At 37.6% G+C, this 230686-nt stretch carries 232 protein-coding genes, 4 tRNA genes, 2 other RNA genes, 2 pseudogenes, 1 riboswitch and 1 other annotated feature (2 of these 242 cut by a window edge); of the genes and pseudogenes, 180 read left to right on the top strand and 60 right to left on the bottom strand.

Translation table 11 applies throughout. The features are described from left to right. From BW724_RS07590 to BW724_RS07615, 6 genes are all read left to right on the top strand, one after another. Nucleotides 1-1232 carry the final stretch of an AAA family ATPase gene (locus BW724_RS07590; RefSeq protein WP_088074656.1) on the top strand. Its footprint begins 1759 nt before the window's first position, so only the last 1232 of its 2991 coding nucleotides appear in the window; the start codon falls outside the window, past its left edge; the stop codon is at nt 1230-1232. A 63-nt stretch (nt 1233-1295) separates the two neighbouring features. Then, entirely contained in the window at nt 1296-1871 is a 576-nt protein-coding gene (locus tag BW724_RS07595; RefSeq protein WP_417891411.1) for a GbsR/MarR family transcriptional regulator, read from the top strand. Nucleotides 1872-2006: 135 nt separating this feature from the next. Beyond that, nucleotides 2007-2678 (top strand): response regulator transcription factor, encoded by a 672-nt coding sequence (locus tag BW724_RS07600; RefSeq protein WP_088074658.1) that lies wholly within the window; start codon nt 2007-2009, stop codon nt 2676-2678. Next, nucleotides 2675-4024 carry a sensor histidine kinase gene (locus BW724_RS07605; RefSeq protein ID WP_088074659.1) on the top strand — a complete coding sequence of 450 codons (1350 nt, stop codon included), beginning with the start codon at nt 2675-2677 and terminating at the stop codon, nt 4022-4024. The genes BW724_RS07600 and BW724_RS07605 overlap by 4 nt, the downstream gene beginning before the upstream one ends. Nucleotides 4025-4041: 17 nt before the next feature. Next, a complete protein-coding gene (gene yhaM, locus BW724_RS07610) occupies nt 4042-5001 on the top strand; it encodes a 3'-5' exoribonuclease YhaM (protein ID WP_088074660.1) in 960 nt (319 codons plus the stop codon). Between the two features lie 121 nt (nt 5002-5122). Beyond that, a complete protein-coding gene (locus tag BW724_RS07615) occupies nt 5123-5377 on the top strand; it encodes a sporulation YhaL family protein (protein WP_088074661.1) in 255 nt (84 codons plus the stop codon). 85 nt (nt 5378-5462) lie between these two features. On the opposite strand, the gene BW724_RS07620 is transcribed toward BW724_RS07615, so the two are convergent. Together BW724_RS07620 and BW724_RS24045 are read right to left on the bottom strand one after the other, a co-directional pair. After that, nucleotides 5463-6335 carry a peptidylprolyl isomerase gene (locus BW724_RS07620; protein WP_088074662.1) on the bottom strand — a complete coding sequence of 291 codons (873 nt, stop codon included), beginning with the start codon at nt 6333-6335 and terminating at the stop codon, nt 5463-5465. 234 nt (nt 6336-6569) lie between these two features. Then, nucleotides 6570-6749, bottom strand: a complete 180-nt coding sequence (locus BW724_RS24045; protein ID WP_088074663.1) for a hypothetical protein — start codon at nt 6747-6749, stop codon at nt 6570-6572. 123 nt (nt 6750-6872) lie between these two features. On the opposite strand from BW724_RS24045, the gene BW724_RS07630 reads away from it, so the two are divergent. Then, entirely contained in the window at nt 6873-7445 is a 573-nt protein-coding gene (locus tag BW724_RS07630; RefSeq protein WP_176371338.1) for a YpmS family protein, read from the top strand. A 45-nt stretch (nt 7446-7490) separates the two neighbouring features. Here BW724_RS07630 and BW724_RS07635 read toward each other — a convergent pair whose 3' ends face one another. The 5 genes from BW724_RS07635 to BW724_RS07655 all read right to left on the bottom strand — a co-directional run bounded on the left by BW724_RS07635 (nt 7491) and on the right by BW724_RS07655 (nt 11449). Next, nucleotides 7491-8036, bottom strand: coding sequence for a DUF3267 domain-containing protein (locus tag BW724_RS07635; protein ID WP_088074665.1), 546 nt, complete (start codon nt 8034-8036; stop codon nt 7491-7493). 337 nt (nt 8037-8373) lie between these two features. After that, nucleotides 8374-8964, bottom strand: a complete 591-nt coding sequence (locus tag BW724_RS07640) for an HTH-type transcriptional regulator Hpr (RefSeq protein WP_088074666.1) — start codon at nt 8962-8964, stop codon at nt 8374-8376. A 309-nt stretch (nt 8965-9273) separates the two neighbouring features. Then, nucleotides 9274-9639 carry a YtxH domain-containing protein gene (locus BW724_RS07645; protein WP_088074667.1) on the bottom strand — a complete coding sequence of 122 codons (366 nt, stop codon included), beginning with the start codon at nt 9637-9639 and terminating at the stop codon, nt 9274-9276. An 86-nt stretch (nt 9640-9725) separates the two neighbouring features. Next, nucleotides 9726-10826, bottom strand: a complete 1101-nt coding sequence (serC, locus tag BW724_RS07650) for a 3-phosphoserine/phosphohydroxythreonine transaminase (protein WP_088074668.1) — start codon at nt 10824-10826, stop codon at nt 9726-9728. A gap of 191 nt (nt 10827-11017) precedes the next feature. Beyond that, a complete protein-coding gene (locus BW724_RS07655) occupies nt 11018-11449 on the bottom strand; it encodes an HIT family protein (RefSeq protein ID WP_088074669.1) in 432 nt (143 codons plus the stop codon). A 116-nt stretch (nt 11450-11565) separates the two neighbouring features. On the opposite strand from BW724_RS07655, the gene BW724_RS07660 reads away from it, so the two are divergent. The 4 genes from BW724_RS07660 (at nt 11566) to BW724_RS07675 (ending at nt 15636) form a co-directional block, all read left to right on the top strand. Then, nucleotides 11566-12723, top strand: coding sequence for an MFS transporter (locus BW724_RS07660; RefSeq protein ID WP_088074670.1), 1158 nt, complete (start codon nt 11566-11568; stop codon nt 12721-12723). Between the two features lie 175 nt (nt 12724-12898). Continuing rightward, a complete protein-coding gene (locus BW724_RS07665) occupies nt 12899-13645 on the top strand; it encodes an ABC transporter ATP-binding protein (RefSeq protein ID WP_088074671.1) in 747 nt (248 codons plus the stop codon). Next, complete coding sequence (locus tag BW724_RS07670) at nt 13638-14852, top strand: ABC transporter permease (protein ID WP_088074672.1); 1215 nt, start codon at nt 13638-13640, stop codon at nt 14850-14852. The genes BW724_RS07665 and BW724_RS07670 overlap by 8 nt, the downstream gene beginning before the upstream one ends. Nucleotides 14853-14892: 40 nt before the next feature. Further along, entirely contained in the window at nt 14893-15636 is a 744-nt protein-coding gene (locus BW724_RS07675; protein WP_088074673.1) for an EcsC family protein, read from the top strand. Nucleotides 15637-15719: 83 nt separating this feature from the next. Here the strand turns inward: BW724_RS07675 and BW724_RS07680 are convergent, their stop codons facing one another. Next, nucleotides 15720-16898 carry a M20 family metallopeptidase gene (locus BW724_RS07680; RefSeq protein WP_088077759.1) on the bottom strand — a complete coding sequence of 393 codons (1179 nt, stop codon included), beginning with the start codon at nt 16896-16898 and terminating at the stop codon, nt 15720-15722. Nucleotides 16899-17026: 128 nt separating this feature from the next. Further along, nucleotides 17027-17770 (bottom strand): cytochrome c biogenesis CcdA family protein, encoded by a 744-nt coding sequence (locus BW724_RS07685; RefSeq protein ID WP_088074674.1) that lies wholly within the window; start codon nt 17768-17770, stop codon nt 17027-17029. Nucleotides 17771-18105: 335 nt separating this feature from the next. Between BW724_RS07685 and BW724_RS07690 the strand changes: the two genes are divergently transcribed. From BW724_RS07690 to hemY, 4 genes are all read left to right on the top strand, one after another. Beyond that, on the top strand, nt 18106-20274 hold the full coding sequence (locus tag BW724_RS07690; protein WP_088074675.1) for a transglycosylase domain-containing protein: 2169 nt from the start codon (nt 18106-18108) through the stop codon (nt 20272-20274). Between the two features lie 452 nt (nt 20275-20726). Further along, the gene (gene hemE, locus BW724_RS07695; protein WP_088074676.1) at nt 20727-21776 is read left to right on the top strand and encodes a uroporphyrinogen decarboxylase; all 1050 of its coding nucleotides are present in this window, start codon (nt 20727-20729) and stop codon (nt 21774-21776) included. A 29-nt stretch (nt 21777-21805) separates the two neighbouring features. Then, nucleotides 21806-22750 (top strand): ferrochelatase, encoded by a 945-nt coding sequence (gene hemH, locus BW724_RS07700; protein WP_088074677.1) that lies wholly within the window; start codon nt 21806-21808, stop codon nt 22748-22750. Beyond that, entirely contained in the window at nt 22743-24161 is a 1419-nt protein-coding gene (gene hemY, locus BW724_RS07705) for a protoporphyrinogen oxidase (protein ID WP_088074678.1), read from the top strand. Before hemH ends, hemY begins: the two co-directional genes overlap by 8 nt. Nucleotides 24162-24252: 91 nt before the next feature. Here the strand turns inward: hemY and BW724_RS07710 are convergent. Further along, nucleotides 24253-25208: pseudogene (locus BW724_RS07710) on the bottom strand (agmatinase family protein). 257 nt (nt 25209-25465) lie between these two features. Here BW724_RS07710 and BW724_RS07715 point away from each other — a divergent pair. From BW724_RS07715 to yajC, 14 genes are all read left to right on the top strand, one after another. Then, complete coding sequence (locus tag BW724_RS07715; protein WP_088074679.1) at nt 25466-26617, top strand: sensor histidine kinase; 1152 nt, start codon at nt 25466-25468, stop codon at nt 26615-26617. A gap of 92 nt (nt 26618-26709) precedes the next feature. Further along, nucleotides 26710-27237: a Spo0B C-terminal domain-containing protein gene (locus BW724_RS07720; protein ID WP_088074680.1), complete on the top strand. Its 528-nt coding sequence runs from the start codon at nt 26710-26712 to the stop codon at nt 27235-27237. Between the two features lie 35 nt (nt 27238-27272). Further along, complete coding sequence (gene obgE / locus BW724_RS07725) at nt 27273-28556, top strand: GTPase ObgE (RefSeq protein ID WP_088074681.1); 1284 nt, start codon at nt 27273-27275, stop codon at nt 28554-28556. A gap of 165 nt (nt 28557-28721) precedes the next feature. Continuing rightward, entirely contained in the window at nt 28722-29171 is a 450-nt protein-coding gene (locus tag BW724_RS07730) for an ACT domain-containing protein (RefSeq protein WP_088074682.1), read from the top strand. Between the two features lie 35 nt (nt 29172-29206). Further along, on the top strand, nt 29207-30082 hold the full coding sequence (gene pheA / locus BW724_RS07735) for a prephenate dehydratase (RefSeq protein WP_088074683.1): 876 nt from the start codon (nt 29207-29209) through the stop codon (nt 30080-30082). A 226-nt stretch (nt 30083-30308) separates the two neighbouring features. Then, nucleotides 30309-31271 (top strand): SafA/ExsA family spore coat assembly protein, encoded by a 963-nt coding sequence (safA, locus tag BW724_RS24435; protein WP_417891410.1) that lies wholly within the window; start codon nt 30309-30311, stop codon nt 31269-31271. 158 nt (nt 31272-31429) lie between these two features. Then, the gene (locus BW724_RS07745; RefSeq protein WP_088074684.1) at nt 31430-32506 is read left to right on the top strand and encodes a YhcN/YlaJ family sporulation lipoprotein; all 1077 of its coding nucleotides are present in this window, start codon (nt 31430-31432) and stop codon (nt 32504-32506) included. A gap of 139 nt (nt 32507-32645) precedes the next feature. Further along, nucleotides 32646-33197: an intercompartmental signaling factor BofC gene (locus BW724_RS07750; RefSeq protein WP_088074685.1), complete on the top strand. Its 552-nt coding sequence runs from the start codon at nt 32646-32648 to the stop codon at nt 33195-33197. 195 nt (nt 33198-33392) lie between these two features. After that, entirely contained in the window at nt 33393-34007 is a 615-nt protein-coding gene (ruvA, locus tag BW724_RS07755) for a Holliday junction branch migration protein RuvA (RefSeq protein ID WP_088074686.1), read from the top strand. A gap of 16 nt (nt 34008-34023) precedes the next feature. Continuing rightward, on the top strand, nt 34024-35025 hold the full coding sequence (gene ruvB, locus BW724_RS07760; protein ID WP_088074687.1) for a Holliday junction branch migration DNA helicase RuvB: 1002 nt from the start codon (nt 34024-34026) through the stop codon (nt 35023-35025). Beyond that, a complete protein-coding gene (locus BW724_RS07765; RefSeq protein ID WP_176371340.1) occupies nt 35022-35240 on the top strand; it encodes a DUF2905 domain-containing protein in 219 nt (72 codons plus the stop codon). Before ruvB ends, BW724_RS07765 begins: the two co-directional genes overlap by 4 nt. A gap of 64 nt (nt 35241-35304) precedes the next feature. Then, on the top strand, nt 35305-36330 hold the full coding sequence (gene queA, locus BW724_RS07770) for a tRNA preQ1(34) S-adenosylmethionine ribosyltransferase-isomerase QueA (protein WP_088074688.1): 1026 nt from the start codon (nt 35305-35307) through the stop codon (nt 36328-36330). A gap of 33 nt (nt 36331-36363) precedes the next feature. Further along, nucleotides 36364-37500 carry a tRNA guanosine(34) transglycosylase Tgt gene (gene tgt, locus BW724_RS07775; protein WP_088074689.1) on the top strand — a complete coding sequence of 379 codons (1137 nt, stop codon included), beginning with the start codon at nt 36364-36366 and terminating at the stop codon, nt 37498-37500. Nucleotides 37501-37680: 180 nt separating this feature from the next. Continuing rightward, nucleotides 37681-37932: a preprotein translocase subunit YajC gene (yajC, locus tag BW724_RS07780; protein WP_088074690.1), complete on the top strand. Its 252-nt coding sequence runs from the start codon at nt 37681-37683 to the stop codon at nt 37930-37932. A gap of 68 nt (nt 37933-38000) precedes the next feature. Here the strand turns inward: yajC and BW724_RS07785 are convergent, their stop codons facing one another. Continuing rightward, entirely contained in the window at nt 38001-38378 is a 378-nt protein-coding gene (locus BW724_RS07785) for a TIGR04086 family membrane protein (protein ID WP_088074691.1), read from the bottom strand. Between the two features lie 176 nt (nt 38379-38554). On the opposite strand from BW724_RS07785, the gene BW724_RS07790 reads away from it, so the two are divergent. Continuing rightward, a complete protein-coding gene (locus tag BW724_RS07790) occupies nt 38555-39844 on the top strand; it encodes an ArsB/NhaD family transporter (RefSeq protein WP_176371341.1) in 1290 nt (429 codons plus the stop codon). Nucleotides 39845-39926: 82 nt separating this feature from the next. Continuing rightward, the gene (locus BW724_RS07795; protein ID WP_088074693.1) at nt 39927-40604 is read left to right on the top strand and encodes a DUF421 domain-containing protein; all 678 of its coding nucleotides are present in this window, start codon (nt 39927-39929) and stop codon (nt 40602-40604) included. A 101-nt stretch (nt 40605-40705) separates the two neighbouring features. Here the strand turns inward: BW724_RS07795 and spoVB are convergent, their stop codons facing one another. Further along, entirely contained in the window at nt 40706-42259 is a 1554-nt protein-coding gene (spoVB, locus tag BW724_RS07800) for a stage V sporulation protein B (RefSeq protein ID WP_088074694.1), read from the bottom strand. A gap of 137 nt (nt 42260-42396) precedes the next feature. Here spoVB and BW724_RS07805 point away from each other — a divergent pair, with 137 nt between their 5' ends. The 14 genes from BW724_RS07805 to ssrS (BW724_RS07865) all read left to right on the top strand — a co-directional run bounded on the left by BW724_RS07805 (nt 42397) and on the right by ssrS (BW724_RS07865) (nt 57802). Continuing rightward, complete coding sequence (locus BW724_RS07805; RefSeq protein WP_088074695.1) at nt 42397-43200, top strand: DUF368 domain-containing protein; 804 nt, start codon at nt 42397-42399, stop codon at nt 43198-43200. Between the two features lie 4 nt (nt 43201-43204). Then, the gene (locus tag BW724_RS07810; protein ID WP_088074696.1) at nt 43205-43528 is read left to right on the top strand and encodes a post-transcriptional regulator; all 324 of its coding nucleotides are present in this window, start codon (nt 43205-43207) and stop codon (nt 43526-43528) included. Between the two features lie 186 nt (nt 43529-43714). Further along, a complete protein-coding gene (gene secD / locus BW724_RS07815) occupies nt 43715-45034 on the top strand; it encodes a protein translocase subunit SecD (RefSeq protein WP_088074697.1) in 1320 nt (439 codons plus the stop codon). After that, nucleotides 45024-45953, top strand: coding sequence for a protein translocase subunit SecF (gene secF / locus BW724_RS07820; protein ID WP_088074698.1), 930 nt, complete (start codon nt 45024-45026; stop codon nt 45951-45953). The genes secD and secF overlap by 11 nt, the downstream gene beginning before the upstream one ends. Nucleotides 45954-46147: 194 nt before the next feature. Next, nucleotides 46148-47050: a cation diffusion facilitator family transporter gene (locus BW724_RS07825; protein ID WP_088077762.1), complete on the top strand. Its 903-nt coding sequence runs from the start codon at nt 46148-46150 to the stop codon at nt 47048-47050. Between the two features lie 13 nt (nt 47051-47063). Next, nucleotides 47064-47420, top strand: coding sequence for a LapA family protein (locus tag BW724_RS07830; RefSeq protein WP_088074699.1), 357 nt, complete (start codon nt 47064-47066; stop codon nt 47418-47420). 69 nt (nt 47421-47489) lie between these two features. Beyond that, nucleotides 47490-49823, top strand: coding sequence for a single-stranded-DNA-specific exonuclease RecJ (gene recJ / locus BW724_RS07835; RefSeq protein ID WP_088074700.1), 2334 nt, complete (start codon nt 47490-47492; stop codon nt 49821-49823). Nucleotides 49824-49902: 79 nt separating this feature from the next. Beyond that, a complete protein-coding gene (locus BW724_RS07840) occupies nt 49903-50415 on the top strand; it encodes an adenine phosphoribosyltransferase (RefSeq protein WP_088074701.1) in 513 nt (170 codons plus the stop codon). Nucleotides 50416-50665: 250 nt separating this feature from the next. Further along, nucleotides 50666-52846, top strand: a complete 2181-nt coding sequence (locus BW724_RS07845; protein WP_088074702.1) for a RelA/SpoT family protein — start codon at nt 50666-50668, stop codon at nt 52844-52846. 49 nt (nt 52847-52895) lie between these two features. Next, nucleotides 52896-53336 (top strand): D-aminoacyl-tRNA deacylase, encoded by a 441-nt coding sequence (gene dtd, locus BW724_RS07850; RefSeq protein ID WP_088074703.1) that lies wholly within the window; start codon nt 52896-52898, stop codon nt 53334-53336. A 151-nt stretch (nt 53337-53487) separates the two neighbouring features. Further along, nucleotides 53488-53664, top strand: a complete 177-nt coding sequence (locus tag BW724_RS23550; RefSeq protein WP_176371342.1) for a hypothetical protein — start codon at nt 53488-53490, stop codon at nt 53662-53664. Between the two features lie 57 nt (nt 53665-53721). Continuing rightward, nucleotides 53722-53962 (top strand) — a binding site (T-box leader). 108 nt (nt 53963-54070) lie between these two features. Next, nucleotides 54071-55345 (top strand): histidine--tRNA ligase, encoded by a 1275-nt coding sequence (gene hisS / locus BW724_RS07855; protein ID WP_088074704.1) that lies wholly within the window; start codon nt 54071-54073, stop codon nt 55343-55345. Between the two features lie 7 nt (nt 55346-55352). Further along, on the top strand, nt 55353-57134 hold the full coding sequence (aspS, locus tag BW724_RS07860; RefSeq protein ID WP_088074705.1) for an aspartate--tRNA ligase: 1782 nt from the start codon (nt 55353-55355) through the stop codon (nt 57132-57134). 482 nt (nt 57135-57616) lie between these two features. Continuing rightward, nucleotides 57617-57802: non-coding RNA, 6S RNA (ssrS, locus tag BW724_RS07865), on the top strand. Nucleotides 57803-57880: 78 nt separating this feature from the next. Here ssrS (BW724_RS07865) and BW724_RS07870 read toward each other — a convergent pair. Beyond that, nucleotides 57881-58543, bottom strand: coding sequence for an RsfA family transcriptional regulator (locus tag BW724_RS07870; protein ID WP_088074706.1), 663 nt, complete (start codon nt 58541-58543; stop codon nt 57881-57883). A gap of 154 nt (nt 58544-58697) precedes the next feature. Further along, nucleotides 58698-60038 carry an AAA family ATPase gene (locus BW724_RS07875; protein WP_088074707.1) on the bottom strand — a complete coding sequence of 447 codons (1341 nt, stop codon included), beginning with the start codon at nt 60036-60038 and terminating at the stop codon, nt 58698-58700. 303 nt (nt 60039-60341) lie between these two features. Here BW724_RS07875 and BW724_RS07880 point away from each other — a divergent pair, with 303 nt between their 5' ends. From BW724_RS07880 to BW724_RS07995, 24 genes are all read left to right on the top strand, one after another. Further along, a complete protein-coding gene (locus BW724_RS07880; RefSeq protein WP_088074708.1) occupies nt 60342-60995 on the top strand; it encodes a YczE/YyaS/YitT family protein in 654 nt (217 codons plus the stop codon). Continuing rightward, nucleotides 60979-61398 (top strand): cysteine metabolism transcriptional regulator CymR, encoded by a 420-nt coding sequence (gene cymR / locus BW724_RS07885; RefSeq protein ID WP_088074709.1) that lies wholly within the window; start codon nt 60979-60981, stop codon nt 61396-61398. The genes BW724_RS07880 and cymR overlap by 17 nt, the downstream gene beginning before the upstream one ends. Nucleotides 61399-61487: 89 nt before the next feature. Further along, on the top strand, nt 61488-62627 hold the full coding sequence (locus tag BW724_RS07890) for a cysteine desulfurase family protein (protein WP_088074710.1): 1140 nt from the start codon (nt 61488-61490) through the stop codon (nt 62625-62627). 22 nt (nt 62628-62649) lie between these two features. Then, a complete protein-coding gene (gene mnmA, locus BW724_RS07895) occupies nt 62650-63756 on the top strand; it encodes a tRNA 2-thiouridine(34) synthase MnmA (protein WP_088074711.1) in 1107 nt (368 codons plus the stop codon). Nucleotides 63757-63994: 238 nt separating this feature from the next. After that, entirely contained in the window at nt 63995-64654 is a 660-nt protein-coding gene (locus BW724_RS07900; RefSeq protein ID WP_088074712.1) for a tetratricopeptide repeat protein, read from the top strand. A gap of 16 nt (nt 64655-64670) precedes the next feature. Continuing rightward, nucleotides 64671-66989 carry an SF1B family DNA helicase RecD2 gene (locus BW724_RS07905; protein ID WP_088074713.1) on the top strand — a complete coding sequence of 773 codons (2319 nt, stop codon included), beginning with the start codon at nt 64671-64673 and terminating at the stop codon, nt 66987-66989. 25 nt (nt 66990-67014) lie between these two features. Further along, nucleotides 67015-67482, top strand: coding sequence for a PRC-barrel domain-containing protein (locus tag BW724_RS07910; protein WP_088074714.1), 468 nt, complete (start codon nt 67015-67017; stop codon nt 67480-67482). Nucleotides 67483-67503: 21 nt separating this feature from the next. Next, nucleotides 67504-67698, top strand: coding sequence for a hypothetical protein (locus BW724_RS07915; protein ID WP_088074715.1), 195 nt, complete (start codon nt 67504-67506; stop codon nt 67696-67698). A gap of 82 nt (nt 67699-67780) precedes the next feature. Beyond that, nucleotides 67781-68857 (top strand): AI-2E family transporter, encoded by a 1077-nt coding sequence (locus BW724_RS07920; protein WP_088074716.1) that lies wholly within the window; start codon nt 67781-67783, stop codon nt 68855-68857. Between the two features lie 409 nt (nt 68858-69266). Next, complete coding sequence (alaS, locus tag BW724_RS07925) at nt 69267-71903, top strand: alanine--tRNA ligase (RefSeq protein ID WP_088074717.1); 2637 nt, start codon at nt 69267-69269, stop codon at nt 71901-71903. 196 nt (nt 71904-72099) lie between these two features. Then, nucleotides 72100-72366: an IreB family regulatory phosphoprotein gene (locus BW724_RS07930; RefSeq protein ID WP_088074718.1), complete on the top strand. Its 267-nt coding sequence runs from the start codon at nt 72100-72102 to the stop codon at nt 72364-72366. Between the two features lie 2 nt (nt 72367-72368). After that, entirely contained in the window at nt 72369-72782 is a 414-nt protein-coding gene (ruvX, locus tag BW724_RS07935; RefSeq protein ID WP_088074719.1) for a Holliday junction resolvase RuvX, read from the top strand. 33 nt (nt 72783-72815) lie between these two features. Continuing rightward, on the top strand, nt 72816-73124 hold the full coding sequence (locus BW724_RS07940) for a DUF1292 domain-containing protein (RefSeq protein WP_235848924.1): 309 nt from the start codon (nt 72816-72818) through the stop codon (nt 73122-73124). A gap of 296 nt (nt 73125-73420) precedes the next feature. Continuing rightward, entirely contained in the window at nt 73421-74548 is a 1128-nt protein-coding gene (mltG, locus tag BW724_RS07945; protein WP_088077764.1) for an endolytic transglycosylase MltG, read from the top strand. A 122-nt stretch (nt 74549-74670) separates the two neighbouring features. Then, nucleotides 74671-75303 (top strand): O-methyltransferase, encoded by a 633-nt coding sequence (locus tag BW724_RS07950; RefSeq protein ID WP_088074721.1) that lies wholly within the window; start codon nt 74671-74673, stop codon nt 75301-75303. Nucleotides 75304-75319: 16 nt separating this feature from the next. Continuing rightward, nucleotides 75320-76255, top strand: a complete 936-nt coding sequence (locus BW724_RS07955) for a peptidase U32 family protein (RefSeq protein WP_088074722.1) — start codon at nt 75320-75322, stop codon at nt 76253-76255. A 15-nt stretch (nt 76256-76270) separates the two neighbouring features. Then, the gene (locus BW724_RS07960) at nt 76271-77563 is read left to right on the top strand and encodes a peptidase U32 family protein (protein WP_088074723.1); all 1293 of its coding nucleotides are present in this window, start codon (nt 76271-76273) and stop codon (nt 77561-77563) included. Continuing rightward, nucleotides 77564-78199 carry a uridine kinase gene (udk, locus tag BW724_RS07965; RefSeq protein ID WP_088074724.1) on the top strand — a complete coding sequence of 212 codons (636 nt, stop codon included), beginning with the start codon at nt 77564-77566 and terminating at the stop codon, nt 78197-78199. It abuts the gene before it with no gap. A 363-nt stretch (nt 78200-78562) separates the two neighbouring features. Continuing rightward, the gene (greA, locus tag BW724_RS07970) at nt 78563-79036 is read left to right on the top strand and encodes a transcription elongation factor GreA (protein WP_088074725.1); all 474 of its coding nucleotides are present in this window, start codon (nt 78563-78565) and stop codon (nt 79034-79036) included. A 266-nt stretch (nt 79037-79302) separates the two neighbouring features. Then, a complete protein-coding gene (locus BW724_RS07975; protein WP_088074726.1) occupies nt 79303-79683 on the top strand; it encodes a GntR family transcriptional regulator in 381 nt (126 codons plus the stop codon). A gap of 1 nt (nt 79684) precedes the next feature. Continuing rightward, nucleotides 79685-80542 carry an ABC transporter ATP-binding protein gene (locus BW724_RS07980; protein WP_088074727.1) on the top strand — a complete coding sequence of 286 codons (858 nt, stop codon included), beginning with the start codon at nt 79685-79687 and terminating at the stop codon, nt 80540-80542. Beyond that, a complete protein-coding gene (locus tag BW724_RS07985) occupies nt 80539-81723 on the top strand; it encodes an ABC-2 transporter permease (protein ID WP_176371343.1) in 1185 nt (394 codons plus the stop codon). The genes BW724_RS07980 and BW724_RS07985 overlap by 4 nt, the downstream gene beginning before the upstream one ends. 150 nt (nt 81724-81873) lie before the next feature. Then, nucleotides 81874-82548 carry a YrrS family protein gene (locus tag BW724_RS07990; protein WP_088074729.1) on the top strand — a complete coding sequence of 225 codons (675 nt, stop codon included), beginning with the start codon at nt 81874-81876 and terminating at the stop codon, nt 82546-82548. Nucleotides 82549-82736: 188 nt separating this feature from the next. Next, on the top strand, nt 82737-84038 hold the full coding sequence (locus BW724_RS07995; protein WP_088074730.1) for an amidohydrolase: 1302 nt from the start codon (nt 82737-82739) through the stop codon (nt 84036-84038). A 211-nt stretch (nt 84039-84249) separates the two neighbouring features. Here BW724_RS07995 and BW724_RS08000 read toward each other — a convergent pair whose 3' ends face one another. Together BW724_RS08000 and BW724_RS08005 are read right to left on the bottom strand one after the other, a co-directional pair. Beyond that, nucleotides 84250-85509: an adenosylhomocysteinase gene (locus tag BW724_RS08000; protein ID WP_088074731.1), complete on the bottom strand. Its 1260-nt coding sequence runs from the start codon at nt 85507-85509 to the stop codon at nt 84250-84252. A gap of 391 nt (nt 85510-85900) precedes the next feature. Next, entirely contained in the window at nt 85901-87184 is a 1284-nt protein-coding gene (locus tag BW724_RS08005) for an IS110 family RNA-guided transposase (RefSeq protein WP_088074732.1), read from the bottom strand. A gap of 297 nt (nt 87185-87481) precedes the next feature. On the opposite strand from BW724_RS08005, the gene BW724_RS08010 reads away from it, so the two are divergent. Together BW724_RS08010 and BW724_RS08015 are read left to right on the top strand one after the other, a co-directional pair. Further along, nucleotides 87482-87721, top strand: coding sequence for a YrhC family protein (locus BW724_RS08010; protein ID WP_088074733.1), 240 nt, complete (start codon nt 87482-87484; stop codon nt 87719-87721). A 109-nt stretch (nt 87722-87830) separates the two neighbouring features. Continuing rightward, nucleotides 87831-89336, top strand: coding sequence for an MDR family MFS transporter (locus tag BW724_RS08015; protein WP_328588701.1), 1506 nt, complete (start codon nt 87831-87833; stop codon nt 89334-89336). Between the two features lie 822 nt (nt 89337-90158). On the opposite strand, the gene BW724_RS08020 is transcribed toward BW724_RS08015, so the two are convergent. Next, entirely contained in the window at nt 90159-90782 is a 624-nt protein-coding gene (locus tag BW724_RS08020) for an NUDIX hydrolase (protein WP_088074734.1), read from the bottom strand. Between the two features lie 173 nt (nt 90783-90955). Between BW724_RS08020 and BW724_RS08025 the strand changes: the two genes are divergently transcribed. Continuing rightward, complete coding sequence (locus BW724_RS08025; RefSeq protein ID WP_088074735.1) at nt 90956-91201, top strand: HPr family phosphocarrier protein; 246 nt, start codon at nt 90956-90958, stop codon at nt 91199-91201. Between the two features lie 111 nt (nt 91202-91312). On the opposite strand, the gene BW724_RS08030 is transcribed toward BW724_RS08025, so the two are convergent. Further along, entirely contained in the window at nt 91313-93298 is a 1986-nt protein-coding gene (locus BW724_RS08030) for a S9 family peptidase (RefSeq protein WP_088074736.1), read from the bottom strand. 308 nt (nt 93299-93606) lie between these two features. On the opposite strand from BW724_RS08030, the gene BW724_RS08035 reads away from it, so the two are divergent. Further along, complete coding sequence (locus BW724_RS08035; protein WP_088074737.1) at nt 93607-94521, top strand: metal ABC transporter substrate-binding protein; 915 nt, start codon at nt 93607-93609, stop codon at nt 94519-94521. A gap of 455 nt (nt 94522-94976) precedes the next feature. On the opposite strand, the gene BW724_RS08040 is transcribed toward BW724_RS08035, so the two are convergent. After that, nucleotides 94977-95588, bottom strand: a complete 612-nt coding sequence (locus tag BW724_RS08040) for a class I SAM-dependent methyltransferase (RefSeq protein WP_088074738.1) — start codon at nt 95586-95588, stop codon at nt 94977-94979. 311 nt (nt 95589-95899) lie between these two features. Between BW724_RS08040 and sigK the strand changes: the two genes are divergently transcribed. Both sigK and BW724_RS08050 read left to right on the top strand, forming a co-directional pair. Then, nucleotides 95900-96616, top strand: a complete 717-nt coding sequence (sigK, locus tag BW724_RS08045; RefSeq protein WP_088074739.1) for an RNA polymerase sporulation sigma factor SigK — start codon at nt 95900-95902, stop codon at nt 96614-96616. A 157-nt stretch (nt 96617-96773) separates the two neighbouring features. Next, nucleotides 96774-97760, top strand: a complete 987-nt coding sequence (locus tag BW724_RS08050; protein ID WP_088074740.1) for a lipoate--protein ligase — start codon at nt 96774-96776, stop codon at nt 97758-97760. 101 nt (nt 97761-97861) lie between these two features. On the opposite strand, the gene deoD is transcribed toward BW724_RS08050, so the two are convergent. Next, a complete protein-coding gene (deoD, locus tag BW724_RS08055) occupies nt 97862-98566 on the bottom strand; it encodes a purine-nucleoside phosphorylase (RefSeq protein ID WP_088074741.1) in 705 nt (234 codons plus the stop codon). Between the two features lie 194 nt (nt 98567-98760). Here deoD and BW724_RS08060 point away from each other — a divergent pair, with 194 nt between their 5' ends. Then, nucleotides 98761-99819: an HD-GYP domain-containing protein gene (locus BW724_RS08060; RefSeq protein ID WP_088074742.1), complete on the top strand. Its 1059-nt coding sequence runs from the start codon at nt 98761-98763 to the stop codon at nt 99817-99819. Nucleotides 99820-99912: 93 nt separating this feature from the next. Here the strand turns inward: BW724_RS08060 and BW724_RS08065 are convergent, their stop codons facing one another. The 3 genes from BW724_RS08065 to pssA form a co-directional block, all read right to left on the bottom strand. Continuing rightward, nucleotides 99913-100566, bottom strand: a complete 654-nt coding sequence (locus tag BW724_RS08065; protein WP_088074743.1) for a TetR/AcrR family transcriptional regulator — start codon at nt 100564-100566, stop codon at nt 99913-99915. Nucleotides 100567-100762: 196 nt separating this feature from the next. Further along, a complete protein-coding gene (locus tag BW724_RS08070; protein WP_088074744.1) occupies nt 100763-103330 on the bottom strand; it encodes a CBS domain-containing protein in 2568 nt (855 codons plus the stop codon). A gap of 110 nt (nt 103331-103440) precedes the next feature. Next, on the bottom strand, nt 103441-103980 hold the full coding sequence (gene pssA, locus BW724_RS08075) for a CDP-diacylglycerol--serine O-phosphatidyltransferase (RefSeq protein ID WP_088074745.1): 540 nt from the start codon (nt 103978-103980) through the stop codon (nt 103441-103443). A 172-nt stretch (nt 103981-104152) separates the two neighbouring features. Here pssA and BW724_RS08080 point away from each other — a divergent pair, with 172 nt between their 5' ends. Beyond that, a complete protein-coding gene (locus tag BW724_RS08080) occupies nt 104153-104929 on the top strand; it encodes a phosphatidylserine decarboxylase (protein ID WP_088074746.1) in 777 nt (258 codons plus the stop codon). 170 nt (nt 104930-105099) lie between these two features. On the opposite strand, the gene mnhG is transcribed toward BW724_RS08080, so the two are convergent. The 7 genes from mnhG to BW724_RS08115 are packed head-to-tail and all read right to left on the bottom strand — an operon-like array spanning nt 105100 to nt 110848. Further along, nucleotides 105100-105465 carry a monovalent cation/H(+) antiporter subunit G gene (mnhG, locus tag BW724_RS08085; protein ID WP_088074747.1) on the bottom strand — a complete coding sequence of 122 codons (366 nt, stop codon included), beginning with the start codon at nt 105463-105465 and terminating at the stop codon, nt 105100-105102. Beyond that, the gene (locus tag BW724_RS08090) at nt 105440-105721 is read right to left on the bottom strand and encodes a Na(+)/H(+) antiporter subunit F1 (protein ID WP_088074748.1); all 282 of its coding nucleotides are present in this window, start codon (nt 105719-105721) and stop codon (nt 105440-105442) included. Before BW724_RS08090 ends, mnhG begins: the two co-directional genes overlap by 26 nt. Then, a complete protein-coding gene (locus tag BW724_RS08095) occupies nt 105721-106197 on the bottom strand; it encodes a Na+/H+ antiporter subunit E (protein ID WP_088074749.1) in 477 nt (158 codons plus the stop codon). Before BW724_RS08095 ends, BW724_RS08090 begins: the two co-directional genes overlap by 1 nt. A gap of 5 nt (nt 106198-106202) precedes the next feature. After that, nucleotides 106203-107690, bottom strand: coding sequence for a Na+/H+ antiporter subunit D (locus BW724_RS08100; protein ID WP_088074750.1), 1488 nt, complete (start codon nt 107688-107690; stop codon nt 106203-106205). Then, a complete protein-coding gene (locus tag BW724_RS08105; protein WP_088074751.1) occupies nt 107683-108021 on the bottom strand; it encodes a Na(+)/H(+) antiporter subunit C in 339 nt (112 codons plus the stop codon). The genes BW724_RS08100 and BW724_RS08105 overlap by 8 nt, the downstream gene beginning before the upstream one ends. Further along, nucleotides 108021-108446, bottom strand: coding sequence for a Na(+)/H(+) antiporter subunit B (locus BW724_RS08110; protein WP_088074752.1), 426 nt, complete (start codon nt 108444-108446; stop codon nt 108021-108023). The genes BW724_RS08105 and BW724_RS08110 overlap by 1 nt, the downstream gene beginning before the upstream one ends. Further along, entirely contained in the window at nt 108443-110848 is a 2406-nt protein-coding gene (locus tag BW724_RS08115) for a Na+/H+ antiporter subunit A (protein ID WP_088074753.1), read from the bottom strand. The genes BW724_RS08110 and BW724_RS08115 overlap by 4 nt, the downstream gene beginning before the upstream one ends. Before the next feature lie 320 nt (nt 110849-111168). On the opposite strand from BW724_RS08115, the gene BW724_RS08120 reads away from it, so the two are divergent. Further along, nucleotides 111169-111399, top strand: a complete 231-nt coding sequence (locus BW724_RS08120; RefSeq protein WP_088074754.1) for a hypothetical protein — start codon at nt 111169-111171, stop codon at nt 111397-111399. 48 nt (nt 111400-111447) lie between these two features. Here the strand turns inward: BW724_RS08120 and BW724_RS08125 are convergent, their stop codons facing one another. Then, the gene (locus BW724_RS08125) at nt 111448-111588 is read right to left on the bottom strand and encodes a sporulation histidine kinase inhibitor Sda (protein ID WP_088077768.1); all 141 of its coding nucleotides are present in this window, start codon (nt 111586-111588) and stop codon (nt 111448-111450) included. Nucleotides 111589-112175: 587 nt separating this feature from the next. Between BW724_RS08125 and yqeH the strand changes: the two genes are divergently transcribed. The 7 genes from yqeH to BW724_RS08160 all read left to right on the top strand — a co-directional run bounded on the left by yqeH (nt 112176) and on the right by BW724_RS08160 (nt 116819). Continuing rightward, the gene (gene yqeH, locus BW724_RS08130) at nt 112176-113294 is read left to right on the top strand and encodes a ribosome biogenesis GTPase YqeH (RefSeq protein WP_088074755.1); all 1119 of its coding nucleotides are present in this window, start codon (nt 112176-112178) and stop codon (nt 113292-113294) included. Between the two features lie 77 nt (nt 113295-113371). Beyond that, entirely contained in the window at nt 113372-114205 is an 834-nt protein-coding gene (gene aroE / locus BW724_RS08135; RefSeq protein ID WP_088074756.1) for a shikimate dehydrogenase, read from the top strand. Nucleotide 114206: 1 nt separating this feature from the next. Further along, nucleotides 114207-114500, top strand: a complete 294-nt coding sequence (gene yhbY / locus BW724_RS08140) for a ribosome assembly RNA-binding protein YhbY (protein ID WP_088074757.1) — start codon at nt 114207-114209, stop codon at nt 114498-114500. A gap of 2 nt (nt 114501-114502) precedes the next feature. Continuing rightward, nucleotides 114503-115084, top strand: a complete 582-nt coding sequence (locus BW724_RS08145) for a nicotinate-nucleotide adenylyltransferase (RefSeq protein ID WP_088074758.1) — start codon at nt 114503-114505, stop codon at nt 115082-115084. Further along, nucleotides 115077-115649: a bis(5'-nucleosyl)-tetraphosphatase (symmetrical) YqeK gene (yqeK, locus tag BW724_RS08150; protein ID WP_088074759.1), complete on the top strand. Its 573-nt coding sequence runs from the start codon at nt 115077-115079 to the stop codon at nt 115647-115649. Before BW724_RS08145 ends, yqeK begins: the two co-directional genes overlap by 8 nt. Nucleotides 115650-115656: 7 nt before the next feature. Next, entirely contained in the window at nt 115657-116013 is a 357-nt protein-coding gene (gene rsfS / locus BW724_RS08155; protein WP_088077769.1) for a ribosome silencing factor, read from the top strand. Between the two features lie 74 nt (nt 116014-116087). Further along, nucleotides 116088-116819, top strand: a complete 732-nt coding sequence (locus BW724_RS08160) for a class I SAM-dependent DNA methyltransferase (protein WP_088074760.1) — start codon at nt 116088-116090, stop codon at nt 116817-116819. A gap of 74 nt (nt 116820-116893) precedes the next feature. Here the strand turns inward: BW724_RS08160 and comER are convergent, their stop codons facing one another. Next, nucleotides 116894-117718, bottom strand: a complete 825-nt coding sequence (gene comER, locus BW724_RS08165; RefSeq protein ID WP_235848925.1) for a late competence protein ComER — start codon at nt 117716-117718, stop codon at nt 116894-116896. Between the two features lie 98 nt (nt 117719-117816). On the opposite strand from comER, the gene BW724_RS08170 reads away from it, so the two are divergent. The 3 genes from BW724_RS08170 to BW724_RS08180 all read left to right on the top strand — a co-directional run bounded on the left by BW724_RS08170 (nt 117817) and on the right by BW724_RS08180 (nt 121770). Then, on the top strand, nt 117817-118440 hold the full coding sequence (locus tag BW724_RS08170; RefSeq protein WP_088074761.1) for a helix-hairpin-helix domain-containing protein: 624 nt from the start codon (nt 117817-117819) through the stop codon (nt 118438-118440). A 174-nt stretch (nt 118441-118614) separates the two neighbouring features. Continuing rightward, nucleotides 118615-119181 carry a ComE operon protein 2 gene (locus BW724_RS08175; RefSeq protein WP_088074762.1) on the top strand — a complete coding sequence of 189 codons (567 nt, stop codon included), beginning with the start codon at nt 118615-118617 and terminating at the stop codon, nt 119179-119181. Nucleotides 119182-119493: 312 nt separating this feature from the next. Next, nucleotides 119494-121770 carry a DNA internalization-related competence protein ComEC/Rec2 gene (locus BW724_RS08180; RefSeq protein ID WP_088074763.1) on the top strand — a complete coding sequence of 759 codons (2277 nt, stop codon included), beginning with the start codon at nt 119494-119496 and terminating at the stop codon, nt 121768-121770. Between the two features lie 62 nt (nt 121771-121832). Here the strand turns inward: BW724_RS08180 and BW724_RS08185 are convergent, their stop codons facing one another. Beyond that, a complete protein-coding gene (locus tag BW724_RS08185) occupies nt 121833-121970 on the bottom strand; it encodes a YqzM family protein (protein WP_088074764.1) in 138 nt (45 codons plus the stop codon). 564 nt (nt 121971-122534) lie between these two features. Here BW724_RS08185 and holA point away from each other — a divergent pair. Next, the gene (gene holA, locus BW724_RS08190; RefSeq protein WP_088074765.1) at nt 122535-123563 is read left to right on the top strand and encodes a DNA polymerase III subunit delta; all 1029 of its coding nucleotides are present in this window, start codon (nt 122535-122537) and stop codon (nt 123561-123563) included. A gap of 140 nt (nt 123564-123703) precedes the next feature. Here holA and rpsT read toward each other — a convergent pair whose 3' ends face one another. Next, a complete protein-coding gene (gene rpsT / locus BW724_RS08195; protein WP_088074766.1) occupies nt 123704-123970 on the bottom strand; it encodes a 30S ribosomal protein S20 in 267 nt (88 codons plus the stop codon). Nucleotides 123971-124161: 191 nt separating this feature from the next. Here rpsT and gpr point away from each other — a divergent pair, with 191 nt between their 5' ends. The 13 genes from gpr (at nt 124162) to deoC (ending at nt 139989) form a co-directional block, all read left to right on the top strand. After that, entirely contained in the window at nt 124162-125349 is a 1188-nt protein-coding gene (gpr, locus tag BW724_RS08200; RefSeq protein WP_088074767.1) for a GPR endopeptidase, read from the top strand. A gap of 316 nt (nt 125350-125665) precedes the next feature. Next, nucleotides 125666-126913, top strand: coding sequence for a stage II sporulation protein P (gene spoIIP / locus BW724_RS08205; RefSeq protein ID WP_088074768.1), 1248 nt, complete (start codon nt 125666-125668; stop codon nt 126911-126913). Continuing rightward, complete coding sequence (locus BW724_RS08210; RefSeq protein WP_088074769.1) at nt 126913-127413, top strand: hypothetical protein; 501 nt, start codon at nt 126913-126915, stop codon at nt 127411-127413. Before spoIIP ends, BW724_RS08210 begins: the two co-directional genes overlap by 1 nt. 366 nt (nt 127414-127779) lie before the next feature. After that, on the top strand, nt 127780-129612 hold the full coding sequence (lepA, locus tag BW724_RS08215; protein ID WP_088074770.1) for a translation elongation factor 4: 1833 nt from the start codon (nt 127780-127782) through the stop codon (nt 129610-129612). Between the two features lie 78 nt (nt 129613-129690). Then, a complete protein-coding gene (gene hemW, locus BW724_RS08220) occupies nt 129691-130833 on the top strand; it encodes a radical SAM family heme chaperone HemW (protein ID WP_088074771.1) in 1143 nt (380 codons plus the stop codon). A gap of 119 nt (nt 130834-130952) precedes the next feature. Then, nucleotides 130953-131981 (top strand): heat-inducible transcriptional repressor HrcA, encoded by a 1029-nt coding sequence (gene hrcA, locus BW724_RS08225; protein WP_088074772.1) that lies wholly within the window; start codon nt 130953-130955, stop codon nt 131979-131981. A 200-nt stretch (nt 131982-132181) separates the two neighbouring features. Beyond that, the gene (grpE, locus tag BW724_RS08230) at nt 132182-132784 is read left to right on the top strand and encodes a nucleotide exchange factor GrpE (protein WP_235848926.1); all 603 of its coding nucleotides are present in this window, start codon (nt 132182-132184) and stop codon (nt 132782-132784) included. A 40-nt stretch (nt 132785-132824) separates the two neighbouring features. After that, nucleotides 132825-134666 (top strand): molecular chaperone DnaK, encoded by a 1842-nt coding sequence (gene dnaK / locus BW724_RS08235; RefSeq protein ID WP_088074774.1) that lies wholly within the window; start codon nt 132825-132827, stop codon nt 134664-134666. A gap of 139 nt (nt 134667-134805) precedes the next feature. Continuing rightward, entirely contained in the window at nt 134806-135930 is a 1125-nt protein-coding gene (gene dnaJ / locus BW724_RS08240; RefSeq protein ID WP_088074775.1) for a molecular chaperone DnaJ, read from the top strand. 28 nt (nt 135931-135958) lie between these two features. Continuing rightward, nucleotides 135959-136900 carry a 50S ribosomal protein L11 methyltransferase gene (gene prmA, locus BW724_RS08245; RefSeq protein ID WP_088074776.1) on the top strand — a complete coding sequence of 314 codons (942 nt, stop codon included), beginning with the start codon at nt 135959-135961 and terminating at the stop codon, nt 136898-136900. 8 nt (nt 136901-136908) lie between these two features. Then, nucleotides 136909-137661 (top strand): 16S rRNA (uracil(1498)-N(3))-methyltransferase, encoded by a 753-nt coding sequence (locus tag BW724_RS08250; protein WP_088074777.1) that lies wholly within the window; start codon nt 136909-136911, stop codon nt 137659-137661. Between the two features lie 6 nt (nt 137662-137667). Further along, nucleotides 137668-139029 carry a tRNA (N(6)-L-threonylcarbamoyladenosine(37)-C(2))-methylthiotransferase MtaB gene (gene mtaB / locus BW724_RS08255; protein ID WP_088074778.1) on the top strand — a complete coding sequence of 454 codons (1362 nt, stop codon included), beginning with the start codon at nt 137668-137670 and terminating at the stop codon, nt 139027-139029. A 285-nt stretch (nt 139030-139314) separates the two neighbouring features. Next, the gene (gene deoC / locus BW724_RS08260) at nt 139315-139989 is read left to right on the top strand and encodes a deoxyribose-phosphate aldolase (protein ID WP_088074779.1); all 675 of its coding nucleotides are present in this window, start codon (nt 139315-139317) and stop codon (nt 139987-139989) included. A gap of 125 nt (nt 139990-140114) precedes the next feature. On the opposite strand, the gene BW724_RS08265 is transcribed toward deoC, so the two are convergent. Further along, entirely contained in the window at nt 140115-141053 is a 939-nt protein-coding gene (locus BW724_RS08265) for a Na/Pi symporter (RefSeq protein WP_088074780.1), read from the bottom strand. A 185-nt stretch (nt 141054-141238) separates the two neighbouring features. Here BW724_RS08265 and rpsU point away from each other — a divergent pair, with 185 nt between their 5' ends. Further along, nucleotides 141239-141412: a 30S ribosomal protein S21 gene (rpsU, locus tag BW724_RS08270; RefSeq protein ID WP_013488195.1), complete on the top strand. Its 174-nt coding sequence runs from the start codon at nt 141239-141241 to the stop codon at nt 141410-141412. Between the two features lie 17 nt (nt 141413-141429). Further along, complete coding sequence (locus BW724_RS08275; protein WP_088074781.1) at nt 141430-141873, top strand: GatB/YqeY domain-containing protein; 444 nt, start codon at nt 141430-141432, stop codon at nt 141871-141873. 835 nt (nt 141874-142708) lie between these two features. Here BW724_RS08275 and BW724_RS08280 read toward each other — a convergent pair. Further along, on the bottom strand, nt 142709-143635 hold the full coding sequence (locus tag BW724_RS08280; protein ID WP_088074782.1) for a nuclease-related domain-containing protein: 927 nt from the start codon (nt 143633-143635) through the stop codon (nt 142709-142711). A gap of 592 nt (nt 143636-144227) precedes the next feature. On the opposite strand from BW724_RS08280, the gene BW724_RS08285 reads away from it, so the two are divergent. The 24 genes from BW724_RS08285 (at nt 144228) to BW724_RS08400 (ending at nt 168073) form a co-directional block, all read left to right on the top strand. Continuing rightward, nucleotides 144228-145559, top strand: a complete 1332-nt coding sequence (locus BW724_RS08285) for an NfeD family protein (RefSeq protein ID WP_088074783.1) — start codon at nt 144228-144230, stop codon at nt 145557-145559. Between the two features lie 15 nt (nt 145560-145574). Next, nucleotides 145575-146582 carry a flotillin-like protein FloA gene (floA, locus tag BW724_RS08290; protein ID WP_088074784.1) on the top strand — a complete coding sequence of 336 codons (1008 nt, stop codon included), beginning with the start codon at nt 145575-145577 and terminating at the stop codon, nt 146580-146582. A gap of 56 nt (nt 146583-146638) precedes the next feature. Continuing rightward, on the top strand, nt 146639-147166 hold the full coding sequence (locus BW724_RS08295; RefSeq protein ID WP_088074785.1) for a hypothetical protein: 528 nt from the start codon (nt 146639-146641) through the stop codon (nt 147164-147166). Between the two features lie 243 nt (nt 147167-147409). Next, entirely contained in the window at nt 147410-147697 is a 288-nt protein-coding gene (yqfC, locus tag BW724_RS08300) for a sporulation protein YqfC (protein WP_088074786.1), read from the top strand. Between the two features lie 6 nt (nt 147698-147703). After that, complete coding sequence (gene yqfD, locus BW724_RS08305; protein ID WP_088074787.1) at nt 147704-148891, top strand: sporulation protein YqfD; 1188 nt, start codon at nt 147704-147706, stop codon at nt 148889-148891. A 5-nt stretch (nt 148892-148896) separates the two neighbouring features. Continuing rightward, nucleotides 148897-149865 carry a PhoH family protein gene (locus BW724_RS08310; protein WP_088074788.1) on the top strand — a complete coding sequence of 323 codons (969 nt, stop codon included), beginning with the start codon at nt 148897-148899 and terminating at the stop codon, nt 149863-149865. A 32-nt stretch (nt 149866-149897) separates the two neighbouring features. After that, entirely contained in the window at nt 149898-152183 is a 2286-nt protein-coding gene (locus tag BW724_RS08315) for an HD family phosphohydrolase (RefSeq protein WP_088074789.1), read from the top strand. Further along, a complete protein-coding gene (gene ybeY / locus BW724_RS08320) occupies nt 152180-152659 on the top strand; it encodes an rRNA maturation RNase YbeY (RefSeq protein WP_088074790.1) in 480 nt (159 codons plus the stop codon). Before BW724_RS08315 ends, ybeY begins: the two co-directional genes overlap by 4 nt. Next, the gene (locus BW724_RS08325) at nt 152643-153038 is read left to right on the top strand and encodes a diacylglycerol kinase family protein (protein ID WP_088074791.1); all 396 of its coding nucleotides are present in this window, start codon (nt 152643-152645) and stop codon (nt 153036-153038) included. Before ybeY ends, BW724_RS08325 begins: the two co-directional genes overlap by 17 nt. Before the next feature lie 92 nt (nt 153039-153130). After that, nucleotides 153131-153529, top strand: coding sequence for a cytidine deaminase (locus BW724_RS08330; RefSeq protein ID WP_088077773.1), 399 nt, complete (start codon nt 153131-153133; stop codon nt 153527-153529). Then, nucleotides 153522-154433, top strand: coding sequence for a GTPase Era (gene era / locus BW724_RS08335; RefSeq protein WP_088074792.1), 912 nt, complete (start codon nt 153522-153524; stop codon nt 154431-154433). Before BW724_RS08330 ends, era begins: the two co-directional genes overlap by 8 nt. Nucleotides 154434-154712: 279 nt before the next feature. Further along, on the top strand, nt 154713-154859 hold the full coding sequence (locus BW724_RS08340) for a YqzL family protein (protein WP_088074793.1): 147 nt from the start codon (nt 154713-154715) through the stop codon (nt 154857-154859). A gap of 40 nt (nt 154860-154899) precedes the next feature. After that, nucleotides 154900-155643, top strand: a complete 744-nt coding sequence (recO, locus tag BW724_RS08345) for a DNA repair protein RecO (RefSeq protein WP_088074794.1) — start codon at nt 154900-154902, stop codon at nt 155641-155643. A gap of 395 nt (nt 155644-156038) precedes the next feature. Continuing rightward, a complete protein-coding gene (gene glyQ / locus BW724_RS08350; protein WP_088074795.1) occupies nt 156039-156929 on the top strand; it encodes a glycine--tRNA ligase subunit alpha in 891 nt (296 codons plus the stop codon). Next, nucleotides 156922-159018 carry a glycine--tRNA ligase subunit beta gene (gene glyS, locus BW724_RS08355; protein ID WP_088074796.1) on the top strand — a complete coding sequence of 699 codons (2097 nt, stop codon included), beginning with the start codon at nt 156922-156924 and terminating at the stop codon, nt 159016-159018. The genes glyQ and glyS overlap by 8 nt, the downstream gene beginning before the upstream one ends. An 89-nt stretch (nt 159019-159107) precedes the next feature. Beyond that, nucleotides 159108-159758: a transcriptional regulator CcpN gene (locus tag BW724_RS08360; protein WP_088074797.1), complete on the top strand. Its 651-nt coding sequence runs from the start codon at nt 159108-159110 to the stop codon at nt 159756-159758. Nucleotides 159759-159787: 29 nt separating this feature from the next. Beyond that, nucleotides 159788-160609: a pyruvate, water dikinase regulatory protein gene (locus tag BW724_RS08365; RefSeq protein WP_088077775.1), complete on the top strand. Its 822-nt coding sequence runs from the start codon at nt 159788-159790 to the stop codon at nt 160607-160609. Between the two features lie 372 nt (nt 160610-160981). Next, complete coding sequence (locus BW724_RS08370) at nt 160982-161449, top strand: YaiI/YqxD family protein (RefSeq protein WP_088074798.1); 468 nt, start codon at nt 160982-160984, stop codon at nt 161447-161449. Between the two features lie 48 nt (nt 161450-161497). Beyond that, a complete protein-coding gene (dnaG, locus tag BW724_RS08375) occupies nt 161498-163315 on the top strand; it encodes a DNA primase (protein ID WP_235848927.1) in 1818 nt (605 codons plus the stop codon). Between the two features lie 36 nt (nt 163316-163351). Then, nucleotides 163352-164470: an RNA polymerase sigma factor RpoD gene (gene rpoD / locus BW724_RS08380; RefSeq protein ID WP_088074799.1), complete on the top strand. Its 1119-nt coding sequence runs from the start codon at nt 163352-163354 to the stop codon at nt 164468-164470. Nucleotides 164471-164890: 420 nt separating this feature from the next. After that, the gene (locus tag BW724_RS08385; RefSeq protein ID WP_088077779.1) at nt 164891-165625 is read left to right on the top strand and encodes a glycerophosphodiester phosphodiesterase; all 735 of its coding nucleotides are present in this window, start codon (nt 164891-164893) and stop codon (nt 165623-165625) included. A 131-nt stretch (nt 165626-165756) separates the two neighbouring features. Continuing rightward, complete coding sequence (locus BW724_RS08390; protein WP_088074800.1) at nt 165757-166131, top strand: c-type cytochrome; 375 nt, start codon at nt 165757-165759, stop codon at nt 166129-166131. Between the two features lie 119 nt (nt 166132-166250). Further along, nucleotides 166251-166958 carry a tRNA (adenine(22)-N(1))-methyltransferase gene (locus BW724_RS08395; RefSeq protein WP_088074801.1) on the top strand — a complete coding sequence of 236 codons (708 nt, stop codon included), beginning with the start codon at nt 166251-166253 and terminating at the stop codon, nt 166956-166958. Next, the gene (locus BW724_RS08400; protein ID WP_417891442.1) at nt 166952-168073 is read left to right on the top strand and encodes a Nif3-like dinuclear metal center hexameric protein; all 1122 of its coding nucleotides are present in this window, start codon (nt 166952-166954) and stop codon (nt 168071-168073) included. The genes BW724_RS08395 and BW724_RS08400 overlap by 7 nt, the downstream gene beginning before the upstream one ends. A 114-nt stretch (nt 168074-168187) precedes the next feature. Here the strand turns inward: BW724_RS08400 and BW724_RS08405 are convergent, their stop codons facing one another. From BW724_RS08405 to vrrA, 3 genes are all read right to left on the bottom strand, one after another. After that, nucleotides 168188-169141 carry a 4-hydroxy-3-methylbut-2-enyl diphosphate reductase gene (locus BW724_RS08405; protein ID WP_088074803.1) on the bottom strand — a complete coding sequence of 318 codons (954 nt, stop codon included), beginning with the start codon at nt 169139-169141 and terminating at the stop codon, nt 168188-168190. 325 nt (nt 169142-169466) lie between these two features. Further along, a complete protein-coding gene (locus tag BW724_RS08410; protein WP_088074804.1) occupies nt 169467-169961 on the bottom strand; it encodes a CarD family transcriptional regulator in 495 nt (164 codons plus the stop codon). 139 nt (nt 169962-170100) lie between these two features. Further along, nucleotides 170101-171078 carry a VrrA/YqfQ family protein gene (vrrA, locus tag BW724_RS08415; protein ID WP_176371344.1) on the bottom strand — a complete coding sequence of 326 codons (978 nt, stop codon included), beginning with the start codon at nt 171076-171078 and terminating at the stop codon, nt 170101-170103. Between the two features lie 216 nt (nt 171079-171294). On the opposite strand from vrrA, the gene BW724_RS08420 reads away from it, so the two are divergent. Beyond that, on the top strand, nt 171295-172593 hold the full coding sequence (locus tag BW724_RS08420) for a DEAD/DEAH box helicase (RefSeq protein ID WP_088074806.1): 1299 nt from the start codon (nt 171295-171297) through the stop codon (nt 172591-172593). Between the two features lie 25 nt (nt 172594-172618). Next, entirely contained in the window at nt 172619-173503 is an 885-nt protein-coding gene (locus BW724_RS08425) for a deoxyribonuclease IV (protein ID WP_088074807.1), read from the top strand. Between the two features lie 78 nt (nt 173504-173581). Here BW724_RS08425 and BW724_RS08430 read toward each other — a convergent pair whose 3' ends face one another. Beyond that, entirely contained in the window at nt 173582-173857 is a 276-nt protein-coding gene (locus BW724_RS08430) for a DUF2624 family protein (RefSeq protein ID WP_088074808.1), read from the bottom strand. A 155-nt stretch (nt 173858-174012) separates the two neighbouring features. On the opposite strand from BW724_RS08430, the gene BW724_RS08435 reads away from it, so the two are divergent. The 4 genes from BW724_RS08435 (at nt 174013) to BW724_RS08455 (ending at nt 178332) form a co-directional block, all read left to right on the top strand. After that, nucleotides 174013-175359, top strand: coding sequence for a two-component system sensor histidine kinase NtrB (locus tag BW724_RS08435; protein WP_176371345.1), 1347 nt, complete (start codon nt 174013-174015; stop codon nt 175357-175359). Between the two features lie 245 nt (nt 175360-175604). Then, a complete protein-coding gene (locus BW724_RS08440) occupies nt 175605-176363 on the top strand; it encodes a metal ABC transporter ATP-binding protein (protein ID WP_088074810.1) in 759 nt (252 codons plus the stop codon). 32 nt (nt 176364-176395) lie between these two features. Further along, the gene (locus BW724_RS08445) at nt 176396-177226 is read left to right on the top strand and encodes a metal ABC transporter permease (protein ID WP_246596226.1); all 831 of its coding nucleotides are present in this window, start codon (nt 176396-176398) and stop codon (nt 177224-177226) included. Between the two features lie 395 nt (nt 177227-177621). Continuing rightward, the gene (locus BW724_RS08455; RefSeq protein ID WP_088074812.1) at nt 177622-178332 is read left to right on the top strand and encodes a lytic transglycosylase domain-containing protein; all 711 of its coding nucleotides are present in this window, start codon (nt 177622-177624) and stop codon (nt 178330-178332) included. A gap of 47 nt (nt 178333-178379) precedes the next feature. Here BW724_RS08455 and BW724_RS08460 read toward each other — a convergent pair whose 3' ends face one another. Together BW724_RS08460 and ppx are read right to left on the bottom strand one after the other, a co-directional pair. Continuing rightward, on the bottom strand, nt 178380-180449 hold the full coding sequence (locus BW724_RS08460) for an RNA degradosome polyphosphate kinase (protein ID WP_088074813.1): 2070 nt from the start codon (nt 180447-180449) through the stop codon (nt 178380-178382). Nucleotides 180450-180505: 56 nt separating this feature from the next. After that, a complete protein-coding gene (ppx, locus tag BW724_RS08465) occupies nt 180506-182110 on the bottom strand; it encodes an exopolyphosphatase (protein ID WP_235848928.1) in 1605 nt (534 codons plus the stop codon). Between the two features lie 105 nt (nt 182111-182215). Between ppx and BW724_RS08470 the strand changes: the two genes are divergently transcribed. The 4 genes from BW724_RS08470 to BW724_RS08485 are packed head-to-tail and all read left to right on the top strand — an operon-like array spanning nt 182216 to nt 185180. Further along, the gene (locus tag BW724_RS08470) at nt 182216-183040 is read left to right on the top strand and encodes a metal ABC transporter ATP-binding protein (RefSeq protein WP_088074815.1); all 825 of its coding nucleotides are present in this window, start codon (nt 182216-182218) and stop codon (nt 183038-183040) included. After that, nucleotides 183040-183870 carry a metal ABC transporter permease gene (locus BW724_RS08475; RefSeq protein ID WP_088074816.1) on the top strand — a complete coding sequence of 277 codons (831 nt, stop codon included), beginning with the start codon at nt 183040-183042 and terminating at the stop codon, nt 183868-183870. The genes BW724_RS08470 and BW724_RS08475 overlap by 1 nt, the downstream gene beginning before the upstream one ends. Before the next feature lie 20 nt (nt 183871-183890). Continuing rightward, the gene (locus BW724_RS08480) at nt 183891-184736 is read left to right on the top strand and encodes a metal ABC transporter permease (RefSeq protein WP_088074817.1); all 846 of its coding nucleotides are present in this window, start codon (nt 183891-183893) and stop codon (nt 184734-184736) included. Nucleotides 184737-184757: 21 nt separating this feature from the next. Beyond that, nucleotides 184758-185180 (top strand): Fur family transcriptional regulator, encoded by a 423-nt coding sequence (locus tag BW724_RS08485; RefSeq protein WP_088074818.1) that lies wholly within the window; start codon nt 184758-184760, stop codon nt 185178-185180. A 146-nt stretch (nt 185181-185326) separates the two neighbouring features. On the opposite strand, the gene BW724_RS08490 is transcribed toward BW724_RS08485, so the two are convergent. The 4 genes from BW724_RS08490 to BW724_RS08500 all read right to left on the bottom strand — a co-directional run bounded on the left by BW724_RS08490 (nt 185327) and on the right by BW724_RS08500 (nt 187151). After that, the gene (locus BW724_RS08490; protein WP_088074819.1) at nt 185327-185587 is read right to left on the bottom strand and encodes a hypothetical protein; all 261 of its coding nucleotides are present in this window, start codon (nt 185585-185587) and stop codon (nt 185327-185329) included. Between the two features lie 80 nt (nt 185588-185667). Then, the gene (locus BW724_RS08495) at nt 185668-185901 is read right to left on the bottom strand and encodes a hypothetical protein (RefSeq protein ID WP_088074820.1); all 234 of its coding nucleotides are present in this window, start codon (nt 185899-185901) and stop codon (nt 185668-185670) included. 360 nt (nt 185902-186261) lie between these two features. Beyond that, nucleotides 186262-186417: a hypothetical protein gene (locus tag BW724_RS23555; protein ID WP_176371346.1), complete on the bottom strand. Its 156-nt coding sequence runs from the start codon at nt 186415-186417 to the stop codon at nt 186262-186264. 152 nt (nt 186418-186569) lie between these two features. Next, a complete protein-coding gene (locus BW724_RS08500) occupies nt 186570-187151 on the bottom strand; it encodes a 5' nucleotidase, NT5C type (protein WP_088074821.1) in 582 nt (193 codons plus the stop codon). Between the two features lie 274 nt (nt 187152-187425). On the opposite strand from BW724_RS08500, the gene BW724_RS08505 reads away from it, so the two are divergent. Then, complete coding sequence (locus BW724_RS08505) at nt 187426-187854, top strand: DUF4190 domain-containing protein (RefSeq protein WP_088074822.1); 429 nt, start codon at nt 187426-187428, stop codon at nt 187852-187854. Between the two features lie 114 nt (nt 187855-187968). On the opposite strand, the gene ispG is transcribed toward BW724_RS08505, so the two are convergent. Both ispG and BW724_RS08515 read right to left on the bottom strand, forming a co-directional pair. Further along, the gene (gene ispG, locus BW724_RS08510) at nt 187969-189090 is read right to left on the bottom strand and encodes a flavodoxin-dependent (E)-4-hydroxy-3-methylbut-2-enyl-diphosphate synthase (protein ID WP_088074823.1); all 1122 of its coding nucleotides are present in this window, start codon (nt 189088-189090) and stop codon (nt 187969-187971) included. Between the two features lie 147 nt (nt 189091-189237). Further along, nucleotides 189238-189639: a hypothetical protein gene (locus tag BW724_RS08515; protein ID WP_088074824.1), complete on the bottom strand. Its 402-nt coding sequence runs from the start codon at nt 189637-189639 to the stop codon at nt 189238-189240. 232 nt (nt 189640-189871) lie between these two features. Here BW724_RS08515 and BW724_RS08520 point away from each other — a divergent pair, with 232 nt between their 5' ends. The 4 genes from BW724_RS08520 to BW724_RS08535 all read left to right on the top strand — a co-directional run bounded on the left by BW724_RS08520 (nt 189872) and on the right by BW724_RS08535 (nt 193606). Then, nucleotides 189872-191095, top strand: coding sequence for an MFS transporter (locus BW724_RS08520; RefSeq protein ID WP_088074825.1), 1224 nt, complete (start codon nt 189872-189874; stop codon nt 191093-191095). A 131-nt stretch (nt 191096-191226) separates the two neighbouring features. Next, a complete protein-coding gene (locus BW724_RS08525) occupies nt 191227-192168 on the top strand; it encodes a DUF1002 domain-containing protein (RefSeq protein WP_088074826.1) in 942 nt (313 codons plus the stop codon). A gap of 156 nt (nt 192169-192324) precedes the next feature. Continuing rightward, nucleotides 192325-192954: an NfeD family protein gene (locus tag BW724_RS08530; protein ID WP_088074827.1), complete on the top strand. Its 630-nt coding sequence runs from the start codon at nt 192325-192327 to the stop codon at nt 192952-192954. A gap of 379 nt (nt 192955-193333) precedes the next feature. Next, a riboswitch (cyclic di-GMP riboswitch) is annotated at nt 193334-193439 on the top strand. 32 nt (nt 193440-193471) lie between these two features. After that, complete coding sequence (locus BW724_RS08535; RefSeq protein WP_088074828.1) at nt 193472-193606, top strand: anti-repressor SinI family protein; 135 nt, start codon at nt 193472-193474, stop codon at nt 193604-193606. A gap of 83 nt (nt 193607-193689) precedes the next feature. On the opposite strand, the gene BW724_RS08540 is transcribed toward BW724_RS08535, so the two are convergent. Continuing rightward, nucleotides 193690-193926, bottom strand: coding sequence for a helix-turn-helix domain-containing protein (locus tag BW724_RS08540; RefSeq protein ID WP_176371347.1), 237 nt, complete (start codon nt 193924-193926; stop codon nt 193690-193692). A gap of 609 nt (nt 193927-194535) precedes the next feature. Between BW724_RS08540 and BW724_RS08545 the strand changes: the two genes are divergently transcribed. The 4 genes from BW724_RS08545 (at nt 194536) to BW724_RS08560 (ending at nt 197544) form a co-directional block, all read left to right on the top strand. Next, the gene (locus tag BW724_RS08545; RefSeq protein WP_088074830.1) at nt 194536-195219 is read left to right on the top strand and encodes a TasA family protein; all 684 of its coding nucleotides are present in this window, start codon (nt 194536-194538) and stop codon (nt 195217-195219) included. A gap of 145 nt (nt 195220-195364) precedes the next feature. Beyond that, the gene (tapA, locus tag BW724_RS08550; protein ID WP_088074831.1) at nt 195365-196225 is read left to right on the top strand and encodes an amyloid fiber anchoring/assembly protein TapA; all 861 of its coding nucleotides are present in this window, start codon (nt 195365-195367) and stop codon (nt 196223-196225) included. Nucleotides 196226-196229: 4 nt separating this feature from the next. Then, entirely contained in the window at nt 196230-196841 is a 612-nt protein-coding gene (gene sipW / locus BW724_RS08555; RefSeq protein WP_088074832.1) for a signal peptidase I SipW, read from the top strand. 31 nt (nt 196842-196872) lie between these two features. Beyond that, complete coding sequence (locus BW724_RS08560; protein WP_088074833.1) at nt 196873-197544, top strand: LPXTG cell wall anchor domain-containing protein; 672 nt, start codon at nt 196873-196875, stop codon at nt 197542-197544. Nucleotides 197545-197870: 326 nt separating this feature from the next. On the opposite strand, the gene BW724_RS08565 is transcribed toward BW724_RS08560, so the two are convergent. Next, complete coding sequence (locus BW724_RS08565) at nt 197871-198197, bottom strand: helix-turn-helix domain-containing protein (protein ID WP_088074834.1); 327 nt, start codon at nt 198195-198197, stop codon at nt 197871-197873. A 432-nt stretch (nt 198198-198629) separates the two neighbouring features. After that, nucleotides 198630-199406 (bottom strand): DUF1189 domain-containing protein, encoded by a 777-nt coding sequence (locus tag BW724_RS08570; RefSeq protein ID WP_088074835.1) that lies wholly within the window; start codon nt 199404-199406, stop codon nt 198630-198632. Nucleotides 199407-199696: 290 nt separating this feature from the next. Here BW724_RS08570 and BW724_RS08575 point away from each other — a divergent pair, with 290 nt between their 5' ends. The 9 genes from BW724_RS08575 (at nt 199697) to BW724_RS08615 (ending at nt 207544) form a co-directional block, all read left to right on the top strand. Then, nucleotides 199697-201295, top strand: coding sequence for a Na/Pi cotransporter family protein (locus BW724_RS08575; protein WP_088077782.1), 1599 nt, complete (start codon nt 199697-199699; stop codon nt 201293-201295). Between the two features lie 147 nt (nt 201296-201442). Continuing rightward, a tRNA-Met gene (locus BW724_RS08580) sits at nt 201443-201519 on the top strand. A 50-nt stretch (nt 201520-201569) separates the two neighbouring features. Then, nucleotides 201570-201646 (top strand) — tRNA-Ile (locus BW724_RS08585). 17 nt (nt 201647-201663) lie between these two features. Further along, nucleotides 201664-201756: transfer RNA gene (locus BW724_RS08590), tRNA-Ser, on the top strand. Nucleotides 201757-201977: 221 nt separating this feature from the next. Next, a complete protein-coding gene (locus tag BW724_RS08595) occupies nt 201978-202307 on the top strand; it encodes an iron-sulfur cluster biosynthesis family protein (protein ID WP_176371348.1) in 330 nt (109 codons plus the stop codon). A gap of 423 nt (nt 202308-202730) precedes the next feature. Next, nucleotides 202731-203339: a superoxide dismutase gene (locus tag BW724_RS08600; RefSeq protein ID WP_088074837.1), complete on the top strand. Its 609-nt coding sequence runs from the start codon at nt 202731-202733 to the stop codon at nt 203337-203339. Nucleotides 203340-203894: 555 nt separating this feature from the next. After that, nucleotides 203895-205154, top strand: coding sequence for an MFS transporter (locus BW724_RS08605; protein WP_088074838.1), 1260 nt, complete (start codon nt 203895-203897; stop codon nt 205152-205154). A 55-nt stretch (nt 205155-205209) separates the two neighbouring features. Continuing rightward, nucleotides 205210-205410, top strand: a non-coding RNA gene (ssrS, locus tag BW724_RS08610) — 6S RNA. Nucleotides 205411-205495: 85 nt separating this feature from the next. Further along, nucleotides 205496-207544, top strand: a complete 2049-nt coding sequence (locus tag BW724_RS08615) for a peptidoglycan D,D-transpeptidase FtsI family protein (protein ID WP_088074839.1) — start codon at nt 205496-205498, stop codon at nt 207542-207544. Nucleotides 207545-207812: 268 nt separating this feature from the next. Here the strand turns inward: BW724_RS08615 and BW724_RS08620 are convergent, their stop codons facing one another. Next, nucleotides 207813-208367: a hypothetical protein gene (locus BW724_RS08620; protein ID WP_088074840.1), complete on the bottom strand. Its 555-nt coding sequence runs from the start codon at nt 208365-208367 to the stop codon at nt 207813-207815. Nucleotide 208368: 1 nt separating this feature from the next. After that, complete coding sequence (locus tag BW724_RS08625) at nt 208369-208710, bottom strand: hypothetical protein (protein WP_088074841.1); 342 nt, start codon at nt 208708-208710, stop codon at nt 208369-208371. A 397-nt stretch (nt 208711-209107) separates the two neighbouring features. On the opposite strand from BW724_RS08625, the gene BW724_RS08630 reads away from it, so the two are divergent. From BW724_RS08630 to BW724_RS08655, 7 genes are all read left to right on the top strand, one after another. After that, nucleotides 209108-209704: a hypothetical protein gene (locus BW724_RS08630; protein WP_088074842.1), complete on the top strand. Its 597-nt coding sequence runs from the start codon at nt 209108-209110 to the stop codon at nt 209702-209704. Between the two features lie 96 nt (nt 209705-209800). Further along, nucleotides 209801-209950: a 50S ribosomal protein L33 gene (gene rpmG / locus BW724_RS08635; protein WP_088074843.1), complete on the top strand. Its 150-nt coding sequence runs from the start codon at nt 209801-209803 to the stop codon at nt 209948-209950. A 739-nt stretch (nt 209951-210689) separates the two neighbouring features. Next, on the top strand, nt 210690-211265 hold the full coding sequence (locus tag BW724_RS08640; RefSeq protein WP_088074844.1) for a 5-formyltetrahydrofolate cyclo-ligase: 576 nt from the start codon (nt 210690-210692) through the stop codon (nt 211263-211265). A gap of 56 nt (nt 211266-211321) precedes the next feature. After that, nucleotides 211322-212278: an L-lactate dehydrogenase gene (locus BW724_RS08645; protein ID WP_088074845.1), complete on the top strand. Its 957-nt coding sequence runs from the start codon at nt 211322-211324 to the stop codon at nt 212276-212278. Between the two features lie 43 nt (nt 212279-212321). Further along, on the top strand, nt 212322-212498 hold the full coding sequence (locus tag BW724_RS23560; RefSeq protein WP_176371349.1) for a hypothetical protein: 177 nt from the start codon (nt 212322-212324) through the stop codon (nt 212496-212498). A gap of 101 nt (nt 212499-212599) precedes the next feature. Next, nucleotides 212600-213319: an HAD family hydrolase gene (locus BW724_RS08650; protein ID WP_088074846.1), complete on the top strand. Its 720-nt coding sequence runs from the start codon at nt 212600-212602 to the stop codon at nt 213317-213319. 10 nt (nt 213320-213329) lie between these two features. After that, nucleotides 213330-214907: a rhomboid family intramembrane serine protease gene (locus BW724_RS08655; RefSeq protein ID WP_088074847.1), complete on the top strand. Its 1578-nt coding sequence runs from the start codon at nt 213330-213332 to the stop codon at nt 214905-214907. 33 nt (nt 214908-214940) lie between these two features. Here BW724_RS08655 and BW724_RS08660 read toward each other — a convergent pair whose 3' ends face one another. Continuing rightward, nucleotides 214941-215840, bottom strand: coding sequence for a hypothetical protein (locus BW724_RS08660; RefSeq protein WP_088074848.1), 900 nt, complete (start codon nt 215838-215840; stop codon nt 214941-214943). 141 nt (nt 215841-215981) lie between these two features. Between BW724_RS08660 and BW724_RS08665 the strand changes: the two genes are divergently transcribed. Further along, nucleotides 215982-217442: a spore germination protein gene (locus BW724_RS08665; protein ID WP_088074849.1), complete on the top strand. Its 1461-nt coding sequence runs from the start codon at nt 215982-215984 to the stop codon at nt 217440-217442. A gap of 110 nt (nt 217443-217552) precedes the next feature. Here the strand turns inward: BW724_RS08665 and BW724_RS08670 are convergent, their stop codons facing one another. After that, nucleotides 217553-217936, bottom strand: coding sequence for a YueI family protein (locus tag BW724_RS08670; RefSeq protein WP_176371350.1), 384 nt, complete (start codon nt 217934-217936; stop codon nt 217553-217555). Nucleotides 217937-218106: 170 nt separating this feature from the next. Between BW724_RS08670 and BW724_RS08675 the strand changes: the two genes are divergently transcribed. From BW724_RS08675 to BW724_RS24055, 6 genes and pseudogenes are all read left to right on the top strand, one after another. Beyond that, a complete protein-coding gene (locus tag BW724_RS08675; protein ID WP_088074851.1) occupies nt 218107-218619 on the top strand; it encodes a hypothetical protein in 513 nt (170 codons plus the stop codon). 14 nt (nt 218620-218633) lie between these two features. Then, the gene (locus BW724_RS08680; protein ID WP_235848930.1) at nt 218634-218855 is read left to right on the top strand and encodes a YqgQ family protein; all 222 of its coding nucleotides are present in this window, start codon (nt 218634-218636) and stop codon (nt 218853-218855) included. 80 nt (nt 218856-218935) lie between these two features. Beyond that, the gene (locus BW724_RS08685; protein ID WP_088074853.1) at nt 218936-219922 is read left to right on the top strand and encodes an ROK family glucokinase; all 987 of its coding nucleotides are present in this window, start codon (nt 218936-218938) and stop codon (nt 219920-219922) included. Between the two features lie 100 nt (nt 219923-220022). After that, on the top strand, nt 220023-220613 hold the full coding sequence (locus tag BW724_RS08690; protein WP_088074854.1) for a hypothetical protein: 591 nt from the start codon (nt 220023-220025) through the stop codon (nt 220611-220613). A 17-nt stretch (nt 220614-220630) separates the two neighbouring features. Further along, a pseudogene (locus tag BW724_RS24050) lies at nt 220631-221314 on the top strand (DUF1385 domain-containing protein); the annotation flags it as partial. Nucleotides 221315-221386: 72 nt separating this feature from the next. After that, nucleotides 221387-221698 (top strand): MTH1187 family thiamine-binding protein, encoded by a 312-nt coding sequence (locus tag BW724_RS24055; protein WP_235849068.1) that lies wholly within the window; start codon nt 221387-221389, stop codon nt 221696-221698. A gap of 34 nt (nt 221699-221732) precedes the next feature. Here BW724_RS24055 and BW724_RS08700 read toward each other — a convergent pair whose 3' ends face one another. Continuing rightward, nucleotides 221733-221942, bottom strand: a complete 210-nt coding sequence (locus tag BW724_RS08700; RefSeq protein ID WP_088074856.1) for a DUF2759 domain-containing protein — start codon at nt 221940-221942, stop codon at nt 221733-221735. Between the two features lie 240 nt (nt 221943-222182). Here BW724_RS08700 and BW724_RS08705 point away from each other — a divergent pair, with 240 nt between their 5' ends. Further along, nucleotides 222183-222824 carry an MBL fold metallo-hydrolase gene (locus BW724_RS08705; RefSeq protein WP_088074857.1) on the top strand — a complete coding sequence of 214 codons (642 nt, stop codon included), beginning with the start codon at nt 222183-222185 and terminating at the stop codon, nt 222822-222824. Nucleotides 222825-223127: 303 nt separating this feature from the next. Next, entirely contained in the window at nt 223128-224258 is a 1131-nt protein-coding gene (locus tag BW724_RS08710; protein WP_088074858.1) for a class I SAM-dependent methyltransferase, read from the top strand. A 147-nt stretch (nt 224259-224405) separates the two neighbouring features. Here the strand turns inward: BW724_RS08710 and BW724_RS08715 are convergent, their stop codons facing one another. Continuing rightward, nucleotides 224406-224648: a DUF2626 domain-containing protein gene (locus BW724_RS08715; RefSeq protein WP_088074859.1), complete on the bottom strand. Its 243-nt coding sequence runs from the start codon at nt 224646-224648 to the stop codon at nt 224406-224408. Nucleotides 224649-224852: 204 nt separating this feature from the next. Then, a complete protein-coding gene (locus BW724_RS08720; protein ID WP_088074860.1) occupies nt 224853-225560 on the bottom strand; it encodes a helix-turn-helix transcriptional regulator in 708 nt (235 codons plus the stop codon). A gap of 257 nt (nt 225561-225817) precedes the next feature. Here BW724_RS08720 and BW724_RS08725 point away from each other — a divergent pair, with 257 nt between their 5' ends. After that, the gene (locus BW724_RS08725; protein WP_088074861.1) at nt 225818-226264 is read left to right on the top strand and encodes a YtxH domain-containing protein; all 447 of its coding nucleotides are present in this window, start codon (nt 225818-225820) and stop codon (nt 226262-226264) included. A gap of 79 nt (nt 226265-226343) precedes the next feature. Here BW724_RS08725 and BW724_RS08730 read toward each other — a convergent pair. Then, nucleotides 226344-226417: transfer RNA gene (locus tag BW724_RS08730), tRNA-Gln, on the bottom strand. A gap of 129 nt (nt 226418-226546) precedes the next feature. Between BW724_RS08730 and comGA the strand changes: the two genes are divergently transcribed. Together comGA and comGB are read left to right on the top strand one after the other, a co-directional pair. After that, on the top strand, nt 226547-227605 hold the full coding sequence (gene comGA, locus BW724_RS08735) for a competence type IV pilus ATPase ComGA (protein ID WP_088074862.1): 1059 nt from the start codon (nt 226547-226549) through the stop codon (nt 227603-227605). Further along, nucleotides 227602-228627: a competence type IV pilus assembly protein ComGB gene (gene comGB, locus BW724_RS08740; RefSeq protein WP_088074863.1), complete on the top strand. Its 1026-nt coding sequence runs from the start codon at nt 227602-227604 to the stop codon at nt 228625-228627. Before comGA ends, comGB begins: the two co-directional genes overlap by 4 nt. Before the next feature lie 55 nt (nt 228628-228682). On the opposite strand, the gene BW724_RS23565 is transcribed toward comGB, so the two are convergent. Then, on the bottom strand, nt 228683-228832 hold the full coding sequence (locus BW724_RS23565; protein WP_176371351.1) for a hypothetical protein: 150 nt from the start codon (nt 228830-228832) through the stop codon (nt 228683-228685). 154 nt (nt 228833-228986) lie between these two features. On the opposite strand from BW724_RS23565, the gene comGC reads away from it, so the two are divergent. The 5 genes in view from comGC to comGG are tightly spaced (at most 12 nt apart) and all read left to right on the top strand, a layout consistent with a single transcriptional unit that may run on beyond the window. Then, nucleotides 228987-229301, top strand: coding sequence for a competence type IV pilus major pilin ComGC (gene comGC, locus BW724_RS08745; protein WP_328588703.1), 315 nt, complete (start codon nt 228987-228989; stop codon nt 229299-229301). 12 nt (nt 229302-229313) lie between these two features. Next, nucleotides 229314-229757, top strand: a complete 444-nt coding sequence (gene comGD, locus BW724_RS08750) for a competence type IV pilus minor pilin ComGD (protein WP_088074864.1) — start codon at nt 229314-229316, stop codon at nt 229755-229757. Further along, nucleotides 229741-230067, top strand: a complete 327-nt coding sequence (locus BW724_RS08755; protein WP_088074865.1) for a prepilin-type N-terminal cleavage/methylation domain-containing protein — start codon at nt 229741-229743, stop codon at nt 230065-230067. Before comGD ends, BW724_RS08755 begins: the two co-directional genes overlap by 17 nt. Next, entirely contained in the window at nt 230043-230546 is a 504-nt protein-coding gene (locus tag BW724_RS08760) for a competence type IV pilus minor pilin ComGF (protein WP_088074866.1), read from the top strand. The genes BW724_RS08755 and BW724_RS08760 overlap by 25 nt, the downstream gene beginning before the upstream one ends. Beyond that, nucleotides 230533-230686, top strand: partial view of a competence type IV pilus minor pilin ComGG gene (comGG, locus tag BW724_RS08765; protein WP_176371352.1) — the 5' end (the start) only. The gene runs 245 nt beyond the window's last position; 154 of the gene's 399 nt are visible here — the first part of the coding sequence; it begins with the start codon at nt 230533-230535; its stop codon lies off the right edge, out of view. The genes BW724_RS08760 and comGG overlap by 14 nt, the downstream gene beginning before the upstream one ends.

Below are 230686 nucleotides of genomic sequence, written 5' to 3' on the forward strand. Positions count from 1 at the left end.
TAGAAAAGGTTAAGAATGACATACAGCAGCTGGAAAATGAAATAAATGAATGGGCTTACGAGAATCAACTTCCATTAAATCTTGAAATAAATGTTTATGAGGCACTTTTAAAATCAATTAGTGAATGGAAAAATACAGAGGAAGACTATTTAACTTTAAAAAGCAAGGTAACTTTAATTGAGATGGAGCAGAAGGAATTAGAAGATGAATTGAACATGATAATTAATCGTTTAGGGCTGAAGAATCTGGAAAAAGTTGCTCCAATTCAAATTTTATCCCAATTTATTAATAAAGAACGTGAAAAGGAAAAACGACACAATAGTTTGTTGGAGCAATTAGAGCTTCGGAAAGAAGTTATGTTACGACTTGAAAGCGAAGTTTTTACAGTGGAGGAAGACTTGAAAGATCTTCTTGACAATGCTTCTGTGAAAAATAGCGAGGAGTTTAGGAGGAAAGGAGCAGATTATCTACAACAGAAAACGAAACTAGAGGAGAAGCAGAGATGTTGGATTCAAATGCAAACAATCTTTTCAAATGAAGCAGAGTTGAAGCTCCTTATTGATGACTTGGAGGAGGGTTATTCTCCACCTACAAAGAAAACTGAACTAGTTCATGAATTACAGGAAGTCGAAGGTCATTTGGAAAAATCGATAGAACAGTTGACGAAACTAAAGCAAGAAGTTGATGTATTAGAGCAAGACGGAACATATGAAGAGCTACTGTTAACTTTTTCCCAATGGAAGGAAGAACTACAAACATTGGCAAAGCGTTGGGCAGTCTATTCAGTAAGTAAACTAATTATTCGTCAAGTAAAGAGTGTATATGAAAAAGAACGTCAGCCAGCTGTTATCAAGCGCGCGGAACAACTATTCCACCATTTGACAGAGGGTAGTTATACTAGGTTATATGCACCGCTTGGTGAGCAACGCTTTATTCTAGAAAGACAAGATGGAGAACGGTTTGAACCGTCGCAGCTTAGCAGAGGTACTTGTGAATTACTGTATTTAGCACTTCGTTTCTCCTTAGCATCTTTAAACGAAGGGAAAGTGAATTTTCCGATATTTATGGACGAAACTTTAGTCAATATGGATAAAAATAGAAGGGCTAATGTTATTACCTTATTAAAGGACTTATCTAAATCAAGACAAATCATTGTTTTCACATGTCATCAACATATTGTAGATGAGTATAATTGGGATAAAATATATTTAAATAGAGAATATATAGGATAACTCTTTTTTCCTGCATTCACTTTTGGTAGAATTTATTCAGAGAGGGAGATGGAGGTTATTTCATTGAGTCAGGATAAAAATAATTTTAAAGATTCTCCAGAGTGGACAAAGTATGAAGATACAAAGGATCAATTTATACAAAGCATAGCTAAAAATATGACGTTATATGGGATTACCCCTTCGATTGGGCGTCTATATGGTTCCCTTTATTTTTCAGAGGAACCTATGACACTTGATGACATGCGAGATTCATTAGGTATGAGTAAAACGAGCATGAGTACTGGTGTGCGTACTTTATCAGATATGAAAATGGTTGAACCAGTTTTCAAAAGGGGAATTAGAAAAGATTTATACCGTACAGAGAAAGATTGGTATAAATCATTTACTGCGTTGTTTTCTCGTCAATGGAAGAAAGGTACAGAAACAAATATTGAAGAGGCCGACGAGGCAAAGATGGAACTTGAACAGCTGTATAAAGAAACAGAGGATGAGGAACTAAAAGAGAAAATTGAAAATGATCTAGAGAGATTGGCGTATGCTCGCAATTATTACATGTGGTTACTCCAATTTGTGGATGTTGTAGAGAGTGGTAAAATTTTTGACTTAGTCCCAAAAAGGGACGATTTGGAGAGATCATGATAAGGGCTGTTCTACTATAGGAACAGCTTTTTTCTGTTATAATAAATAATGAATTGTTATTTAAATAATGCACGTATTACCTGGTTTAGTTCATTTATTTTCTGTTTTTACGCTAATGAAAAAGGGTGATGAAAAGTGAAAGATTATTTGATTTATCTAGTAGAGGACGAACAAAATTTAGGAGATATCATTCAAGCATATATGGAAAAAGAAGGGTGGCAGGTCAGATATTTTAAAGATGGCAAGGAAGCACATGATTTAATAGATCAACCTCCACATTTATGGGTATTAGATATCATGTTACCAGGTATGGACGGCTATCAACTTCTTAAAGCAATTAAAGCAAAGGGAGATACTCCTGTGATATTTATATCTGCTCGTGATAAAGATTTAGATCGTGTTTTAGGATTAGAATTAGGAAGTGATGATTACCTTTCTAAACCGTTTCTCCCAGAAGAACTTGTTATTAGGGCAAAGAAACTACTCAAGCGTGTGTATCCTGAAAATGATCAGGCTGTTGAAAGGTTTGAAGTTAATGGATATAAGATTGACCCGAAAGGTAGAACAGTTTATGACGGTGATAATTTAATCGAATTAACCACAAAGGAAATGGACTTAATTATTTTATTAACTACAAATTTGGGTCAGGCCCTATCAAGAGAGCACATTATTGAATATGTGTGGGGTAGTGACTATTTTGGTTCTGAGCGTGCAGTAGATGATGTTGTCCGGCGTGTAAGGAAAAAATTACAGAGAATACATGTGGAAACACTGTATGGATATGGATATAGGGTATTATCTTCATGATCAAATTAAACTTGACGCAGCGGATTTGGTTTTCTTTTATTGCAATCTTAGTAATGGTTGCTTTATTAATTGGGATTATTTATCCAATTTCATTGAAAAGCACGCTGACTGATGAAACGTACCGTATTATTGAGCAAGAACAGACTCGTTTTGCTAATCCTAGGGGAGAACATAATATTCCCCATTCTGAGATAGATTTTATTGAACGACGAGAAGCAGAGCGTTCCGTTGGTCATTTACTTTTAATGAATCAACGGAGTACTTTAGAAGGTGATCCTGTTCCGAATGAGGTTTTATTGGAGATGGGTGAGAATGCCTATAATCAATTGGCGCGGCGTGGTAGATATGAATTAACTTATAATGAAGCGACTTTGTTTTATGTGATATTCAAAATTTACACCACAAATGGGGAAGCGTATCATATTTCCTACATGTGGGATACGTACCGTGATCAGATGGTAAATCGACTGTGGGGAAGACTCACTTACATTATGCTGTTGGCTGGAGTGCTGAGCCTTATTCCAGCTTTTTGGTTAAAACATTACTTGCGTCAGCCGTTGGCAAGCTTAGGGAATCATTTTGAGCAAATTGCAGACCGAAACTGGAAAGAGCCTTTTTATTGGGAAGGAGATCCAGAATTTGAGAAGCTTTCAAATCAGTTTGAAGCCATGCGTCAAAATTTAATGAAGTATGACCGGGCACAAAAAACTTTTATTCAGCATGCTTCTCATGAGTTAAAAACGCCAATTATGGTCGTGAAGAGTTATGCCAAATCAGTGAAGGATGGGATTACTCCAAAAGATAATCTCGAACAAACGATGGATGTTATTTTAGAAGAATCGGATCGTATGGAAAAGCGCGTAAAGGACATGCTCTATTACACGAAATTAGATTCCATGAAAGAGACGCCAATGGAAAATGAAAGGTTTCCATTTGGTTCCATTGCATACCGGATTGAAGAGCGTTTCCGTTGGCATAGAGAAGATGTAAAAATCATTGTAAATGGAGGACATGTTAATTTATGGGGAGATAAAGAATTGATGGGTGTTCTCGTTGAGAATTTAGTAGAGAACGCATTAAGGTATGCCAAGGACTTGATAGAAATTTCAGCTAAAGAAACTGACGATGAAGTAATTATTAGTGTTTTTAATAATGGAGAAAACATACCAGAAAATGAAATGGATCATATCTTTACTCCGTTTAGAAAAGGGAACAAAGGACAATTTGGATTAGGACTAGCCATTGTAAAGAGAATTTGCGAGTTACACAAAGGTTATCCAAATGTTATTAATGTGAAAGATGGTATTAGATTTGAGATGGTATTCGAAAAGAATACAAGTGAATAAATAGGGGGGAAAACAATATGAAGCGTGGAATTAATCACCACCAGGTCGGGGATAGTGTTGAAACTTATTTACTAATAAAGTCATCAAAAAAAGGAATTGCAAGTAACGGAAAACCATTTTTGACCCTTCAACTATCTGATAAAACAGGCGAAATAGAAGCAAAGCTATGGGGAATAGCGCCAGAGGACGAAACGACTTTTGTGAGCACGGTCATTGTGCATATTCAAGGTGATATTCAGGATTTTAGAGGTATGAGGCAATTGAAAATCAAATCTATTAGACCAACAACAGGGATGGATCAAGTTAAAATTGCAGAATTCCTCCCGTCCGCACCTCTAGACCCTAACGATATGTTGGATAAGGTCATTCAATATATTTTTGAAATGAGCAATCCCAAGATTCAAAGATTGACAAGACATCTGGTGAAAAAGCATCAAGAAAAACTGCTAGAGTCACCAGCAGCCACTAAAAATCACCATGAGTTTGTATCTGGCTTAATATATCATGTTGTATCAATGCTAGACCTAGCTAAAAGCATCGCTAATCTATATCCTTCACTAGATAAGGATCTCTTATATGCTGGGGTTATTCTACATGACTTAGGGAAGGTACGAGAACTGTCTGGTCCAATCGTTTCTGAATATACAATAGAAGGAAAACTTTTAGGTCATATCACTTTGATGGTAAATGAGATTGGTGAGGCTGCTAAAGAATTGGAGATAGATGGTGAGGAAGTCCTAGTATTACAACATATGGTTCTAAGTCATCATGGAAAAAGTGAGTGGGGAAGTCCAAAACCACCATTAATTAAGGAAGCGGAAATTCTTCATATGATAGATAATGTAGATGCCAAAATGAATATGATGGATAGGGCCCTTGAACATGTAATGCCTGGCGAGTTTAGTGAAAGAATTTTCCCAATGGAAAACAGAACGTTATATAAACCGTCATTTCACGAAAAACCATTAGAATATTAAATAAAATAATCGTTTTTTGATGCGCTGAAAAATCTTTTTTATCTTTCTAGCATAAAATCTACTGTCCTATCGTATTGATAGATAATAGATAATAGATTATTGATAGAAAGGATGCAGAAAAATGAATCCAATTACGGTGGTATTCTCTTTAATAGGCGGCTTGTTTCTAGTTTTCGTAATGAGATTGTTATCTTTATCAACAGTAGGGGCTTCATCTCCTTGGTGGGTCTATATGGTATTCTTAGGAATTGTATTTTCAGGAGTAATGTTTATATATACCATAGTGGACGAGAGAAGTAAGGAGGATAAAATCATAGAAGCCGAGGGAAAGCATTTTTTGGAGAAATATAAAAGAGAACGGAAAGCGTTCCATTGAGATAAATGTTAGCACCGAAGGACAAAAGTGTTTTAAAAAAGGTTGTCAATTGGTATGAGATACCAGTGACAACCTTTTGCTTATTTTACTCTTCTACAAGTTCACTATATTGTTCGTCAAGTACATTTATTTCAAGATCCTGAAACAATTCTTGTTGTTTCTGTGACATTTTATGTGCTTTACGGTTATTGAATGCAGTTTCTAAAATACGTTCCACTTCTTCAAAATCATCAGTAAAAGGATTACGATCAGTTACTTCAATAACATGATAACCATAGAACGAACGTACTGGCTCGCTCAATTCTCCTACTTCTAAACCGAAAGCAGCTTCTTCAAAAGGAGCTAACATTTGCCCACGGCGGAAAAATCCTAGGTTTCCACCTGATTCCTCTGCACCTGGTTCTATGGAATATTCTCTAGCTAAAGCATCAAAGTCTTCTCCAGCTTGAATGCGATCAATTAATTCCTGCGCTTCTTCTTCTTCTTCGACAAGGATGTGACGCGCTTCCACTTCTTCACCTAATTCATACTCTTCGCGTAGTTGCTCTTCTGATGCATCACCAACATGTCCAATATGGTGTTCTAATACTAAATGACTTAAGATCATAGTACGTAATTCTTCTTCGCTATTTAAGCCTTGTCTTTGTAATAAATCCATAAATTCAGCTTCATTTTGGATGCCGAAGGTTTCTTTTAAATTATCAATTTCTAAATCAATATCTTCTTCAGTGATATCGAAATCCTCTGCATGCTGTTGCAGTACTCTATCATGGAGAATGTTTTCTAAAGTTGCTACACCATAAGTATCTTTTAAAACTTCGATTAATTCTTCTTCCGTTATATTACCAACACTTGATTCTACAATAACTTTCCCATCTTGGGCGTTTGTATTGTCGTTGTTACATGCAGCTAGTAGTAATAATAAGACTGCAGTAATAAATAGTAATGCTTTTCTCACGAAGTTCACCTCATTATGATTTTTTAACGAACATTCATAACTATACCATAGGACAAAGGCTTTGAAAATGCTTACTTATTTGTAAAATCGACAATTTATTTGCGGTTTTGATATAAATAACAGCCATTATAATGTAATAAATTGCCCATATTACAATTAATTATAAGCTTTTTTTGCATAGAAAAAACAAATTCAAAATCAGTAATACTGATTAGAAATTTGTTTCTTCATTTACTATGCTATGAAAATTCTAAAATAAGAGGAAGTTAATAGAATAGTTATTAAGACGTTAATGGTACGGAATACCTTAATTTGTCGTTCTTCAGGTATTTCCTTTTGTATACATAAGGAGTTTGTCATTGAGTTAATCATAAACAAATAAAAAATAGCGAAAAGAAAAAATGGTATATACATCTGCTAACCTCCGTTAGTTTTTGGTGACCCTATACTTTACTTTAACAAATTATGTTTAGATTGAATAGGATTGTGGCAAAAAAATAGTTATAATAAATCTATTTTTTAAGAAGAGGTTAAATGATGAAAAAAAGAAACGGTTGGAAAATCGCATTTATCATATCTCATTCAATCATTGCTGTTATGGTAATTACTTTTTGTGTATGGTTAAGTGGTATTAGTAATTACCAAACAAAAGAGCAACCTTCCTCTGAAAATCAAAGTATCGGTGGCGGTGCAGAATTTATGGTTACAACAACAAAAGATCAAATAAATAAGTTGATTACTAATGAATTAGAGAAAGAAGGAGAGCAGTTCCAAGTATATATAGATAATTATGTTCATTTTGAAATGGATTTAAATATATTTGGTTTTCAAGTTCCTTTACAAATGCAATTTGAACCTAATGTGATGAGTAAAGGGAATGTTAAATTGATTAAACATTCATTTACAATTGGAAATTTTAATTTACCATCAGAAAAAATATTTCAAGTTATTGCTACGGCAGCAGACCTGCCAGATTGGGTAATTGTTTATCCAGAAGAGTCAGCAATTTATTTGGATTTATTCGATGGAATAAGTGAAGACTTCCATATTTTAATGGAGCAGTTTGATTTAGAGGAGGACGTTGTTAAGCTAACGATAATTACAAAATAAAAAGAAGAGACTGGGATATGTCATAAAATTTTGTCCCAACCTCTTCTATTTTATGTTTTGATTATTGTATAGTATATGATACCCGTCACGGTGCTCTTCAAAATAAGCCTTTTTAGGTGCAGTTCTCAAATGCTTCAATGTTAAAAGATCGTACATACAAAGGCCAAAGTTTAAAGCAGACATCATGGCTATATAGTGAAGCCATTCTGGAAATATAATCACTGCACTTATACTTACAAGGGTTATTACAAGAATAGGTGCACATATAGATGTGATAGCTAGTTGTTTAGATAAAGGTCCTTTAGATGAGTAATAAAAGAAAGGCCAAAATTTTCTCCTTACTCCAAAAGTTGCCTTCTTCCCAGCAATCCAAAGGGGAAGACAATGTAATATTAAATGGAGTGGGATAATAACAGCTAATGAAAATAATAGAAAACCAAGCCCGTAATCCATTAACGGAGGGGCTGAGTAAAATGTTCTAAACGATACGAAAAAAAATATAAAATATAATAGGGCCATGGAGATAGACATAAACCATAATCGTTCTCTTCCAAATTCATGATCTATGGAAATTGTTTTCCAACAATTCATTTTTACCCCTCCTTCCGAAGAATCACTCTTAGTAATTTACGCTTTCTATGACAAAAAATCAAGGGGTTTTTTAAATATTTTTATGTCTACGATGAAAATACAAAAAATGTGTTGGTGATCGCTACAGTCCATTCCCTTTCACGCAAGGTACACAAGTGTGACAACTTCTCATTCTTCCCAGTGTTTTCTTTGCCGAGAGAAATTGAGGAGTATAACATGCCTGCGTAAAGCTTTCTTTTATAATGGTTTCGACTAAACAGTTTTAGAAAAACAAAAAACCGGACTAAGGTCCGGTTAAAAGTTATAGTGAACAAGTAACATGTGTAGATGATTTTGGTTATGGAGTATGTGCTTCCTTTTCATCCAGCTTAGAGTTCGTCGAAATTAGTTTTCCACCTTCTTCAATAAAGTCGGAGTCTAGCTTGGATAAAGAGCTTTCAAATATACTCATAAAATCAGGTCCATAAATATGTTTAATGATACTCATAACCTCAGAGAATTCAGGGAATTTTCCATACAGTTCTTTAATAGGGAGGGACCCGCTATAAACCCCATACGTTGTTGGATTGTAACTTTCAAGTGTTCTTATAAACAGTTCCTCACCCTCCTCAGTCAAATACACATACGTATTCCTTTTGTCTGTTTGTCGCTTTGAAAAAGTGAGTAACCCCCGTTCTTCTAACTTCTTCGAGAAATTAAATGCAGTGGAAACATGCATGACACCGAATTTTGCGATATCAGAAATAGAAGCCCCTTCTAATTGATATGCAATCCATAGAATGTGGTGTTCATTAATGTTTAAGTCATACGGTTTAATCCAAGATTGCCAATCCTTTTCAATTGACTTCCATAATGCCTTACTTAGCTGTGCAACCTTATGATTAAACATTATGGATTGTTTAATAGAATGTACTGATTGCTGATCCATAACGCCCCTCCGTTCATGTTTTATTAAAAATTTATATAGTTTAAGTAATATATATGTCGTAGTTTAGCACTGCAACTCCATAAAGTAAATTGAATTTTCTAAGTATTCATTATTTTACTAAGAAAATGATAATAACATCATAACACAATGTAATATTTTTTCTCAACACCATTTCAGTATTTTCTGAAAATTATTGAGAGTTTTTTATTTATCAGTGCATTTAATTCCAATATAGTCGTTTGAAGAATTGTGTATGAAAAAGAAAAGAGCAGGGGAATGATAATTAAATTCCCATCTGCTCCGATAACATTAAACCTTATTTAAGTTTCTTAACTGATCCTGCATTTTGATTAATAACTCTTTAAGCTCAATAAGTAGATCCTTTAAATCGTCCATATATGGAGCCATGTCTTCCTGTAGTTGACGAAATCTTTCACGAAACTGTGGGAATTTCTCATGCCATATTTCTAATGCAGTTTCCCTTAACTGATAAATATCAAGATTAGCGGTAGCTTCCATATCTTTTTTTAAAGTTTCCCAGCTTGAAATTACAATTTCCTTTGTCTGGTGATAACATTTTGTAATTTTTTCTTGAGCTGTGGGGTTTGTGTAATATGCAACGCCTCCAGCAATGGCACCCCCGAATAACAATCCACAGAGATAAGTTTTATTCATTTTAGCTCACCCTTTTTATAGATTGGCTTTGACAAGGTAATATGGTGTTTTGCCAAAACCTATTTACTTAAAAGTTAGGTAACATATTAAGCGTTGTTGGATTTAAACTCTTCCATAAACTCCACTAGTTTTTTTACATGTTCAAATGGGACGCCATTATAAATGGAAGCTCTACAGCCACCGATGGATCTATGTCCATTCAGTCCCACAAATCCCCGAGCCTTAGCCTGATTTAAAAATTCCTTTTCTAGCTCTTCAGTTGGTAGATTAAATGTGACATTCATTTTTGATCTTGAATCTTTTGTAGCATGTCCCTTATAAAAACCGTTGCTTTCATCGATCATTTGATAAAGTAGAGAAGCCTTTTTCTCGTTAATGTTTTGTATACCGTTGATTCCACCATGTTCTTCAAGCCAATCCATCATAAGTCCAAGCATATAGATTGCTGCTGTTGGAGGTGTATTATATAAAGAATCACCTTTCGCATGAGTGCTATAAGAAAGGATTGCTGGAATATCCTTATTCGCTTTTTCCATTAATTCCTTTCGAATAATCACAACAGTAATCCCTGATGGTCCAGCGTTTTTCTGTGCACCCGCATAAACGAGATCCACATGATCCCAATCTATAGGTTGGCTAAAGATATCGCTTGATGCATCAACAAATACAGGTTGATTGCCAAATTCTTTAGGCAACTCAGGCCATTGTGTACCATAAATTGTATTGTTTGATGTGATGTGTATATATGCAGTATTTTCTTCTACCCCTTCAACATTCGGGTTAGGGATACTTTTGTACTTATTATCCTTTGATGTAGATAATTCATAGGCTTGTCCAATACTTCTTGCTTCTTTCAAAGCTTTCTCAGACCAAGAACCAGACATCAGGTAAGCAGCTTTTTTGTCTTTAGGTAAAAAATTCATAGGTATCATTGCAAATTGAAGGCTTGCCCCACCTTGAAGAAGCAAAATGTCAAATTCTTCAGGAATTGAAAGGATTGACCTAACCTTGTTAAGGGCGCCAAAATGAATTTCCTCATATAAAGGACTACGATGACTCATTTCCATCACCGACAACCCTGATTTTTTGTAATTAAACATAGAATTCTGAGCTTTTTCCAGGATTGCCTTTGGAAGGGCACTTGGACCTGCGTTAAAATTAAAAGTTGATGATGCTGTTGTAACCATTATTTCTCCTCCATCCTTATTAAAGATCTATTCTTTATAGATTATCTGAATCCTCCAAAAAATCAAATGTTTTTTTAAAAAAGACAATAAATTTCAACAATTGCTTACTGTGAAAAAAAACTCAGGAATGACTAACATGAAACTAGGATACAAAAGAAGCCATCCTGTTATTGAAAGGATGGCTATGTGTTTTAGTATATTTTTGCTGCAACTTCCTTTGCCATCTCCTGAAGCTGATCATTTGTGTATTTACTACTATGATCATGCCAAACGGCACCATAGCCGTCTCCTTTTCCATAGCGAGGAATGAGGTGAAGGTGATAGTGGAAAACAGACTGTCCTGCTTCTTCTCCATTGTTATTTAAAATGTTAAGTCCAACTGGCTCATATGCTGCTTTCAACGCCCGAGCAATTTTAGGAACTGCTGAAAACAATGCTGTTGACGTTTCTTCAGAAAGCTCGAATACGTTTTCTTCATGCTTTTTTGGAATGACAAGGGTATGCCCCTTAGTAACTTGACTTATGTCTAGGAAAGCTAGAACCTTATCATCCTCGTAGACCTGTGCTGCCGGAATATCACCGGATTTTATTTTACAAAAAATACAATCTTGTTTTGTCGTCATCTTGTACACCTCACAGTAATTTTTCTCTATGTTACCATATTTGACCAGGGAATGGAAAAGAAGGCTAGTCTAAGTTAATAGTTGTCCTCATAGATTGAAACGAGGAGGGATGAGCCTTGAGACATTTACAACCAAAAGTTGTTCTATATTTCATATTGTTTCTTATTTTCATAAGTATACACATGCAATTTCCTGTTTTTACACCATTAGCAGTATCGTTAGGTGCAGGTAGTATGCTTGTGGCGATCATGCTTAGCGTCACTTCATTTGTCAACCTAGGGGGAAACCTTCTTGCTGGATCAGCCATTGATCGACTGGGTGTAAGGGGTTTTATAGTTTTTCCATTATTCTTTTTATCTATTTCATTATTTGCCCATACTTTTATCATGGAAACAACTCATCTTTTTACTCTGAGAGTAATTAATGGACTAATCTTAGCATTTTTAACTCCTGCATGTATGACGATGCTCGCAACTTTTGCGAAGAATAGCAAAGAGCAAAGTAAAAACATGGCCATGAATACATTAATGGTTACTGCAGCCATGACCATTGCACCTGTTTTAGGAGGGTGGCTAGGTGAGCGTTATGGGGCAGATGGTGCCTATTATGCTATTAGCTTTACAACGTTTCTGGCATTTTTACTAGCTGTACGCTTCTTGCCACAAACGAAAACAGTAAGATCACAAGGCCAAAGTAACGGAGGAGTATTTTCACTTCTTTCATATAAGCGCCTATATCCTGTGTTTTTGACCGCCTTTGCGATTATGTTTGCCCAAGGTACTCTTATGTATGAATTACCCTTTCTAACGGTAGAGAATGGAATACCCAAGGATAATGTGGGTAAAATGGCTGGAATGATAGGGGTAGGTACCTTCTTTATATTAGGTATTGTTCTTCTCCATCGAATATCTGCTAAGTTTAGAACAGTGTTAGGTTTGTTAATAATGGCTACTTCTACTGCAATGATGATGTTCTCTACAACAATTCCATCTTTATGGACACTATTTCTATTTGGAATTGCTTCGGGGATCATTTTTCCAGCCATGATGACGCTGTTAACTGAAAATATTGAAGAGGCAAATCGAGGGAAAGCATTTGCTTTTCTTTCCGCTGTCTTTTCAGTTGGGACAATTACAGCACCATTTGTGTCAGGTCTTATAAGGGACAATTTGTCACCTTATTTTATTGCTTGGATTGTCTTAATGCTGGCAGTGACCTTCATTGGAATAAAGTACTTATCTATTGAGAAAAAATCACCTGTAGTTCTTGAATAAGAGGGAGGAAATTATAAAATTGTATCTACTATATTATGTTGACGTCGAACCACTTTTCAAGAATGTAAGAATCAGATATAGTAAAAGATGGAATTAAAGTTGCAGCTAACAATAATATACTTCTGATTACAGTATGATTTATAAAAAACTATCCAGCTAAAAAGGAGACGAAGCAATGGGTGAAATTTTAAAGATAAGTAACTTAACAGGTGGTTACCAACGGAGCCGCCCTGTACTACATGATGTCTCATTTTCAGTTAATGCTCATGAAATTGTAGGTTTGATCGGTCTGAATGGCGCTGGGAAAAGTACGACAATAAAACATATTCTCGGATTAATGGAACCTCATAAAGGTGATGTTCGTCTTATGGGAAGAACTTGGTCTGAAGACAAAGATGATTATCGACAAGGGCTTGCTTACATCCCTGAGATGCCACTTCTATACGAAGAGATGACCCTTTGGGAGCATTTAGAACTAACAGCCATGGCTTATGGCTTAAAGGAAGTTACCTTTAAAGAACGTGCGAACGAACTTTTGGAAGAGTTCAGAATGAAAAAAATGGTGAAGTGGTTTCCTAGTCATTTTTCAAAAGGAATGCGCCAAAAAGTAATGATTATGTGTGCGCTCTTAGTCCACCCTTCCCTTTATGTGGCGGACGAGCCCTTTGTCGGTTTAGACCCAATTGGAATACGATCATTTCTTGACAGAATGGTAGAAATGAAGGAAAAGGGATGTGGAATTTTAATGTCCACTCATATACTGGCAACTGCTGAAAAGTACTGTGATAGATTTATCCTCCTCCATAATGGACGAGTAATTTTAAAGGGGACATTGCAGGAGTTGCAAGCACAGTCCAATATGCATGGTGCGGACCTAGACCAAATATATGTTGAGATGACAAAGGAAGATAAAAATGATTGATGAAAAGGGATTATGGACGAGACGCAGAAGCGAATATTGGGAAATGGCTATAAAGTACTTGAAACTCATAGGGAATAGCGGGTTTTTATTTACGATTTATTTACTATTTGTTTTTGGAAGCTATTATTATGGACAGTTTCTAGAATGGTTACCTGAAACATTTCCAGCTACGTTATTTTTTACAGTTGTATTCACATGGTTAATAACTCGTGGAAGAGTTAGGACATTTGCCAAGCCTGGTGATCTATTTTTTCTAACACCTCGGGAAGGGAAGATGGATAGTTATTTCCGCTCAGCTATTTTCTATAGTTGGATGATGGAAACATTATGGATTGCGCTTTTAATGCTTGTACTGTCACCTCTTTTTGCAGATCGAATATATCCATCAGGATCACTCGTTTTTTCAGTGATATTCTTACTAAGTGCTTTGAAACTCTGGAATCTTGCAACAGGATTTGAGGAACAGCGTATACAGGAGAAAAATCGTTACTTCATGCATACAATGCTTAGGTTTGGTTTGAATGCCGTTACTGTATATGCAATCTTTTCCCTGCAATCAATATTAATTGTAATAGGTATAGCAGTTGCACTACTTTTGTTTTACATAGGCTACTTCTATCGCTTATCAAAGGTGCATAGCTTAAAATGGGAGCGTTTAGTTGATATTGAAGACAGCACAGTCATGACTTTTTATCGTATAGCTAATTCTTTTACTGATGTACCAGCTTTAAAGTCGAAAGTAAGAAAACGAGCGTGGCTCTCTCCATTATTCAGATTGGTTTCTTATGGACAATCTCATGTGTACCGATATTTATTCAGCAGGGCTTTCGTTAGGTCGAGAGATTATTTTGGTATCTACTTAAGGCTTACTTTAATCGGTCTCCTGTTCCTTAGTGTCGTCCAAATTGATTGGGGGCGATGGCTGTTAATTATCGTATTTGCATATATGACAGCCCTACAGGTCGAAACGTTAAAAAATCACTTTGCAACTAGTAGTATGGCTGACTTATATCCAGTTTCAGAGAAAGTGAAATTGAAGAGTCATCAGTTTTGGATGCTGTCACTTGGTACTGTTCAAGCAGTTGTCTTTGGTTTAGGCCTAGTGATATTCTTTGGTGTCATGGACGGGTTACTTGGAGTGATTTTAACGATGCTTGTCTATTTGTACAGTAGTAGACTCCGTTTACCAAAAACTTATTCACTATAAGGTGAATTAACTCATATGTCAGTGATAAAGGGGTGCTACTATGACTGACTACGGTGAAAAAATTCAGCGTGAGCTTCTTCGGTGGGAGAGGAAATCTCTTCAAAGAGGTTCTATATCAGGTAGGTTTGCTAAAAATTGGCAAAATAAAATTAATAATAAAGTACCAGAGCGGTTTCACCAAACGGTTGCTGAAAGTGTGAAGTATATGATGAAGGCAACGTTAACAGGTAGTGATTATTTATCAGATCAAGAGATTTTGAAGGACCTATCAATTGAAGAGCGGGAGAAGGTCTTAGAAAAACGAATTGAGATGTATAAAAGAACTGCAGCTCTTGAAGGGGCAGGGACAGGTGCGGGAGGAATATTTCTTGGTTTAGCAGACTTCCCCCTCTTATTAAGTATAAAAATGAAGTTTTTATTCGATGCTGCAAAGATTTATGGGTATGATGTAAAGGACTATCGGGAAAGGTTATTTTTGTTATCCATATTCCAATTGGCTTTCTCAAAAGAGGAAAAGAAGAGAGAAGTATTTAACAAAATAACCTCTTGGGAGAAGGAGCGTGAATCTCTCCCTAAAGAGGAATCTTCTTATTTGGAATCTATTGATTGGAAGACCTTTCAGTTAGAATATAGGGATTTTATTGACCTCCCTAAGACCCTTCAATTAATACCTGGTTTTGGTGCCATTGTTGGGGCGGTTGCAAATTATAACTATTTAGATATTCTCTCTTATCATGCGAAAAACAGCTTCCGTCACAGGCTCGTTGAACAAAGAAGTCTTTAGAGACCCCTACAAATATGTAAAGGAGCCCTTTAAAATCATTTGTATGTGACTTTAGGGGACTCCTTTTCATATTGGAAATTGCATTATTTATATCGTGAAAAAGCTTCTATCGTAAGTCTTCCAAGTACCTTTGCGGCGTGAAGCATTGCCCTCTCATCAATATCGAATTTAGGGTGGTGATGTGGATACACTTCTGTCCATTCAGGATTTTTTGCGCCAGTAAAGAAGAAAGCGCCTTTAACATGTTGAAGATAATAACTGAAGTCTTCACCACCCATTTGTGGTTTTGCATGTTCCACCTCATCAATACCTGGCGTTTTACTAGCTTCTTCACTTACAAAATTAGCTTCTTCCTCATGATTAATTACCGCAGGATAACCTTTTGTATAGTGTAATTCTGCCTTTGCACCAAAGCTCCTAGCATTTCCTTCAATGATTTGCTCCATTTCCTCGGCAATACGCTCTTGCACTGCTTCATCAAAAGTACGCACGGTTCCAATAATCTTCGCACTATCGGCTATGACGTTAAAGGCATTGTCTGCAACGAAGGATCCGATGCTTAAAACGGCAGAATCAAGTGGATCAGTACGGCGACTGACAACTTGCTGCAATGATTGAACGATTTGTGCACCTAGAAGGATCGAGTCTTTTGTATCATGCGGCTGTGCCCCATGTCCACCTTTCCCCTTAATCGTGATTTCAAACCGATCTGCTGCAGCCATTAATGCGCCAGTGTTGTACTCAATCTTACCTAAGGGAGTAGGAGCCCAGAGGTGTGTACCAAAAATGACATCCACGCCTTCAAGACAGCCATCCTCAATCATTGGTCTTGCTCCACCAGGCTCTAATTCTTCTGCATGCTGGTGAATAAATACGACATTTCCTTCAAAGGACTGCTGAAGACCATTTAACACTTTTGCCAATATAAGTAACGTGGCAGTATGTCCATCATGTCCACATGCATGAGTAACCCCTGGCACTTTCGATTTATACGGTACGTCCTTTTCGTCCTGCATTGGAAGAGCATCGAAGTCAGCGCGTAAAGCGATGGTTGGCCCAGGTTTTGCTCCTTTTAATGTTGCTACAACACCACGTCCACCAACACCTTCCCTTACTTCGTGACCTAACTTGCGATGATATTCTGCAATGTATTTAGGTGTTTCAACTTCATGGTGTGATAGTTCTGGATATTGATGTAAATACCTACGGACGGACACCATCTCATCATATGCATGGTCTAGCTGTTCGTTTAGTTTTTCAATCATTAGTTTTCATCTCCTTTTTACTACATTATTAAAACATACGTCACGTATGCTCCAATCCCTTTTGAAAAAAAATCATCTTAAGGAACTGTCCTTAACAGCTAGCCTTAAGATGACTAAAAGAATTACTAAATGTTAAATGGAATGAATTGTGAGAGATAAGCTGCCATTCTTGCAAATAACCCTGTAAATAGCATTACGCCTAGAAGAACCATAATTCCACCACTTATTTTTTGTATAACTGGCAGATATCGATTGATGTTCCGAATCTTATCAAGAGACTTAGAATAAAGAAGTGCAACTAGTAAAAATGGGACGCCTAATCCTACGGAATACATTAAAAGTAACAATAAAGCACTAAATGTAGTTCCCTGTGCAGCCAATGTTAATATGGAACCTAAAACTAGGCCGATACAAGGCGACCAACCAGCAGCGAAAACTAAACCAAACAAAATAGAACGGCCAAAACTAGTCGATTTCTTTGGTGTAGTTAAACGCTTTTCACTTAATAAAAAAGTAATATTAAAGATGCCCATTAGTTGGAGACCAAAAAGTATAATAATGATTCCACCGAGTCTTTCAAATAAGAATCTATTTTCTAAGAACAGGTTTCCAATAAATGAAGAGGAAGCTCCAAGAATTAAAAAAATGGAAGTGAAACCAATGATAAAGCCAATGCTCCTAGTTAAAATGAGTTTACGGTCTGCTTTTACTTGGTTATCTTCAATGGTACTTCCCGTTAGCTGCGCCACGTATGCTGGGACCAATGGGAACACACAAGGAGAAAAAAATGAAACTGCACCTGCAAATAAAGCAATCCACAATCCTACAAATGTAAATTGTTCAATATAAAAAATACTTAAAATTACCATGAGTGGCCCTCCAATATTACAACACCCCGAGAAACGGAGTAAGTGATTTCATCGTTATATGTAAGTATAGTATATCTCTAGGTGTCAGTACAAAGTATATGCAACAAGAGAAGAATGCTACAAGACTTTTTATCAGGTTTTGGCTAGCTAAGTATAGTGCTAACTTTTTTGTGAAATGAAACATTATTCGAGTGAATTCGTAAACAATAAATATACATGCAATTAGGGAGTACCTAAAGTGAAAATCAACATTGTTCAATAGAAGGGTCATTTTTTAAAACTGATATTCAAATAATGTGAAGTAAAGTATGATAGTAAATTAGGGGGTGAAAATGATGTCGAAAAAGAGACTGATATTTGGAATTGTTTTTTTCGTATCTATTTTTATAGTAGGTTTTTCTCTTTATCTAGGAATTATATTATTTGGTAATTATGCGATTGATAATAAAGAATTAGTGATGAATGCTGCTACATCTGTGGAAGACCCTGAGGGGAATCTCATCACGAAGCTATATATAGAAAATCGGGAACTGGTTTCAATAGAAGATGTACCAGAACATGTTATTCATGCTTTTATAGCAGTGGAAGACCATCGCTTTTACAATCACCGTGGATTTGATTTAAGGGCTATAGGTAGAGCGCTATACCGAGACATTGTGTCTCAGTCAAAGGCTGAAGGTGGAAGTACGATTACTCAGCAATTAGCAAAGAATGTATTCTTAACAAATGATAAAACATGGCTAAGGAAAACGAAAGAAGTTTTAATAGCTGTTAACTTAGAGTACAGGTACTCAAAAGATGAGATATTAGAAATGTACCTTAACCGAATTTATTTTGGACATGGCGCTCATGGGATTGAAACGGCGAGCCAACTATATTTTGACAAAAGTGTTAAGGAATTGACGATTGATGAGGGAGCTTTATTAGCTGCCCTTCCGAAAGGTCCTAACAATTACTCCCCAATTCAAAACCCAGAACGTGGTATGAAGAGAAGGAACTTAGTATTGAGCTTAATGGAACAACGTGGGTTTTTAAGCGCAGAAGAGGCAGTACGACTGCAAGGGAAAACAATCCCAACGCAGAAAAACCAACTGACAGATAACCCTGCATACCTAGCATATGTAGATCTAGTCTTAGATGAGGCAGAGAAAACATATCGGTTAACCCAGGATGAGATTTTAAAAGGGGGGTATCGCATTGTAGTGGAAATGAACCCACAATTACAGGAGGTATCTTTCCAGGAGTTTCAAGATAGTGCAAATTTCCCGTCAACGACTGGAGAAAGACAGGTTGAGGGGAGCTTTGTTCTTATAGATAATGAAACTGGAGGAGTGATTGCGGCCCAAGGAGGACGTGATTATGTCCGAAGAGGCTTTAATCGTGTAACTGCCCAACGGCAACCTGGTTCTGTTATTAAACCGATGGCGGTCTACGCACCAGCTATAGAGACAGGTCACTATGAACCATATTCTTTATTAAAGGATGAACTCATGGACTATGAGGGATATATGCCACGAAATTATAATAGTAAGTACTCAGGGGAAATTACAATGTATGATGCTATGAAAGACTCCGTTAATGCCCCAGCAGTATGGTTACTAAATGAAGTAGGCATTGATACAGCTAAGGATAGTCTAGCGAAACAAGACATTCATTTAGAAGAAGATGGATTGGCAATAGCTTTAGGCGGACTTCGCCATGGAATGAGTCCATTACAGATTGCTGCTTCTTATGGAGCCTATGCAAACAATGGTATTTACCGAAAACCTTATTTTATTAGGGAAATATATGATAGAAATGGTGAGCTAATTGCAAGTAGAACAGTCGAAGAAAGAGAAGTACTCTCTCCGCAAACAGCCTGGTATATGACAAGAATGCTTGAAGCGGTTGTTAAAGAGGGAACAGGCACTGCTGGAAGTTATAACGGTCCGTTAGCAGGTAAAACTGGTACAACTTCTTTTGGAGAAGTTGCAGGAGGAGCACGTGATATTTGGTTTGCTGGCTTTACACCTGAATACTCTGGAGTTGTCTGGATGGGATACGATTCAACAGATAAAGAACATTACTTAACGAGTAGCAGTAGTGTTCCAACTGAATTATTTAAAAATATTATAGGGAACACAAGCCTGGATGATAGATTAATGGCATTTGAAAGGCCGTCTTTTGTAGTAGATCTCGAAGATCCTATAAGAATTGTAGCAATTGAAGATTTGACCGCTAATATGTCATTAAGTTGGCGTGGAACGAATGTTAACCTCCAATGGTCTGGCAGTGAGGACGATCGGCTTCACTACTATATATATGAAAAGAAAGAAGACGGTAAAGAGAAAATAGGAGAAGTTGTGGGTGAAAATAAATTTACTATTCAAGAAGGAGTAAATGTTTTCTCATCTAAATCTTATGTTGTCGTACCGTTTAATCCGCAAACGAATAAGGAAGGGGATCCATCTAATATTGTAAAAGCGCAATTTAGGTTGTTCTCACAAGAAGATAATGCTTCTTAACGAAGATAATGAAGAGTAATTAATTCAGAGGCTGGGACGAGTGTTTCTATTGAAAAACGGAACGTAAATATGCATAGGCAGCAATATATTTCCGTAAGGAGTGCATAGTTCTTATTTTCAATAAAAGACTACTATTATGTCCCAGTCCTTTTCATTTTTTTATGGGTTTTGTTCAAACGAGACTTATTTTCACGGTAGCCTAACAAACTCTAGGTTAAAATAGCCTTTTTAGTCAGCTTTAACTTAACAGAATAATAAAACTATTTAAACTATAAAGAATATAACGAATTTGCAAGAAGACGGACAGTTTAGTGTACAAACGATACTAACAATTAGTATAGTTAAAGCGATTTATATTATTTTTCTAAGGAAATAAATTAACCAAATAGGAAACAGCCTAATCAATTTAATATAAGAAATTTTTTATACTTTTTTAGAGGGGTGTTTAGTATATGACGAGTCAATTTAATGATCAATTTTTAAGAGCGTGTAGAAAGGAAACTGTAGACCATGTGCCTGTTTGGTATATGCGTCAAGCAGGGCGGTCTCAGCCGGAATATCGAGAATTGAAAAAGAAGTATTCGTTAGAAGAAATTACGCATCAACCTGAAACATGCGCTTATGTTACAAAGCTTCCAGTAGACCAATATAATAATGATGCTGCCATTTTATATAAAGACATCATGACACCACTACCTGCGATTGGAGTGGATGTTGAAATTAAACAAGGTATTGGACCAGTAATACATAATCCGATTCAATCCCTTGCTGACGTGGAGAGACTCGGAACCATAAATCCAGAAAAAGATGTTGACTTTGTTTTAGAAACAATAAAAATCCTACGAAGTCAGCTTAATGTACCTTTAATTAGTTTTAGTGGGGCCCCATTTACCCTTGCAAGCTATATGCTTGAGGGCGGTCCATCTAAGAATTACAATAAAACGAAAGGACTTATGTACTCAGATCCTAAAGCTTGGTTCCTTCTTATGGACAAGTTAGGTGATATGGTTATTTCCTATGTGAAAGCGCAAATAAATGCAGGATCACAAGCCATACAAATATTTGATTCTTGGGTTGGTGCATTAAACCAACAGGATTATAGAACATTTGTAAAACCAGTAATGGAACGAATTTTTAATGAATTAAGGGGAGAAGGAGTCCCATTAATTACATTTGGTGTGGGTGCTAGACATTTAACAAAAGATTGGCATGATCTTAATGTAGATGTAGTAGGACTAGATTGGCGTTACCCGATTAGGGAAGCAAGGCAAGATGGAATAACGAAAGCAGTGCAAGGTAACTTAGATCCATGTGTTCTAATGGCTCCATGGAATGTCATTGAAGAAAAAGCTAAGGAAATAATCGACCAAGGGATTAGTCAACCAGGCTTTATTTTTAACCTAGGCCATGGGGTTTTCCCAGAAATAAAACCTGAAACACTCAAGCGATTAACTAGCTTTGTACACGAGTACTCAGCAGAAAAGATAGCATCAATGAAGTAAATAATTATCTCATAGAGAGGTGTGTAAAAATGAAAAAAACAATGGGGTTATTAGTAATGGCTTATGGTACTCCACGTAGTTTAGATGAAGTGGAAGCGTACTATACACATATTCGAAGAGGTAGAAAACCATCCCAAGAACAATTAGATGATTTAACTGAACGTTATGAAGCAATTGGTGGGATCTCACCATTAGCTAAAATTACAGAAGAGCAAACAAAGAAACTAGAGGAAGAATTAAACCGTAGGTACGATTCCATTCAATTTCGCTCTTATCAAGGTCTCAAACATATTGATCCATTCATCGAAGATGCAGTTCATCAAATGAAGGAAGATGGGATTGAGGAAGCAGTGAGTATTGTACTAGCACCTCATTACTCAACTTTCAGTGTAAAATCCTATAATGGCCGTGCAAAGGAAGAAGCAGAAAGTATTGGTGGACCAAAGATTAAGAGTGTTGATAGCTGGTATGATGAGCCAAAGTTTATTAACTATTGGGCTAATCAAATTAAATTAACTCGTGAAAAAATGACACCTAAGGAACAGGAAAACCATGTAGTGGTATTTTCCGCACATAGCCTTCCTGAGAAAATCTTACAACATGGTGATCCATATCCAAAGCAACTGGAAAAAACAGCTGCATTAATTGCTGAAAAAGCAGGTGTGAAAAATTATGCAATTGGTTGGCAAAGTGAAGGGAATACACCAGAGCCTTGGCTTGGACCAGATGTACAGGACTTAACTCGCGACTTATATGAAAAAGAAAAATATGCTGCATTTGTATACTGTCCGGTTGGCTTCGTAGCTGATCATTTAGAAGTTTTATATGATAATGATTATGAATGTAAAGTTGTAACAGACGAACTGGGAGTAGGTTATTATCGACCTGCGATGCCTAACGCCCAACCAGAGTTTATTGATACACTAGCAACTGTAATTGAAAACCTATTAGGAGATACTCAAGGAAATGGGTAAAAAAAGAGTTGCTATTATTGGTGGAGGAATTACAGGCATAAGTGCAGCTTTTTATCTCCAACGTGAAATAGAAAATGGTTTAAATGCTGAATATGTTTTATACGAATCTTCAGAGAAACTTGGTGGAAAAATTCAAACAGAGTATCGTGATGGCTTTGTCATTGAACTAGGGCCAGATTCATTTCTAGCAAGGAAGCCTAGTGCAGCACAGTTAGCAAAAGAAGTGGGAATAGATGGTGACCTTGTCCGAAACAGTGCAGGCAAATCTTATATACTTCGCGATGGTACTCTTTATCCAATGCCAGGTGGCGCCATATTTGGTATTCCAACACAATGGGGGCCATTCCTTAAAACTAAATTAATTTCACCAGTTGGAAAGATTCGAGCAGCAGGTGACCTATTACGAGGAAGAACCTCAAGTGATGGGGGAGATCAATCACTTGGTAGTTTCTTTAGACGAAGATTAGGAAATGAAGTTGTGGATAATTTAATTGATCCACTGTTATCTGGGATTTATGCTGGTGATATTGATCGAATTAGTTTGCAGGCAACTTTTCCACATTTCCAGCAAATAGAAGCTAAATATCGAAGTCTAATCGTGGGAATGAAATCATCTATTGCAAAAAGACAATCTGGTTCTCCACAAGGTAAAAAGGGTGGTAAATCACCTGGTATGTTTTACTCTTTAAAAAATGGAGGATTAATGTCTTTAGTAGAAGCTGTGGAATCTCACTTGGGCGACTGTGTGAAAAAGAATACAAAACTAATTTCAGTTAAAATGGATAATAGTGGTTCTTACTTACTTGAGTTTGAAGATGGTAAAACAGATACGGTAGATCGAGTCATTTTCGCTACACCACACCATGTAACATATGAAATTCTAAAAGACCATAAAGCAGTGAGTCCGCTGAATGAAATCCCTTCGACATCTGTAGCAACTGTTGTTTTAGCTTTTGAAAAAGAGGCTATTAAGAAGGATATTGATGGGTCTGGTTTTGTGGTAGCTAGTAAAAAAGATTATTCCATCACGGCATGTACATGGACACATAAAAAATGGGAGCACTCTACACCAGAGGGGTATGCCCTATTACGCGGTTATGTTGGGCGTGCAGGTGATGAAGAAATCGTATATAAATCAGATGAAGAGATTGTGGAAGCTGTGATGAAGGACCTCAGCAAAATAATGGAGATTGACGGAAAGCCGTCCTTCCACATCGTTAAACGTTGGAAAAAATCAATGCCACAGTATGAAGTTGGTCATTTAGAAAGATTGAAACAGATGTACGTGGACCTTCATAAAGAGCTGCCAAATGTGCATATCACAGGTGGTGCTTTTAAAGGAATTGGTATTCCAGACTGTATTAACCAAGGGAAAGAAACAGCAGAAGCTGTTGCAAAATCGTTACTATAACAAATGATATGGATAGAGGCTGGGATATAACTTATGTGTTTAGCAGGGAAGACGAACATTACTAAAACACTTTTGTCTCAGCCTCTTTTCTTCATATTTCATTTTTTTCTTTTCTATGTTCTATTTCTCCAGCTAAGGCGTAGAGTACGAGCGTACTTGCGAAGTGAGAACTAAAGTTATTGCAATCTTGTTGTGGATAAACTTCCACAAAATCCATTCCAACAACTCCTTGCTTACAAACCTCATTAACAATAGTTAGTAGTTCAAAACTCGTTAATCCATTTGCATCTACTGGCCCACCAGGATTGAATGCATGGTCTAGGACGTCACTACAAATGCTCAAATAAACAGCATCGGTATTTTTGGCAGCGAGATCATATGCTTTCCTTGCTAACTCTCGTAAATCCGTTGCATTTCTAATATCACTAATCGTCATTGTTGTGGCCCCTATTTGTTGGGCTAATTTACCATTCTCCGGTTTGTTTCGAGGACCGTGTATTCCCATATGAACAATACTTTCGTTTCTTACACCTTTTGTTTCGTAAAGTCGGGCAAAGGGTGCACCTCTACCGAAAGGGTCCCCTAATGAGTGTTCGTTATTGTCGTAATGGGCATCAAGATGAATAATACCTACACTCTTTTTTGATTTTTCCACAAGTCCTTTAATAATTGGATATGTTATACCGTGGTCCCCACCTAATGCGACTGGGAATGCATTTGTTTTCCAAACATTCTTCGCAAAATCTTTAATCATATTATTCGTTATTACGGGTTCAGCAGGAATGACCTTTGCATCTCCTAAGTCACCTAAAGTAAGGTGATCAAATATATTAATGTGATTAAGTTCAGGTAAATAGCCACTATATCGTTCTGAGCATAATCTCATCACCTTTGGACCTAATTCACAGCCAGTGTAATCTCCCCATGTAACGGCCCCTTCCCAAGGAACACCGTAGAAAATGACATCCATATTTGAGAGGTTTTTAGACTGTACTAAATTTTCACTGCCTAAAAGCATGGTGTATTGCCGTAAATCATTTTATTCATAAAAACGATTCCCCCTTTTCAGTTACTAATACCCTCTTAATAGATTAATAAGGGTCTTTTAAACAAATTGTTTTCAAAAACTTTGTCGTTAATTAGAGTGAATTCACCGACTTCTTGTCTAAGTGAGTCATATCAGAGCTAATAGTAGGTAAGTGTGGAGTTTTGGTGGTATTCTTGTCGGAAATTTATTCCGCTTTTAAGACATATTTTGTCTTATACTAAGTACAGAAAACTTGGGTGAAGGGAATTTTTAACTAATGTTACAAAAAGCCGATCTGTTTTCAAGTTTAATTAATGAGAGAGTTAACATGATTAATGAATTAAGTGAAAGTATTGAAAAAGCCTTACATTGTCAAGAAGATGTGGTGGAAGGTCTGTCTTTTTGTGTGCCCAAAATAGTCGATACTTTATTACGTTATTCAGAGATTGAAAAAACTGATTTAAAAAAACTAGGACAAGAACTTAACTTGTATGCTAAAAATAATAAAATTACAACTGAAATGATTTCTGTCGTTTTGAATGAAATACGCAAATATTTTCAAATAAAGATTGAGAGTCTTCCTATAAATTATGATTTAAAGTTGGAGGGTATTACTCAGTTAGGACAGTTTATTTTTGAACTTCAGAGTTATACGATGCATTTGTTAATAGAAGATTTAGAAGAAGAACTAGATAATGAAAGGGAATTAATTCAAGAGCAAGAAAAGAACTTAAAGAAACTACAGGGAGAACGAACGCAAGTACTCTCAAAATTATCAAACAGCTTCGCACATGAACTAAGAAATCCCTTAACTTCGATTAAAGGGTTTGTTCAATTACTAGAGAGTAGATTGAAAAAAGTCACGGATGAAAAAATGTATTTTCAATATATTAATCATGAAATTAATGAATTGGAAAATCAGGTGAATCAATTACTCTTTTTATCTAGTTATAAAACTCATCAAGATTATAAAATACAACGAATCTCCTCTGTTTCTTTAATAGTCAATGCTATTCAGACATTTCATCTATTATTGATTGATAACAATATACAATTAGATGTAAAGCTTGAAAAAGATCGGATCATAAACGGTGTGGAGGAACAAATTAAGCTAGCGTTTTATAAACTCATTCAAAATGCAGTTGAGGCTCTATTGATGAAGGAGAAGGGCCGTAAATTAAAAATTGAACTAAAGTTAGATGAGGATATTGTCATTATTGTATCTAATAATGGACCACCAATACCTGACGTATTAAAGGACAGTATATTTGATCCTTTTGTAAGTACAAAAGAGTTAGGAAAAGGTCTTGGGTTATCAATAACCAAACAAATTGTTGAAAAACATCAAGGAGAAATCATATGCATTTCTGAAGGTAGTTGGACAACCTTTATGTTAAAATTTCCGAGGGAGCAAATAATAAATATATAAAAATCCTACAAAAACATAAAAAAAGAGTGAGTTGTGGGATTTTACTGTGGTATGATATAGGGCGATGCTATGATGCGGCTAGGAGTGTTTGTATGGATAAAGACTGGAATGTTGTTGATGTTTTACGACATTACCGCCATGATTGGTTGAATAAATTACAGTTAATTAAAGGGAATTTAGATATAGGAAGGATTGAAAAGGTACATAATTTAATTGATGAAATTGTACATCAATCAAAAAATGAAAGTCATTTAACTAACCTAAATACAGAGCTGTTAACGGAAAAGCTCTTGACTTTTAATTGGGGAAAACATCCTTATATCTTGTCGTTTGAGGTTTTGGCTCAAGGAGATTGGTCAGATTTAGAAGGGGATGTCCTTCAATTATGTGAACATATTTTTGAGATCTTAGATACATCCGCCAAGCCTGGCTATGATAATCAATTATTGTTAACACTAAATGATAATGATGGAATACGGGTGGAATTTGATTTTCAAGGTGATATATCTGAAAATGATCAATGGTTAACAATGATGAAAGATTTTAGAAAACTGTATAACGAAAAAATTGATCATTTGGAATGGGATAAATATGGTTGTTATATTTGCTTATCCATCTGATATTTTGTTTAAACTAATAACGAGGTGAAAGTCACATGTTTGTAGATAAAGTTAAAATATATGTAAAAGGTGGCGATGGCGGGAACGGCATCGTTGCATACAGGCGCGAGAAATATGTTCCTGATGGCGGTCCTGCTGGTGGAGATGGTGGAAGAGGTGCAAACGTAGTTTTTGTAGTAGATGAAGGTTTGAGAACATTAATGGATTTCCGTTACCAACGTCACTTTAAAGGCGATCGTGGTGAAAATGGTCGTCCTAAAAACCAACATGGTAAAAGTAGGGACGATATGATGGTTCGTGTCCCACCTGGAACAACAGTTATTGATGAAGATACAGGCAAAATAGTTGCTGACTTAACGGAAGAAGGTCAAAAGGCGGTAGTAGTCAAAGGGGGAAGGGGAGGACGTGGTAATTCAAGATTTGCTACTCCAGCCAATCCTGCTCCTGAAATTGCTGAAAACGGGGAGCCTGGTCAAGAAAGGAATTTAGTTCTAGAGTTGAAAGTCTTGGCTGATGTAGGTTTGGTTGGTTTTCCAAGTGTAGGTAAGTCCACTATTCTATCTGTTGTTTCTGCTGCTAGGCCCAAAATTGCTGATTACCATTTTACAACGTTAACACCTAATCTTGGTGTTGTGGAAACAGATGATCATAGAAGTTTTGTCATGGCAGATTTACCAGGATTAATTGAAGGGGCTCATTCTGGTGTTGGTTTAGGGCATCAATTTTTGCGGCATATTGAACGAACAAGGGTAATCGTTCATGTTCTTGATATGAGTGGGCTTGAAGGAAGAGATCCTTATGAAGATTACCTTACTATTAATGATGAATTAAAGCAGTATAATATGCGCTTATTGGAGCGACCACAAATCATTGTTGCAAACAAAATGGACATGCCACAAGCAGAGGAAAACCTTGAATTATTCAAGGAAAAGTTAGAAGAGGATGTTGAAATATTCCCTATCTCTGCTGTTACAAAACAAGGGTTAAATGGTCTGTTAAGGGCGGTAGCAGATAAAGTGGAAACTACTCCTGAATTTCCGTTATATGACAAAGAGGAAGTTGAGCAGAGGGTTGTTTATAAGTTCCAAAAACAAGAAGAGCCATTTAAAATCTTAAGGGATGATGATGGTGCATGGGTGATCGAAGGACATGAAATTGAGACTATGTTCAAAATGACCAACTTTGACCGTGAAGACTCGGTCAGAAGATTCTCTAGGAAAATGCGTCACATGGGAATTGATGCGGCATTACGGGAACGTGGTGCAGAAGATGGAGATACGGTTAGAATTCTTAATTATGAATTTGAATTTATAGAGTAGTGAAATAAGGAGACCCTGGGCAAAGTTCTTGCCTAGGGCTTTTTGAATATATATAAGTTTTTGTTGCCGATGATCAAGGCGATTGCGCTTTTCTGATTATATATGTTGTCAAGTTTTACCTTCATCTATATAATGAATAAATATGAAACGTAGGTGGTGATTTATATGCATAAACGACCTGATCAATTTTATTTAGTACGTGAAGACATGCTTCCTGAAGCAATGTTAAAGACAGTAGAAGCTAAAGAACTGTTAGAAAGCGGTAAGGTTGATAAAATAAACGTTGCTGTTCAACAAGTAAATTTAAGCAGAAGTGCTTTTTACAAGTATAAAGATGGTATATTTCCTTTTCATACGATGGTGAAGGAGAAAATTATTACATTGTCTGTTTTTTTAGAAGATAGGTCTGGGACTTTATCGAAACTTTTATCACTAATTGCACAAACAGGAGCCAATGTACTAACAATTAATCAAACGATACCATTACAAGGGAAAGCAACAATCACCTTATCTATTGAAACTGCTGCTATGACTTCTGATGTATCAGTTCTTTTGAATAAAATAGAACAGCTTGATCCTGTATTGAAAGTTGAATTAATTGGATCAGGTACATAATAAATAATAATGAGCGGGGAAGGACGATAATTCACATGGGTACTGTTGGTTATTTAGGACCTAAAGGTTCATTCACTGAAGCGGCGGCGAAGGCATTGTTTCCGAAAGAAGAAGGATCGCCTTTTCGCTCAATACCAGACTGCATAGATGCTGTAAAACAAAATATGGTTGAACGTGCTGTTGTTCCATTGGAAAATGCAATTGAGGGATCTGTAAATATCACGCTTGATTATCTAATTCATCACCAACGACTAACTATGGCAGCTGAAGTTACTGCACCTATTTATCAGCATTTAATGGTGCGTGAAGAGTATAAGCATGATTGGAGAACTATTAATTCCCTTTTATCACACCCACAAGCGATTGCTCAATGTCATCAATTTATTCGAGAGAATCTAGATCATGTTGATATAGCATACATGAACTCTACGGCTGAAGCAGCTAAGTATGTAAGCGAGACGGGAGAAAATGTAGGTGCTATAGCTAATAAAATTGCGGCAAAAGAGTATGGGCTGACGATAGTTAAATCGGAGATAAATGATTACGAAAATAATTCCACAAGATTTATTGTGCTAGAAAATGGCATTTTAGGAAATGAAACAAAAGATCTTTCTGATAAAACGAAATTTAAAACAACGTTGATGATTACATTGCCTTCCGACTATTCAGGGGCACTGCATCAAGTACTTTCTGCTTTTTCTTGGCGTCAAATTAATTTAAGTAAAATTGAGTCTAGGCCAATGAAGACTGGGTTAGGAAAGTATTTCTTCATTATAGATGTGGATATGAAGCTAGACAATGTACTAATTCCAGGAGCGTGTGAGGAGCTCAAGGCATTAGGGTGTGGGGTGGAGATTCTAGGTAGTTACCCGTGCTATTCTTGGAACGATTTAAAAATCAACATTTTATAATAAGATGAAAAAACTGTGTTTAGCTAAATTGCTAAACACAGTTTTTTGTTTCCGAGATGTACGTGATCCAGTCTGTAATATATAAGTGAATGCTCTCATAAAATGATTGTTGGATAAATATCTAAAAAAAGGTATGAAATCCGAGCCCAGTTTTGCAGTAGAAGTGTGACGGTTCGCCCAAGGTAGCATAGGATGTAGTGACATCGAATGGGAGGGATCTGAAAAAGTGAGAATTCATATTGTACAAAAAGGAGACACACTCTGGAAAATAGCACAGAAATATGGTGTTGATTTCGAAGCACTAAAAGGAGCTAACACACAGCTAAGCAACCCAGATTTAATTATGCCAGGAATGAAAATAAAGGTTCCGACTGGTAGTGTTCAAGCAGCTCCTTCAAAGAAAGAGGCAGTGAAGGAACAACCAGTAAAAGAGCAACCAGTAAAAGAACAACCAAAAGAGATGCCAAAGACTCCACCACCATCTATTAAGGAAGAAAAAGAAGCACCGATCAAGATGCCAGCACCACCACAGCCAGCACCTTCATATCATACTGATATTGATTTGAATATTTACCAGCAGCAGCAGAAAATAACTACACCACCAATAATGCCAAAACCAAAAGAGCAACCAAAGGTGAAAGAAAAACCAACCGTGGAGAAGCCTAAGGTTAAGAAACCAGAAAAAATTCAGCCAAAAACGATCAAACCATCAACAAAACCTATGCCAATGAAAGAACAGGTACCTGAGGACTGCTATCCAGTACCACCATTTATGCCATGTCCGCCACCATGTCCACCTGGATATCAACCAACACACCATCATGGTTATCCGCAGTCTCCATATCATGGAGCAATGCCAGCACCAGCACCAATGCCTAGTTATGGATATGGACATGGACATGGAATGCCAGCTCATGATCATCATAAAAATGTAACGGAGAAGGAAGTTCATCATCAAAAGAAAGAAACTCCAACATTTGGAGATGTTACTGCACATGAGTTCCAAAACCATGGAGCAGCACCGTATTATCCAACAGGAGTAGCGCCAACTCCACATGCAGGTTACGCTGTACCACAATTCCAGGGATACGGTACTTACCCATATCCTTACTCTTATCAGCAACCACAGGCGCCTCAGCAGCCATACCCATATCAAGGGGCTGTAAGAGACGAGGAAGAAGATCAATAAAATATGGAGAGTGGCTGACCTAAGGGTGCTAATTTGCATTTAATAGGTCAGCCCTATTTTTTTTCCCACAATAACAACAAACATGCAGATTACCTATAAGTGTCAGAATCAAATCCACATTACCTAGACAACATAATGAGTGAAAGGAGGATGATTGAATGAGAAAATTAGCAATGAGCTTAACTGCGGCAAGTTTATTATTTTCAGGTCTAGCAGGGTGTGGAGATGTTAATGATACTGGAATGAACGACCAGCGTAGTGGATATACAGTAAACCAAGGTGGCGCTGCGCGAGACGGTCAAGCTGACGACGGCACAATGTTTGGTAGAAATAACAACCGTGGATTTGATCAAGGCGGTATGTTCAGGAACAACAACAATCGTGGTGGAGTTTTTGGACAAAATGAAGGTCGAGGGTTTAACCAAGGTTCAAATGGATTTAATCAAGGGCGAGAGTATATTGGAAACAATCCAAATAACCGTGGTTTAGGAAACGAATCAGAAACTCGCGGAGCAGGACAAACTGGTACTCAGCGTGGCTATAATTATCAACAAGATCAAGCTGGTACTCATGGTTTAAACCATGGTAATCGTGGACGTACTTCAGCATATGAAGCTAGAGAAAACGGTCAGCACAGAGGTTTTGGACGTGGAATCACAGGTGACAATAGACCAGGTATGGTAGACGAAGATGGTCTTCTTAATGGGCAACGTGCCAATGTAACTGGCCAAAATCGTGGAACAACTCACAACCGCGGCATACAGCACCGTGGCACGGGTGACCAAATCAACGATGGTGCAACTGGTTTTTTCAATAGACAGAACACAAATAACAGAACCAACAATATGAATAACCGAAACCAAAATAACAATACAAACAATGCTTATTACAATGGACAAGATGGTCAACTAGCAAGTAGGATCAATACAAATCTTGCTAATGCTGGTATTGGAGATGACTATCACGTTGTAGTTAATGGAAATAGTGTCATTATTGCAGTAAACGACGATGGTGATACTAAAACAATTGAAAAAAATGTAAATAATACCGTATCTAACGTAAGGGACGACCTTGATGTACACGTTGTCACTGACCGTGACAGAGTAAATCAAGTTCGTGGAATGAATGACCGCTTACGTGCAGGTGAACCTTTTGAGGAAATTGGAGCAACGTTCAATGATATGCTTAATGATTTAGGAGATGCAGCACAACGTCCATTTGAAAGAAGTCGATAATGTCTATGAAGAACAGGTGAATCAAGTAGCCTGTTCTTTTTTTACATAATTTTTCATTATCAGAGGGATAAACTAGCTTTTTTTTGGAAATTCTAGAAATAAGATGTTTAAAAGTACTTAACAAGGAGGCATCATACACATGAGTCTCAATACAAAATTGCGTAAATCCATTTTTTATATCATAGTTCTTTTTCTGTTAACAGGAATATTTACAGTGAATCACTTACAGACTCTCGCGCAAAATTATGATAGAAGTGATACTCACTTAGCACAGGAAAATGGTGCAAAAACAGTGGAAGTTATACTACAGCGACATTACTTAGATGGTGAAATAAGTGAAGAAGTTGTTGAAGAAACAATATGGTCTATGGAGGACTTTTGGTCTTTTTACGAAGATTGGCAATTAGTAGATCAAAATGAACAAAAAATAATTTTTATGAAAGAATTTAATGACATCTCTCCTTTGCTAAAAATGAACGGATATTTTGGTTTATCTGATGATGACACCCTTAGTATTTTCAATGGTAAACCTAATGATAGCGAAGTAATTCAATCGTTTTTCCAAGTTAACACTAGTAGGTTAAAGAGTCACTTAAGAGACGAATTGTTGGAAGGGATCCCCATTTCATCGAAAGACCACTATCTTGAAGTGATAAAAATGGTTGAGGAATTTGCTGTAAAAGAGATGTAGCTAACAATCATGAGGTTGACTCTATAGGTGAAACACCTTCAGAGTTGACCTCTTTTTTGTAGTGGTTAGACTATATTTTGATGTTCTTTTTCCTGAGACGATGTCTTATAAATCCTCTGTAATGTCTCAAAGTGATCTTAATTGTGATAATATAAGTATGTGTGTTCTCATATTAGACAGTAGAGGAGAATTATTGTGATTGAATGCTTAACAGGTAAAGTAATACATATAGAAGTGGATTCTATCGTTATTGACGTAAGGGATGTAGGTTATTTAGTATATTGTCCAAATCCGTACCGTTTTCAGGACAATTTAAATGAAATTATAACTATATATATACACCATCATGTAAGGGAAGACGCCATTAAATTGTTCGGGTTTTCTACGAGAAATGAAAAGTATTTATTTGAAAAACTACTTCAAGTATCTGGTATTGGTCCTAAAGGAGCACTAGCAATTTTAGCAACTGGTGAGCCCAACATGGTTATAAGTGCGATTGAAAATGAAGATGAGACGTTTCTCGTAAAGTTTCCTGGTGTTGGAAAGAAAACAGCTCGTCAAATAATTCTTGATTTAAAAGGAAAGTTAGAGAACTTAAACAACAACCTGGGTCAAGGACAAAGTCAAAATGGGGCAACAATACCTAAGGTTGAATTAGGCGGAAATAAAGAATTAGAAGAGGCACTAGAAGCACTGAAAGCTTTAGGTTATGTTGATCGTGAAATTAAGAAGATAGCACCACAACTACAAGGTGAGCAGCTAACTACAGATGCTTTTATAAAAAAGGCATTGCAATTAATGTTAAATTAATTGGGGGAATATAGGGATGGATGAACGTATTGTTGGAAGTGAATCCCACGAATTAGAGGAGTGGGAGGAAAGAAGCCTGCGGCCACAAAACCTCGCTCAATATATTGGTCAAGAAAAAGTAAAGGAAAATTTATCTGTATTTATAAGTGCTGCTAAAATGAGGGAAGAGACATTAGATCACGTCCTACTCTATGGTCCACCTGGATTAGGGAAAACCACTTTATCCATGATTATTGCAAATGAAATGGGGGTCAATCTTCGGACCACATCTGGACCTGCAATAGAAAGACCTGGAGATTTGGCAGCAATATTAACAGCTTTAGAACCTGGGGATGTATTATTTATTGATGAAATACACCGCCTTAATAGATCTGTGGAGGAAGTGCTATATCCTGCCATGGAGGATTTTTGTTTAGATATCGTTATTGGCAAAGGACCTTCAGCTAGGTCTGTCCGTTTAGATTTACCGCCTTTTACATTGGTGGGAGCTACGACTAGGGCAGGAATGCTATCAGCACCGTTAAGGGATAGATTTGGTGTAGTTAGCCGGCTAGAGTATTATACGCATGAAGAACTAACTGAGATTGTGGAACGTACTGGTGAGGTATTGGAAGTTCCAATTGCGAAGGACGCAGGCGCAGAAATTGCCAAAAGATCTAGAGGAACCCCTAGAATAGCGAACAGGCTTCTGAGGAGAGTTCGTGATTTTGCGCAGGTTAGGGGAAATGGTGAAGTAAGTATAGAATTAGCTACAAATGCATTAGATCTACTGCAAGTTGATGCACTTGGGTTAGATGAAATTGATCACAAACTTCTAATAACTGTCATTGAAAAATTTCGTGGTGGCCCTGTAGGACTAGATACATTGGCTGCGACTATAGGAGAAGAATCACATACCATTGAGGATGTATATGAGCCATATTTGTTACAAATAGGCTTCTTACAACGAACACCAAGGGGAAGGATAGTGACACATCTGGCCTATCAGCATTTAAACATGGAGGTGCCTAATAATTGACACAGATACCAAAATTACTTGTGACATTAGGAATAATTTTAATTGTAGTAGGAGTCCTATGGCAAGTTGGGGGCAAATATTTATCTCTAGGGAAATTACCTGGAGATATATTTATCCAACGTGGGAATAGCACCTTTTATTTTCCCATTGTTACCTCCATCGTCATTAGTGTTATTCTGTCACTAGTATTTTTTGTTATCGGGAGATTCCGATAAATGGTAAGATATATTTTGGTTAAATTATAAACAAATGTTTTAATGGAAAGGTTGAACATAAATCATGGATGTGTCTCAATTTGATTTTGATTTACCAGACGAACTCATTGCCCAATCACCACTAGCTAATCGGGCAGATTCCAGACTTCTCGTATTAAATAAAGAAACTGGAGAAAGGGATCATCGTCATTTCACTGATATTAAAGAGTATTTACAACCAGGTGATGCCCTTGTCCTTAACGATACGAAAGTGATTCCAGCACGTCTATTAGGAACGAAGCTAGATACTGGAGCGAAAATTGAACTTTTATTACTCCACGAAGGAGAATCGCACACGTGGGAAGCACTAGTGAAACCGGCCAAAAGAGTGAAGGTTGGAACAAAAGTAGAATTTGGGGAAGGTAAACTTGTTGGTACATGTGTAGAAGAAATGGACGAGGGAATTAGAAAGATTCAGTTTTCATTTGAAGGTATTTTTCATGAAATACTCGATGAATTAGGTGAAATGCCTTTACCACCTTATATTCAAGAGCAATTAGATGAGAAAGATCGTTATCAAACTGTTTTTGCAAAAAATCGTGGTTCAGCTGCAGCACCAACAGCAGGTCTTCATTTCACGAAGGAAATGCTAAAGGAACTAGAAGAAAAAGGCGTGAAAGTAGTATTCATCACTCTTCATGTTGGGTTAGGAACATTTCGTCCTGTATCCGTTGACAGTATAGAAGATCATAAAATGCATTCTGAATTTTATCAAATGTCATCAAGTACTGCAGAAGTGCTAAATCAAGTGAAAAGATTAGGAAATAAAGTTGTAGCAGTAGGAACTACATCTGCTCGGACACTAGAAACAATTGCTTCTAAAAATGGAGAGTTCGTAGAATCTGTAGGTTGGACCGATATATTTATTTTTCCGGGCTATGAGTTTAAAGGTATTGATGCCCTACTCACTAATTTCCACCTACCGAAATCTACACTAGTAATGCTTGTGAGTGCATTGGCTGGCAAAAAAAATATTTTAACTGCATACAAAGAAGCAGTTGAGAAAAAATATCGATTCTTTTCCTTTGGAGATGCCATGTTACTTATATAAAATGTGAAGTTATAAAGAAGGAAGTGTGAAAATTTGGCTATTACTTATGAACACATAAAAACATGTAAACAATCTGGTGCAAGACTCGGCATAGTTCATACTCCACATGGGTCTTTTGAAACGCCTATGTTTATGCCAGTTGGAACCCTTGCAACTGTAAAAACAATGAGCCCGGAAGACCTAAAAGAAATGGGAGCTAAAATAATTTTAAGCAATACGTATCATCTCTGGCTCAGACCAGGACATGAAATTATTAAAGAAGCAGGTGGACTGCACAAATTCATGAACTGGGACCGTCCAATCCTTACTGATTCTGGTGGTTTTCAGGTTTTTAGCTTAAGTGATATGAGAAAAATTACGGAAGAGGGTGTGGAATTTAGAAACCACTTAAGTGGTGAAAAAATGTTCCTTAGCCCGGAAAAAGCAATGGAGATACAAAATGCATTAGGTCCAGACATTATGATGGCATTTGATGAGTGTCCACCTTATCCTGCAGAATATGATTATATGAAGGCATCTGTTGAAAGGACAAGCCGCTGGGCTGAAAGATGTTTAGGGGCACATCAACGTCCACATGATCAAGGGTTGTTTGCGATTGTTCAAGGTGGCGAATATGAAGAATTAAGAAGACAGAGCGCTAAAGACTTAGTATCTATGGACTTTCCAGGGTATGCAATCGGTGGGTTGTCCGTTGGGGAACCAAAGGATATAATGAATGAGGTTCTTGAGTACACAACACCACTGCTACCTCATGACAAGCCAAGATATTTAATGGGAGTTGGTTCACCTGATTCTCTAGTCGATGGTTCAATTAGAGGTGTGGATATGTTTGATTGTGTACTACCTACTCGAATTGCAAGAAATGGGACATTAATGACTAGTGAGGGAAGACTCGTAGTACGTAATGCGAAGTATGCGAGGGATTTTGGACCAATTGATGAAAACTGTGACTGTTATACATGTAAGAATTATAGCAGAGCTTATATTAGGCATTTAATTAAAGCGAATGAGACTTTTGGATTAAGGCTTACAACATATCATAACTTACATTTTCTATTGAAGTTAATGGAAAATGTTCGTCAAGCCATTCGAGAAGATCGTTTACTTGATTATCGTGAAGAATTCTTCGAAGCTTACGGGTTTAATAAGCCTAACGCGAAAAACTTCTAAAGCGATATTTATATTTCGAAATAGGTTTTTGTTGATTTTATTCCCCTTTATTGTCTAAAATAGTATGGGTAAGACAACTTTAGTTAACAATAGAAATTTGATAAATAAGATAGCCTTTAGCACGTTACTTTTTTAAGCGGAGGCAACGGTGTTTGTCAGCTGAAAGGGGTGAAATACATAATGGAAGCGATAATTCCTTTATTATTAATGTTTGCGATCTTTTATTTCCTTTTAATTAGACCGCAACAAAAGCGTCAAAAGAAAGTTCGTGAGATGCATTCTGCACTTCAAAAAGGTGATAAAATCGTTACTATTGGTGGTCTACATGGTACTATTGATGCGATGGACGAGGATGTCATTGTTATCGATGTAGGTTCTGGTAAATTAACATTTGATCGTCAAGCAGTTCGTGACGTTTTAAACAAAGATTAATCCTTAATTACAAAGTTAAAAAACCGATTTCCTGATGGAAATCGGTTTTTCACTAGAACCTGTTGGTCTTAATATGATTCTCCCCTAACATTTACACCAAAAATACCACCGAATACTGCTGCAATAAGGTAACCGCTATGAATGAGCCATTGTTGAGCATCAAATGCCTCATTAAATCCAAGAAACTGGACAAAAAAGATGACTAAAGTATAAAGAACAGCAGTTGTTCCTCCAGCTAACCAACCTTTTTGACCTGACCTTCCACCTGATATGAAGCCACCTACAAACACTGCTAAAAAGGAAAAACCTAAAAGAATCCAAGTGAAATTCCCTTCCTCAATAGACGTAAATCGCAATATTGTGGAGCTTACCAGACTTGCTAAAATGACTAATATTAGTATGGTTAAAATTCCATACAGAGCGCTGGTAAAAAGACGATTTTGCATGAACATACCTCCCCTTATATATCTTTATTTCATGCATATTCAGTTCTGAAAAAATTAGACGAGCTTTTTTCGTCATGAGAACAGTTCACGAAAATATGTTAGACAAGTTTAAGGTTTAAAACATGTTTGTCCTTGCTCGTACATACAATGTAACGATGAAGGGGAGGGGCATGTTCATGGAATGGATGTTAGCACTACTGATTTTTATAATTAGTTACATATTCATCATAAGTGAGAAATTAAATCGAGCACTCGTTGCATGTCTCGGTGGAATTTTAATGCTGTTTGCGGGGGTATTGGATTTAAATAGTGCATTTCTAAATCATATAGACTGGCATACAATCGTCTTATTACTTTCGATGATGATTTTAGTATCAATAACCAGTCAAAGTGGTTTTTTTGAATATATAGCGATAACATTAGCGAAAATGGTGAAGGGAAGGCCGATTCCATTATTAGTTGTTGTATCCACATTGACAGCTGTTGGATCTGCTTTCCTAAATAATGTTACGACTGTTTTGTTATTAGTACCTATAGTACTTACTTTAACCAATCTTTTACGTGTGTCTGCAATCCCCTATTTGCTTTCTGTTATATTAGCATCAAACATTGGGGGAACGGCTACATTAATTGGAGACCCTCCGAACTTAATGATTGGACAGGCGGTAGATCATTTAACCTTTAATGACTTCCTCATTCACCTAGGGCCTATTGTAGTGGTGATTTATGTAACTATTATGTTTGGTGTTTGTGCGCTTTATCGCAATCAGCTTCATGTTTCTTCCGTATATCAAGAGGAACTTATGGTAATTGATCCGAAAAAATACTTAGGGGATAAGGGGTTATTATTTAAATCCGTAACAGTCTTAACCTTGACTACAGTTGGTTTTGTTGCTCAACCTTTGCTAGAAGTGGAATTAACCAGTGTGGCAATGGCCGGGGCATTATTACTAATGTTACTCACCCATGAGGATAAGCAAACAGAAGAGGTTTTTCAGGCTGTAGAGTGGGTTACCTTGTTTTTCTTCGTTGGATTGTTTATGTTGGTCGGAGGATTGAAAGAAGTAGGAATTATTGACGAAATAGCGAAGTCAATTATTCATTATACTGATGGAGATCTTCCCAAAACATCGCTACTCATTTTATGGGCATCTGGAATACTGTCTGGGTTTGTGGACAATATACCTTTTGTAGCGGCGATGATACCAGTAATTTTAGAATTTCAAGAATATGGTATGAGTAACTTAGATCCATTATGGTGGGCACTGGCTCTAGGGGCGTGCTTGGGTGGTAATGCAACCTTAATCGGTGCAAGTTCTAATGTCATTGTTGCTGGTCTTGCCATGAAAGCTAAGCAACCATTTACGTATATGGACTTCTTAAAGGTGGGAGCGCCAACAGCTATTGTTTCCTTTGTAATTTCAAGCTTTTACATCTATTTCAGATACTTAATTTTTTTCCAATAGTCTACCAAACTTATTTCCTGTCCTTCCAACGGATGTCATTCATTTATTTTTCATCGTGGGAAAAAATAACGATGTAGTATGAATGATACGAGGGGAGGACTTTTTTGTGTTAGGAACAATGGTAACAAGGACAATTGTTATTTACATTGTCATCCTCCTAGTTTTTCGTTTAATGGGCAAAAGAGAAATTGGTGAACTATCCGTTGTTGACTTCGTTGTTTCCATCATGTTGGCAGAATTAGCAGTTATCTCGATTGAAAATGTAGAAACACCAATGGCAAGACAAATTGTCCCGATGATTTTATTAATGGGAATTCAAATAAGCCTTGCCTTCATATCATTAAAGAGTGAGAAGTTGCGAAAATTCATTGATGGGAGTCCATCGGTTATTATTCGAAAAGGTGAAATTGATGAAAAGGAAATGAGAAAACAGCGTTATAATTTTGATGACTTAATGATGCAGTTAAGGCAAAATAATGTGAAATACTTATCAGATGTTGAATTTGCAATTCTTGAGCCATCTGGAGATTTATCTGTAGTTAAAAAGGAACCAGGTACGGATCCAACAAAGGGAAGCTTCTTACCGCTACCTTTGATTTTAGATGGTAAGATTCAAAATGATCACTTAAAACAATTAGGGAAGACACAATTATGGTTAAGACAGGAATTGAGGAAGCGTGGATTTCGAGAAGTAAAGCATATATCATATTGTGCTTTAGATAAAAATGATGAGCTGTTTGTAGATCTAATAGATGTATAAAAAATGTATAGCCTACTTACGATGCTTTTTCATGAAAGTGTCGTAAGTAGGCTATGCTTGTTGAGAAAGGGACCGTTAAATCACTTGCGTTGGCACCTTATTTAATTAAACCAGCGATTTATTAGCGGGATGCGTGACAGCTCTTCTTTTTTAATAAGTCCTAAAATAATGATTAAGGTGAAGTAAATTATTCCTGCTACTAATAATGAGCTAATTGTATTCATCAATAAGCTTGTTGCAAATAATTGTTTCTCCCATATCCAGAAAGATACAGTGCCTGTTACCACAATTGCTCCGACAACCTTTAATATTTCCCTTATATTTAATGTGAAACTAATGGCTTTAACCACTGTAGCAAAATGTAAAAAGGTTACTAATAAGAACCCGATAACGATTGCTAATGCTGCACCCATAATACCTAATTCAGGTCTTGAGGCTAATGCAAAAATTGCTGCGATTTTTACAAATGCTCCAATAAAACTGTTAATCATAGCTGCTTTTGCAAGTCCTAACGCTTGAAGTGAAGCTTGTAATGGTGACTGGAAAAATAAAAAGATACTAAATGGAGCCATAATTTTTAAATAAACAGCCACAGTCGGTGCATGATAAACCAGTTCCATAATTGGTTCTGCAAATACGTAAAGGACAACAACGGATCCTCCACCTGCTACTAAGGCTAAACGTAGGGCTTGTGCCAACCTATGATGGATAAGGCCATAATTATTTTGATGTGACGCTTCACTAATCGCTGGCACTAGAGAAACAGATAATGAATGTGTTATGAATGTTGGAAGTAGAAGCATTGGTATGACATAGCCTGATAACTCCCCGTATTGAGATGTTGCAACAGCAGTTGCAACACCAGCTAGTGCTAAGCTTTGTGCAACAACAATTGGCTCAAAGAAGTAAGATACTGAGCCAATCAATCTACTTCCAGTTGTTGGTAAGGCGATGGAAAGTAGATCATTTAATGTATTCTTACCTTCTTTCGCATATACGAAAAAACGTTTACGCATTCTGAATCGTTTTTTTTGTTTGAACATAGTTATCATGAAAATAAGTGATGCTAATTCACCTAATACAACTGAAAACATGGCACCAGCAGCGGCAAATTCAATTCCGTAAGGTAGAAATGCCGTTGTGAAAGTAGCAACAAGGGCAATTCTGACAACTTGTTCAATTACCTGTGAAATTGCAGTCGGCTTCATGTTTTGTAGTCCCTGGAAGTAGCCTCGTAAAACGGCTGATATGGCTACGACTGGAACGATAGGCGATATGGCAATTAAAGGATAAAACGCCCGAGAATCTGTTAATAGTGTTTGAGAAATGAGCGGGGCGCCAATAATCATTAATATAGTAAAAATAATACTTAACACACCTGTAATGGAAAGGGATACTACTAATATACGCTTAATTCTAGCTCTGTCATTATCAGTATCTGCCTCAGCTACAAGCTTTGATATGGCGACTGGAAGTCCTAGTTGTGTTAGTGTGATAATTAGTAAAAGGGTAGGGACAGCCATCATATATAGTCCTACACCTTCTGATCCCATTATTCTGGCAACAACAATTTTGTTTATAAACCCTAGAATACGGGTTATTAAGCCAGCAATTATTAAAATAAACGCTCCTTTTATAAAGGATTGTCTCGACATAAACAGCCCCTACTTTCTATAAAAAAATCATAGATTTTTACTCTAAATATGTATATGCTTGAAAGGGGGTCAAGCATGACAAGTTATATAAAAATATACAACAAAGCTAAGATTACAAAGAGATAGGAGAATGGTTAGTGGAATGGAAAAACCTTTATCGTGGTGCTATGATGGGAATAACGGAGCTTATCCCCGGTGTTAGTAGTGGTACGATTGCAATTTTACTTGGTATTTACGATCGATTAATTCAAGCTATTAATGGTCTCTTCAGTAAAGATTGGAAGGAGCATGTGTTGTTTCTATTGCCATTAGGAATAGGGATGCTCTTAGCCCTTTTTTCCCTTAGTAGAGTAATGAAGTGGCTGCTAGAAAGCCATCCTGAACCTACTCGTTTTTTCTTCTTAGGATTAATTGTAGGGATCATACCGTTATTAATTCGTAAAGCAAAAGTGAAGACAACTTTTAAGGTTGGGCATTATCTAGCAATTGTTATCGCAGCTGTTCTGGTTGGAAGTATGGAGTTCTTTGCAACATCAGATGGTGCCATCATAGAATCACTAAGTTTTGATAATGTTTTATGGTTATTTGGGGCAGGTTGGTTAGCAAGTATAGCTATGCTACTACCTGGAATAAGTGGCTCCCTTGTAATGCTTTTATTAGGGGTATATGAAACAGCAATTGAGGCAATATCCACCCTTAATCTACCAATCATTTTAGTGATTGGTACAGGAGTGATAATTGGATTTTTTGTTTGTAGTAGACTAATCAAATACTTATTAGATAATTACCCGTATATGACGTATGCAGCTATAATCGGTTTAGTCCTTGGTTCATTAGTGGTCGTCTATCCAGGGATTAGTAGCGTTTATGTTATTTTTCCTAGTCTCATTACTTTTATAGCAGGTGCTAGTACAGCAATTTTACTTGGCTCAAAGGGGTAGATTAATGGTGAAGGATAATCAGAAATTGAAAGATATTGATTGGGATAAGTGGAAAAGGGAAATGGATGTTGTTTTAGAAAGTAAGGCGGAAGAATGGTTCATTTTTGGTTATGGACGTGTTTCAAAAGAGGACGTGTGGAACTGTTTCATGGCAAAACTTCCAAGAATTGATGTTCCTTCTGAGATACGATTCCATTGGATTACAGCGCAACTGTTTCATTTAAAAGCAAATGATTATATGAATTGGTTAACGCTACAAGCCTATAAAGCCCCTAATCTGTTTTCAGATGGGGAGCCTTTAAAGTTATCAGGTACATTAAAAGAATAATGACTAGCCATTATTGACAGGTATTTTTTAACATCGCTATAATAGAGAGTAATCATTTCTTGGGCTTTGTAGAAATTACGATGTTCACTCTAACAGAGCCCATTTTTATTTTAGCAATACATAATTTAAATCCTTAACACAATGTCAATTGGGTTAGGGTCTTCATTTGAGGAGGAGTCTTCATTCATGAGTAAAAAGAGAAAAGGGGTCAAAAGTGGACTTATTGTTGTATTTTTTGTCATAGTTGCAGCATTTGCAGCTCTGATCGCAACTAATGTCACTGACCATGCAGAAAATATTAGTTTAGGTCTGGACTTACAAGGCGGCTTTGAAGTTTTATATGAAGTTCGACCTGTAGAAGAAGGACAAGTTGTTAATAGGGATTTATTAAGGGATACGGTAGCTTCATTAAATGCACGTATTAATGTTTTAGGTGTATCGGAACCTAATGTAACCATTGAAGGTGACGATCGTGTTCGTGTCCAGCTTGCTGGTGTGTCAGACCAACAAGCAGCAAGGGAGCTTTTATCAACGGAAGCAAGACTCTCCCTTAGGGATGTTCATGATAACATGCTCCTTGATGGTTCTGATTTAGTAGAAGGGGGAGCGAGGCAAAGCTTCAATCCCGACACTAACGCACCGATTGTCTTAGTAACAATTGATGATGCGGATAAATTTGGTGATATAACTTCCGAGCTTAAGGACCTTGATCCCCCAGAGAATCGCATGGCGATTTGGATGGATTTTGAGGAGGGTGATTCCTACTTTGAGGAAATTTTAAAAGAGGATTCGAAAATTGTTTCTGATCCACGTGTGTCACAAACTTTGCGTACAACGGACATTATGATAACAGGTGACTTCACCGTTGAGGAAGCACAGCATTTAGCTGGTATTTTAAATGCTGGGGCGTTGCCAGTAGAATTAGAAGAAATTTATTCTAATGCTGTTGGGGCATCTCTTGGTGAACGGGCTATGGATCAGGCCATCTTTGCAGGTTTTATTGGGATTGCATTAATATTTGCATACATGGTTATTTATTATCGCTTTATGGGTATAATGGCGATCATTACATTAAGTATCTATATTTACATTGTTCTTGTCGTATTTAATTGGATGAATGCGGTTCTGACATTGCCTGGTATTGCCGCATTAATCTTAGGGGTCGGTATGGCAGTAGATGCAAATATTATCACTTATGAACGGATTAAAGATGAAATTCGTACAGGGAAATCAACGATGAGTGCATTCCGTGCTGGTAGTCGCCGTTCCTTATCAACCATTCTTGATGCCAATATTACAACAATTTTAGCAGCGAGTGTCCTGTTCTATTTTGGGACTAGTGCGGTTCAAGGATTTGCCGTCATGCTCATTGTGAGTATTTTGACTAGCTTCTTAACTGCAGTCTTTGGATCGAGATTATTGTTAGGGTTATGGGTTAACAGTCGTATCCTAAACAATAAACCTCGCATGTTTGGCGTGAAGGAGGACGAAATCAGTGAACTTTGATCACGAAACGACGAAACTAGATTTTATAAAACATAGAAAAAAATTCTTCATCTTCTCTGGTGTCATGGTTATCTTGAGTATCGTTTTACTTTCTACAGTGGGATTAAACCTAGGTATTGACTTTAAGAGTGGGACAACGATTGATATCCTTACAGATGCGCCGCCCGTTTCAGAAGCACAGATTGCAGCTGAGTTTGAAGAGATAGGATTAGTTCCAGATGATATTACTCTTGCAGGGGACAATAATGAAATTGGACGAGCAGTCTTTATAGGTGTACTTAATCAATCGGAAACTCTACAAGTGCAAAGCCACTTTGAGGAGATTTATGGTAATGAGCCAGCTGTAAGTAATGTTACCCCAATGGTAGGGGAAGAATTAGCCCGAAATGCGATTATTTCAGTATTAATCGCTGCTGTGGGGATTATTATATACGTGACGATTCGTTTTGAATTTACTTATGGTGTATCAGCTATTGTTGCCTTGTTTCATGATGCATTACTCATATTAGTCGTATTCAGTATTTTTAGGTTTGAAGTAAATATTCCATTTATTGCAGCCGTTTTAACAATCATTGGTTACTCCATTAATGACACAATTGTTACCTTTGACCGTATAAGGGAAAATATAAAGTTGGAAAAACGTGTAAAGGATTTTAATGATGTAGCTAGGGTTGTAAACAAAAGTCTTGTACAGACTTTAGCACGTTCTATCAATACAGTATTAACAGTAGTATTTGCAGCTGGAGCCTTGTTTTTCTTTGGTGGAGAAGCATTACGATCCTTCTCCTTCGCTTTAGTTGTAGGTTTGGTTGCTGGGACGTATTCTTCTCTTTTCCTTGCAGCACAACTATGGCTTGTTTTAAAAAGTAAACAATTAGAAAAACAAAAAAAGCGTCCTTTACAAGAAAGTGAAGCATAATAATGAAAAAGGGGATCATAAACAGATCCCTTTTTTGTGTTGATGAGACTTACACATAATAATTAATCTAGTCATTCTGAACAAACGGGATACTCATAAAAATATTAGAGGTTTTACTCATAAAATAGGGTGCTTTAAACAAATAATGTTAGGGTACAAGTAAGGACTGGCGGGTGAATATAAATATGGTAACAATGAGTTCATCGGATGAGCGTTATAGAAAAGTGAAAATAGGTGCATGGGTTGGGATTATAGGAAATATTGTTTTAGCTGTTCTGAAAGCAATTGTAGGGGTAGCTGCAAACAGTCGAGCCCTCGTTGCTGATGCGGTTCACTCAGCTTCAGATGTAGTAGGATCAATAGCCGTTTTAATTGGGGTAAGGGCAGCTCAGCTACCACCTGACCGAGACCACCCATATGGACATGGAAAGGCTGAAACTGTAACGGCAATTATTGTAGCGGTTTTACTGTTTATTGTGGGGTTAGAAATAGCAGTTGGTGCTGTAAATGCTTTTTTTGAACCGATTGCAGTGCCAGGTATTTGGGCGATTTATGCAGTCATATTCTCTATATTCGTAAAGGAACTAATGTTTCGATATAAAATTCATCTTGGGAAAAAATATAAAAGTGATGCGTTAATTACAGATGCTTGGCACCATCGTTCTGATGTTTTCTCCTCTATAGCAGCGTTACTAGGTATTGGAGCTTCTATAATTGGAGGTTGGATAGATATACCATGGTTAGTTTACGCAGATCCATTAGCTGGTTTGTTTGTTGCGCTGCTTATTGGAAAAATGGCTTGGAAGCTTGGTAGTGAAGCGATTCATAATACATTGGACCATGTACTTCACGATGAAGATACGAAAGAGATGTTTGAGCTTGCTCAAAATGTGGAAGGGGTATATGAGGTTAACGAACTGTTAGCACGAGAACATGGCCATTATGTAATAGTGGATATTAAGGTTGCAGTGGATCCTAAAATTACTGTGGAAGAAGGTCATTCCATAGGAAAAGCAGTTAAAGAAAAGATAATGGAAGATGAATTCGTACAAGATGTACGTGTTCATATAAATCCATTTATTAAGGAAACAGAATAGGATGTGAGGAAGATTGCGTGGTCAATGGGGATTAATAATAGGTATTATAGTTGTTTTAATCATTGCAGTGTTTTCTGTAGTGAATGTTGATCCAGTTGAAGTTAATTATATTTTTGGACAGGCGGAATGGCCGTTAGTACTCGTCATTATATTCTCCGTTTTAATGGGAGGAATCATAGTAGGCAGTGTAGGAATGTACAAAATCTACTTGCTACAAAAGGAAATAAAGACACTTACCCGCAGGCTTGAGGAAAAAGGGGCATCACCTTCTACTTCTGCACTTGCAAGTGATCAAAAGAATAGTAAAGATGCTAGAAATAAGAAAGACTTAGCTGTAAAGGATAGTAACACTAAACAAAAACAAAAATAGTTTCCAATTAACCATCATTGCCACCTCTTTGTACCTTATGTATAATAATTGGGTCAGGGGTGGTTATTTATGTTAGATTCAAAAGCGCGTTGGAAAGTATCGCAACCGAATGAAACAAAGGTTCAAGAGTTTTCTAATGCATTACAAATTTCTACGATAGCCTCTCGTTTCTTAGTACAGAGAGGGTTTACAACAATTGATGAAGCGAAAGCTTTTTTACATACAGATCGTTCTGCACTCCATGATCCATTTTTATTAAAAGACATGGAAAAGGCAGTTCAGCGTATTAAAGAGGGCATTGCTAACAGTGAAAAGATTCTTGTTTTTGGAGATTATGATGCAGATGGAGTGACGAGTACGTCTGTAATGTTTTTAACGTTGTTAGAGTTAGGAGCCCAAGTAGGCTACTATGTTCCGAATCGTTTTACTGAAGGATATGGGCCAAACGAAAACGCCTTCAGACAGGCAAAGGAAGAAGGAGTCTCTATCATTGTTACGGTGGATACGGGAATTTCTGCTATCCATGAAGCAGAAGTAGCTAAGGAGTTAGGGATTGATTTAATTATTACAGATCACCATGAACCTCCACCTCAAATACCAGATGCATATGCAGTTATTAATCCTAAACAAGATGATTGCCAATATCCAAACAGCAATTTGGCTGGAGTAGGGGTTGCATTTAAAGTATCTCATGCATTATTTGGGGAAGCTCAGGAGAAGTTTTTAGATTTAGTTGCTATTGGAACCATTGCAGACCTTGTCCCCCTTAAAGGAGAAAATCGCTATTTAGCAACTGCAGGAGTAAAGAGGTTGGCGAATTTCCAAAGACTAGGACTAAAAGCTTTATTGGACCAATGTGGTGTGGAGCCACAAGACATAAGTGAAGAGCAAATCGGATTTATTATTGGCCCACGTTTAAATGCTGCCGGGCGTTTAGATTCTGCAGACCCTGCTATACACCTCCTTATTTGTGAGGATCCAATGGAAGCAGAAGAGTTAGCTGTAATGATAGACGACTTAAATAAGGAACGGCAGAATATTGTGAATGAGATAGCGAAGGAAGCTGAGGAGCAGGTGGAACAGCAAGGGGTACCTCCTGTTATCATTGTGGGCCAAGAAGGTTGGAATGCAGGAGTCATCGGAATTGTAGCAAGCAGACTAGTGGAGAAGTATTATCGTCCTACAATTGTTTTAAGCTTTGATAGTAGTACAGGTCTTGCAAAAGGATCAGCGCGAAGTATTGAAGGTTTTGATATGTTTCACTCATTATCACAATGCAGAGAATGGCTGCCTCATTTTGGAGGGCATCCTATGGCAGCTGGCCTAACGATGGAAATGGCTAATATAGATAAACTACATGGAAAACTAATGAAGATAGCTGAACAGACGTTAAAACCAGAGGACTGGGTAAAATCTATTAACGTTGATTTACCTGTGGAAGTGGAAGAGGTTACAGTCGATGCTATTTATGATCTAAAGCAAATGGCACCTTTCGGGGTGGGGAATCCTGCTCCTAAGATCCTTTTAGATTCTATTGAATTTGCCACAGTGAAAAAGATTGGCGCGAAACAAGACCATTTAAAGGTTTCGATTAAGAAAAATGAAGCTCTGTTAGATGGAATTGGTTTTAGATTTGGAGAATTATATGATGAGATTTCTCCGCAGGCTAAAGCTGCTGTTGTTGGCCAACTATCTATAAATGAATGGAACGGGAATAAAAAACCTCAAATTGTTATTGAAGACATAAAAATAAATGAATGGCAGCTATTTGACCTAAGAAGTCATAAGTCCCCGTGGGAAATCATGAAAGCACTGCCTTCAGAGAAAGTATCAGTGGTTGTCTTCAGAGAAGATTCAGAAGCGAAAATTTCTAACCTACCTCAAGAATGGGAAATAATCCGCTGTTATGTTGAGGGACAAACAGATGTGTCGGACAAGTATGTTTTACTGCTAGATTTACCAGTTACAATGAATCAGTTAAAAGGGCTAATACAAGGTTGTTCACCGAAAAGGATTTATCCAGCTTTTCTTCATGAACAAGATCATTTCTTTGAAACTTTACCTAAAAGGGATCATTTTAAATGGTTTTATGCATTCTTAAAGAAAAGAGGCTTTTTTGATTTAGGAAAACATGGGCATGATTTAGCAAAACATAAAGGTTGGTCAAAGAACTCTGTACATTTTATTTGTAAGGTGTTTTTTGATCTTGGGTTTGTTAAAATAAACAATGGGCTTGTTACATTAGAGGAAAGTCCCAATAAGCAGGAGTTAACTGCATCTAAGACATATCAAGAAAAAATTGAACAAAGTAAAATTGAAAATGAACTTTATTACAGTTCTACAAAAGATTTAAAAGACTTGTTGTCTAACCTAATGGCTGAAGCTGAGAAGGCTCATGTATAAATTTAGAAGTCACAACTGAAGATATTTATTATAGTCTTTATTTAGCCGTACTTAATGCATAATAGTAGGAGGAAGAAGTATGGATTTTAAAAAGTATATTACTGTAGTGTCTGATTTCCCTAAAGAGGGGATAAAATTTAAAGATATTACAACTTTGATGGAAGACGGAGAAGCTTATAAAAAAGCAATTGATGAAATGGCAGCTTTTGCAAAAGAAAAGGACATTGATGTTGTTGTAGGTCCAGAAGCTAGGGGATTTGTAGTTGGTTGTCCTATATCCTATTCACTAGGAATTGGCTTCGTACCGGTAAGAAAAGAAGGAAAACTACCGAGGGAAGTTATTGGTGTGGATTATGGACTAGAGTATGGGAAGGACCGCCTAAACATGCATAAAGATTCCATCAAGCCTGGACAAAAAGTTTTAATAGCTGATGATCTTTTGGCTACTGGTGGGACTATTGAGGCTACAATTCAAATGGTAGAAGAGCTTGGTGGCGTTGTTGCTGGTATCGTCTTTTTAATTGAATTAAGTTATCTAGACGGTCGTGAAAAGCTGAAAGATTATGAAGTATTTTCTCTGATGAAATATTAATTTACAGAGGTTGTCTCTATGGAGGCAACCTTACTATATTGATTTGTTTTTATATACATATACTATTGGATAACGGATATTTTCTGTTTTAATGCTTATAACGTTATGTTTTTCTGAAAAATATGTTATTCTTAATGAAAGTCTTTTCCGCGGAAGAGGCGATTTTTTTATCATATTTCGATTGATAATCCTAGCTCTTCTCTCATGAGTGGATTAATAATAAATTTTATTGGATGTTAAGGTGATTTTCATGAATAGTGAACAAGTGCTTGAAAAAGCAAGTGAATATCTTCCTGAAAAAGAGGTTGCCTTTTTAAGGGAAGCGTATGAAATGGCAGAGGAGGCCCATCGGGAGCAATTTCGTAAATCGGGCGAGCCTTATATTTGGCATCCAGTACAAGTAGCTGGGATATTAGTTGAGTTGATGATGGACCCTAATACTGTCGCTGCTGCCTTTCTGCATGATGTCGTAGAGGATACAGACGTACTATTAGACGAGATCGAAGAAAAGTTCGGTGCAGAAGTAGCGATGCTCGTTGATGGTGTTACGAAGCTTGGTAAAATTAAATATAAATCAAAAGAAGAACAGCAAGCAGAGAACCATAGAAAAATGTTTGTAGCAATGGCTAAGGATATTAGGGTAATTCTAATAAAACTAGCAGACCGACTTCATAATATGAGGACGTTAAAGCATTTGCCACCAGAAAAACAACGGAGAATTGCTAATGAAACGCTGGAAATATTCGCTCCACTAGCACACCGTCTAGGTATTTCTAAGATTAAGTGGGAATTAGAAGATACTGCTTTACGTTATTTAAATCCACAGCAGTATTACCGAATTGTTAACTTGATGAAGAAAAAACGGGCGGAGCGGGAAGATTATATAGAAGAAGTGAAAGACCAAATACGTGACCGTTTGTCGAACGTAGATGTGAACGCAGATATACATGGTCGTGCTAAGCATATTTATAGTATTTATCGAAAGATGGCCATTCAGAATAAACAATTTAACGAAATCTATGATTTATTAGCAGTAAGGATTGTTGTGAATAGTATTAAGGATTGTTATGCCGTGCTAGGAATTATCCATACATTATGGAAGCCTATGCCAGGTAGATTTAAGGACTATATTGCAATGCCAAAGGCTAATATGTATCAATCCCTTCATACTACAGTGATAGGACCAAAAGGGGACCCATTGGAGGTTCAAATACGCTCTGAAGACATGCATAAAGTAGCAGAATTTGGGGTTGCTGCACATTGGGCTTATAAAGAAGGAAAAACAGCAGATACATCTGAATCGTTAGAGACTAAAATGTCGTGGTTCAGAGAGATTTTAGAGTGGCAAAAAGATACAAATGATGCTCAAGAATTTATGGAATCATTAAAAATAGACTTGTTTTCAGACATGGTATTTGTTTTTACCCCAAAAGGTGATGTAATTGAGCTCCCTAAGGGTTCTGTACCTTTAGACTTTGCCTATCGTATTCATACAGAGGTTGGAAATCGTTGCATAGGTGCAAAAGTTAATGGGAAAATGGTCCCTCTAGACCACAAGCTTCACACAGGAGATATTGTTGAGGTACTTACATCCAAACATTCGTATGGACCAAGTCAAGATTGGATAAAGGTTACGCAAAGCTCCCATGCCAAAAATAAGATAAGGCAATGGTTTAAAAAAGAAAGACGAGAAGAGAATGTTGAAAAAGGTCGTGACTTAGTAGAGAGAGAAGTGGAGAAAAAAGGCTATACTCTAAAGGAAGTACTCACGAATGAAAATATCGATCGGGTGGCAAAGAAATTTAACTTTACAGCCGAAGAGGATATGTATGCTGCAGTAGGTTATGGTGGCATTACAGCAGCGCAAATTGTTACTAGACTCACAGATGGAATTCGAAAACAGCAAGATGAAGAATCGGATAACATGACTTTAACTGAAGCCGTTGAAGAACTTAAAACGTACGACACGAAGAAAAAGACGAATGTAGGTGTCAGTGTTAAAGGGATTGATAATCTTCTTATTCGTCTATCAAGGTGCTGTAATCCTGTTCCTGGAGACGATATCGTAGGTTATATTACTAAGGGACGTGGTGTATCTATACATCGAAGTGATTGCCCTAACATTAAGACAGAAGATGCCCAAACAAGACTTCTAGAGGTAGAGTGGGAAGGGAATCAACCTAATTCCAAAAATTATAATGTGGATATAGAGATATCTGGTTATGATAGAAGGGGATTGTTAAACGAAGTCCTTCAAGCTGTAGCAGAAACAAAAACAAATATAAACGCTGTTTCTGGGAGATCGGATAAGAATAAAATGGCAACTATCCATATGACCATTTCCATTCAAAATATTTCACATCTGCAGCGTGTCGTAGAGCGTATAAAAAGAATTCCAGATATATATTCCGTTCGAAGAATCATGCACTAGGACCACGATCAGAACCTATTAGTATAGTCTAGAAAAAGAGAGGTTGCTTATGCGTGTAGTAGTTCAGCGCTCATTAGGAGCAAAAGTAACAGTTAAAAAAGAAACAGTGGGGGAAATAGATCAAGGACTCGTCCTATTGGTCGGAGTTACCCATGACGATACAGAAGAAGATGTAAAATATCTAGCAGACAAGATCGCTAATTTACGAATTTTTGAAGATGAGGACGAGAAATTAAATTTGTCAGTAAAAGACGTTGAAGGACAAATTTTGTCCATTTCTCAATTCACTTTATATGGGGACTGCCGAAAAGGACGTAGACCTAACTTTATGGGAGCGGCAAAGCCAGACCAAGCAAAACGCCTTTATGATAAATTTAATGAGGAACTTCGTCATGGAGGACTTCAAGTAGAAACAGGTGAATTTGGTGAAATGATGGACGTATCCTTTACGAATCATGGGCCAGTCACTTTAATAGTTGAAAGTAAGTAAGGAGAGCGTCATGGTCTTGATTTTCAGGGAATGAAGACGGAAACCTAAAAAATAAAAGTCCTATTGTCGATGAAAAATAAAAAATCTTATATCAAATGAGTAACCTTTGCTTTTTTTGGTCAAACTGTAAAAAAAGTGGAGGGAATCAAACATGAGATCAGGACAACAGCATGAACGTTTCACAAACCCTAATTCAAGACTTCTTGGTGTCAATCTTCATCGGTTTACGGAGTTAGAACAAAATGCAGATAATTATGAAATTGCAAGTGAATTTGGACTTTCTCTAAAAGAGGTCAAAACGTTAAAGAAGAAAATTGAAAGAAGCTAGTTTTAAAAAAACCTTGACAGGTGCTTAAACAATGCTTATGATAAGTAAAAAATTGATTTAAAACCAATGAGGGAGAATAGTAGTAAAGTAACTCCGTGAACAGAGAGGAAATGTCATAGGCTGTAAACATTTCCACATGGTCCTTTATGAATGAACACTCCTTAGGTATTTCCCTGAAAGAACAATATATTTTATTAGGGGAAATCGTATATCAGGCGTTATCTGATTAAGTGGAAGCTTTTATTTTTTAAGCTTCAACTAGGGTGGTACCACGGGAATATAAACTCTCGTCCCTGACATAGTTCAGGGATGGGAGTTTTTTTGATGCCTAAAGTTGTAAAGCGCTCTTAGTATGGCTAGCTATACATAATAAATGTTTATTGAGCGATATAGAGGAGGAAATAGAATGAATTTTAATATCCCAAGGGGAACCCAGGATATTTTACCTGGACAATCTGAGAAGTGGCAATATATAGAGCAGAAGGCACATGACCTTTGCCGCCGCTATAATTACAAAGAGATTCGGACACCGATGTTTGAAATGACTGAGCTATTTGCTCGGGGTGTTGGGGATACAACAGATATAGTTCAAAAAGAGATGTATACTTTTGAGGATCGTGGAGGTAGAAGCTTGACCCTTAGACCAGAAGGGACAGCCTCCACTGTTAGATCGTATGTGGAAAACAAAATGCACGGATGGGTATATCAGCCTGTGAAGTTGTATTATGTAGGGCCAATGTTCAGATATGAGCGCCCACAATCAGGAAGAATGCGTCAATTTGTACAATTCGGTGTGGAAGCTATGGGAAGTGATGATCCAGCAATTGATGCTGAAGTTATTGCATTAGCAATGGATTTCTATAAAGAATTAGGATTAACTAATTTAAAATTAGTCATCAATAGTCTCGGAGATAAGGAAAGTCGTACGAACCATCGTGAAGCACTAATCAAGCATTTTGAACCTCGTATTACAGAGTTTTGTCAAGATTGCCAAAAACGTTTGGAAAAAAATCCATTACGTATATTAGATTGTAAAATTGATCGTGAACATGAATTAATGGATTCAGCTCCTTCTATACTAGAATATTTAAATGAAGCATCTAAGGATTACTTTAATAGTGTTAAAGGCTATTTATCTGATATGGATATTCCATATGAAGTGGATGCAACCTTGGTACGAGGACTTGACTACTATAACAATACTGCCTTTGAAATTATGATAGAGGGTAAAGGATTTGGAGCTATTACCACGTTAAGTGGAGGTGGAAGATATAACGGCCTTGTAGAAGAGATTGGAGGACCAGTTACTCCAGGTATAGGTTTTGCCTTAAGTATCGAGCGATTGTTAATGGCACTAGATGCACAAGGAATAGAGTTGCCAGTGCAAGAAGGCTTAGATGCATATTTAATCGTTCTTGGTGAGGAACCGAAGAAAAGGGCACCGAAGATACTACATGACCTTAGAAGTCATGGGGTAGTCGTAGACAGCGATTATTTAGATAAAAAAATGAAGGCCCAAATGAAAGCAGCTGATAGAATGAATGCAGCTTATGCGCTCATATTAGGGGAAGATGAATTAGCAGAAGGTAATATTCTTGTAAAAACATTAGCAACAGGAGATCAGGAGACAGTTCCGTTCGATCAAATATCAGCATTCATTGAGCAAAGGAAAGGGGAATAGATAAATAATGGGACAACGAACACATTCATGTGGTGAAATACTAGAACATTTAATTGGAGAGGAAGTATGCTTACAAGGTTGGGTGAAGAAACGTCGTGATTTAGGACAGGTTATCTTCGTAGATCTTCGTGATCGTTCTGGCCATGTACAGGTTGTCTTCAATGGTGAAGAGAACCCTGAAGCTCTATCAGTTGGAGAAAAAGTAAGAAATGAATTTGTAATCGAGATAAGAGGGAAAGTAGTTGCTAGAGAAGAAAGCAATGTGAATGACAAAATTCCAACAGGAAAAGTGGAAGTAATTGTTAATCATATTGAAATTTTGAATGCAGCAAAGGGACTACCATTCTTAATTGAAGATGATGTGGAGATTTCTGAGGATGTTCGATTAAAGTATCGCTATCTCGACCTACGTCGTCCAAAAATGTTTGAAACGATGAAATTACGTCATAGAGCTACTAAAATGATACGTGATATTTTAGATGAAAATGAGTTTATGGAAATTGAAACGCCAATGTTAACAAAAAGTACACCAGAAGGGGCAAGGGACTACTTAGTGCCTTCTAGGGTTCATCCAGGGGAATTTTATGCATTACCGCAATCCCCACAATTATTTAAACAAATGTTAATGGTATCTGGATTTGAACGATATTATCAAATTGCAAGGTGCTTCCGAGATGAAGATCTTCGAGCAGACCGTCAACCTGAATTTACACAAGTAGATATTGAAGCTTCGTTTCTAGGTAAAGAAAATCTACTTTCGATGATGGAACAAATGATGGCAAGTCTTGTAAAAGAATTAAAAGGCATTGATGTGCCAACACCTTTCCAAAGGTTAACGTATGAGGATGCTATGAATCGTTTTGGATCAGATAAACCAGATACTAGATATGGAATGGAATTAGTGGATATATCCAAAGCAGTACAAGACAGTGATTTTAAAGTGTTTGCAAATACAGTTAAAAATGATGGTGTCGTTAAGGGGATCTGTGTCAAAGGTGTAGCTGACAACTATTCTCGTAAGGACTTAGACGGTCTTGGATCGTTTGTAGAAGTATACGGTGCAAAAGGGTTAGCTTGGCTTAAAGTGGAAGAAGGAAATACTTTAAAAGGACCTATTGCAAAATTCTTTAATGAAACGGAAGCAGCTACACTATGCTCAGCCTTTGAAGCTAATGCAGGTGATGTCCTGTTCTTCATTGCTGATAAAAAGAGAGTTGCTTGGGATGCTCTAGGAGCTCTTCGTATTAAGTTTGCGAAAGAATTAAATCTAGTTGATTATAATGAATTTAATTTCCTATGGGTAACTGAGTTTCCGCTCCTATCGTATGATGAAGATGCAGAACGTTATGTTGCAGAACATCACCCATTCACACGTCCTGTGAAGGAGGATGAAGAATTACTAGAATCAGCACCAGAAAAAGTAAGGGCAGAAGCTTACGATCTCGTGTTAAATGGTTATGAATTAGGTGGAGGTTCGCAGCGTATTTATGAACGTCCATTACAAGAGAAAATGTTTAGTGCATTAGGATTTACTCTGGAAGAAGCAAAAAGTCAGTTTGGTTTCCTTCTAGACGCTTTTGAATACGGTACCCCGCCACATGGTGGTATTGCACTAGGTCTTGACCGTCTAGTAATGATTCTTGCTGGTAGGAGTAATCTCAGGGAAACAATTGCGTTTCCAAAGACAGCAAGTGCTAGTTGTTTACTTACAAATGCACCAAGCGGCGTAAGTGATGCACAACTAAAGGAATTACATTTGAATGTTGTACCAAAACAAGAAAAAGAATAATTTAGAATGAGTTATAAACGAGAGGCTGTACCAAAAGGTGTATTATTCTTAGAAAAGCCGAACAAACAAAAAGGTCACTATTGCTTATACATCGCTTCACAAATATACTTCGCTTTCCGCGGGCGGCTGGTGAGCCTCCTCGACTCTTTGCGTCTGTGGGGTCTCACCCCTGCCTTCTATCCCGCAGGAACGAGCGTTGCTTCACGAATATGCTTCGAGTTGCCTCGACGGATACGCTTCGTAGCTCATGCTCGCAGAGGAAGAGGCACTTCGTATATTTGCTACGCTTTAATAATTATTGTTCGTCTTTTCAATTAAAACTTTTACTTTGGGACAGGCTCTTTTTAAATAATTTTTAAAAAAAGGTTTTTATTTTATATTTTTGGGAATTATATTAGTAGACAGCTAATAAATACCCATATGATGCCTATTGAATTCTACCAACAAATCATATAAAATTTAATTAAAGCGATTACATTTTAAGAGTCCTGGGGTGCGCGTCATAACTCTAAGTTTTGAGCCAACACTTCAACATTGGGAGTTTTTTGTTTCATGATGGAAGACAAGCCTCTACATAATTTTTGAGGAAGTCAGAAGTGATGAACCGAACACCCACCTGCCTAGGCAGGTTCAAAGCAAGGATGATAAACGGCACTCATGGGACTCTTATTACTAGCACCTTATTAGGTGTTTTTTTGTGTCTGCCTTTAAAACAAAAAAGCAAGCCCCACTTTGAGGCGTGCTTTTTATTTTGCTATTTTTTCTAAGTTTCCATTCTTGTCCATCTTAAAAGCAGGAGCATTTCGATCCTCAGGATCCTCTTCTAAGATTGCCATTCTTCTTGCTCGATTCATAATTTGGATAATGGATTGATAGTCTTCCTCTATTGTTTGATGTTCCTCTTTTAATTTTGCTAGTTTTTCCTCTAAGTCAGACACTTTTTCTTTCATACGTTCATTTTCCATCTTTAATCCTTCATTCTCTTGTTTCAACAGGCTGTCTTGTCTACCTTTTTCGTTCATGTTTTGTAAAAATAGAATGACATCATTTAATGTCATCTCATTATTACTCATGGAAACAGTACTTTCTTGACGAATTGGTACTTGTGGGGCAGGCTGATAAACTGACTGTGCTTGCGGTTGAGACGTGAATGAAGCTGGCTTTGCAGCCTGAGCCATTTGGCGTTTTCTATCCTTACGATGTCTTTTTGCTAGTTTTATTGCGTCCTCATATTTGTCTCTTACTACTGCATTCCAGCGAAAACCACATGCTGCAGATGTACGGTTTAATGCGTCCCCAACTTCGTCAAATGCTCGTAATTGTGTTCCGCCTTCCCTTATATGCCGCAGCACGGTTTCTGCTAGTAATAGATCATCCTCTTCTGACCATGCATCTTGTCTTACTTTCATTTTCTCCAACCCTTTCTATTCATAAACTTTTAGTAATTAATTTGTTTATTACTAAGATGGACAGGGTTGGAAAAAAATATACCAACATATTAAAAAGTTCATAGGATTTTAGATGTCAATAAAAGTTTGTCAGAAAAAGATTGATCTAATAGACTTATCCTTTATCATGAGATTTTCTTTGGACAAAGTAATCCAATCGTTTCTGTACTGTCTTTTCATACCCATTTTCTGAGGGCTTATAAAATTTTCTTGAAACAAGATGGTCTGGGAGATACTGTTGAGGAACATAATGATGCTCGTAGTTATGCGGATATTTGTAACCTTCACCATGACCTAACCTTGAAGCCCCTTTATAATGAGAATCTCGTAGGTGGATAGGGACAGTACCTGTCTTTTCCTTTTCCACAACTTGTAGTGCATCATCGATACCCAAGATAACGCCGTTACTTTTAGGGGCAGTAGCTAAATAAAGTGCTGCCTCTGCCAGTGGTATTCTTGCTTCTGGCATTCCGATAAAGTCTACTGCATGGGCTGCAGCTTGTGCAATTAGTAATGCATTAGGATCTGCTAAACCAATGTCTTCTGCGGCATGCACATATAACCTCCTTGCAATAAATCTAGGATCCTCGCCTGCATAAATCATTTTCGCTAGCCAATATAATGTAGCGTCTGGATCTGAACCTCGGATACTTTTAATGAAGGCAGAGATAGTGTCATAATGTTGATCTCCAGACTTATCATATTGCAATACCCGTTTTTGTATGGAAGCTTCTGCAGTAGGTAAGTCTATATAGATTGTTCCAGTTTCGTTTGGATCGGTAGTTAATATTGCTAGCTCTAAAGCATTGAGTGCTGTTCTTGCATCACCATTAGCAACATCTACTATATGATTAATAGCCTCTTCATTAAATGAAATATCATAGTTTCCAAAGCCTCTCTCAGAGTCGGTTATGGCAACATCGATTACTTTTCTTAAATCTTCACTAGATAGAGATTCCAATCGAAATAACCTAGATCTTGAATTAAGGGCGGGATTAACTTCAAACATTGGATTTTCTGTTGTGGCTCCGATTAAGATGACTGTTCCGTCCTCCACAAAAGGTAAAAGTGCGTCCTGTTGTCCTTTATTAAAACGGTGTATCTCATCAATAAAAAGTACCGTTTTTTCTTGCTCATACTTTAGACGTTCTTTCGCGCGGGTAACAACTTCTTTAATATCCTTTATACCAGCTATAACAGCATTTAATTGTTCGAAATGGGCGGAGGTAGAGTTTGCAATCACCTTTGCCAATGTTGTTTTTCCTGTCCCAGGTGGGCCATAAAAAATCATTGGTGTAAGTCGATCTGCTTCAATGGCACGTCGAAGTAAGGTGCCTTCTCCAACAATATGCCCTTGTCCTATTACTTCATCAATGGTCCGTGGTCGCATGCGAGCTGCCAGGGGACCTTTTGGTGTTTCTTTATTATTACTGTTGGTCATATCAAAGAGATCCAACTTATTTCCTCCTTTAATTAACACTTCAAGTTACAAAGATTTTGTGACTTTAGGGTTATTTAATTGCTTTATATAACAATCGTAGTTAAAATTTAGAGAAACATTTCATCCATTTTTATTATAAATGTTTATTCCATATGGGTAAAATGAGTTGCAAGGAATATTCTTTGTCTATAGCAACAATATAGGCATGATGGTATAATTGCTTTAAACATTCAGAGTAATCTTATAGTATTATAGGTACTTATTTTATTTTACTATAATCTCTTAATTATTATAATATTTTGCAAGGGAGTCGGGTAAGTGGAGAGAGTAAAACAATGGAATAAAAATAGCTCTCTATTTAAATGGGGCATATTTTTAATAGGGTTAATAATCATGAGTTTTGGAATTGCACTTACCATTTTAGCTGACTTAGGCAGTGCCCCTTGGGATGTTCTTCACGTGGGCTTAACACAGCAGGTTGGTTTGACAGTAGGAAGCTGGACGATAATAATGGGTTTTATCGTATTATCTAGTGCAGCTATCTTAACGAAGGAATTTCCTAAATTAGGAGCCTTCCTTAATATGATCTTAGTAGGTGTATTTGTAGACATATTTTTGTTTGTATTTTCAACACCTGTATCACTCCTTGGTCAAGGAGTAATGTTAATAGCTGGTATTATCATTACGGGCTTTGGTATCGGGGTATATATTTCCCCACAGTGTGGTGCAGGACCGAGGGATAGTCTGATGCTTGCTGTCTCACAGAGAACGAAGCTATCTGTGGCACAAGTCAGGTTTATAATGGAGGTCTTTGTTTTGACCATTGGATGGTTTCTCGGAGGACCAGTATTTGTAGGTACCATTTTATTTAGTCTCACGATAGGACACGTTACAGGAATATCATTATCATTGTGTCAAAATTGGATGGATCGGAGAATGGAAAGAGGGGTTAAAGTTGAAAATATCCACTAAAGGTAGATACGGTTTAACTATTATGATGGCATTAGCAAAAAAATACGGAGAAGGTCCAATCTCATTAAAGTCTATTGCAAAAGACTATAACTTGTCTGAGCATTATTTGGAGCAACTAATTGCACCATTAAGAAATGCAACCTTAGTAAAAAGTGTTAGGGGAGCATATGGTGGATATATGTTATCAAAGCCACCTGAAGATATAACTGCTGGCGACATCATTAGAGTTTTAGAAGGACCAATTAGTCCTGTTGAAGTGGTGGATGATGAAGAACCAGCAAAACGTGATCTTTGGATTAAAATTCGAGATGCAGTGAAGAATGTTTTAGATAGTACAACATTAGCTGATCTGGCAAATTATGAAGATAAAGGTGACCAGGAGTACTATATGTTTTATATTTAGTCGAAACTATATATAATTGGAGGAAAGTGGGGAGCTTTTAATTCAATAGTCCTCACTTTCTTTACGATGTAAAATAGAAGGTGTTAAAAATGAATAGAATATATCTTGATCATGCTGCTACTTCACCCATGCACCCTGACGTTTTCGAATCAATGAAACCATATTATGAGTCTGTGTTTGGTAACCCGTCTAGCATCCATCATTTTGGTCGTGAAGCTAGAAGGGCTCTTGACGAAGCAAGAGAGTATATTGCTAAATCAATTGGGGCTTCTTTTGAAGAGGTTGTATTTACAAGTGGCGGTACAGAAGCGGATAATATGGCAATTATAGGTTATGCATTGGCAAATGAAAATAAAGGTAAACACATGATTACGACAAAGGTTGAACATCACGGAGTACTTCATACTTTTGAATTTTTAGAAAAACAGGGGTTTGAAGTAACTTATGTTGATCCTGATGAATCAGGCAGAGTGTCTGCTGATGCTATTAAGGAGTGTCTGACCGAAGACACCATCCTAGTTTCATGTATGTATGGGAATAATGAAGTAGGAACAGTACAGCCAATTAAGGAAATTGGAGCGATACTAACTGATCATCAAGCTGCTTTCCATACTGATGCGGTACAAGCTTTTGGTCTGGAAACAATCGATGTGAAAGAGCTGAAGGTAGATTTTCTGGCCGTATCGGCACATAAAATTAATGGTCCAAAAGGGATTGGCTTTTTATATGTAAAAAAGGGTAAGAATCTTACACCACTTCTCCATGGTGGAGAACAGGAAAGAAAACGCCGCGCAGGTACGGAAAATGTTGCAGCAGCCGTAGGGTTTAGAAAGGCTGTGGAAATCGCGACCATGGAACAGGAAAAAAGAAAAAACACATATGATGCATATCGTAAAAGAATCCTCGAAATCTTCCATGAAGAGGACATTCAGTACACGTATAATGGCAGTAGTTCCTACTATTTACCTCATATTCTAAATGTAAGCTTCCCAGGATTAAATGTAGAATCAATTTTAACTAATTTAGATTTAGATGGTGTAGCAGTATCTAGTGGCTCGGCATGTACTGCAGGCTCTATTGATCCTTCTCACGTACTAACAGCTATGTTTGACGATATTTCGAGAAGTCATTCGGCTATTAGATACAGTTTTGGCTATGGCTTAACGATGGATCAAGTGGAAGAAGGGGCTCGTCGGACTGCAAATGTAATTAAACGATTGATTAAATAGAAGAAAGGGGGGATTACTCTTGATGACAACCAAAGAGCGAGAAGACACTCGTGTAGTAGTTGGAATGTCTGGTGGGGTGGATTCATCGGTAGCTGCTTATTTATTAAAGGAGCAAGGCTATCAGGTAATAGGAATCTTTATGAAGAATTGGGACGATACGGATGAAAATGGTGTATGCACAGCAACGGAAGATTATAATGATGTGATCCGTGTTTGTAATCAACTGGATATCCCTTATTATGCTGTTAATTTTGAAAAAGAATATTGGGACAAAGTGTTCACTTATTTTCTAGATGAGTATCGTGCTGGTAGGACACCAAACCCAGATGTTATGTGTAACAAGGAGATTAAGTTTAAAGCCTTTTTAGACCACGCCATGACATTAGGTGCTGACTATGTAGCAACAGGTCATTATGCTAGAATTCAACGTGATGAAAGTGGTGGCGTACAGCTGTTAAGAGGAGTAGATGATAATAAAGATCAAACTTACTTCTTAAACGCCTTGAGCGAAGAACAATTAAGTAGGGTTTTATTCCCAATTGGAGAAATAGAAAAGCCAAGAGTTAGGGAAATAGCGAAAGAGGCTGATTTGGCTACTGCTACGAAAAAGGATAGCACAGGTATATGTTTTATTGGTGAAAGGAATTTTAAAGAATTTTTAAGCCAATATTTGCCTGCTCAACCAGGGGAAATGAGAACATTAGAAGGTGAAGTAAAGGGTCAGCATGATGGACTGATGTATTACACATTAGGCCAACGTCAAGGCCTAGGAATTGGTGGAGCTGGAGAGCCATGGTTTGTACTAGATAAGGATTTAGAAAATAATGCTTTAATTGTTGGCCAAGGTTACCATCACCCTGCATTATATTCTGAAGGCTTGATTGCAAAAAAAGTGAATTGGATCAGTAATCATGGATCAGGTGACTCCTTCCACTGTACAGCTAAATTTAGATACCGCCAAAAGGATCAAGGGGTTACAGTGACGAAATTAGATAATGACACTGTACAAGTAACGTTCGATGAACCAGAAAGGGCAATTACGCCTGGTCAATCCGTTGTATTTTATGATGGTGACGTGTGTTTAGGTGGCGGTGTCATCGACAAAGCACTTAAGAAACTTGGGCAATAGTGTTTAACTGGAATGTACAGATCAATTGCTTATAAAATGCGCTTCGGAAATATACTTCGCTTTCCGCGGGCGGCTGATAAGCCTCCTCGATGCCTTTGCATCTGCGGGGTCTTATCCCTGCCTTTAATCCCGCAGGAGTCTTCGTATATTTCCTCCGCTAAGGTGATGCATCGCTGTTCTTTCAGATAAACACCTATTATCCAACCTTCTTAGGTGAATTACAAGGAGCGTTAAATGAATGGATAAAAATAAATTAGCAGTTTTAGAGATGGAAAAGGGAAATGTTGAGGAAGCGGCTAAGCTGTTAAATGAAGCCATTGAAGAAAATCCAGGAGATGCAATCTCGTATGTGAATTTTGGGAATTTATTAGCTGCTGTTAAGGAAGAGGAACGTGCAGTTGTATTCTATGACAAAGCTATTGAACTAGATGAAAGTTTAGCAACTGCTTATTATGGTAAGGGGAATGCTTTTTTTAACCAAGAGAGGTATTTAGAAGCGATTGATTCCTACCAGGAAGCCCTAAACAAAGGACTGACTGAAGGGGATGTCTACTATATGTTAGGTATGAGCTTTTACAATCAAGGCGATTTAACAAGGGCCCTTCCAAGTTTGCAGCGTGCTGTTGAAATAAATCCAGAGGATATAGAGGCGAATTTCCAATACGGCTTAACGTTAGCACAACTAGAGCAAGTGAATGAAGCAGTTAAGGTTTTTAACAAAGTTATTGAGTTGGATCCTGAACATGCAGATAGTCACTTTAACTTAGGTGTAGCATACTCGTTTCAAAATGAATTTGAAAAATCTCTTGAAATGTTCAATAAAGCATTGGAGATTCAACCTGATCATGTGTTAAGTGCTAATGGTAAAAAGCAGGTAGAAAAGTTATTGTCAGAGTGATTGGAGTGGAGGTTCCATGGATGAAGGAGTACGTCCTGAAAGTGAAAAGGATTTTATTAAAGGTGAATTAGCCCATCTTATTTTTCATAATGAAGATACTCTTTATACGGTTGCAAAAATTAAGCTAACAGAATCCTCCACTCCGATTGATGATAAAGAAACAACAATTGTAGGGATGATTCCGAAACCTGAATATGATGTAACCTATTTATTTCATGGTTATTTTACTGAGCACCCTCGATTTGGAAAACAGTATAAAGTAGAGCAGTTTCGCAAAGTCATACCTGAAACAGAGCAGGGGATAATTCTATATTTATCTAGTGATCGATTTCCTGGCATTGGTAGGAAAACGGCTGAGAAAATAGTAGATTCGTTAGGAAAAGACGCCATTTCAATGATTATTCAAGATCGGTCAGCACTAGATACCATTCCAGGTATAAAGCAGAGTAAAGCCGAGGAAATATATCAAAAGCTACTAGATGACCAAGGCATTGAGCAAGTGTTAATGCGTTTATATGAATATGGATTTGGATTACAGTTGGCCATGAAGGTTTTTCAGACCTATAAAATGGACGCCTTGAGGGTGATTGAAGAAAATCCATATCAGATGACAGAGGATGTCGTGGGGATTGGTTTTCAAAAGGCAGACATGATCGGTCGAAAACAAGGATTAACTGGAAATCACCCAGATAGGATAAAAGCTGCGATTATTTATACATTATCTGAGAACTCCCTTAATGAAGGACATGTTTTTGTTTTTACCGAAACAATTGTGACCGATGCGAAGGAACTACTTGAGGCTGGTGGGGGAGAAGAAATCTCTGCCTTGGACATTGCTGATCAAGTGATTGCCCTAGGTGATGAAAAGAAGGTAGTCATTGAAGAGAATAGAATGTACCTCCCTTCTTTATGTTTTGCAGAACAAGGAATTGCAACGAATATTAGACGTTTGATAGAAAATGGAAGAGAACCTGATCACTTTCCAGAATCTGAGTTTTATAAGGCCCTAGGAAACGTGGAAGAAAAGTTAGGTATTAGTTATGCGAAATCTCAGCAGGAAGCAATCCAGGAAGCTATTAAGTCACCAATTATGATATTAACAGGTGGACCAGGTACTGGGAAAACGACCGTTATTAAAGGTTTAATTGAAGTTTTCGGAGAACTAAATGGGATCTCAGTTAACCCTGATGATTATAGCAAGAAGGATAAGTTTCCTGTGTTGATGGCTGCTCCTACAGGTAGAGCTGCAAAAAGAATGAGCGAATCTACAGGTCTTCCTGCGTCAACCATACATCGATTATTAGGCTTAAACGGGACAGAAGATACAACGGATGAGGACTACCATGCTGAGCAGCTAGATGGGGAATTAATTATTCTTGATGAAATGTCCATGGTAGATACATGGCTAGCTAATCAGTTGTTCAAATCAATCCCAAATACGATGCAAGTAGTGTTAGTGGGAGATGAAGATCAGTTACCATCTGTAGGACCAGGTCAAGTACTCGCTGATTTATTAGCTTCAGGCAAAGTACCATCAGTTAAGCTGACTGATATTTACCGACAGTCTGAGGGCTCTAAAATTATTGAATTTTCCCATCAAATTAAAGGTGGCGAGCTACCTGAAAAAATAGATAAAGAGAGTAAAGATTTGCGGTTTTTTCCTTGTGTTCAAACGGACGTGCCAGAAGCTGTAAAGCAGATTTGTGAGAGCGCAATGAAGCGTGGTTTTACGGCTAAGGAAATACAAGTCTTAGCTCCTATGTATCGAGGGGTTGCTGGAGTAGAAAACTTAAATGATATGCTTCAAAAATTATTTAATCCTCCATCAGATCAACGACGAGAAGTTCCTTTTGGAAATGTTGTTTATCGTGTAGGTGATGTGGTCTTACAGTTAGTAAATAATCCTGAGGAAAATGTTTTTAATGGAGATAGGGGCGAGATTGTAGCTATCTTCTTAGCAAAAGAAAATACAGATAAAGAGCTAAAGATTGTGATTTCCTTTGATGGTATCGAAGTAACGTATACGAAGCCTGATTTAGCTCAAATTACCCATGCTTATTGTTGTTCTATTCACAAATCCCAGGGGAGTGAATTCCCAATCGTAATTATGCCTGTAGTAAAAGGGTATTATAGAATGTTACGAAAAAAATTGATATATACAGGAATTACTCGGGCAAAGGAATACCTTCTACTATGTGGTGAATGGTCAGCTCTTGAAATGGCAGTAACAAATAATAATGACTTAATGAGACATACGACACTTAGAGAAAAATTAGATTATATAATGATGGAAAAAGAATACTTGTATGAAAATGATGGTGTTTCCCAAGACTAATGACCAAATGAAGGAGTGATTCCTTTTGCGGTCATTAAAAAAAGTTAAGGGAACGCCTGTTTTTTTTGAGAAGAAAAACAAATATATAGGCAAAATTACGGATCTAATTTTAACGGAAAGGGAAGCGGCAGTTCAAGGCTACTGGGTCCATGATCATCGTTGGTGGTCAAAAAAGCACTTTCTTCCCCTTGATAAGATAGCTGATGAAGATGGAAATGGTGTATATGTGAAGGAAGGAACAACTTTAAAAACAGTATATAAATTTAATAAAAGGTTTGTAGATGGAAGTGGACATTCTTTCGGTAAGACGTTAAGAGAAAAGGACGGCTCTATCATTGGAATCATAGAGGACGTATATTTTCTACCAGATTCGGGAAAAATTGTAGGGTATGAAATATCGGAAGGATTATTCTCTGATTTAAAACATGGTATAAAGGTCTTTAAACCACAATCACCATTAATAGAGACAGAGGAATCCTTCGTCGTAAAATAAACGAGTCTGGAGGATTTTAAAATGATGCGCTGTCCAAATTGTAAAGGGAAAGATATAGGGAAAATTGGGACAAACCAATATTATTGCTGGAATTGCTTTATTGAATTATCAATTGTAAACGGTCGATTTTGTTTACATCAAGTGGAGATGGACGGTTCCTTAAGCTCCCTAGATGACCTCTTCGAAGAAAATGAAAGACAAGTTAATGTAGAGTAGTTTGATCTAATTCCAAATTGCCAGAGGGACTTCAAATGGAAGGGCCCTCTTTTTTTCCAATCTAAATTAGGGAGGGACTATTATGCAGCAACGCTTAACGCCCTGGATCATTAGATTATCTCTTATTCTTCTATGTGGTCTTGTGTTGTACATGTTCTTTCTTATCCTATCCTATATGAGACCATTTTTTGAAATTGTTTTAAGGATAATTGTCCCTTTCTTTGTTGCAGGTCTAATCGCATATGTTTTACATCCCATTGTAGAAAAGCTTTCAAAAAAAAATATCCCTAGGCCTATCTCGATATTAATCATTTACACTTTGTTTTTAGTCTTTTTTATATGGATTTTGTTTAAAGGAACGCCATACATAATGGAAGAAGGTCAGGAGTTCATTGAACACATGCCTCAGATGGCAGAAACTTATGCTAGTTTTGTTAACACAATTCATGAACAAGCGGAAGTGCTACCATCTACATTTCAAGATCGAGCGGAGCAATGGCTACAAGCAGGCGAAGCATATATAGCAGAATCCTTAACAAAGGTTGGTGGGTTTCTGAGGCAGTTAATGGATTGGATGTTAATCTTAATAGTTATTCCGTTTTTGGTGTTTTACTTGTTAAAAGATATGATGCTTGTGAGAAAAGTTTGTTGGTACCTAACCCCTAAAGCTTTTAGGGAAGAGGGGGAAAGGCTAGTTAAGGAAATAGATGAATCGTTAGGTGCTTATATTAGGGGGCAATTACTTGTTTGTATAGCAGTAGGTATATTAGCGTACATCGGCTTTATTATTATTGACATGCCTTACGCTTTGCTTTTAGCTGTGTTTATTGGTCTAACTAATGTTATCCCTTATTTTGGTCCTATTATTGGAATGGTACCTGTTGTTTTTATTGCCTTAACGGAGTCTTTTCAACTAGTGATATTTGCAGTGATAGTCACATTCATCGTACAGATTGTTGAAGGAAATATTTTAGCTCCAATTATTGTAGGTAAAAGCCTACATATGCACCCTGTACTCATCATTTTCGCCTTAGTGGTGGGGGGAGAGGTGGCAGGGGTAATTGGTTTAATCTTGTCTGTCCCCATATTAACAGTACTAAGGGTAATCTTAATCCATTTACGTAGAATAATTAGGGAAAGAAAGGGCGTCTATTATTGACAAACGTATTTCTAATTTCTATAATGACATCAGTAGAATTTTCATAATTAACTAATTTGATGACGGAATTGAATCCTTAAAGTCCCATCTATAATATGTTTGTGGTTGCAACATTCAGAGAGGAATTTCCATGGCTGAGAGAAATTCTAGATGAAGGTTAAGGATTAGCTACTCCTGAGAGCAGGCAAAAACCTGCCGGTACACGACCGTTATTCGTGCTGAAGGTGGCAACAGTATGTTGTGTATTTTACTGTTGTAACCAGGGTGGTACCGCGTGAGTTTACTCTCGTCCCTGTATTAGGGATGGGAGTTTTTTGTATTTCATCAAATACTACAGCTACTACTGGGCACAAAGTTATCTATGGGAAAGATTCTGTTATATTGAAAATGAGATTAGGGAGGATACAAGATGAAAAAACTATCGTCTGCTGAAGTTAGACAAATGTATTTAGATTTTTTTAAAGAGAAGGGGCATGACGTGGAACCTAGTGCTTCACTGGTTCCACATGATGATGCATCATTATTATGGATTAATAGTGGAGTAGCAACGTTAAAGAAATATTTTGACGGCCGTGTTATCCCAGAAAATCCTAGAATCACAAATGCTCAAAAATCTATTCGTACAAATGATATTGAGAATGTTGGTAAGACTGCGAGACACCATACTTTTTTTGAAATGCTAGGGAACTTTTCCATAGGTGATTATTTCAAAAAGGAAGCCATTCATTGGGCATGGGAATTCTTAACCAGTGACAAATGGGTCGCGTTTGAGCCTGAGAAGCTATCAGTAACCATTTACCCAGATGATGATGAAGCCTTTGAAATTTGGCATAAGGAAATTGGGTTACCTGAAGAAAGAATTATTCGTTTGAAAGAGAACTTTTGGGATATAGGAGAAGGCCCTTGTGGTCCCAACACTGAAATCTTCTATGACCGGGGGGAAGCTTTCGGTAATGATCCAAATGACCCAGAAATGTACCCTGGTGGAGAGAATGAGCGTTATTTAGAAATTTGGAATCTTGTTTTTTCTCAATACAATCATAATTCCGATGGTAGTTATACACCACTTCCGAAGAAAAATATTGATACGGGAATGGGACTAGAGCGAATGGTTTCTGTCATTCAGGATGCACAAACTAATTTTGATACAGATTTATTCGTTCCAATTATCGAGGCAACAGAACAATTTGCAAATGAACGTTATGGTAAAACAGAAGATACAGATACGGCATTTAAAGTTATTGCTGACCACATTAGAACAGTTACTTTTGCAGTATCAGATGGAGCCCTACCTTCTAATGAAGGACGAGGTTATGTATTAAGAAGGCTCTTACGCCGTGCCGTTCGTTATGCAAAACAAATTGGAATAGATCGACCCTTCATGTATAATTTAGTCCCAGTAGTTGGGGGGATTATGAAGGAGTTCTATCCTGAAGTACAGGAGAAAGAAGAGTTCATTCAAAAGGTAGTAAAAAATGAAGAAGAAAGATTTCATGAAACATTAAACGAAGGCTTAAACATCTTGCAAGGTGTAATAGATCAAGCTAAGAAAAATAACATTCAATTAATCAGTGGTGAAGATGTTTTTAAACTTTATGATACGTATGGTTTCCCAGTTGACTTAACAGAGGAATATGTTCACGAAGCTGGATTAAATATTGATAGAGCTGGTTTTGAAGAGGAAATGAAAAAGCAAAGAGAACGGGCACGTGCTGCTAGGCAAGATTCGGGATCCATGCAATCACAAGATGAGACTTTAGGTAAAATTACAGAAAAAAGTGAATTTCTTGGCTACGATGTACTTGAAATTCCGTCTGTTATCAAAGCTATTGTGAAAGATAAGGAACTTGTAAGAACAGCGTCTGTTGGCGATACGGTACAAGTCATTGTTGACCGAACACCTTTCTACGCTGAAAGTGGTGGGCAAATTGCAGATAAAGGTACCTTTAGAAACGAAGATACTGAACTGCAAGTCCTAGATGTTCAAAAGGCTCCAAATGGCCAAAACCTTCATACGGTTGAAGTGGTAAAAGGATCACTAGATTTGGAAATGACTTTTTCGGCCAAAGTAGATTCGAAAAATAGAAAAGGGGTTATTAAAAACCATACGGCTACTCATTTGTTACATCAGGCATTAAAGGATGTATTAGGAGAGCACGTAAACCAAGCTGGATCACTTGTATCAGAGGAGAGACTCCGCTTTGACTTTTCTCATTTTGGTCAGGTTACGGAAGAAGAACTTGAAAAAATTGAGAAAATCGTTAATGAAAAAGTATGGGATGGTATTTTAGTAAACACGATGTACAAAAGCTTGAACGAAGCAAAGGAAATGGGTGCGATGGCACTATTTGGTGAAAAATACGGAGAGACAGTCCGAGTTGTTCAAGTAGGGGAGTATAGTTTAGAATTATGTGGAGGATGCCACGTTAATAATACTGCTGAAATAGGATTATTTAAGATTTCCTCTGAAGGAGGAATAGGTGCCGGTGTTCGTCGAATAGAAGCTGTTACAGGCAAAAAGGCGTATGAACTGATGAACGACCAAGTAGATGTTCTAAAAACTGCTGCAGAACGTTTAAAGTCTAAAGTAAAGGACGTTCCACTACGTATTGAACAACTTCAGAAGCAATTGAAGCAAACAGAAAGGGAAAACGAATCACTGTCAGCTAAATTAAGTAATTTAGAAGCAGGAAATATCCTAAATGAAGTGGAAGAGGTTGAAGGAATAAAACTACTTGTGAAACAAGTGAATGTATCTGATATGAACCGTTTACGTCAAATGGCAGATTCTTTAAAAGAAAAGCTTGATTCAGGTATTCTCGTTCTTGCTTCGGTTAACAATGATAAAGTAAATATTGTGACGAGTGTTTCGCAGGATTTAGTGAAGTCAGGCCATCATGCTGGTAAAATAGTGAAAGAAGTTGCAACTCGCTGTGGTGGTGGGGGCGGAGGACGCCCTGATATGGCACAGGCCGGCGGAAAAAATCCTGAGCAGCTAGGAGAAGCATTGAAAATAGTTCCTGATTTAGTAAAAAGAAATTACTAATTCTTTCTTATTCGTGTACAATAAGGAAAAAGGCATGTCTAATTTATATCTTTGTTATTGTTTATTGTCGCAGGAGTTTCGCGCTTATAGCAATTAACAACAATCCTTTATCATTTCTTTTTAGAAAGCCGATTAGTATAAGCATTGGTTCCCAGTTCCTGTCATTTTTTGCAAACATGGAGAGAGGTGTTTTTCTATGAGTTCAATGGATAATACAATGAAGTTTAATTTTAATGACGATTCTTTAGATGAAGATGTAAAAGAAATATTACTGACAGTTTACTCTTCTCTAGAAGAAAAGGGCTACAATCCGATAAACCAGATTGTTGGCTACTTATTATCAGGCGACCCTGCCTATATTCCCCGTCATAATGATGCCCGTTCACTCATTCGTAGAATTGAAAGGGACGAAATTATTGAGGAATTAGTGAGGTCTTATCTTTCTCAACATGAAAAGGTGTAGCAATGAAAGTTTTAGGATTAGATGTTGGCACGAAAACGATAGGCGTTGCTGTTAGTGATGCATTTGGTTGGACTGCTCAAGGTTTAGAGACAATAAAACGTGGTCATAATGAAGAAAAGGATTTTGAACGTCTTCAAGAAATTATTAAAGAGCATGAAATCAGTACTATCGTTGTAGGTTTACCCAAGAATATGAATGGAACAATCGGACCAAGTGGTGAATTGTGTCAGGAATTTGCGGAAAAGCTTAATAATATAACTAATATTAAAGTAGATTTATGGGATGAAAGGTTAACGACAGTTGCTGCTGAAAGAATGTTAGTATCAGCAGATGTGAGCCGTAAAAAGAGAAAAAAAGTGATTGATAAGATGGCTGCTGTTATGATTTTACAAGGATACTTAGATCGTAAACAATAGAGCAAACTATTATAGTCAGAAGGAGGTATTATGGTGCAAAAGTATGATATTAAACGCCCTGAAGCAGATGAAGATCGAATTATTATCCCGGATGAAAATGGTGATGAACATCTCTTTGAAATACTGTTCACCTTTGATGTGGATGAAAAAGGGACATCATATATGGTTTTAGTTCCAGGTGGATCTAATGAATCTGACGATGATGAAGTGGAAGTTACAGCATTTAGATATGAGGAACCAGATGGGGAAGATCTATCCCTCTACCCTATAGAAACCGATGAAGAGTGGGATATGGTTGAAGAATTACTAACAACTTTTACAGAAGAAGAAGACGAAGAATGATAGCAAGTAGGCTGTTGGGTTAATTCCAACAGCCTTTTTATTTTCAACCTAGTTGTGCAACTAATTTGCATAAGGGGCTATGTCTACATAAATATTTGGTTGAATTTAGAATTTTAGTTTATAGTAAGCTTGCAATAATTAATTGGCTTTTCCATTAGGAATAGTTGTATTATAATAGTTTTTAGTGACAAAATCTGATGATTGACTTAAAATGTCAAATGGTTCGACAAGAAACATCGAAATTATTGGTTTATATAGTATAATAGATGGATGGAAGGGGGAACTTTGTTTTGTCAATGGAAAAGAATGATAAAAAAGAGAAAAGAGAAACGAAGAAAAAAATAAATAGGGAAAAATTAGTAGAAAAGCAAAAAGAAGCGAGTGTAGTTCGACGAATTGTCTTTGTCTGCTTAATGATAATCTTATTAGCTATATCTGGTGGTGCTTATGCTGCATATAACTATGTTGTATCAGCCATTGGTCCTGTGGATGAAGAGGATGATACGATTGTAGAGGTTTCGATTCCAATTGGGTCGACGAGTACTAGTATCGGTAATATACTAGAAGAAAACGGTGTAATCAGTAGTGCAGATATATTCCGTTTATATGTAAGGTTTACAAATGAAAGTGGGTTTCAAGCAGGAGACTATGAACTAACTAAAGCCATGCCAATGGATCAAATTATTGATGAGTTAAAACAAGGTGCCGTATATTTAGATTACAATTTAACTTTTACAATCCCTGAAGGAAGATGGCTTGAAGAAGCAATACAAATTATTGTTGAAGAAACTAATTTAGAAGAGGAAGATTTAGTGGAGACACTAAATGATGAAGAATACCTTCAAGAATTAATTGACAGGTATGCCATGTTAGAAGATGTTATTCTAGATGATGAAATACGATGGCCTCTTGAGGGATATTTATTCCCAGCTCGTTATGACTTTGTAGAAGAAGAGGTAGAGGCTGAGCAAGTAATTCAGACGATGCTAGACCGTACTGCTGCAATCTTAACGGCAAATGGTGCAGGAGAATCGGAATATACCTATCATGAAATATTGACTATGGCGTCAATTGTTGAAGGTGAGGCTCGGAATGATGAGGAACGGGAAAAAATCGCAGGTGTCATCTTTAACCGTTTAACGGCTAATATGCGACTTGAAATGGATCCAACTGTAGGCTATGCCCATGGGGAGAGATTTTCTAGAACCTTAAATGAGCACTTGGAAATCCGATCTCCGTATAACACTTATCATGTACATGGAATTCCAATTGGCCCTATTAACAGTCCAGGAGAGGCATCTATAAGAGCTGTACTAAACCCAATGGTTCATGATTATTTATTCTTCTATCATGCACCAAGTGGAAATGTATACTTCTCCGAGGATTTCGAAGAGCATAATAGGGCAATACAGCAATATAGATAAGCTATAAAAGAAAGAGAATGTGATTATTCGCATTCTCTCTCCTTTTATGTTAAAATATATCGATCAAAGTTTTAGTGGATCAAATAGATGGTAAAAGGGCTGCCAAAGGAGGCGCTTTTTTTATGGACATACAAGACTATATAGCATCATTAATACCTATTGGAAACGACCCTTTCATAGAAAGAATAGAGAAGTATGCATCTGACCATAACGTTCCAATAATGGAGAAGACTGGTCTACACATGTTATTACAGATATTAGAGTTGCACCAGCCGAGAAACATATTAGAGATAGGCACTGCAATTGGCTATTCAGCTATAAAAATGGCTCAAAGTCTACCTGCTAACATCGTAACAATTGAGCGAGATATTGAGCGTTTGAAAATAGCAAAGGAAAATATAACGGAAGCAGGCTTACACGAACGTATAAAAGTAATAGAGGGAGATGCACTTGACCTGCAAGATGAAGTATCGGCTTTTGCTCCTTATGATGCAGTTTTTATTGATGCGGCAAAAGGACAATATGAGAAATTCTTTCAACTGTATGAGCCGATGATTTCTACAGGAGGCTTAGTTATCTCTGATAATATACTTTTTAAAGGGATGGTAGCAGGTGAGGTTCCATCACATAAACGTATTGAGGGTATGGTGCAGAAACTGAGAAGCTATAATGAAAAATTAATGAGTGATCCTCGGTTTTCATCTATGATTTATCCGATAGGTGACGGTGTATTAGTTAGTATAAAAAAAGGTTAAAAAGAAGGTGAAGTTAATGAATAAACCTGAATTATTGGTTACTCCCACTTGTGTAGAAGACATAGAGTCTATTGTCCATGCAGGGGCAACAGCCATCATGATTGGAGAAGAGCGTTATGGACTTCGATTGGCAGGAGATTTTAATAGAACGCAAGTAGAAGAGGCAGTAAGAATAGCACATAAGAATCATGTGAAAGTATACGTTGCTATGAATGCGATTTTTCACAATGACCTGCTTCCAGAACTTCCAGATTATATAAAGTTTTTAAATGATATAAAGGTGGATTCGATAGTATTTGGAGACCCTGCAGTATTAATGGCGGCAAGAGAGGTAAGTCCAGATTTACCTATTAAGTTTCATTGGAATACAGAAACAACAGCAACGAATTGGTATACAGCAAATTATTGGGGAAGAAAAGGGGCATCTAGAGCCGTCCTAGCTCGAGAACTCAATATGGACTCCATTATTGAAATAAAAGAAAATGCAAAGGTTGAAATAGAAGTACAAGTCCACGGAATGACATGTATGTTTCAATCTAAGCGTACATTAATTGGGAATTATATGGAGTTTCAAGGTAAAGATTTAAAGGTAGAAGGTCGTAGTAAAGACCGTTCGTTGTTCTTGCATGATCCAGAGCGGGACGCAAAATATCCTATCTGGGAAGATAAAAATGGAACACATATTATGAGTCCAAAGGATATCTGTATTATTGATGAATTAGAAGAGATGATTGACGCAGGGGTAGATTCCTTTAAAATCGATGGTATTTTAAAAGACAGTGAATATATTCAAAAGATTACTGCCCTTTACCGAGAAGCTATTGATTTATATTTAACTAACCCAGATGAGTATGACGATAAGAAGGAGTATTATATTGAGACGGTTAAGTCATTACAACCACCTAACCGTGATATTGACACTGGTTTCTTCTTTAAAGAAACAGTTTATTAATAAGGAGTGATAGCGATGGGTACAGAAACAATTGCAACAAAAACAGCAGAGGGTAAACGTATTATCGTGAAAAAGCCTGAGCTATTGGCTCCAGCAGGTAATCTTGAAAAACTTAAGATTGCGGTTCAATATGGAGCCGATGCTGTATTTATTGGAGGAAGGGAATTTGGACTCCGTTCGAATGCTGATAACTTTTCTATTGAAGAAATGGCTGAAGGTGTTCAATTTGCTGAGAAGTATAATGCAAGAATATATGTTACAACTAATATCTTCGCCCATAATGAAAATATGGATGGATTGGAGGAATATCTCCAAGATTTAGAACGAGTTGGGATTTGGGGAATTATTGTAGCTGATCCCCTTATCATTGAAACATGCAAAAGCGTGGCACCAAAGCTTGAGGTTCATTTGTCCACACAGCAATCCTTGTCCAACTGGCAGGCAGTAAAGTTTTGGAAAGATGAAGGACTAGAGCGTGTGGTTTTAGCACGAGAAGTTGGACTTGAAGAGATGCTTGAAATGAAAAAAAATGTGGATATTGAAATAGAAACTTTTATTCATGGAGCAATGTGCATTTCTTATTCGGGTCGATGTGTGTTAAGTAACCATATGACTGCTCGTGATTCTAACCGTGGTGGTTGTTGCCAGTCATGTCGCTGGGATTACTTCCTGTATGCAGAGGATAGTAAGGATACTACCTCAAACAAATCAGTAGAAGAAGTGAAACTATTTGATAATGATGATGCACCTTTCGCAATGTCACCAAAAGATTTGAATTTAGTGGAAGCTATTCCTAAGCTGATTGAAGCAGGGATTGATAGTCTAAAAATTGAAGGTAGAATGAAATCTATCCATTATGTTGCTACTGTTGTTAGTGTGTATCGAAAAGTAATTGATGCCTATTGTGCGGATCCAGATAATTTTAAAATAGATCCTGAGTGGCTTAAGGAGTTAGCAAAATGTGCTAACCGTCCGACAGCTCCCGCTTTCTTTGAGAATACACCAGGTTATCAAGAGCAACTTTTTAGAAATCATAGTCAAAAAACGACGTTTGACTTTGCTGGTCTTGTGTTAGACTATGATGCAGAGACAAGCATGGTTACCCTTCAGCAAAGAAACCATTTCCGCCCTGGTGATGAAGTGGAATTCTTTGGCCCTGAGATCAATAACTTTTCTCAAACAGTAGATAAAATTTGGGATGAGGATGGAGAAGAGCTTGATGCAGCACGCCATCCATTACAAATTGTTAAATTCAAAGTGGATAAGCCTGTATACCCTAATAATATGATGCGAAAGGAAACACCGTAAATGAGTAAAAAACCAATTATTATCGGAGTTGCAGGGGGCTCTGGTTCAGGAAAAACGACAGTAGCAAATGAAATCTATTGTAAGTTTCGCAACCAGGATATCCTAATGATTGAACAAGATTCATACTATAAAGATCAAGCCCACCTGCCAATGGAGGAAAGACTAAAAACTAATTACGACCATCCATTAGCCTTTGATAATGACTTATTATTGTCCCATTTGCAGTCGTTAGTAAACAGATTAACGATTCATAAGCCTGTCTATGATTACGCCAATCACACCCGCTCAAGTGAAGTGGTCGTTGTGGAGCCACGTGATGTAATTATTTTAGAAGGAATCCTTATTTTGGAGGACGAGCGCTTACGTGATATGATGGACATTAAGTTGTTTGTGGATACGGATTCTGATGTACGTATCATTCGACGCCTTATTAGAGATATTAAAGAACGCGGAAGAACGATCGATTCTGTCATTGATCAATATACAACTGTTGTTCGCCCTATGCATTTACAATTTATAGAACCAACGAAACGATATGCTGATGTAATTATCCCTGAAGGGGGTCAAAATCAAGTTGCGATCGATTTAATGGTAACAAAAATAAAAACTGTTCTTGAAGAAAAGGCAATTTTGTAATAGCATAAGAGAAGTAAATATATAACAATAGAAACGGCACGTATTTTTTGAATCAATATGAAATAGTAAATCAGCGTCCCAACAACCGTATTCCTTATCACAACAGAAGGGAAGAGGAAACTGTTGGGCGCTGACATTTATATAATGGCTATGTTTAGGGTCATGCAACTCAGCACTGACGAATAAATGAGCCAATATAATACTGAATTATTCATTTTTTTTTATATTCTTCATATGGTGCAAATAAATACCGTTTCTGAAAAAACTATCTTACAAAAATAAAGAAGTAGACGGAGTGCTGACAAACTACATATGTAAGCGCTCACTAACGTTACTTTGAACAGGTTGAAGGAGTGAAGGACAATGACAGAAGAAAAACATTATATGACTTTAGAGGGGAAAGCGAAGTTAGAAAAGGAACTTGAAGTATTAAAAACTGAAAGAAGAAAAGAAGTGGTTGAACGTATAAAGGTTGCACGTAGCTTTGGGGATCTTTCTGAGAACTCTGAGTACGACTCTGCTAAAGAAGAACAAGCCTTCGTGGAAGGACGTATCAATCAATTAGAAAAGATGATTAGAAACGCTGAAATTATTTCAGAAGATAACTCTGATCCATCGACAGTTTCTTTAGGTAAAACTGTAAAGTTTAAGGAGTTACCAGATGGAGAAGAAGAACTATACACGATTGTAGGACGTGCTGAAGCGGACCCTATGGAAGGGAAAATTTCAAATGATTCTCCAATGGCCCAAAGTCTTATGGGTAAAAAAGTAGGCGAGAAAGTTTCCGTATCAACACCTGGTGGAGATATGGAAGTAGAGATACTAGAGGTAAAATAAAATATGTACTTTAACCCTTATGTAGATTCCGCTACATAAGGGTTTTTTTATATTGTGAAATGCTTCAATAAATTTTATTGACATAATCATACTAATCTATATACACTGTATATATACGTTATACACAGATGTGTGCACAGTTATGGTAACTTGATCAAGGAAAGTGTTCACCTGTAACGTTTTTAGTGTATTTAATACATTAAAACGACAATCTTTTAGAAAACACCCCAACAAAAAAAGATATATTTATGAGGTGATGATATGCTATGTGGATACACTTAAATGACGAAGATGCCCGCCCCTTATATGTACAGGTGAAGGAGCAGCTTATAAGAGAGATACTTAATGGTTCGTTACAACCTGGTGAAGAGCTTCCGTCGATTCGAAGGTTAGCCAAGGAAGCTCGGACAAGTGTGATTACCGTAAAACGGGCTTATCAAGATTTAGAGCAGGAAGGCTATATTTTTACAAGGGCAGGCAAAGGCAGTTATGTGAAGCTACAGTTAGATGATGAACGTAAGAATATGAAGAAGAGACAATTCAAAGAAAAAACAGACGAGTTATTGGTATTTGGGAAGCAGCTCCATTTGTCAAACGATGATATGAGGCAAATTATGAGAAAATGCTTGGAAGAGGGGGAGAGGTAGGATGACATATCATTTGGAAGTATGGCAAGGCATGACTAACTATAGAAGGTTTCAATTAGGTCCGATAGACCTTCAAATACCAAAAGGGATGATAACTGCTGTGATAGGAAGAAACGGTGCTGGAAAAACCACAATGTTGAAAGGTTTATGTGGCCTTCCACCATTTCAAAAAGGGAAAGTATATTATCGTGGTGTAGAAATTGATTTTTTAGATCCGACCATTCGAAAATATATGACATACATATCAAATGACATCCAAATGTACAGTGATTTTACCGTAAATCAGGCTATTGAGTTTGTTGCAAGTTTGCATGAAACATGGGACGAAGACTGGTTTCACTTGTGGCTAACTAAATTTAAAGTAAGGACGGATGTACAGATACACGAGCTTTCGAAAGGGATGAAAATGAAACTTAATCTTCTCTTCGGACTGGGACATCAACCCAAGATAGTTTTATTAGATGAGCCTACGGACGGTTTAGATAGTATTTCTAGACAGCAATTCTTTGATTTACTACAAGCTTATATTGCTGATAATAATTGTTCTATTATCATTTCCACTCACTATACAAAGGACGTTGAAGGAATATGTGATCATGTCGTATTTATGCGTGACGGCCAGGTAACTGAATATGGGGAAGTGGAAGAGATCAGACAAAATTATCGACTCTTCTCCCTGCCACCAAATGAGATGATTCATGAAAGAGAAGGTGTAATTGCTATTACTACAGGCGTGGAGACAAAAGGGGTTGTATTAACAGAATTAGTAGACACTCTTCCTGAAAACGTAGTAATTAAAAAGCCGACCCTTGATGATATATTTCTATACGTCGTTGAAAATGGGGGAGATGTATCTTGAAACTAAAAGCATTAATAAAGAGAGATTTATTATCTACAAAAAATGTTTGGCTGTTTGTAATGCTAGTTAAGCTTGCAGTTTGGGGATTTATTTTTTATTTAGTTTTATTTCAATCACTCGATATTGGCCAGTTGATTTTTATTCCTTTGTTGAGTAGTGCTTTTTTAGGATATGGATTAGTTTCTCATGTGAATCGTGTGGAGGATTTAAATAGGGTAAATGAACGTATGCTTCAAGCTCCTATTAAAGGAGATACGTTAATACTTTCAAGATACTTTTCAAGTTTCCTTCTAGTATTCATTTTATTAGTGATAAACTTCTTTTTAGGTGTGGTTGTACATCTCTTTTCTGGAGTTGGAGGAAATAATTTTGTAGAATTGGGCATTACTGCATATTTTAATGTCATTACTTTTCTTGTGATTATTATGATCTCAGTTTACCTACCTTTTTATTTTGCGAAAAATAGTAATGTTGCTACATGGGCAATAAGGATAGTTACAGCTTTCTATATTTTCTACATTTTAGTATTGCCACCATTGTATTTTAATTGGGTTCATGAATTAACAATACCGAATTTATTCCAAGAGAAGATGGGCAGTTTTTTATTACCTATTACGATTGGAATATTAATTATGTCCTATTTTATTGCTGTTTGGTGTTACAAATTAAGGAAGTTAAACAAAAATAATATTCTTCCAATTACTTTGTTTGTTCTTACTATCTATATTTCTTTTACTATAGCACTGGTTATGGCTGAGTCTTGGACTATTAATGAAATAAGAATATCGCTGGAAGAAATAGAAGTGGAAGATGTCATTATTGATAGCTATTTTTATGAGGACGTTGAAGAGTATAATGTTTTTATAGAATTTGACTTAACTACTGACCATTTGGATGTAGATCGTTACTGGACAACATATAGTGACGTTTTCGTACAAGTGCATGTCTCTGGACAACCAGAGGAGTTACTTGGGTTGAATGGTTTTGGAGTACGACTTGTTGACTTGTTAAATTCTTATCAGGATGAATTCTATACATATCAGACAAATGCTCCAAACTGGCTGACAAAGGAAGAACACGACTTTCTTATGAATAATTACAATGGGGATGATTTTCAATTCTTGCTACAAAGTAAATGGCTATTTGATGGAGAAAAAGAATTACAATGGATTAATGAATAAATCAGTGAATATATTAGTTGGTTGGAAGATTTTTCTTCAGTGAAAATACATGAATGACAGACAAAGAATAAAAAGTAATCTCGAAATTTATATTTGCATAGATTATAATAAATAGGACAAGATTTTTGGAAGAAGGGGGAGCATTGTAAGATGAGTTATGGCAGCTATGGTCCACGTAGAACTGAAATAAGAAAAGAAAAGCGTAAGAATATATGGCTTAACGGGGCGATTGCAGTAACGATTATTGGCATAGTATTTGTAGCTTCAATGCTAATTTTTAGTGGTGGAGATTCAGAACCTGCAGCCGTAGAGGATGTGGATCCAGATGATCAAAATCAGGCAGAAATGGCCGAAAATGAGGACGATAATGCTCTCGATGAGAATGAAGGTGATTCAACACCGTCAGATGATGTTGACACAAATGATAGTTTTGAAGAGGAAGCCGAACCTGCAGATGATAGTCTCTCTGAAGTAAATGAAGGTGAAAATGACTCTGAGAATGGTGAAGAATTAGTATTTGATGGAGAATGGCGCCCTATTGGAACAGAGCAAGAGGAACCATTTGAATTAAATAGTGAAAACTTAAGTAGGGATCATGTTAATTGGCAAGAAATGACCCTTGCTTCTATGTACGCAACTGGTATTAGTGAGGACGATATAACTGTATGGCGTTTTGGTAATGGTGGAGATATGAAAAGTGTAGAGGCCTGGGTGAGTGATTATGAAAACCGGGATACACCTTACAAGGTGCGATTAGAATGGGTGACAAATGAAGGATGGGTGCCTGTTTCAGTAGAAAAGCAGGAAGAGAATCCTTTTAGATAAGTAAGTTTTAAAACATAGTCTGTACAATATTTGAATGCTAGGGGCACACGTAGTTTTGCTGCGTGTGTTTTCTTTTTATTTGGGGTTATAATAACGACTGTTTGTATTATTAGAAGGAAATAACCTATAATGAGGTCAGACTTATTTTTTATATTATAATTATTTTTTCAAAAGGGTGAAAAAACAATATGTCAAAAACAATACTAGTAAATGGAACTATCATTACGATGAATGCAAAGGATGATAAATTTGAAAGTGGGGCCATCGTGTTTGATCAGGATGGTGTCATTACATATGTTGGTAAAACTCCTGGAAATCTAACAGAATACGCCGAGGTGATAGATCTAAAGGGTAATTATGTTATGCCTGGTCTAGTTAATACACATGGTCATTTATCCATGTCGCTTCTGCGTGGTTACGCAGATGATTTGCCATTACAAACATGGCTAGAGGAGAAAATGTGGCCATTAGAAGGTCAATATACACCTGAACATGCGAAATGGGGAGCCTATTTATCGATTGTTGAAATGCTAAAGACAGGTACAACAACCTTTGTAGATATGTATGATAATATGGATCAGATTGCAATGGCAGTGGAAGTATCAGGTGCTCGTGCACGGTTGTGCCGTGGAATGATTGGTTTCGGAAGTGAGGAACTCCGTGCTAGTAAGCTTGAGGAAGCTTCTTCTTTTGCGAAGGAATGGCATAACCAGGCTGAAGGAAGAATTACTACAATGCTATCTCCACATTCACCGTATACTTGCACACCTGACTTTATTGAGAAGATTATTGATAGGGCTGAAGAATTGGATTTACCAGTACATACACATATGTCTGAAACGAAATATGAAGTAGATCAAAATCAGAAAGAGTATGGGGAGAGGCCTGTACGACACCTTGAGAAGCTTGGAATGTTCAATCGTCCAACATTAGTTGCCCATGCAGTTCATGTGAATGATGAGGAAATGGATATATTAGCGAAATATGATGTGAAGGTATCTCACAATATTATAAGTAATTTAAAACTAGCTAGTGGTGTTGCTCCGATTCCAAGAATGCTTGAGAAAGGGATTAATGTTTCTTTAGGGACGGATAGTTCGGCATCTAATAATAATTTAGACTTGTTTGAAGAATTGAAGTTAGTTGCAACCCTCCACAAAGGGGTAAATTATGATTCTACTTTAATTCCAGCAAAGAAAGCATTAGAGTTAGCTACTATTGATGGTGCATCTTCTATATGGCTGGAAGATCAAGTAGGGAGTTTGGAAGTTGGTAAGAAAGCAGATATGGTTGTTTTAGATACAAATCAACCATTTTTTCACCCTAAGCATGACCCGATTTCCCACGTAGTTTATGCTGCTAGTGGACGAGACGTGAAGGACGTTTTCGTACAAGGTAAGCAAGTAGTAAAGAACAGAGAATGTTTAACAGTGGATGAAGAAAAAGTGATTTATGAGGTTAACAGATTGTTTAATACATTTAAATTTTAATAGGCTACCGTTAAAATAGGTTTTGTTGGAACAAACTACGGTCTACTCGCTTTCCGTGGAGAAGGTGGCAAGCCGCTTCGAGCTAAGTTCTATAGGGTCATATAAAAAAACTTTTTCGTTCTCTATGGTGCAATTTTGAATTGAATAGAAGACTACTATGAAAATAAAGAGGCTCAGTAAAGTGAGCCTCTTAAAAAACGAGCTAAACTATTTAAGAATTCCAGCTTTCTAAGTATTGACGTTGTTCTTCCGTTAAGGAGTCAATATCAATTCCAAGAGCTTCGAGCTTTAACCTTGCTACTTTCTCGTCAAGCTCATAAGGAACACCTACTACTTTAGGTCCTACTTCTTCATATTTTTCATTAATGTATTGTAAAGCAATTGCCTGTAATGCGAATGTCATATCCATAATCTCTGCTGGATGTCCATCGCCAGCAGCTAAATTCACTAGACGTCCTTCTGCGAGTAAGTATAATTTTCTTCCATCTTCAAGTACAAATTCTTCTATGTCTTTTCTGACTGTGCGTTTTGATGTAGACAATGCTTCTAATTCAGGTTTATTAATTTCAATATCAAAATGACCAGCATTGGATAATATTGCTCCGTCTTTCATATTTGCCATGTGTTCACCACGGATGACATCACGGTTTCCTGTTACGGTTACGAAATAGTCACCATGTTTCGCGGCTTCATTCATGGACATTACTTCGAATCCATCCATATAAGCTTCAATTGCCTTAATGCCATCAATTTCTGTAACTATGACCTTAGCTCCAAGTCCTTTAGCACGTAGAGCAACCCCTCGTCCACACCAACCGTAACCGATAATTACCACTGTTTTACCAGCGACGATTAAGTTTGTTGTTCGATTTATACCGTCCCATACAGATTGGCCAGTTCCATAACGATTATCAAAAAGGTGTTTACAATAAGCATCATTAACTGCAACCATAGGGAAGGCTAATTCCCCTGTTTTTTCAAGGGCCTGGTTTCGAATTACTCCAGTAGTTGTTTCTTCACAACCACCTCGAAGGTTCTCTAATAAGTCTTTACGCTCAGAGTGAAGAATTGTAACGAGGTCTCCACCGTCATCGATAATTAGATCAGGCTTAACTTCAAGGGTCTTAATCATATGCTCTTTATATTCGTCAGGGTGAGGATTGTATTTCGAAAAAACAGTTACACCACTATCTGCTAAGGCTGCACATACATCGTCCTGTGTAGACAATGGATTACTACCTGTAATATAAACATCTGCGCCACCTGCATGGATAACTTTTGCTAAGTAAGCTGTTTTTGCTTCTAGGTGCAGTGAAATTGCCACCTTTAAACCTTGAAAGGGCTTAGTAGTTTCAAATTCTTCACGAATTCTATTTAAAACTGGCATATGTTCCTTTACCCAGTCAATCTTTAAATGTCCTTCTTGTGCTAGAGACATATCCTTCACGATGCTGTTATTACTCAAAGTAATTACCTCCCTCTATAAAGTAAAAATATCTCTTAAATGCTCCTGATATCTCAGGATTTTAAAACCAACCAATAGTAAAGACAAAAGAATCGTTGGATGAGAGTGGTAGAGCTTAATAATATTTACAGATAATAGGCCATCCTAACGTCCAAACTGGATGAGTTTGGAAAAAATAGTATGACCGTGCTCCTAATCTCCACGACACTCGCGGCCGCTCACCCTCCCATGTCTCTCCGGATGGTTCTCCATACATTCCTTCGTCCTGCGTATCCACGAGGTGGAGGTCGGATAAGCTCCTATGCTGGGTCTATGCCCGTATGGAATAAATATGCTCCGACTCTGCACTATTGGTATTTGTCATTAACTATAGTTCTTGCTTTGCTTTTAAATTAGATTATGCTACCTCAAGTCTTTCAGATTTAGACAATCCTTGTGTTAATTTCGTTGGATCAAAAGGACATTGTTTCTGTCCAATCACAAATAAGACGCGTAGTAATTTACAACACAATGCAATCAATGACTGCTGTTTCTTCAGTGGGCGTTCAGGGCGATGAGTATAATGATGATGCAGGGTTTTGAATGTTGGATTGTGGGCAACGAGCGGTCGAATCGCTAAATATAATGCTTTGCGTAGTCGTTTTCGGCCTCTCTTGCAAATCCTCGACTGCCCTTTATACTTACCTGAACTGTGCTCCTTCAAAGACAAGCCCGCTAAGTTCACGAGTTGTTGGGGGTGGTTGTAATTTTTAATATCCCCGACTTCAGCGAAGAACGTTGCGACTGTCACGGGTCCTAACCCTGGTATAGCGATCATTTCTTCGGCACCAGGAATCGTCATAACCAACAATTCTAACTCCTCATCCAACTCGTTGAGTTGGGTTTTAAAGAGTTCGTGTTGGTCAAGAAGACTTTGAATTTCACGCTTGGCAAAGGTTAAACCGACCGTGATGCCAATGCTCTTTTGTGCGGTTTCCACGAGTTTAGTTGCTCGTTTAATGCCAACCCCTCTTTGGACAAAGGGCTTCCAACTTTGTAAGACTTCTTCTGGTGTCATCTGAGAGATGTCTTCCGGAAATGGAAACAGCTTCAACGTACATTGAGCCGCTTTTCCTTCCCAATCACCAAATACGTTAAAGAATTCAGGGAAGTACCGCTGAATATGATTTTGGATCCGACCTTCAATCGTGATGAGTTGTTTGATGAGCTGATCTCTTAATTTGACGCCTTCTCTTAGTTCAGCATAAATGCCTTCTAGGAGATTCGGTACCGAGTATCGGCCATCCTTAATTAACTGCGCGATCACGCGCGCGTCCTTTGTATCATTTTTGGTCGGAGAATTATCATCAAGCTCTTTACTCTTCTTGACATGCATTGGATTGACTAGGACAATATCAATGCTTTGCGCCTTTAAGAAATAGGCTAGATTTAGCCAGAAGTGGCCAGTTGGCTCAACACCATAAATCACGTCACTTTTATCATGGCTTTTCATATGTCTCTCTGCCCAACTTAGTAGAGTCACGAAACCGTGAAAACTATTATCAAAGATAAGGCGTTTACCAAATTCAAATCCTCGATCATCTTGAGCACGTGCAACGTGTTTGTCCTTTGCCACATCAATGCCGATGATAAGAGTTTTAGGTGTAATTTGAGAGATTTTCTGATTTTGTGTATAATTCATTTTGAGTCCTCCTTGGGTATCTAATTCAGGGTCCTTGCGCTGCAGCTTCGGACACCTCGTATCATACCAAGGGGCTCTTTTTGTTTCAAACCTCAAATTTCTTTATTACAGGAATGCTCCCATATGATAATAGTTTTTCAACACCTAATATATCATAAATAGTAGGAATGTTGTGAAAGTGATGCCTCTTATAAGACACAGCTGTGGTATACATTACCATCACAAACTTACCTTGGGGCATGGTATAATACTATTCGTAGTTTCAAATTCTCTTAATTTAATAGGAGAGGTGATCATATGAATGAAAAAGAATTAATGGATTTAAAAGATAAAGTTATTGACCTAAAAAGGTTTGCATTTATATTAATAGCATTAAGTGGTTTCTTGTCGGTTGGATTAATTTTACCTACAGATTCTATTGCAACGGAGTACCAAGGTTTAGTTGTGGGAATAATTGCTGTATTGCTAGTTGGCGCTGTTTGGTTTCATCGAGCTGCCATGAGAACGCAAAAAATTGTTAATGAAGAAGAATTTTAAACACACTTTGATCAATGAAGTGTGTTTTTTTCATTTCTATAAACTAGTTATATTATGTATAATTATTTAATAGATGTTTGGAATGTATACATAGAGCGGAGAGGGTAATGTGACAAGTAAACAGACAAAGAGACCTTTTGTCTTGGCAGCTGTCATGCTAGGAATGTTCATGGCAGCAGTAGAGGCAACAATCGTGGCAACTGCAATGCCAAGTATTGTATCTGACTTAGGGGGTTTTTCTTTATTTAGTTGGGTTTTCTCTTCTTATTTATTGATGCAGGTAGTGATGATTCCAATTTACGGGAAACTGTCTGATATGTATGGAAGGAAAGTTATCTTTACTATTGGTATTACTATCTTTTTATTTGGTTCATTTTTGTGTGGTTTATCAGCCTCCATAGAATTTCTTATCCTTAGTAGATTTATTCAAGGTATTGGAGCAGGTGCAGTCCAACCAATCGCAACTACTATCGTAGGTGATATTTACACAAAGGAAGAACGGGCCAAAATTCAAGGATATTTGGCCAGTGTGTGGGGGATTTCCTCTGTACTTGGTCCAGTTCTCGGGGGATTATTTGTTGCTTTCGTACACTGGAAATGGGTTTTCTGGGTTAACATTCCATTTGGGATTCTAGCAATGCTCGGAGTAATCATTTATTTGCAAGAGGACGTGGAAAAAGAAAAGAAGAAAATAGACTATCTTGGTTCAGGATTGTTACTTATATCAGTAAGTGCATTAATGGTTATATTAATTCAAGGTGGCGTGTATTGGTCATGGTCATCTCCACAAATTATTTCCTTAGGATTTATAGTGATTATGGCTGTTAGCTTATTTATATGGCAGGAAAAACGAGCGGAGGATCCTGTTATGTCACTGTCATTATGGCAGCACCGACTGATTGCCCTAGCAAATGTAGCCTCCTTAACACTAGGTGCCATGTTAATTGGTGTATCGAGCTTCCTGCCCACCTATGTGCAAATTGTATTAGATCAACCTGCGATTATTGCTGGTTTTACATTAACGATGGTTAGTGTAGGTTGGCCTATTTCTTCCACCCTTGCTGGTAGATGGATCATTTCTTTAGGATCTCGTAAAACAGCCATGTTTGGCGGGATATCCTTGCTTATTGGAGCGACTATATTTCTTACACTTTCCATTGTTCAACACCCTGTTTGGGCTGGGGCAGGCTCTTTTTTCTTAGGAGCAGGTATGGGCTTTTCTACGACAACATTTATTGTAAGCATTCAGAGTTCTGTCTCGTGGCGACTAAGGGGTGTTGCAACGGCTTCTAATATGTTTATGCGTTTATTGGGAAGTGCCCTAGGAGTAGCTATGCTAGGTGGGATATTAAATAGTAGGATGAAGCAATACTTGGAAAACATGGATCATGAAGAGGGACTTCATATTGAACCATCATTAGATGTTGTTAACATGCTGTTAGATCCTATTGGGAGAGAGCAGTTTACTGATATGGAGCGGATAGTCATTCAAGAAGGAGTGACTCAGTCACTGAATAGTGTGTATATAGGAGTATTTATCCTTGCTGTAATAAGCTTTATTTTGATTTATAGCCTCCCTAAAACAGAGCCAGAACAAGATAAGGAAAGAGAGTAGATGATTTGGAGTGTAAGTAAGAGTAGAGGCTGGAGTGTCCTAGTAAGTATTTCCGATTTCCGTTTAAAGGTAGAAAACTAAATACGAAGGTTTCTCCTTAATTGAGTTAGCGTGCGGGCCCAAAAGGGAGACTTGTAGTAAGGGGAGATTTTCCTTTTAAGCTGCAGAATATATCTAGGATAGGGGTAAATAAGGGGAGTTTTTCTCATTAAGCATACTCAGAAATCAAATTTTCATGGTTTTCAAGTAATTAGCAGGAATTTCTCCGTCTATTTTCACTATTTTCGGTGCGATTTCTTAAATAAGGGAGGCTTCTCCCTTTATCATAAATAAACCTATGTTGTAGGATCGTACGAAAAAGAGAAAATCCCCAATCTCGTACCTGATCAAGGGCTGATCAGGTATGAAAAATAGAAAAAGTGAAATCTCATATCAGATCGACGCCTGATCAGGTACGAAAAAGAGAAAATCCCGAATCTCATACCTGATCAAGGGCTGATCAGGTACGAAAAAGAGAAAAAGAGAAATCTCATACCAGATCGGTGCCTGATCAGGTATGAAAAGTAGAAAAAGAGAAATCTCATACCAGATCGAAGCCTGATCAGGTATGAAAAATAGAAAAAGGGCAATCTCATACTAGATCGGTGCCTGATCAGGTATGAAAAAGAGAAAAACCAAAATCTCATACCTGATCGTTCGTTGGTTCGAGTGAGTCCACTCTTTTATGGATGGCGAGATCGAATCAGTGTAGATCCGACTTATAAGGCTTGAAGTGTAATACGGGCAAGACTAAAGTGAAATCCAAAATTTTGGCCTCATTCTTTACTTTTCTAGAGATTTTAGTTCATCTAAAACGTGGGTTAAAATTCGTGCAGTTAATCCCCAGATAATCTTACCGTTATAATCGTAAAACTGCTCAATGACAGTTCCAGTTCTCCAATTGTAATTCTCTCCATTAGGGATGAGGTGATAAGGGAATTCTTCTTCTGGCTGTACGTTTAAATATATTTTATGTTCCTTAGGAGTCATTTTCATTAATTCAGAAACAGGTATAGTAAAAATCTCTTTCACTTCCTGTTCATTTTTTTTAATGTCAGCATCTGAATCAATAACGCCTAAAAATGGGAATAAGATTAACTTAAATGGTGTTACCATATAGTCTAAGGCACTGATTATTTTAGCTTTAGAAGGATCTACTCCTAATTCTTCTGAAAGCTCACGTACAGCTGCATATTCATGGGACGGGTCTGTGTCATCAACTTTGCCGCCTGGAAAGCAAATTTCACCTGGTTGTCTAATGTTTTGAGCCCTTACTTCAAATAAAATATGCATTTCACCTCCCTTTTCAATTAATGGGACGAATAAAGAGAAGTGATAATATGTATCATAATCTAGTAATTTTGCTTTTCTTGAATGGAAGTGGGAAGTTATATCTGATATATCCATCGAAAACACCTTCTTTTTTAATGCTGAAATGTATACAATTACTTATTATTACAATTAATCGTACCAAAATTGTTAAAAAATTTCATGTAAATATTTCATTTTCATGAAACAATTGTATTTGTTAGATATTACACATATAATAAACTTATTAATTCAGTTGAGGAGGTTTTTTTATGAAGTTAACAGTTCAAAGACCTATTTTTGCAGAGTCCGCAAGTAAGTTTGTCAATGCTGCTAGTAAGTATTCGTCCACCATTTTAATTAAGAAGGATCATTGGGTAGTGGATGCAAAGAGTCTTTTAGGAGTACTAGCTTTATCATTACAGCCGGATGATGTGGTAGAATTATCTTTTGAAGGAAATGAAAGCGAAAGTGAAGAGTTTACTAAAGAAGTAACAGAATTAGGTTTATTCGGTTAATAAAGTAATTATCAGGGGGTATCCCCACAAATATCAAATATGAGTAAATTTAAAGGACGCTGGAATGTAGAAATACATCCCAGCGTATTTTTTTACTACTTGCAAGTTTATTTATTTCAGAAATTTATCGAACCAGTTTGTTAGTTCCTCTAACCTAGCTAATCGTAAATGAGGTGGACCACTTCTTGACAGTTCGTGGTTTGAATCTGGGAACCGTACAAACCGTGTATCTTTTCCCCTATGCTTTAATGCCACGAATAGTTGTTCTGCTTGCTCCACAGGGCATCGAAAATCACGTTCTCCATGAAGGATAAGCAATGGTGTTTCAATGTTATTTACATATTTTAATGGAGAGTGGTTCCATAGTTTTTCTGGATCCTTTAATAAATCTGTCCCTATCTCCCATTCTGTAAAGAAATAACCTATGTCACTTACTCCGTAAAAACTAATCCAGTTTGAAATACAACGTAAAGTTGCAGCTGCCTTAAAGCGATTTGTATGGGATACAATCCAATTTGTCATGAATCCACCATAACTTCCACCAGTCACTCCAAGTCGTTCGACATCAATACAATCATGTTTTTCGATAGAAGCATCAAGGAAGGCCATGAGATCTTCATAATCTTTTCCACCATAATCTCCGCGGCATGCATCTACAAATGTCTGTCCATACCCATGACTTCCCCGTGGATTAGAGTATAAGACTATATATCCTTTCGCTGCGAAGAGTTGTAGTTCATGGAAGAAGGTGTTTCCATACATGGCATGTGGTCCACCGTGAATTTCTAATATAGTAGGATACTTTTTATTTGCTTCATATCCATGTGGCTTAAGGACCCAACCATGTACCTCCCAGCCGTCATTTGTTTTACAGTGGATTTCTTCTGGTTCTTGAATATGAATACCCTCTAGCCACTTATTTGCATCTGTTAAGGGGAACGTATGACCACTTGTTAAGTTGATGACATGCAAGTCACCTGGATTAGTAGGTGTACTAACTCCGAGAACTGCTTGGTCTTTAGCGGGATTCACGTGATAACCGTAAACATGGTGTTTGCCCGAATACAAGTCGTTTATTTGTCCATTTAAACTAACGGAATAGAAGTTTGTATTACCTTGTGTACTGGCAGTTATATAAAGCTTGCTACCATCCTTTGACCAAATTGGACCAGGGTTTGTATGACCAGATCGAACATCACCGATTGCAGCATCTGTCACGTGGACATCCCAGTTATTAGTAAGACATACCAATTTCTTTGAGTTTAAATCCATGGTCCATAATTTCATCTGTGTAGCTCCAGCAAATTCTTTTTTATGACCATAGAATGCTAGCGTATTACCATCTGGAGAAAATACGGCTGTTGTAAAAATAGCATCACCTTTGGTTAATTTCTCGGATGATTTCGTAGCAATGTCCAATAAGTATAAGTGAGAAACTAATTCATGATCCTCTGCTTTATTTGCGGAATACACTATTTTTTTCCCATCTGGGGACCAACCAGAAGGTTCATGATCATAATCGTCATCGGTCATATATGTGATAGATTCTGAGGAAAGCTCATATATTGCAAGCTGTTTCCTTTTACCGTCTAAAAATCCAGATGCATCTGATTTATATTTGAGACGTTCCACAACAAGTGGTTCAGATTTCTTTCCTTTACTATCGTTTGATTGGTCACCTTTAGTTGGTGAACTATTTTGTTGATAAGTAGTTGTAAACAGGATCTTTTGACTATCAGGAGACCAAAATGGCTGAGAGGCACCGTTTTTTAATGTTGTTAATGGCCTAGCCTCTCCTCCAGCTAGTGATAATAGGTGTAATTGCGGTTTCTCCTGTTCTCCTTTCGCTGCTACGAAAACAAGCCACTTCCCGTCTGGTGAAAAACGCGGTGAAAAAACTCTTCCATTTCCATACGTCCATTTTGTTCCTTCACTTTCGTTTGTGCTTTGGACAAAGAGGTGTGATGTATATTTATCATCATCTGTTATGAATTGCTGAACATAAGCAACTCTAGAACCATCAGGTGATAAATGAGGATCATTAATAACGTTAATTTTTTTTAAATCTTCCTTTGTTAGTGAACGTTTTGACGACATATGTAAACCCCTTTCCTTTACGTTTTAGTATTCTGAACCTTTCATTAATTTTAGCACAAAATTTCGGTATTCGAAATGATTGCCATTATTCAATAGTAGGGATAAATTGTTTTTATGACTTTAATTTTTATCTTTACATCATAAATAACAATTTGTATAATACACTTAGATATAAAGTTTCCTTAGTGCAATTTTTATGAGCTAGACAAATAAAATGATTCTTACGAAACTTTGTTTGCAATATGCACACAAATCGGTCATGTGCATATATTGCATTTGTATACTTAACAAGTGAAAGGGGATTAAAAATGATGTTAAAAGGTTTAAAAGGATTATTTATGTTTTTTGTGATAATGACATTTGTTGTTGGGTGCTCCAATGACGAAGATACGAGTGAAGTTACCACGGAAGATGGCTTGACAATTACTACGAGCTTTTCAGTATTAGCAGATATGATAGAAAACGTGGTAGGTGAGCGTGGATCTGTAGAATATATCGTTCCAATTGGCGAGGAACCACACGAATATGAGCCTGTACCGAGTAATTTTGCCCGTGTAAGTGACTCAGATGTGTTTTATATAAACGGTTTAGGTCTAGAAGAATGGCTTGAAAAAATAGTGTCTAACGTATCTGATACACCAATTGTTGAACTATCAGAAGGTGTGGAAGAGATTCCTCTTGTTGGGGAAGATGAACCAGATCCACATGGGTGGTTAAGTCCTAAAAATGGTGAAATGTATGTTGAGAATTTGTTAAATGATTTGATTGAGAGGGATCCAGACGGAGAAGAGATTTACCGTGAAAATGCAGAAGCTTATTTAGCTGATTTAAGTGAACTGGATTCATGGATAACGGAACAGATCGATTCTATACCTGAAGAGCACAAAGTAATCATTGTGAGTGAGAATGCTTTTAAGTATTTCGGCAAAGACTACGGTTTTCAAACAGAAGGGATTTGGGAAATTAATTCCCATGAAGAAGGAACATCTCAGCAGATCAATCGTATCATTGATTTAGTTTCAGATTCTGGTATCCCAGCTGTGTTTGTAGAGAGCACTGTTGATCAAAGATATATGGAAATGGTAGCTGAAAACAGTGGTGTGGAAATTGCTGGAGAGGTTTTTACAGACGCTATTGGTGAAGAAGGATCAGGAGCAGAAACTTATATAGACATGATCCGTCATAATGTAGAAGTATTTGTGGACGGTCTTGCATCAAACTAAGCAATTTTTTTGTCATCAACACCTAATATTGTTAAGATATATAGTACTAACATGCTAGTACTATATTGAGGTGACAATGATGAATATTACAGATAAAGCAAAAGAATTTATTAAAGAAGTGATGGAAGAAAATCAAGTGAGTACAATTAAAGTTTTTATGGCTGGAATGGGCTGAGGTGGCCCACAATTAGGATTATCTCTGGATGAGATAACAGAAGAAGAAATTGTAGAAGAAATTAATGGTATTACTGTAGGATTTGATCCGATGATTCATAAGCACACAGCCGAGTTAACCCTTGAACTGAAGGAAACGCCTGAAGGGAAAGGCTTGACGATAACTGGAAATGAGTCAGATTGCTGTTAATTAAGAAAAGCGCAAGCGCCTTGCTCATCGGTCGCAAAAACTGCCCTAATGGTCTAGTTAGATCATTGGGGCAGTTTTTATTCCCATAAATCTACTTTTTTGCAACAGCAATGCCTAGGGGGTAATGCTGGCCTTCCTGTGGGGGTTCAAACATGACTCCCCTTTGAAAATAGAAGTCTACAGAGGAATAATTGTTAAATAACCCTTTAAACTCTTCAACAGTGAGTTGATGAATATGAAAAGGTTCTTTAGTTGGCTTACCTCTCCCTTGACCAAAAGGGGTAGATAATATTAAAGTTCCACCAGGATTTAAAAGAGACATCATCTGTTCCATAAAAAACTTATCGTCTTCCACGTGTTCAATTGTTTCAAAGCTTACAATTGTATCAAATGTATTTAATTCATTTCTCAAGTTTGCATTTGTAACATCTCCAACTTTAAATGTGAGGAGTGGATGATAATATTTTTTTTGAGCATAGTGAATTGCTTCTTCAGCTATGTCTACTCCAATGATTTCACTGATTTTCTTTTTGCATGTTTTTGCAAGCATTTTAGTACCGTAACCAGATCCACATGCAATATCTAATACTCGCCCTGTAATATATGGTTGGGCAAAGTAATATCTCGCTATATGCTCCAACAACATACCATTCATAGGGTCCATTTTTTCAGGAATGATCCGTTCTCCAGTAAGCTCCAACACTTCTACATCACCGCTTAGTCAAATTTATTATATCTATTATAGCACAGGCTTGTTTTATTTATGGCTACCGTGAAAATAGACATGATGTAATATTTGCTGCAGGCAACTTGCTTTCCGTGGACACCTTTGTGCATGGCCGGTGGAAAGCTTCCTCCTGAAGTGAAACTTAATAATTTACCCTCAAATTAACCATGTAAAACTATAAATTGGACATTAAGAAAATATTGATATTTGATTGAAGTAGACAGGCACAGACAATCTCTGGGCTGCATATAGATGAGGTACGATGCCCAAATCGGAGGTGTATGTGCATGTCCAGTATCATTGCAGGGATCGCCCATTTTGTTAAAGAATTATTTGTGTTTGTATCGTTTGTAAAGAACAACGCGTTTCCACAACCGCTAAAGCCAAAAGAAGAACAAGAGTATATTAAAAAGATGAATGAAGGGGACGAAGAAGCAAGAAATTTACTCATCGAACATAACCTTAGACTCGTGGCACATATCGTCAAGAAATTTGAGAATACTCGGGAAGAAAATGAGGATCTCATTTCTATCGGTACCATTGGGTTAATCAAGGCAATTGAGAGCTATTCACCAGGGAAGGGGACGAAGCTGGCAACATATGCAGCTAGGTGTATAGAAAATGAAATACTTATGCATTTACGTGCCCTGAAAAAAGTGAGAAAAGATGTTTCCTTACATGATCCAATTGGTCAGGATAAGGAAGGAAATGAAATTAGTCTTATTGATGTTCTTCAGGCGGAAACAGATGATGTTGTGGATACAATACAGCTGAATATGGAGAAAAAACAGATTTATCAATATATACACGTGTTAGATGAACGTGAAAAAGAAGTAGTTGTTGGGCGTTTTGGTCTTGATATGAAAAAGGAAAGAACACAAAGGGAAATCGCAAAGGAATTAGGTATTTCCCGAAGTTATGTATCTAGAATAGAAAAACGGGCATTGATGAAGTTGTTTCATGAATTTTATCGGCATCAAAAGGGCGCATACAGGACAGAGTAATCGGTGAAGAGGGGGCAACCCTCCTCTTTTTCTTATGTTTCATAATGGTGACCAATAATTCTTATTAATGTTAATGCAATGGCTACTCATAACCTTTAATACACAAGAAAGAATGTGATACACTGATCTTAATACAAGTTTTAGAGGAGTTGTGGACATGCTTTTTATCGATAATGAAAATATAACAGATCCAAGAATCAATTTGGCAATAGAGGAATATGCACTAAAATATTTGAATCCTGATAATACATATTTGCTATTTTATGTGAATGAACCGTCCATTATAATCGGAAAGAATCAAAATACAATTGAGGAAATCAATAAAGATTATGTAGAAGAGAAGGGAATTCATGTAGTAAGGAGATTATCAGGTGGTGGTGCAGTGTATCATGACCTAGGTAATTTAAATTTTAGTTTTATTACGAAAGATGACGGGGAAAGCTTTTCAAATTTTCAAAAGTTCACACAGCCTGTTGTTGATGCCCTACATAAAATAGGTGTTGAGGCACAGTTAAGTGGAAGAAATGACATTCAAGTAGGGGAAAAGAAGATATCAGGTAATGCCCAATATACCACAAAAGGACGAATGTTTAGCCATGGAACCTTACTGTTAGACTCAGAAATTGAACACGTGGTGGATGCGTTAAAGGTAAAAGATGAAAAAATCCGCTCAAAAGGAATTAAATCCATTAGAAGTAGGGTGGCAAATATTAATGATTTCCTTGAAAAGAAGCTCACGATGAATGAGTTCAAGGAACTATTATTGAAGTTCATCTTTCATGGGGATCAAGTTCAGAAGTATCAGCTGACAGAGGAAGATTGGAAGGGAATTAAAGAAATATCTAAAAAACGCTATGGGAATTGGGACTGGAACTACGGTAAATCACCTAAATTTGATATACAACGCTCCAAGCGGTTTGATGCTGGAACTATCGATATTCGTATCAATGTTGCAAAAGGGAAAATCACAAACTGCAAAATATTTGGTGACTTTTTTGGCGTAGGAGAAGTAATAGATGTTGAGGAAAAACTTATAAATGTAAACTATGAAAAAGCTGCTATTGAAGAAGCGTTAAAGGATATGGATACGGTTTATTATTTTGGAAGAATTCCAAAGGAAGGATTCTTTGAATTGATCTACTAGGTAAAAAGATAAAAAAGACTGGGACAAACTAAAGTGATTAACAGAAACCGAAGCGAATTGTTCGGTTTCTCATATGTTAAAACACTTTTGTCCCAGCTTTTTTATGAAACTGCTGCTCGTAGTGCTACTTTAACCATATCATTAAAAGTTTCTTGACGTTCTTGAGAGGACGTCTCTTCTCCTGTTATTAAGTGATCGCTCACAGTTAAAACAGAAAGGGCATTTACTCCAAATCGAGAAGCAATAGTATATAGGGCTGAAGTTTCCATTTCAACGGCAAGGACTTGATGATCAGCTAAAAGCTTTACAATGTCCTTATCGTCATTATAAAAGACATCGCTTGTATAAACGGACCCAACATTGATATTCATACCTTGTTCTAGAGCTCCATCGTATGCTTTTTTCAGGAGGTCAAAATTAGCAGTAGGTGCAAAATCGAGCTGTTTAAAATAACGTCTATTGACACCTGAATCAGTGGAAGCACTCATGGCAATAATGACATCTCGTACATTTACTTCTTTTTTCAATGCACCGCAAGTCCCAACTCGAATTAAGTTTTTAACCCCATAGCTGTTAATTAGTTCATGAACATAGATAGATATGGAAGGTACACCCATTCCTGTTCCTTGAACTGAAATTCTCTTTCCTTCAAATGTTCCTGTATAGCCTAGCATTCCCCTCACTTCATTGTAGCAAGTAACATCCTCTAAAAAATTCTCAGCAATATATTTTGCTCGTAGTGGATCTCCAGGGAGAAGAATGGATTCAGCAATATCACCAGTTTTTGCACCTATATGTACACTCATTTTATCAACATCCTTTCGTGAAATTAAACTAGTACAAAACAAACTTATCATAATAAACATTTAATCGCAAAAAACACAAAAGGAAGTAGGAGTTTCCATAAATTTGTCGAAATAGATAAATTAACATAATAATTATTATCGAACGTAAATAGTGTTTGTGGTATTCATTTTCAGAGGAAGTTGGTGAAGGTGTAATGTCGTATATTTTAATGGAACCAGAAGAAAATCTTGTAGGGAAAGTATTAGGTGATGATGTAGTATCTGATTCAGGACATTTCTTGCTTCGAAAAGGGATGACCTTAACAACATGGCACTTACAAATCATCAAAAACCATCAAGTTAAGTTTGTTCCCATACTTGACCAAACTCCACCATTAGACTTACAAATTAGTAATATTTTCAGGAAAAAGGAAGAGCTTTCGCAACTGTACTCTGCAAATATTACGAGTATAAAACAACTATTTCAACAATCAATCTCTAACGAGGTACCAAGTCTTCAACATTTTATGAAAGAATACTCCCCCCTATTGGAAAAAGTGATAAAGGGTTCATCTATCTTTTTGGAGCTTTATCATATTAAAGGTTTTGATGAATATACGTATAGGCATTCCATCAACGTAGGGTTACTATCAGCAACAATTGGTAGAATATTAAACTATCCAATAGAAACGACCATCGAGCTAGGGAAAATTGGTTTCTTCCATGATATTGGTAAAATGAAAATATCAAATAAAATCATACAAAAAGAAGGTCCGTTAACAGATGAAGAATTTGAAGAAGTAAAGAAGCACACGATATACGGGAAGGAGATTATTGAACAAATGGATGGTGCTGACACTGTTATTCAAGTAGCAGCACTTTATCATCATGAGAGGTTAGATGGTTCAGGTTATCCATTTGGACTAGAAGGTGATGCCATACCAATGGTAGCTCAAATTATTTCTGTTGCTGATGCGTATGACGCAATAACATCTGATCGAGTATACAGAGAAAAGTATCCTCCTTTTCATGCAATAGAAGAACTTGTCAACGATGTGTATCGAGGGAAGTTAAATGGAAACATCGTATTCCCGTTTGTCCATCATATCGTAGAAGGATATGTTGGAAATGAAATTACTTTAAGTGATGGGCGGAGGGGGACAATCATTAAGTTACACTATGAAGAATTAAGTCGTCCCTTAATCATAATAGATGGGGAATATCTAGATTTAAGAATAGAGAGATCTCTTTCCATCTTAGATGTCATGCCTTAGATTGTTTAGGAAAAAGGAAATTAAAGGCTATGAAAAATAAAGGTGATTAATCGGAAAAACGAATGATGAAACAAAAACCTATAATCCTAGCCTTTATTTCTTTATTCCATGTAAAATGATATCTATTAATTTATCAATTTCATGTTCATCATCCCTTGGATATATATAAGGGAAGTATTTTGAGAGAAAGTAATAGCCAAAAAGTTGACTAACTAATGTTCTACTAATGGTACGAGTTTCCACCTTGCGTAAATTGTTACTTTCCTGTTGCTTTTGGATTAATAAATCAAGGGACGGAAAGATAGTCTCGTCCATTAGCTTTTGAATTGACTTCTGTAATTCTTGATGATAAATGGATTCCAGCACAATAATTTTAAGTATTTTCTCATTTTTGTCAATTAAGTCTAATCTATGAAGGTAATGTCTTTTTATTTCGTTTTTTAATGATTCCTTATGGCTGTCTTTTGCTTTGGCGAACATATCTTCAATAATGGGTTTAAAGAACGACACGATTAATTGTGGTAATAAAGCTAAGAGCAATTCCTTTTTAGTTGGATAATAACGAAAGAGAGTCCCCTCTGATACCCCTGCAAGCTTCGCAATCTCACTTGTTCGGCTAGAATTGTACCCATTTATTGCCATGACATCAATACATGCCAATAAAATATTCTTTTGCTTCTCATTAAGATCATTATCACTTTGGATAACTGTTGTTATGTCATATTCCTGTTTTTCTATGATAGCCATGAAGTGTAGCCTCCCTTTTTTGGCATTAATAGTCGAGAAGAGTTATTCTATCAAAAGCTTGCTCAAATCGTTTTCACAGTCATCTTAGTTGAAAATGGTCCAATTGTCAAAAAATTTAAACTATATCGCACAAAAAAGAAAACTCCTGATCGAATAGTGACCAGAAGTTTATAAAAAGAAAAGGATTAGAGATAAATTATAAAATTTTTGCAAGGATATCTTCCTTTGTGTACTCAGGATAGTTTAGCTGAATTTTTTCTGCTTCAAGTAATAAGTGGCGAAAATGAGGTCCAGGTTTCAGACCAACTTTTTTTAGGTCCCCCCCATTTACTTTCCTAACAAGCCTTTCTCTAGCATGTAAATACTCAATCACATCAAAATCAGAGGAGACGCAAAAAGAAGAATATGTGAGTAATGCTCCTAACTCTATATCTGAATATTGTTCATGGATATCACCTAACGATTGAGAAGGAGAAATTTTGGATAAGGGCTTCTCATGGATTATTTGATGTATATCCCCTAATAGCTTAATTTCTTGCTTTGACAAGCAATAACTCTCTACCTCAGACCAATCAGGTTCCTCGATAGGGATATAGGATAACAAATAAGAGATCCAAATAGAACGATCTGGATATATCCCTTGTTTCGTTAATGATAAGATAGAGTGATGTAATCTTGTATATCTTTTTTGTGCAGTTTCAGAGTCTACGCGTTTTTTTAATAAAAAGGGCATGAGTCCAAGGGATTCCAAACGGTTCATGCCAAGGACAGGGTTCTCTTCGAATAACAGTCTCCATAACTCACTTGAAATCCTTTGCTTGGAGACAGAAAGTAGATTATTTGCAGATTCCTTTGCGAGCGCTTCTGTTTGTTCGTCCATTTGAAAGTTAAATCTGTTTTCAAAACGGAGTCCACGCAAAATTCGAGTTGGGTCTTCCACAAAGCTTAAATTATATAAAACTTTGATCCTTTGATGAGTTAAATCCTCATATCCATAAAAATAGTCTATTAGATCACCAAATTCTTCTTGATGAAGGCAAATCCCCATTGCATTAATGGTAAAGTCACGTCTATATAAATCTTCCTTGATTGTTGATAATTCGACTTTAGGAAGGGCAGCAGGAAAATCATAGTATTCCGTTCGAGCGCTTGTTAGATCAATTTTAAATCCTGATGGGTGTTTCCATGTCGCAGTGCGAAATTCTTCATGACTTCTTATTTGACCTCCGTGTTTTTCAAGTAAATGCTCCGCAAGTAAAATGCCATCACCCTCAATTACAATATCCATATCTTCGTTCTTCCGGTTCATCAGCAGGTCACGTACCATTCCTCCTATTAAATATGCTCTCATTCCGAGAGTATCAGCCTCTTTACCGATAGAGTAGAGGAGTTCAAAAGCTATGCCAGAAAGCTGCTTCTTCATTTGATCCGATAACTGTCTTTTTAACGGTACGGACGCTCTTGTAAAATTGCCTTGCCTATGATAAGTGCCATGCATCGCGGAAATCACATCGGTTCTTGAGACAATCCCAATCAATTTATCATTTTCTATGACAGGTAAACGACCAATTTGTTCTTTGATCATTCTTTCTTGAATGTCATCTAGGCTTTCATCAGGACCGATATAAATAGGGTGACGACTCATATACCCTTTTACTGGTGCATGTCCTAGTCCGTGGTGTAGGGCCTTGTCCACATCTCTTCTAGAAATGATCCCTACTAATTTGTCATTTTCAATTACTGGGAATCCTGTGTGCCCATAGCGATATAACATTTTCGAGGCGATCTCAATTGTCGTGTCTGGAGCCACAACTCGAACAGGACTAGACATAATAAATGCTGCTGTAATAGATGGAGTGACCATTTCTGGCAGTTTATCTGTAACAAATTCCACGATTTCCTTCATGTTATTTTTCCTCATTGCTGAAGCAGCTTTAGAATGGCCACCACCACCTAGTTGCTGAATGATGCTAAGGACATTAGCTCTTTCTGATGATGCCCGTGCGGTGATGAATACTTTTTCTCCCATCCTAACAATAGAAAAAACAGCATCAGCTCCAGATAATTCTAGAAGTTTTCTTGATATAACGGATAAGTGGCCTGTATAGCCTTCTTGTTCGTAAGTCGCAATTACGATGTCCACTCCATCTATTGTGTGAATTTCATTGTTTTCCTGCAGTTGCTGGAATAAATTCTGTGCATCGCTCTTTAATGGTATGTCTCTATATTGTCCAACGACAGTTAAATTTGCCCCATTTTCAATGCACCAAGCAGCTGCGGATAAATCTCGTGAGGTTGTCTGTTTATATGTAAATGAGCCTGTGTCTGAGTATATTCCTAGAGCAAAAACGGTAGCTTCGAAAGGAGAAATTTTTATTTCTTTCTCTTTCAATTGCTCTATCATTAGTGTGGCAGTGGCACCAATTGGTGATATAATGCCATCAATATAAGGGACAGTCTGAGGTGTGATTGGGTGGTGATCGTAGACAATAAACTTAATGTCCTTTTGAATATGCTTTTTCATTTCTCCAATTCGAGAGAAAACATTTGTATCTACTAATATGATTCTTGAAACATGTTCCCAAGTAATCTCCTTTGGTCGTTTATATGGAAAAGTATCTTTATATATGGCCAAAAAGTGTTCCACTTCTGGACTAATTTTAGAAGGGAATACGATCTCAGCCTGTGGATATAGCTTCTTTGCGGCTATCATGGAAGCTAATCCATCATAATCAAGATTCGTATGGGAAAGAATAATGTGCATAAAATGTACCCTCCAGTTAACACCAACGTAAGGTTGTAATTTCAGGTAAGCTTATATTATAAAAATGGACTCCTATAAAGGCATAATACCTCTATAGACAGCCCTTTATACTACATTTTTTTCATTTGGAAATTACTAATCATAAGTAATGATAATATAATAATAAGAAACATAAGTGTTTGTTCAGGCATCCAACCTGAAACTAAATGACTTACTGTCAATATACAGCCAGCTGCAGTTATTGGTAAGCCAACAAAGAATCCTTCTTGTTCAGTAACATTAAAACGAGCAAGTCTCACAGCCCCACAAGCTATAAAAATAATTGTAAACATGGCACCAGCAAAGCCGAAGTCACTTAATGTTGATTGATACAATAAAAGGACAGGAGCTACTCCAAATGAAATAAGATCACATAATGAGTCCAGTTGTTTTCCAAATTCAGATGTAATATTTAATTTGCGGGCAACCATGCCATCAAATCTGTCAAAGATAGCAGCAACGCAAATAAATAATACACTATGATTGAACTGCCCTTGTAAGGCATAAATAATTGCAAATCCACCTAACCCTAGGTTAATTATTGTTAACAAATTAGCAGTCTGGCTTCGAAACCTTTTAACAGTATTATCAACGAGGTGTTGACGTAACACAACATCACTCCTCTCTTTTCAATTGAAAGCATTGACGAATACCTTCTTAAATGATAATTATATCATAGGAACTAATTTCCCTACTATTTTTGAACTAAATTAGAAGGGTAGTTTATAATACTTATAACCAACAATTTTTTAAAATAGCTATTGGAAAGGTGTATCGTACTTTATGAAAAAGCAATTATATAAAACAATGGTCGAACTTACTCAAAACCCAATTTATACGAAAATGATTAAAACATTTACGAAATCAAAAGTAAGTGGAAGACTGAATCACTCCTTTTCTAAAGTCTACCAAATTAACCATGGTGAAATGGAAAGGGAGATCCATGAATATGCTACCTTAAATGATTTCTTTGTTAGAAAACTAAAGCCTGGATCACGCCCTATTGCTAGTGATTGTGTAGTGAGCCCTGTAGACGGTAAGTTGTCTCAAGTTGGAACTATCACTGAAGATGCTACTTTTCATATAAAAGAAAAGGATTACAAGTTAGGGACAATGCTTGGTTTAGAAAGTAGCACTCAGAGATATCTTGGGGGAACATTTATGTTGTTTTACTTAAGTCCTAAGGATTATCATCGAATTCATAGCCCTTTAACTGGAAGGTTGGTGAAAAGATGGGCGTTGGGAAAATACTCAGAGCCAGTCAATCAAATGGGGCTGCTGTTAGGTAAAGAACCACTGGCTAATAATTATCGATTAATTACAGAGTTAGAGCATAAGGACCGTCGAATGGCTATGGTTAAAATAGGTGCATTAAATGTGAACAGTGTTCATCCTACTCATCATAAAAAAGAAGTGGAAGTAGGGGAGGAACTTGCTTATTTCTCATTTGGATCTAGTGTCATTCTCTTATTTGAAAAAGGAATGATTGAACCTTCCGTTGATACGTCAACAGTAGATTTACCTGTGATGCAGGGGCAAGAAATCGCAAAGTGGCTCTAATAAAATAATATGATGGAAAAAGCTGTCCTATACTATCGCATTTTTGTGATATGGACAGATTATTTTTTGTATATAACACATAATCTGGATTATCAAGGTAGAAATAGTAAAGGCAAAATAAAACCTGGGTGAAATTTTAACTTCAACCAGGTTTGTTACTAAACATATTACTATGATTTTTGTTTTACTTGTTTTTCAGGCTTAACATGTGCGCTCAAGTCATCTTGAATACTCTTATCCCATAGTTTTACCCCAACACGGTATGCAGAGCGTGAAATCATAAACCCAGCTACAGGAGCTGTCATGAACACGAAAAGTATCGCTAACAATAGCTTACCTACTAAAATGCCTTCTATGAATAAGAAATAGAGAAACGCTCCGATCATGATACTGATAACACCCAATGTAGCACTCTTAGTGGCTGCGTGAAGACGTCCATAAACGTCAGGGAATCTTATTATCCCAATGGAGCCTAAAACACTAAGGCCAGCCCCAATGAGCAAGAAGATACTAATTATTATCTCGGTCAAGGACAATCCCTCCCTCGATAAACTTCGCTAAAGCAATGGATCCTATGAAAGCAAGAATGGCTATTACTAGGATGACATCACTATAGGCAAGTGTATTTTGAATGATCATAATGACACCGATAAACCCAATGAGGTTAATTCCAATCGTATCTAAAGCGACGACTCGATCAGACATTGTTGGTCCTTTAACAACACGGTAGAAACAAGTTGCTATTGATAGGGACATTAATATTAAAACGATGGTGGTGACAATTTGAAGCATTATTTAGTCACCTCCGAAATTGCTCTTTCGAATGTTGTATGGATTTGTTTAATAGCTTCATTTTTATCAGGAACGTGGATGGAATGAACGAAAATGGTTCGACCATCCTCAGAGAAGTCCATAGACAATGTACCTGGAGTCAATGAAATAAGACTTGCAAGCAACGTTACTTCCCAATCTGTTTTTAATGTTGTAGGAACAGCAATGATGCCTGGCTTGATGTCCATTTTTGGACTTAAAACGATTTTAATGACGTCAATATTTGAAAGAATCAATTCTTTAATAAACAACAAGATTAGTTTTACAATCGCAAATACTCGAATGAGATAAAAGTCAAACCTGAGGAAGCGCCTTAGGACAAATAGTAGAACAATACCCACTATATACCCTAAAAGGAATTCCACACCAGAGAAATCATTTCGCAATAACATCCAGATAATCGCAATCGTTATATTAAGCAGGATTTGAAATGGCATAGTACCTACTCCTTAAGTACAGAATTAATATAGATTGATGGATCCAGCATTTGATTTGCTGCAGCTTCAAATAATAGGTAAACAGGCTCAGCCATAACTCCCATTAAAAAGCTGATGATTACAAGTGGAATAGCTGGTAATAACAGTTTTCCAACTTTCGTCTTCTTTTGTTCTTCCGTGATAGTTGGCGATCCCCAGAAAACATACATAAAGATTTTTACCATGGAGAATAAGGTTAATAACCCTACTACTAAACTGACGAAAACAATAAAGTAGCGTTGTTCTTCTAAACCACCTAACACAAGGGCAAACTTACTGAAGAAACCACTTAGTGGAGGAATTCCTGCAAGTGATATTGCAGCAATAAAAAACAGCCAACCAAGGTAAGGGTGAGTTTTCAGTATACCACTCATTTTCTTTAAATTAGTAGTTCCTGTTACTGTTTCAGTTGCTCCACTAAATAAGAATAAAGCTGTTTTTATAATCATATTGTGAGCAATGATATAGATGGAACCAGCGATTGCCATAGCTGTTCCAATACCAAGCCCCATAATCATATAACCGACCTGACTCACGATATGAATTGCTAGAATACGTTTGAAGTCGAACTTCGATACTGCTCCGACAACCCCGAAAAACATAGTTAATCCTGCTAGAATTAATATAATGTTCAAGGTGAAATCTTGGTTATGTGTAAAGATTAAAGTGTTTGTTCGAATGATAGAATATACCCCAACTTTTGTTAACAGGCCCCCTAACAATGCGGCAACAGCTGTCGGCGGTGCAAAGTAAGAGTTTGGTAGCCAAAAGTGTAACGGTACTAAGGCACCTTTTAGACCGAATACTAGAAAAAAAAGTATTGCAATAACGGTTAAAATCCCATTATTTGCTGGATCGACTTCTGATATTCGTTGAGCCAAATGAGCAAAGTTCAGGGTCCCTGTCACAGAGTATAATAATGCAACTGCAATAATGAAAAACATTGATCCAAATGTACTTATCACAACGTATTTAAAGGATTCTCTTAACTGATACTTTTTTCCTCCCATTGCAAGTAGTACGAAGGAAGAGAGAAGCATTACTTCAAAGAAAACAAATAAGTTAAATATATCTCCTGTTAAAAACGATCCATTTACCCCTGTTAATAAGAAAAAATAGAAAGGGTAAAAATAGAATTTTTCCCTATCATGATGTAGCGTCTGAAAGGCAAAGAATAAGCAGGCCATGGCAACAATACTAGCTAATAAAACCATTATAGAGGAGAAAAGATCTCCAACTAAGACAATTCCAAATGGTGCCGGCCAATTTCCAAGTTCTAATGTTATAATCCCATCTTGATAAATAACATAGAGAATATATGCAGCGAGCAAAAGTAGGGCACTTGACGTGATCCCACTTATGTATCGCTGAACGGGTATGTTCTTCTTAAAGAAAATTAAGATAACACCCATTAAAAATGGTATCAAGACAGGTAGTAAAACTAAATTATTCATCGGCACTACCCCTTAATTGATCAAGATCATCTGTTTTATGTTCTTTATAAGTACGATAAGAAAGTACTAAAAGAAAAGCGGTTACTCCAAATCCGATAACGATGGCCGTTAGAATTAGTGCTTGTGGAAGAGGGTCTGCATAAGACGCCGCTTCTTCCCCTAAAAGGGGAGGTGCACCTTCTTTTAACCCAGCCAACGTTAAGAACAGTAAATGTGCTGCATGTGATAGGAGTAGTAAGCCAAGGACTACTCGTAATAAGCTCTTTGTTAGTAATAAATAGGTGCTTACGGAGACGAGAACCCCCACTGTAAGAATCATTAATATCTCCATTACGAATCATCCTCCGCAATCGTCAAGATTGATAGCAAAGCTACAGCCACTACGACTAAATATATGCCAAGGTCAAATGGCAGCGCAGTTGTTAATTCAATTTCCCCGAGAACGGGAACGGTATAATATTCAAAATACTGTGTTAAAAAGGGATCCCCGAAAAGTAAACTGTTTAATCCCGTCACGATCGCAATCAGTAGTCCGATCGCAATGATCGTAGAGTAATCAAACGGGATTGCCTTCTTAATCTTCTTTATATCAAAACTGATATATAAGAGTAGGAGGGCAGTGGCTGTCATTAGTCCGCCAATAAATCCTCCACCTGGGTTGTTATGTCCAGCGAAAAACAAATAAATAGAGAAGGACAGGATGATAAACGAGACAATTCGTGTAATGGTATGAAGCATTAAAAAGTTCGTTCTCATACGTCTTGCCCCTCCTTCATTTTCAATTTAATTAACGCAACGATTCCAAGTGCTGCAACCCCTAATACTAAAACTTCGAGTAAGGTATCCAGTCCACGGAAATCAACAAGGATTACGTTAACCATGTTATACCCACCAGCTAGTGGCTTTGAGTTTTCAACGAAGTATTGGGATATAGGGCTGAAATTTAAGCTATGGCGTGCAGCGTGTGCACTGAAACCTAATAATGTAACAATCGCTCCCATTCCAATGGAAATAACTAAGTTTGTAAATCGGAACTTCGGTTTAAACTTTTCCTTCCTAAGCTCAGGGAGGTGATAGAAACATAATAGGAATAAAACAACCATTACAGTTTCTACTAATAACTGCGTTAGTGCCAAGTCTGGAGCCCTGAATACGACGAACAGTAATGCAATTAGGAATCCAATGACCCCAACAGCAATAATCGAAGTTACTCGGTGCTGAATAAAAGGAATACTGATCGTTGTAGCCATAAGCACAAGAGTGATGATCCATAAATAGGGTGAAATCTCTGATACATTAGTAAAGTTAAACTGCATTGCATCATAACGGAAGAACGTCCACCCTAGAAGGATGAGCATAAATACCATCATATAGACAAAGTAATCACGTAATAAACCTGTAAGTTGTACATTGGTAACGCGTTGTGAGCCAGCTACTAACCCGTCTAAACCGCCATCATAGAGACGGTTAAGGGGGTCCCTTTCGTGTAGAAAGAAAGTGGATTCTTGCCAACGTTTTAGGTTAATAAATACTAGTGAACCAAATAGAACAACTCCTATAGTCATAAACAGTTCTGTATTGAGCCCATGCCAGTGATAAATATTAATATAATTGTCTAGGCCAACAGTGTACGGTAACACTGCATGCAAGGCTGGTTCAATCATGGAATAGGACAACAGGTTTGGGAATAACCCGAATATCACTACAAGGGAAGCAAGGACAATTGGTGAGATTAAAAGACCAATTGGTGCTTCGTGCGCTTCTTTTTCAAGCTTCTCTGGCTGATATTTCCCAGTAAAAGTCCTAAAGAACATAATCATACAGTAAACAAATGTAAATACACTAGCTATCCATGCCACAATAGGGAATAAAAAGCCCCATGTTTGAATATTAAAGATATTTAGTGACGCAACATCAAGAACACCTGTAAAGAACATTTCCTTACTTAGGAACCCATTAAATGGCGGTAATCCAGCCATAGATGCTATCCCAATAATGGAGATAGTAAAGGTGATAGGCATAATAGACATTAAGCCACCAAGCTTCCTAATATCCCTTGTTCCTGTTTCATGGTCCACGATACCAACAACCATAAATAAGCTACCTTTAAAAGTGGCGTGGTTAATTAGGTGGAAGATAGCTGCAATAATTGCTACCTCCGCTATATTGTCAATAAAGGAAGCGGACCCTAATCCAAATAAGGCCATAATTAGACCTAGCTGACTGATAGTTGAAAAAGCTAGAATACCTTTTAAATCTGTTTGTCTAACAGCAGATATTGATCCCCAAATGAGAGTCAATAGTCCAAAGCTAGTAATAATCCAGAACCATTCAGGCAGTCCGCCAAAAACAGGTGTAAATCTTGCAACTAAGTAAATACCTGCTTTAACCATCGTTGCCGAATGGAGATAAGCACTAACAGGTGTTGGTGCTTCCATAGCATCTGGCAACCAGATGTGGAAAGGAAATTGTGCTGATTTTGTAAATGCGCCAAGTAAAATAAGTAACATGGCAGGAATTACAAGAACCTCAGATGTTAAATCTATCTGACCGAAATAAGCGATAATTTCTTGAATGCTAAATGAGCCAGTAATAATATAAAGCAGACAGAAACCAGCTAGCATAGCAAATCCACCAGTTACGGTAATTAGCATTGATTTTTGTGCCCCATAACGAGATTTTTCTTTATGGAACCAATAAGCGATTAATAATGCTGATGCCAAACTTGTTAACTCCCAGAATACGTAAATAACCATTAAGTTGTCGGATAAGACAACCCCTAGCATGGCCCCCATAAACATCATTAAGTATACGTAGAAATTGTTTAGTGGTTCGTCTTTTTTGTTAGCGATATAGAAAATTGAGTAGAGAACTACTAATGTTCCTATTCCCGTAATTAAAAGAGCAAACAGGAGACTTAGCCCATCTAAGTATATGGCAAAGTTGATACCGAGAGTTGGTACCCATGGTACAACCATTACTTCAGGGTTGAGCGTGTTCCCCCCGATTGGGAGGTAACTTAGTAAGTATATAAACAAAATGAGGGGGAGTGCTAAGACAAACCACCCTGTATGGATATGGCGAAACCCTTTATAAATAAAAGGCACTAACAGAGCCATAATGAACGGTGCTAATACTAAATAATGAAGCGTGGTCAAATGATTTACCTCCTTATTCAAAATATATTATTGCAGTGTAACATGGTTATGACATATATTCCCCGTTTTTTGCGCAAGTAAAATTATAATATAAATTAGTTTTTGTTGCATCCTTTGTTATCATAGGTTTCACCATATTTTAGTTATTTATTAAATATGTAGAAACTCAATTTTTTACGAATAAAAAAATTTATTGTTCACAATATAACTAGTGAAATTTATGGTTTAAATTGGAATTATTGTGAAAATATAAAGGTGTAAAATGTTTTTTGTATAAAATAAGGAAAACCGTACCATCCTTATAAAAGAGGTGATACGGTTTGAAAAATCGAGTTGTATATATAATTTCTAGTTTTATTTTTCTTGTTATGCTGGCAATTGCGATACCCTTTCATTTAGATGTTACTAACCAAATAGTTGGTAAGCAAATGGAAGAAAGGGATATACAAGGTCTCTTTTTAGGCGATCGAAGAGAAAGAAAGTTTCAGCCTAGAGAGTATATACAAAAGCGAAATGCTATAAATGAAACTGAGTTCGAAGAATTGGAGTAGTGTGAGCTACTCTTTTTTTTTGGTCAAAAGAGTTAATAAGCTAGGTGACTATGAGCTTTTTGTGTACTTGTCCCAAATCGATCTACGGTCGAGTTCCTGCTGAACGAGTTTAATAAAATCATCACTTAATTTTAATTCTTTCGCTTTAAAATACGTTTCTAGTAAAAGTTCATCCGACAAATATCGCATTGCTCCCTGCCGCCCCATGGCAGCTCCACCTCCTCAATGTATTTTACATATAATAGAAAGGTTAATCCTTTTTCTGTCTCTTTATTTTTGAATAATTCTTCTATTTTGTAAGGTAAAATAACGGCTCTGTTTATGTCTGTGATGTGATAATACCACGTAACTTAATCCTTAACAAACACTCTTTTTGTCCACATTAACAGTGGATAAGTTGTGGATATCGTGTACATAAACTAGGGGAAGTATAATAAAACATGGGTGGATATGTGTATAATGTTATCCACATATGTTTGTATATGGTGGATGTTGTCGAAAAGTTTTTATCATTAAATTCAAAAAAAATTCATATAATCCTGTTTCTACTTTCTTTTTAGTAGTCCTATTTGTCATTGAACTAATATTTTAGGTATGATATAAGGAAGAGAAAGTTTTTCCAAAACATAAGGATTAGATAGACTAACTTACAAAATAATATGTATACTATGTCGCCTGATATGTATTTACTATATAATAGTTTGTCTTGTTACCTATTTTCACGGTAGCCATATGCAATTAAATATTGAAAGATCAAGATTAGAGGAGTTGGAACAATGGAAGAAACAGAACACCAAGAAATGATGTGCTCAGGGTGCGGAATTAAAATTCAAACAGAAGATAAAGAAAGAATTGGTTATACACCAAAATCAGCCCTAGAAAGGGACGTTGTAATTTGTCAACGTTGCTTTAGATTAAAGCATTATAATGAAGTTCAAGATATATCATTAACTGATGATGATTTCTTAAAAATTTTAAATGAATTAGGAACAAAGGATGCCTTAATTGTTAAGATAGTAGATATATTTGACTTTGATGGTAGCTGGCTACCTGGTCTCCACCGATTCGTCGGAAAAAATCCTATACTTTTAGTTGGAAATAAAGTAGATTTATTACCGAAGTCGGTGAAACGCTCAAAAGTAATACAGTGGATGAAACGGGCGAGTAGTGAGTATGGTCTGAAACCAACCGATGTACATTTGATGAGTGCAGAATCTGGCGAGGCTGTGATGGAAACAGCTAACCTCATTGAAAAATACCGTGAAGGACGCAATGTGTATGTTGTTGGGTGTACGAATGTTGGAAAGTCTACTTTTATTAATAAGTTGTTAAAAGAGTTTGGTGCAGATGATGAATTTATGATTACTACATCGAACATCCCTGGAACAACATTAGACATGATTGATGTACCACTGGACGATGGTTCCTCCTTATTTGATACTCCTGGTATTATTAACCACCATCAAATGGCACATCTACTTGAAAAGGAGGAGTTAAAAACCATTACTCCTAAAAAAGAAGTTAAACCAAAAGTGTTTCAACTAGAAGCTGGACAGACACTTTATTTTGGGGGAATGGCTAGGGTTGACTTCGTGCAAGGGGAGGACCAATCCTTTGTATGCTACTTCTCCAATGAGGTTCCTATCCATAGGACGAAGCTTGAGAAGGCAGACGAATTGTATAAGAATCATCTAGGAGAGTTACTATCACCACCGAATAAAGAGAGTGCAAAGGACTTTCCACCACTTGTAAAACAAGATTGGAAGTTGGAAGAAGAAAAACAAGACATAGTAATCTCGGGATTAGGTTGGATTACGGTTCATGGTAGAGGTGCTTCCATTAGAACACATGCACCAAAAGGTGTTCATGTAAGTATCAGGCCATCTATATTTTAGGTTAGCCAAATTGCGAAACAGCGTTGAGTAATCTATAAAGTAAAAGAAAAAATGCGAGGGATAGGGGAATAGTAAAAATGAAAGAAGTAATGGGGGTCATTGGATATCCAATCAGTCATTCATTATCACCATTGATGCACGAAACAGCTTTTAAAGAACTAAATTTAGAAATGGCTTATCATGCCTTTCATGTTCATCCAGACAGAGTAGAAGAAGCGATTGCAGGTATTCGGGGCTTAGGGATTAAGGGCATAAATGTTACGATACCTCACAAGGTTTCAGTCATTCCTTATTTAGATGAAGTGGATGAATTGGCAAAAGAGATAGGTGCTGTAAATACGATCGTTAACGAATCGGGTCGTTTAAAAGGATATAATACAGATGGTGAAGGATTTGTACGTTCATTATTAGAAGCAGATGTAGTTTTGTCTGATAAAAGAGTGTTAATGGTAGGGGCTGGCGGTGCATCAAAGGGAGTATCCTTAGCTTTAGCTCAACATGGTCTAAAGGAGATTGTAATTACCAATAGAACATACTCAAAAGGGGAAGAGTTAGCCGAAAATTGTTCTAAATTTGCTGTCAGTTCTGCTCTTTCACTAGAAGAAGCAAAAGATAAGCTAAATGATTTTGACATTATAATTAATGGTACGTCCATGGGAATGAAGCCACATGAAGATAAGACTCCTATATCCCTAGATAACTTGAGTGATAATGCAGTAGTTTGTGATTTAATATATACACCTTTGAAAACGAAATGGCTGTTAGAAGCAGAATTACGAGGTGCAACAATATTAAATGGTGTGGAGATGTTTGTTTATCAAGGTGCTTTAGCCTTTGAAAAATGGACAGGTATGAAAGCACCAATTGAAGTAATGCGTAATGCAGTGTTAAGACAACTGGGAGGTAAATAGTATGTTAACAGGAAAACAAAAGCGTTATTTAAAAAGTGAAGCACATCATCTGAAACCTATTTTCCAAGTAGGGAAAGGTGGGGTCAATGATAATCTCATTAAACAAGTAACAGATGCACTAGAAGCGAGGGAGTTAATCAAAATTAGTGTATTACAAAATTGTGATGAAGATAAGGATGAGGTGGCAGAGACAGTAAGTAAAGGTGCCAAAGCCCATATTGTTCAGGTAATTGGAAGTACAATTGTTTTATATAAAGAATCAAAAGAAAAGAAAACGATAGAGCTTCCATCTTAATCATGAAACGAATTGGTATATTAGGAGGTACCTTTGACCCACCACATATAGGCCACTTGTTAATGGCAGAAGAAGCAAGAATCAAGATGAAACTGGATGAAGTTTGGTGGATGCCTAATCGAATTCCGCCACATAAGAAAAAAGATAGTAGCACGACTACGGAAGATAGAATTCGAATGGTTGAAGCGATGACGGATCAACATCCAGATTACCTTTTATGTGATATAGAATTGAACAGAGAAGGTTTATCGTATACTGCAGATACAATGAAAGAAGTGACGGGCAAATTTCCGAATCATCATTTCTTTTTTATCATAGGAGCAGATAGCTTACAGACACTTGGGAGTTGGTACAAAATTGACCAACTTTCATCTCTTGTATCTTTTGTTGTGATACAACGTCCAGGCTATGAAATGTCTGAACTTAAATCACCAGTAAATGCGAAAATATATATCATAGAGGGCCCTACCATTGATGTCTCTTCATCATTGATTCGAGAAATGATTGAAGTTGATAATGTAAATCGTTTTTTATTAGTTAATGATGTTTATGAGATGATAAAGGAGTACCATTTGTATGAATGAAATAGAGGCTTTTGATGCAGTCCGTAGAAGCTTAAAAAAGCGAAGATTTGAACATACTGAGCGTGTAGTAGAAGAGGGAGAAAAACTAGCCAATCGATTCAACGTGAATGTTGAGAAAGTTCGATTAGCTGCCATTCTTCATGATTATGCCAAATACCGTCCAGTTGAAGAGATGAGAAACACCATTATAAATGCTGGTCTAGAAGAACGACTTCTGGACTTTGGGGATGAAATTCTTCATGCATTTGTTGGTGCATATTATCTAGAACATGAGCTTAAAGTAGCTGATAGGGATGTATTATCAGCAGTAAAATATCACACAACTGGTAGAGCTAATATGACTGGTATTGAAAAAGTAGTGTTTTTGGCAGACTATATTGAACCAGGGCGTAACTTTCCGGGTATAGAGGAAGTTCGTGAGATTGCTAAACTGGATTTGGATCAAGCGTGCTTCATGGCACTAAAAAATACCATAGGATTCTTGGTTAAGAAAGGGCAACCTGTTTATCCTGAGACATTTGAAGCATACAATTATTATAGTAACGATTTAAAAAGGAGGAAATAAAATTTTGATTAATAAAAATGAAGTATTAGATATAGCTGTACGTGCAGCGGATGACAAAAAAGCATCAGATATTACAATCTTAAATATGGAGGGTGTTTCCTTAATTGCTGATTACTTTGTGATATGTCATGGTAATTCTGAAAAGCAAGTAGAGGCTATTGCGAGAGAAGTAAAGGACCGCGCCCAGGAGTCAGGATTTGATTTGAAGCGTCTTGAAGGTATTGAAGAATCAAGGTGGGTACTAATTGACCTTAATCATGTAATTATTCACGTGTTTCATAAAGATGAACGCTTATATTATAACTTAGAAAAACTATGGGGAGATGCACCGACAATGACTGTGGAGCAAGTGCTTAATTCATAAACAGCAGGTTTTAGAATTCTTCCAGTGGAATATTTAGTAAATGCTACTTTGGTTAGTAGAGTTAGGAGTAACGTATGAATGAATACCATTTCGCATCGATTTATGATGTCTTAATGGAGGATGTTCCGTATGAAGACTGGTTAACATTTGCATCTACACATTTAAAGCATAAGGGTAAAATTCTGGACATTGGTTGTGGTACGGCCTCCATTACATTGTTGCTTAGTGAAGCTGGCTATGAAGTGAGTGGTGTAGATATATCTCAAGAGATGCTTACTGTTGCGGAGGAAAAAGTCAGATTAAGTAATAAAAACATTTCCCTTTATTGTCAGGATATGAGAAAATTAGAGGGATTTAATGATTTTGACGGTGTCACAATTTTTTGTGATGGATTAAACTATCTTCCAGATTCAGAGGCAGTTAAACAAACCTTTCGTAATGTATTTAATGCTTTAAAGCCTGGAGGTATCTTCTTATTTGATGTTCATTCTCCATATAAAATGACAAACATTTTTAATGACCAGCTTTACGGTGAAGATCGCACTGATATATCATACCTTTGGTTTTGTAACCCAGGGGATAAACCTTTAAGTGTGGAACATGCCCTGACCTTCTTTATTAGGCGTCAAGATGGGACATATGATCGGTTGGACGAAGAGCACTTTCAAAGAACTTTTTCACCAGAAGATTATAAAGAATGGTTGTCTGATGTAGGTTTTATTGACATAGAAGTAACTAGTGATTTTGGAAGAGAGAAAGAAAATGAAATTAGTGATCGATATTTTTTAAAAGCAGTAAAAAAATAGAGGGTATCTCTTGAGACATCCTCTATTTTTGTATAAAATATTTATTTTATTGTAAAACTTATTTCCTGTTATGTTCATAATTGATCCTTTATATGTTTACGATCCTCGTCATACTTCTCGTGTGTTTTTTCAAATAATCTGTTAAATACCTTTTGTGCTTCAATATCCTCTCTTAAAACATCTAGCCCAACTCCAGTTACTCCTCCAGGTACAGTCACACGCTCCCTTAATGTTTCTAGAGAGAAATGTTTTTGCCTTAATAGTTCGCCGTATCCAATAATCATTGCTTCCGTAATATTGACTGCTTCATCTTTAGTTATGTTTGTTTCTTCCACAGCCCCCTGAATCATTTTTTCCAACAAGAAGCTTAGAAAAGCAGGCCCACAGCATCCTAAATCCGATGCAACTCTCGTAATATTATCACCAATTATTTCAGGTCGTGAAATTTTATTAAAGAACGCTAAAAGCTCATCTTTGCTATCATCAGTGACCGTTTGACCGAATGTGACGAGTGATGGTCCATCCAATGCTCGATTTACAATACTTGGAATAAATCTCACTGCTTGTGCATCAACGATCTCCTCTAATTCTTCGACCAAAATCGGACTAGTAATGGAAATTAGAACATGCTTCTTTGTTAGAAAATGATGTACTTCCTTTAGTAAAGGGATCATTTGTAACGGTTTGACACATAGAAAAACCCAATCGCTCTGTTCAATCACAGCTTTTGCATCCTCAACTACCGATACACCTTCATATTTAGATGCTACCTCCTTAGCTTTATGGAGGCTGCGGTTAGTGATTGTAACATTTGATGGGGTAACAGCATGGGATTCTATAAACGATTCAATGATAATCTTTCCCATACTTCCTGTACCGATGAAGCCGACTCTCTTCAATCGTATCCCCTCCTTTTTCAAGCATCTCATAATCATTGTATGAATTTATTTTTGGAATATGATTTTTTAGAAGTTCTATTTATGAAAGGGTGACTAAAATGGACTGGAGTTTTTTACAAAAAAACTGGATATTCATTTTATTGTGTTTGATATCAATCATTATTGGGGTTATTTTATCGAATGTTTTTCAATCCTTTACTTATGAATCTGAAGTAGAAGAAAACAACTTCCCATGGATTGTTCCTGAAGAACCTGAAAGCAATGATGTGCACGAATCAATTTCAGAGCTAATTGTCGTAGATGTAAAAGGAGAAGTGTCAAAACCAGGAATATATGAGGTAGAACCAGGAGACCGGGTTTTTGATGTTATATTAAAAGCTGGTGGTTTTACATTAGAAGCTGAAGAACGTGGACTAAACTTGGCGGAAAAATGCTACGATGAAATGGTTATCTTCGTTCCTACTGCAGGTGAAGATCATCCAATGATTGATATGATTACATCAACATCATCATCATCAAAGAATGATGGTAAGGTTAAGGTTAATCAAGCCACTCAAGAACAACTAACAACAATACCAGGAATTGGTCCTGCAAAAGCCCAAGCTATCTTAAAATACATTGATGAACATGGTCCCTTTAAACAAGTGGAGGAATTAGTTAATGTCCCTGGAATTGGAGAAAAAACGATGGAAGGGATGCGTGAATATCTTATCATTCCATAAATAGAAAGTTTGAACACAGTAAAGGGAGAAAATTAATAATTGACCAACCCTTTGTGTGTTGACTAAACTAGTGTTAGTAAGATGTCGAATGATGTAATTTGTAGTGCCAAGAAAATAAATGGATTAATACAATCCTACAACGCTAAAATTGAAAATACGAAGGGAGTATACATAATGGAGAGAATCTCATGGAATCAATATTTTATGGCGCAAAGCCATTTACTAGCATTAAGAAGTACATGTAGCAGACTGATGGTTGGAGCTACGGTAGTTAGGGATAAACGAATTATAGCAGGTGGATACAATGGTGCCATCTCTGGTGGGGTACACTGTATTGATGATGGCTGTTATGTTATTGACGATCATTGTGTTAGAACGATACATGCAGAGGTGAACGCACTCCTACAGTGTGCGAAGTTTGGAGTTCCTACTGAAGGAGCGGAAATTTATGTTACCCACTTTCCATGTCTTAATTGTTGTAAGGCATTAATTCAAGCAGGAATTAGAAAGGTGTATTATGCAGCAGATTATAAAAATCACCCATACGCATTGGAGTTATTTGACCAAGCAGGCGTTCATGTAGAACAAGTAGAATTGGAAGAGATGATTCTAGATACGAACAGTCAGGAAAAATTAAAATTTACAGCAGATTTATTAGGACAGTTAGAAGAGTTAGGACTAGATGAGAAAGAGCTACAAGCGTTGAAGGAAAAAGCCAACAAGTTATTCACTCCTTCGTAAATAATATCACTCGACTTTCCAAGCAGTCTTATAGAAAAGCTACTTTGAAAATAGACTGATGTAATTGAATTCGCTACAGGCTACTCGCTTTTACACAAGGTGCAAGTTCGACATCTGCTCATTCTTCGCAGTGTCTTCTTTGCCGGGTACACAGGTTAGCCTCTTCCAAATTCCGCCTAAAAGTTGCCCGCGTCCTGTGGGCAACGGCGTAATGTGGGTGTCCTGCCTCCCTCATTAATTAAGCCTCAATCCAAATTTTCAAAAAGAATGAATGAAGAGTATTGTAATTAAAATTGAATAGTAGGTGAGGAGTTGTTAAAAAGGTTATATTGCCACGTTTTAATTGCTATTGCAGCTTTATTATTAGTTTTTGAAGGTGCAAACGTTTGGTTTTGGATGATTCTATGCTTCGGTTGTATACCACTATTAACCTCGATTCAATCGAAAAAAGACTGTCAGCAATTGCTATTAGGTGTATTATTTTTCGCTTCCTTTTATTTCTACGGCATTCATTCTTTCAATGAGACCACACTTACTGGAGAAGAAACAGCCTTTTATGGAGAAGTAGTCAGCGAACCTACCTTAACGACCACTTTCCGAATATCTTATCAGTTTCAACTCATTTCATCAGGAGAAATCGTGCAAGTTTTTCTTGATGGTAATGATGAAGCCCCTATTTTTGGTGATAGGTGCGCTGTAAAAGGAGCTCTCCAGAAACCTAGATCGGCCAGTAACCCACATAGCTTCGATTATTTTGAATACTTAAAACGTCAAGGCATCCATTGGGTACTTCAGGTTACGGAAAATAAGTGTGAGAGTGGTGGAGGTTCAAACATAAGAGAAAAAATCCTTCATTATCGCAAAAAAGGTATTGATACTATCATGGCTTTTGATAATGTGGAAACATCAGCTTTGATGGCAGCACTTGTTTTTGGTGAACGCTCTTTTATTCCTAAAGAAAGGATAGAGGGGTATAGGATGCTAGGAGTGCTACATTTACTTGCTGTTTCTGGTCTTCATGTTGGTTTAATCACATTTGCTGTGTTTTATCTCTTCTGTTGGATTGGATTAACACGAGAGAAAGCTCATCTAATATTGTTTTTTATGATGCCTATATATATTATTTTAGCAGGTGGTGCACCATCTGTTACGAGGGCGTCTCTTATGTGTATGGCTTTCTTATTTTTCGGAGCATGTAGATTTAAAGTTTCAGCACTAACGGTCTTGTCTATTGTAGGTTTAGGTCTTTTAATTCACGATCCTTATATTTTATATCATTTAGGTTTTCAATTATCATTTATTACAAGCTTTGCGCTCCTTGTGTCTAGTCGTTTACTGCGTGGAAAAAATAAAATGGTGATATTATTCAAGGTTACGCTCATTGCACAAGGAATCTCACTACCACTCAGTTTATTTCATTTTTACGAGCTCTCCATATTAACACTTCCAGTGAACCTCTTGTTTATTCCTTTTATATCTATGTGGTATCTTCCAATGTCTTTTTTTACAATGATTCTACTTATCGTTTTCCCTCCTGCAGCTAATTTAACGTATTTTTTAGCAGAACACTCATTAGTGATTGCCCATTACATGATGGACATTATGTTGGAACTTAACGGTTTCACAGTAGTATTTGGGAAACCAGCACCACTTATTATCCTCGGTTTATTTTGTTCATTATTCTACTTTATGTACACAATCGAGTTAAGAAAAAGAAAATTAATCTTTTTTGCAGGAGGCTTATTTATATTTTTTCTCATGCTACCTCTCATTAGTCCTTATTTACGTCAATATGCTGTTTTAACCATGCTTGATGTAGGACAGGGTGATGCTATTGTTATCGAGTTACCTCGTCGTAAGGGTGTTTATTTAATTGATACGGGAGGTATTATACACTGGGGGAATGATTCGGCTAATAAACGAGCAGGACCAGGAGAGCGAACAATAGAGCCATTTTTAAAAGGAAACGGAATTGCAAAAATTGACCGACTTATTCTTACTCACGGTCATTTAGACCATATAGGTGAATCATGCTATATCTCAGAGAAATTTAGAGTGGTTGATGTCCTCTACCCTATATCTGATTCCTTTTCTGAAGAAGCAGTAAGGCTATTGGGATGTGTTTATCAAAATAGTTATTCTTGGAATTGGGGGGAAGCAGGTGATTATTGGGAGGACGGAGATGCTGCGTTTTATTTAATTAACCCAACTGGCGAGGAGAAAAGTGAAAATGATTTATCCATTGTTATTGTCGCAGTAATAGAAGGTATCAGTATATTATTAACAGGTGATTTGGAAGAACCAGGGGAGAGAAGGATTGTAAGGGAAGTACCACCTATATCCATTGATATTTTGAAGGTTGGACACCATGGTAGCAGAACATCATCCTCTCCATCATTTATTGATCACTGGACTCCATCTTTTGCCATCATATCCGCAGGAAGAAATAATTCATTTGGCCATCCACACGAAGAAGTTTTAGAACGATTCTATGAAAGACAAATTCCAGTTCTGAGAACAGATGAGCATGGAGCCATTCAGTTTGTTATAAAAAATGGTGTGTATGATGTGAAGATTCATTTAAAGTGACATCTATGCACAAACAAAGGTGCCCTGCATATTCTACAGGACACCTTTGATATGTATGTTGTTTATCGAGTACCAAAAAACTCAATCACTTGGGCAATGATGAAAATCGTAGCGAAGAAGCCAAACGCAACAACAAATCCTACAGCACTATCTAGAAAATCATTTCGTCTTGATTGAACATCCTTTTCAAATTCATTCATCAGAAATCCCTCCTATCAACAGTTAGTATACGGTAACATGCAATAAAAATCCATTAAAAAGTTTTAATTAATTTTAATTCTTTATTTGCTACTTTTTAAAATAGGTTTTGATAGACCATTTCACAACAATTCACTCGCTTTCCGCGGACGAACCGCCAAGCCTCCTCGAGAAATTCACTCTGCGGGGTCTCGTCTGGCCCGTTATTCCGCAGGAGTCTCGAGAATTGTTGTTCATGGTAAGTTTAAAGATGTAGATTTTGGTTATTGGTTGCTGAAAATTTTTCCTATGACTTTCGAATTGGGTTTTGTGCGGCTTTTACTATTATGCGTCCACTTTTCTGTAAAGAGTTGTCACCTATAGAAGAGTGCTGCATAGGATATCATAACGAGTACAGAGATAGAGAAAATTAATAACGGATCATCGCCATAATGAAGGATCCTAGGTACTTCGGCATGGCGTTTATCATAAATGGGGAGGGAGCAGCTACTGTTTTCCTTCCCTCTTTGCTTTCTTGATATGATAAACTACATATTGAAAGTATGGTGAGAGGAGAATACCGTGTCATGTCTTATATTGATATTGTTAAGCAATTAAAAAAAGGCAGTGTTTCACCTTTATATTTATTATATGGTTCTGAAGGATATTTAATTGAGGACACACTACAACGAATAATTGATACAGGGTTAGAAGAAGGAGAGCGGGAATTCAATTTATCTAAATATGACATGAAGGAATATCCAATCGAAGTTGCTATTGAAGAAGCATATACTTTTCCATTTATGGGTGGCCGCAGAATTGTCATTTTAAAAGATGCATTTTTCTTTACTGCAGCTAAGGAAAAAACGTCAGTGGAGCACGATTTAAATAAGCTAGAAGGATACTTAGAAAATCCTGCACCAGAAACGATTTTTATTATGGTAGCACCATATGAAAAATTGGACGAGCGTAAGAAAATCGTTAAATTAGCTAAGAAAAACGGGGCATTCATGGATGGTTCCCCATTAGAGGAAAAAGAGCTTCACATTTGGGTTCATGAACGTGCAAAAGAGCAAGGTGTTGAGATTAATGTAGGTGCGATTGATCAATTAATTACATTATGTGGTGCACAATTAATGCTAATGGCTTCTGAACTTGTAAAGTTAGCAATTCATGTTGGAGAAGGTGCGACTATTTATCGTGATCATGTGGATTCACTTGTTGCAAGGTCCCTTGAACAAAACATTTTTGCCCTTGTAGATGGCGTAGTAAAACAGAATATCGATCAATCATGGTCTATTTATCAAGATCTCTTAAAACAGAAGGAAGAGCCGTTAAAAATTATTTCCCTAATGGTTAGGCAATTCCGTATCCTTTACCAAGTAAAACAATTGATGCAACAAGGTTATTCCCAGAAGCAAATTGCAGGTCAATTGAAACTGCATCCATATGTCGTAAAGTTAGCTGGTGGACAAGCACGGCAATTTAAAGACGAAGAACTTTTAAATTTGTTGGACCAGTTAGCAGATATGGATTATAAAATAAAAACAGGACAACTGGATAAGTTTCTTGCTGTAGAATTATTTTTCTCCAAGCGTAGCAGACAGAAAGTATAAGGGAATGATTATAACTGGAATAGGAATATTGGTCTAAAAAGAACTGGGTTTAAGAGATCCAGTTCTTTTTTGCTCAAAGATTAAACTTAAAAAAACCATATAAAAAGGCATTCAACCTTGATAGGGAATGCCTTCATACATTATGCTGTTACTTCGTTTAGACGCTTTTGTAAGCTTGACTTTTGACGGTTTGCTGCGTTTTTATGAATAAGCCCTCTGTTAGCTGCTTTATCAATCTTTTTAGTTGCCACCAAGAATGCTTCTTTAGCACCTTCAACGTCTTTATTTTCAGCTTTTGTGTTAAACGTTTTTACAGCTGTACGTAATTCAGATTTGAAAGACGCATTTTGAGCACGACGCTTTTCGCTAGTTTGAACACGTTTGATAGCAGATTTAATGTTTGCCATCCAATTCACCTCCTTGATGCAACTGTACTGTAATAACCAATCGTTTTCCGTGCAACACTAAGGATTGTACCAAAAGCCATTTTAAAATGCAATAAAAAATTGCGAAATCTGTCAAGTAAACCTACTTTATACTCTCATTAGTGCAAATATCTTTTTGATGATGGGCACATTAAAAACAGGGGTGATTAACGTTGAGTAAGGAATTGGATTTAAGCAAATATCAAGTTCGAACAGATCTAGCGGTTGAAGCACATGAAATGCTTTTAGAGCGTAATAAACATCAACGGCAAAATCCTCAAGTTGGGCAGCGTCAAGAAGCTGGGCAGGATCAGCAGATAGATCAAGCCAAACAGGGGGAAGAACAAAGGGAAACAATTGACGGTATTGTTGTAAAAGATCGAGACGTAGATGGTATTAAGATAACGAAGGTAGAAATATCGGATCAAGCTCAAGAGCAAATTGGAAAAAAAGCAGGTCAATACTTAACATTTGAAGTTCAAGGAATTCGTCAGAAGGATACGGAATTACAAGATAAAGTTGAAGAGGTTTTCGCAAAGGAATTTAATTATTTTTTAAAGGAATTAGGAATTAACGAAGATGCAAGGTGTCTAGTTGTCGGACTTGGGAACTGGAATGTGACCCCTGATGCACTTGGTCCACTTGTGGTAGAAAACTTAACTGTAACAAGTCATTTATTTGAATTGCAACCTGAAAATGTCCAAGACGGATTTAGGCCAGTAAGTGCCATGACTCCAGGGGTAATGGGGATAACAGGGATTGAAACTAGTGACATAATTATGGGAGTGGTGGAAAAAACGAAGCCTGATTTTATCATTGCAATCGATGCACTAGCGTCTAGATCCATTGAGAGAGTAAATACAACGATACAAATATCGGATACGGGAATCCATCCTGGTTCCGGCGTAGGTAATAAACGAAAAGAATTATCAAAAGAAGTTTTAGGAATACCAGTCATTGCCGTTGGAATTCCAACTGTGGTTGATGCAGTATCCATTACAAGTGATACGATTGATTATGTGTTAAAGCATTTTGGAAGGGAAATGCGTGATCAAGGAAACGCAAGGAGAGCCCTTGCACCTGCTGGTATGACTTTCGGAGAAAAACGCAAGCTTACGGATGAAGATATGCCAGGAGAGCAGGAACGTCAGCAATATTTAGGAATTGTTGGTGGACTTGAGGAGAGTGAAAAAAGACAATTAATTCAAGAAGTTCTAGCTCCATTGGGGCAAAACCTCATGGTTACTCCTAAAGAAGTTGATGCCTTTATTGAAGACATGGGAAATGTTCTCGCGCAAGGCTTAAATGCAGCATTGCATGGAGATATTAACCAAGACAATGTGGGATCATATACACATTAACAAAATAAGGGAAGTTTCTTCCCTTATTATATCAATCCATGTGGTGCTGATTCCCTCATTGCTCCGAGCCGAACTCTCTTTATAAACAAAGGCATGAAGATTGATTCTTCATGCCTTTTACTATGGGGATATCTGTGATTTTGCGAAAATCAACAGCAAAGTTTAACAGAGCCTTTACTTTTAATTTTCCTTGCTGAAAACTAGTAGATAGATTTGTTAATAGATCTCTCTATTTTTTTCTACTAAAAAAGGTCTAATTCTATCAGTCTGTTCATAGATATAGTCGTGAGAAGAGAACAGGGAGGATGAAAATCCTATGGGAAGACGACCGAAACGACGTAGAAAACATCACATACACAGAAGAGGTGGAAGCCTTCCTAAGCGAGGTACAAGCCTACAGTTAAATGGAACGAGTATACAAAAAGCACTATTTACACTAGTGATGAGCATAGTGTCTTTGTTTTTCTTTATTTCAATTTTGACAGCATTTGGACCTGGATATTCCCTATCATCAGACTCTATAAATGATGCTAGTAAAAATATATCGAAGGAGTTATTCGTCTCTATTATGGGTATGGAGAACCCTTATTTTACACAGGCATTACCTGAAGATTACTCACCGCCATCTGTTTCTGCAGCGGTATTTGAACTAGCTACTAGTATTGATCCGGGAGACCATCGAACGTTATTAGGTCGAGAATTGCCTGGATTTGCGCAATTTGATGGACGAATTTTAGTAGCTGGGGAAGGTGTGGATTATACGAATATGCCAATCGAATCCTCACCACCAATGGATGTATTAATGGCTGAGAGAGAAGCGGCAACCGAGCGATTAGATGAAATGGATCAAATACGTGAAGAGATGGGTGGAAGTGAAGGAGAGATAGAGGTTTTAGACAATATCGTCCACATCATACACTCGCATAACAGGGAATCCTATTTACCTGAATTAACAGATGAAGATGATCCTAACCGTGCCTTCCATGACTCAGTTAATATAACACTAGTAGGAGAGAGGCTAGGGTTAGAGTTAAGGAAATATGGTATTGGATCAGAAGTAGATAACAGTGATATTAATGCCAAACTAAATGAACGTGGTTGGCAGTATGGTCAGTCTTATAACATGGCTAGGGAAGTTTTAACAGAAGCAATTGAGGAGCATGGAGAATTCGAATATTACTTTGATCTTCATAGAGACTCACAGCCGAGGGAAGTAACGACCGCTGAAATTAATGGTGAAAACTATGCTCAAATTTTGTTTGTCGTAGGTGGAGGAAATCCTAACCATGAACAAAATCTAGCATTAATGGAAAAACTACATCGCAAAATTGAAGATAAAAAGCCAGGATTATCAAGAGGGGTCTTTGATCCAAGTGGACCTGGAAGAAATGGCGTTTATAATCAAGACATTTCACCAAACTCTATTTTAATTGAATTCGGTGGTGTAGGTAATACTTTAGAGGAAGTCTACCGCAGTGTTGAAGTTTTCGCAGAGGTATTTAGTGACTATTATTGGGAAATAAATGAAGATAGAATCGTTGGCACAGAGAAGGAGGAAGAATAATGGGTCATATTTTATCTAAAGTATTACTCTTTTCTGCCATATTAATGTTAGGGTTTATTTTCGGAGTTGTGTACAGTAATCATGTTGGAGGATCTAGTTCAGACCAATGGACTGAAGGTAATAGAACAAGCGGGAATACAGTGAGCACAGTTGAAGACGTTGATGATAAAACTGAAGATTTAAGGGAGTCTCAGGAAGAAGCTTCCTCCATCTATCCTGGATTTATACTAAAAACAAATGAAGAGTCAAACTCTAATCAAAAGGCAGAGGAGTCTGAACTCAAAATTGAAATGGAAGACGAGGAGCATAGGGTCGTTTATGATCAGGAAATGGAGTCTATCAGGAATGATCTATTGAAAGATATTGATGTTCAGCGAGACCTTTTAGAGAAGCAAAGACATGTGAATCATACAGGTGGCTTGTTTTCAGAGATGGGAATCAAAACGACAGATGCTTTTGAGGGAGTATTCAAACGATTGTTCTCTATGGTAAGCAGGTAAACCTATTTCAGACATGGTAATAAACTGATACTGCGTTTAAACTTATATTGCATAAGTTTAGGCGCTTTTATTTTGAAAAGCCAGCCTTTCCACGGCAAAGAAGACACTACTAAGAATGAACATGTCACACTTGTAGCTAGTGTGAAAGCGAGTAAACCGTAGTTTAATACAACAGGACCTATTTGCAGGATAGACTTTTAATTAAAAAGATATTTGATGAATATGCATGGTTATTGCTATAATAAGCAATAGTCTGTTTATTGAGATGTACATAAGAATGGAAGGTGCACAGTTTTGAAGTGAGGTTCACTGACCAGTATTAAGACATCGTCCTATTCTTTTTATATTATTGGGAGTGATTGTATCATGAAACATGAAGATCGCGTAAAACGTCGGGAAAAAATACGTAATTTTTCCATTATCGCACATATTGATCATGGGAAATCAACGCTAGCTGACCGTATTCTTGAGAAAACAAGTGCACTAACGCAGCGTGAAATGAAAGAGCAAATGCTAGACGCCATGGACCTTGAGAGGGAACGTGGAATTACAATAAAACTAAATGCAGTTCAACTAAAATATAAAGCAAATGATGGAGAGGAATATATTTTCCATTTGATTGATACTCCAGGACATGTGGATTTCACTTATGAAGTATCTCGAAGTCTCGCTGCTTGTGAAGGAGCCCTTTTAATTGTTGATGCAGCACAAGGGATTGAAGCGCAGACTTTGGCAAACGTTTATCTTGCGTTAGATAATGATCTTGAAATTTTGCCTGTCATAAATAAAATTGATTTACCGAGTGCTGAGCCTGAGCGAGTAAAGCAGGAAGTAGAAGATGTAATCGGACTTCCTCAAGAAGATTGTCTTTTGGCCTCAGCGAAAAGTGGTATTGGTATTGAGGAAATTCTTGAAGCCATCGTAGATAAAGTTCCACCACCTGATGGTGATCCAGCAGCGCCATTAAAAGCAATGATATTTGACTCCCTCTATGACCCTTACCGTGGTGTCATTGTGTATATGAAGGTTGTAGAAGGTACTGTAAAACCAGGGGATAAAGTAAAGATGATGGCTACTGGGAAAGAATTTGAAGTTCAGGAGCTTGGAGTATTTACGCCAAAGCCTGATAAAAGGGACGAACTCACTGTTGGTGATGTAGGCTTTATGGTCGCTGCAATTAAGAACGTTGGTGACACGCAAGTTGGTGATACAGTAACAAGTGCAGAGAATCCGACTGATGAACCACTTCCTGGATATAGAAAGCTTAATCCAATGGTATTCTGTGGTTTATACCCTGTTGACACAAACGATTATAACGATTTAAGAGAAGCGTTAGAAAAATTAGAATTAAATGATGCATCATTACAATATGAACCAGAAACATCTCAAGCATTAGGCTTTGGTTTCCGTTGTGGGTTCTTAGGACTTCTTCATATGGAAATCATTCAAGAAAGAATCGAACGTGAGTTTAATATCGACTTAATCACAACGGCGCCAAGTGTTATTTATCAAGTACACTTAACTGATGGAGAATTGATTAGAATTGATAACCCATCAAATATGCCTGATGCTCAGAAAATTGAATATGTGGAAGAACCGTATGTAAAAGCACAAGTGATGGTACCTAATGACTATGTTGGAGCTGTAATGGAGCTCTGCCAGAAAAAACGCGGCGACTATCTTGATATGCAGTATATGGACGAAAATAGAGTAAATATCATCTATGAAATTCCATTGTCTGAGATTGTCTTTGACTTTTTTGACACGTTGAAATCAAATACGAAGGGCTATGCTTCCTTTGACTATGAAATGATAGGATATAAAGAAAGTCGATTAGTGAAAATGGATATCCTACTAAATGCTGAGCAAATCGATGCACTTTCTATCATTGTCCATCGTGATTCAGCTTATCAACGTGGTAAAATCATTGTTGAAAAGCTGAAGCAGTTAATTCCAAGGCAGCAGTTCGAAGTGCCTGTACAAGCGAGTATTGGTCAAAAAATCATTGCCCGATCAACAATAAAAGCGATGAGAAAAAATGTTTTAGCTAAATGTTACGGTGGGGATATTTCTCGTAAACGTAAATTACTTGAGAAGCAAAAAGAAGGTAAAAAGCGGATGAAGAGCGTAGGAAGTGTAGATGTACCACAAGAAGCATTCATGTCAGTATTAAGCATGGATGAAGGAGATAAGAAGTAATTCTTCAAGGTGTGTTCAGAAGCTGATTGCTTTTGGCACACCTTAACCATTTTCAAGAAGAGAGAGGTGAAACATAATATGCCGAAGGCCGTATATATACATGTACCTTTTTGTGAGCAAATATGCCATTATTGTGATTTCAATAAATTCTTTTTACAAAATCAACCTGTAGATGAGTATATAGAGTTGTGCGAAATGGAAATCAAGAATACAATTTCTAACTTCCCGACGGAAGAAGTTTCCTCTGTTTATGTTGGTGGAGGTACGCCAACCTCATTGACGACTGATCAATTAGGGCGCTTATTAGAATGGGTGAAAGAGTATTTCCCCCTAGCTGAAAACTATGAGTGGTCAGTAGAAGTGAACCCAGGAAGCGCCAATTTTGATAAGTTACAAAAGATGCAAGAAATTGGTGTGAATAGACTCAGTATTGGTGCCCAAACCTTTGATGCAGCGTTGTTAAAAAAAATAGGTAGGGACCATGAACCAGGGGACGTGGAAAAAACAGTGCAACAGGCCATTGAAGCTGGTTTTACAAACCTGTCCATTGATCTAATGATGGGTTTGCCTGAACAAACGATGGAACAATTTCAAGAAACATTGAGACAGGTTGTAGCCCTTCCGATCCAACATATAAGTGCCTATTCCTTAAAAATAGAACCCAAAACTGTGTTTTACCAGTTGTGGAGTAAAGGGAAGCTTCCGATGCCTGGGGACGAGTTGGAAGCCGATATGTATGAAGAATTGCGTAACACCTTGAAGGAAGCAGGGTTCACACATTATGAAATAAGTAATTTTGCAAAAAAGGGCTTTGAGAGTACGCACAATTTAACATATTGGAACAATGAGGAATATTATGGAATCGGAGCTGGCGCTCATAGTTATGTACAAGGTGTGAGACGGATAAACCACGGACCACTTCCAAAATACATGAATGCCGTAAAGCAGTCAGGTTTCCCATATAGAGAAGAGCATCAGGTTAGTAAGACAGAAGCGATGGAAGAACATATGTTTATGGGACTAAGGAAGCTGGACGGCGTTTCATATACTAATTTTTATAATCGGTTTGGAATTGAAATGAGAAGCATCTTTTCACAGGAAATTGACAGGCTTGTAAATGACGGCCTATTAAGGGATAACGGAAGTAGTATCCAGTTAACAGATCATGGACTTTTACTTGGCAATGAAGTATTTGAAAAGTTTTTGTTGAAAGAACAATGAATTTAACGAAAAAAACGCTTTATTAGTGTTCAATAATTGACAACGTCATTCTACTTTTGGTAAGTTATTATATAGATTTAGCACTCGACGTAAGAGAGTGCTAACAGGAGGGGATGCACATGTTGACTGAGCGGCAATTGCTTATTTTAAAAGCGATTATTGATGACTATATTACCCATGCAGAACCAGTGGGATCCCGCAGTGTATCCAAACGGGAGGACATGAGCTACAGCCCGGCAACAATTAGGAATGAGATGTCGGACTTAGAAGAGCTAGGCTTTCTAGAAAAACCGCATAGTTCTGCTGGTAGAATCCCATCGCAAAAGGGATATCGTTATTATGTTGATCATCTTTTGTCACCCCAAAAATTATCAAAAAAGGATAAAAGTGGAATTCAGTCTGTTTTTCAGGAGCGTTTTAGTGAGATTGAGGAGGTTATTCAGCAATCGGCTAAAATCTTGTCTAATTTAACGAGCTATACGTCAATCGTACTAGGTCCTGAAGTATTTGAATCTACTTTAAAACAACTGCAGATTATTCCCATTTCAAACGAAGCAGCAGTTGCCATCATTGTGACAGACACGGGGCATGTTGAAAACCAAACAGTGGCAATTCCTGAAGGTCTAAATACTCATGATTTAGAAAAGGTTGTAAATATTATAAATGAGCGGTTGAAGGGGGTTCCGTTAGTTCACCTTCGTCATAAACTCACAACTGAAATTGGTAAGGTTTTAGAGAAGTATATTGATCAGTACGATCTAATGCTCTCCCTCCTTAATCGAACTTTTATTTCCCATCAAAATGAAAAAGTGTTCTTTGGTGGAAAAACAAATATATTAGCGCAACCTGAGTTTCATAATGTGGAACGAGTGAGAGAGCTATTTAACATTTTTGAAGAAAATGCTTTAATTTCAAAATTGTTCCGTGCTGAAGATCAAGGTCTTACGATAAAAATAGGCCAGGAAAATCGATTTGAGCCTTTTGATGAGTGCACAGTTATTACAGCAACGTACGCTATTGATGGAAAACATATGGGGACAGTTGGTATATTAGGTCCAACCAGGATGGAATATCCACGAGTTGTTGGAATAATGGATTACATGGCCAAAGATTTGTCGAAGCTATTAACAAACAGGTATAATAAATAATTTATTATGTTTCTCTTGACAAATGAGAAGAATATATTTATTCTCCAACATTGTATGTGTTTTGAGGAGTCTAAATTGTACTCCTCATATCAACATGCTTTAATAGGGAAAGTTAATCGAGACCTGAAAGATTCGAGATTGGCTATGGGATTTAGTTCGATAAAAAACTATTAATTTATTTTATTGAGGAGGTGAATTTCGTGGAAAACCAAGATAAATATACAGATGAAGCTGTAGAAGTTGAAGAGCAAGAAAACAATGAAGATGCAACATCTGAAGAGGAAAGCAGCAATGAAGAAGAGGTTGTATTAGAATCTACAGATGAACAACAGGAATCTGTAGAAGGTGAATCTATTTCACCTGTCCAAGAACTAGAAGCTAAATTAGAAGAGTCAAATAACCGATTCCTTCGCTTACAGGCTGATTACGAAAACTTCCGCCGCCGCACTAGACAAGAAAAAGAGGCGGATGCGAAATATAGATCACAGCGTCTTGCAGAAGAACTATTACCTGCTATGGATAATTTCGAAAGAGCATTAAATATACAGGTTGAGTCTGAAGAAGCCACAAGCCTTTTAGAAGGTATGGAAATGGTCTACAGACAACTGAAGGACGCATTGAAAAAAGAAGGTGTCGAACCTGTAGAATCAGTAGGTATGCCTTTTGATCCTCACTTCCATCAGGCAGTGATGCAAGTGGAAGAGGAAGGGTATGACTCCAATGTTGTTGTGGAGGAGCTCCAAAAGGGATATAAAATAAAAGACCGTGTAATAAGACCAGCAATGGTTAAGGTAAATCAATAGATTAATCATTACATATGAATAAGATAGGAGGATGCTATCAATGAGCAAAGTTATTGGTATAGACTTAGGAACTACAAACTCTTGTGTTGCTGTCATGGAAGGTGGCGAAGCAACAGTTATTACAAACGCAGAGGGTGCTAGAACAACGCCATCTGTAGTTGCTTTTAAAGATGGAGAGCGTCAAGTTGGGGAAGTGGCTAAACGCCAAATGATTACTAACCCAAATACGATTACATCTATTAAGCGTCACATGGGGTCGGATTATAAAGTAGAGGTAGAAGGTAAGGATTATACGCCACAACAAATTTCTGCTATCATTCTTCAAAAATTAAAGGAAGATGCGGAAGCGTACTTAGGGGAAAAGGTTACAAAAGCTGTAATTACAGTACCTGCTTATTTCAACGATTCCCAACGTCAAGCAACAAAAGACGCTGGTAAGATTGCTGGCCTTGAAGTAGAGCGTATTGTTAACGAGCCAACAGCGGCAGCACTAGCATACGGTTTAGAAAAAGAAGAGGATCAAACTATTCTAGTATATGACCTTGGTGGAGGTACATTTGACGTATCTATTCTAGAATTAGGTGACGGCTTCTTCGAAGTTAAAGCTACATCTGGGGATAACAAATTAGGTGGAGATGACTTCGACCAAGTAATTATCGATTATTTAGTAGCTGAGTTTAAGAAAGATAATGGAATTGATCTTTCTCAAGATAAAATGGCTTTACAACGTTTGAAAGATGCTGCTGAAAAAGCGAAGAAGGATCTATCTGGTGTTTCCCAAACACAAATTTCCCTTCCGTTTATTACAGCGGACGCATCTGGACCTAAGCACTTAGAGCTATCTCTTTCTCGTGCTAAATTTGAAGATCTGTCTTCTGATTTAGTTGAGCGTACGATGGGCCCAACTCGTCGTGCTATGCAAGATGCTGGTCTTTCTGCAAATGAAATTGATAAGATAGTTCTTGTTGGTGGATCAACTCGTATTCCTGCTGTTCAAACAGCTATTAAACAATTAACTGGAAAAGATCCACACAAAGGTGTTAACCCTGATGAGGTAGTTGCACTTGGAGCAGCTGTTCAAGCTGGTGTATTAACTGGTGACGTGAAGGACGTTGTTTTACTAGACGTTACGCCACTATCTCTAGGTATCGAAACAATGGGTGCTGTAATGACCAAGTTAATTGATAGAAACACTACAATTCCAACAAGTAAATCACAAGTGTTCTCAACAGCAGCAGATAACCAACCTTCAGTAGATATTCATGTTCTACAAGGGGAGCGTGAGATGGCAGCTGATAACAAAACACTTGGAAGATTCCAATTAACGGATATTCCACCAGCACCACGTGGGGTTCCACAAATCGAAGTTAGCTTCGATATTGATGCGAATGGTATCGTAAATGTTCGTGCGAAAGATCTAGGTACGAATAAAGAGCAATCCATTACAATCACTTCTTCTTCTGGTCTTTCTGATGAAGAGATTGAAAAAATGGTGAAGGAAGCAGAAGAAAACGCTGAAGCGGATAAAAAGCGCCGTGAAGAAGTAGATCTTCGTAATGAAGCTGACCAACTTGTTTTCACTACTGAAAAAACGTTAAAAGATTTAGGTGAAAACGTAGATGAAGCTGATAAATCTAAGGCTGAAGAAGCAAAAGATAAAGTGAAAACTGCACTAGAAGGAACTGATATTGAAGCAATTCGCACAGCGAAGGATGAGCTTCAAGAAGTGGTTCAACAGCTGTCAACAAAGCTTTATGAGCAGGCTGCACAACAAGCACAAGCACAGCAAGGAGCAGAAGGTGCTGCTGGCGGAGAAAGTGCAACAGACGATAATGTTGTAGATGCTGAGTATGAAGAAGTAAACGAAGACGAGAAGAAATAAGCTAATGTTTTAAAAGTCAAAGTCAGATATGGCTTTGACTTTTTTCACGAAAAACATGGGAACTGCTGGGAGAGTGTTGCCTGTTTTTCTTGTGGATGTTAACATATTCGTTATGGATTAGCAGTCGGGAGTGGATAGAATGAGCAAGAGAGATTTTTATGATGTACTTGGTTTGGATAAAAACGCATCCGAAGCAGAGATAAAGAAAGCATACCGTCAATTGGCGCGTAAGTATCATCCAGATGTCAATAAAGAGGCGGACGCAGAAAGTAAGTTTAAGGAAGTAAAAGAGGCGTATGATACGTTAAGCGATTCTCAGAAGCGTGCTCACTACGACCAATTCGGCCATACGGATCCAAATCAAGGCTTTGGTGGTGCTGGAGCAGGTGACTTTGGTGGCTTTAGTGATATTTTTGATATGTTCTTTGGTGGAGGCGGCGGTAGACGAGACCCGAATGCACCTCGTCAAGGAGCAGATTTACAATATACAATGACACTGGAGTTTAAAGAAGCTGTTTTTGGTAAAGAAACAGATATAGAGATCCCACGTGAAGAAAATTGTAACACTTGTGATGGTTCCGGTGCAAAACCTGGTACGAAGCCTGAAACATGTAAACAGTGTGGTGGCTCTGGTCAATTAAATATTGAACAGAATACACCGTTTGGTAGAGTGGTTAACCGCCGAGTATGTAATCATTGTCAAGGTACTGGTAAACAAATCAAGCACAAATGCCGTACTTGTGGCGGCGATGGAAAAGTGAAGAAACGTAAAAAAATTCACATTAAAATTCCTGCAGGTGTAGATACTGGTCAACAAATTCGTGTTGGAGGTCAAGGGGAGCCAGGTGTTAACGGTGGACCTCCAGGAGACTTATTCGTCGTGTTCAATGTAAGGCCACACGAATTTTTCGAACGCGATGGTGATGATATTCATTGTGAGATGCCTCTTACCTTCGTTCAGGCAACGTTAGGGGACGAAATTGAAGTTCCTACATTGAAAGGTAAAGTTAAAATAACGATTCCACCAGGAACACAAACTGGTACCCACTTCAGACTACGTGGAAAAGGGGTTCCGAACGTTCGTGGAATGGGGCAAGGTGATCAGCATATTCAAGTTCGTGTAATCACACCGAAAAAGGTGACAGATAGACAGAAGGAACTGTTAAAGGAATTTGCTGAGATTAGTGGAAATGAAATACCAGATGAGCAAAGTAATAATTTTTTCTCAAAGGTAAAGCGGGCTTTTAAAAACTTTGGGGAATAAGTTAAGAGAATTTCGAGGAGTTGGTTAGATGAAATGGTCAGAAATTAGTATTCATACTACACAAGAAGCGGTGGAACCTGTTAGTAATGTTTTGCATGAGGCTGGAGCTAGTGGGGTTGTTATTGAAGACCCTGTGGATCTTGAAAAGGATTGGGATACCACGTTAGGTGAAATTTATGATCTTTCTCCAGAAGACTATCCCGAAGAAGGTGTCATCATCAAAGCATACTTACCTGTTAATAGTTTTTTAGGGGAAACTGTGGAAGGGATCAAAGAGTCTATTAACCAACTTCTCGTCTATGATATTGATCTGGGATTCAATAAAGTTACAGTGAGTGAAGTAAACGAAGAAGAGTGGGCAACTGCATGGAAGAAGTATTATAAGCCTGTGAAGGTCTCTGATCGTATTACTATTACTCCTACTTGGGAAGAATATGAAATGGTTCATGAGGAAGAGCTTATCATTGAGTTAGATCCTGGCATGGCTTTTGGAACAGGAACACATCCAACAACAGTTCTTTCTATCCAAGCTTTGGAGCAGTATTTGGCCTCCGGAGATGATGTCATTGATGTTGGTACAGGTTCTGGCGTCCTTAGTATTGCTGCTGCTAAACTAGGAGCTTCCTCTGTTTTGGCAATTGATCTTGATGAAGTTGCAGTGAAAGTGGCAAATATTAATGTGAAATTAAATAAATGTCAGGACTCTGTTACTGTCCAACAAAGTAATCTAATGGATAAGGTAGATCGTAACCCTGATTTAATTGTTGCTAACATTTTAGCGGAAGTCATTGTTGTAATGACAGATGATGCTTATAAAGCTTTGCGTCCAGGGGGAACTTTTATTACTTCTGGAATTATTCAGGGCCGTCGCTCGGAAGTGAAAGACGCGATGGTGAAGAGTGGATTTGAAATTGTCGAGATTACGGAAATGGAAGATTGGGTTGCCGTAGTCGCGAAAAAACCAGAATAGGTGATTACATGCAGCGCTATTTTTTAAGCAAAGATCATTTTAGTGGCGAGAATATTTACATTACAGGTGAAGATGCAAAGCATATCCGGCGTGTCATGCGAATGGAAGTAGGATATAAAATTGTTTGCTGTGACGATGCTGGAAACTGCTTTCTTAGTGAAATCGTTGATTTTCCTCAAGAGAATGTGAAAGCAAAGATATTGCATTCAGAGGAAAAACAGGTGGAGCTTCCGATTCATGTTACTGTCGCCCATGGTTTGCCAAAAGCCGATAAATTTGAACTAGTTATACAAAAGGGTACAGAGCTTGGTGCAACGTCATTTGTCCCCTTTGAAGCTGAACGATCTGTTGTAAAATGGGATCGGAAAAAAGCAGTTAAAAAAGTAGAACGCTGGAATAAGATTGCAAAAGAAGGGGCGGAGCAATCCCATCGTCATGTAGTGCCTGAAGTAAATGATGTGTCTAGCTTTAATCAGTTGTTAGATCGTTTCGATGCTTTTGATTTTGTTTTAGTCGCATATGAAGAAGCGGCTAAAAGCGATGAGAAAAGTCGTTTTTATTCTATTTTGAGTAAGATGAAGGCCGGTGAAAAGCTCTTATTGATTGTAGGGCCTGAGGGCGGTTTTTCTGATCGGGAAATAGAAAAAATGGATGAACGAGGAGCGACCATTTGTGGGTTTGGCCCTCGTATTTTGCGCAGTGAAACTGCACCGTTGTATGGCTTAGCGGCCATATCATATCATTTTGAATTGTTAGGGTGATGAATAATGCCAACAGTAGCTTTTCATACATTAGGATGTAAAGTGAATCATTATGAAACTGAGGCCATTTGGCAGTTGTTTCAGCACGGAGGCTATGAAAAAGCTGAATTCGAGCAAGCAGCTGATGTGTATGTTATTAATACTTGTACCGTAACGAATACTGGAGACAAAAAAAGTCGCCAGGTCATTCGTCGTGCCATTAGAAGAAATCCAGAGGCAGTCGTTTGTGTAACAGGTTGCTATGCACAGACATCACCTGCAGAAATTATGGCGATTCCTGGAGTAGATATTGTAGTTGGTACACAAGACCGCCATAAGCTATTAGGTTATATTGAACAGTATCAGAAAGAGCGTGAGCCGATTAATGGTGTAGGGAATATTATGAAGGCTCGTGTTTATGAAGAATTAGATGTACCTGAATTTACGGATCGTACTCGTGCGTCGTTAAAAATACAGGAAGGCTGTAATAATTTCTGTACATTCTGTATTATTCCTTGGGCGCGTGGTTTGATGCGTTCTAGAAAACCTGAAGATGTTATTAGTCAGGCAAAACAACTTGTTGAAGCAGGATATAAAGAGATTGTCCTAACTGGTATTCACACTGGTGGATATGGTGAGGATATGAAGGATTACAGTCTCGCTCGACTTCTTCAAGATCTAGAGCAAGTAGATGGATTGAAAAGAATCCGTATTTCCTCCATTGAGGCTAGTCAAATTACAGATGAGGTCATTCGTGTCATTGATGAGTCAGAAAAGGTTGTAAGACACCTACATGTTCCGCTTCAATCTGGATCGAATTCTGTGTTGAAGCGTATGCGTCGGAAATATACAACTGAATTTTATTTCGACAGAGTAGAGAAGTTGAAGAAGGCCTTACCTGGCTTAGCTGTGACATCTGATGTTATCGTTGGCTTTCCAGGGGAAACAGCTGAAGAATTCCAAGAAACATACGACTTTATTAGAAAAATTGGGTACTCTGAATTGCATGTATTTCCTTATTCTAAACGTACAGGTACGCCTGCTGCGAGAATGGAAGACCAAGTGGAAGATGAAGTCAAAAATGAGCGTGTTCATAAGCTTATTCAGCTATCAGAGCAATTAGCAAAGGAATATGCCTCAAAATATGAAGGTGAAGTACTAGAAGTAATTCCAGAAGAGAAAGATAAAGAAAATCCTGATAGTAATTATTATATTGGGTATTCTGATAACTATTTGAAGGTTAAATTCCCTGCCGACGAATCAATGGTTGGTAAAATTGTGAAAGTAAAAATTGAGCAAGCAGGCTATCCATATAATGTTGGTAGTTTCGTTCGTGTTTTAGATGACACACTAGTAGCGACAAAGGAAACGGAAAAGTCTGCTGTTTAATTTGGAATTACGAAAGTCAGGGGTTGGTTCATTTACTTCTGGCTTTTTTTCTATGTGAAAAGTGGGAAAGGATTCTTTATTGTCTTTTTGTCATTCTGAGTGAGAGTTCAATGAAAAATCAAGAGTTAAGTGTAACAGTCTCAGGAGAAAATTCCTTGTTTTTTGAGCGTTTAATGGTAACACTAATTTTTAGTAAAGGCTCGTCAGCAGCTAGAAAAAATGGTATGCTCCATATGATGAGAAGTACGTACAACTCGTGCTAGAGAGAATGAGAGGATGATTTCAATGACAGTAACGTTAGGGAAAATGATAGACCATACATTATTAAAACCAGATGCAACCAAAGACCAAATAGTCACGTTATGTAATGAAGCAAAGGAATATAAGTTTGCCTCCGTCTGTGTAAACCCTACTTGGGTAAAAACAGCTTATGAAATTTTAAAAGACACGCCAGAAGTAAAGGTATGTACTGTAATTGGTTTTCCATTAGGAGCTAATACACCAGAAGTTAAAGCATTCGAAACAAAAAATGCCATTGAGAATGGTGCCACAGAAGTGGATATGGTTATCAACGTTGGCGCATTAAAGGACAAAGATGACGACCTTGTGTTAAAGGATATTCAAGCTGTAGTGAATGAAGCAAAAGGGAAGGCCCTTTCCAAGGTGATCATTGAGACTTCTCTTTTAACTGACGAAGAGAAAGTTCGAGCTTGTAAGTTATCCGTCAAAGCAGGAGCGGATTATGTCAAGACATCTACTGGTTTTTCTGGTGGAGGTGCAACAGTAGAAGACATTAAATTGATGAGAAAAACGGTTGGCCCAGATTTAGGTGTAAAAGCTTCTGGAGGCGTTCGTGATCGTGAGTCGGCTCAAGGAATGGTGGATGCAGGTGCGACTAGAATAGGTGCCAGTGCTGGAATTGCTATCGTAAAAGGTGAAGCTGGACAAGCAGGTTATTAAGTTAAACAAAACAACCGATTCTTCATTTCTATTTTAGATAGGGTCTGAAGGTCGGTTGTTTTATTAGGTAGGGTAGGCATATTCTTGACCGTATTGATAAGGCTTATGGTGGTGAATTTACTAAATTAGAGGAGCTCTTTCTTTCCACCATGCATCCAAGTAACAAACTTACTGAAGTGGTTGATAAAAGGCAAAATTAATAACGAACTAAGTAAATTGAAAACTAAGGCAGCATGGGCAAGTTGTACCGATGGCATGGTTGCTATACTTCCAACCCATTGTGCAAAATAAGCAATAAATGGGAAGAACAGTGTAACACCAATAAGATTCACCCAAATATGAGCATAAGCTGTTAACTTAGATTCTCTTGTACCTCCAAGACTGGCGAGCCAAGCTGTCATACATGTTCCAAGGTTTGCCCCTATCATAATTGAGATACCCGCAGGTAAGTTCAATAGTTGCTCATTCATAAAACTCATGGCTATCGCTGTCACCGCTGAACTGGACTGAATAATAGCACTGATTACTACGCCTACTGTTAATGCGAGGGCATCATGTTCGTTCGTAGAAACAATCCATTCATATACAGTAGTTAGGGAGGACAAAGGGTAAGCTAACGTTCCAAATCCATTCATGGCAATGAGGATACTACTAAACCCGAAAAATAGACAACCAAGGCAGAACAGAAATTGACTTTTTGTCATAAGTAGTGGAATTCCAATAAGAATAAGAGGAAATATTAGCCATGATAAATCAAAAGCAATAATTTCCAGCGTTACAACCGTTCCAATATTTGCCCCGAGAATAATACCTATGGAATGTTTAAAAGGGATCAAACCTCCAGCTACAAGCCCAACTGTCATGATCATCACGGCTGAACTACTTTGCAAAATCGCAGTTACCACGAGACCAATCAGCAAACTTTTTAATGGATGATCTACTGCTTTTTCTAACAGTGACGCCATTTTTCCCCTTTGCATATGTAGTAGGCCTTGTCTCATCACCGTCATTCCGAACAAAAATAACGCAATATATATAGCAAACAATGAAATAATTTGATTCATTTTTTTACCCCCTCTCAACTATGTGTATGATGCAGTTGTACAGGCATGACAAGCAATTAAAATCTATGTTTCTTTTGAAAAAAATAGGGAACTGAGTTGACCATTCTGCTTCATTCGTTTATAATCAACAAAGACATGCGATTATGCGTGTCTTTTGATTGGTTGTTTGGAGGGAGGGATACAGAATGGCAGAAACACGTGTACGTAAAAATGAATCCATTGATGCTGCTCTTCGTCGCTTCAAGAGAACCATGTCTAAAGAAGGTACATTGGCAGAAGTTCGAAAGCGAAAGCACTATGAAAAGCCTAGCATTAAGCGTAAGAAGAAGTCAGAGGCAGCTCGTAAGCGTAAGTTCTAAGGAGAGGGTGTATTTCCTTGAAACTGCTTGATAAATTGAATCAAGATATGAAAGATGCGATGAAAAATAAAGAAAAGCAACGTCTCACAGTGATACGGTCTATTAAGTCTGAGTTGCAAAACGAGGCTATTAAAACAGGACAAGAATTAACTGAAGATGATGCACTCACTGTTTTGAATCGTGAAATGAAACAAAGAAAAGAATCCCTCCGAGAATTTGAGCAAGCCAATCGTGAAGATCTTGTTGCTAAAACAAAGGCAGAAATTGACATATTGCAAGTATATATGCCATCACAATTAACTGACGATGAATTGCAGCAAATCATTTTAGATACGATAAAAGAGGTTGGAGCTGCTTCAAAAGCAGATATGGGGAAAGTGATGGGAGCAGTCATGCCTAAAGTAAAAGGCAAAGCTGACGGCTCAAAAGTAAATCACCTAGTTCTTAAATCATTAGGTTAACAATAAAACGCCATGTCTCGAATGAGCAATTATTCGGGACAGGCGTTTTTTAGTTGTTTAATTGGAGGGATTGATGGGAGGGGCTGGTAATTGGTGGGGGAGGTAGTTTGGGAGGAAGTAAGAAGCTCACGTGAGATAGGTGGGAGCTCAATCGAACGCGAAAAAGCTTAAAAATGGGAAACTCGCGTGAGATAGAATGCTAATCGAACGCGAAAAAAAGGAAATACAAGAAACTCGCGTGAGATAGGTCGGTAATCGAACGCGAAAAAGAGCAAAAGTAAGAAACTCGCGTGAGATAGAGTGCTAATCGAACGCGAAAAAGCTTAAAAATGGGAAACTCGCGTGAGATAGAATGCTAATCGAACGCGAAAAAAAGGAAAAGCAAGAAACTCGCGTGAGATAGGTCGCTAATCGAACGCGAAAAAGATCAAAAGTAAGAAACTCACGTGAGATAGGTCGGTAATCGAACGCGAAAAAGAGGAAAAGTGGGAAACTCACGTGAGATAGACTGCTAATCGAACGCGAAAAAGAGGAAAAGCAAGAAACTCGCGTGAGATAGGTCGGTAATCGAACGCGAAAAAGAGCAAAAGTAAGAAACTCGCGTGAGATAGAATGCTAATCGAACGCGAAAAAAAGGAAATGCAAGAAACTCGCGTGAGATAGGTCGGTAATCGAACGTGAAAAAGAGGAAAAGTGGGAAACTCACGTGAGATAGAGTGCTAATCGAACGCGAAAAAGAGCAAAAGTAAGAAACTCACGTGAGATAGGTCGTTAATCGAACGCGAAAAAGATCAAAAGCAAGAAACTCGTGTGAGATAACAAGCTAGTAATATATTTAATCTACAATGTAGTAAGAATAAGGGCCATGGAAAACGACCTTGTAATGCTTAGTTAATATCCTTTCAATAGTTCGGTCACTTATTTCCCGCCCACACCACTCATAAATATCTTTAACGGTAATTTTCATTTCTGGAAAAAGTAATCTTACTTCCTCGACACACCTGAGGGTTCCGCTCTCCACAGTTTCAGTGTAATCACATGTGTCCTCCTGCTTCGTGCAACCAAGTGTAATTCGATTTTTAAAGGACATAAACGAACGGCATTTCGGACATTGCACTCCCTTCTGCAACTCAATAAATGAATATGCCGGTAAATTCTTATAAGGAGATTCATCTTTAGCAACTTCCATTAGCTTTTTAGCAAGCGCCAGATGACTTTGATTCAAGGACCCATTTTTTCTATCCAAGTTTCCTATAAACCTTTTCATTTGCGTAGGATATATGATTGAAGGGTCTTGTGGCGCATTGTATAGCCAAAATTCGGGGTGATTAAAAACGAGATAAGGTTCAATATTTAACTTAAAGCCGATACTTTGAAGAAGTTTACCAAGAAGGATCTCAGTTCTTTCAACTTGTCGTAAGGGATTGGTAATTTTCTCCCCATTCCACCTGCATATCCAGTCGTGACCTTTCACTTCATAATCACCACCATAGTACTTAACTTCAATAAAAATGATAGAGTGCTTGGAGATAAGTAAATGATCAATTTGGAATTTCGTATTGTTGATTTCAAACTCGAGGTTGTGTAAGATGTGCATTTCTGAGGTTAGGAGTTTCAGGTAATCGCTCATTAGTTTTTCACCAGTAAAGCCTTTTTCTAAGTTCTGATAGTGCTTCATCACTTCATTTGAAAAACTCATGCGTGAATGTAATAAACGAAAGAGGCGCAATTCAATGGGTAAATTTAACGGTTTGATTTCCATGTCTCACTTCCTTCAAAAAATTTAGTATGACCATTCCAAAAAATATAGCAACGGTCTACTTAAATATAATCCTAGGTCCAATTTTTTACAAGGAAAATCATTTACAAACAAAAAGTGACTAATACTATCAAAACTTGCTTTCTGTTTACGCTACATTGTTCCTTCTTCCAAACTTTGTTCCTGTATACGCAGCATTGTTCCTACTCTAAAACTACATTCCGCAACAACAATACCCGTTCAGCTGCGACATTTCATTATTGCAACAAAACTTCGTTATAACTACGAGACATGATTCCCACAACATCAAAGCCTCGTTTCAGCTACGAGACTTGATTCCTCTGCAACAAACATCTTAACCTCTTTCCCGCAACAGCGAGACTTCATTCCCACATCCAAAACCTCCCCGCCCCCACACTCCCAGGGTTTAATCCACGCTTCCTAATTAATTTAACTACCTTGAGAGTTTATCTTGATAGCGTAAACACGTATAATAATATAGAGTGAAAAATAAAAGTGAAACCTTTCAGCAATATATACGTAGAAACAATCAGTGATAATCTTAAGTCATGGGTAAGAAAGGAGGAGATACTTCATGAAGAAATTTAGAATTCTATGTTTTACATCAATGATCCTTTTTAGTTTCTTACTTTCCTTACTTCCGTCTTCTGTTGAAGGGCAGGGGGAAGGGAAACTAGTATTTTATATACCAGTAGAGCAGGAAGTGGAAAGGGGTTTGCAGGCTTTCCTCGAACGGTCCATTGATACAGCCATTGAAGAAGGGGCAGACCACATTGTTTTTGAGGTCGATACACCAGGTGGATTTGTTGATGCAGCAGGTAATATTGCTACATTAATAAGAAACACGCCAATTCCTACAACAGCCTACGTTATTGATCAGGCTTTGTCAGCTGGGGCCTATATATCACTCAATGCTGATAAAATAGTTATGAAACCAGGATCTACAATGGGTTCAGCTTCTGTTATCGATGGGTCAGGAAATGCAGCTGAAGATAAAGCACAATCTGCATGGCTTGCTGAGATGAGGCAAGCTGCTGAATTAAATGGTCGTAACCCAATCTACGCTTTAGCAATGGCTGACCCGACGATTGATATTCCAGAGTCACCAGAAGGGGAAATCTTAACCTTGACTCCAAGAGAGGCTATGGAGGTTGGATATGCAGAGGCAATAGCAAATGATCGAACTGAGTTACTAGACTTTCTCGAATTGCAAAACGCAAGAGAGCAGGAGATGGAGATAACATTTGCTGAGCAAATAGCTCGCTTTGTTACAAATCCGATTATCATTCCTATCCTCCTGTCTATTGGTAGCATGGGGCTTGTACTAGAGTTATACTCACCAGGCTTCGGTGTTCCAGGAATCATGGGATTATCTGCTTTGTTTTTATTTTTCTTTGGACACATGGTTGCCGGGTTTGCAGGTATGGAAACTTTCATACTGTTTGGTGTCGGTATTGTTCTCTTGTTAATAGAGATTTTCGTGCCAGGTTTCGGGATCTTTGGGGCTTTAGGTATTGGAGCGATAATTGGTAGTATGGTTCTTGCATCCTATTCTACTACTAATATTATTTTATCAATCTTAATTGCAATCGTCTTAACGGTTGCTATGTCTATCATATTTTTCAAATATGTGGGATACCGAGGCCCCTTAAAACGAATTATATTAAAGGATGCGACTAAGTCTGAAGAAGGTTATGTTTCGAACGTAACCCGTGAAGAAATCATCGGGAAAACTGGGGAAACATTAACGGTCCTACGACCAGCAGGAACTGCAGTTTTTAACGAGGAACGACTTGACGTAGTTTCTGAAGGAGGATATATTGGACAAGGAAGGAAAGTAAAAATTGTATCAACAGCAGGCTCCCGAATAGTTGTTCGGGAACTGATGGAATCTAAAGAAGAATAGAGGAGGAAGAGATTTATGGATGAGAGTATTTTTCTCTTAATAATCATTGGTTTAGTTATCGTAGCATTTGCAATCTTATTTACTTTTGTGCCTGTAGCACTATGGATTTCCGCATGGGCTGCTGGAGTAAAAGTAGGTATTTTCCAATTAGTGGGGATGCGACTTCGTCGTGTAATTCCTCATCGTGTCGTAAACCCGTTAATTAAAGCGGTAAAGGCAGGATTGGATATTAATACGAATAAGCTAGAGGGTCACTACCTTGCAGGTGGTAATGTGGACCGCGTTGTCAATGCGTTAATCGCAGCACAACGAGCAAATATTGAGTTGACTTTTGAACGTGCTGCAGCGATTGATTTAGCTGGTCGTGACGTACTAGAAGCGGTTCAAATGAGTGTAAACCCGAAAGTCATTGAAACGCCATTTATCGCTGGTGTTGCGATGGATGGGATCGAAGTAAAGGCGAAAGCAAGAATTACAGTTCGAGCTAACATCGATCGACTTGTCGGTGGTGCTGGTGAAGATACAGTAATCGCCCGTGTAGGTGAAGGTATCGTATCAACAATCGGTTCTTCTAAAAACCATAAAGGTGTTTTAGAAAATCCAGATCTTATCTCTCAAACAGTATTATCTAAAGGTTTAGATTCAGGTACTGCATTTGAAATCTTATCGATTGATATTGCGGATATTGATATTGGTAAAAACATAGGTGCAGGTCTTCAAACGGACCAAGCGGAAGCTGATAAGAAAATTGCACAAGCAAAAGCGGAAGAGCGTCGTGCAATGGCTGTTGCACACGAGCAAGAGATGAAGGCTCGCGTAGAAGAAATGCGTGCTAAAGTTGTGGAAGCGGAAGCTGAGGTACCACTTGCAATGGCAGAAGCTTTCCGTTCTGGAAATATGGGTGTTATGGATTACATGAACATGAAAAATGTGATGGCTGACACTGACATGAGAGAGTCTATCGGTAAAGTAACGGACGATGATCAAGATGGTCATAACCATGATCACAACCGTCGTAAATAAGTCTGATGGGCTTCATCAGGAATCATACTCTCGTTTAAGAAAGGAGCCGATATATTATGTTTGATTTAATAGCAAATAACCCGCTCCTTCTCTTTTTTGTCATTGCAGCATTACTAAGTTTTTTCCAAGGCATGGGTGGAAAGAAGCAAGAAGAGAAATCGAGAGGTCCAAGACCGGGCCAACCGACCACTTCGCAAGGACAAGAGGAGGTGGATTGGCGGGAAATTTTCCGTCAAGAACATGCTCCGACAGAACATGATAACGAAAATCAAAGGCCTTCTCCTTCCAACACTTCAATGGGAGAAAATAGTTCCACTTCCTTAAACACAGCTTCTAGGGAGACTGAAATTGAGAAAGCTAATAGGGAATTACAGGAGCGTTATGAGAAGGTTAAAAAGAAAAAGGCGAAAGCGATAGAGAGGCTCGAAAAGTCTCAAGGGTCACCTATCCTTTCAAATGATATTACAAAAAGCCCAAACACTAAGGTTCAATTGGACTTTAAGAATATATCCCGTGAAGAAGCGATTAAAGGGATCATATGGGCTGAAGTTCTAGGTAAGCCTAAAGCAAAAAGAGCCAGATAATAATAACCAAAAAAAGCCAGGACGAGTGATTCGTCTTGGCTTTTCTGCGTTTTTTTATATCTGATTAAGATAGGAAAAGTTTTCATATAATTGTCTAGCTGCAGTCACTCCCCTTTTCTACTTTCCTAACTGTCTTAGTTACTTAACCTTTTCACATTTTTTATCATTATAAGTTCAATTCATTATTTTTCTGTGATAGGAGTTGAAGAAGAATCATACATATTAGTGGAAAGGAGGTTCATCATGAAAAGACTAAAAAAAACCATTAGACAATGGATGACAGAGCAAATGGATCTTCCAGCTGATGTCATGATGGACTTACCGAGAGTGACCTTAATTGGGAACTTTCATATTTATATAGAAAATCATAAAGGGTTAATCCGATTTACGCAGGAGGAACTTCGCCTTAGATTAACAGAGGGAGAACTCCTTGTTGTAGGTCGTGATTTTGTCATCAAAAACATTCTTCCAGAGGAAATTTTACTGGAAGGTGTGATTGTTGATATCCGTTTTATTAAAGAGGGGAGTTAGGTTAGGGTGAAAAATCAATGGGTTCATAAAATGACGGGATATGTGCGTATTAAAATAGTTGGGCCGTATCCAGAGCTTTTTATTAATAGGTGTATTGATCAAAAGATATCAGTCTGGAATATTAAACGAATAGGCAAGGAAGCCCTTGTCTGTTCCGTTTTGTTGGACGAGGTTAAGCAGTTACGTAAACTAGCTCGTGTATCCGATTGTAAGGTAAGATTTCTTGAGCGGAAAGGATTCCCTTTCTTTTTGCAAAAAATATTAAATCGAAATGGGTTAATAATAGGAGCGGCAGCTTTTTTATGTTTGCTTTTCCTCTTATCAAACATGGTATGGGGTGTAGAAATTGAAGGAGCCACTCCAGAGATGGAGCATGAGCTTAGACAAGCTGTTACGGAAATGGGGATAAAAAAAGGCGCATTTCAATTTAGATTGCCAGCACCTGAAGTGATTCAATCGGAAATCACAGATCAAATTGTAGATGCCACTTGGATTGGTGTGACTAGAAAAGGTACAACCTATCATTTTCAAGTCGTTGAGAAGGAAATAGCAGAAAAGGAACCTGCCGAAGCACCAGGTCACTTAGTAGCAAAAAGGAAAGCAATCATCACTGATTTATTTGTGGAAGAAGGGAATCCTGTTGTTGAACGAAATCAAGTTGTTGAAAAAGGGGACTTGCTTGTATCTGGATTGATTGGTAAGGAAGGGGACGAGAGGCAGGTCTCGGCAAAAGGTACAGTAAAAGGTGAAATGTGGTTCGAAGCTGAAATGGATATTCCTTTAAGTAAAACCCTGTATGTAGCAACGGGAGATAGTCATCGTAGACATTATTTCCATGTTGGTAATATTAAGATACCATTTTGGGGATGGTTTTCGCCTGAATTTGCAAATGCTAAGGAAGAGGAGTACGAATCCTCTTGGGAAATATTTGGTGTTCAACTTCCATTCCATTATGGATATCGTGATCTTTTAGAGGCGAAAAAGATTGAGGAAGAAGCAGCCGTAGAAGAAGCGATAAATATTGCAAAAGAAACTGGTAAGGAGAAGCTTCAACAACAATTTTCTGAGGAAGCGGAAATAACTGGAGAAAAAGTTTTGCACCATGAGATTAAGGGTGGTAAAGTTAAAGTAATCATCCATTTTAAAATTGTGGATGAAATAGCAGAGAAACAACCAATTATTCAAGGAGACTGAGAAGATTGACAGATACGAACAAAAAGACTATACAGCTTGCTATACGAGATGCGAATGAAGTACAAGCATTATTTGGTCCTAATGATAGTCACCTCAAACGATTAGAGGAGTCACTTAAAACAACTGTAGTCACACGAGGCGAAGAGGTGACTATATATGGATCAGAAGAACAAATTAAACAAATAACAGATATTTTAATGATGTTCCTCCAATTAATACGCAAGGGAGTTGCAGTTCAGGAACGGGACTTTGTGTATGCTGCCCAACTGGCAGAAAGGGGAATGCTTTCGGAGTTACCAGATCTCTATGAAGATAAGATTTCAGTAAGTGCTAAAGGAAAACCTATTTTGGCTAAGACTTTAGGACAAAGACATTATGTGTCCGCCATTAGAAAAAATGATATTGTTTTCGGAATAGGACCTGCTGGAACAGGGAAGACGTATATCGCTGTAGTGATGGCAGTTCACGCCTTGAAAGAGGGGCATATTAAAAGGATTGTATTGACAAGGCCAGCCGTGGAAGCTGGAGAAAGCCTCGGGTTTTTACCAGGGGATTTAAAAGAGAAGGTTGACCCATATTTAAGACCATTGTATGATGCCCTCCATGATGTGTTAGGTGTTGAGCATACTACACGATTAATGGAGCGCGGAACAATTGAAATTGCCCCATTAGCTTATATGCGTGGAAGGACATTGGATGATTCTTTTGTCATATTAGATGAAGCACAAAATACTACTGCAGAACAGATAAAGATGTTCCTAACGAGGTTAGGGTTTGGTTCTAAAATGGTAGTTACTGGAGATATGACTCAAGTGGATTTACCTAGAGGAAAGAACTCAGGTCTAAAGATTGCCTTAAATATTCATAAGGATATACGTGGAATGAGCTTTATCCATTTAGAATCTACAGATGTGGTCAGACATACATTGGTAAAACGAATCATCGATGCATATGAAAGCTCTAATGAAGGTTAAGTGTAGTATCTTTGTGGGAGAGGTGAAATAATATGGGGAAACGTTCATCAATTGATCACTTAAAATGGTGGCAAAATATAAAAAATCACCGTTATATTCGGATATTTCTATTTATCGTATTAGGTGTCATTACGTATTCACTAATGGTCACAAACATCATTCCAGAAACTCTAGAAGTTGAACCAGGGGTTGTTGCAGAGCAGGATATCCGATCTCCCATTACTATTGAAAACAAGGACGAAACGGATCAGTTAAAGCAGGCTGCGTATGAATCTATTGAACCGATTTATACGACAAAACCGAGGTATGTCCAAAACCAAATAGAACGGATTAACGATATTTTTGGTACAATCCGTCAAGTACAACAGGAGAATAAGGAAAAGTCTGAGGAAGCAGAAGAAATTGAGGAACGTTTAGAGGAGATTTATGAGATTCAGGAAGAAGTTGATGAGCTTGAGCCTGAATTAGAGGAAGAGTTGGAACTCTTAGAAGCTTCTACGCCCGATGTACTAACTATTCATGAGCAATTGGAGCGAGTGAGAACTATTATCTCCCAACACACTAGTCAAGATCTTTCTGATGAAACGTTGATAACTTTTTTAGAGACTTCTGAGGAAAACCTAAGATTGGCTCAGGAAACGACGACAAGCGCTATTCATGATGTCATGAGTAATGAAATTCCAATTGATGAAGTGGAAAATGCACGAAGTCAAGCCGAACGAAAAGTGATTATTTCTACCGTAGATTCAAGTTTATATCGAGCCATGATTGAGATGGCCAGATTTGGAGTAACTTATAACTATTTGTTAGATGAAAGTGCAACAGAACAAGCGCGGGAAGAGGCGGTTGAGTCTGTTGATCCAGTCATGATTAGGGAAGGTCAATTATTAGTTGAAGAAGGCCAAATGATAACTTCAGAAATTTATAATAACTTAGCCCTTGTTGGCTTATTAGATGATTATGGTGTGCTTTATCCATATATTGGCTTAGGGATTTTAGTTATTATATTAATTAGTATGCTTGGTTATTATTTAAATGACGCAAATACATCAATTAAAAAAAATAATACACATTTGTTAATGTATGTAATCATTTATACTGTAACACTTCTTATCATCAAATTAGTTAGCTTAACGCATTTAGTTGGTGTAACTGGAATGACTTATATCGTTCCAGTAGCAATGGGTACGATGTTAATGACCATTTTACTAAATCCGAGAATTGCTCTATTTACAAGCATGGTGCTTGCCATCATTTCTAGTATTATGTTCAATGAACAGTCCTCAGGAGTTTTAGATTATTCCCATGGGATCTACGTATTCTTTAGTGCGATTTCAGGCGTGTTTTTCCTGAATAAATCCCACAAGACCATGAGGATTTTACAATCGGGTATATTTGTTGGATTTCTGAATGTGCTAGTTATATTAGCATTAATTATGTTGAAAAATGGTCAGTATGCATTGGTAGAAGTAGGTATGCATGTCATGTTTGCTGGTATGGCAGGTTTCCTAGCTGCTGTGTTGACCTTAGGTTTATTACCTTTCTTTGAAGCTGGTTTTGGTGTACTATCAACGACAAAACTAATTGAGCTCTCAAACCCGAATCAACCATTGCTTAGAAAAATTCTTTTAGATGCTCCTGGAACATATCATCATAGCGTTATGGTAGCAAACCTTTCAGAAAGTGCGTGTGAAGCAATTGGTGCGAATGGACTTCTTGCTAGGGTAGGGTCTTATTATCACGACCTTGGAAAAACGAAACGGCCGCACTTTTTTATAGAGAATCAAATGAAAATTGATAATCCGCATGATAAGATTTCACCACAGCTGAGTAAAACAATTATTATAGCCCATCCATATGATGGAGCGGAACAGCTGAGAGAGCATAAAATGCCTAAAGAAATTATTAATATTGCTGAACAACATCATGGTACAACGCTGTTAAAATATTTTTATCATAAAGCAAAGCAAGATACGGATAGGGAGATACAGGAAGAGGAATTTCGTTATCCTGGTCCAAAGGCACAATCAAAAGAGGCTGCCATTGTTGGAATTGCAGACTGTGTAGAAGCTGCAGTTCGTTCAATGAATAAGCCAACGCCTGACAAAATAGAAAAATTAGTGAAAAAGATTATTACAGACCGTTTAGAGGATGGGCAATTTGATGAGTGTAATATTACATTAAAGGAACTAAGTACTGTGGCCACATCGATTTGTGAAACACTGTATGGAACATTCCATTCAAGAATTGAGTATCCAGAAGAAGTTTCAGAAAAAGAAGAAGCGAAGATAAGGAAGGAAGCAGGTGAAAGAAAGTGACCTTAAAACAGGTTGATTTCAATGATGAAACGGGTAAAGTGTCTGAATCTATCATGGAGGTTATGTCAGGAGTAATAAAAACTGCAATGACGATGGAAAATGTAGTTGAAAATGCAGAAGTGTCTGTTACCTTTGTCGATGATGAGAGGATACAAAGTATAAATAAGGAATTCCGAGGGTTAGATAAACCGACGGATGTATTATCGTTTGCTTTAAATGAAGGGGAGAATGATATTCCAGATATTCCATTGGATGATGAAACTATTCCAGAATTATTAGGTGATATCATTATCTCAGTTCCACGAGCTGAAGCACAGGCAAAAGAGTACGGTCATAGTTTTGAAAGGGAAATTAATTTTCTTTTGGTACATGGTTTCCTACATTTACTAGGTTATGACCATGGCTCAGAAGAGGAAGAAAAAAAGATGTTCGCACGTCAAGAGGAAATTCTGGAAGAGCATGGGCTCAAAAAATAGACGTAAATTTGTCTCGTGGAGTAGGCTGAAAAAAAGTTTTGTATATGCTTCAAATGGCATCGTCTATACACTTAAGCATGAGCAGAATTTCAGGGTACATTTAACTGTAGGAGCTGTAATATTTATACTTGCACAAGTGTTAAGAATTCCATTGGAAAAACAGGCCATACTAGCGGTAGTAATTGGTGGAGTTCTGGCATTAGAGTTAATAAATACTGCTATTGAACATGTTGTTGATTTAATGATTGACACATACGATGAGCGGGCAAAAATAATTAAAGATACGGCAGCAGGAGCAGTGTTTATCTTTTCTGCTACTGCTGTCATTGTAGGTATATTAATATTGTTGCCATACATCATCGCCCTATTTTCACGTTAGAATTGCTGATGAAAATAGTAATGAATAATTGGTGAGGTGCAATGTTGCAGTTTTAACAAAACAAAGACTTAATCATGAATGAAGGTGAAGTTATGGATAGGGAAACGCTAATACAAGAAGCTAAAAAGGCAAGGGAAAAGGCATATGTTCCATACTCAAAATTTGCAGTGGGAGCTGCGTTATTAGATGATGCTGGTACAGTGTATCATGGCTGTAACATTGAGAATGCTGCATATACTATGTGTAATTGCGCTGAAAGAACCGCCATTTTTAAGGCTGTCTCAGAAGGTGTACGCAAATTTAAAGCGATGGCGGTCATTGCTGATACAGATGGACCAGTATCCCCATGTGGAGCATGTAGACAAGTAATCTCTGAGCTTCTTCAACAAGATACGGAAATTATTTTAACGAATTTGAAAGGCAACTATATGGAAACTACAGCAGAAAAACTTCTTCCAGGTGCCTTTTCACCGGAGGATTTACATGAGTAATAGTAAGGAAAAAAAATCAGGATTTGTTGCATTAATTGGTAGACCAAATGTAGGGAAGTCGACTTTACTTAATCAAATGCTCGGGCAGAAGATTGCCATTATGAGTGATAAGCCTCAAACAACTAGAAACAGAATCCAAGGTGTTTACACGGAAGATAGGGGACAGATAGTTTTTATCGACACTCCCGGTATTCATAAACCAAAGCACAGGCTTGGGGACTTTATGACAAAGGTAGCAACTACTACTTTAAGAGAGGTAGATGCTGTCCTCTTTTTAGTTGATGCGAAAGAAGGACGTGGCCGTGGTGATGATTTCATCATGGAACGGCTAAAAAATATAGATACACCTATTTTTCTTGTTATCAATAAAATAGATGAAGTGCACCCAGATGAGCTTTTTAAAATTATTGATAATTATCGACACCATATAGAATTTACTGAAGTAGTACCAATTTCAGCACTTCATGGTAATAATGTAAATACTCTTATTGAACAAGTATTTAAGTATATGGAGGAAGGTCCGCAATATTACCCAGAGGATCAAGTGACAGACCATCCAGAAAGGTTTTTAATGGCGGAGATGATTCGAGAAAAAGTATTACATCTCACGCATGAAGAGGTGCCACATTCTGTAGCTGTGGACATAGAGCAAATCAACCGTAAAGAGGGAAGCAATACGGTTATGATTGGTGCTGTTATTGTTGTCGATAGAAGCTCACAAAAAGGAATTATCATAGGTAAACAAGGAAAGATGCTGAAAGAAATTGGGCGAAAGGCGCGACTTGATATCGAAGCCCTCTTAGGCTCAAAAGTCTTTTTGGAGCTATGGGTAAAAGTGGAGAAGGACTGGCGAAATAAACCTAAATACTTACAGGAGTTTGGCTATCGGGAGGATGAATATTAATATGGAATGTGCAATCACATCTTTTTCTTGATTGCACATTTTATTTTATTTTAAAATAATATATTTTGGGTGCTTTCAAAAGTTTGAAAAATTTTGAAAAGTACAAGGTAACCCATTGTTTTTTGCTTCTAGAACGACTATGATTATTTTATAAAGGTATACTAAAAACTAATTGTTAATAATTCCATAACATGAAATTGGGTATTAGAGGTAACGCTATGATTAGAGGTCGAGGGTAACGCCGATAAAACAAAGTCTGTTTTGAAAGGTGGAGTTATCATGATAGACTTAACTTGGAAAGTCTTTTCGATGACTGGAAACATTGATTCATATTTGCTCTTTAAGGAGATGGAACGAGATGGGACATTTCCCGAGTATGAAGAAGAAGATGGTGTGACAGAGGAATTTGACTCGACAACACATTAGCGACCTCTACTACCGCCAATAAACATTGGTGGTGACTAACATGCAACACAAAGTGGAAGGAATAATCATTCGAACGAACGACTATGGAGAAACCAATAAAATATTAACTTTATTTACTAGGGAAAATGGTAAAGTAGCACTGATGGCACGGGGGGCAAAACGGCCGAAGAGTCGATTTGCTTCCAGTGCCCAACTTTTTATTTATGGGATTTTTATTTATCAACGATCTACAGGAATTGGCACATTAAATTCAGCAGATATTATTGATTCCTTTAGGGATGTTAGGGGAGACCTGAAGCTCACAGCGCATGGTGCATACATGGTAGAACTTTTAGATAAACTGACGGAGGATCATGAGAGGAATCCGTACTTATTTGAATTGATATATCAGATGCTGCACATGCTTGATGAGGAAATGGATCCTGATATATTAACGAGAATTTTTGAAACGAAGATGCTACAAGTGGCAGGAGTTTCTCCTGTATTGGACCGATGCTCATTATGTGGGACTGGAGAGGAACCATTTGTTTTTTCCGTGAAAAACGCAGGGCTTTTATGCCGTCATTGCCAAGGAGAAGACCCTCATCACATAAAGTTAATGCCTGCAGTGTTAAAATTACTAAGGCTTTTTCAGCATATTGATATAAATAGAATTGGTAACATTAACGTAAAGCCTGAAACGAAACAGCAATTGAAAGAAATTCTAGGCTATTATTATGATGATTATGTCGGAGTAAAATTAAAATCAAAGCGCTTTTTAGATCAGGTTGATCGATTATATTAGTCAGTAGTTGACATAAGTTATTTTTTTAAGTAATATTTGTATAAATTAATATCGGTATGAAGAAGGAAAGTAGTACTTACTCCCTCTGTATAAGAAGGTAATTCGAAGCGAACCTGGGATAGTGGAAGCCAGGAGTACAGAAAGTAAGGAATGGCACTCCTGAGTACATCTGTTTCAAAGAGGCTGTTTCAAAGGAATAAAACAGCAATTAGGGTGGAACCGCGGGTAACTCTCGTCCCTATGTCAATGACATAGACGAGAGTTTTTTTATTTGCCCAAAACAGATAACCTTTTTATACTGACTGTTTTGTAAATTAAGGCTCTTGTCAATGGACAAAAAAATCAACAACACAGACTAACATAGCCTATTTTAAAAATACGATGGAGGTATCGTGATGAATGTTCAAGATATGATTTTAACTTTACAAAAGTTTTGGGCTGACCAGAACTGTCTAGTACTACAGCCATATGATGTGGAAAAAGGAGCAGGGACAATGAACCCTATGACCTTTTTACGCAGTATTGGTCCAGAACCATGGAATGTAGCTTATGTGGAGCCATCTCGCCGTCCTGTAGATGGTCGGTATGGTGAAAATCCAAACAGGTTGTACCAGCATCATCAATTTCAGGTGATAATGAAACCTTCTCCTGACAATATTCAAGAATTGTATTTGGAAAGTCTTAAGCAATTAGGCATTGATCCAGAAAAGCACGATATTCGTTTTGTTGAGGATAACTGGGAGGCACCTACGCTAGCTGCATGGGGATTAGGATGGGAGGTCTGGCTTGATGGAATGGAAATTACACAATTTACATACTTCCAGCAGGTTGGAGGCCTAGATGCAAACCCAGTAGCTGTTGAGATTACGTATGGTCTTGAAAGGTTGGCTTCTTATATTCAAGATAAGGAAAACGTTTATGACTTGGAATGGGTAAACGGATTTACTTACGGCGATGTGTTTTTACAAAACGAGTATGAACAGTCTAAGTACTCCTTTGAAGTTGCTGACAGTAAGATGCTTTTTAATTTATTTGCTACTTATGAACAAGAGGCTATTCGAACACTTGAAGAATCACTTGTTATTCCTGCGTATGACTATGTATTAAAATGCTCACACGTTTTTAACCTATTAGACGCACAAGGAGCTATCTCTGTCACGGAAAGAACAGGATATATCGGACGGGTTAGAAACTTAGCGAGAAAGTGCGCGAAAGAATATTACGATGCAAGGGAAAAATTAGGCTTTCCTATGATAAAAAAAGAGGTGGGTGAGATAAATGAGTAAACAAAGCTTTTTATTAGAAATTGGTTTAGAGGAAATGCCTGCGCGATTCGTGACTGATGCAATGAATCAGCTAGGAGATAACGTAGAAGCTTGGCTTAAAGAAAACAGACTTGCCTATGAAAAAGTAGAGAGGTTTTCTACACCTAGAAGACTTGCCCTTGTTATTCATGACTTAGATCAAAAACAGAATGATATTGTTGAGGAAGCGAAAGGTCCATCTAAAAAAATAGCGCAGGATAGTGACGGGAATTGGACAAAGGCAGCTATTGGTTTTTCAAAGGGGCAGGGAGCTTCTGTAGATGACCTCTTTTTCAAGGAGTTAAAAGGGGAAGAGTATGTGTTTGTCAAAAAGCACATCGAAGGAAAATCAACGAAAGAGCTGTTTGCTGCGGACTTAAAAGAGGTTATTACGGGACTTAATTTTCCGAAAAATATGAAATGGGGAACACATCAATTACGATATGTTCGCCCAATAAAATGGATTGTTGCTTTATTAGGTAATGAAGTAATTCCGTTTGAAATCACCGATGTGAACACAGATAAAAAGACTTGGGGCCACCGTTTTCTTGGTAATGATACGGTGATTGAAAAGCCTGAAGAATATAGAGAAAAGCTCCTTGGGGAATATGTAATCGTAGACCCAGTGGAACGAAAAGATGCTATACGTAAGCAAATTGAGAGACTAGCTGCTTCAGAAGCATGGAATATTCCGATTGATGAGGAGTTACTCGAGGAAGTTAATAATCTCGTTGAGTACCCTACTGTACTTAATGGTGCTTTTGATGAGAGATTTTTATCTGTTCCATCTGATGTACTCATCACATCAATGCGTGAGCACCAACGATATTTTCCTGTCCTTAACGAAGAAGGTGAACTATTGCCATACTTCGTCACAGTTCGAAATGGTGATCACCGTCATCTAGAAAATGTGCAAAAAGGAAATGAAAAGGTTCTACGCGCTCGTTTAGCAGATGCGGAATTCTTTTACAATGAAGACTTAAAGCAACCGTTGGAAAGCGGTCTAAATAGACTTGAAACGATTGTTTATCACAAAGATCTCGGATCAATAGGTGATAAAGTTCGTAGAGTTAAGGATCTAGCTTCTGTCATTGGAAATAAGATAGGTCTAGATGACGAAACGAGTAAAAATGTAGATCGTGCTGCCCACTTAAGCAAAGCTGACCTTGTAACACATATGGTTGGGGAATTCCCTGAATTGGAAGGTAGAATGGGTGAGGTTTACGCATTAAAGGCAGGAGAAAAGGCAGAAGTGGCAAAGGCAATTTATGAACACTATCTTCCTAAACAAGCTGGTGATAACCCACCTGAAACTGTTGAAGGGGCGGTTGTGAGTATTGCAGATAAAATCGATACAGTTGTGACTAGCTTCGGTATTGGTCTAATTCCTACTGGATCCCAGGACCCACATGGATTAAGGAGACAAACAGCTGGTGTCGTTCAAACCCTATTAAGCCATGGTTGGAAGCTAAACTTACTAGATTTATTTGAAGAAGCAATTCACCTTACTGAAAAGAGAGGTCTTCTTAAACGATCTCTAGAGGCAGTGAGTGAGGACTTAGGGGAATTCCTTAAACTGAGAATAAAGTTCTTATTACAAGATCAAGGAGTCAGGTACGATGTAGTTGACTCTGTCCTAAATGCTGACCTTGGAAAAATTCAAGAAATATTCCAAAAAGCAAAGTTTTTAATGAATGAAGTTACTAGTTCAGATTTCAAAAAGATTGTTGAAGCCTTTAGTAGGGTAACTAATATCGCTAAAAAAGCACAGAATGATGAATTACAGATTGATGAAAGCTTGTTTGAAAAAGAAGAAGAGCGAAATCTTTATACTTTAACAAAAGAGGTAGAAGAGAGGTTCACTAAGCATTTGCAACAAGGGGAAATTGTAGAAGCTTACGGTGAGTTAACGGCGTTGGAGCCTGCGATCCATGCTTATTTTGATAATATCATGGTCATGGACGAAAACGAAGCGGTTAAAGCTAATAGGTTATCGCAAATGAACGAAACGTCCCGTCTAATAACCAGCTTTGCTGAGTTTCAAGCAATTGTTTTTCATGGGGATGAATAAATAGGAATCATTTCTGTGGGAACTGTAATGAGGTATAATGGTTATTATGAGAGAGATGGAGATATTCAAGTGTCTTTGTACAGAGGGCGGTGAGGATAATCGAACTGAATAAACGGCAAGAGACAATATTACAGATAGTTAAAGATAATGGCCCAATCACAGGTGAGCAGATTGCTGAAAGGCTGTCTTTGACGAGAGCGACACTGCGTCCCGATTTAGCCATATTAACGATGGCAGGTTATTTGGATGCTAGGCCTCGCGTTGGTTACTTTTTTACTGGGAAAACTGGTTCACAGTTACTAACGGAGCGAATTAAGAAATTAACAGTAAAGGCCTATCAGTCAATTCCAGTAGTCGTGAATGAATCAGCGTCTGTTTACGATGCAATATGCACGATGTTTTTAGAGGATGTGGGCACCCTATTTGTCGTCAACAGTGAGTCATACCTCGTAGGTGTTTTATCGCGAAAAGATTTGTTGAGGGCTAGCATGGGGAAACAGGATACAGAATCTATTCCTGTAAGCATCATCATGACGAGAATGCCTAACATTACTACTTGTAAATTAGATGATTATGTCGTGGATATAGCAAATCAATTAATTAATAAGCAAATTGATGGATTACCGATTGTGAAAGAAGTGAACGTCGGTGGGGAAACGAAATATGAAGTAGTAGGAAGAATCACAAAAACAAATATTACGAAAGCATTTGTGCAGATTGCTTTGGATGAATTTTATTAACAGCTGGAAGGGAGCCGTTATTGTTGGAGATGGATACAGAACAAATTGTTTATGTAGTTTCTGACTCCGTTGGGGAAACAGCGGAAATGGTTGTGAAGGCAGCCGCAAGCCAGTATTTAGACACGAACCTGAAAATTAGACGTATACCTTATGTCGAGGATACAGGAACTGTTGATGAGGTTGTTGCTCAGGCAAAAGAAGTCGGGGGAATCATTGCATTTACCCTCGTTGTCCCAGAAGTGAGGGAGCATTTACTAGGACAAGCAAAAAAAGAAGATATACCTATTTGCGACATATTGAGTCCGATGATGGATTTGCTTGAAAGCAGTTTTGAGGGGAAGCCTCGTAATGAACCAGGCTTAATGCACACATTGGATGAAGATTACTTCCGTAAGGTAGAGGCAATAGAGTTTGCTGTAAAATACGATGATGGTAGGGATCCTCGAGGAGTATTGCGAGCAGATGTCGTGTTAATTGGTGTCTCACGTACATCTAAGACACCACTATCGCAATACCTTGCCCATAAACGACTGAAGGTAGCAAATATACCTCTAGTACCGGAAGTGGATCCACCAGAGGAATTATTTAAGATTCCTAAAGAAAAGGTAATTGGTTTAAAAATTAGTCCTGATAAGTTAAACTCCATACGTGCCGAACGTCTGAGATCATTAGGATTAAAGGAAGAAGCAAGCTATGCTAATTTTGACCGCATAACAGAGGAACTTGAGTACGCCAATAAGATTATGGACCGAATCGGTTGTAATGTCATTGATGTTTCGAACAAAGCAGTGGAAGAGACTGCGAACATTATCAACCACATGGTTCGGAAAAATAAAGAGAAAAGTAAGTAAAAAAAGTATATGCGTTTTCAAATAAGAAATGCAGAAAGAATATTTTCTGTATTTCTTTTTATTTTTTTATTTGGTAAGTGTTGTCATGCTATTTGTTTGAAAAATTGTCATAAATTTTTCACATAAAGAAAAAATTAAAAAATATGTATATTTTATTGGGCATATGTCTAGCGTAACTTTAGTTGATACTATATAATGAAATATTGTGATTTAATCATAACTTTTCATTACATAGTAGCATAAATTAAAAAAAGAACAAATAAATTGTAAATGTCAAGACTTTTTCTTTTTATTTTGGTAAAGATAGTAAATGGGATTTATTCTAATGAAATAGGAAGAAGGATTCTTTCAAAGGATGTAGAATTAAGAACTATGCAAAAAGAAATGAAACAGATTTTTGTCGATGGAGACTCTTGTCCTGTAGTTAAAGAAATTATTTCGGCAGCATCAAGATATTCAGTCCAAGTTACTTTTGTGTCATCTTATGCACATGTGCGAAAAGAAGATTTTCCTCCTTTAGTCAAGCAAATCTTTGTTGACCAAGATAGGGAGGCTGCAGACTTGAAGATTGCAAATTTAGTTCATTCTGGAGATCTAGCAGTAACGGACGATCTTGGTTTATCAAGCCTACTATTAGCAAAGGGAGTTCTAATTCTAACATCAAGGGGGAAATGGATCACCAACCATAATATCGATTACTTGTTAGATTCTAGATATCGCTCTGCTAAACAACGTCGAGCTGGAGGGAAATCTAAGGGACCTAAAAAACTTACCGAGCAGGATCGGGAAAATTTTTTAAAAGAATTAGAAAAAATCTTGTCAATTAAGCAGGATTTTTGACGGAGAGGGCGAAACTATATACGCCATCCCTTATACGAAGGTTGGTGAATGAAAGTGAGTCCACGTATATCGGAAGAAAAAGTAGATGAGGTCAGAAGATCCGTAGACATTGTGGACGTGATTAGTGAATATGTTCAATTGAAAAAGCAAGGAAGAAACCTTATTGGGTTATGTCCGTTTCATGGGGAGAAAACACCATCATTTTCCGTTTCACAAGATAAGCAATTGTACCATTGCTTTGGTTGTGGAGCTGGAGGTAATGTATTCTCATTTGTAATGGAAATAGAAGGGTTATCTTTCGTTGAATCAATTGTAAAAGTAGCTGATAAAGGAAATGTATCACTGCCAGAGGTAGATTTAGGGGATAATCAATCAAAGGAAGATGACACCTTAAACCAATGGTATAACGGTCATATATTGGCTGCTAAACTTTATCACCATATCCTCACTGCCACAGAGGAAGGAAAGGCTGCGAGAGAATACCTCCGAGAACGGGGGTTTACGAAGGAAGCAATCGATAAATTTCAAATTGGTTATGCACCTAACTCATGGGATTTTCTCACGAATTTTTTACAAAAAAGAAATCTCCCATTATCGGAAATGGTGGATTGCGGATTGCTTTCAGTCAGAGAATTTGATCAAAAGCCCTTTGACCGATTCCGTGACAGAATTATGTTTCCTATTTGGAATAAACAAGGGAAAATCATTGCCTTTGGAGGTCGAATTCTAAAGGAGGGAAACCCTAAATATTTAAATAGCCCAGAATCTGGTGTATTTAATAAAAGTGAAACACTTTATTACATACACGAGGCCAGAAAGTCCATTAGAAAAAAGAATGAAGCAGTTCTTTTTGAAGGGTATGTTGATGTTATTGCTGCCTGGAGAGCGGGTATAGACAACGGAGTTGCAACTTTAGGCACAGCCCTTACAGAGGGGCAGGCGAAGATGCTGCGCCGTAATACTGATCAAGTCATTTTATGCTATGACTCCGATAATGCAGGGCAGAATGCTACTTTTAAAAACGCCCAAATTTTAGAGGGAACAGGAATACGTGTGAAAGTAGCGAAGCTGCCTGATGGAATGGATCCAGACGATTATATTCAAAAAAATGGTGTGGAACGGTTTTCGCAGGACATTATTGGTCAAAGCTTAACATTAATGGGTTTTAAGTTTCAATATTTCAGACGTGGGAAAAACTTACAAGATGAAGGCCAAAGGTTAGATTATATTCAAAGAATCCTTCAAGAGATTTCAAAGCTCAAGCATGCTGTTGAACGTGATCATTATTTGAGACAGCTTTCAGAAGAATTCTCATTATCCCTGGAAGCATTAAAGCAGGAACAAGTTCAAATTTACAAATCACAATCGCGGCAGGATAAACAGGATAATAATAAAACAATCCAAAAGACAATGCATATCCCCGCACAGAAGAAACTACTTCCTGCACATGAAGCGGCGGAGAAATTGCTCTTAGCCCACATGCTGCAGAACAAAAGTGTTGCGTTTCAAGTGGAAGAACGCGTCGGGGGAGCATTTAATATAGATCAATATCAAGCCATAGCTGCTCATCTATATACCTTTTATAGTAAGGGGTACGAGCCTAATCCATCCCTTTTTATAGAACAATTAGAGGATAAAGATTTAAAACGAATTACAACAGAGATTGCGATGATGACGATAGCGGATGATCTGTCTGAGCAAGAGCTGGAAGATTATTTTAACCAAATAAAGAAATTCCCTAAAAAGCTCGAAATTGAAAAATTAAAGCTGGCTAGGAAAAAAGCAGAAGAAGAAAAAGACTATCTTAAAGCAGCCACCATTGGAATGGATATCATAAAGATGGAGCAAACACTGAAAAACACATAGTTTTTATTGTCTTGAATCATAGGAAGGAGGGGTCGCATGGCTGAGAAACCGATACGCCCAATGGCGGAAGGTGATTTAACCATCGATCAAGTTAAAGAGCAATTACTAGAACTTGGGAAAAAACAAGGGAATTTATCTTATGCAGAAATAACGGAACGCCTAGCTGCATTTGAACAGGATTCTGATCAAATGGATGAGTTCTTTGAATTTTTAGGTGAACAGGGGGTTGAAATTCTTAATGAAACAGAAGCGGTTCCAAGTCTTCAACAAGTAGAAAAAGAAGAAGCGGAATTTGACTTAAGTGATTTAAGTGTTCCTCCGGGAATTAAAATTAACGACCCTGTTAGAATGTATCTAAAAGAGATAGGGCGTGTACCCCTTCTATCAGCCGTTGAAGAAATTGACTTAGCGAAAAAAATAGAAAACGGTGATGAAGAAGCTAAGCGTCGTTTAGCTGAGGCAAACCTTAGACTTGTAGTAAGTATTGCAAAGCGTTATGTAGGTAGAGGTATGCTCTTCTTAGATCTTATTCAAGAAGGAAATATGGGTCTTATTAAAGCAGTTGAGAAGTTTGATTATAATAAGGGGTATAAATTTAGTACGTATGCTACTTGGTGGATTCGTCAGGCTATTACAAGGGCCATTGCTGACCAAGCAAGAACGATCCGTATACCAGTTCATATGGTTGAAACCATTAATAAATTAATTAGGGTACAACGACAGCTTCTTCAAGATCTTGGTCGTGAACCAACGCCAGAGGAAGTTTCAAAAGAAATGGACTTAACACCCGAAAAGGTTCGAGAAATTCTCAAAATTGCTCAGGAACCAGTTTCTCTAGAAACACCAATTGGGGAAGAAGATGACTCCCATTTAGGTGATTTCATCGAGGATCAGGAAGCACTAGCTCCATCCGATGCAGCCGCATATGAGCTATTAAAAGAGCAATTAGAAGACGTATTAGATACACTAACTGATCGTGAAGAAAATGTACTAAGACTCCGCTTTGGCTTAGATGACGGCAGAACACGCACCCTGGAAGAGGTTGGGAAGGTGTTCGGCGTTACTCGTGAGCGTATCCGTCAAATTGAAGCAAAGGCTTTGCGTAAGCTTCGCCACCCGAGTCGTAGTAAACGGTTAAAAGACTTTTTAGAATAGTACATTGAGAGCCTGACATTCCCTTGTCAGGCTTTTTATTTGCAGCTCGTGACCATAGGCGCTTTCGCTTTAAAGTAGTGATTAGAAAAATAAATATTTTCTTCGAAACATTGTCTAGCTCCAGCGCCTACTCGCTACGGGGCACTTCGAAATGACAATAGAAGTCTAAAAAGCGCGACTTCTAATTGTCATTCCTCCACTGCCCTACGCTCGTGACCATAGGCGCTTGCGCTTTTCTTAATGTTAGCGTTATCATTTGTATTTATTTTACTTAGTTTTTCTCCCTAATGCAAATCACTTTATAAAAATCTTTTCATGCAAAAATGGGCCATGAATAATTTGATATTAAATAGCTTAATGATATTATAGTGGTGTAGGATTGTGTTTTCAGCATTTTGGGAAGAGGTGTTATTCTCATCGATGAAAATTATCGCCCACAGAGGTAACAAAAGATATACTCCAGAAAATACGATGGCTGCGTTTTACTCTGCATCATCATATTTAGTAGATGGAATCGAACTTGATTTGCAGTTTACAAAAGATGAAGTTCCAGTTGTCATTCACGATAGTAAAATAGACCGTACAACAAATGGGCGTGGCTATGTTAGCTCTTTTACTTTTAATGAATTACGGCAATTTGATGCTGGAAGCTGGTTTCATGAAATTTTTAGGGGAGAAAAGATTCCTTCATTCGAGGAAGTCTTGAACTGGGCTACAGATAAACAAATAACCCTTCACGTGGAGTTGAAAAAACAGAAAACTCTTCATCATGCTTTTGTTGATAAGTGTATGGGGTTAATTGATAATTCGGAGTTAGGAGATAATATTGTAATCTCGTCCTTTTACCCTCCATACCTATCGTATATTAAAGAAAAGCACCAAAGTATAAAAACAGCGTTGTTAACGAAAAGCCCTTTTTTTAGGGCGAAGGAATATTTAAGCAAAGTTGGCGCTGATGCGATCCATATCCGCCATAGTTATTATGGAGCAAGGTTTTATAGGAAATGGAGTACTAGTGGTATCCCGATAAGAACTTATCATATTCAAAGCATAAAGGAAGCTCTGAAATGCCATAAGCTTCGAGTGGATTCCATCATTACAAATGATCCTAGAAAGATGATTGAGATCTTCCACAATGTAAAAACAACTTCTTAGCTTTTCCAGTGTATTTCATTTTACTTTTCTATTATTGTTTTTTAAAGTACAATTAGTGATAGCTTTGCTATTGCACAAGCGTTGGGTTCAAATATTGAAATTATTTCATTTGTTAAAGGAGGTACATAATCATGAAAGGGAAACCCCTTTATCCGTTTGCCATTACCGCTGTGTTAGGGATTGGTTTAATCATTATCTTGTCATTCTATGGTTTAAATCAAGGCGGTGAGATGGCTGGAGAAGATGGCGCTGAAGAAGTGCAATTTGAAACATCATATGAGTTAGGTGAACATGTTTACGAGCAAAACTGTATTTCATGTCACGGTGGTGATTTATCTGGTGTGGGTGGAAATCCAGCATTAAATGATCTAGAAGGTCGAATGAGTCCAGATGACATCGCTACTATCATCTCTGGTGGTACAGATGGCGGAATGCCTGCTTTCGGACAGTTATCAAACGATGAATTAGATGCTGTTGTTGAATTTTTACTAGAAGAATCAGAATAACATAAGCTATGAAGAGGAAAGAAGGATAAACGTATCCTTCTTTTTTTCGAATGGCATACCATGCGCCATTTCTCGTTAGCTTCGAATATAAGACAAAATTTAGAACATAGGTGAAAATCATGAATGAACTAATTATTTCCAAACGCTTAGAAACCGTAGCTTCATATGTAAATAAAGGAGCGAAAATAGCTGATATTGGATCAGATCACGCATATTTACCTGTTTATTTAGTCAGTCAGGGTATTGCTGACTATGCCATTGCTGGAGAGGTGAATAAAGGGCCGCTACAGGCTGCGGAAAACCAGGTGAAAAAGTATGGGTATGAGGAACAAATAAAAACGAAATTAGGCAATGGCCTAGCAGTTTTAGAAGGGGAAGTTATCGATACTGTAACTATTGCAGGTATGGGCGGTCCCCTCATTGCAGATATTCTAGAAGGTGGAAAAGAACATTTAACATACATAGAAAGGCTTATATTACAGCCTAATATTGCTGCTGACCGTATTAGGGCGTGGCTGATTGAAAATAACTGGCAGCTCATTGATGAGGAAATTTTGAAAGAGGATGGTCATATTTATGAGGTTTTAGTAGCAGAACCTGGTGACCCGCTGTTTCTCTACGGCAAAAATGAAGTAGAGAAAAAGGTATGGCTTGGACCAAAACTTTCTTCTGAAAAAAACAATGCATTTTTAGAAAAGTGGACAAAGGAACATGAACAGCTAGAAAAAATAAAAGTAAAGTTAAGTGAAGCTAGTGCACCAAATATAGAGAGTAAGCAAAGTGATATTGAAAAGAAAATTACTTGGTTGAAGGAGGAACTATCATGAAGCAAGCCAATGCGCAAGCGATTATTCAAGAGTTTGAATCTTTTTCACCGAAATCGTACGCTGTGGAAGGGGATAAGATTGGACTGCAGGTAGGAACACTCAATAAACAAGTAAAGAAGGTTATGGTTGCTTTAGACGTGATTGAACCTGTAGTAGATGAAGCAATTGAAGCTGGCGTGGATCTTATTATTGCACACCACCCAATCATTTTTAGGCCGATCAAGGCACTTCGTACTGATCAACCTTATGGTAGAACGATAGAGAAGCTTATAAAGCATGATATTACGGTATATGCAGCGCATACGAATTTAGATGTAGCACCAGGTGGTGTCAATGATTTAATGGCAGAAGCCCTTGGTCTAGAAAATACAGATGTTTTATCAGAAACCACAGAAGACCCATTAAAGAAGCTTGTAGTCTTTGTTCCAGAAGAACAGGCAGACGCAGTACGTGAAGCTATTGGAACTGCAGGAGCGGGTCACATAGGCAATTACAGTCATTGTACATTTAACACAAATGGAACAGGTACATTTAAGCCTGGTGAAGGGACGAATCCGTTTATTGGGAAACAGGGGAAAATGGAATTTGTACCTGAAGTGAAGGTAGAAAGCGTTTTTTATGCATCAGCTGAAAAAAGAGTGTTACGCGCGCTGCTTAAGGCCCATCCTTATGAGGAACCTGCCTATGATATTTATGATATGGCGAATCCAGGCAAACCCCTTGGACTCGGGCGCATCGGAGAACTACCGGCGGAAATGTCCCTTCGTGATTTTGCAAGCCATGTAAAAACTGCATTTGAAGTAGATGGAGCCCGTGTTGTAGGTGATTTAAATCGCCCAGTAAAGAAAGTTGGAGTGCTTGGGGGAGACGGTAATAAATACGTGTCTAGTGCCTTATATAAAGGGGCTGATGTTTACGTAACTGGTGACATGTACTATCATGTTGCCCACGATGCCATGATGGACGGACTTGCCATAGTAGATCCAGGGCATAATGTGGAAAAAATCATGAAGCAGGCAGTTAAAGAAAGGATTGCTGCTTTTATTGAGGCTAAGAATTATGATACGGAAGTGATTGTTTCTAAACTTCATACAGATCCGTTTCAATTTGTTTAAATCTTTTTGTTTTGTTTATGCGTTTATGTATAAATAACAAAGAAACACTTAGCTGCCTTATTCTCAGCTAAGTGTTTTTGTCTATGTGGCCGATGACCAAACTGCTTTCCCTTTCTATTTTGCGGAAGCTTTCTTTTTTACTTTTGGTAAAATTCTCGTTAGTTTTACTGTACTTGTTGTATCCCAAGTATGTGGATCGTCTTCATCAAACTTCTCAAGGAAGCTGATTACTTCTTTTGTGATCGGAGTCGGCGTACTAGCTCCCGCTGTTACGGCAACTTTACTAATTCCTTTGAGCCACTCTAGGTTAAGCTCATTTACATTAGCGATGCGATAAGCTGGAGTTCCTGCAATTTCCTTAGAAACTTGCGCCAGTCGATTCGAGTTGTTACTTTTCGGGTCCCCTACAACGACTAATAAGTCTGCTTGTTTTGCCTGTTCTGCAACTGCTTCTTGACGCACCTGAGTAGCCATACATATTTCATTATGAACTTCAGCATGAGGGTACTTCTTCAAGGCTGCATTAATTAAATGTCCCACATCCCATTGGCTCATCGTTGTTTGGTTAGTAATCAGTATGTTTTCACTAGTAATGTTAAGTTGGTCTACATCGTCTTGATTTTCAACTAGATGTACAATATCTGGGGCAACCCCTAAAGCTCCTTCTGGTTCAGGGTGTCCCTTTTTTCCGATATAAATAATTTCATAGTCCTCTTCCTTTTTTTCTCGGATAAGGTCATGAGTTCTCGTTACATCTGGACAAGTTGCATCAACTGTTGTGAGGCCCTTTTCCTTTGCGAGCTTTCTTACTTCCGGAGAGACCCCATGTGCTGTAAAAATGACAGTACCCTTATCAACCTTTTTTAAAATTTCAAGGCGATTTGGTCCATCTAAAGTAACAATCCCTTCTTCTGTAAAAGCTTCTGTAACATGTTTATTATGAACGATCATACCTAATATATAGATTGGTCTAGGTAGATCTAAATTTTCAACCGCCTGTCTAGCTAATACCATTGCGTCAACAACACCATAGCAGTAGCCACGCGGAGAAATTTTGATGACATCCATCATGATTCCTCCTCTATGTGAATCAATATTTATAAACAATCTAACTACCATTATAAAGTGAAAATGAGTAAATTGACAATGATAGGGTATAAAATAAACTTTGTTTAATTGCCCAAAGCGATGGTGCAGTCATTGTAAAGGTAAAAAAAAGGTGATTTAATTGCCCGAAGAACTGGTGCGCAAGTTGTAAAGGTAAAATAAACACGATTTAATTGCCCGAATGCCTACTTCAACCGATATTCCTGCAGCGAAACAACAGCAAAGTCCTACAAAGCCAAAGAAAAAGCCTTTCGCTAATTACGAAAGACTTTTTAGTGACCAAATGTTATGCACCTTTTGAATTATCAGTTATAAACTGGTAAGCTTCTTCTTCTGAAAGGTCGTTTACAAGCATGAGTTCGCTCACGATAAACTGTTTTGCCCGATCTAAATTCTTTCTGTCTTCCATGTGCAAACCGTTTGTACGCTCTCCTTCTTTCGAAGTGAGATTCGAGATTACCATCGCTGCATCCATGATATCTCCTGATTTTAACAATGTTTCATTTTCCTTAGAATAAGGTCGTGCCGCATCCTTTTTGGAGGTTGATGATTCAGTCGGCTTTAAAGCAGTTGCCAACTCATCTATTTGCTTAGGTTGTATTATCTTTCGTAATCCTGAAGTTTTAACGCGATTTTCAGGTAACATTAACGTTACATGATTAAGTGGAAAGAAAACGACGAAATAGTTTAATTTTTCACCGAGGATATCCTTCTCTTCAATATCCTGAATCGTTCCAGCTCCATGATATGGATAAACGACGTGATCACCGACTTTGAACATGAGCATTCCTCCAATACAATAGTAAGTTCTATTGTATCATATTTGGAAGCAAATTTAAAATTTTACTATGGAAATATAAATAAGTCAATGGAAAATAACTAAAAGAAATCCAGTCATTCACTAGAGGTGACTGGATTTCTTAGATGTAAAGTTTTGGTTGAGGAAATTCTCCAGTAGTGCTCTTGGTCTGTCTTTTCTTCTTTTTCTTTACACTGCTACTTTTTTCTGACGTACTTGAAGAAACTTTTCCCTTTGAAGTATCTTTTTTCTTAGTGTTTGAAGTTATGTTATTACTTTTTTTAGACCCTATATCTTTATTTTTCTTTTTCTTTTCAGTTACATCTTCATTTTCAGTATCATCATCGTTAGCTTCTAAATCTGATTTATCCCCTTCAAGATCTTTAGCCTTGTCATCTACCTCATCTTCGCTTGATTCTGCTTCTTCTCCATCAGAATCTGACTCAGTATCTTCTTCGGTTTCGTTATCTGCGTCATTATCATCATTGCTTGAGTTTAATACTTCCATCATCTGAGGTAGCGATTTTAATAAAGGGCCGTATTGCTGAACCATGGGTCCCACTTGCTGGACCGTTTCTAACGCTTTTTGAGCATTTTCAACAAAACCTAAGATGGATTCAATAGCACTTCCTGAATTGGAAGCGGTTGATGCCGCAGCCGCTGCAGTTCCCAAGGCTGATCCACCAGCAGCTCCAGCTGCAGAGGCAGCACCAGTAGCACCAGCAGCCCCTGAGGCTAAATTAGCAGCACCTCCTGCCGCACGAGCCCCATGCATTGCTCCACTCGCTGCGTTCACAGTATTCATGGCTCCACCAGCTGTGTTCGCAGCATTCATGGCTCCATTAGCCATATTGGCAGCATTCCCCGCGCCAGCCATTCTACGACCGCCACCGAATAATCTTGCTAGCAAACCGCCGCCACGGGGGGCCTGCATAGGAGCTTGTGCATTAGAAAAGGCTTGCGCTCCTTGCTGGATACCTTGTTGTACTCCCTGTTGTACACCTTGTTGTGAAAATCCTCCAGCTCCTCTCGCAAAAAGTCCCCCGCCAAAAGGGGGAGTTGAGTTTCCAGGAGGTGAAGAAGGGCGTGGTCCAAACATCATGACCATCCTTTCAATACATGATCTTCTCCTGTTAGGTATATGCAAGATAAAGAAATTTGGTATAGGCACACCTATATATTGTAGAAAATAATAGTGACATTAAAGTGACATTACTTATGACTTTGGACAAAATTGGCTAAAATTCTTATATTTATGTTAAAATGTATAGTTAGTGTAAAGAGAAAATGAGGTTTTAAGGAAGGATAATACAAGATGAACCATAATTTTGAAAGATTTCAATTACAGTCTTTTTTAATCGAGGCATTAAAGGAGCAGGGAATTGAATTACCGACTGAGATACAGGAGAGACTTATTCCAGCTATTAAAAACGGAATAGATGTAATTGGACAGTCACAAACGGGTACAGGTAAAACCCTTGCTTTTTTATTACCTATTGTTGATCGAATTGATACAACTAAAAAGGAAACACAAGCAGTTATTACAGCACCTACGAGAGAATTAGCGTCTCAGCTATTTGATGTATTAAAAAAACTCATCAAATTCAACGAGGAATTGCATTCGCAGCTTGTTGTTGGTGGAACTGATCGACAACGCATGATGGACAAGCTGAAGCATCAGCCACATATTATCGTTGGTACTCCTGGGCGCGTGGCAGATATGATAGAGAACCAGGCAGTGGATGTTCGTCATGTGGAAATGTTTGTAGTGGACGAAGCCGATCAGATGCTTGACATGGGATTCATTGAGGATGTAGACAGGGCTGCTAGCAGGATGGATGAAGACCTGCAAATGATGGTATTTTCAGCTACAATTCCAGAAAAACTTAAGCCGTTTTTACGGAAATATATGAAGAACCCTAGACAAGTGGAGGTTCAGCCAAAAGATGTTTCACCACGAAAGATCGAGCATTGGCTTGTTCCTGATCGTGATAGGGATAAAAAAGAGATAGTTGTAAAAATTGCAAAGTCATTAAATCCATTTTTGGCAGTAGTATTCACAAATACAAAAGAAGCTGCAGATGAAGTATTTGAGGCTTTCTTAAACGCTGGACTTAAAGCAGATTTACTTCATGGTGGAATCAGTCCTCGACAACGGAAAAAAGTCATGAAGCGCCTTCAAGACGCGGAGGTTCAGTATCTTGTTGCGTCTGACCTCGTTGCTAGAGGGATTGATGTGAAGGGAATTAGTCACATTATAAATTATGAGCTTCCTCAGGAACTGGAATACTACATTCACCGTGTTGGAAGAACCGCACGTGCGGGATGGGATGGCATTGCAGTTACCATCTATGGCAGGGAAGATCAAGATAGTATTACGAAGCTAGAAAAACAAGGGATTACTTTTATAAATCGAGAACTTAAAGGCGATGAATGGGTAACGATTGAAAAACGTGTTCGTCCAACGACAAAACATAATGCATCTACAGGCCCTACTAAGGCAATTTCAAAAAAGGCACAGAAAGTAAAGCCAGGTTATAAAAAGAAAGCGCGATATAAGCGAGAAAAAGAAGAAAAGCGACAACGCCGCATTGAAAGTCGCAGAAAAAAGTAAAATAAGTTTTGGGAGAGGGTAAACGATGTTATTAGGATCACATGTATCAATGAGTGGGAAAAAAATGCTGTTGGCAGCTAGTGAAGAAGCAGTATCCTATGGTGCAACAACCTTTATGATTTATACAGGTGCGCCACAAAACACCCGAAGGAAGAAAATCGAAGACTTAAATATTGAGACAGGTACAGAGCATATGAAAGCGAATGGCCTTTCCAATATTGTGGTCCATGCACCATATATTATTAATATTGCTAACACTACTAAGCCAGAAGTTTTTGAGCTTGGTGTCAATTTCCTTAGGAGCGAAATTGAAAGAACTGCAGCATTAGGTGCAAAGCAAATCGTTCTTCATCCTGGTGCACACGTTGGAGCAGGGGCTGATAAGGGTATTGAAAAAATTATTGAGGGTCTAAATGAAGTGTTAGATCCCAAGCATGACGTTCAAATTGCCCTTGAAACAATGGCAGGTAAAGGTTCAGAATGTGGTAGATCTTTTGATGAAATTGCTAAAATCATCGATGGTGTGAAGCATAATGAATTGCTTTCTGTCTGTTTTGACACATGTCACGTTCATGATTCAGGCTATGATATAGTAAATAATTTAGATGGTGTGTTAAAGGAATTTGATGATACAGTTGGTATTGATCGAATTAAAGTGCTTCACATCAACGACAGTAAAAATGAATGTGGTGCTAAGAAAGACCGTCACGAAAATATCGGCTTCGGTCATATTGGATACGATGCATTGGAAAGAGTTTTATACCACGAACTTTTCGAAAATGTACCAAAGATATTAGAAACACCTTATGTGGGGGAAGACAAGAAAAATAAACAGGCACCATATAAGCTTGAAATTGAAATGATAAAAAATAGAGCATTTGATGAGAATTTAAAGGAAAAGCTAATGTAAAAAAAATATGAAAGGGCCAGTAAAAAGATAATACTTTTTGCTGGCCCTTTTCATGTTAACGATCGTAAGAATCTATTCTTAGTCGATGGAATAATCTAGATATTTTTCATACGGCTTCAGGATGCCTCTTACTTTATTGTACAATTCAGGGTCTAAGTTTTTTAATTTCTTATTGATGTTTAGAACTAACTTTTTATTCCCAATATCGAAGGGCTGTTCCTGAAGAATATTAAGTATTTCTTTAGCCTGTTTTACGGTGATGGAGATATTGTTTTCTCTCCCAAGACGTATTAGCTCTTTTACATTTAAGCTCCTAATCTTCTGATTGACCATTTGCTGAATGACAGGATTCAAAATGTAAAGCCTCCTTAGAAAATGGATTTTATGTGTTTTTCAACCTCTATTAACCATCTTTATGTCTTTTTATAAAAAATGTTCCAAAATTAGGTCGAAAATAAGGTATAATATGAGTTGTAGAAAAATTATGGAAAATTAAGGGGAGCTCTATGTTGAAAGATTATTTAAACTCAAGCAAAGAGAAGGATATATTGGCCGATATTATCGAGCTCACCAACAATTGGATATTTGTTTTTACAAAAAATCAAGAATTAGTTCAACTATACATACAGCAAGATGAGGTAAAGGAAGCTCTAAAGAATGATCTTAGCAACGGCCTCTCTATAGAGGAAAGGGGTAGATTTGATCATTTCTTCGAGAAAATTAAACATAGCTCAGAGAAGGAAGTAGGAGCATTTATCTTTGAGATTAAAGGTGAAACATACCCACTTGAAATAACCGGAGCTACTCGAGGGGAAAATATTATCCTTATTGGTGATCAAAAACATACTTATAATGACTTAACTAGCTTTGCGGAAGAGTTCCCATTTGCCACGTTCACTATTTCTCGTGATGGTGTGATAAGTTACTGGAATGAGGAAATGAGAACGATCGCTTATAAATTTGGTTACAATTTGGAAAAAGATAAACAATATCTTTTACATGATTTTACTGGACCATTTTTCTTTCAGATAAATGAGCATTATGAAAAATGGATCAATGATGGAGCAAAAAGTATTGAAATTGTGACTGTTAGGGGGAAAGATTTTAGCCTCTTGGTCAATGCATTTGAATTTGATGGTTTTTTGTTTATAGTGATTAAGGATCAAAGTTTTCAAGAGCGTATTAAGCAACTTTTAACTGCTCAACAGCAAATGGAGGTAGTTTCTCAAGTTGCTGCAGGGGTAGCACATGAGTTGAGGAATCCATTATCTGTTATAAAAGGGTTTCTCCAGCTTTCAAAGCTTTCGAACAATATTGAGAAATATTACGATACGATTTTTACAGAGATTGATAGGATGAATAAAATCATTGAAGACTTCTTGTCAGTATCACGGAAAAAGATTGATATGCATTATTATCAATCAAAGGAACTGATGGAATCATTATTAATGATATTCCGTTCTGAATGCTTGCTGCACGATATTGAATTGTCATACTCCATTAATGAAGAAGATGCAACGCTTTATATTAATGAACAAATGATAAAGCAAGTATTACTAAATATCCTTCGAAATTCAGTAGAAGCATATGAAGGACAAAAGGGGAACAGAACGTTTAAAGTGCGGACAAGGATAAAGGACGATCATTTTGAAATTGAATTGACTGATCAAGGTCCTGGAATCCCTCCTGAGGTGATGGCGAGGATTGATGAACCTTTTTACACTACTAAAGAAAAGGGAACGGGTATCGGAATACCTTTATGTCATCACATTATTGAAGAGCATGAAGGAAAATTGAAAATTGATAGTTCAGTTGGAAAGGGAACGACAGTCACCGTTTTTCTTCCACTGCAATAATAATGTAAAGCTGCGGACAACTCCAATCCGCAGTTTTTTTTAATTTCTCCACATTTGCTGATTGCAAAAAATCCAATAGGGCCTTATAATTAGTATTAGTAAAAAGTTTACTTAGGGCAACTTTTTGTTTCTTGGTAAAAAAAATCGAATTCATTCACAATCATTGCATGTACGACATATAGTATCCCATATGTTAGTAGATCAATTATAATAAAAGTGTTTTCCATGAGCAGGAGGGGAATATAATGGATTATCATGAGACTGTTGATGTCAAAAGTCTATCTGTTCACTATCATGGTAACCTGGCATTAAAAAATGTTAGTTTTACCGTAAACAAAGGATCCATCGTTGGTGTAATAGGGCCAAATGGTGCAGGTAAGTCAACTTTAATGAAGGCGATGCTAGGTCTCGAGCGATGTAAAGGCACAGTTTCCTTTTTTGGTGAAAAAGTAAAGGATATTCGTAAAAATATTGCTTACGTACCACAGAGAAGTAGCATTGATTGGGACTTTCCGGTGCTAGTTAAAGACGTCGTTTTAATGGGAAGATTCATGCACATACCATGGTACAAAATTGCAAGTAAAAAGGATAAAGAACGGGCATTTGAAGCATTGCGAATGGTAGGTATGGAGGAATTTGCTAATCGTCAGATCGGTGAGCTTTCAGGTGGTCAACAGCAAAGAGTATTTATTGCCAGGTCCCTGTCTCAAGATGCAGACTTATTTTTCCTAGATGAGCCTTTCGTTGGTATAGATGTGAAATCAGAAGAAATTATTGTAGATATATTACACACGTTAAAGCAAGAAGGTAAAACAATTTTTGTCATCCACCATGACTTGAGTAAAGTTGAAAAATATTTTGACCAACTGGTGTTGTTAAATCAGGAGCTCATTCATGCAGGTGAGGTGAAGGATGTATATCGTACAGATTTGATCAAAAAGGCGTATCACGGTAGTGCTTCCCTTATGAAAGAAGGTCAAGAATTGGTGGTGGTGAACCCGTGATAGATAACATTACTCTTTTTATTGATCAACTGATGCGTTATCCATACTTACAAAATGCTATGGCTGCGGCTGTCTTAGTAGGTGTCATCTGTGGTGTCATAGGATGTTATATCATTTTAAGGGGAATGGCATTAATGGGAGACGCCATTTCACATGCTGTTTTGCCAGGTGTGGTTATTGCCTATATGATTGGTGCAAGTTTCTTCATTGGGGCAGTCATTACAGGAGTTTTAACCGCATTAGCCATCGGTTATATCTCCCAGAATAGTAGAATAAAGGAAGATTCGGCAATAGGGATTATGTTCACGGCCATGTTTGCCCTTGGTATTGTAATGATTACGGGGCTTCAAGGTACTAGTGTAGATTTATGGCACATTTTATTTGGTAATGTGCTTGCCGTATCCAAAGTGGATTTATGGATTACTCTTGGTATAGGTATTTTTGTGTTGATTGCAGTCATTATTTTCTATCGACCGTTATTACTAAGTACGTTTGATGAAACGATGGCAAAATCGTCCGGACTACCTGTGAAATTCATCCATTATATGCTTATGTTGTTACTGTCACTCGTTACAGTAGCCTCCTTGCAGACAGTAGGTATTGTCCTTGTAGTAGCTATGTTAATTACTCCAGGTGCAACAGCCTATCTGTTGACAGACCGTTTTCCTGTGATGTTAATATTGTCTGCATTGATAGGTGTCATCTCAGCAGTAGCAGGTCTGTTCTTCTCAGTTATATATGATGTGGCCTCTGGTGCATCTATCGTACTGGTAGCATCTGTATTGTTTATATTGGCACTATTCTTCTCACCAAAACAAGGGATCATTCCAAAGTTATTTAGAAAGCCAGTGTATGATAGCTAAGAAGCTTAATTTAGGTTCTGTTAAATGATCATGTTGATATTTAACACTTTTGATTTTTTGTGGAAGGTAAGAGACTCCTGCGGGATTAAAGGCAGGGGTAAGACCCCGCAGATGCAAAGCATCGAGGAGGCTTACCAGCCGCCCGCGGCAAAGAAGACACTGCGAAAGTTGAGCAGATGTCGCACTTGTACCTTGCGTGAAAGCGAGTACCTGTAACAAAAAATCAACATCTAAAATTAACAGAGTCATAAGCTAACCTCAAAATGAGTATGATTAGATAGAAAAGGGTAACCGTCACTATATGGCGGTTACCCTTTTTAGTAGTTTCTGTTTGCAGTATTAATCGTTTTACGTTATTATAGCTACTTGTATGAAAAATTAGGAGGGGAAAGAACATGAAATTAAAATATATTATTGCAGTTCTTTCAGTAGCCTTCCTCAGTTTCTTTGTTTTTGCCATTGGCAATGAGTATGTAACGATGAAAGAAGAAATCCAAATACTACAAGAAAAGAAAGATAACCTTCAAGAGGATTTTAATAAAACATTAAACAAAGAATTGTTGAAAGGCTATATGAATGAAATACCAGAAGATGTTGAACCAGGATATCAACATTGGGAGAATGCAAACTTAGTAGCAGACTACGCGTATGAGGATAGTGAAGGCTTATTCCATAGGGATTGGGCGTTATTTTTAGCAGTTGAAGCAGAGCGAAGGGAAATAGATCCACTTCTTGTTTATGAGCTGATAAAGGTAGAAACGGGAGGTACCTTTGATCCAGAACTAGTCGGTCCAGAAACTAGTTATGGACATGCTTACGGGCTGGCACAGTTTATGAAAAATACGGGCCCTTGGATTGCAGACATGGCAGGCTTACCATATGATGATGCTTTGTTATTTGATCCGTATTATTCCATACAGTTGTCAGTTGTCTACTTAGATTTTCTATATCAACACTATGGGGATTGGAATCATGCACTGACGGCTTATCATCGTGGAATGTATGGGTTGGAACAATTTGTGAATGAAAATGGACATGCAGAAAGCTGGTACGCTGTTTTAATTCAAGAGAATGCAAATCATGACATATTTGCTTATGGTCAGTGATAGTTAGAAAGGTGGATGAGGCTGGACATTAGTTATGTCCAGCCTCATTAACTATCTTTTGTAAAAATAAGCTGACTCTGTATAGGGGAGTCTTCTTTTGTTACATTTACATATTCATAATTTCCATCTGATTGTTGAATCCTTGCTTTAACATTATCCGCGAGTGTTATTAGGAGGATTTTTTTAATTCTTTCCTTGATACCTTTGTCATAAACAGGGAAGAGAACCTCAATTCTTTTCTCCATATTCCTCGTCATCCAGTCTGCTGAAGAAAGGAAAGTGGCCTCCTTGCCATTTTGATGAAACCAGTAGATTCTGCTGTGCTCGAGAAAACGGTCCAAGATACTTCTAACAGTAATATTTTCACTTACACCAGGTATACCAGGTTTTAAACAACATATTCCCCTGACAATGAGATCTATTCTAACTCCTGCATTGCTTGCTTCATATAGCTTTAACATGATTGGTTTATCTGTTAAAGAATTCATTTTTGCAATAATATGTCCGTTACCGTGTACTTTTTGATGCTCAATTTCCTGCTGAATTAGTTGTAAAAAGGTATCCCTAATTTCAAAGGGGGCTGTTGAGAATTCATGCCAATCAGGTTTTTCTGAATAGCCACTTAAGTGGTTAAAGAAGTTAGTGGCATCTTCCCCGAAAGTTCTCTTTGCTGTGAGAAGTCCCATATCTGTATATAGTTTTGCTGTCTTGTCATTGTAGTTACCTGTGCCCAGATGAACAAATCTTTGTATCTCATCGTGGTGCTGTCTGACGATTAATGTAATTTTACTATGTGTTTTGAGTCCTGTTATACCATAAATGACATGGACGCCAGCTTTTTCAAGTTTCTTTGCCCATTGAATGTTATTTTCCTCGTCGAATCGTGCCTTTATCTCCACTAAGACGGTCACTTGTTTTCCGTTATGGGCCGCCTCTTCCAGAGCTTGAATAATTGGGGAATCTCCACTTACTCGGTAAAGGGTCTGTTTGATTGCTAACACATTAGGGTCCTTTGCTGCAGCTATCATTAAGTCAATGATTGGCTGAAAGGAGTCATATGGGTGATGAAAAAAAATGTCCCTTTTTTGTAAAGTATCAAAGATGTTTTCCTCACCGCGGAGCACCAATGGAAGCCGCGACGTTGTTGGCTTGTACACTAAATCAGGGCGATCTTCTGATAAAGTTTTCGCAAACTCAGTCAAAAAAGTGTAGTCAATGGGTCCTGTTACTTCAAAAATATCATCTTTTTCTAAATTCATCACATTAGATAGATAGTCGATATCATCTTCTGGGATTGCCCCTTTTTTAATTTCTAAACGCACTGCCGCGCCCCATTTCCGTTTTTTCAGCTCCTTCTCAATTTCAACAAGTAAGTCCTGAGCTCCCTCCTCATGAATAGTTAGGTCAGCGTTACGAGTAATTCGGAAAGGAGAGATAGTGGAAACCACGTTTCCGTTAAAAAGGCGGTGTATAAAAGTCGTAATCACGTCTTCTAATAAAACATAGCAGCGATCTTGATGATGAACAGGAGGGAGGGAGATATATCGATCAAGTACGGCTGGCACTTGAACGATAGCTGTTATTTTCTTTCCATCGCTCTCTAAAGTAACTGCTAAGTTTAAGCTTTTATTCATCAGCATTGGAAAAGGTCGATAAGCATCAATGGCCAATGGTGTTAACACAGGTTTTATAAACTCATCAAAATGATTGCTTAAGTAGTTGTAATGATCATGTGTAATCTCGTCCATTTCTAATAGCTCGATCCCCGCGTCATGTAAGTGGGGCTTGAGGGAATCTGTAAATAAACTGTCCTGCAATGTAATGAGATGGTGAGTGTAGCGGCTTATTTCCATTAGCTGTTCTTTTGGTGTCATTGCCGTCGTTTCTTCTGGCTTATCGTAGCCAGCTTTTACTTGATCTTTTAGACCTGCCACACGGACCATAAAAAACTCATCTAAGTTGGAGCTGAAAATAGCTAAAAATTTTAATCGCTCCAAGAGTGGGTTTCTTTCATCAATTGCTTCCTGCAACACACGCTTATTGAAACCGAGCCAGCTTAATTCCCGGTTATTAAAGTGTTCAGGATGATCGACGGAATGCTTATTTCCATATCCCATGACTTTGAATCCCCCTTTCTATGTCTAACGTTTTAATTTCGTTCAACCATGCTTGATTAGTTTAGGGGATAAAACTTTAGCTCAATTTCCTTCTCAACAGCTTTTTCTAAATGCTTTTTATATTTGTTACTATAGAACTCTTCAAAGTAAGGATCCTCCGTATAACCAATTTGAAACTCCCACATTTCATTTTTTACACTTATATGAATTTCCTTAATGATGCTGCGATATGAACGGTCAAGTCCGTAGCATAGCTTTAAAACTGCCCCCATGATTTCATATTTCCTTCTTTCTTTTTCAGAAAACCAGTCTTGGTAAGGCTTTAAATATTGCTTAAGCTGGGAGCGAGACTTAAAGGACGCTAAGAGAGATATGATGAGTCTTTCCCTATGTGTCACACCTTCAATTGTTTTATTCGTAAGTAGATAAAACGTATGTTGACTGATTGATTCCGTATGGATTGCTTCGCCGATGTAAAAAATACGTGCGGCCAATTTCATAAGCTTCAAGTCATCATTCGTTAACAAAGTAGGCAATATGGATTTTATCTCATGGTGAATATATGCCGAGAGTACGGAAATCCGTTTTTGATGCTCAAAATCTAATGCATAATCATGGGACAATTGGTAGGTGCTCTCTTCTGCAACATTGGGGAAATGCGTCATGCCCATAGGGTGTAAGTACATTTCATACAGAAGCCCGTTTCGTAAACCTTTATCACTGATGATTAATTGTTCTGAGCCTGTAAAACGAACAAGCTCCTCAATCGCAGTGATGGCTGGAATAATGATATCAACACGATCCTTTGATAATCCGTCTACCTTCCGCCGTTCATCTTGTTGCAACCTTTGGAGCTCTTGATTAATTCCCCTTATATCTACATACTGCATTTCATAGTGATGCAAACCAGATAGTGGGTAATCGTTTTTCTGTTGATGGATTAAGGCCAAATTACGGGCACTTCCTCCGATACCGATGACAGGGTATTTTTTATCCTTTAGCCATGACAATTTGGAGAACTCTTCCTGTAAAAACGATATAAGCGTATCTATTTCAGTTTTTGTTGGCTGGTCCGATTTTATAAACTGCTTTTTCAATGTAATAGCTCCAAAGGGGATACTGTGAAAATCCAACATTTCTCGATTCTCAAATAAAGTAACCTCCGTACTTCCACCACCAATATCAATGGTGATCCCTTCTTGAACATTCATGGAGTTTGTAACAGCTAAGAACCCATAGTAAGCTTCCCCTTGATCAGATAATACCTCTATAGGAAAATCACTGTTCTCCTTAATTTGCTGCATGATTTCCTGCTGATTTGTTGCATTCCGAATGGCTGCAGTAGCAACACCCCGCACTTCGCGGAGATCATATTTTGATGCGACATCCTTAAATCGATCTAACGTTTCAAAGATGGCGGTGATTCCTTGTTTTGTCATTTCGCCATTTTCATTTATATGACTGCTCAATCTTGCTACTACTTTTAAGTTTTGAATTTCTTTAATACAGCCAAGTTCATTTATTTCATAGACAACAAAACGAATGGAGTTTGATCCCATATCGATAATGCCTAGTTGCTGTGGATTCATTAAAAACACATCCTTCATTGGTATCTTGATTAGTATTTTCAAGGAGTGCGTAACAATATCCTTGTTTTTCATGATAGGCCTTTATATTTACAAAAAAAAGGTGGTGTTGTATACTACGATAAGAGTTAAATCGGAATCATTCTTATCATATATATTTATTTATTGGAGGTCTTTCAAATGACCAAGGAGAGCCAGGCACAGCCGGCGCTAGAAATAAAAAACTTATCTTTTTCATATGGGAAGCAAAATGTTTTAGAAGATATACATTTTACTGTCCCTCAAGGGTCATTCCTTGGCTTGATGGGACCTAATGGTTCAGGTAAGTCTACATTAATTAAATGTATTTTAGGTTTACTTACCCCGAAGGAAGGGTCTATCAAACTGTTTGGAAAACCGATTCACCAATTCCATGACTGGAATAAGATCGGATTTGTTTCACAAAAGGCGAATAGCTTTAACAGTGGTTTTCCAGCAACAGTCTTCGAGGTCGTTTCAATGGGGTTATATGGGAAAGTGGGACTTTTTCGTTTTTTAACAAAAAAGCATAAATTACAAGTGAGGGAAGCAATCAAACAAGTTGGCATGGAGGATTTCATCCATCAAAATATCGGACAGCTTTCAGGTGGGCAGCAGCAACGGGTGTTTATAGCAAGGGCGTTAGTGAGCGAGCCAGAGCTACTAATACTTGATGAGCCTACTGTAGGGGTGGATGCGAAATCTGTGCAGAACTTTTACAATATGTTGAAGCGGCTGAATAAGGAGCGGGGGATGACGCTCATTTTAGTGACACATGATATTGGAGCAATGACGGAGTACATCACTGACGTGGCTTGTTTAAATAAGTGTCTTCATTTCCATGGGAATAAGGAAGAGTTTGAATTACAGCAGGAAGACATGATGAGCTCTTTATATGGCCATGATGTTCGTGTGATTACGCATAACCATGACCATCATGATCATGATCACACCCATGACCACGACCACGATGGGAGCGGTCACTGATGATACAAGTTTTTTTTCAGTTTGATTTCTTAAGGTACTCTTTATATACAGGACTGATGATCGGTTTTTTAGCACCTTTTTTAGGTGTGTTTTTAGTCGTAAGGCGTTTATCACTCATCGCAGATGCCTTGTCACACATCACATTAACGGGAATCGCCTTTAGTCTTCTGTTAGGAAGATTCTACCCCTTGTTTGCTGGACTGAATCCACTGTATATGGGAATGGCTTTCTCTGTGACAGGGGCTTTATTTATCGAACGGCTTCGGAATGTTTATAAGTATTATAAGGAGCTTGCCATACCAATTATTTTATCAGCAGGAATTGGTATCGGGGTTGTATTTATATCACTCGCTGACGGATTTACTAATGATTTATTTCATTATTTATTTGGTAGTGTCGTCACGATTACTAGAACAGACTTTCAAATGATTGGTGTTATATCAGCCGTAGTAGTTGTGTTAATCGTTTTGTTTTATAAAGAATGGTTTTTTCTCAGCTTTGATGAGGACCAAGCGGTTATTTCGGGTATACCAAAGAAGGCATTACACTTTATTTTTATCGTGATGGTTGCACTTGTTATTGCAGCTTCCATGCGAATAGTCGGTATATTACTTGTCTCGGCATTAATGACCCTTCCCGTTGCTTCAGCTATGAGGTGGGCGAAGAGCTTTAAACAAACGTTCCTTTATGCTGTTATCTTTGGAGAGGTGTCCGTTGTGCTTGGTCTTGTGTTAGCACTTCACTTTGATATAGCCTCTGGTGGAACAATTGTCATGCTAAATGTTATTATATTATTGATATCCCTTCTACTTACGAGGAAGCGGATGTAAGGGAAGCTTAGGTGATTTAGTTGGAAATACTACAACAACTTACATTTATCGAAAGGGGAATCGTAGCCGGGCTTATTATCGGATTGATATGTCCTTTGTTGGGTGCGTTTCTTTTAGTGAGAAGGATAACAATTATAACAGAGGCCTTATCTCATATTACCTTAACAGGTATTACAGCAGGTGTCTTTATTAGTCAAACGATGACTTGGTTAGCTTTTATTAATCCTTTATATACAGGTCTGATTTTTTCATTAGTAGGGTCTATTTTAATTGAAAAACTGCGTCATGCGTACAAATCATTTCAGGAGTTGGCAGTGCCGATTATCTTATCGAGTGGGATAGGACTAAGTGCCATTTTAATTGGACTATCTTCAGGTAGCACGGTGGAGTGGTATAGTTACTTGTTCGGGAGCCTTGTCACAGTTTCTTTATCCGATCTATATTTTACAATGGCGACTGGATTTATTGCTTTTATCATTATCTTTGCGTTTTATAAGGAATGGTTGTCTATTTCTTTTGATCAAGAATTTGCGAAAACATCGGGAATTAAGGTTAATCGGTTGAACTTCTTTTTCTCCCTATTAATCGCTTTGGTCATTTCCATGTCCATGAAAGTAGTTGGAATATTATTGGTAGGAGCGATGGTGACACTACCAGTAGCCGCTAGTATACAGATCGCAAAAAGTTTTCGCCAAGTAGTTATATTAGGAATTATTTTCGGTGAAGTTGCTATGATTGCTGGGATTTTATTTTCCTATTACTTTAACATAGCAACTGGGGGAATGGTTGTAGTTACAGGAGTAGTGATATTACTACTCACTTCCTTAATCAAACGACTTGGACTAGTTTCATCAACGGTAGCTTAGTACTGACGAGGGGGATTTATTGTGAATGTAGAAGAAGCAATTCAGCTTATGAAGGATAAGGGCTTTAAACATACAGATAAGCGGGCAGATATGCTCCAGCTTTTTTCGGCAGAGAAGCGGTATTTAGCTGCGAAAGATGTGTTAGAGCATATGCAAGGGAAATATAATGGTCTCAGTTTTGACACGATCTATCGTAATTTATCCGTTTTTACAGACTTAGGTATTTTAGAATCAACGGAATTAGATGGGGAAAAAAAGTTTCGATTTACTTGTGCAGCGGATCACCACCATCATCATCTAATTTGTCTTGACTGTGGGAAAACAAAGCACATTGAGGAATGTCCAATGGATCTCTTTCCAGTGAAGAAGGAAGGCTTCCATATCGTAGACCATAAGTTTGAGGTATATGGGTACTGCGAGCAGTGTGAAGCACCAAGAGGGTAAATAAAGTTTAAAAACAGCAAAAGCAAAAGTAAAAGCTCACCTTTAAAAAGTGCTGGGAAGAATTTTATCGGATTAACGATGTCTCATCAGCGACTTATTTGTAGTGAGCTTTTCGTGTTTATTGAACTTCTTTATCTGTGTCGAATTTATAACTTATTAAGGCTATTTTTAGTCTGATTAATTAATGAAGCTATATTACCAGTATCATTCGTGTTTCGCCCAGTATACTTGTCTAATTCTGCAACCATTTCATCATATTTGTTTTTTGGTAAACGTCCATCAATGTACATAAATGTAGCAAATGCGTATGCTAATGCTGTTGTATCTACCACAACGTTTACGTCCACATCTGAATTACCACTTTCACTTACTATAGACTTCACCTTATAATCATATTTCATAGGCATATTAAAGCACCTCCACCTCCACAAGGGCATAATATATTAAAAAAGGGCAGGGCACTAGCAGTAGCTAGCACCCTTATTAGTTATAGGATGTCGGTTTGACGTTGTCGCCGGCGTTGCGCTTGGCGCGCCTTAGCGACAGCCTCTGCATCGACATAAACATCAACATACGAATTACCACTGTCAGTTACATCTGCAATGTTAAAGTTGAAGTTCTTATCTTTTAGGATGTTTTCATTGTCGAGTCTGTTTAAGTTTTTGTTGATGTCGTCATCAGAAAGAAAGCGAACGGCTGTTGGTTGGCGTCTGTTTGACATGTGTTCCCCCCCCTTTCTTTTTGAGGATACTCTAGTAATATGAGAAAAACTGGAGATGGCGTGGACAAATAGAGTAGTCACTCATTTGATTTATCGTTTTATTAAATAAAGAGGCGTCATGAAGGGGAAGTATGTCTAATAGGAGATGAGATGGGGATTGAATTTGAATGTATCTTGATTGAGGGGGAGACTGTAATTGTCTTATCGGGTAGAGGCGTTTTTGGTCGCCTCCTGATCGGATACGAAAAATAGAATAAATCAAATCTCATACCAGATTGCCGCTTGATCAGGTATGAAAATTGGAAAAAGACAAATCTCATACCAGATCGACGCCTGATCTGGTATGAAAATTAGAAAAAGTCAAATCTCATACCAGATCGCCGCTTGATCAGGTATGAAAAATGGAAAAAGTGAAATCTCATACCAGATCGCCGCTTGATCAGGTATGAAAAATGGAAAAAGTGAAATCTCATACCAGATCGCCGCCTGATCTGGTATGAAAAATAGAAAAAACAAAATCTCATACCAGATTGAGGCCTGATCAGGTATGAAAAATGGAAAAATTCAAATCTCATACCAGATCGACGCCTGATCAGGTATGAAAAATAGAAAAAACCAAATCTCATACCAGATCGCTCATCGCTCCTAGAGGGTGTGCACTCTTACTCTTAGGATTGTTTTAAAGGAAAGAAACCTTCAACGATCTCTTTTGCTTCCTTCCAACTTTTCACTCTAAAAACTCCACGAGGCACAGCATCTCGATTGTAAGGTGTATCAAATAAAATAACTGGAATATTGCAATCCTCTGCAATGTCACAAGCGTTATCATGTTTATCCTCAAAGAAAATATCCACACTATGTTCTTTTACAGCCTCTAGTTTTCGGTGTGACCCTAACAGCTGGATGTGGTCAAATGGAATTTCTTGAGCTTGAAACCATTCCGCAGTAAGGTCATGGAACTGCGTAGGTCTAGCACTGATGTAAAAAAGCTCATGATGTGTTTTCCAGTCCGTTAATATATTTTTAGCATGCATGGCAAGTGTCGCTTCTTTATAAATATTTGGTTCATGCTGCTGCATCCATTTCCAAAACTCATCCTTTGGAATATCTAAAAGAGCAGATAAATCATACTCCGTAATATCCTCCAGTGTCAGAGTTTTACTAAAATGATCATTAATATATGGTATGAACGTTGCTGGATCAGTTACAGTACCATCTATATCAATTCCAAATCGTTTTTTATTTTTCATCGTGTAGTCACCTTTCTTATTAGGTTTTTTTATATGCCCCCAAGACGTGGGTAAGTTATTAGGCGGAATTTGGAGGATGCTCATCATCCGCACACGGAAAGCGAGTGGACTGAAACGATCACCAACACATGATTTGTATTTTCAGGTTAGCACTTATTTAAATGCATAAATCCCTAGAAATAAGCTTCCATGAGCACTTGAAATCATTGTCAACCATAATCAGACCATGAAATGGCACACTAAGTTTACACGGCTTGGCAAAGGAGGTTTTTTGATGTCTCACTATGATAATAATGAGCATCCAAGGGATTTTCATGTGGTGAAAGATGAGCGAAGCAATGATGTAAAGTACGATCCAGAACACTATAAAGAGTCGGAGTACCGTGAAGAAACAGCTGCGGAGTATGCTCCAAACCCTGGTCTTCTAGGTGGAAGAGAGGAAGTTGAAATAACTTCTGACAGGACAAGGGAGATGGAAAGGGAAGATGATACAGTTACTGATGAAGGTAAAGGGATGGGAACATTGGCTGTTGCCCTATCCATTGTATCTCTGTTCTTCCTTCCGATAATCTTCGCTGGTGCCGGCTTGATACTAGGGTTCATGACAGTTAATCGTGGTCACAAAGGACTAGGATATACTGCAGTGGTTATCAGTGCGTTTACAATTATAATGGCAGTCTTTTTTGCTCCATTCGTCACCTAACTATATTAACTAAAATTTCGCCAAGCGTGTAGATGGTTGTAAGGGCTGTAATTGATGAGTAGCCTATATATGAAAGTGGCGCACATGATTAAATGTGCGCCATTTTCCTTTTTATTAATTATTATTTGACTCAGCCAGTTCTTTTTCTTTGCGTTGCTTTTCTTCGTGTTCTGCGGCTAGTTTGTCGATTTCTTTCTTCAACTCTTCAACCATATCCGCTTCTGGAACTTTTCGAATTGTTTTTCCTTTACGGAACAAAAGACCTTCACCGCGAGCACCGGCGATTCCGATATCCGCTTCTTTTGCTTCTCCTGGACCGTTTACAGCACAGCCAAGAACAGAAATTTTAAGTGGTGCATTTATTTTTTGGATATATTCTTCGACTTCATTGGCAATACTGATCAAATCGATCTCAATTCGACCACATGTTGGGCAAGAAATAAGTGTTGCAGCGTTTGCAGCTAATCCGAAAGATTTTAACAACTCTTTCGCCACTTTTATTTCTTCCACTGGATCAGCACTTAAGGAAATACGAATTGTACTTCCGATACCTTGATTTAACAAGATACCAAGTCCTGCAGCACTTTTAATTGTTCCAGAGAATAATGTCCCAGACTCTGTAATCCCTAAATGAAGAGGATAATCAAAAGTTTTTGACGCTTTTTCATATGCTTCAATTGCAAGTCGTACATCCGAAGCTTTCATGGACACGATTATATCGTGGAAATCAAGATCTTCCAGGATCTTAATGTGGTGAAGGGCACTCTCCACCATTCCGTCAGCCGTTGGATAACCGTATTTATCTAGAATACGCTTTTCCAATGAACCAGCGTTTACACCAATTCGGATCGGAATCCCTTTTGCTTTTGCTGCGTTAACAACAGCTTCTACTTTTTCACGACGTCCTATATTTCCTGGGTTAATTCGAATCTTATCAGCGCCGCCTTCAATTGCTTTCAGGGCAAGCTTATAATCGAAATGAATATCCACGACAAGTGGAATATTGATTTGCTTTTTAATCTCAGGGATCGCTTCTGCAGCTCTCATATCTGGACAAGCGACACGAACGACTTGGCAGCCTGCCTCTTCTAATCTTTTAATTTCAGCAACTGTCGCTTCCACATCATGTGTTTTCGACATTGTCATACTTTGAATGATGACTTCATCACTACCCCCAATGGTGATAGGTCCAACTTTTACAGCTCTTGTTTTTGTACGGTGAATAACTTGGGTCACACTTCATCGCCCCTTTATGTGAAATCAATACTTCTTTTTTGGAAAAATAAGTTGGCGCTCTTTCGTATTTAATGTTCCCTACTAAACAGGGACATATTTGATGGCGCTTTTACTATTGTACCAACGACTTCACACTTGTGGCAAGAACTATGAGTGATCTCCATCACTTTCCTCGTAATATATAGGAAATCTATATACCTCTCCAACAAGTATTTGATGTGCAACAATATCTGAATTAAGGGCTTCAAAGTCTTCCACAACTGTGTGTGGGGCAACAGTAAAGTTTTTTCCTTCATGAAGAGCCTTGACGATCCCATACACAGTTTGACCAGAATCCACAATAACTTCTTGATAAGGAAGACTTATTTGCCCACCTGTTTGTTCATCTGTTTCACTACTACCCTGTATCGATTCCGTGCTATCAACCGTTTCCTCCGTTTTTTCATTAGCATGAATGTTGGAAGAGTGAGGTATCGTCCCAACATTTAAATCATAGAAAGCACTGATGATAAAAACCATTATTATGATGAATACGAGCAATGGTCTCATGACGCACAACTCCTTGTCCTTTTATTTTTGAAGCTGTTTCAACTTTTTATTGAATCTAAAACGTATCGACTTTTCCTATTATTAATACATTCTATGCGGACTCTATTAAAATATTCCGATTTAATAGAGAAATTCTATTAAATTTTATATCAAATTTAAAGAGCCATTTAATAAAGAGAATAAATTGTGTTAAAACTAAACTGTTGAAGTCATAAATAGGATTGTGATTTATATGGATCGCAAAGATAAATTAATAATGATTGTTCTAGGTTTCTTGCCGTTTGTCATGGTAATCGGGAACTCCATGTTCATTCCGATTCTCCCATCAATTGAAGCATCTATGGGACTGACCCCCGCAGAAGCAGGCCTGTTGTTAACGGTATTTTCTGTTCCAGCAGCACTTATCATTCCTTTTATAAGCTTCCTCGCCGACAATTATGGGAGGAAAAAGGTGATTATGGTATCCCTTTTCTTCGTTTGTCTCGGAAGTATTATTTCCTTTGTTTCTGTAGTCATAGGTGGGGAAGGCGTATCATATATATTTCTATTGATTGGACGAGCCATACAAGGTTTAGGAGCTGGGGGAACGGCACCACTGGCAATGGCAGTGATTGGAGATCAGTTTACTGGGAAAAATAGAAGTACAGCCCTAGGAACAGTGGAGGTTTTTAACGGCTTTGGAAAAATGATGAGCCCGTTTTTTGGCATAGTAGCATTAATGTTTTTCTGGCATAGTGCCTTCCTCTTCTATTTCTTGATTACCTTTGTAACCTTTCTAGCCATAAAAACGTATATACTTGAGGAAAGAACAACGACAAATCGCACCATGAAAGGTTATGGACAAGATGTGTTGCAAGTTGTCCGCAGGGAATATAGTTGGCTACTTCCTGTTTTTTTCACAGGTGGCGTGATTTTGTTTATTTTGTTTGGCCTACTTGTTTATCTATCCTATGAAGCGGAAAGGGTTTATCAAGTAGATGGACTTGGAAAAGGGGTGCTGTTTGTACTTCCACTAGGGGCAATGACGATCGCATCTTATTTATCAAGCCAGTTGATTGGCGGAGATAATGGTAGAACAAGGTTGGTAATGGGGACAGGCTTTGGTATGATGCTGCTCGTCCTCATATTTGGAATGATCGAACACTCCTTCTTCATGTTGATAGCAATTTTAACTTTTTTCGCATTAGGGGCAGGATTTATTCTTCCATGTTGCAACCTTTTTGTCACTTCGAGCGTCTCTAAGAGTGAGAGGGGAATTGTCCTTGGACTATACGGGATGGTTCGGTTTCTAGGTGTAGCTTTCGGACCGTTAGTATACAGCCAATGGATGATGCAAGAATGGTGGATGTTTCTATACTCTAGCCTACTGTTAATAGGAGTGATCCTTTGGCTGTACATAGGGTGGCTTTCGACAGTGAAGGAAAAAGAGTTGGAACTACCTGTTAACGATGCTTAACAAATGATGTAGTTACATGAATCACCATTGTTTTATTAAAGTTGGCACTAAAGTCCCTTTTCTTTTAAAAAAATATAGTGTTTTCTACTAATATGGAGATAATTAGCTCCGAGAGAGAGGATGAAAAACAAATGAGAAATAAATTAATGAAAATTGGAATAGCAACGATGGCAATTTGGCTTTTTGTTTCGTCGATGGTTTTTGCAGATGCAATAGAAGGAGAACGTATCGTAACATTAGGTGAAAACTTATCAGAGGAACAAAGGCAAAGTATTTTATCTGAAATGGAAGTGACGGAGGATTCCGTTGATATTATTACTGTTTCTATAGAAGAAGAACGTCATTATCTTGGTGGACACATTGATTCGTCTGTCATTGGTAGTCGCTCTATTTCTTCATCTATGATTACTGTTGCAGATGAGGGATCAGGAATCAATGTAGAAACGAACAATATTACTTGGGTTTCAGAAGGTATGTACGCGAACGCCTTAATTACAGCAGGGGTAAAGGATGCTAACGTTTATGTAACAGCACCTTTTAACGTGTCTGGTACTGGGGCACTAACTGGACTTCTAAAAGCATATGAAATCACAAGTGATGAAGCTATACCAGAAGAACAAAAAGAAGTGGCTAACGAGGAGTTAGTTAAGACAGCCCGACTTGGTGAAGAATATGGAGTGGAGCAAGCAACTGAGCTAATGGCAAGAATTAAAGAAGCGATTGCTGAGCAAGATATTCAATCTGAAGAGGATTTACGTGAACTCATTCAACGTCTTGCAGGAGAACTGGGCATGACGTTAACGGATACAGAGCTTGATGGCTTAGTTTCCTTATTTAACAGAATGAGAAACTTAAATATCGATTGGGATCAAGTGCAAAACCAAATTTCTAACATTCGTGAAAACTTAACGGACTTTCTAAGCAGTGAAGAAGGACAGGGCTTTATTCGCTCCATCCTCGATTTCTTCAGCGCATTAATCGATTCAGTAAAAGGATGGTTTAGCTCCTCACCAGGATACGTGGAGCCGATAGACACAGCCTTAAGTAGTGAAGTGGATATTAGGAAGATATAACTTTTTCTAAACTGTGCGGGACCAGGTCCCGCACAGTTTTGTGAATTTTTTTGAATTTAGTTGAAACTTATGGCAATATTATATCGTACATAAACATGAAGGTAAAAATCTGATAAAATAATAGATAAATGGATCTTTTTGAAAGGGGGAACCACAATGGAACTATTAGATAACGCCTCCTTTGGCTTTTTCGTTATCTTTATTGCAACATTATTTATTTTTGGAGAGTTAATGGTAAGGGCGAAGGGTATTTTTGCAGTCCTTGGTGTCGTGATTATGGCAATGTATTTTTCCTACCATTTAACGGCAGGAGCTAGTTTATGGATTGTAGTCCTTTACCTTATCGGACTTATGTTAATCATTTTTGACGGTAAAGTAACTACCGATGGTACAATTGCATTATTTGGTATCTTACTCATGATTCTTGGTCTTGCACTCCCTGCACCAGGCATTGTATATGGGGCACTGGTGGCCATGGCTTTAATCATTGCAGCTCCAACATCTTATTTGTTCACAAAAGTTTTTCCACCGAGGAACATGTGGTCAAAAATGACGTTGAAGGATAAGCTAACGAGTGATCTTGGTTATAATTCCATGAACGAATCCTACAAGGACCTGATTGGTAAAACGGGCGTTACGAAAACACCATTCCGTCCAACGGGAACCATTGATGTAGATGGAAAGCTTTATAGTGCAACTTCTGATAATCAATGGCTTGAGCCTAATCAAAAGATTCGAGTCATATCTGCAGATGGTACACGCATTGTCGTTGTACCTGAATCATAGAATAATATAGGTGAAGAACAACCCTGTCAGCTATTTACAGGGTTGTTTTATTTTTGATTAAAAAGTAGGCATAAATTCCCCTTTATTCGTCGTATATATCAGGAGTGAGTATAAGTGAGGGAACGATAAGATTGTCGAATTTGAATTTATTTCACAAATGGAGGACTACTAAAAATATGTTACATGACTTATATAAAAAAAGCAGTAATTGTCGTTAATTGGTGTTATTTATATTTTTATAGGAGATAACATAAGTCTAAAGTCACATTTTTGAGATACGACAATATTCTGCACACTATTTTGAACGGTTCGACTATACTTGAGTTAATAACTGATGCTCATTCGTTTTGAGTGGAATGATCAATTTTTTTACCTCCCCGTTTGACAATGGCATACCTATTGAAAGGTAGGGACGCAAAGCTACGGGTCTAAGGGCATTTACATATCAAATAAGACGATAAGCCTATGATCGCCGGGCTGCCTATCGGGCAGAGTTTTTAAGGGGGAACTGGGAGGAATGGAAAGGGAAACTGTTAGCCAATTGGATTCTGAATGGGCGGAATTGATCAAGGAAGCAATATTAATGGGGATGACGAACGAGGAGATTCGGAACTTTCTACGTCAAAAATCGAAAACGGTATCATCAGCATGAAGAAAAACCACTTTTAACAATTGTTAAAAGTGGTTTTTCTTTTTTTAGTCAGTGTAGTTAATTGGGATATATATACTTTCCTCTTATCGATGAAAATCATTCACTGCTTTAGGATTTTCTTCTTCAAGGGAAGTAAGGACTGTGATTGGCAGATTTAATGAGTGAAAGATCCGCTTCACCACGTCAATAGATGGATTCTGCTTCATCCCCCGCTCAATATAACTTAGATAAGACTTCGATACGCCAGTCATCCTAGACAGCTCAGATAAGGAAATACCCTTCTCCTTACGACGCCTGCGAATCATATCTCCAATCGTCATATGTACCCCTCCTTTCCCAAGTATGCATGTTAACATTCTTTGTTCATTATAACGCACATATATATGTTTGGAAAATGAGAAAATAGGAGGATTTTAAAGTAATAATGGTAAAACTTATGAAAAATATTCTTTATAAAGAATTTACGGATTAATTTGAGGATCTAAATTACATTTTTTTGAAGTCCTAAGTAGTATGAGGGACGAAGTATTGTTCACAGGTAGGTAAAATAAAGCTTGAAATTTAAATATCCATCTTTTAAGGGCTTTAAGTAATAGTTTTATAGCCTACCAATCCGTTCTAAAAAAAGAACAAAATAATGTATTTTTTTTGAAAAATTCAGATATTTAGAGTATTAGAGAGATTTTTAAAGTATTTAGTTCTTTATATCGCATAAATAACCGTATATACGATTTTTCATTTTATAAACTATAGCCTATACTAGCCATATAATAACAATTCGTTATAAAGAACCTATGGATAACGGGTAATTCTTGAATGCTTTCTTTAAAAAGAACGAGGAGCGCTAATATGAATTGGTTGAAATCTTTGCAGATGCAAAGATTCACATAAATATTACATACCCAAAAGGGTGAAAGGGAGGAATTGTTTTGAGTATTAAAAAGAAATTAAGCATGGGGATTCTGTCAGCAGCATTAGGTATTTCATTGATCGGAGGAGGAACGTTCGCATACTTCAGTGACACTGCAACTCAAACTAACACATTTGCGTCAGGAACAATTGATTTAGATGTTGATCCAGTTGTTCAGGTACCAATGGAGAATCTAAAACCAGGTGACTGGATGCCAAGAAGCTTTGAACTTCAAAACAATGGGTCATTGGATATCAAGTATGTTAATCTAAATACTGAATACTCAGTAACTGATAGTGATGGAGATGCAGTGGTTCCTGGACTTGCTGATGCATATGCAGAACAACTTTATGTCCAATTCCTAAATAACACATCTGGTGATGAGGATTATGAAGTGTTATTTGAAGTTTCATTATACGATTTAGCAAATCTAACACCTGAAGATTTAGCTACAAAAATTGATATGGAAACTGTAATGACACAGCCAGGTCTGATTTGGATTCCGTTTATTGGTTGGGTTGGACCAGCACAATATGATGATATTCCTGAAGAAGTTACAGGTATTACAGCAGGTGGAACAGCTGACTTTGATGTTCAATTCCGTTTCAACGATACAGACGAGCGTCAAAATGACCTCCAAGGTCTAAATCTTGACCTTACGTGGACATTCGAAGGATTCCAAACTGACGGTGAAGAAAGATAATTTGATTAAAAAGTGGAAAGGTGAGGAGCCCCTCATCTTTCCCAATCTTTATTTACTATCATAAATCTACAAGTCTATTTGTATATTTATGATAGTAAATAAAGCTATATACTTCATTATTTTGTTTTACATAGAGGAGGAATGAATGGTGAGAAGTTTGCGCATCGCAAAAAATAAGTCAAGGTTCAAGAAGGTTGTTATTCTCGCCCAAGTATTGGCAATTTGGTACGCCACGGTATTTTCATTGTCTTTATTAACTTCTGGAACAGAGGCATACTACAGCAATAAAAACAATACGCAAGTAACCATTTCCTCAGCAGAGTATTGGTGGGATGGTAGTGATTTAGATTTTACGAGTAAAAAAACACAAAATTTAAAAGTGTGTGCACCTACCTATATTAGTGTTGAATTAAAGAATAGAGGTGAAGACATGACTTCACCAACTACATTTGAAGTTTATTATGTGGAGTCTGGTAACCCGAGTAATAAACATGGGGAGAAAGTATACGAAGGGACAATTGACCACCTTGCTGCTGGTGAACGTGTGGAACTCGAATATGAAGCTGAAGAAAATGGTTTCTACAAGTTTAAAGCTTACCAATTACCTGACTATGAAGGGAAAAATGAAGAAATCTGGAGCGAAAAGGTACATGTGAACTGTAATGCTAGTAAGGATAATAATGAAGAAGTGGAAGAAGATAATGGAGATGTTATAGAACAAGAAGTAGAAAATGAAATTGATGAGTCTGAAAAAACTTCTGACGAAGCTAAGAAAAAAGATGATTCAGTCGAAGACAAAAAAGAAGCGGAACAGCAAGAAGAATCAAAAGATGAGTCGGAAGGTGACTCTAAATCTAAAGAGGATAAAGATACATCAGATGATATAGAGAAAGATAAAGATGCAGAAAAAGAAAAAGAGAATATAAAAGATCAAGAACAAAATGAGGAAGAAAAAGAAAGCAAAGATTCCAATGCTGACAAGCAAACTGATGGGGGCGGTGACTAAAACTATGAAGCAATTAAAAATCTTGAAAAAAATCACTAGTGGATTTATTACTTTCGCGCTATTCGTTTCCCTTATATTCATGGTTTTTGTAGTGATTACTACACAAGCCTCAGGAGGAGAACCTGAAGTATTTGGTTATCAAATCAAGACTGTTTTATCAGGATCCATGGAACCGGAGTTTAAAACTGGATCAATTATCGCTGTTGAACCAGGTGGTGATATGACAAGATTTCAAGAAGGGGATATTATCACCTTTATGGAACGGGAAAACATGTTAATTACACATAGAATTATTGATGTGATTCATAGTGGAGATCACGTGATGTACGAAACAAAAGGGGATGCGAATGCTGCACCGGATAGTGAATTAGTATTATCTGAAAATGTTGTGGCAAAGTATTCAGGTTTTACAATTCCATATGTTGGTTATATAGCTAGTTTTGCTCAATCAAAAGAAGGGGGCGCATTACTCTTAATCGTGCCCGGTCTTCTACTCATTTTTTATGCAGGGTTTACAATCTGGCAAGGTATCAGTGAAATGGAAAGAACTAATAAGAGAAAAGATCGCTCAGAAAGAACTAGAGAGCTAGAAGAACTATCAGAGTCATTAAAATGAGATGGGTAACCATCGTTAAGAGGGTGATGATATGCCAAAGAAACTAAAACTAGTGTTTATGGGGATCTCTAGCTTTCTGGTAGTTCTAGTATTTATTCTGAGTGTACAACAAAATAATAGGACGTTCGCTGATGAGGTACCTGTTATTATCACTACAACACCAGAAAGTGTCCTTTTTGAAGTGACGAATATGAAACCTGGGGATTGGGCGGATAGAGAACTAACGATACAAAATAGGGGAGAGGAAGACTTCTCCTACCACATGATTGCTAGTAGAAATAGTGGCTCTGAAAAACTCTATAATGTTTTAGAATTAGAGTTACAGAATGCTGATGGTGATGTCCTTTATGAAGGTAGCTTAGGTGATTTCACAGGTTTTGATCCGAGACCATTACAAGCGCTCCATGAAGAGGATTTCTCCCTAACAGTTTATTTCCCAACGCATTTAGGGAATGATTATCAAGGATTAGAAGTGGAAGTAGAGTTTTTGTTTATAGCGGAAGGGGAATTGCCTGAAGTTGTAGACGGAATATCACAAACTCCTATTGATGACGAAGTCCTTGAGGAAGAGCCGGAGGACGGACATATTCTTCCTGCAACTGCGACAAATTCCTATAACTATCTCGTAGTTGGATTCATCGTACTTATTGCAGGATCTGCAATGTACTTTTGGAATCGCAAAAAGAGTATAAAAGTAGAATAGATGATTTTAAGAACCCTTGGTATTTGTTACAAATATTGAGGGTTTTATAATTATGAGAAAGGTGTAGTTAAAGGTCAGAAATTATCTTATTGTATATTTATTTATAGTTAATAACCTACTACTTTAATATTGTATATAAAAAATAAAATTGCCATAAGCAACAACCTTTGAGACTCCTGCGGAAGAACGAGCCAAACGAGACCCCGCAGGCTTGAGTAATCTTCCTGAATTGCGACGGGCCGAGGAGGCTCGTGGATCGTCCGCGGAAAGCGAAGAGGTTGTTGAGAAATGGCACATAAAAACAAACCTCCCACTGTTGGGAGGCTTTATTTTTGTTGCAATTTCCATTTGTTGAACTCGAGAAACTCACGGAATTCTTCTTTGGATACGCCTGAGTTCATTGCTTCTTCCACAAGCTTTTTCCACTCGCTATCTAAATCTTGCTCTTCTTGTGCAGATAAATCCTTTAAGAGATGATCGATCGTTATATTTAATTCTGACGCAATTTTTTCTAGGAATTGTACCGAAGGATTTGTCTGGATGTTCCGCTCCAATGCGCTCAAGTAGGACTTTGCAACACCAGCTCTTTCTGCCAACTCAGTGAGTGTCATTCCCGCTTCCTTTCGATACCGCTGTACACGTTCTCCAATCATGTTTCATAACCCCTTTTCTTGTAGGTGCATTCACTATTCTAACTAAAGCCATCTAGTATTATATCTGTCGGTGGGAAAAAAGGTTTTATGACTGTTGTAGAATAAATATTAGATATAATTAATATATCATAATTTTTTTATACCGTACTAAAAATGTTGAAAAAAATATCTGAATCTTGGAAAATTAGGACTATTCTATATTTGCTATGATTAATATCGGCTTTTTTATAAATATGTAAAGGATTCCCCAAAATAAATCTATACATGGTTATAAGTTTTTAAGCTAATAAAATTTATTGAGTAATTGTATTATGAGGGCATACAAAACTAATACTCAATGTCCTGGGAGATGTATTAAAATACAAAGAAACAGCACTCCACGATAGCAATATACCCCATGGAGTGCCCTTTAAAACCTATTTTTTTCAAAAATTATTCGTGTGTTGCTCCTCGTGGTTTGTTAATGTGACCAAACACAAAGTAAAGCATCATAATTGCGATTACCCAGTATATGGTGAATGAAAAAGGAATGGAAATTTGCAATATATCAATGATTGCAAAAAGGACGGTCGGCATTGTCACAGTATAGGCGGAAATCACCCAAAGGTTTTTATAGCTTAACTGTGGTGCATTCCTTTTACTCAAGAACAACCCAATTAGTGAAAGGGCAAAGATGCCAACGAATTTCATACCTGTTGTAAAGACGTAAATAAAGAAAATGAGAAGTCCGATGATGAGTGGGAGGATCCCACCTAAGTTTTCTACTAACTCCACTAATTCCGGTTTAGCGATCGTTATACCGAAATCTTGGTAGCTAATTCCTTCATGTATCCCTCCAGAAACAAAGGCTACTTCTCGCTCTAATAATGCAAAGGCATTGCCATAATCATTTATTTCATCGATCCTTAATTCCCCATTAGGATCAAAGATAATATATTCTCCATCATCTTCTACAATGATTGGTTCATCTATATCTGCGTGTAAAACACCGTTTTCGATTGTAAAATCAGGGAATGTGTTAACAAGATGCGTTTCTGCCTTATCGTAAATGGAAGAAATACCTGAGCCTAAGACGATGGCAGGTGGTATTGTTACAAGGAACATAAGGAAGAATACGTAAAGGATTGTTTTCCCTATCTTTTGCATGCGGAATTTCGCAATGGTTTCTGGAGAATATAAGCTTTTAATAAATTGCTGGATAATATTCATTTCTTCTCTCCTTCGTTAGTTCAACTCATTTTTTTTAATATCTGTTTGTAAATGGGAGGATAATAAAAGTCTCTAAATGCTATTTTAACGAATATATGACAAAAAAGACAAGTACAAGCCTGAGGAAATTATACCCGCTATGACTCTTTGTTAAGAATCTTAACAAAATCTTTACAATTCATTAATAATGAATTAATAAATGACATGTAACATTGTCTAAGGTGACGAACTAGATAGAAACTTGATGAATTAAGGGGATGAATTGATTGGATTTAAGAGACCTTATCTTTATGTTTTTGGGTGGATTAGCTATATTCCTATTTGGAATCAAGTTCATGGGGGATGGCCTGCAAAAAACAGCAGGAGACAGACTCCGTGAAATATTGGATAAATTCACTAGTAACCCACTGATGGGGGTACTTGCTGGTATTATCGTAACCGTGCTTTTACAAACAAGTACTGGTACGACAGTATTGGCCATTGGTCTTGTTAACGCTGGATTCATGTCTCTCAGACAATCCATTGGTGTTATCATGGGTGCGAACGTAGGGACAACAATTACTGCATTTATTATTGGTTTAAAAATTTCTGATTACGCATTACCGATTATTGCCGTTGGTACATTCTTGATTTTCTTCTTAAAAAATAAAAAAGCCAACAACATTGGACAAGTATTCTTTGGTTTTGGGGCATTGTTCTATGGGTTAAATCTCATGGGTGAAGGATTGAAACCATTAAGAGAACTTGATCTATTTATGGAATTAACAGTATCTATGAGTGAGCATCCTTTATTAGGTGTCCTTATCGGTACGATTTTTACAGTAAGTGTTCAAAGCTCTTCCGCTGCTATCGGATTGCTTCAACAGCTTTTTGCACAGGGAGCAATGACGTTAGATGCAGCTTTACCAGTATTATTTGGTGACAACATTGGTACGACAATTACTGCTGTTTTAGCAGCGCTAGGGGCTTCTATTGCAGCAAAGCGTGCAGCATTGACGCACGTACTCTTTAATATGATAGGGACCATCCTTGTGTTAATTGTCATACGTCCTTATATTGCCATGATTGCATTTTTACAAGAACAGTGGAACTTGAACCCTGAAATGACGATTGCAGTTGCACACGGTATTTTTAACGCGTCAAACGTGATCATTCAACTGCCTTTCATTGGATTGTTAGCATTCTTAGTAACTAAGATCATTCCTGGTAAAGAAACGGTGATTGAATATAAAGCACAGCATTTAGATCCAGTCTTAATCCAGCAGTCCTCTGCGATTGCCTTAGGACAAGCCAAGAAGGAAACGCTCCGAATGGGTGAGCTAGCAGAGCAAGGGCTAGTGGAAGCTTCCAAGTTTGTTACAACAAAGGTGAAGCGACATGCGGAAATGACCTACCAGTTTGAGGACGCGGTTAATAACCTTGACCGTAAAATTACGGATTACTTAGTAAAGATTTCAGCAAATTCCTTGTCAGCACACGATTCTAGATTACACTCCACATTGATGGACACAGTAAGGGATATTGAACGAATCGGTGACCATATGGAAAACATTATTGAATTGGCTGAATACCAAGTAACTAACAAAGTAAAAGTTTCTGAGTTGGCACAACAAGACTTACAGGAAATGTTTGATTTAACGATTGAAACAGTTGGACAAACTCTAAAGGCTCTAGATAATGATGATATTGCTGAAGCAAGGGCTGTTGTATTAAAAGAAGAGAAGATCGATAAGATGGAACGTCAGCTTCGTAAAAAACATATCATGCGTTTAAATGAAGGAAGCTGTGAGGCATCTGCAGGTATTACATTTGTGGATATGATCTCTAACCTAGAACGTATCGGTGACCACGCTGTAAACATTGCAGAAACGGTTATTGGAGAAGAATAAGAAGCGGTTAAGGGAATATGTGAGGAAGGGGTTGAGAAGGCTGTTTAAGGCCATTCTCAGCCCCTTTTTATTTTTTGTTGGAAAATGATTTGGTGTATTGACGAGCCCATGTAGACATGCTATTATATTCATTGTCTTTACTATATTGGCGGTGTAGCTCAGCTGGCTAGAGCGTACGGTTCATACCCGTGAGGTCGGGGGTTCGATCCCCTCCGCCGCTACCATTTTGAAAAAGCGCGAGTTGCTTCGCTATCAACGATAATTTTCTTTTCATGGACCCTTAGCTCAGTTGGTTAGAGCAACCGGCTCATAACCGGTTGGTCGTAGGTTCGAGTCCTACAGGGTCCACCATTTCAATAATTTCATACGGAGGAGTACCCAAGTCCGGCTGAAGGGATCGGTCTTGAAAACCGACAGGGGTGTTAAAGCCCGCGGGGGTTCGAATCCCTCCTCCTCCGCCATATTTTTTATGTTTGATGTATGTGTTTGCTATGATGCAAATATATAGATCTTTTTTTTTCATTTTTAGTTTTTATCGGGTTCGAGGGCTCTATCTAAGTGTTATTTTTAGCTTAAGTTTTCGTAATATTGTTATAATATAGTGTGTTGGGGTATTGGGGTAATGAGGTAATCTACCTACTATACTACTACAAGACTACATTTAATGAGGGGATTGACTGAAATGCAAGTTACCATTACAGAAAAAGCGATACAAGCTTTAAAGAATAAAAGTAATACAATTACAGATAATTATCTTTTCTTAAAATATGATATTGACGGCTGTGGCTGCGTGGTTAGTGGTGTAAGTCTATTGAAGGAAAAGGAATCCATCGATCAGGGCGAAGCGGAAGCTGACATGGAAGGAAACTCACCTATCCAAGTCACATATGAAAAACAATATGACTGGGTTTACGATGAAAAATTAACGGTAGACTATCATGAGAGTGGAACATTTCAGCTGAAGAGTCCTAATCAAATGTTAAATCCGAGAATGAGGTATTTTGCGAAGTGATATCTATGGAGTAGGATTGTTGTGGGTTGGGATTCTCAAATTGGGAAAGGATTCTGAGCTGTAAGTTGTTTTCTGGCTACATTTTGCAGGGATGCGGCCAGGAATCGCGTGGGAAGTAAAATCTAGTCCCCATTCCTATCATAGGGATTTAGAGTGGACAAGATCTTGGTGGGAACCAGCTAATTCCAAGGCTTCATTTTCCCAATTCAAGCAGGAAATCTGGAGAAGTTTGCAGAATTAAAATTTTTTACAACAATTTAGTGAGGTTTATTATTTGAATCGTGAGGGTATATCTGGTAATGTAAAAATAGTAATAGGTAATCACTTTTAACAACTTGAAAAAAGTGTTTTCTTATGTCGAATCGCGTTACGTCTGTAATGCATTCATTAATAAATCTACATATTAATAAGGAGGAGATATGAATGGCATTTTCACTACCTGAATTACCTTATGCACACAATGCACTTGAGCCGCACATCGATGAGGCTACAATGAAGATTCACCACGGGAAGCACCATAACACATATGTTACAAAACTAAACGGTGCTTTAGAAGGGCATGCTGACCTTGAAGGAAAAAGCTTAGAGGAGTTACTTACAAACCTTGACGCACTACCTGAAAGCATCCGTGGAGCAGTTAGAAACAATGGTGGAGGTCACTATAACCACACATTGTTCTGGGAAATCATGTCTCCAAACGGTGGCGGCGCTCCAACTGGTGAGTTAGCTGACGCAATTAATTCCGCATTTGGAAGCTTTGACAAGTTCAAAGAAGAATTCAAAAATGCTGCATTAACTCGTTTTGGTTCTGGCTGGTCTTGGTTAGTAGTAGACGGTGGGAAATTAGCTGTTACAAGCACACCAAACCAAGATACTCCAATCATGGAAGGTAAAACTGCTATCCTTGGTGTAGACGTATGGGAGCACGCTTACTACTTAAAATACCAAAACTTACGTCCAGACTATGTTGACGCATTCTTCAATGTTGTTAACTGGGACGAAGTTGCTAAGCGTTTCGCAGCAGCGAAGTAATAACAATGATAAGGAACAGGCCCCTGCGCATAGTAGGTGCCTGTTTTTTTTGTGAAAAATATAATCCATATTCAATCACTCTCGTTGTTTCGCAAACGTAAACCACTCTTTATGTATGATTCGCCCCTCCCAGCCATAAAACAGTGGACTCACTGGAACTAATGAGTGAATCTGCAACATGTGATGATATGATAAGGGGAGAAATTACACTTATTTAAGAAAAGACACCAAAAATAGCTAAAATAGATGGAGAAATTCCCGCTATTCTACTTGATAACCATGATAATTTGAGTTTTGTGTATGCTTAACGGGAAATCCTACCCTTATTTCCTCTTTACAAAGCTATATTCTGCAGTTTAGAGGGAAAACTCCCTTTATTTATAGTGTCTTTGGTCATTCAATTAAGCAGATATCTTCGTATGTCGAATTAGGGGAACTGATCCCGTGATAAGTTCAATTCGCTTTTTTCCTTAACTTGGATGATATGGATTAGTCGCATATCCTCCTTTGCAACGAGGCACAATAGAAAGTGTCACGGCAAAGGAGCGTCGGTCTATGAAGAAGTGGGTTCAAACGGTAGTGGGTGATATTGAGTTAAATAAGGATCTCAACTTGCTGTTGTTTATCGGAGGTCTATATGCACTCAGCATCGCCTTATCAAACACATTTGTAAATGTTTACTTATGGAAACAATCGGGAGAGTTCATGGATTTGGCTCTCTACAATTTATCAGTTGTGATTATGCAACCATTAACATTTATATTGGCAGGAAGATGGGCAAAGAAGATTGATCGAGTTGTCGTGCTAAGATTAGGCGTCACCTTTTTATCAATCTTTTTCTTTACGGTACTGTTTTTAGGTGAAAACGCAGGTAACTTCCTCGTTTTACTTGGTGGACTGATGGGGATTGGTGCTGGTTTTTACTGGCTTTCTTTCAATGTTTTAACGTTTGAAATTACAGAGCCTGAAACGCGTGACTTTTTTAACGGTTTTTTAGGTATTTTAACATCATTTGCAGGAATGATTGGTCCTATATCAGCAGGTTTTCTCATTACACACATGGATAAATTGACAGGATATCGGCTTATTTTTGCCATATCGCTTGGATTATTCGTGACTGCCGTTATCCTGAGCTTTTTCCTAAAGCGTCGCTCAGCGAAGGGCCAGTATCATTTGCTTGATGTATTTAAAATACGTAGAGAATATGAGCATTGGAGAAGGGTAACAAGGGCTCACTTTTTCCAAGGGCTACGGGAAGGTAGCTTTATCTTCGTTATTGTTGTATGGATTTATGTAGCAACAGGGAGCGAAATGGCGTTAGGGACATACGGCTTGATTGCCTCAGGGGTATCCTTTGTCACCTATTTCCTTGCAGGGCGATTTATCAAGCCGTTGCAAAGGAAGAAGTTTATCCTAGTGGCAGGGATTGTGCTGTATGCAGCCGTATTTATCATTGTCACAGGAGACTTGACTTTCACAAAGTTGATCATGTATGGTGTGACGATTTCCATTGCTTATCCATTGTTACTCGTTCCGTACGTGTCACTTACTTATGATGTTATAGGAAGTGGTTGGAAAGCAGCAGAAATGAGGGTAGAATACATCGTTGTTCGGGAACTTTTTACTAACTCTGGGCGTATTTCATCCATCCTCATTTTAATTTTATTTATCCAAATGTTTGGAGAGGATTCTGGAATTCCGTATGCACTTTTAATTCTAGGATTAGGTCATACAATGATTTATTGGTGCATCCGTAAAGTGCGGATTCCTTTCTCCGGTGAAAACGAAGCGTACGGTGTAAATAAACAAGAGTGATGAGTGTAGCGGAGGTTGAAAAATAGCGCCTCTATGATATAATAAAATTAAATAAAACAGCCTGCGGTGTTGGTGAACTTCGAGTTTAATTCGAACCGAACACCAATTCACAAGGGAGCTTTAGATTAAAGTATGTACAACATGCCTACACCTTTTTTACTTAGCTTGTAGGAAGTTGGAAGTACTTTTGCGGGCACCCACCTGCTTAAGGGCGGGTTCGTGAAATCGAGAAGATAACCGCATCTGCGGGCAGCTCTAATTTATAGACACCTTCATATGAGGTGTCTATTATTGCATGTAGACGGATATGTTTTAGTAAGAGTGACGAAAGGAAAACGCCAATGAAAGAAAAAAAGACGATGAAAACTCACTTGCCAATTCGATTGAATATTTTATTTTTCTTTGTATTTATCTTATTTTCTGCTTTAATTTTAAGATTAGGTATAGTACAGATTGTACAAGGACAAGAGTTTGAGGAACAAGTCGAACGGACCATTAATATCAGTGTGCCAGTAGAAGCGCCTAGGGGATTAATGTATGACCGTAACGGAAATATAGTTGTAGATAATAATCTTCTTTTTACAGTAACTTATACAAATCGCCACACGCCACCACAAGTGATGCTAGAAACGGCACAAAAATTAAATGAATTTATTACAGTAGAGCCTTCAAGAATTAATGAACGAGATTTGAGGGAATATTGGGGGGTTATTTACCCTGATGAATTTGTAGAGAAGCTACCTATTGAAGAGGCAGAAGAATTAGAAATGACAGATGGTGAAGCCCATGCAGAGAGAATTTCAAGAATCACAGAGAGAGAATTGGAATCCCTATCTAATAGGGAAATGGAAGTTTTCGCAATCTGGCGTGAATTCACTGCAGGATATAACAATCTGCCGCATAAAGTGCTACGTGATATTACGTATGAACAAGCTGCACAGATTATGGAGCATTTAGATGAGCTACCTGGTGTAGATATCATTAGAGATTCTGAGCGGGAATATATTTATGGAGATTTACTATCAGATATCATTGGAAGGATAGGTCAAATTCCTAGAGATAGTATTGATCATTTTCTTGCTAATGGATATACAAGAAATGCTGAGGTAGGTACAAGTTACCTGGAGGCTCAATATGAGAAGGTCTTAAGGGGAAGAGAAGGAAGACTGGATAATTTTATGGATTCAAGGGGGAATTTCTTAAGGAATCCGGAAATAAATGAAGGAAGCCGTGGGAATGACTTAATTCTTACCTTTGATATGGAATTTCAACAGCGTGTAGAAAACATAGTAGATGAATTGGTTGAAGAGAGATCTTCACATTTCATTGGTGATCCAGATGCTTATGTCGTTGTCATGGAGCCAAATACTGGAGATATATTGGCAATGGCGGGCTATGATGAAAGATTGAGAGAAGCTGGGAACTTTAATTATGCTTTTGAGATGGGGTCATCTATAAAAGGGGCGACGGTGCTTATTGGTTATGATACTGGAGTATTACCACCTGGGTCTACCATTTTTGACCGACCAGTAAACTTACCTAGTGCTAATCCTATTAGTTCTCATCGTACGTTAGGATATATTAATGATCTTGGGGCGTTAGAACAGTCATCTAACATTTATATGATAGAAGTGGCAATGCGCCTAGTTGGTTATGTGCCAGGTAGATCTAGTTCTTGGGGGAACATTGATAGAGGTTATGATACGTTAAGAGATTATTATCATCAATTTGGGCTAGGTGTACCAACAGGACTTGATGTTCCAGTTGAATCTGCTGGCATTAATGGGGGATATGGATACCCTGGTAACATGCTGATGTTAACCTTTGGTCAGTTTGATACGTATACGCCGTTACAATTGGCGCAATATACGGCAACCATTGCAAATGGTGGATATCGCGTAGCGCCACGCTTTGTGAGGGAGATAAGGGAACCTGGACGATCTAAAGAGGAACTAGGTCCAATTTCCCAACAGGTAGAGCCAAAGATACTAAATAAATTAGATGTTGATGATGGTTACATTGATAGAATTCAGGAAGGTTTTAGATTAGTAACATATGGTTCGCGAGGTACAGCGAGAAGCTTCTTTGGGGATGCACCATATGAAGTTGCGGGAAAAACCGGTACAGCGCAGGTTACAGTTAGAAAAAATGGTGTAAGTCATAAGGCAAACAATCAAACGTTTGTAGCATTTGCACCGTTTGATGAACCAGAAGTGGCAATTGCAGTTGTCGTTCCTGGAGTCCACCGTGAACGTGGGGGAGCTGCGAATACAATTGCACGTAGAGTCCTCGATACGTATTTTGATATGAAAGAAAATCGAAATGTTAGCACTGGTGCTGAAGACGAAGAAGATGATGAAGACGAAGATAATGAGGAATCAGAAGATTAAGCCGAAATAGAGGCTGTCCTAGTGTTGGATTGATTTCTCGTTACTTACCTACCGTAAAAATTATAAGTACTTTCAATAGCCTATCAAATGTTAGTTCATTTGGTGGGCTATTTTATTGAAATAGTGAGATAGTGAGGGTTGGGGGAAGTTAATTTCATAATAAATAATTTAGATTATGAGGTGATCTATAGTTTAGGAATGACAAAAAAGAGGATAGCCCATTTGATTAGGGCCACCCTCAAGTTTTTTATAAATCTGCTTAAATATATTATGGAGTAATTAGTTCTTGAGCAATTTCCGATATGGACATATCGCTATTAACTTTATGCTCTCCAATTTTTATTTGTTGTTCAATTCCATTGTCAACTAAATAGTCAACTAAAGCGGAACCATCAGAAATAATATTTGCACGGATTAATTGTTGCACAACATCATGTGAAGTCATTCCAGATTCTAATACTACAGTTGTTTCGTAAACAGTTACTTCTTCTTCTACTGTTTCTTCTACTTCTTCTTCCACTTCTTCCTCTACCTCTGGAGTATCTTCTTCCACAGGCTCTTCTTCAATAACTTCCGTTTCTTCTTCTTCAATAAATACTTCTTCGATTTGCTCTCTCAGCTCTCGTACTTCAGTTCTAAGCTGTCTGAACTCCTCATCCTCAAGGACAACGTACGATTCACCTTCCAAAAACTCTATTGCATCTATTGTAGTAAGTTCCTCGTTATTGTTATTATTACTACCCAAATAATAGTTACTTGCAATAATAGAAGTGGTTAAGAAAATACCAATGGCTGCGCCACGAAAATTATGTTTTAATGACACGTTATTTCATCCCTTCTGCTGTGTTTGCAAGTATGCTGTCAATATCATCTTCATGACGGTTTGTCATGGAAGCGATATCGTTAATGGAATAACCTTCCTCATACATAGAGAGTATATCATCTCTCGTTAAGGTGCTAGGAGAAGTAGTGGTCTCATTAGAAGAGATAACAAACTCTTCTTCAATGACCTTCATTTTTTGTTTAACTTGATACATTTCCTGCATTAATTGTATAGATAAGTTCTCTACTTGTTTTTCAAGCTCTTTTGATCGATCCTTTTGGATAAAAGACAGGATAAATAAAAGTGCTGAAATACTAAATGATATAAAAATGATCCAACCCATTCGTATTTCCCCTCCAAAATTACAAAATCTATCATAGTTATATCATAAAATCTAAATTCACGAAAGGTGTCGAAAGTCCGAGGTAGTTTCGCTTAGTATAGACACAGCGCCATTATTACGACATTATTTGCATTATACCAGGTGTTTTTTGTTTGAAAATCCATAAATTACATGCTCAAAACTGTCATTTAATATTTTTTTCTGCTTCTCGACCTCATGGATTGTAGGTGTGACATATAGTGACAAAAATACCTTCTTGTTGAAGTGTTCATAAGTAGGTAAGATAAAAATACATCAATTATTTCCTACAACTGGTGTTAGAGGAAAAATGTATCCTTTACCTATAAAAAGAAGACAAGCTTATGGACGAGATTTATTATTACAAGGAGGTATAAAAATGTCGGTAATTCCAAAAGAGTCCGTTAAATATAAAAAAGAGTACGTATTAAAAGTGAACAATCGTGTAGTGACATTATTAAATCCTGGGAAGTTTGAACATTTTCATGAAGGTCAAGAGCCGATTATCAGTTGGAAGTGGATAAATTTACCTGTTAAAGCAGAAGGGAAATCATTGAATAAATTAGTCATTCAAAATATGACAGATGCAGAAATAGATGTAAACATGTTAGTAAAGTACAAGGTAGAGGATAGTAGCACCAATCCACTCGTATATTATTCTCCTTCTAGGGAAGCTTTAATTAGTTATGATGGGAATAGCTACAGCTTATTTGGTGGTACTGGAAATATCCTTGAAGCCATGTATTATAGTACTGTAAAGGTTGATGTGAATGAGTGGAGCGATGGAACACCATTAAACTTTCAACCTTTAACAAAAAATAGTAATGGGTGGGGACTTGAGTTTTTAATGAAGCTAGGAGAGAATGCATCTAGCTTTATATATGAATGGGAATTTGACAGTAATAAGCTTCAAGAAATTGAAGACCTTCATACACAATATCAAGGTTTACTGGGCAAAGGTTCATTCTCTTATTAAAGTTTTTAAAAACAGAATATTCTTTTTCTTGAATGTCCCTCTATTTTTTGCTATTATTTTAAAGTATGATTAGTTTACAGATTTGGAGGGAGAACAATGCGCGTAAAAATTACATTAGCTTGTACTGAAACTGGTGATCGCAACTATATCACTACTAAAAATAAACGTGAAAACCCAGAACGTCTTGAGCTTAAAAAATACAGCCCAAGATTAGGTCGTCACACATTGCACCGTGAGACAAAATAATGCATTAATAAGAGCGACTTGAATTTCAGCCTTTTACGGACGAAATTCAAGTCGCTTTTTATTGTGGAAAAAAGGGGTGGGGGGGTGGTTCAATAAAAAGGTGGCTTATTTTCCCTTTGAGAGGGTTGGAGCAGTGTTCGGTAAAATAAATGAGGTTTAAATTCCCTTTGGGAGGATTAAACATTGTTTCGGGCACTAACACGCTGAAATAGTTCCCGTAGCACAGTCCACGCATGAACTCGAAGCACTAACAGCAAGGAATAGTTCGCGTAGCGCAGTCCACGCATGAGCTTCGGGCACTAACACGCTGAAATAGTTCCCGTAGCACAGTCCACGCATGAACTCCGAGCACTATCAGCAAGAAATAGTTCCCGTAGCACAGTCCACGCATGAACTCCGAGCACTATCAGCAAGAAATAGTTCCCGTAGCACAGTCCACGCATGAACTCCGGGCACTAACACGCTGAAATAGTTCCCGTAGCACAGTCCACACACGATCTCCGGGCACTAGCTAACACCACGAAATAGTTCCCTTTGCATCAACTCAGACACAGCCCACGCACGCGCGTCGCTCCTAACCCGCGAATTCTACCTCGTACCTTTTAAATAGCTCCCCCCATCTTTATATGGTATTAGAAATAATCAACTAAATTTTTTATAGCAAAATTGGTAACATATGCTAAAATGACGTTAGTAGCTACTAACCTGTATATAGCCCTCAGGGAAGGAGGGAGACACTTTGGATAAGAAGCAATTGCGACAGCAAGTTAAAGAGACATTGTCGTCATTATCAGAGGAAGAAAAGAGATTGAAGACAAAAAAGATACAGCAACATCTTTTCCTTTTATCAGCTTGGAAAGAGGCGGAGGTAATAGGAGTTACTGTATCAGTTGGTAATGAAATTGATACTTATGAAATTATGGAGCGGGCTTGGGCCGAGGGAAAAGATGTAGCAGTGCCGAAATGCTTTCCTAATGAAAAACAACTTATTTTTTACAAAATTACGTCCTTGGATGATTTAGAGGAAAGTTTTTATGGGTTAAAAGAGCCTCAAGTAGAAAGGTCTACAGAATTGATGCCTGAAGAAATTTCCTTGTTAATCGTGCCTGGATTAATTTTTGACCAAAAGGGGTATCGCGTAGGATATGGTGGAGGATACTATGACCGTTTCCTAAATAAGTTTGGTACGTACTTTCATACTTGTTCTTTGTGCTATGACTTTCAGCTCTCAAAGGAATTACCAGTGGAGTCTCATGACATTCCAGTACAGACAGTTGTTACAGATGTTAAAACGTTAGCTAATCTTTCCGATTAATTCATCGAATACATCGGTTTTACAGGGGAATTATTATTAGTAAGGGGGAATTGCGTGTGGAATATGGAAACAAAACGACAAGAGTTGTTGTAATTGGTACAGGTTTTGTTGGATCAAGCTATGCATTTTCATTAATCAATCAGAATGTTACTGATGAGATGGTTTTAATTGATTTAAACAAGGAGAAAACAGAAGGGGACGCCATGGACTTAAATCATGGTATACCTTTTGGTTATCCAACAAAGATATGGGCTGGTGACTATTCAGACTGTAAAGATGCTGATATTGTCGTGATTACAGCTGGAGCGAACCAGAAGCCTGGTGAAACGCGCCTTGATCTCATTGAAAAAAATGCAAAAATTTTTAAAAGCATTGTAGGTCATGTCATGGATAGTGGATTTAAAGGTATCTTTATCGTAGCTACAAATCCAGTTGATATTTTAGCGCATGCTACTTGGAAATACTCCGGTCTTCCAATGGAGCGCGTGATTGGATCAGGAACAATCCTGGATACAGCACGATTTCGTTTCTTATTAGGACAGTATTTTGATATTGATGTTCGGAATATTCATGGTTATATCATGGGGGAGCATGGTGACACAGAGTTACCTGTCTGGAGTCAAACGCGGATTGGATCTGAGCATATAAAGCGTTATATGGAGAAGTACAAGCCTGACGGGAAGCAGGAGGATCTAGATGAGATCTTCGTTAATGTACGTGACGCTGCTTACCATATCATTGAGCGTAAAGGGGCCACGCACTATGCTATTGCGATGGGCTTAGTTCGCCTCACGAAAGCCATATTAAGAAACGAGAGCTCTATCTTAACGGTATCCACCTTGTTAAAGGGTGAGTACGGTCTAGATGATTTATACATCGGTGTTCCAGCTGTTGTTTGTAAAAATGGTGTGGACCGAGTGATTGAAATTGATTTGGATGATTCGGAAATGGAGAAACTGCATCATTCTGCAAATGTATTGAAGGAAGCAATGAAACCGATCTTCGAAGTATAAGATACGTATTTTTAACCATCCTAAAGATAAAGGAGGAGTTGTCATGCAGCGACTGTTATTCATTATCGCCATAATCCTTAGTGTTAGGGGTTTAATGAAGAATAGGTTTCGTTTACTCAACACTTTTTTATCAAACAAATGGTTGCGTACCTTATCAGTGGCACTGGTTATGAGAATACCTGGTGTAAGAGAAAAAATGATGTATCAAATGTTACGCTAAAATCCCGATTCCTTCGGGATTTTTCTTTATGGTGCAGTAATTCATCGTAAATTAATACTCCCCTTGTTATAATAGGAATAGATCAAATGAGGTGACTTGTTTTGACTTGGAAAGGTGTTTGCTTTGACTTAGATAACACGCTGTTCGATCATGAAATGGCTTTTGAAAGGGCTATTCACTATTGCTTTAGCTCCATTTCTGTTCGGACGGTTTCATTTGATGAGTTCTTCTCAGTGTTCAAAAGCAATTGTGATTTATATTGGAGTTGGCTTGAAAAGAAAAAGCTCTCAAGAAGGGAATATCAACGGAAGCGTTTTAATGAAACAATGAAAGAATTAGGGCTACCTTTCGGTGATGAACTAGCTGATCAGTTCCATGATTTATATTATCAAGTAGTGGCTAAATATTGTGAACCATACCCAGGATTACAGGACTTATTTTCTTTTTTAAAGAAGCAGGGTGTTAAGCTTGGTATTGTAAGTAATGGAAAGAAAGGCACGCAGTTCGGTAAGATTGCCCATATTGGTGCTGACAAATGGATACCAGAGGAATATATCATTATCTCCGGCAATGTCGGGTATGAAAAACCAAATATACATATATTTAAGATCGCTGAAAATAGATTGGAGCTTTCTTCACAGGACTTCCTATATATTGGTGATTCGTGGGAACATGATGTGGTAGGACCTATAGATGCAGGGTGGCAAGCTGTATTTTTGAATACACGTGGGGCAAAGAGGACGACGGACCATTCTCCATTTGCAGAATGTCACGAGTTAGTGGAAGTGAAAGAACTACTTGAGAGGAAATACAAAGATTAAGGGGGTCTCCATGGACAGTTTAACGATACGATTAAGATACTGGGAAATTGTTTACCATCTTGTTTGTCGGGAAGGAATGCGAGTTGTTCATTTCAGTAAAACTGGAAGAGAGGTTTGGCTCGAGGATGACCGCCTTGAACAAGATCAATTAATTCGGTTTGTGCAACGGGACTTTGATTGGAGCAATGAATTAAGAAGTGATATAAAAAATACGTATGAAAAGGGGAAGCAAGTACGTAAGCAACTCAAATTGAGATCAGCCAATGTCGTTAATTTAATATTATCCCAATTCACTCCTGTTGATAGCTATGAAGAACTTCTAGATCGTCCACTCCCACTAACATCTGGTGGAAAAAATCATCAGCGTACGATCCTTCTAGATGCCAATCATTTACAGGAGAAATTCTTCCCATTAGCAACAGAGTGGAAACTAAATGAGATGCCTGCGTTTCTCCCACTAGAGCAGGTTGATGATGAAGAAGGTGTTATTCGCACATTACGTTTCTCTGTTCAAAAAGCATCAGAGGAACAAGTGGAGAAGGACAGAAATTTATTTCTTTATGGGAAGCCGATTTTAACAAACATCTTTTTAGGTATTATAATCGCAATTTTTCTTTTTGTAGAGATGAATGGTTCCTCAACAAGTTCGGAAACGCTGATTCGATTTGGGGCAAAATTCAATCCCTTTATACTAGAAGGAGAGTGGTGGCGCTTCTTTAGTGCCATGTTCCTTCATATTGGTATATTTCATCTGTTAATGAATTCCTTGGCTCTCTTTTATCTGGGGGGCGCTGTGGAGCGGATATATGGTAGTGCTCGTTTTTTCTTTATTTACTTTTTAGCAGGTTTCGTTGGCTCAGTTGCCAGCTTTGCTTTTAACGAACATGTTTCAGCTGGGGCGAGTGGTGCCATATTTGGATGCTTTGGGGCGTTGTTGTTTTTTGGTGTAAAACACCCACGACTTTTTTTCCGCACGATGGGTATGAATGTAATTGTTATCTTACTTATCAATTTAGTGTTTGGTTTGACTGTACCTATGGTGGATAATGGGGCACATATGGGAGGCTTAGTGGGGGGCTTTTTAGCTTCTGCAATTGTGAGCTTACCGAAGCATAAGCTCGGGTTACAGCAGGTAGTATTTTTCTTTGTTGCTGTTGCTGGCGTTTTGGGGCTATTACAATATGGATATTCTCAAGAAGAGACAGGGCAATCCTACAATGTATATTTTCAGCTAGGTTATGAGTTAATAGAAAATGATAAGGAAGAAGAGGCTAGGGAATATTTCGAAAAAATTATAACCTCTTCAGAGCAAATAGATATTGAAGAAGATATTGTTACCAATTCATACTTCTTGTTAGGGTATACGCAACACCATGTGGAAGAGTATGATATGGCAGAACAAAGTTATTTGACAACGATTGAACGTGACCCAGAGTTTTCAGATGCTTACTATAACCTTACGCTTGTATATATCCAGAAAGATCAATTTGAAGATGCATATCAATATCTACAAAAAGCTATAGAACTACAGCCTGACCACGAAAAATATATGGAGCTAGAACAAGAACTCAGGAATTATATAGATTAGAAAATTACAATATCAGTAGTTATGTCCCGCCATTCATTCCTTTTCTGAAGGTATTTGCTGCAGTAATTGCTGCGGTGTTTTGTCAGCAGTTTCATAAACAATGATTAAATGAGTACCATCTTTATGCAGCAAAATTAAAGGTAGAGAATTACCAATAGGGTCATAGTCTTTATCCGTAAAAGTGTTGATTCCTAAAATATAGTGACGATATAATCCTTCCCAAAGCCTGCTAATAATTTTTGAGGACTCCTCTTCAGAAAAATTAGGTAATGGTTCAGAAGTATATTTAACAAGTTTGTTAAATGGAATTTGGTTGTAATTGTCTGGATTAATGTTGTATTCCTCCATTAGTCCTTCCCACACATAGTCGAGCTGCTGGTCAATGATAGAATCCAGCAGTTCTTTATTTTTCCGTTCCATGGAACTAGCCGGCTCTTTAAACGTCTGTAATGGAGAAAGGGCGGAGTCAACTACATATAAAATGTCAGAGCTCATTTTTTTCTTGCTTCTAATAATATCATCAGAATAGTGCACCTCTGCATAATGATATGTAATAGCCTCGTGTCTCCCACTATCATCTCCATGAAAAATCCCGTCACCTAGAAGGTGATCCACCTCTTGATTTTTTACTATTCCTAGATCTGCAAGCCTCCCGTTTTCAAAAAATAGAGAGACATCATGTCTTAGATAAACAGGTTTGTCAGTTTGTGATTCAAATTCCCAAGATAAGAAGTATTCATTTTCGTCCTTAATCTCCATGAGGTTAATATTGGTTTCAAATTTTGTAAAAGATAGTTGATCATCCTCTGGAAAGTACAGGAACGTCTCACTCATTTTCGAGGAAGAAAACCAAGGTGTAAAAGAATAGATTGCGATGGAAAAAATAAAAGAAAATATGATGATTCCTATTAATCGTTTTTTCTGTCGAAACAAAGCTCTTTCACTCCTTTCAGAGACAAGCGTATCTATTACGTTATATGACAACCTACCCTTGGTTATGCTTTTTCTTTTTTTACTTACTGAATGGTTTCCCTAAAATCGTGAACAATAGAAATAGAGATAGGGGGGATCGTAGTGACTGATAATGTGAAGAAGCCTGCATCAACAGATTTAGCTACAAATATAGCTTATCTGAAAAAAGAATTAGCAGTTGATAAGAGCTTTGATCTCATTTACATAGACTTGGAATATGATGAAGTGAAAATGGGGCTATTTGCTGTCGATGCTTTTGCAAAAGACGAGGCTATCACGCAAATACAAAGAGAACTTATTTCCTTTCAGAAAGATAAAGTCAAGGGAACCATCATTGACAGGCTAACAAAGGCAAGAATCCCATTTATTGAAATTGAAACAACAACTGATTTAGAAGTGGTAATAGATCAAGTTTTAGCTGGTCAAGCGGCTTTTGTTGTTGAAGGCTTTGATGAAATTATATTAGTTGATACTCGTGAATACCCTGTGCGTGGGCCAGAAGAGCCTGACACGGAACAAGTCATTCGGGGATCAAAGGATGGATTTGTTGAAACCCTAGTTTTTAATGCCGGTTTAATTCGTAGAAGGGTGAGAGACCGGACGCTTAGGCATGAGTATATTAAGATTGGACGTCGCTCTCAATCTGATATCTGTATCACCTATATTGATGATATAGCTGATCCAGATATCGTCATTTATTTGAAAGATAAATTAGATAAAATAGACACTGACGGCTTACCAATGGGAGATAAAACATTAGAAGAGTATTTATTTGGACAGCATTATAACCCATATCCCCTAGTTCGCTATACAGAGCGTCCTGACGTAGCCTCCTCCCATTTATTCGAAGGGCATGTATTAATACTTGTCGATGGTTCACCAAGTGTAATTGTATTACCGACTACGTTTTGGCACCATTTACAGCATGCTGAGGAGTATCGTCAAAAACCAATCGTTGGGGCTACATTGAGGTTGGTGAGGTTCGCAGCAGTATGGGCGTCAATATTTTTATTACCCTTATGGTATTTATTTGCTGTAAATCCCGATATGCTTCCGAATGAGCTATCTTATATCGGTCCTAACGAGGTTGGACAAGTGCCACTCGTAGCTCAATTTATTTTGGCGGAAGCAGGGATTGAGATGCTGAGAATGGCAGCCATTCATACACCGTCAGCTTTGGCTACGGCACTTGGACTTGTAGCTGCTATCCTGATAGGGGAAGTTGCCATTGAGGTTGGTCTATTCTCTCATGAAGTTGTTTTATATTTAGCAATCGCAGCTGTTGGGTCCTTTGCTACACCAAGCTATGAGATGAGTCTTGCGAATAGGATTATCCGCATATTATTACTTATAATCGTGTCTATATTCCATGTGCCTGGCTATATGGTAGGTACACTGCTGTTAATTTTCTTACTATCAACAATGAGGTCGCTGGAAACACCATATTTTTGGCCATTCCTGCCGTTTAATTTCCGTGGATTAAGGGATGTGCTGTTAAGGGCTCCAATGCCATTAAAGAATCGGCGTCCAAGAGCGATTCATCCAGTTGATCCAGATCGATGATGAATGAGGGTATACAAAAAAGGGGTACTGCTATTATTCCAAATGCAGTACCCCTTTTCCAATGTCCAACGCTCGTTACGACCGCTGGATGCTTTTTCTGTATTTTATTTTTACATATCAAAGTCGTCGTCTTCTATAAAAAGATCTCCTTGCTTATCAAGTGCTTTAGATGCAGCTAAAACTACACCAAGTGGAGATTCACGGTTATCGTTTACAATTGTGAATGGAACGGAAGATTTGTTAGCTGCCTGTACATAGTTTGAATAACTAGGATAGCTCAGACTTCCATTAATATACATATGTACATCTTTGTTTTGTTTCATAACAGTTTCAGCTTCTGAGTATATACCTCTTTTTCTTACTTGATTATTTGTTAAAGCAAGGTACACACGTTCTGATATTGTTCCTAAAAATAATTTTCTTTCTTCAGGCAACAATTCAGGTTTTCCGTATATTCCGTGCTGTATAATTTCCTCTAATTTATTTTTAGACATAATAATACCTCGTTTCTTAGATGTGCTCATGCTATCTACTCAATGGAGATAGTATATCAATTTTTAATGTATATGTGAATCTCAACATCAATAGGAAAAAAAGGTGCTTGTCATTTTCTTGTCCTAATCCTATTTTATCTTCATAAAGTGGATAGTAAGGGGGGCTGAAGATGGCAACATTTTTCTCTGTTTTCTTTTTTATTGCACTTGCAGGCTTGGCTGTAGGAACGTTAATTGCTGTGAAGGTATGGTATACGCTACCATTCTTCTTTATTATACTAATTGCATTATGTTTTGGTTCGTTTTTCATTGGAGTACTGCTTGGGGGAGCGCTATTTAGTTGGCTTCCATTATTATTTACAAAGATAGTCATTGTATTATTCTGTATTGGAATTGCTTACTTCTTTTTCAGACAATTCCATCCATCATATGGTTACTTCTCCTACCGTGGTTGGATACATTGGGCTCTTTTAGCTGGTTTCTTTTTATTGATAGGAATTGACTTTGCTAATATCGGTCTATCTTCCTGGTTTTTACTACTCCTACTCCCTGCATTTGGAGGAATGCTGTTAGTTGGAGCGTTCGCAATGGCCAACTTAAAGTCTATGTTTAGGGGAACTCCGGTATTTATCTATCTACCTTTAGTTTTATTTGTCTTCCTTGGACTGATAAAATTGATATAATAGATGGAAACGGATTGAAAGAACAGGTGAATGGAATGACTTTTTTTGAACTTCAGCAGTACTTAAAAAATTATGGGAGCTTTATTTATTCTGGAGATAGACTTGGAGATATTGAGCTAATGGAAGAAGAAGTAAAGGAACTCTTTCGCTTAGGAATGGTGGAAGAGTTATTTTATCGTGATGCTCGCCTTTTATTAATGAAAGAAAGGCAAATTGAATTAAAAAGAAGGCAATAAATTTTTCACAAACTATCCATGCAGTATTACAATAGAATGATACAATAGAAGATAACAAAAATAAAAAGAGGTAGATAAAGATGACTGAAAAAATACTAGTCGGTATAGACATTGGTGGTACAACCGTGAAGCAAGCTTTCATTGATATGGGTGGAAATATCATAACAAAATGGGAGATACCAACGGATAAATCCGATTCGGGAAAAAATATAGTACCTGACATTGTAAAGTCTGTTCAAGAAAAATTAGAGGAATCGCAAATACATAAGTCTTCCGTTCTTTCTATAGGCGTGGGGGCACCTGGTTTTATTGATGTGGAAAATGGAATGATATTTGAAGCGGTTAATCTTGGTTGGAAGAACTTTGGTTTAAAAAAACAAATGGAAGAATTAATGGGAGTTCCTACTTTTGTAGATAATGATGCCAATTTAGCTTCCGTAGGTGAGATGTGGAAAGGTGCAGGAAATGGTGCGACAAACCTTGTTTGTGTTACGTTAGGAACAGGTGTTGGTGGTGGCGTCATTGCAGGTGGAGAAATTATACATGGACAAAATGGCATGGCTGGAGAAATTGGCCACATAGCATCAGTAGTAGAGGGGGGAGCCCCATGCAACTGTGGGAAAAAGGGTTGTCTGGAAACTGTGGCCTCAGCAACGGGAATTGCCCGCCTAGGGTTGGAAGCAGTAACGCAGTCTCCAGAAGGTCTCCTAAAGAAGAAGCTTGATGAAAGGGAAAGTATATCTGCAAGGGATGTACTCGATGCAGCGAAGGCTGGAGATGACATAGGGATAAGTGTCGTGGATACCTTTGCCCATCACTTAGGACTTGCACTTGCAAACCTTTCAAATACACTAAATCCTGAAACGATCGTCATTGGCGGCGGCGTTTCTAAAGCAGGGACATTTTTAGTGGACAAGCTTGAGGCTGAATTTAAGAAATACGCTATTCCGAAGATTGCAAAAGAAACAGCGATACGCATTGCTACATTAGGTAACGATGCCGGTGTAATCGGTGCTGCTTGGTTAGGAAAAACAAGTTTAAAGAAGATGGAAAACGAAGTACAGTAACAAAAAAACAAAGCGGGGGTTGCATGACGTCGTAGTTCTAGTTCTATGTAAGCCTGTGAAAAATGAATTTAATAATCTATTGAAAAGAGTTGTGTAATAAATGAAGCAAAACGTCATTGTGTTTTTAATACCATTATCAGTCATGATCTTGTTATTTGCATTTGGCTTTTATACGATCAACCAAACGCCAGTAATCACGAATGAAGAACTAGAAAGTCATGTACTTTTAGATCTTGAGGCAGAAGCAGTAAACGAAGGTGTTGAGATTGACCTTACTTGGCGATGGACAGACGTTCCAGAAGATAATATTGTAGGGAACGACTTCATGGAAATAATCGTATATACAGAGGAAATGACTCCTATTCAAGAAGTGGACTGGGAGACAGGAAAACTAACACTAACACAATCTGGTAATCCTATTTACGATACTGAAGATAAGGTTTTGACAGAGAGTGGTGTAGCATTTACGTTTCCTAGTAAAGTAGAAGAGGAAGCAATCTTTGGGGCAAGTGGAAATATCACGATGTTTTTACAAGAGCTTGATCAATCAGCTGCTCATGTTGGAGTAAGGTATTATCACACTTGGTTTGATACACCATTTGATTTAGCGGCTGGAGATGACATCAGTGCAGTAATTGATGATTACGGGGAAGCGTATTGGATGATTCAGCGCACAATACCACTTCCATAAGAAGGGACTTGGTATATTTGGTAAGGGGGCTATCGTTTCAAAAGGGGATTTTCTTTGTTGGTAAAAGGTATGTGTCCTGTAGCTACAATGATAATGGGGTGGAAAAAACATGGTTAAAACCATTGAAGCCAAAGGTATTACTAGAAGTAGTAAAGCTTCTTCTCTTTTCCATGCCATTATGGTTTTATCTCTTTTTCTTCGGTTGGATATTAGCTATTGTAGGTCCGTCCCTTTTAACCGCTGTTGGCTTTACTGTCCCCTTATCAGGTTTACCAGCGTTTACGATTATTTATTTTTTTTATGGAACACATTTTTGGTTTCCGAGGGAAATGAGAAAATATCATGGGGCAGAACATAAGGTATTTAGTTATAGAGGGATTGTATCTATAGCAAAGCGGAAAGAAATAGAGGAAGCGGCGATCACGAATCGTTATTGCTCCACTAACAGTATTTTAGTATTTTTTGTTTCTGTTATTTTATTATTTATTCCAATACTGATCTTGCAAAATGGTTCATTGCTCCCTAGTCTAGAGCTTGCTACTTATTTATCTGTAATGATGTGGCCTCTATTGACCTATTGGATAAACAGAACGAAACTGACTGTTGTACACCGCTTGATTTTAGCAGGTTCTTATTGGTTACAACAATATGTAACCACCCTTGAACCGGAAAAGGTCCATTTAAACACGGCGATTCGTTCCTATCGGCGACTAGCATTAAAAGAATTTCCGGCGAAAGTTCGCTTTAATAAACCTAAAAAGGAGAGTAAGAGTATGGCAATTGCTGACGTAACTGTAATACCAATTGGAACAGGGAATACGAGCGTTTCTCCAGTTGTAGCTGAAATTCATCAGCTGTTAAAAACAACTGATAAGGAAATTAAATATGAGTTAACACCAATGAGTACGATTATTGAAGGGGAAATATCTGTTCTCTTTGATATATTGAAGGAAATACATGAAGTTCCGTTTAAACATGGCTGTCATCGTGTTGCTACTAATGTGAGAATCGACGACAGAAGGGATAAAGCTAGTACCATGCAAGGGAAGCTGAACGCAGTGCAGAGTAAGTTAGGGGAAGAATAGAAAAAAAGGAACGGAAAATTTCCGTTCCTTTTTCTTAAAGGACAATCGTATTGAGTACTTGTAATAGTGCTGCTTCCTCGTCTGGAAATATAATCTTCCAAATCGTCATTACAGAGAACCATCCGAACACAGCTACTGTTATAAATGCAAACCCCACTGCAAAAAAGTTTTTCTTTTTTAGTTCTCTGAAAAGACCAACAGCTGCTAAGATGGAAATAAGTAGTGTTATGATACCTAATACCATTTATTGCTCCCCCTTTATACCTTCTATTATGTACTAAATTAAGACAATGACAATGCTTCTTACTATGGTAAAACAACTTTATCCATAGTCATTTTAATTATACCCACAATTTACATTTATTATTTTACTGGGTTTTCACTATTTTGTCGAGGGAAACAGCATTATCCAATTCTCGAAATGTTATATAAACATATAGTACAATATTATGTAGTAGATTTTGAATTATGAGGAGGCTGAAAAATGGAGTGGAAACAAATTCCATTAGGACCATTACAGACAAACGGGTATCTTTTTTACAATGAAAATAAAGAAGGGGTTATGATAGATCCAGGAGGAGATGAAAAAAAACTCATATCCTTCATTAAAGAATTGAATATAACCATCAATGGGGTTTTATTAACACACGCACATTTTGATCACATTGGAGCAGTAGACGCAGTAAGAAAAGAGTTTCATGCGCCAGTTTACTTGCATGAAAAAGAAGCAGATTGGCTTATTGATCCAGCTTTAAACGGTTCAGGTCTATTCCAAGGTATTCCGCAAATTAAGACTCAGCCTGCGGACAAGCTGTTGAAGGAAGAGCATACGTTAAAAATTGGAACGCTAGAATTTATCGTGTATGAAACTCCTGGGCATTCTCCAGGTAGTGTCTCCTATTATGTTCCTGAAGAAAAGGTAATCTTCTCAGGGGATGTTTTATTTCATGGTGGTGTTGGAAGAACGGACTTACCTGGAGGAGATCATGATACACTAATGAATACCATTCATGAAAAGCTATTGAATCTTCCAGATGATACGATTGTAGCCAATGGTCATGGTCCTTCTACAACGATAGGGGAAGAAAAGGAAATCAATCCGTTCATTAATGGATTTGGATGGTAGGGATTGGCTTGTTGAGGAAGAGACAGGCGTACCTTTCTCAAAAAATCAACTGTATTAAATATCAAATGCATTCAATATCAACATTTTAACTTAACAGAGCCAAATAAAAAATGACCTCCAATGGGGAACATTGAAGGTCGTTTGGGGAGTTAATCAAGTATCAATGAACTTTTGAGGGGGGAGGGGGAACTCCCGAAGATCATTGTTCTACTGACAAGTTTATTATAATTCCGCATTTACACTATGTCAACAGTGTTAAATTATTTTCTTTAAATATATATATCTAATGGGAGAGGTTATGGCATGGGAGATATTCTACAAAAATTAAGTCAAAGATCAACGCCTCCTTGGAGCTATTCTACTTTTATGGACACTGCACTTTATGATAAAGAGATAGGGTATTATATGAAAACAAATCGTAAACTTGGGAAAGAGGGAGATTTCTATACTAGTAATCATGTCCACCCTGTTTTTCCAAAAACGTGTGCCCGCTTCTTTGCTGATGTAATCCAGAAGGAAGGGTTAGATCCGTCAATTTGTGAATGGGGAGCAGGGGATGGCCGCTTTGCTAAAAGTGCCTTAACGTATTTTAAAGAGAAAGAAGAAGCCTTATTTGAAAACATGCATTACTTAATCATTGAGGCGAGTCCGTATCATCAAGAAACACTAAAAATAGCTTTAGGAGAATTTGAGGATAAAGTGAAAGTTTACTCGACATATAAGGAAATGGTGAGTGACCATCCAAGCTTCAGTGGGGTAATCTTCTCCAATGAATTATTAGATGCTTTTCCTGTAAAGGTTGTGGAAAAGGAAAAGGATCAACTGTTTGAAGTAAAGCTCGAGGAAGTGGAAGGGGAGCTAAAAGAAGTATTGTATCAGGCTGATGAAGAATTGGAGAAATGGTTGGAGCAGTATGGTCCTTCTTTACCCAATCATTACAGAACAGAAATTAACTTTTCAATGAAGGAATGGTTAGAGGAAGTTGCACCTTGGTTGGAACGGGGAATCATTGTGACGATCGATTACGGATATACAAATGAAGAATTGTTAGCTCCTGAGCGTAGGGAAGGATCGTTACGTGGATATTATAAACATGAGATGATTCATAATCCGTTAAAGCACCCAGGGAATATGGACCTTACTTCTCATGTGCAATGGGATGCTTATAAAAAAATCATATCGAGTTATATGACGGAAGTCGTTCATACTTCACAGGATAAATTTTTATTAAAAGCAGGTTTATTTACTTTTTTAGAGGAAGTTAAGGATTTTAACCCTTTTTCAGATACATATAAGCTCAATCGTGCCATTCAATCGCTCGTGCAACCCGGTGGAATTAGTTCAGCGTTTCAGGTGAATGTAAATGGGAAGGGCTTAAGCTGTATGGAAGAATATGCCTTTTTCAATGAAGACCCATATGAATGGAAAGGGTAATTTGTACCTGCATGTCAATAAGTCGAGGAGTTACTCCAGCCGGCGGTTGAGTGAGTAGCCTGAAGCAAATTTAATTACATTATCATGTCTATTTTCAAGGTAGCCTAAAACAAAAACCCCTGCATGATAGCATGCGGGGGCTTTGTTTTAATGGCCGATACCTGGTTCTAAGATGAATGTTGAATAAAAAGTAAATCCAACAAAGAATAAAGTTAAGTAGGCACCAAAAATATACATGTAGGCTCTTTCGGTTAGCTTTAAGTAGCTAAGTGCAACGAAGGCACCAGTCTGACCGAAGAATAAAATCGCCATTTCATGCATGTTACCTACCATAAATAAAATGGCCATCATACCAGTCCAGAAGCCGCAAACACGGAACATACGATCCACGAAGCTTCCCTCCTTTTATGTAACTGCATTTCATGTCACAAAATGTTCACTTTATTATAAAACGAAATGCAGTTGTTTGCAAAGATAAAGATTCATCAAGTGTTAAATAAAAGTAGCTTGTATATAATAGAAAGTGCATATAGCATTCTATTATTCGCATCTTTATTATATGAATGATCAATACATATCATTCATATGCTTTGATTAAGGTGTTAAAACGGCAGTCGTATACGTACAAGCTAATTCATGTTTATCAAACATGCTTGATTCTTGCTTTAATTTAACCCCTTCAAAGAAATAATTAATAATACCGTTTATTAATGCATGATGCATGCCACAGATTGCTCGGTTGTTTTCAACAAGCTCTTTATAAGTGCAGTTGAAGATTCTAAAAGTAATCTCGTTTCTTTCTTCATCATAGTGGATCTCAGGATTTAAGCCTTGGTTTATTGCGATTTTTTCAATGAATTTAACTTTTTCCTTTGTAGATAACTGATCTAAATTTTGATCCAATGAACCTACGAATTCCTTTGCAGATTCACGCCCGAATGTTTCACCAGTTTCTACTAATCCTTTTTCACCAGCTGGACCTAAAGAAGCGAGCGTTTTAATTGCAATTTCTGATAAACGCTGATAATCTCGATATGGGAACTGTAGACTAACTACTTCATTTGAGATGTTGTAGTAGCGGCTTGGTCTCCCACCCTTACCTGTCTTCTTCGTATCTGATACGAGCATGTTGACATCCTCAAGTTTAGTCAGGTGAAGTCGTGCGACATTTGCATGAATTTTAAATGTGTCAGCGATTTCCTGTACTGTAACATCTCTATGCTGTTTGGCCACATACTGATAAATTGAAAATCTAGTTGGGTCAGATAATACTCCAGTTATTTTTAATGTTTGTTGTTCCATCATGATCACTCCCCACGATAAGCTACCATCATTATAGTATAGGAATTCATAGAAATAAATTGCATTTTCAATATAAAAAAGAGGTAAACCTACTTAATTGCAGTAATACCAAGGGGGACCTGGTCCCGCACAATTTTGTGAACATTTTATTTTATCACTATTTTATTGTTGAAAAAGTGGTTTATTAGGAAGTAGAGAGAGGGAATAGGGTGGACAAGCTAAGAAAACGGAAAAATATTTTTAGGAGGTAATGTGTTATGAGTAAAATGGATACGAAAGATTTCTTAATTGGTGGATTAATAGGGGCAGTAATAGGGGCAACATCTGCCATGTTGCTTGCACCTAAGTCAGGGAAAGAACTTCGCTCAGACATTAATCAGAAAGCGACATCTACAAAGGAAAAAACTCTTGAATTGACTCATGCTGCAAAGGAAAAAGGCACGGAATATAGCCAATTGGCAAAGGAAAAATCTGCGGAGTGGACCCAGGTCGCAAAGGATCAGTGGGAGCGCCTCAAGGATAATGCTGAGTCTGTGGGGGAGAAAGCTAGTAATTCTAGTCAAGAAATCTTAGAAGAAGTGAAGGATATTGTTGATACAGAGAAAGATGAAGGTAAACAATTAGCAGCGAAGGTAGTTAAGGAAATTGAAGAGACAAAAGATAAACTAAAGGAAGACGTTGAAGAATTTAGGGCAAATAAGTAGAAGGTTAATTAATTTTCACAATAACATAAAAAAAGCCTCAAAAGGGCAACATAGCTTCCTTTTGAGGCTCCTTTATGTATGGCTGGGATGGCAGGATTCGAACCTACGATCACGGAGTCAAAGCCCGGTGCCTTACCACTTGGCTACATCCCATTACATTACATTTATTAAGGTGTCACACAATGTTAAAAAATATACAATATTTTTTTAAAAAAAAGAAGGAAGAACCACAAACAATGTCGAATTAACTGCTGTAAATAAAAAAGAAAGCAGGTGGTATAGTTGGACGTTGAAAAAAAATTAAAAGATATTCTTCATAGGGCAGTGAACTTCCGCGCCTCTGATATTCATTTTGTTCCAATGGAGAAAAAAGGCTCTATCCGTTTCCGTGTCGACGGTCAGTTATTGGAGATGGAATCGTTAACGAACCATTCAATCTTAAAAATAATTGGACATTTAAAATTCATATCCGGAATGGATGTGGGTGAAAGGCGAAAACCACAAAATAGCTCCTTTGAAATTCCTCTGGTCAATCGCAAATACGCCATTCGCTTATCTACCTTTCCCTCCTCATTTCACGAGACTTTAGTTATTCGAATCTTCCCGTATGATAATCATCAAACTTTAGAGCAGTTAGCACTCTTTCCGAAACAATCTCAACGTTTATTAGATATTATGAAAATGCCACATGGATTGATCGTTATTTGCGGTCCCACAGGTTCAGGTAAAACCACTACTATCTATTCTTTACTCCAAAACAGCTTCCATATGATGAAAAGAAACATTATTACAATAGAAGATCCCATTGAACAGAAGCATGAACAATTTTTACAAATGGAAATTAACGAACGGGCAGGACTGACCTATGCTTATGGTTTAAAGAGCTTATTGAGGCACGATCCTGATGTCATCATGATTGGTGAAATTCGAGATCATGAGACTGCCCAGTTAGCTGTTCGATCAGCAATGACAGGACACCTCGTACTATCAACGCTGCACTCGAGTTCAACGGTGGGAGCTGTAAAAAGACTACAGGAACTGGGGATAAAGTCAGTTGATATTGAAGAAACCGTTAGGGCTGTGGTAGCGCAGCAACTAGTGGACATTACTTGCCCATACTGCGGAGATTCCTGTCAGCATCATTGCAGAAAATATCGGGACAGGAGGAGGGGAGCAATATATGAAATCTTAACAGGTACTCAGTTAAAATCAGTTATTAATAGTTTAAAAACAGGAGCCCCAATTACAGCGAAAGTAGTTACACTATCAAGGGTAATGGCAAAAGGAATAATCCTTGGATACTTAACTTCTGGCGATAAGGGAGGAGTTGATCTTAAGTGAGAAAAAAGCCGTTTCGAAATGATATGGAGCGATGCGAATGGCTAGAAAGGCTTCATTCTTTATTATCAGAAGGATATAGTCTTTCTTATTCATTATTGATGTTAAAGGAATTCGAGACAGAATCAGGGAGGAGGTGGTGTGAATCAGTATATGATGCCCTTCAGTCAGGAGAAGAATTTATTTATCCTTTAAGGGAAGGTGGATTTTCTAAAGAGGTAATAAATTGCATATTTCTTGCTGACAAGTATGGGGATTTAAGAGAGGGGTTGATCCAGGGGGCTTTAATACTAAAGAAAAAATATGAGTTGTCACAAAAAGGACGCAAAATGCTAAGTTACCCTATCTTTTTGTTTTTTGGTTTACTAATTATGATTGGGATTATGTCAGAAGGAGTTTTTCCACATTTTACTATGTTTTTTGATTCTATGGGACAGGACTTACCGTGGCTGACAAAGCTGGTTGTTTCATTATTATCTTTTTTTCAGCTACCAGTCCTATTGTTAATTTTCACCATAGTCTTAGGTGTAATCATCTGGTTTCGACGTAAAACTTTAAATGAACAATTGACGTTACTGTTAAAACTACCAATTTTACGCTCTGTTACTAAGTCATTCTTAACCTACTATTTTGCCTCACAATTAGCTCCGTTATTAGAAAACGGTTTTTCTCTCCATCAATCATTACTAATATTAAAGGAGCACTCCCAAATATCATTCTTTCAAAATGAAGCAGATGCAATCTCTAACGACCTAAGGAATGGTTTCCTTTTGTCAGAGAGCATCCGAAATCGTCCTTATTATGAAGTGCAGCTAGCTTCAGTCATTGCTTTTGGTGAGGCGAAAGGCAGTGTTGGGAAAGAATTAGAAAGGTTTTCAAACATATTATTCAATCGTTTTTACGAGAAGCTTCAGAAATTACTCTCAGTTTCTCAACCAGTGTTAATAGGTGGAATTGGATTTATAGTCATGGTGTTGTTTCTATCAATGATGCTACCAATCTTTAATATCGTAGACGGTTGGTAAAAACAAAAAGAAAACTCCCCTCATTGCATGGGGAGTGGAATAACATAATTGGTGTTTAATTGTCTGATTCTACCGTTATTCCTTGCTGGCTTATTTGTTTGTAACTGATCCAGCGCAATAAATAGTGCTCTTCACTGGTAAGGTCTCTACCTAACCCTTCGTAGAATTCATCTTTCAGTAGTTTATAAAGCTGCTGATCTACCAACAACATTCCTCCTTAAGAGACTTCTATGTAGAGTACATAACATCATTATAACGAAATTCACAAAGATATGACACTATTTTTTCATTTTTATAACACTAGAAAGCTGTGGTGTAAGAATTATCAATAAAAATATCAAAATAAAGGAGTGGTTGAAGTGAATAGAATCAAGAAGTTTTTCAAGAAGGAAAAGGGATTTACTTTAATAGAAATGATGATTGTCTTAGTCATCATATCCATATTACTCTTAATTGCAATTCCAAATCTCACAAAAAACCAAGAGATGGCAGAAACGAAAGGGTGCGAGGCAACGAAGGAACTTATTAAGGCCCAAGTTGCAGCTTATGAAATCGATAAAGGAAAAAAGTTAGTTTCCTTAGAGGAGTTAATGAGCGAAGGTTATGTGGATAGAATTAGTTGCCCAGGATCTGATGTAGATTTAACTTTGGAAAGCTTGAAGAAAAATAACTAGGAGATTGATGTGATGAATAAGAGGTTTAATCAAATGGGCTATACTCTCTTAGAAACTATTATAGTTATGTCACTTCTTTCGACGATCCTCCTCATCACCTTTCCGTTGTTAACAAGGGATACAGTGAATAATCAACCAGCATTCTTTTTTGAGCAACTTGAGAAGGATTTGTATGAAGCGCAAATGCTTTCCATGACAGATGGACTTCAAATAAGGGTGTTTTTTAACCAAGCTGCTGGAGAGTACACCATTCGTGATGGAACCAATATTATAGAAAAGAGAATAATGCCTAAAGGGATGAATGTCTTTAGTGGAACTTTAGATTTTCGTAATATAAGGTTCATTCCAAACGGACGGATATGGGCTTCAGGTACAATCAATTTTATCTACAAGGGTCGATCATACATGTTGGTCTTTCAGTTTTTGAGGGGGAGATTCTATGTTCAGGAGTTCTGACGGCTTTTCCTTTATTGAGGTGATCATTGCTCTCTTTATTTTTTCAGTAGTTGCAGGGACACTTCTCCCTGCAATCATTACTGTACAGCAGGAACGGTTTTCCGTGAGGCAAGAACGTTACGCGGAAGAATTAATAAACCAAATCGTGTATGACTTTCAAAAAGAGAAAGGAGTAGAGATAGTCAATTACCAAAATACGACCTATATAATCCACCGTTATGTTGCAGGTGATAATCGAAAGTACTGTGTAAATTGGGAGGGGAAGAATGGGAGGGAATATGAAAGATGCTTACTAGGAAAAAGAGAGTAAAGGGAATTCCAAGCTTACTTCTACTACATAAAAATGAGCAAGGCATGACATTACTGGAAGTGCTAGTAAGTATTTTGGTACTTTTGATTATCGTTTCTACCTTTCCGGTTTTTATATCAACTGCATCTGTTGAGAAAACAGAAAAGCTACATCATGAAGAAATGGTCATTTTCTTTTCACAGCTACAACTTGATTTTAGGAAAAGCCCAGTATTCTGGACAAATGATAGTAATACTATTTTATTTTTTGAACGGGAAGAAGACGGGGCGACAATTCGATATGAATTATATCAAGACAAAATTAGAAGAAGGGTGGATCTCGAAGGACATGAAGTTTTTTTGCAAAGAGTAAAGAGGATGGAGGTAGATGTAAGAAGGTATGGCGTGGTGATAAAAATTTCAGGGGTAGGGGGAGGAATATATACAAAGATTTTAACTCACCCCAATAGTAGGTGGGGGAATGGAGATGCAGGTAAATAATCAAAAGGGTGTAGCATTATTAATTTCCATTTTTATATTATTTTTCTTATCGGGCATCTTTCTTCATTATTTATCATTGTATGAAAGTGAAAAACGTTTTATGGAATTGGAGCAGGAGTGGAATACGTTTGATAACCTTT

The organism is Litchfieldia alkalitelluris, from assembly GCF_002153425.1.
In the GTDB taxonomy this organism is placed as follows: Bacteria; Bacillota; Bacilli; order Bacillales; family Salisediminibacteriaceae; genus Evansella; species Evansella alkalicola.

Bases quoted from the DNA above. Each gene is read 5' to 3' on its own strand.
- BW724_RS07605 (WP_088074659.1), top strand. From the start codon at position 2,675: ATGATCAAATTAAACTTGACGCAGCGGATTTGGTTTTCTTTTATTGCA.
- yhaM (WP_088074660.1), top strand. From the start codon at position 4,042: ATGAAGCGTGGAATTAATCACCACCAGGTCGGGGATAGTGTTGAAACT.
- BW724_RS07615 (WP_088074661.1), top strand. From the start codon at position 5,123: ATGAATCCAATTACGGTGGTATTCTCTTTAATAGGCGGCTTGTTTCTA.
- BW724_RS24045 (WP_088074663.1), bottom strand. From the start codon at position 6,749: ATGTATATACCATTTTTTCTTTTCGCTATTTTTTATTTGTTTATGATT.
- BW724_RS07630 (WP_176371338.1), top strand. From the start codon at position 6,873: ATGAAAAAAAGAAACGGTTGGAAAATCGCATTTATCATATCTCATTCA.
- BW724_RS07635 (WP_088074665.1), bottom strand. From the start codon at position 8,036: ATGAATTGTTGGAAAACAATTTCCATAGATCATGAATTTGGAAGAGAA.
- BW724_RS07640 (WP_088074666.1), bottom strand. From the start codon at position 8,964: ATGGATCAGCAATCAGTACATTCTATTAAACAATCCATAATGTTTAAT.
- BW724_RS07645 (WP_088074667.1), bottom strand. From the start codon at position 9,639: ATGAATAAAACTTATCTCTGTGGATTGTTATTCGGGGGTGCCATTGCT.
- serC (WP_088074668.1), bottom strand. From the start codon at position 10,826: ATGGTTACAACAGCATCATCAACTTTTAATTTTAACGCAGGTCCAAGT.
- BW724_RS07655 (WP_088074669.1), bottom strand. From the start codon at position 11,449: ATGACGACAAAACAAGATTGTATTTTTTGTAAAATAAAATCCGGTGAT.
- BW724_RS07665 (WP_088074671.1), top strand. From the start codon at position 12,899: ATGGGTGAAATTTTAAAGATAAGTAACTTAACAGGTGGTTACCAACGG.
- BW724_RS07670 (WP_088074672.1), top strand. From the start codon at position 13,638: ATGATTGATGAAAAGGGATTATGGACGAGACGCAGAAGCGAATATTGG.
- BW724_RS07675 (WP_088074673.1), top strand. From the start codon at position 14,893: ATGACTGACTACGGTGAAAAAATTCAGCGTGAGCTTCTTCGGTGGGAG.
- BW724_RS07685 (WP_088074674.1), bottom strand. From the start codon at position 17,770: ATGGTAATTTTAAGTATTTTTTATATTGAACAATTTACATTTGTAGGA.
- BW724_RS07690 (WP_088074675.1), top strand. From the start codon at position 18,106: ATGTCGAAAAAGAGACTGATATTTGGAATTGTTTTTTTCGTATCTATT.
- hemE (WP_088074676.1), top strand. From the start codon at position 20,727: ATGACGAGTCAATTTAATGATCAATTTTTAAGAGCGTGTAGAAAGGAA.
- hemH (WP_088074677.1), top strand. From the start codon at position 21,806: ATGAAAAAAACAATGGGGTTATTAGTAATGGCTTATGGTACTCCACGT.
- hemY (WP_088074678.1), top strand. From the start codon at position 22,743: ATGGGTAAAAAAAGAGTTGCTATTATTGGTGGAGGAATTACAGGCATA.
- BW724_RS07715 (WP_088074679.1), top strand. From the start codon at position 25,466: ATGTTACAAAAAGCCGATCTGTTTTCAAGTTTAATTAATGAGAGAGTT.
- BW724_RS07720 (WP_088074680.1), top strand. From the start codon at position 26,710: ATGGATAAAGACTGGAATGTTGTTGATGTTTTACGACATTACCGCCAT.
- obgE (WP_088074681.1), top strand. From the start codon at position 27,273: ATGTTTGTAGATAAAGTTAAAATATATGTAAAAGGTGGCGATGGCGGG.
- BW724_RS07730 (WP_088074682.1), top strand. From the start codon at position 28,722: ATGCATAAACGACCTGATCAATTTTATTTAGTACGTGAAGACATGCTT.
- pheA (WP_088074683.1), top strand. From the start codon at position 29,207: ATGGGTACTGTTGGTTATTTAGGACCTAAAGGTTCATTCACTGAAGCG.
- BW724_RS07745 (WP_088074684.1), top strand. From the start codon at position 31,430: ATGAGAAAATTAGCAATGAGCTTAACTGCGGCAAGTTTATTATTTTCA.
- BW724_RS07750 (WP_088074685.1), top strand. From the start codon at position 32,646: ATGAGTCTCAATACAAAATTGCGTAAATCCATTTTTTATATCATAGTT.
- ruvB (WP_088074687.1), top strand. From the start codon at position 34,024: ATGGATGAACGTATTGTTGGAAGTGAATCCCACGAATTAGAGGAGTGG.
- queA (WP_088074688.1), top strand. From the start codon at position 35,305: ATGGATGTGTCTCAATTTGATTTTGATTTACCAGACGAACTCATTGCC.
- yajC (WP_088074690.1), top strand. From the start codon at position 37,681: ATGGAAGCGATAATTCCTTTATTATTAATGTTTGCGATCTTTTATTTC.
- BW724_RS07785 (WP_088074691.1), bottom strand. From the start codon at position 38,378: ATGCAAAATCGTCTTTTTACCAGCGCTCTGTATGGAATTTTAACCATA.
- BW724_RS07790 (WP_176371341.1), top strand. From the start codon at position 38,555: ATGGAATGGATGTTAGCACTACTGATTTTTATAATTAGTTACATATTC.
- BW724_RS07795 (WP_088074693.1), top strand. From the start codon at position 39,927: ATGATACGAGGGGAGGACTTTTTTGTGTTAGGAACAATGGTAACAAGG.
- spoVB (WP_088074694.1), bottom strand. From the start codon at position 42,259: ATGTCGAGACAATCCTTTATAAAAGGAGCGTTTATTTTAATAATTGCT.
- BW724_RS07810 (WP_088074696.1), top strand. From the start codon at position 43,205: ATGGTGAAGGATAATCAGAAATTGAAAGATATTGATTGGGATAAGTGG.
- secD (WP_088074697.1), top strand. From the start codon at position 43,715: ATGAGTAAAAAGAGAAAAGGGGTCAAAAGTGGACTTATTGTTGTATTT.
- BW724_RS07825 (WP_088077762.1), top strand. From the start codon at position 46,148: ATGAGTTCATCGGATGAGCGTTATAGAAAAGTGAAAATAGGTGCATGG.
- recJ (WP_088074700.1), top strand. From the start codon at position 47,490: ATGTTAGATTCAAAAGCGCGTTGGAAAGTATCGCAACCGAATGAAACA.
- BW724_RS07840 (WP_088074701.1), top strand. From the start codon at position 49,903: ATGGATTTTAAAAAGTATATTACTGTAGTGTCTGATTTCCCTAAAGAG.
- BW724_RS07845 (WP_088074702.1), top strand. From the start codon at position 50,666: ATGAATAGTGAACAAGTGCTTGAAAAAGCAAGTGAATATCTTCCTGAA.
- dtd (WP_088074703.1), top strand. From the start codon at position 52,896: ATGCGTGTAGTAGTTCAGCGCTCATTAGGAGCAAAAGTAACAGTTAAA.
- BW724_RS23550 (WP_176371342.1), top strand. From the start codon at position 53,488: ATGAGATCAGGACAACAGCATGAACGTTTCACAAACCCTAATTCAAGA.
- hisS (WP_088074704.1), top strand. From the start codon at position 54,071: ATGAATTTTAATATCCCAAGGGGAACCCAGGATATTTTACCTGGACAA.
- aspS (WP_088074705.1), top strand. From the start codon at position 55,353: ATGGGACAACGAACACATTCATGTGGTGAAATACTAGAACATTTAATT.
- BW724_RS07870 (WP_088074706.1), bottom strand. From the start codon at position 58,543: ATGAAAGTAAGACAAGATGCATGGTCAGAAGAGGATGATCTATTACTA.
- BW724_RS07890 (WP_088074710.1), top strand. From the start codon at position 61,488: ATGAATAGAATATATCTTGATCATGCTGCTACTTCACCCATGCACCCT.
- mnmA (WP_088074711.1), top strand. From the start codon at position 62,650: ATGACAACCAAAGAGCGAGAAGACACTCGTGTAGTAGTTGGAATGTCT.
- BW724_RS07900 (WP_088074712.1), top strand. From the start codon at position 63,995: ATGGATAAAAATAAATTAGCAGTTTTAGAGATGGAAAAGGGAAATGTT.
- BW724_RS07905 (WP_088074713.1), top strand. From the start codon at position 64,671: ATGGATGAAGGAGTACGTCCTGAAAGTGAAAAGGATTTTATTAAAGGT.
- BW724_RS07915 (WP_088074715.1), top strand. From the start codon at position 67,504: ATGATGCGCTGTCCAAATTGTAAAGGGAAAGATATAGGGAAAATTGGG.
- BW724_RS07920 (WP_088074716.1), top strand. From the start codon at position 67,781: ATGCAGCAACGCTTAACGCCCTGGATCATTAGATTATCTCTTATTCTT.
- alaS (WP_088074717.1), top strand. From the start codon at position 69,267: ATGAAAAAACTATCGTCTGCTGAAGTTAGACAAATGTATTTAGATTTT.
- BW724_RS07930 (WP_088074718.1), top strand. From the start codon at position 72,100: ATGAGTTCAATGGATAATACAATGAAGTTTAATTTTAATGACGATTCT.
- ruvX (WP_088074719.1), top strand. From the start codon at position 72,369: ATGAAAGTTTTAGGATTAGATGTTGGCACGAAAACGATAGGCGTTGCT.
- mltG (WP_088077764.1), top strand. From the start codon at position 73,421: ATGGAAAAGAATGATAAAAAAGAGAAAAGAGAAACGAAGAAAAAAATA.
- BW724_RS07950 (WP_088074721.1), top strand. From the start codon at position 74,671: ATGGACATACAAGACTATATAGCATCATTAATACCTATTGGAAACGAC.
- BW724_RS07955 (WP_088074722.1), top strand. From the start codon at position 75,320: ATGAATAAACCTGAATTATTGGTTACTCCCACTTGTGTAGAAGACATA.
- BW724_RS07960 (WP_088074723.1), top strand. From the start codon at position 76,271: ATGGGTACAGAAACAATTGCAACAAAAACAGCAGAGGGTAAACGTATT.
- udk (WP_088074724.1), top strand. From the start codon at position 77,564: ATGAGTAAAAAACCAATTATTATCGGAGTTGCAGGGGGCTCTGGTTCA.
- greA (WP_088074725.1), top strand. From the start codon at position 78,563: ATGACAGAAGAAAAACATTATATGACTTTAGAGGGGAAAGCGAAGTTA.
- BW724_RS07975 (WP_088074726.1), top strand. From the start codon at position 79,303: ATGTGGATACACTTAAATGACGAAGATGCCCGCCCCTTATATGTACAG.
- BW724_RS07980 (WP_088074727.1), top strand. From the start codon at position 79,685: ATGACATATCATTTGGAAGTATGGCAAGGCATGACTAACTATAGAAGG.
- BW724_RS07990 (WP_088074729.1), top strand. From the start codon at position 81,874: ATGAGTTATGGCAGCTATGGTCCACGTAGAACTGAAATAAGAAAAGAA.
- BW724_RS07995 (WP_088074730.1), top strand. From the start codon at position 82,737: ATGTCAAAAACAATACTAGTAAATGGAACTATCATTACGATGAATGCA.
- BW724_RS08005 (WP_088074732.1), bottom strand. From the start codon at position 87,184: ATGAATTATACACAAAATCAGAAAATCTCTCAAATTACACCTAAAACT.
- BW724_RS08010 (WP_088074733.1), top strand. From the start codon at position 87,482: ATGAATGAAAAAGAATTAATGGATTTAAAAGATAAAGTTATTGACCTA.
- BW724_RS08020 (WP_088074734.1), bottom strand. From the start codon at position 90,782: ATGGATATATCAGATATAACTTCCCACTTCCATTCAAGAAAAGCAAAA.
- BW724_RS08025 (WP_088074735.1), top strand. From the start codon at position 90,956: ATGAAGTTAACAGTTCAAAGACCTATTTTTGCAGAGTCCGCAAGTAAG.
- BW724_RS08030 (WP_088074736.1), bottom strand. From the start codon at position 93,298: ATGTCGTCAAAACGTTCACTAACAAAGGAAGATTTAAAAAAAATTAAC.
- BW724_RS08035 (WP_088074737.1), top strand. From the start codon at position 93,607: ATGATGTTAAAAGGTTTAAAAGGATTATTTATGTTTTTTGTGATAATG.
- sigK (WP_088074739.1), top strand. From the start codon at position 95,900: ATGTCCAGTATCATTGCAGGGATCGCCCATTTTGTTAAAGAATTATTT.
- BW724_RS08050 (WP_088074740.1), top strand. From the start codon at position 96,774: ATGCTTTTTATCGATAATGAAAATATAACAGATCCAAGAATCAATTTG.
- deoD (WP_088074741.1), bottom strand. From the start codon at position 98,566: ATGAGTGTACATATAGGTGCAAAAACTGGTGATATTGCTGAATCCATT.
- BW724_RS08060 (WP_088074742.1), top strand. From the start codon at position 98,761: ATGTCGTATATTTTAATGGAACCAGAAGAAAATCTTGTAGGGAAAGTA.
- BW724_RS08065 (WP_088074743.1), bottom strand. From the start codon at position 100,566: ATGGCTATCATAGAAAAACAGGAATATGACATAACAACAGTTATCCAA.
- BW724_RS08070 (WP_088074744.1), bottom strand. From the start codon at position 103,330: ATGCACATTATTCTTTCCCATACGAATCTTGATTATGATGGATTAGCT.
- BW724_RS08080 (WP_088074746.1), top strand. From the start codon at position 104,153: ATGAAAAAGCAATTATATAAAACAATGGTCGAACTTACTCAAAACCCA.
- BW724_RS08090 (WP_088074748.1), bottom strand. From the start codon at position 105,721: ATGCTTCAAATTGTCACCACCATCGTTTTAATATTAATGTCCCTATCA.
- BW724_RS08095 (WP_088074749.1), bottom strand. From the start codon at position 106,197: ATGCCATTTCAAATCCTGCTTAATATAACGATTGCGATTATCTGGATG.
- BW724_RS08100 (WP_088074750.1), bottom strand. From the start codon at position 107,690: ATGAATAATTTAGTTTTACTACCTGTCTTGATACCATTTTTAATGGGT.
- BW724_RS08105 (WP_088074751.1), bottom strand. From the start codon at position 108,021: ATGGAGATATTAATGATTCTTACAGTGGGGGTTCTCGTCTCCGTAAGC.
- BW724_RS08110 (WP_088074752.1), bottom strand. From the start codon at position 108,446: ATGAGAACGAACTTTTTAATGCTTCATACCATTACACGAATTGTCTCG.
- BW724_RS08125 (WP_088077768.1), bottom strand. From the start codon at position 111,588: ATGCGATATTTGTCGGATGAACTTTTACTAGAAACGTATTTTAAAGCG.
- yqeH (WP_088074755.1), top strand. From the start codon at position 112,176: ATGGAAGAAACAGAACACCAAGAAATGATGTGCTCAGGGTGCGGAATT.
- aroE (WP_088074756.1), top strand. From the start codon at position 113,372: ATGAAAGAAGTAATGGGGGTCATTGGATATCCAATCAGTCATTCATTA.
- yhbY (WP_088074757.1), top strand. From the start codon at position 114,207: ATGTTAACAGGAAAACAAAAGCGTTATTTAAAAAGTGAAGCACATCAT.
- BW724_RS08145 (WP_088074758.1), top strand. From the start codon at position 114,503: ATGAAACGAATTGGTATATTAGGAGGTACCTTTGACCCACCACATATA.
- yqeK (WP_088074759.1), top strand. From the start codon at position 115,077: ATGAATGAAATAGAGGCTTTTGATGCAGTCCGTAGAAGCTTAAAAAAG.
- BW724_RS08160 (WP_088074760.1), top strand. From the start codon at position 116,088: ATGAATGAATACCATTTCGCATCGATTTATGATGTCTTAATGGAGGAT.
- BW724_RS08170 (WP_088074761.1), top strand. From the start codon at position 117,817: ATGGACTGGAGTTTTTTACAAAAAAACTGGATATTCATTTTATTGTGT.
- BW724_RS08175 (WP_088074762.1), top strand. From the start codon at position 118,615: ATGGAGAGAATCTCATGGAATCAATATTTTATGGCGCAAAGCCATTTA.
- BW724_RS08185 (WP_088074764.1), bottom strand. From the start codon at position 121,970: ATGAATGAATTTGAAAAGGATGTTCAATCAAGACGAAATGATTTTCTA.
- holA (WP_088074765.1), top strand. From the start codon at position 122,535: ATGTCTTATATTGATATTGTTAAGCAATTAAAAAAAGGCAGTGTTTCA.
- rpsT (WP_088074766.1), bottom strand. From the start codon at position 123,970: ATGGCAAACATTAAATCTGCTATCAAACGTGTTCAAACTAGCGAAAAG.
- spoIIP (WP_088074768.1), top strand. From the start codon at position 125,666: ATGGGAAGACGACCGAAACGACGTAGAAAACATCACATACACAGAAGA.
- BW724_RS08210 (WP_088074769.1), top strand. From the start codon at position 126,913: ATGGGTCATATTTTATCTAAAGTATTACTCTTTTCTGCCATATTAATG.
- lepA (WP_088074770.1), top strand. From the start codon at position 127,780: ATGAAACATGAAGATCGCGTAAAACGTCGGGAAAAAATACGTAATTTT.
- hemW (WP_088074771.1), top strand. From the start codon at position 129,691: ATGCCGAAGGCCGTATATATACATGTACCTTTTTGTGAGCAAATATGC.
- hrcA (WP_088074772.1), top strand. From the start codon at position 130,953: ATGTTGACTGAGCGGCAATTGCTTATTTTAAAAGCGATTATTGATGAC.
- dnaK (WP_088074774.1), top strand. From the start codon at position 132,825: ATGAGCAAAGTTATTGGTATAGACTTAGGAACTACAAACTCTTGTGTT.
- dnaJ (WP_088074775.1), top strand. From the start codon at position 134,806: ATGAGCAAGAGAGATTTTTATGATGTACTTGGTTTGGATAAAAACGCA.
- prmA (WP_088074776.1), top strand. From the start codon at position 135,959: ATGAAATGGTCAGAAATTAGTATTCATACTACACAAGAAGCGGTGGAA.
- BW724_RS08250 (WP_088074777.1), top strand. From the start codon at position 136,909: ATGCAGCGCTATTTTTTAAGCAAAGATCATTTTAGTGGCGAGAATATT.
- mtaB (WP_088074778.1), top strand. From the start codon at position 137,668: ATGCCAACAGTAGCTTTTCATACATTAGGATGTAAAGTGAATCATTAT.
- deoC (WP_088074779.1), top strand. From the start codon at position 139,315: ATGACAGTAACGTTAGGGAAAATGATAGACCATACATTATTAAAACCA.
- BW724_RS08265 (WP_088074780.1), bottom strand. From the start codon at position 141,053: ATGAATCAAATTATTTCATTGTTTGCTATATATATTGCGTTATTTTTG.
- rpsU (WP_013488195.1), top strand. From the start codon at position 141,239: ATGGCAGAAACACGTGTACGTAAAAATGAATCCATTGATGCTGCTCTT.
- BW724_RS08280 (WP_088074782.1), bottom strand. From the start codon at position 143,635: ATGGAAATCAAACCGTTAAATTTACCCATTGAATTGCGCCTCTTTCGT.
- BW724_RS08285 (WP_088074783.1), top strand. From the start codon at position 144,228: ATGAAGAAATTTAGAATTCTATGTTTTACATCAATGATCCTTTTTAGT.
- floA (WP_088074784.1), top strand. From the start codon at position 145,575: ATGGATGAGAGTATTTTTCTCTTAATAATCATTGGTTTAGTTATCGTA.
- BW724_RS08295 (WP_088074785.1), top strand. From the start codon at position 146,639: ATGTTTGATTTAATAGCAAATAACCCGCTCCTTCTCTTTTTTGTCATT.
- yqfC (WP_088074786.1), top strand. From the start codon at position 147,410: ATGAAAAGACTAAAAAAAACCATTAGACAATGGATGACAGAGCAAATG.
- BW724_RS08315 (WP_088074789.1), top strand. From the start codon at position 149,898: ATGGGGAAACGTTCATCAATTGATCACTTAAAATGGTGGCAAAATATA.
- BW724_RS08325 (WP_088074791.1), top strand. From the start codon at position 152,643: ATGGGCTCAAAAAATAGACGTAAATTTGTCTCGTGGAGTAGGCTGAAA.
- BW724_RS08330 (WP_088077773.1), top strand. From the start codon at position 153,131: ATGGATAGGGAAACGCTAATACAAGAAGCTAAAAAGGCAAGGGAAAAG.
- era (WP_088074792.1), top strand. From the start codon at position 153,522: ATGAGTAATAGTAAGGAAAAAAAATCAGGATTTGTTGCATTAATTGGT.
- BW724_RS08340 (WP_088074793.1), top strand. From the start codon at position 154,713: ATGATAGACTTAACTTGGAAAGTCTTTTCGATGACTGGAAACATTGAT.
- recO (WP_088074794.1), top strand. From the start codon at position 154,900: ATGCAACACAAAGTGGAAGGAATAATCATTCGAACGAACGACTATGGA.
- glyQ (WP_088074795.1), top strand. From the start codon at position 156,039: ATGAATGTTCAAGATATGATTTTAACTTTACAAAAGTTTTGGGCTGAC.
- glyS (WP_088074796.1), top strand. From the start codon at position 156,922: ATGAGTAAACAAAGCTTTTTATTAGAAATTGGTTTAGAGGAAATGCCT.
- BW724_RS08365 (WP_088077775.1), top strand. From the start codon at position 159,788: ATGGATACAGAACAAATTGTTTATGTAGTTTCTGACTCCGTTGGGGAA.
- BW724_RS08370 (WP_088074798.1), top strand. From the start codon at position 160,982: ATGCAAAAAGAAATGAAACAGATTTTTGTCGATGGAGACTCTTGTCCT.
- dnaG (WP_235848927.1), top strand. From the start codon at position 161,498: ATGAAAGTGAGTCCACGTATATCGGAAGAAAAAGTAGATGAGGTCAGA.
- rpoD (WP_088074799.1), top strand. From the start codon at position 163,352: ATGGCTGAGAAACCGATACGCCCAATGGCGGAAGGTGATTTAACCATC.
- BW724_RS08385 (WP_088077779.1), top strand. From the start codon at position 164,891: ATGAAAATTATCGCCCACAGAGGTAACAAAAGATATACTCCAGAAAAT.
- BW724_RS08390 (WP_088074800.1), top strand. From the start codon at position 165,757: ATGAAAGGGAAACCCCTTTATCCGTTTGCCATTACCGCTGTGTTAGGG.
- BW724_RS08395 (WP_088074801.1), top strand. From the start codon at position 166,251: ATGAATGAACTAATTATTTCCAAACGCTTAGAAACCGTAGCTTCATAT.
- BW724_RS08405 (WP_088074803.1), bottom strand. From the start codon at position 169,141: ATGGATGTCATCAAAATTTCTCCGCGTGGCTACTGCTATGGTGTTGTT.
- BW724_RS08410 (WP_088074804.1), bottom strand. From the start codon at position 169,961: ATGTTCAAAGTCGGTGATCACGTCGTTTATCCATATCATGGAGCTGGA.
- vrrA (WP_176371344.1), bottom strand. From the start codon at position 171,078: ATGTTTGGACCACGCCCTTCTTCACCTCCTGGAAACTCAACTCCCCCT.
- BW724_RS08420 (WP_088074806.1), top strand. From the start codon at position 171,295: ATGAACCATAATTTTGAAAGATTTCAATTACAGTCTTTTTTAATCGAG.
- BW724_RS08425 (WP_088074807.1), top strand. From the start codon at position 172,619: ATGTTATTAGGATCACATGTATCAATGAGTGGGAAAAAAATGCTGTTG.
- BW724_RS08440 (WP_088074810.1), top strand. From the start codon at position 175,605: ATGGATTATCATGAGACTGTTGATGTCAAAAGTCTATCTGTTCACTAT.
- BW724_RS08445 (WP_246596226.1), top strand. From the start codon at position 176,396: ATGCGTTATCCATACTTACAAAATGCTATGGCTGCGGCTGTCTTAGTA.
- BW724_RS08455 (WP_088074812.1), top strand. From the start codon at position 177,622: ATGAAATTAAAATATATTATTGCAGTTCTTTCAGTAGCCTTCCTCAGT.
- BW724_RS08460 (WP_088074813.1), bottom strand. From the start codon at position 180,449: ATGGGATATGGAAATAAGCATTCCGTCGATCATCCTGAACACTTTAAT.
- ppx (WP_235848928.1), bottom strand. From the start codon at position 182,110: ATGAAAAACAAGGATATTGTTACGCACTCCTTGAAAATACTAATCAAG.
- BW724_RS08470 (WP_088074815.1), top strand. From the start codon at position 182,216: ATGACCAAGGAGAGCCAGGCACAGCCGGCGCTAGAAATAAAAAACTTA.
- BW724_RS08475 (WP_088074816.1), top strand. From the start codon at position 183,040: ATGATACAAGTTTTTTTTCAGTTTGATTTCTTAAGGTACTCTTTATAT.
- BW724_RS08490 (WP_088074819.1), bottom strand. From the start codon at position 185,587: ATGCCTATGAAATATGATTATAAGGTGAAGTCTATAGTAAGTGAAAGT.
- BW724_RS08495 (WP_088074820.1), bottom strand. From the start codon at position 185,901: ATGTCAAACAGACGCCAACCAACAGCCGTTCGCTTTCTTTCTGATGAC.
- BW724_RS08500 (WP_088074821.1), bottom strand. From the start codon at position 187,151: ATGAAAAATAAAAAACGATTTGGAATTGATATAGATGGTACTGTAACT.
- BW724_RS08505 (WP_088074822.1), top strand. From the start codon at position 187,426: ATGTCTCACTATGATAATAATGAGCATCCAAGGGATTTTCATGTGGTG.
- BW724_RS08515 (WP_088074824.1), bottom strand. From the start codon at position 189,639: ATGAGACCATTGCTCGTATTCATCATAATAATGGTTTTTATCATCAGT.
- BW724_RS08520 (WP_088074825.1), top strand. From the start codon at position 189,872: ATGGATCGCAAAGATAAATTAATAATGATTGTTCTAGGTTTCTTGCCG.
- BW724_RS08525 (WP_088074826.1), top strand. From the start codon at position 191,227: ATGAGAAATAAATTAATGAAAATTGGAATAGCAACGATGGCAATTTGG.
- BW724_RS08530 (WP_088074827.1), top strand. From the start codon at position 192,325: ATGGAACTATTAGATAACGCCTCCTTTGGCTTTTTCGTTATCTTTATT.
- BW724_RS08535 (WP_088074828.1), top strand. From the start codon at position 193,472: ATGGAAAGGGAAACTGTTAGCCAATTGGATTCTGAATGGGCGGAATTG.
- BW724_RS08540 (WP_176371347.1), bottom strand. From the start codon at position 193,926: ATGACGATTGGAGATATGATTCGCAGGCGTCGTAAGGAGAAGGGTATT.
- tapA (WP_088074831.1), top strand. From the start codon at position 195,365: ATGGTGAGAAGTTTGCGCATCGCAAAAAATAAGTCAAGGTTCAAGAAG.
- sipW (WP_088074832.1), top strand. From the start codon at position 196,230: ATGAAGCAATTAAAAATCTTGAAAAAAATCACTAGTGGATTTATTACT.
- BW724_RS08560 (WP_088074833.1), top strand. From the start codon at position 196,873: ATGCCAAAGAAACTAAAACTAGTGTTTATGGGGATCTCTAGCTTTCTG.
- BW724_RS08565 (WP_088074834.1), bottom strand. From the start codon at position 198,197: ATGATTGGAGAACGTGTACAGCGGTATCGAAAGGAAGCGGGAATGACA.
- BW724_RS08570 (WP_088074835.1), bottom strand. From the start codon at position 199,406: ATGAATATTATCCAGCAATTTATTAAAAGCTTATATTCTCCAGAAACC.
- BW724_RS08575 (WP_088077782.1), top strand. From the start codon at position 199,697: ATGTTTTTGGGTGGATTAGCTATATTCCTATTTGGAATCAAGTTCATG.
- BW724_RS08595 (WP_176371348.1), top strand. From the start codon at position 201,978: ATGCAAGTTACCATTACAGAAAAAGCGATACAAGCTTTAAAGAATAAA.
- BW724_RS08600 (WP_088074837.1), top strand. From the start codon at position 202,731: ATGGCATTTTCACTACCTGAATTACCTTATGCACACAATGCACTTGAG.
- BW724_RS08605 (WP_088074838.1), top strand. From the start codon at position 203,895: ATGAAGAAGTGGGTTCAAACGGTAGTGGGTGATATTGAGTTAAATAAG.
- BW724_RS08615 (WP_088074839.1), top strand. From the start codon at position 205,496: ATGAAAGAAAAAAAGACGATGAAAACTCACTTGCCAATTCGATTGAAT.
- BW724_RS08625 (WP_088074841.1), bottom strand. From the start codon at position 208,710: ATGGGTTGGATCATTTTTATATCATTTAGTATTTCAGCACTTTTATTT.
- BW724_RS08630 (WP_088074842.1), top strand. From the start codon at position 209,108: ATGTCGGTAATTCCAAAAGAGTCCGTTAAATATAAAAAAGAGTACGTA.
- rpmG (WP_088074843.1), top strand. From the start codon at position 209,801: ATGCGCGTAAAAATTACATTAGCTTGTACTGAAACTGGTGATCGCAAC.
- BW724_RS23560 (WP_176371349.1), top strand. From the start codon at position 212,322: ATGCAGCGACTGTTATTCATTATCGCCATAATCCTTAGTGTTAGGGGT.
- BW724_RS08655 (WP_088074847.1), top strand. From the start codon at position 213,330: ATGGACAGTTTAACGATACGATTAAGATACTGGGAAATTGTTTACCAT.
- BW724_RS08670 (WP_176371350.1), bottom strand. From the start codon at position 217,936: ATGTCTAAAAATAAATTAGAGGAAATTATACAGCACGGAATATACGGA.
- BW724_RS08675 (WP_088074851.1), top strand. From the start codon at position 218,107: ATGGCAACATTTTTCTCTGTTTTCTTTTTTATTGCACTTGCAGGCTTG.
- BW724_RS08685 (WP_088074853.1), top strand. From the start codon at position 218,936: ATGACTGAAAAAATACTAGTCGGTATAGACATTGGTGGTACAACCGTG.
- BW724_RS08690 (WP_088074854.1), top strand. From the start codon at position 220,023: ATGAAGCAAAACGTCATTGTGTTTTTAATACCATTATCAGTCATGATC.
- BW724_RS24055 (WP_235849068.1), top strand. From the start codon at position 221,387: ATGGCAATTGCTGACGTAACTGTAATACCAATTGGAACAGGGAATACG.
- BW724_RS08700 (WP_088074856.1), bottom strand. From the start codon at position 221,942: ATGGTATTAGGTATCATAACACTACTTATTTCCATCTTAGCAGCTGTT.
- BW724_RS08705 (WP_088074857.1), top strand. From the start codon at position 222,183: ATGGAGTGGAAACAAATTCCATTAGGACCATTACAGACAAACGGGTAT.
- BW724_RS08710 (WP_088074858.1), top strand. From the start codon at position 223,128: ATGGGAGATATTCTACAAAAATTAAGTCAAAGATCAACGCCTCCTTGG.
- BW724_RS08720 (WP_088074860.1), bottom strand. From the start codon at position 225,560: ATGGAACAACAAACATTAAAAATAACTGGAGTATTATCTGACCCAACT.
- BW724_RS08725 (WP_088074861.1), top strand. From the start codon at position 225,818: ATGAGTAAAATGGATACGAAAGATTTCTTAATTGGTGGATTAATAGGG.
- comGD (WP_088074864.1), top strand. From the start codon at position 229,314: ATGAATAAGAGGTTTAATCAAATGGGCTATACTCTCTTAGAAACTATT.
- BW724_RS08755 (WP_088074865.1), top strand. From the start codon at position 229,741: ATGTTCAGGAGTTCTGACGGCTTTTCCTTTATTGAGGTGATCATTGCT.
- BW724_RS08760 (WP_088074866.1), top strand. From the start codon at position 230,043: ATGCTTACTAGGAAAAAGAGAGTAAAGGGAATTCCAAGCTTACTTCTA.